The 230,686-nt window shown below is 57.5% G+C and carries 186 protein-coding genes, 4 tRNA genes and 1 riboswitch (2 of these 191 cut by a window edge); of the genes, 80 read left to right on the forward strand and 110 right to left on the reverse strand.

From position 1 onward, the window contains the following. Nucleotides 1-2,500, forward strand: partial view of a T9SS type A sorting domain-containing protein gene (locus tag CFT68_RS01030; RefSeq protein WP_088841572.1) — the 3' portion only. It extends 671 nt beyond the left edge of the window; only the last 2,500 of its 3,171 coding nucleotides appear in the window; its start codon lies off the left edge, out of view; the stop codon is at nucleotides 2,498-2,500. A gap of 171 nt (nucleotides 2,501-2,671) precedes the next feature. Beyond that, a complete protein-coding gene (locus CFT68_RS01035) occupies nucleotides 2,672-2,941 on the forward strand; it encodes a hypothetical protein (protein ID WP_088841573.1) in 270 nt (89 codons plus the stop codon). Nucleotides 2,942-3,075: 134 nt separating this feature from the next. Here the strand turns inward: CFT68_RS01035 and CFT68_RS01040 are convergent, their stop codons facing one another. The 4 genes from CFT68_RS01040 to CFT68_RS01055 all read right to left on the reverse strand — a co-directional run bounded on the left by CFT68_RS01040 (nucleotide 3,076) and on the right by CFT68_RS01055 (nucleotide 5,676). Further along, nucleotides 3,076-3,402 carry a HesB/IscA family protein gene (locus CFT68_RS01040; protein ID WP_088841574.1) on the reverse strand — a complete coding sequence of 109 codons (327 nt, stop codon included), beginning with the start codon at nucleotides 3,400-3,402 and terminating at the stop codon, nucleotides 3,076-3,078. A gap of 86 nt (nucleotides 3,403-3,488) precedes the next feature. Continuing rightward, nucleotides 3,489-3,899 (reverse strand): hypothetical protein, encoded by a 411-nt coding sequence (locus CFT68_RS01045; RefSeq protein ID WP_088841575.1) that lies wholly within the window; start codon nucleotides 3,897-3,899, stop codon nucleotides 3,489-3,491. 87 nt (nucleotides 3,900-3,986) lie between these two features. Beyond that, complete coding sequence (iscU, locus tag CFT68_RS01050; protein WP_088841576.1) at nucleotides 3,987-4,403, reverse strand: Fe-S cluster assembly scaffold IscU; 417 nt, start codon at nucleotides 4,401-4,403, stop codon at nucleotides 3,987-3,989. Between the two features lie 58 nt (nucleotides 4,404-4,461). After that, nucleotides 4,462-5,676, reverse strand: coding sequence for an IscS subfamily cysteine desulfurase (locus CFT68_RS01055; protein WP_088841577.1), 1,215 nt, complete (start codon nucleotides 5,674-5,676; stop codon nucleotides 4,462-4,464). A gap of 140 nt (nucleotides 5,677-5,816) precedes the next feature. On the opposite strand from CFT68_RS01055, the gene mce reads away from it, so the two are divergent. The 3 genes from mce (at nucleotide 5,817) to CFT68_RS01070 (ending at nucleotide 8,338) form a co-directional block, all read left to right on the forward strand. Then, nucleotides 5,817-6,230 (forward strand): methylmalonyl-CoA epimerase, encoded by a 414-nt coding sequence (gene mce, locus CFT68_RS01060; RefSeq protein WP_088841578.1) that lies wholly within the window; start codon nucleotides 5,817-5,819, stop codon nucleotides 6,228-6,230. Nucleotides 6,231-6,237: 7 nt separating this feature from the next. After that, nucleotides 6,238-6,819 carry an L-threonylcarbamoyladenylate synthase gene (locus CFT68_RS01065; RefSeq protein WP_088841579.1) on the forward strand — a complete coding sequence of 194 codons (582 nt, stop codon included), beginning with the start codon at nucleotides 6,238-6,240 and terminating at the stop codon, nucleotides 6,817-6,819. Between the two features lie 100 nt (nucleotides 6,820-6,919). Then, entirely contained in the window at nucleotides 6,920-8,338 is a 1,419-nt protein-coding gene (locus CFT68_RS01070) for a CCA tRNA nucleotidyltransferase (RefSeq protein ID WP_088841580.1), read from the forward strand. Nucleotides 8,339-8,766: 428 nt separating this feature from the next. Here CFT68_RS01070 and CFT68_RS01075 read toward each other — a convergent pair whose 3' ends face one another. Both CFT68_RS01075 and CFT68_RS01080 read right to left on the reverse strand, forming a co-directional pair. After that, on the reverse strand, nucleotides 8,767-11,421 hold the full coding sequence (locus tag CFT68_RS01075; protein ID WP_088841581.1) for a PspC domain-containing protein: 2,655 nt from the start codon (nucleotides 11,419-11,421) through the stop codon (nucleotides 8,767-8,769). A 44-nt stretch (nucleotides 11,422-11,465) separates the two neighbouring features. Then, nucleotides 11,466-11,831, reverse strand: a complete 366-nt coding sequence (locus tag CFT68_RS01080; RefSeq protein WP_088841582.1) for a PadR family transcriptional regulator — start codon at nucleotides 11,829-11,831, stop codon at nucleotides 11,466-11,468. Between the two features lie 384 nt (nucleotides 11,832-12,215). Here CFT68_RS01080 and CFT68_RS01085 point away from each other — a divergent pair, with 384 nt between their 5' ends. The 3 genes from CFT68_RS01085 (at nucleotide 12,216) to CFT68_RS01095 (ending at nucleotide 19,223) form a co-directional block, all read left to right on the forward strand. Next, nucleotides 12,216-13,313: a putative type IX sorting system protein PorV2 gene (locus tag CFT68_RS01085; RefSeq protein WP_088841583.1), complete on the forward strand. Its 1,098-nt coding sequence runs from the start codon at nucleotides 12,216-12,218 to the stop codon at nucleotides 13,311-13,313. 70 nt (nucleotides 13,314-13,383) lie between these two features. Next, nucleotides 13,384-17,964, forward strand: a complete 4,581-nt coding sequence (gene porU2, locus CFT68_RS01090; RefSeq protein ID WP_088841584.1) for a putative type IX secretion system sortase PorU2 — start codon at nucleotides 13,384-13,386, stop codon at nucleotides 17,962-17,964. A 203-nt stretch (nucleotides 17,965-18,167) separates the two neighbouring features. Continuing rightward, nucleotides 18,168-19,223 carry an acyltransferase family protein gene (locus tag CFT68_RS01095; RefSeq protein ID WP_088841585.1) on the forward strand — a complete coding sequence of 352 codons (1,056 nt, stop codon included), beginning with the start codon at nucleotides 18,168-18,170 and terminating at the stop codon, nucleotides 19,221-19,223. 37 nt (nucleotides 19,224-19,260) lie between these two features. Here CFT68_RS01095 and CFT68_RS01100 read toward each other — a convergent pair whose 3' ends face one another. The 3 genes from CFT68_RS01100 to CFT68_RS01110 all read right to left on the reverse strand — a co-directional run bounded on the left by CFT68_RS01100 (nucleotide 19,261) and on the right by CFT68_RS01110 (nucleotide 22,071). Then, nucleotides 19,261-19,746: a dihydrofolate reductase gene (locus CFT68_RS01100; RefSeq protein WP_088841586.1), complete on the reverse strand. Its 486-nt coding sequence runs from the start codon at nucleotides 19,744-19,746 to the stop codon at nucleotides 19,261-19,263. A gap of 9 nt (nucleotides 19,747-19,755) precedes the next feature. Continuing rightward, a complete protein-coding gene (fmt, locus tag CFT68_RS01105; RefSeq protein WP_088841587.1) occupies nucleotides 19,756-20,721 on the reverse strand; it encodes a methionyl-tRNA formyltransferase in 966 nt (321 codons plus the stop codon). 96 nt (nucleotides 20,722-20,817) lie between these two features. After that, the gene (locus CFT68_RS01110; RefSeq protein ID WP_088841588.1) at nucleotides 20,818-22,071 is read right to left on the reverse strand and encodes an exo-beta-N-acetylmuramidase NamZ family protein; all 1,254 of its coding nucleotides are present in this window, start codon (nucleotides 22,069-22,071) and stop codon (nucleotides 20,818-20,820) included. A 117-nt stretch (nucleotides 22,072-22,188) separates the two neighbouring features. Between CFT68_RS01110 and CFT68_RS01115 the strand changes: the two genes are divergently transcribed. Together CFT68_RS01115 and CFT68_RS01120 are read left to right on the forward strand one after the other, a co-directional pair. After that, nucleotides 22,189-23,334 (forward strand): ABC transporter permease, encoded by a 1,146-nt coding sequence (locus tag CFT68_RS01115; RefSeq protein WP_245815243.1) that lies wholly within the window; start codon nucleotides 22,189-22,191, stop codon nucleotides 23,332-23,334. Nucleotides 23,335-23,549: 215 nt separating this feature from the next. After that, nucleotides 23,550-26,603 carry a T9SS-dependent choice-of-anchor J family protein gene (locus CFT68_RS01120; RefSeq protein ID WP_088841590.1) on the forward strand — a complete coding sequence of 1,018 codons (3,054 nt, stop codon included), beginning with the start codon at nucleotides 23,550-23,552 and terminating at the stop codon, nucleotides 26,601-26,603. Nucleotides 26,604-26,779: 176 nt separating this feature from the next. Here the strand turns inward: CFT68_RS01120 and CFT68_RS01125 are convergent, their stop codons facing one another. Continuing rightward, nucleotides 26,780-27,625, reverse strand: a complete 846-nt coding sequence (locus tag CFT68_RS01125) for an SDR family oxidoreductase (protein WP_088841591.1) — start codon at nucleotides 27,623-27,625, stop codon at nucleotides 26,780-26,782. A 120-nt stretch (nucleotides 27,626-27,745) separates the two neighbouring features. Between CFT68_RS01125 and CFT68_RS01130 the strand changes: the two genes are divergently transcribed. Continuing rightward, nucleotides 27,746-28,114 (forward strand): winged helix-turn-helix transcriptional regulator, encoded by a 369-nt coding sequence (locus CFT68_RS01130; RefSeq protein ID WP_245815244.1) that lies wholly within the window; start codon nucleotides 27,746-27,748, stop codon nucleotides 28,112-28,114. A gap of 154 nt (nucleotides 28,115-28,268) precedes the next feature. Here CFT68_RS01130 and CFT68_RS01135 read toward each other — a convergent pair whose 3' ends face one another. Further along, nucleotides 28,269-28,958: a peptidoglycan DD-metalloendopeptidase family protein gene (locus tag CFT68_RS01135; RefSeq protein ID WP_088841593.1), complete on the reverse strand. Its 690-nt coding sequence runs from the start codon at nucleotides 28,956-28,958 to the stop codon at nucleotides 28,269-28,271. A 222-nt stretch (nucleotides 28,959-29,180) separates the two neighbouring features. Here CFT68_RS01135 and CFT68_RS01140 point away from each other — a divergent pair, with 222 nt between their 5' ends. Together CFT68_RS01140 and CFT68_RS01145 are read left to right on the forward strand one after the other, a co-directional pair. Beyond that, a complete protein-coding gene (locus tag CFT68_RS01140; RefSeq protein WP_088841594.1) occupies nucleotides 29,181-30,290 on the forward strand; it encodes a ferredoxin--NADP reductase in 1,110 nt (369 codons plus the stop codon). 69 nt (nucleotides 30,291-30,359) lie between these two features. Further along, on the forward strand, nucleotides 30,360-32,105 hold the full coding sequence (locus tag CFT68_RS01145) for a M3 family oligoendopeptidase (protein WP_088841595.1): 1,746 nt from the start codon (nucleotides 30,360-30,362) through the stop codon (nucleotides 32,103-32,105). A 422-nt stretch (nucleotides 32,106-32,527) separates the two neighbouring features. Here the strand turns inward: CFT68_RS01145 and CFT68_RS01150 are convergent, their stop codons facing one another. Further along, a complete protein-coding gene (locus CFT68_RS01150; RefSeq protein ID WP_088841596.1) occupies nucleotides 32,528-33,112 on the reverse strand; it encodes a hypothetical protein in 585 nt (194 codons plus the stop codon). Between the two features lie 219 nt (nucleotides 33,113-33,331). On the opposite strand from CFT68_RS01150, the gene thiL reads away from it, so the two are divergent. Further along, the gene (gene thiL / locus CFT68_RS01155) at nucleotides 33,332-34,366 is read left to right on the forward strand and encodes a thiamine-phosphate kinase (RefSeq protein WP_088841597.1); all 1,035 of its coding nucleotides are present in this window, start codon (nucleotides 33,332-33,334) and stop codon (nucleotides 34,364-34,366) included. A gap of 190 nt (nucleotides 34,367-34,556) precedes the next feature. Here the strand turns inward: thiL and CFT68_RS01160 are convergent, their stop codons facing one another. From CFT68_RS01160 to CFT68_RS22300, 6 genes are all read right to left on the reverse strand, one after another. Next, complete coding sequence (locus CFT68_RS01160; RefSeq protein WP_088841598.1) at nucleotides 34,557-34,931, reverse strand: hypothetical protein; 375 nt, start codon at nucleotides 34,929-34,931, stop codon at nucleotides 34,557-34,559. Nucleotides 34,932-34,943: 12 nt separating this feature from the next. Next, nucleotides 34,944-36,050 carry an acyltransferase family protein gene (locus tag CFT68_RS01165; RefSeq protein ID WP_088841599.1) on the reverse strand — a complete coding sequence of 369 codons (1,107 nt, stop codon included), beginning with the start codon at nucleotides 36,048-36,050 and terminating at the stop codon, nucleotides 34,944-34,946. 92 nt (nucleotides 36,051-36,142) lie between these two features. After that, nucleotides 36,143-36,583 carry a hypothetical protein gene (locus CFT68_RS01170; protein WP_141106390.1) on the reverse strand — a complete coding sequence of 147 codons (441 nt, stop codon included), beginning with the start codon at nucleotides 36,581-36,583 and terminating at the stop codon, nucleotides 36,143-36,145. Between the two features lie 103 nt (nucleotides 36,584-36,686). Continuing rightward, nucleotides 36,687-38,096: a 23S rRNA (uracil(1939)-C(5))-methyltransferase RlmD gene (rlmD, locus tag CFT68_RS01175; RefSeq protein WP_170934666.1), complete on the reverse strand. Its 1,410-nt coding sequence runs from the start codon at nucleotides 38,094-38,096 to the stop codon at nucleotides 36,687-36,689. Nucleotides 38,097-38,362: 266 nt separating this feature from the next. Continuing rightward, entirely contained in the window at nucleotides 38,363-42,448 is a 4,086-nt protein-coding gene (locus CFT68_RS01180) for a T9SS type B sorting domain-containing protein (RefSeq protein WP_141106391.1), read from the reverse strand. A gap of 145 nt (nucleotides 42,449-42,593) precedes the next feature. Continuing rightward, the gene (locus tag CFT68_RS22300; protein ID WP_088841603.1) at nucleotides 42,594-44,831 is read right to left on the reverse strand and encodes a GEVED domain-containing protein; all 2,238 of its coding nucleotides are present in this window, start codon (nucleotides 44,829-44,831) and stop codon (nucleotides 42,594-42,596) included. A gap of 192 nt (nucleotides 44,832-45,023) precedes the next feature. Here CFT68_RS22300 and CFT68_RS01190 point away from each other — a divergent pair, with 192 nt between their 5' ends. Then, the gene (locus tag CFT68_RS01190; RefSeq protein WP_088841604.1) at nucleotides 45,024-45,830 is read left to right on the forward strand and encodes an SDR family oxidoreductase; all 807 of its coding nucleotides are present in this window, start codon (nucleotides 45,024-45,026) and stop codon (nucleotides 45,828-45,830) included. Nucleotides 45,831-45,943: 113 nt separating this feature from the next. On the opposite strand, the gene CFT68_RS01195 is transcribed toward CFT68_RS01190, so the two are convergent. Further along, complete coding sequence (locus CFT68_RS01195) at nucleotides 45,944-46,672, reverse strand: SH3 domain-containing protein (RefSeq protein ID WP_088841605.1); 729 nt, start codon at nucleotides 46,670-46,672, stop codon at nucleotides 45,944-45,946. A 78-nt stretch (nucleotides 46,673-46,750) separates the two neighbouring features. Here CFT68_RS01195 and CFT68_RS01200 point away from each other — a divergent pair. Further along, nucleotides 46,751-46,826, forward strand: a tRNA-Lys gene (locus CFT68_RS01200). 67 nt (nucleotides 46,827-46,893) lie between these two features. On the opposite strand, the gene CFT68_RS01205 is transcribed toward CFT68_RS01200, so the two are convergent. Beyond that, nucleotides 46,894-48,087 (reverse strand): glycoside hydrolase family 88 protein, encoded by a 1,194-nt coding sequence (locus CFT68_RS01205; RefSeq protein ID WP_088841606.1) that lies wholly within the window; start codon nucleotides 48,085-48,087, stop codon nucleotides 46,894-46,896. Nucleotides 48,088-48,432: 345 nt separating this feature from the next. Between CFT68_RS01205 and CFT68_RS01210 the strand changes: the two genes are divergently transcribed. The 5 genes from CFT68_RS01210 (at nucleotide 48,433) to asnA (ending at nucleotide 54,735) form a co-directional block, all read left to right on the forward strand. Next, nucleotides 48,433-48,508 (forward strand) — tRNA-Lys (locus CFT68_RS01210). 262 nt (nucleotides 48,509-48,770) lie between these two features. Further along, on the forward strand, nucleotides 48,771-49,586 hold the full coding sequence (locus CFT68_RS01215) for an SDR family oxidoreductase (protein ID WP_088841607.1): 816 nt from the start codon (nucleotides 48,771-48,773) through the stop codon (nucleotides 49,584-49,586). Between the two features lie 95 nt (nucleotides 49,587-49,681). After that, nucleotides 49,682-52,333, forward strand: a complete 2,652-nt coding sequence (locus tag CFT68_RS01220) for an MGH1-like glycoside hydrolase domain-containing protein (protein WP_394340102.1) — start codon at nucleotides 49,682-49,684, stop codon at nucleotides 52,331-52,333. A gap of 246 nt (nucleotides 52,334-52,579) precedes the next feature. Beyond that, nucleotides 52,580-53,287, forward strand: a complete 708-nt coding sequence (locus tag CFT68_RS01225; protein WP_088841609.1) for a PD-(D/E)XK nuclease-like domain-containing protein — start codon at nucleotides 52,580-52,582, stop codon at nucleotides 53,285-53,287. 440 nt (nucleotides 53,288-53,727) lie between these two features. Then, the gene (asnA, locus tag CFT68_RS01230; protein ID WP_088841610.1) at nucleotides 53,728-54,735 is read left to right on the forward strand and encodes an aspartate--ammonia ligase; all 1,008 of its coding nucleotides are present in this window, start codon (nucleotides 53,728-53,730) and stop codon (nucleotides 54,733-54,735) included. Nucleotides 54,736-54,875: 140 nt separating this feature from the next. On the opposite strand, the gene CFT68_RS01235 is transcribed toward asnA, so the two are convergent. The 4 genes from CFT68_RS01235 to CFT68_RS01245 form a co-directional block, all read right to left on the reverse strand. After that, on the reverse strand, nucleotides 54,876-56,180 hold the full coding sequence (locus CFT68_RS01235) for a flavin monoamine oxidase family protein (RefSeq protein ID WP_088841611.1): 1,305 nt from the start codon (nucleotides 56,178-56,180) through the stop codon (nucleotides 54,876-54,878). Between the two features lie 197 nt (nucleotides 56,181-56,377). Then, complete coding sequence (locus tag CFT68_RS01240) at nucleotides 56,378-56,686, reverse strand: hypothetical protein (protein ID WP_141106392.1); 309 nt, start codon at nucleotides 56,684-56,686, stop codon at nucleotides 56,378-56,380. 286 nt (nucleotides 56,687-56,972) lie between these two features. After that, nucleotides 56,973-57,257, reverse strand: coding sequence for a hypothetical protein (locus CFT68_RS21405; RefSeq protein WP_141106393.1), 285 nt, complete (start codon nucleotides 57,255-57,257; stop codon nucleotides 56,973-56,975). A 180-nt stretch (nucleotides 57,258-57,437) separates the two neighbouring features. Next, nucleotides 57,438-59,843: a glycosyltransferase gene (locus CFT68_RS01245; protein ID WP_212590353.1), complete on the reverse strand. Its 2,406-nt coding sequence runs from the start codon at nucleotides 59,841-59,843 to the stop codon at nucleotides 57,438-57,440. 426 nt (nucleotides 59,844-60,269) lie between these two features. Between CFT68_RS01245 and CFT68_RS01250 the strand changes: the two genes are divergently transcribed. After that, nucleotides 60,270-61,481: a glycoside hydrolase family 2 TIM barrel-domain containing protein gene (locus tag CFT68_RS01250; protein ID WP_170934667.1), complete on the forward strand. Its 1,212-nt coding sequence runs from the start codon at nucleotides 60,270-60,272 to the stop codon at nucleotides 61,479-61,481. Between the two features lie 624 nt (nucleotides 61,482-62,105). After that, nucleotides 62,106-64,022 (forward strand): right-handed parallel beta-helix repeat-containing protein, encoded by a 1,917-nt coding sequence (locus CFT68_RS01255; RefSeq protein ID WP_170934668.1) that lies wholly within the window; start codon nucleotides 62,106-62,108, stop codon nucleotides 64,020-64,022. A gap of 128 nt (nucleotides 64,023-64,150) precedes the next feature. On the opposite strand, the gene CFT68_RS01260 is transcribed toward CFT68_RS01255, so the two are convergent. Beyond that, a complete protein-coding gene (locus CFT68_RS01260) occupies nucleotides 64,151-64,408 on the reverse strand; it encodes a hypothetical protein (protein ID WP_088841615.1) in 258 nt (85 codons plus the stop codon). A 240-nt stretch (nucleotides 64,409-64,648) separates the two neighbouring features. On the opposite strand from CFT68_RS01260, the gene CFT68_RS01265 reads away from it, so the two are divergent. Beyond that, nucleotides 64,649-66,451 carry a M61 family metallopeptidase gene (locus CFT68_RS01265; RefSeq protein WP_088841616.1) on the forward strand — a complete coding sequence of 601 codons (1,803 nt, stop codon included), beginning with the start codon at nucleotides 64,649-64,651 and terminating at the stop codon, nucleotides 66,449-66,451. Between the two features lie 85 nt (nucleotides 66,452-66,536). On the opposite strand, the gene CFT68_RS01270 is transcribed toward CFT68_RS01265, so the two are convergent. Next, nucleotides 66,537-68,660: a T9SS type A sorting domain-containing protein gene (locus CFT68_RS01270; protein WP_088841617.1), complete on the reverse strand. Its 2,124-nt coding sequence runs from the start codon at nucleotides 68,658-68,660 to the stop codon at nucleotides 66,537-66,539. Between the two features lie 377 nt (nucleotides 68,661-69,037). Beyond that, on the reverse strand, nucleotides 69,038-70,468 hold the full coding sequence (locus CFT68_RS01280; RefSeq protein WP_088841619.1) for an RtcB family protein: 1,431 nt from the start codon (nucleotides 70,466-70,468) through the stop codon (nucleotides 69,038-69,040). A gap of 278 nt (nucleotides 70,469-70,746) precedes the next feature. On the opposite strand from CFT68_RS01280, the gene CFT68_RS01285 reads away from it, so the two are divergent. After that, on the forward strand, nucleotides 70,747-72,366 hold the full coding sequence (locus CFT68_RS01285) for a protein adenylyltransferase SelO (protein ID WP_088841620.1): 1,620 nt from the start codon (nucleotides 70,747-70,749) through the stop codon (nucleotides 72,364-72,366). Nucleotides 72,367-72,640: 274 nt separating this feature from the next. On the opposite strand, the gene CFT68_RS01290 is transcribed toward CFT68_RS01285, so the two are convergent. Then, nucleotides 72,641-76,021, reverse strand: coding sequence for a DEAD/DEAH box helicase (locus tag CFT68_RS01290; protein ID WP_088841621.1), 3,381 nt, complete (start codon nucleotides 76,019-76,021; stop codon nucleotides 72,641-72,643). 110 nt (nucleotides 76,022-76,131) lie between these two features. Here CFT68_RS01290 and CFT68_RS01295 point away from each other — a divergent pair, with 110 nt between their 5' ends. Then, nucleotides 76,132-77,517, forward strand: coding sequence for a leucine-rich repeat-containing protein kinase family protein (locus CFT68_RS01295; RefSeq protein ID WP_088841622.1), 1,386 nt, complete (start codon nucleotides 76,132-76,134; stop codon nucleotides 77,515-77,517). Nucleotides 77,518-77,520: 3 nt separating this feature from the next. On the opposite strand, the gene CFT68_RS01300 is transcribed toward CFT68_RS01295, so the two are convergent. Further along, nucleotides 77,521-78,210 (reverse strand): 2'-5' RNA ligase family protein, encoded by a 690-nt coding sequence (locus tag CFT68_RS01300; RefSeq protein WP_088841623.1) that lies wholly within the window; start codon nucleotides 78,208-78,210, stop codon nucleotides 77,521-77,523. A gap of 36 nt (nucleotides 78,211-78,246) precedes the next feature. Then, nucleotides 78,247-78,639, reverse strand: a complete 393-nt coding sequence (locus CFT68_RS01305; protein ID WP_088841624.1) for a SpoIIAA family protein — start codon at nucleotides 78,637-78,639, stop codon at nucleotides 78,247-78,249. 73 nt (nucleotides 78,640-78,712) lie between these two features. On the opposite strand from CFT68_RS01305, the gene msrB reads away from it, so the two are divergent. Continuing rightward, nucleotides 78,713-79,168, forward strand: a complete 456-nt coding sequence (gene msrB / locus CFT68_RS01310; RefSeq protein WP_088841625.1) for a peptide-methionine (R)-S-oxide reductase MsrB — start codon at nucleotides 78,713-78,715, stop codon at nucleotides 79,166-79,168. Nucleotides 79,169-79,420: 252 nt separating this feature from the next. Beyond that, entirely contained in the window at nucleotides 79,421-81,994 is a 2,574-nt protein-coding gene (gene uvrA, locus CFT68_RS01315) for an excinuclease ABC subunit UvrA (protein ID WP_088841626.1), read from the forward strand. A gap of 45 nt (nucleotides 81,995-82,039) precedes the next feature. Here the strand turns inward: uvrA and CFT68_RS01320 are convergent, their stop codons facing one another. Beyond that, nucleotides 82,040-84,133, reverse strand: coding sequence for an ExeM/NucH family extracellular endonuclease (locus tag CFT68_RS01320; protein ID WP_141106395.1), 2,094 nt, complete (start codon nucleotides 84,131-84,133; stop codon nucleotides 82,040-82,042). Between the two features lie 221 nt (nucleotides 84,134-84,354). Here CFT68_RS01320 and CFT68_RS01325 point away from each other — a divergent pair, with 221 nt between their 5' ends. Then, entirely contained in the window at nucleotides 84,355-84,915 is a 561-nt protein-coding gene (locus tag CFT68_RS01325; RefSeq protein WP_088841628.1) for a class I SAM-dependent methyltransferase, read from the forward strand. Here CFT68_RS01325 and CFT68_RS01330 read toward each other — a convergent pair. After that, on the reverse strand, nucleotides 84,912-86,450 hold the full coding sequence (locus CFT68_RS01330) for a SulP family inorganic anion transporter (RefSeq protein ID WP_088841629.1): 1,539 nt from the start codon (nucleotides 86,448-86,450) through the stop codon (nucleotides 84,912-84,914). The two genes, CFT68_RS01325 and CFT68_RS01330, sit on opposite strands and share 4 nt — an antisense overlap. Nucleotides 86,451-86,704: 254 nt before the next feature. Between CFT68_RS01330 and CFT68_RS01335 the strand changes: the two genes are divergently transcribed. The 8 genes from CFT68_RS01335 to CFT68_RS01370 all read left to right on the forward strand — a co-directional run bounded on the left by CFT68_RS01335 (nucleotide 86,705) and on the right by CFT68_RS01370 (nucleotide 93,413). Continuing rightward, a complete protein-coding gene (locus tag CFT68_RS01335) occupies nucleotides 86,705-87,139 on the forward strand; it encodes a nucleoside deaminase (protein ID WP_088841630.1) in 435 nt (144 codons plus the stop codon). A 59-nt stretch (nucleotides 87,140-87,198) separates the two neighbouring features. Next, entirely contained in the window at nucleotides 87,199-88,182 is a 984-nt protein-coding gene (locus CFT68_RS01340) for an ABC transporter ATP-binding protein (RefSeq protein WP_088841631.1), read from the forward strand. A 181-nt stretch (nucleotides 88,183-88,363) separates the two neighbouring features. Beyond that, nucleotides 88,364-89,791, forward strand: a complete 1,428-nt coding sequence (locus CFT68_RS01345; protein WP_088841632.1) for a sensor histidine kinase — start codon at nucleotides 88,364-88,366, stop codon at nucleotides 89,789-89,791. Nucleotides 89,792-89,800: 9 nt separating this feature from the next. Beyond that, nucleotides 89,801-90,190, forward strand: a complete 390-nt coding sequence (locus CFT68_RS01350) for a response regulator (RefSeq protein WP_088841633.1) — start codon at nucleotides 89,801-89,803, stop codon at nucleotides 90,188-90,190. A gap of 264 nt (nucleotides 90,191-90,454) precedes the next feature. Further along, on the forward strand, nucleotides 90,455-90,745 hold the full coding sequence (locus CFT68_RS01355; protein ID WP_088841634.1) for a hypothetical protein: 291 nt from the start codon (nucleotides 90,455-90,457) through the stop codon (nucleotides 90,743-90,745). A 71-nt stretch (nucleotides 90,746-90,816) separates the two neighbouring features. Continuing rightward, nucleotides 90,817-91,092: a hypothetical protein gene (locus CFT68_RS01360; RefSeq protein WP_088841635.1), complete on the forward strand. Its 276-nt coding sequence runs from the start codon at nucleotides 90,817-90,819 to the stop codon at nucleotides 91,090-91,092. 319 nt (nucleotides 91,093-91,411) lie between these two features. After that, complete coding sequence (locus CFT68_RS01365; protein ID WP_088841636.1) at nucleotides 91,412-92,236, forward strand: alpha/beta fold hydrolase; 825 nt, start codon at nucleotides 91,412-91,414, stop codon at nucleotides 92,234-92,236. Continuing rightward, nucleotides 92,223-93,413 carry a sensor histidine kinase gene (locus CFT68_RS01370; protein WP_088841637.1) on the forward strand — a complete coding sequence of 397 codons (1,191 nt, stop codon included), beginning with the start codon at nucleotides 92,223-92,225 and terminating at the stop codon, nucleotides 93,411-93,413. Before CFT68_RS01365 ends, CFT68_RS01370 begins: the two co-directional genes overlap by 14 nt. Nucleotides 93,414-93,482: 69 nt before the next feature. Here the strand turns inward: CFT68_RS01370 and CFT68_RS01375 are convergent, their stop codons facing one another. Together CFT68_RS01375 and CFT68_RS01380 are read right to left on the reverse strand one after the other, a co-directional pair. Continuing rightward, the gene (locus CFT68_RS01375; protein WP_088841638.1) at nucleotides 93,483-93,965 is read right to left on the reverse strand and encodes a DinB family protein; all 483 of its coding nucleotides are present in this window, start codon (nucleotides 93,963-93,965) and stop codon (nucleotides 93,483-93,485) included. Between the two features lie 166 nt (nucleotides 93,966-94,131). Then, the gene (locus CFT68_RS01380; protein ID WP_088841639.1) at nucleotides 94,132-94,980 is read right to left on the reverse strand and encodes a universal stress protein; all 849 of its coding nucleotides are present in this window, start codon (nucleotides 94,978-94,980) and stop codon (nucleotides 94,132-94,134) included. Nucleotides 94,981-95,148: 168 nt separating this feature from the next. Between CFT68_RS01380 and CFT68_RS01385 the strand changes: the two genes are divergently transcribed. Then, nucleotides 95,149-95,697 (forward strand): YfiT family bacillithiol transferase, encoded by a 549-nt coding sequence (locus CFT68_RS01385; RefSeq protein WP_245815245.1) that lies wholly within the window; start codon nucleotides 95,149-95,151, stop codon nucleotides 95,695-95,697. Nucleotides 95,698-95,788: 91 nt separating this feature from the next. On the opposite strand, the gene CFT68_RS01390 is transcribed toward CFT68_RS01385, so the two are convergent. Further along, complete coding sequence (locus tag CFT68_RS01390; protein WP_170934669.1) at nucleotides 95,789-97,684, reverse strand: serine hydrolase domain-containing protein; 1,896 nt, start codon at nucleotides 97,682-97,684, stop codon at nucleotides 95,789-95,791. Nucleotides 97,685-98,014: 330 nt separating this feature from the next. Between CFT68_RS01390 and CFT68_RS21735 the strand changes: the two genes are divergently transcribed. After that, on the forward strand, nucleotides 98,015-98,179 hold the full coding sequence (locus CFT68_RS21735; RefSeq protein WP_170934670.1) for a chryseobasin-related MNIO class RiPP peptide: 165 nt from the start codon (nucleotides 98,015-98,017) through the stop codon (nucleotides 98,177-98,179). Between the two features lie 3 nt (nucleotides 98,180-98,182). After that, nucleotides 98,183-99,349, forward strand: coding sequence for a multinuclear nonheme iron-dependent oxidase (locus CFT68_RS01395; protein WP_088841642.1), 1,167 nt, complete (start codon nucleotides 98,183-98,185; stop codon nucleotides 99,347-99,349). A 193-nt stretch (nucleotides 99,350-99,542) separates the two neighbouring features. Here the strand turns inward: CFT68_RS01395 and CFT68_RS01400 are convergent, their stop codons facing one another. Together CFT68_RS01400 and CFT68_RS01405 are read right to left on the reverse strand one after the other, a co-directional pair. Next, nucleotides 99,543-100,421 carry an SDR family oxidoreductase gene (locus tag CFT68_RS01400; RefSeq protein WP_088841643.1) on the reverse strand — a complete coding sequence of 293 codons (879 nt, stop codon included), beginning with the start codon at nucleotides 100,419-100,421 and terminating at the stop codon, nucleotides 99,543-99,545. Between the two features lie 201 nt (nucleotides 100,422-100,622). Next, a complete protein-coding gene (locus CFT68_RS01405) occupies nucleotides 100,623-100,910 on the reverse strand; it encodes a hypothetical protein (RefSeq protein ID WP_088841644.1) in 288 nt (95 codons plus the stop codon). Nucleotides 100,911-101,061: 151 nt separating this feature from the next. Between CFT68_RS01405 and CFT68_RS01410 the strand changes: the two genes are divergently transcribed. Further along, nucleotides 101,062-102,069: an SDR family oxidoreductase gene (locus CFT68_RS01410; RefSeq protein ID WP_088843632.1), complete on the forward strand. Its 1,008-nt coding sequence runs from the start codon at nucleotides 101,062-101,064 to the stop codon at nucleotides 102,067-102,069. Nucleotides 102,070-102,193: 124 nt separating this feature from the next. Here CFT68_RS01410 and CFT68_RS01415 read toward each other — a convergent pair whose 3' ends face one another. Then, complete coding sequence (locus CFT68_RS01415; protein ID WP_088841645.1) at nucleotides 102,194-102,565, reverse strand: DUF3592 domain-containing protein; 372 nt, start codon at nucleotides 102,563-102,565, stop codon at nucleotides 102,194-102,196. Between the two features lie 344 nt (nucleotides 102,566-102,909). On the opposite strand from CFT68_RS01415, the gene CFT68_RS22305 reads away from it, so the two are divergent. Together CFT68_RS22305 and CFT68_RS22310 are read left to right on the forward strand one after the other, a co-directional pair. After that, nucleotides 102,910-103,110 carry a hypothetical protein gene (locus CFT68_RS22305; protein ID WP_317044090.1) on the forward strand — a complete coding sequence of 67 codons (201 nt, stop codon included), beginning with the start codon at nucleotides 102,910-102,912 and terminating at the stop codon, nucleotides 103,108-103,110. A gap of 65 nt (nucleotides 103,111-103,175) precedes the next feature. Continuing rightward, on the forward strand, nucleotides 103,176-103,334 hold the full coding sequence (locus tag CFT68_RS22310; protein ID WP_317044091.1) for a VOC family protein: 159 nt from the start codon (nucleotides 103,176-103,178) through the stop codon (nucleotides 103,332-103,334). 214 nt (nucleotides 103,335-103,548) lie between these two features. Here CFT68_RS22310 and CFT68_RS01425 read toward each other — a convergent pair whose 3' ends face one another. From CFT68_RS01425 to CFT68_RS01490, 13 genes are all read right to left on the reverse strand, one after another. Then, a complete protein-coding gene (locus CFT68_RS01425) occupies nucleotides 103,549-104,799 on the reverse strand; it encodes a 5-(carboxyamino)imidazole ribonucleotide synthase (protein ID WP_212590354.1) in 1,251 nt (416 codons plus the stop codon). Next, nucleotides 104,796-105,347: a 5-(carboxyamino)imidazole ribonucleotide mutase gene (gene purE, locus CFT68_RS01430; RefSeq protein WP_317044092.1), complete on the reverse strand. Its 552-nt coding sequence runs from the start codon at nucleotides 105,345-105,347 to the stop codon at nucleotides 104,796-104,798. The genes CFT68_RS01425 and purE overlap by 4 nt, the downstream gene beginning before the upstream one ends. Nucleotides 105,348-105,526: 179 nt before the next feature. Further along, nucleotides 105,527-106,804, reverse strand: a complete 1,278-nt coding sequence (locus CFT68_RS01435) for a dihydroorotase (RefSeq protein ID WP_088841647.1) — start codon at nucleotides 106,802-106,804, stop codon at nucleotides 105,527-105,529. Between the two features lie 96 nt (nucleotides 106,805-106,900). After that, nucleotides 106,901-107,881 carry an aspartate carbamoyltransferase catalytic subunit gene (locus CFT68_RS01440; RefSeq protein WP_088841648.1) on the reverse strand — a complete coding sequence of 327 codons (981 nt, stop codon included), beginning with the start codon at nucleotides 107,879-107,881 and terminating at the stop codon, nucleotides 106,901-106,903. A gap of 948 nt (nucleotides 107,882-108,829) precedes the next feature. Beyond that, on the reverse strand, nucleotides 108,830-109,030 hold the full coding sequence (locus CFT68_RS22475; RefSeq protein ID WP_141106396.1) for a DUF3592 domain-containing protein: 201 nt from the start codon (nucleotides 109,028-109,030) through the stop codon (nucleotides 108,830-108,832). A 182-nt stretch (nucleotides 109,031-109,212) separates the two neighbouring features. Further along, nucleotides 109,213-114,117 carry a DNA repair ATPase gene (locus tag CFT68_RS01455; RefSeq protein WP_088841651.1) on the reverse strand — a complete coding sequence of 1,635 codons (4,905 nt, stop codon included), beginning with the start codon at nucleotides 114,115-114,117 and terminating at the stop codon, nucleotides 109,213-109,215. A gap of 45 nt (nucleotides 114,118-114,162) precedes the next feature. Further along, a complete protein-coding gene (locus CFT68_RS01460) occupies nucleotides 114,163-114,543 on the reverse strand; it encodes a DUF3592 domain-containing protein (protein WP_088841652.1) in 381 nt (126 codons plus the stop codon). Between the two features lie 180 nt (nucleotides 114,544-114,723). Then, nucleotides 114,724-116,892, reverse strand: coding sequence for a flotillin family protein (locus tag CFT68_RS01465; protein ID WP_245815246.1), 2,169 nt, complete (start codon nucleotides 116,890-116,892; stop codon nucleotides 114,724-114,726). 345 nt (nucleotides 116,893-117,237) lie between these two features. Beyond that, nucleotides 117,238-117,639 carry a PH domain-containing protein gene (locus CFT68_RS01470; RefSeq protein ID WP_088841653.1) on the reverse strand — a complete coding sequence of 134 codons (402 nt, stop codon included), beginning with the start codon at nucleotides 117,637-117,639 and terminating at the stop codon, nucleotides 117,238-117,240. Nucleotides 117,640-117,685: 46 nt separating this feature from the next. Further along, nucleotides 117,686-118,348, reverse strand: a complete 663-nt coding sequence (locus tag CFT68_RS01475; RefSeq protein ID WP_088841654.1) for an OB-fold-containig protein — start codon at nucleotides 118,346-118,348, stop codon at nucleotides 117,686-117,688. Between the two features lie 90 nt (nucleotides 118,349-118,438). Next, on the reverse strand, nucleotides 118,439-118,657 hold the full coding sequence (locus CFT68_RS01480) for a hypothetical protein (protein WP_088841655.1): 219 nt from the start codon (nucleotides 118,655-118,657) through the stop codon (nucleotides 118,439-118,441). Nucleotides 118,658-118,708: 51 nt separating this feature from the next. Then, complete coding sequence (locus CFT68_RS01485) at nucleotides 118,709-119,413, reverse strand: PspA/IM30 family protein (RefSeq protein ID WP_088841656.1); 705 nt, start codon at nucleotides 119,411-119,413, stop codon at nucleotides 118,709-118,711. Nucleotides 119,414-119,510: 97 nt separating this feature from the next. Then, nucleotides 119,511-119,930 carry a type III secretion system chaperone family protein gene (locus CFT68_RS01490; protein ID WP_088841657.1) on the reverse strand — a complete coding sequence of 140 codons (420 nt, stop codon included), beginning with the start codon at nucleotides 119,928-119,930 and terminating at the stop codon, nucleotides 119,511-119,513. Between the two features lie 189 nt (nucleotides 119,931-120,119). Here CFT68_RS01490 and CFT68_RS01495 point away from each other — a divergent pair, with 189 nt between their 5' ends. Next, nucleotides 120,120-120,893, forward strand: a complete 774-nt coding sequence (locus CFT68_RS01495; RefSeq protein ID WP_088841658.1) for an XRE family transcriptional regulator — start codon at nucleotides 120,120-120,122, stop codon at nucleotides 120,891-120,893. A gap of 319 nt (nucleotides 120,894-121,212) precedes the next feature. On the opposite strand, the gene CFT68_RS01500 is transcribed toward CFT68_RS01495, so the two are convergent. Further along, on the reverse strand, nucleotides 121,213-121,575 hold the full coding sequence (locus CFT68_RS01500) for a hypothetical protein (protein WP_088841659.1): 363 nt from the start codon (nucleotides 121,573-121,575) through the stop codon (nucleotides 121,213-121,215). Nucleotides 121,576-122,030: 455 nt separating this feature from the next. Here CFT68_RS01500 and CFT68_RS01505 point away from each other — a divergent pair, with 455 nt between their 5' ends. After that, nucleotides 122,031-122,912, forward strand: a complete 882-nt coding sequence (locus CFT68_RS01505) for an alpha/beta fold hydrolase (protein ID WP_088841660.1) — start codon at nucleotides 122,031-122,033, stop codon at nucleotides 122,910-122,912. Between the two features lie 140 nt (nucleotides 122,913-123,052). Beyond that, nucleotides 123,053-124,507, forward strand: coding sequence for a phytoene desaturase family protein (locus CFT68_RS01510; RefSeq protein WP_088841661.1), 1,455 nt, complete (start codon nucleotides 123,053-123,055; stop codon nucleotides 124,505-124,507). A 2-nt stretch (nucleotides 124,508-124,509) separates the two neighbouring features. Here CFT68_RS01510 and CFT68_RS01515 read toward each other — a convergent pair whose 3' ends face one another. The 4 genes from CFT68_RS01515 to CFT68_RS01530 form a co-directional block, all read right to left on the reverse strand. Beyond that, a complete protein-coding gene (locus CFT68_RS01515; RefSeq protein ID WP_088841662.1) occupies nucleotides 124,510-125,532 on the reverse strand; it encodes a J domain-containing protein in 1,023 nt (340 codons plus the stop codon). A 55-nt stretch (nucleotides 125,533-125,587) separates the two neighbouring features. Next, nucleotides 125,588-126,490 carry a histone deacetylase family protein gene (locus CFT68_RS01520; RefSeq protein WP_088841663.1) on the reverse strand — a complete coding sequence of 301 codons (903 nt, stop codon included), beginning with the start codon at nucleotides 126,488-126,490 and terminating at the stop codon, nucleotides 125,588-125,590. A gap of 326 nt (nucleotides 126,491-126,816) precedes the next feature. After that, nucleotides 126,817-127,545: a LytR/AlgR family response regulator transcription factor gene (locus CFT68_RS01525; protein ID WP_088841664.1), complete on the reverse strand. Its 729-nt coding sequence runs from the start codon at nucleotides 127,543-127,545 to the stop codon at nucleotides 126,817-126,819. Continuing rightward, nucleotides 127,523-128,665 carry a sensor histidine kinase gene (locus CFT68_RS01530; RefSeq protein WP_088841665.1) on the reverse strand — a complete coding sequence of 381 codons (1,143 nt, stop codon included), beginning with the start codon at nucleotides 128,663-128,665 and terminating at the stop codon, nucleotides 127,523-127,525. Before CFT68_RS01530 ends, CFT68_RS01525 begins: the two co-directional genes overlap by 23 nt. A 1,080-nt stretch (nucleotides 128,666-129,745) precedes the next feature. On the opposite strand from CFT68_RS01530, the gene CFT68_RS01535 reads away from it, so the two are divergent. The 4 genes from CFT68_RS01535 to CFT68_RS01545 all read left to right on the forward strand — a co-directional run bounded on the left by CFT68_RS01535 (nucleotide 129,746) and on the right by CFT68_RS01545 (nucleotide 135,078). Beyond that, nucleotides 129,746-131,314: a TROVE domain-containing protein gene (locus CFT68_RS01535; protein ID WP_088841666.1), complete on the forward strand. Its 1,569-nt coding sequence runs from the start codon at nucleotides 129,746-129,748 to the stop codon at nucleotides 131,312-131,314. 831 nt (nucleotides 131,315-132,145) lie between these two features. Further along, a tRNA-OTHER gene (locus tag CFT68_RS21740) sits at nucleotides 132,146-132,292 on the forward strand. Nucleotides 132,293-132,653: 361 nt separating this feature from the next. Further along, nucleotides 132,654-134,057 carry an RtcB family protein gene (locus CFT68_RS01540; RefSeq protein WP_088841667.1) on the forward strand — a complete coding sequence of 468 codons (1,404 nt, stop codon included), beginning with the start codon at nucleotides 132,654-132,656 and terminating at the stop codon, nucleotides 134,055-134,057. 223 nt (nucleotides 134,058-134,280) lie between these two features. After that, entirely contained in the window at nucleotides 134,281-135,078 is a 798-nt protein-coding gene (locus tag CFT68_RS01545) for a DUF2490 domain-containing protein (RefSeq protein WP_088841668.1), read from the forward strand. Between the two features lie 97 nt (nucleotides 135,079-135,175). Here the strand turns inward: CFT68_RS01545 and CFT68_RS01550 are convergent, their stop codons facing one another. Beyond that, nucleotides 135,176-135,364 carry a hypothetical protein gene (locus CFT68_RS01550; RefSeq protein WP_141106397.1) on the reverse strand — a complete coding sequence of 63 codons (189 nt, stop codon included), beginning with the start codon at nucleotides 135,362-135,364 and terminating at the stop codon, nucleotides 135,176-135,178. Between the two features lie 480 nt (nucleotides 135,365-135,844). On the opposite strand from CFT68_RS01550, the gene CFT68_RS01555 reads away from it, so the two are divergent. Next, a complete protein-coding gene (locus CFT68_RS01555) occupies nucleotides 135,845-136,276 on the forward strand; it encodes an OsmC family peroxiredoxin (RefSeq protein WP_088841670.1) in 432 nt (143 codons plus the stop codon). A 24-nt stretch (nucleotides 136,277-136,300) separates the two neighbouring features. Here the strand turns inward: CFT68_RS01555 and CFT68_RS01560 are convergent, their stop codons facing one another. Next, a complete protein-coding gene (locus CFT68_RS01560) occupies nucleotides 136,301-136,822 on the reverse strand; it encodes an MOSC domain-containing protein (RefSeq protein ID WP_088841671.1) in 522 nt (173 codons plus the stop codon). A 44-nt stretch (nucleotides 136,823-136,866) separates the two neighbouring features. Next, on the reverse strand, nucleotides 136,867-137,331 hold the full coding sequence (locus CFT68_RS01565; protein WP_088841672.1) for a hypothetical protein: 465 nt from the start codon (nucleotides 137,329-137,331) through the stop codon (nucleotides 136,867-136,869). 265 nt (nucleotides 137,332-137,596) lie between these two features. Between CFT68_RS01565 and CFT68_RS01570 the strand changes: the two genes are divergently transcribed. Next, nucleotides 137,597-138,277, forward strand: a complete 681-nt coding sequence (locus CFT68_RS01570; RefSeq protein WP_088841673.1) for a Dps family protein — start codon at nucleotides 137,597-137,599, stop codon at nucleotides 138,275-138,277. Nucleotides 138,278-138,332: 55 nt separating this feature from the next. On the opposite strand, the gene CFT68_RS01575 is transcribed toward CFT68_RS01570, so the two are convergent. Further along, nucleotides 138,333-138,797 (reverse strand): low affinity iron permease family protein, encoded by a 465-nt coding sequence (locus CFT68_RS01575; RefSeq protein WP_088841674.1) that lies wholly within the window; start codon nucleotides 138,795-138,797, stop codon nucleotides 138,333-138,335. 294 nt (nucleotides 138,798-139,091) lie between these two features. On the opposite strand from CFT68_RS01575, the gene CFT68_RS01580 reads away from it, so the two are divergent. Continuing rightward, nucleotides 139,092-139,173 (forward strand) — tRNA-Leu (locus CFT68_RS01580). A 75-nt stretch (nucleotides 139,174-139,248) separates the two neighbouring features. On the opposite strand, the gene CFT68_RS01585 is transcribed toward CFT68_RS01580, so the two are convergent. After that, complete coding sequence (locus CFT68_RS01585; protein WP_088841675.1) at nucleotides 139,249-140,820, reverse strand: NFACT RNA binding domain-containing protein; 1,572 nt, start codon at nucleotides 140,818-140,820, stop codon at nucleotides 139,249-139,251. Between the two features lie 186 nt (nucleotides 140,821-141,006). Here CFT68_RS01585 and CFT68_RS01590 point away from each other — a divergent pair, with 186 nt between their 5' ends. Further along, the gene (locus CFT68_RS01590) at nucleotides 141,007-141,471 is read left to right on the forward strand and encodes a hypothetical protein (protein ID WP_088841676.1); all 465 of its coding nucleotides are present in this window, start codon (nucleotides 141,007-141,009) and stop codon (nucleotides 141,469-141,471) included. A gap of 16 nt (nucleotides 141,472-141,487) precedes the next feature. Here the strand turns inward: CFT68_RS01590 and CFT68_RS01595 are convergent, their stop codons facing one another. From CFT68_RS01595 to CFT68_RS01605, 3 genes are all read right to left on the reverse strand, one after another. After that, complete coding sequence (locus tag CFT68_RS01595; protein ID WP_088841677.1) at nucleotides 141,488-142,255, reverse strand: MBL fold metallo-hydrolase; 768 nt, start codon at nucleotides 142,253-142,255, stop codon at nucleotides 141,488-141,490. A gap of 107 nt (nucleotides 142,256-142,362) precedes the next feature. Next, nucleotides 142,363-142,740, reverse strand: a complete 378-nt coding sequence (locus tag CFT68_RS01600; RefSeq protein WP_088841678.1) for a response regulator — start codon at nucleotides 142,738-142,740, stop codon at nucleotides 142,363-142,365. Between the two features lie 70 nt (nucleotides 142,741-142,810). Further along, a complete protein-coding gene (locus CFT68_RS01605) occupies nucleotides 142,811-146,794 on the reverse strand; it encodes a PAS domain S-box protein (RefSeq protein ID WP_245815247.1) in 3,984 nt (1,327 codons plus the stop codon). Between the two features lie 196 nt (nucleotides 146,795-146,990). On the opposite strand from CFT68_RS01605, the gene CFT68_RS01610 reads away from it, so the two are divergent. Next, on the forward strand, nucleotides 146,991-148,130 hold the full coding sequence (locus tag CFT68_RS01610; protein ID WP_088841680.1) for a glycosyltransferase: 1,140 nt from the start codon (nucleotides 146,991-146,993) through the stop codon (nucleotides 148,128-148,130). Next, nucleotides 148,127-149,032, forward strand: a complete 906-nt coding sequence (miaA, locus tag CFT68_RS01615; RefSeq protein WP_088841681.1) for a tRNA (adenosine(37)-N6)-dimethylallyltransferase MiaA — start codon at nucleotides 148,127-148,129, stop codon at nucleotides 149,030-149,032. Before CFT68_RS01610 ends, miaA begins: the two co-directional genes overlap by 4 nt. Before the next feature lie 70 nt (nucleotides 149,033-149,102). On the opposite strand, the gene pfkA is transcribed toward miaA, so the two are convergent. Next, on the reverse strand, nucleotides 149,103-150,074 hold the full coding sequence (gene pfkA, locus CFT68_RS01620) for a 6-phosphofructokinase (RefSeq protein ID WP_088841682.1): 972 nt from the start codon (nucleotides 150,072-150,074) through the stop codon (nucleotides 149,103-149,105). A 277-nt stretch (nucleotides 150,075-150,351) separates the two neighbouring features. Between pfkA and CFT68_RS01625 the strand changes: the two genes are divergently transcribed. Then, a complete protein-coding gene (locus CFT68_RS01625; protein ID WP_088841683.1) occupies nucleotides 150,352-150,801 on the forward strand; it encodes a tellurite resistance TerB family protein in 450 nt (149 codons plus the stop codon). An 85-nt stretch (nucleotides 150,802-150,886) separates the two neighbouring features. Here CFT68_RS01625 and CFT68_RS01630 read toward each other — a convergent pair whose 3' ends face one another. From CFT68_RS01630 to CFT68_RS01665, 8 genes are all read right to left on the reverse strand, one after another. Beyond that, nucleotides 150,887-152,086, reverse strand: a complete 1,200-nt coding sequence (locus CFT68_RS01630; RefSeq protein ID WP_088841684.1) for an aspartate aminotransferase family protein — start codon at nucleotides 152,084-152,086, stop codon at nucleotides 150,887-150,889. 154 nt (nucleotides 152,087-152,240) lie between these two features. Further along, nucleotides 152,241-152,732: a periplasmic heavy metal sensor gene (locus tag CFT68_RS01635; protein ID WP_088841685.1), complete on the reverse strand. Its 492-nt coding sequence runs from the start codon at nucleotides 152,730-152,732 to the stop codon at nucleotides 152,241-152,243. A gap of 21 nt (nucleotides 152,733-152,753) precedes the next feature. Next, nucleotides 152,754-153,215 carry a hypothetical protein gene (locus CFT68_RS01640; RefSeq protein WP_088841686.1) on the reverse strand — a complete coding sequence of 154 codons (462 nt, stop codon included), beginning with the start codon at nucleotides 153,213-153,215 and terminating at the stop codon, nucleotides 152,754-152,756. Nucleotides 153,216-153,245: 30 nt separating this feature from the next. Next, nucleotides 153,246-153,797, reverse strand: coding sequence for an RNA polymerase sigma factor (locus CFT68_RS01645; protein ID WP_088841687.1), 552 nt, complete (start codon nucleotides 153,795-153,797; stop codon nucleotides 153,246-153,248). Between the two features lie 333 nt (nucleotides 153,798-154,130). Beyond that, a complete protein-coding gene (locus CFT68_RS01650; protein WP_088841688.1) occupies nucleotides 154,131-154,958 on the reverse strand; it encodes a universal stress protein in 828 nt (275 codons plus the stop codon). Nucleotides 154,959-155,327: 369 nt separating this feature from the next. Next, the gene (locus CFT68_RS01655) at nucleotides 155,328-155,669 is read right to left on the reverse strand and encodes a hypothetical protein (RefSeq protein ID WP_088841689.1); all 342 of its coding nucleotides are present in this window, start codon (nucleotides 155,667-155,669) and stop codon (nucleotides 155,328-155,330) included. A 291-nt stretch (nucleotides 155,670-155,960) separates the two neighbouring features. Further along, nucleotides 155,961-156,182 carry a hypothetical protein gene (locus CFT68_RS01660; protein WP_088841690.1) on the reverse strand — a complete coding sequence of 74 codons (222 nt, stop codon included), beginning with the start codon at nucleotides 156,180-156,182 and terminating at the stop codon, nucleotides 155,961-155,963. 600 nt (nucleotides 156,183-156,782) lie between these two features. Then, nucleotides 156,783-157,529: a DUF481 domain-containing protein gene (locus CFT68_RS01665; protein ID WP_088841691.1), complete on the reverse strand. Its 747-nt coding sequence runs from the start codon at nucleotides 157,527-157,529 to the stop codon at nucleotides 156,783-156,785. 133 nt (nucleotides 157,530-157,662) lie between these two features. On the opposite strand from CFT68_RS01665, the gene CFT68_RS01670 reads away from it, so the two are divergent. Further along, nucleotides 157,663-158,313, forward strand: coding sequence for a zinc ribbon domain-containing protein (locus tag CFT68_RS01670; protein ID WP_088841692.1), 651 nt, complete (start codon nucleotides 157,663-157,665; stop codon nucleotides 158,311-158,313). Nucleotides 158,314-158,835: 522 nt separating this feature from the next. Next, nucleotides 158,836-159,276, forward strand: coding sequence for a hypothetical protein (locus tag CFT68_RS01675; protein ID WP_141106399.1), 441 nt, complete (start codon nucleotides 158,836-158,838; stop codon nucleotides 159,274-159,276). A gap of 98 nt (nucleotides 159,277-159,374) precedes the next feature. On the opposite strand, the gene CFT68_RS01680 is transcribed toward CFT68_RS01675, so the two are convergent. The 6 genes from CFT68_RS01680 to CFT68_RS01710 all read right to left on the reverse strand — a co-directional run bounded on the left by CFT68_RS01680 (nucleotide 159,375) and on the right by CFT68_RS01710 (nucleotide 164,787). After that, nucleotides 159,375-160,331 carry a transketolase family protein gene (locus tag CFT68_RS01680; RefSeq protein ID WP_088841694.1) on the reverse strand — a complete coding sequence of 319 codons (957 nt, stop codon included), beginning with the start codon at nucleotides 160,329-160,331 and terminating at the stop codon, nucleotides 159,375-159,377. Nucleotides 160,332-160,933: 602 nt separating this feature from the next. Further along, the gene (locus tag CFT68_RS01690; protein WP_088841696.1) at nucleotides 160,934-162,340 is read right to left on the reverse strand and encodes a vWA domain-containing protein; all 1,407 of its coding nucleotides are present in this window, start codon (nucleotides 162,338-162,340) and stop codon (nucleotides 160,934-160,936) included. A 1-nt stretch (nucleotide 162,341) separates the two neighbouring features. Further along, complete coding sequence (locus tag CFT68_RS01695) at nucleotides 162,342-162,632, reverse strand: hypothetical protein (protein WP_088841697.1); 291 nt, start codon at nucleotides 162,630-162,632, stop codon at nucleotides 162,342-162,344. A gap of 15 nt (nucleotides 162,633-162,647) precedes the next feature. Then, complete coding sequence (locus CFT68_RS01700; RefSeq protein ID WP_088841698.1) at nucleotides 162,648-163,550, reverse strand: transketolase; 903 nt, start codon at nucleotides 163,548-163,550, stop codon at nucleotides 162,648-162,650. Nucleotides 163,551-163,643: 93 nt separating this feature from the next. Further along, a complete protein-coding gene (gene bcp, locus CFT68_RS01705; protein WP_088841699.1) occupies nucleotides 163,644-164,093 on the reverse strand; it encodes a thioredoxin-dependent thiol peroxidase in 450 nt (149 codons plus the stop codon). Between the two features lie 118 nt (nucleotides 164,094-164,211). Further along, nucleotides 164,212-164,787 carry a lipocalin family protein gene (locus CFT68_RS01710; RefSeq protein WP_088841700.1) on the reverse strand — a complete coding sequence of 192 codons (576 nt, stop codon included), beginning with the start codon at nucleotides 164,785-164,787 and terminating at the stop codon, nucleotides 164,212-164,214. A 185-nt stretch (nucleotides 164,788-164,972) separates the two neighbouring features. On the opposite strand from CFT68_RS01710, the gene CFT68_RS01715 reads away from it, so the two are divergent. Then, the gene (locus tag CFT68_RS01715; protein WP_088843635.1) at nucleotides 164,973-165,719 is read left to right on the forward strand and encodes an SDR family NAD(P)-dependent oxidoreductase; all 747 of its coding nucleotides are present in this window, start codon (nucleotides 164,973-164,975) and stop codon (nucleotides 165,717-165,719) included. 82 nt (nucleotides 165,720-165,801) lie between these two features. On the opposite strand, the gene CFT68_RS01720 is transcribed toward CFT68_RS01715, so the two are convergent. Both CFT68_RS01720 and CFT68_RS01725 read right to left on the reverse strand, forming a co-directional pair. Continuing rightward, complete coding sequence (locus CFT68_RS01720; RefSeq protein WP_088841701.1) at nucleotides 165,802-167,808, reverse strand: M23 family metallopeptidase; 2,007 nt, start codon at nucleotides 167,806-167,808, stop codon at nucleotides 165,802-165,804. Between the two features lie 208 nt (nucleotides 167,809-168,016). After that, the gene (locus CFT68_RS01725; RefSeq protein ID WP_088843636.1) at nucleotides 168,017-168,631 is read right to left on the reverse strand and encodes a fumarylacetoacetate hydrolase family protein; all 615 of its coding nucleotides are present in this window, start codon (nucleotides 168,629-168,631) and stop codon (nucleotides 168,017-168,019) included. A gap of 265 nt (nucleotides 168,632-168,896) precedes the next feature. On the opposite strand from CFT68_RS01725, the gene CFT68_RS01730 reads away from it, so the two are divergent. The 3 genes from CFT68_RS01730 to CFT68_RS22230 are packed head-to-tail and all read left to right on the forward strand — an operon-like array spanning nucleotide 168,897 to nucleotide 170,428. Then, nucleotides 168,897-169,691, forward strand: coding sequence for a M48 family metallopeptidase (locus CFT68_RS01730; protein WP_088841702.1), 795 nt, complete (start codon nucleotides 168,897-168,899; stop codon nucleotides 169,689-169,691). A gap of 24 nt (nucleotides 169,692-169,715) precedes the next feature. Further along, nucleotides 169,716-170,300, forward strand: a complete 585-nt coding sequence (locus CFT68_RS01735) for a hypothetical protein (protein WP_088841703.1) — start codon at nucleotides 169,716-169,718, stop codon at nucleotides 170,298-170,300. 2 nt (nucleotides 170,301-170,302) lie between these two features. Continuing rightward, nucleotides 170,303-170,428 carry a hypothetical protein gene (locus tag CFT68_RS22230; RefSeq protein ID WP_262490701.1) on the forward strand — a complete coding sequence of 42 codons (126 nt, stop codon included), beginning with the start codon at nucleotides 170,303-170,305 and terminating at the stop codon, nucleotides 170,426-170,428. Between the two features lie 118 nt (nucleotides 170,429-170,546). On the opposite strand, the gene CFT68_RS01740 is transcribed toward CFT68_RS22230, so the two are convergent. Together CFT68_RS01740 and CFT68_RS01745 are read right to left on the reverse strand one after the other, a co-directional pair. Continuing rightward, a complete protein-coding gene (locus CFT68_RS01740; protein WP_088841704.1) occupies nucleotides 170,547-171,257 on the reverse strand; it encodes an alpha/beta fold hydrolase in 711 nt (236 codons plus the stop codon). Further along, nucleotides 171,254-172,642, reverse strand: coding sequence for a UDP-N-acetylmuramate--L-alanine ligase (locus tag CFT68_RS01745; protein ID WP_088841705.1), 1,389 nt, complete (start codon nucleotides 172,640-172,642; stop codon nucleotides 171,254-171,256). Before CFT68_RS01745 ends, CFT68_RS01740 begins: the two co-directional genes overlap by 4 nt. A 327-nt stretch (nucleotides 172,643-172,969) precedes the next feature. Between CFT68_RS01745 and dnaB the strand changes: the two genes are divergently transcribed. Further along, nucleotides 172,970-174,505, forward strand: coding sequence for a replicative DNA helicase (gene dnaB, locus CFT68_RS01750; RefSeq protein WP_245815357.1), 1,536 nt, complete (start codon nucleotides 172,970-172,972; stop codon nucleotides 174,503-174,505). A 78-nt stretch (nucleotides 174,506-174,583) separates the two neighbouring features. On the opposite strand, the gene CFT68_RS01755 is transcribed toward dnaB, so the two are convergent. The 3 genes from CFT68_RS01755 to CFT68_RS01765 form a co-directional block, all read right to left on the reverse strand. After that, nucleotides 174,584-175,348, reverse strand: a complete 765-nt coding sequence (locus tag CFT68_RS01755) for a LytR/AlgR family response regulator transcription factor (protein ID WP_088841707.1) — start codon at nucleotides 175,346-175,348, stop codon at nucleotides 174,584-174,586. 7 nt (nucleotides 175,349-175,355) lie between these two features. After that, nucleotides 175,356-176,393 carry a sensor histidine kinase gene (locus tag CFT68_RS01760; RefSeq protein WP_088841708.1) on the reverse strand — a complete coding sequence of 346 codons (1,038 nt, stop codon included), beginning with the start codon at nucleotides 176,391-176,393 and terminating at the stop codon, nucleotides 175,356-175,358. Between the two features lie 118 nt (nucleotides 176,394-176,511). Further along, the gene (locus CFT68_RS01765) at nucleotides 176,512-177,540 is read right to left on the reverse strand and encodes a fasciclin domain-containing protein (RefSeq protein ID WP_088841709.1); all 1,029 of its coding nucleotides are present in this window, start codon (nucleotides 177,538-177,540) and stop codon (nucleotides 176,512-176,514) included. 307 nt (nucleotides 177,541-177,847) lie between these two features. Continuing rightward, a riboswitch (Fluoride riboswitch) is annotated at nucleotides 177,848-177,922 on the forward strand. Between the two features lie 53 nt (nucleotides 177,923-177,975). Here CFT68_RS01765 and CFT68_RS01770 point away from each other — a divergent pair. The 5 genes from CFT68_RS01770 (at nucleotide 177,976) to CFT68_RS01790 (ending at nucleotide 184,340) form a co-directional block, all read left to right on the forward strand. Next, nucleotides 177,976-179,316, forward strand: a complete 1,341-nt coding sequence (locus CFT68_RS01770) for a voltage-gated chloride channel family protein (RefSeq protein ID WP_317044093.1) — start codon at nucleotides 177,976-177,978, stop codon at nucleotides 179,314-179,316. Between the two features lie 213 nt (nucleotides 179,317-179,529). Further along, a complete protein-coding gene (locus tag CFT68_RS01775; RefSeq protein ID WP_088841710.1) occupies nucleotides 179,530-180,108 on the forward strand; it encodes a Crp/Fnr family transcriptional regulator in 579 nt (192 codons plus the stop codon). 363 nt (nucleotides 180,109-180,471) lie between these two features. Next, entirely contained in the window at nucleotides 180,472-181,002 is a 531-nt protein-coding gene (locus tag CFT68_RS01780) for a (2Fe-2S)-binding protein (RefSeq protein WP_088841711.1), read from the forward strand. 87 nt (nucleotides 181,003-181,089) lie between these two features. Continuing rightward, entirely contained in the window at nucleotides 181,090-182,112 is a 1,023-nt protein-coding gene (locus CFT68_RS01785; protein ID WP_088841712.1) for an FAD binding domain-containing protein, read from the forward strand. After that, the gene (locus CFT68_RS01790; protein WP_088841713.1) at nucleotides 182,109-184,340 is read left to right on the forward strand and encodes a xanthine dehydrogenase family protein molybdopterin-binding subunit; all 2,232 of its coding nucleotides are present in this window, start codon (nucleotides 182,109-182,111) and stop codon (nucleotides 184,338-184,340) included. The genes CFT68_RS01785 and CFT68_RS01790 overlap by 4 nt, the downstream gene beginning before the upstream one ends. 150 nt (nucleotides 184,341-184,490) lie before the next feature. On the opposite strand, the gene CFT68_RS01795 is transcribed toward CFT68_RS01790, so the two are convergent. From CFT68_RS01795 to CFT68_RS01820, 6 genes are all read right to left on the reverse strand, one after another. Then, nucleotides 184,491-184,958 carry a lipocalin-like domain-containing protein gene (locus CFT68_RS01795; protein WP_088841714.1) on the reverse strand — a complete coding sequence of 156 codons (468 nt, stop codon included), beginning with the start codon at nucleotides 184,956-184,958 and terminating at the stop codon, nucleotides 184,491-184,493. Between the two features lie 94 nt (nucleotides 184,959-185,052). Further along, on the reverse strand, nucleotides 185,053-186,747 hold the full coding sequence (locus CFT68_RS01800) for a tetratricopeptide repeat protein (protein WP_088841715.1): 1,695 nt from the start codon (nucleotides 186,745-186,747) through the stop codon (nucleotides 185,053-185,055). A gap of 324 nt (nucleotides 186,748-187,071) precedes the next feature. Beyond that, nucleotides 187,072-188,244, reverse strand: coding sequence for an MFS transporter (locus tag CFT68_RS01805; RefSeq protein ID WP_088841716.1), 1,173 nt, complete (start codon nucleotides 188,242-188,244; stop codon nucleotides 187,072-187,074). Between the two features lie 330 nt (nucleotides 188,245-188,574). Continuing rightward, complete coding sequence (locus tag CFT68_RS01810; protein ID WP_212590355.1) at nucleotides 188,575-190,620, reverse strand: glycoside hydrolase family 65 protein; 2,046 nt, start codon at nucleotides 190,618-190,620, stop codon at nucleotides 188,575-188,577. Between the two features lie 228 nt (nucleotides 190,621-190,848). Beyond that, complete coding sequence (locus CFT68_RS01815) at nucleotides 190,849-192,414, reverse strand: RagB/SusD family nutrient uptake outer membrane protein (protein WP_088841718.1); 1,566 nt, start codon at nucleotides 192,412-192,414, stop codon at nucleotides 190,849-190,851. A gap of 19 nt (nucleotides 192,415-192,433) precedes the next feature. After that, a complete protein-coding gene (locus CFT68_RS01820) occupies nucleotides 192,434-195,421 on the reverse strand; it encodes a SusC/RagA family TonB-linked outer membrane protein (RefSeq protein ID WP_088841719.1) in 2,988 nt (995 codons plus the stop codon). A gap of 292 nt (nucleotides 195,422-195,713) precedes the next feature. Here CFT68_RS01820 and CFT68_RS01825 point away from each other — a divergent pair, with 292 nt between their 5' ends. Next, nucleotides 195,714-196,748: a LacI family DNA-binding transcriptional regulator gene (locus CFT68_RS01825; protein ID WP_088841720.1), complete on the forward strand. Its 1,035-nt coding sequence runs from the start codon at nucleotides 195,714-195,716 to the stop codon at nucleotides 196,746-196,748. A 130-nt stretch (nucleotides 196,749-196,878) separates the two neighbouring features. On the opposite strand, the gene CFT68_RS01830 is transcribed toward CFT68_RS01825, so the two are convergent. Continuing rightward, entirely contained in the window at nucleotides 196,879-197,466 is a 588-nt protein-coding gene (locus CFT68_RS01830; RefSeq protein ID WP_088841721.1) for a GNAT family N-acetyltransferase, read from the reverse strand. Between the two features lie 398 nt (nucleotides 197,467-197,864). On the opposite strand from CFT68_RS01830, the gene ygiD reads away from it, so the two are divergent. Then, entirely contained in the window at nucleotides 197,865-198,698 is an 834-nt protein-coding gene (ygiD, locus tag CFT68_RS01835; RefSeq protein ID WP_088843638.1) for a 4,5-DOPA-extradiol-dioxygenase, read from the forward strand. A 21-nt stretch (nucleotides 198,699-198,719) separates the two neighbouring features. Here the strand turns inward: ygiD and CFT68_RS01840 are convergent, their stop codons facing one another. The 3 genes from CFT68_RS01840 to CFT68_RS01850 all read right to left on the reverse strand — a co-directional run bounded on the left by CFT68_RS01840 (nucleotide 198,720) and on the right by CFT68_RS01850 (nucleotide 201,472). Beyond that, nucleotides 198,720-199,379 (reverse strand): efflux RND transporter periplasmic adaptor subunit, encoded by a 660-nt coding sequence (locus CFT68_RS01840; protein ID WP_088841722.1) that lies wholly within the window; start codon nucleotides 199,377-199,379, stop codon nucleotides 198,720-198,722. A 348-nt stretch (nucleotides 199,380-199,727) separates the two neighbouring features. Beyond that, on the reverse strand, nucleotides 199,728-200,180 hold the full coding sequence (locus CFT68_RS01845; RefSeq protein WP_088841723.1) for a c-type cytochrome: 453 nt from the start codon (nucleotides 200,178-200,180) through the stop codon (nucleotides 199,728-199,730). Nucleotides 200,181-200,188: 8 nt separating this feature from the next. Then, nucleotides 200,189-201,472 carry a PQQ-dependent sugar dehydrogenase gene (locus CFT68_RS01850; protein WP_088843639.1) on the reverse strand — a complete coding sequence of 428 codons (1,284 nt, stop codon included), beginning with the start codon at nucleotides 201,470-201,472 and terminating at the stop codon, nucleotides 200,189-200,191. Between the two features lie 276 nt (nucleotides 201,473-201,748). Between CFT68_RS01850 and CFT68_RS01855 the strand changes: the two genes are divergently transcribed. The 3 genes from CFT68_RS01855 (at nucleotide 201,749) to CFT68_RS01865 (ending at nucleotide 206,361) form a co-directional block, all read left to right on the forward strand. Continuing rightward, complete coding sequence (locus CFT68_RS01855; RefSeq protein ID WP_088841724.1) at nucleotides 201,749-202,582, forward strand: phosphatase PAP2 family protein; 834 nt, start codon at nucleotides 201,749-201,751, stop codon at nucleotides 202,580-202,582. Between the two features lie 154 nt (nucleotides 202,583-202,736). Next, the gene (locus tag CFT68_RS01860; RefSeq protein WP_088841725.1) at nucleotides 202,737-203,810 is read left to right on the forward strand and encodes an acetamidase/formamidase family protein; all 1,074 of its coding nucleotides are present in this window, start codon (nucleotides 202,737-202,739) and stop codon (nucleotides 203,808-203,810) included. An 85-nt stretch (nucleotides 203,811-203,895) separates the two neighbouring features. Next, entirely contained in the window at nucleotides 203,896-206,361 is a 2,466-nt protein-coding gene (locus CFT68_RS01865) for a M1 family aminopeptidase (RefSeq protein WP_088841726.1), read from the forward strand. 104 nt (nucleotides 206,362-206,465) lie between these two features. Here the strand turns inward: CFT68_RS01865 and CFT68_RS01870 are convergent, their stop codons facing one another. Together CFT68_RS01870 and CFT68_RS01875 are read right to left on the reverse strand one after the other, a co-directional pair. Then, entirely contained in the window at nucleotides 206,466-208,307 is a 1,842-nt protein-coding gene (locus CFT68_RS01870) for a serine hydrolase (RefSeq protein WP_088841727.1), read from the reverse strand. Nucleotides 208,308-208,335: 28 nt separating this feature from the next. Next, on the reverse strand, nucleotides 208,336-209,454 hold the full coding sequence (locus tag CFT68_RS01875; protein ID WP_088841728.1) for a helix-turn-helix domain-containing protein: 1,119 nt from the start codon (nucleotides 209,452-209,454) through the stop codon (nucleotides 208,336-208,338). Between the two features lie 241 nt (nucleotides 209,455-209,695). Between CFT68_RS01875 and CFT68_RS01880 the strand changes: the two genes are divergently transcribed. From CFT68_RS01880 to CFT68_RS22235, 4 genes are all read left to right on the forward strand, one after another. Further along, nucleotides 209,696-212,320: an MGH1-like glycoside hydrolase domain-containing protein gene (locus CFT68_RS01880; RefSeq protein WP_088841729.1), complete on the forward strand. Its 2,625-nt coding sequence runs from the start codon at nucleotides 209,696-209,698 to the stop codon at nucleotides 212,318-212,320. 230 nt (nucleotides 212,321-212,550) lie between these two features. Further along, nucleotides 212,551-213,255, forward strand: a complete 705-nt coding sequence (locus CFT68_RS01885; protein ID WP_088841730.1) for a dienelactone hydrolase family protein — start codon at nucleotides 212,551-212,553, stop codon at nucleotides 213,253-213,255. A gap of 184 nt (nucleotides 213,256-213,439) precedes the next feature. Beyond that, nucleotides 213,440-214,165, forward strand: coding sequence for a tellurite resistance/C4-dicarboxylate transporter family protein (locus tag CFT68_RS01890; RefSeq protein WP_088841731.1), 726 nt, complete (start codon nucleotides 213,440-213,442; stop codon nucleotides 214,163-214,165). Beyond that, nucleotides 214,150-214,461, forward strand: a complete 312-nt coding sequence (locus tag CFT68_RS22235) for an SLAC1 family transporter (protein WP_262490702.1) — start codon at nucleotides 214,150-214,152, stop codon at nucleotides 214,459-214,461. Before CFT68_RS01890 ends, CFT68_RS22235 begins: the two co-directional genes overlap by 16 nt. A 137-nt stretch (nucleotides 214,462-214,598) precedes the next feature. Here the strand turns inward: CFT68_RS22235 and CFT68_RS01900 are convergent, their stop codons facing one another. From CFT68_RS01900 to CFT68_RS01945, 10 genes are all read right to left on the reverse strand, one after another. After that, entirely contained in the window at nucleotides 214,599-215,054 is a 456-nt protein-coding gene (locus CFT68_RS01900) for a molybdopterin oxidoreductase (RefSeq protein WP_088841733.1), read from the reverse strand. A gap of 12 nt (nucleotides 215,055-215,066) precedes the next feature. Continuing rightward, entirely contained in the window at nucleotides 215,067-217,358 is a 2,292-nt protein-coding gene (locus CFT68_RS01905) for a molybdopterin oxidoreductase family protein (protein ID WP_088841734.1), read from the reverse strand. A 455-nt stretch (nucleotides 217,359-217,813) separates the two neighbouring features. Next, entirely contained in the window at nucleotides 217,814-218,263 is a 450-nt protein-coding gene (locus tag CFT68_RS01910; protein WP_088841735.1) for an ankyrin repeat domain-containing protein, read from the reverse strand. Between the two features lie 183 nt (nucleotides 218,264-218,446). Further along, nucleotides 218,447-219,496, reverse strand: coding sequence for a bile acid:sodium symporter family protein (locus CFT68_RS01915; RefSeq protein ID WP_088841736.1), 1,050 nt, complete (start codon nucleotides 219,494-219,496; stop codon nucleotides 218,447-218,449). A 9-nt stretch (nucleotides 219,497-219,505) separates the two neighbouring features. Next, nucleotides 219,506-220,387, reverse strand: coding sequence for a tetratricopeptide repeat protein (locus tag CFT68_RS01920; protein ID WP_088841737.1), 882 nt, complete (start codon nucleotides 220,385-220,387; stop codon nucleotides 219,506-219,508). Between the two features lie 155 nt (nucleotides 220,388-220,542). After that, complete coding sequence (locus CFT68_RS01925) at nucleotides 220,543-220,851, reverse strand: DUF3861 domain-containing protein (protein ID WP_088841738.1); 309 nt, start codon at nucleotides 220,849-220,851, stop codon at nucleotides 220,543-220,545. 55 nt (nucleotides 220,852-220,906) lie between these two features. Continuing rightward, the gene (locus tag CFT68_RS01930) at nucleotides 220,907-222,199 is read right to left on the reverse strand and encodes a PepSY-associated TM helix domain-containing protein (protein WP_088841739.1); all 1,293 of its coding nucleotides are present in this window, start codon (nucleotides 222,197-222,199) and stop codon (nucleotides 220,907-220,909) included. A 107-nt stretch (nucleotides 222,200-222,306) separates the two neighbouring features. Beyond that, on the reverse strand, nucleotides 222,307-224,787 hold the full coding sequence (locus tag CFT68_RS01935) for a TonB-dependent receptor (RefSeq protein WP_088841740.1): 2,481 nt from the start codon (nucleotides 224,785-224,787) through the stop codon (nucleotides 222,307-222,309). Nucleotides 224,788-225,004: 217 nt separating this feature from the next. After that, the gene (locus tag CFT68_RS01940; RefSeq protein ID WP_088841741.1) at nucleotides 225,005-226,057 is read right to left on the reverse strand and encodes an LLM class flavin-dependent oxidoreductase; all 1,053 of its coding nucleotides are present in this window, start codon (nucleotides 226,055-226,057) and stop codon (nucleotides 225,005-225,007) included. Between the two features lie 87 nt (nucleotides 226,058-226,144). Next, a complete protein-coding gene (locus CFT68_RS01945) occupies nucleotides 226,145-227,719 on the reverse strand; it encodes an MDR family MFS transporter (RefSeq protein WP_245815248.1) in 1,575 nt (524 codons plus the stop codon). A 56-nt stretch (nucleotides 227,720-227,775) separates the two neighbouring features. Here CFT68_RS01945 and CFT68_RS01950 point away from each other — a divergent pair, with 56 nt between their 5' ends. Next, entirely contained in the window at nucleotides 227,776-228,648 is an 873-nt protein-coding gene (locus CFT68_RS01950; RefSeq protein ID WP_088841742.1) for a sulfite exporter TauE/SafE family protein, read from the forward strand. An 81-nt stretch (nucleotides 228,649-228,729) separates the two neighbouring features. On the opposite strand, the gene CFT68_RS01955 is transcribed toward CFT68_RS01950, so the two are convergent. Then, nucleotides 228,730-229,206: a hypothetical protein gene (locus CFT68_RS01955; RefSeq protein WP_088841743.1), complete on the reverse strand. Its 477-nt coding sequence runs from the start codon at nucleotides 229,204-229,206 to the stop codon at nucleotides 228,730-228,732. 222 nt (nucleotides 229,207-229,428) lie between these two features. Between CFT68_RS01955 and CFT68_RS01960 the strand changes: the two genes are divergently transcribed. After that, entirely contained in the window at nucleotides 229,429-230,463 is a 1,035-nt protein-coding gene (locus tag CFT68_RS01960; protein WP_088841744.1) for an SDR family NAD(P)-dependent oxidoreductase, read from the forward strand. 181 nt (nucleotides 230,464-230,644) lie between these two features. On the opposite strand, the gene CFT68_RS01965 is transcribed toward CFT68_RS01960, so the two are convergent. Then, nucleotides 230,645-230,686, reverse strand: the 3' portion of a protein-coding gene (locus tag CFT68_RS01965; RefSeq protein WP_170934672.1) for a gliding motility-associated C-terminal domain-containing protein. The gene runs 1,806 nt beyond the window's last position; 42 of the gene's 1,848 nt are visible here — the last part of the coding sequence; its start codon lies off the right edge, out of view; its stop codon occupies nucleotides 230,645-230,647.

Consider the following 230,686-nt stretch of genomic DNA (forward strand, 5'->3'; position numbering starts at 1 on the left):
CTCAAATGCAGTTGTAAATGTACAGTTCAACCCTGCAACAGCTAAAAGCTATATTGAACTGATTACTCTTGCTAGCTCCACCGCCTCTAACAGCGTTTCTGTTTCTGGTACTGGTACACTGCCTACTCCTAGCTTAACAGCTACACCTAGCACATTACAGTCTTTCGGATCTGTAACGGTTGGTACTACATCGGGTACTACCATTCGCTCATTTGTTGTGAATGGTCAGAATCTACAAGGCAACGTTACAATAACTGCACCTGCAGGATTCAGCATTCGAATTGGCTCGGGCCTGTTCTCAAGCCAGCCTATTGTACTGACCCCCGTTGATGGTACTTTGGCTAATACAACAATCGACGTTCGCTTCAGCCCTACAACTGCTACTGCTTATGCCGCTGATATTACAGTTGCTTCTCCAAGTGCTGTTACACAATTAGTAAGAGTAACGGGCACAGGTACACCAAGCTCAGGTTCGCCAGTAATACGTGTTGACCCAGCTGCTATTGCTTTCGGCACTGTCACTGGTAGCGGTAGCACAAGCACCCGTACTTTTGAAGTGAGTGGTACTGACTTGGTTAGCGGAATTGTTCTCACGCCATCTAGTGCTAACATCGAACTTCGTAATGCTTCAACGGGTGGTTCGTTCACGAAGACCTTAACTATTAATCAGGTTAATGGCACCGTATCAGCTCAGACTATTGAAGTTCGCTTGGTAGCAATTGTTCCTCAGAACGATTTTAACCAGCGCATCGATATTACTAGCCAAGGTGCTGCTGCTAAAATAGTAGGGGTAACTGCAACGAACCCTAGTGGTGCAACGTCAGATATCTCTGTAGTTAACGTTGATAACAACGATTTTACATTTGCTACGCGTCCTAACACGGTTTCGGCTTCCCAGCGTTTCCTGGTAAGTGGTACCAACTTGGTTGACAATCTCGTCGTTCGTCCCGTAGGTCCTAACGCTGAGTATTTTGAAGTCTCAACGGACGATGTAAATTTCTTTCCTAGCGTGTCATTCACTCCAAATACGCAAGGGAACGTATTGCAAACCACCGTTTATGTTCACTTTAAGCCAGGTGTTCAGGCAGTAACGGTTACCAGCACCATTCGTAACTCAAGTGCTCCTGCTCCCGACTTCGATGTATCTGTTACGGGTATTAGCGAGCCAACTATCCGCCTCAACCAGCCAATAGGTAATTTCGCTACGAATGTTGTAAAAGGCACCGTTACGGCACCTGTAGCAGTTCGCGCAGTTGGTTTCTTGTTAGATGGAGAGGTAGGGATTCGTTTCCCGCAAGATTTCGCCGATGACTTGCGTAACCCAACTCGCACTCCTCAGTATGAGTTCTCTTTTGATAATGGCAAAACGTATGTGAAGGAAAGCAGCATCACTCCAGATGCAAACGGCAACTTCACCCAAGATCTTTTGGTGCGTTTTGCTCCAGTGCGTGTAGGAAATGCTGATCAAACGCTTCAGTTCAAGAATGCTAGCCTGCAAGGTGGTGCTTACTTCAACCTAACTAGTGGCTTTGGTCGTGCTCAAGGGTTTGCTATTGCAGTTGAGCCTACAGCACAGTCAACAGCCAAAGTAGTTCGCTCTGCTAATGGCCAGTCTGCCACGATTACCTTTGACCTGACAAGCGCACCTGCTGGCACTGCCTACGGAGCTACTCGCTTAGTAATTGGTAGCAGCACGTATACTACAGAACTGCCAACTAACCTGTTCCCTCAGGATAAGCAGAACTTTAACCCCGGTACAACTCTAGGAAACGGTGACTACCGTTTTGGTTCTGGTACTGCCATTGAGGCCAACACTAATACATTCGTTGTCTTCAGCGGAGCAAGTGGTTCGTTTACGGTAACCAACTTGGATCCTAAGCTGACTTATAGCTTCTTTGGTTTTGAATTCAATAACGATGGCGTTCTGAATGCTGAAAACTACCGCATTCCGAACAATCGTCCTCAGTTCCCACTACCAGTTGACCTTGTGTCATTCACAGCTAAGCTGCGTAACAACAAAGTGGCTTTGAACTGGGTGACTGCTTCTGAAAAGAACAACGGCTCATTTGCTGTTGAGCGTAGCCAGGATGCTCGTACGTTCAATACTATCCTGACCCGTGAAGGTAAAGGCACTACTAGCACCAGCACTACTTATGACGCTATCGATGAAAAGCCTTTGACGGGTACTTCTTACTACCGGTTGAAGCAGATCGACTTTGATGGTACGGTTAAATACAGCTCCCCAGTAGCAGTAAATAACTTAGGTGTTGCTGAAGTAGCCATGTATCCTAATCCGACTGAAGATGTCTTGAACATCCAGATTGGTGGATCTACTGAAGGTGTACGTGCCTCAGTTAGCGACCTGACTGGCCGTGTAGTTCTCACTCAGGTCCTGAGTGGCAACGGTCAGCTTAGCTTAGGTGGCCTACGTAGCGGTACTTACTTGGTAACGGTAGGAGAGGGTAACTCGAAGGTTACTCGCCGCATCGTGAAAAAGTAGAGTCTGTAAGTAAAAACAGGCCCAACAAAAAGCCCCTTCCCCACATGGAGAAGGGGCTTTTTGTTGGGCCTGTTTTTACTTATGGATAGTCTTATACCTGGAATTTCTTAACTCATATAACACCTTTTGCGTACACAACAGCCTCACATAAACACCTCATCTCTTTCTCCTATGAAAACGACAATCAAGAGTTTTATGGCTATTGCTGCTTTTTCAGTATTTGCCTTTACCTCGTGCTCACAGAACACGCAAGACAAGGCTGAAGCTACGGCTGACAGCGCCGCAAATGACGCAAGCAATGCTGCCAATACTGCTGCTGACGCTACCAGCAATGCCGCCGATAATGTAGAAGCTGATATGGCTCCTGAAAAAGGTGATACAGCCGTAGTGCAGAACAAAGAAGCTGACAAGCTTGTAGAAGAAACCCCTAAGAAGCAATAACCCTAAAAGGGTATTGTGTTCGTAAAGTGAATAAGGCCCACCAAAACTACTTGGTGGGCCTTATTCGAAAACAGACAGGCCTACGCTCAACTAGAGCGTAGGCCTGTCTGTTGTATTATCGTGTAAAGCTAGCGCTATACAGAGAAGCTTTCACCGCAGCCGCAAGTACGAGACGCGTTTGGGTTGTCAAAATAAAAGCCTTTACCATTAAGGCCATCAGAGAAATCGAGTTGAGTGCCGGCCAGATATAGGAAGCTCTTCATGTCAACCACTACGCGCACACCCTTATCCTCAAACTCCTGATCCATTGGCTTTACTTCGTTATCGAAGTCGAGTTTGTAGCTCAGGCCAGAACAGCCACCGCCGGCCACTGAGGCCCGGAGACGATAAGTCGAATCAAGCTCCGCGTCGTGCATGAGCTTCTCAACTTTCTCTTTTGCTTTATCAGAAACGGTAATCATGGTATTGGTGCAATTGGGTTATCAGCAGTTTGAAGTGCTCGGCAGGAAGAATGGCCTGCCATCAAACACATTCCAATAACAAACAATTAGGAAGAAGGATTCAGCACCACGCTGAACACTGTAATAGTAGTAAGGTCTCGACCAAAGTAGAGCTTATCTAAAGCTTCGTACGTGTTGCGAGCCCTGAAATAAGAGGTTTGTAACTCCCGGTCGCCGCGGGCACGCCACTGGATGGTATAGGAGCTCTCCGTATCACGGTAGCTCTGCACATAAGTCAGCATTTTGCGCAGGCTGTCCAGCTTATCATACCCAATCTCATAGCGAAAAAGGAAGCTTTGCTGGTGCCTAGGATTTACGGTAATCAGGTCGAGGCGCATCTGGCCATCAAGCTGCCGAAACTCAAATAGCAGATTCCCAGAACCGAGGCCTAGGTAGCTTTCAATCTGTTGTTGAATGCGGGCGCTTTCAACGTGTACGTCGGCGGGCGTGACATCCATACTTTGAGTAGCAATAAAAGAGGCAAATTAGCGGGATGGAGAGCACATGAGCACTCTTCATCCCGCTAATTTGCCTCCAATAGTTGACTAGTGGTGCGACTTAGCTTCTTCCAGAGCAGGAAGCCCGTTCTTTACCCGGTAGTCACTGATAGCCGATTTGATAGCGTCTTCAGCAAGCACAGAGCAGTGGATTTTAACGGGCGGCAAAGCCAATTCTTCCACAATCTCCATGTTGTCGATAGCAAGGGCCTCGTCCACTGTCTTGCCTTTCAGCCATTCGGTAGCCAAGGAAGAAGAAGCAATAGCTGAACCACAACCGAACGTCTTAAACTTAGCGTCGGTGATAGTGTTCGTAGCCTCGTCTACCTCGATTTGCAAGCGCATTACGTCGCCGCACTCAGGAGCGCCTACTAGGCCAGTACCAACGTTCTTTTTGCTTTTATCCAGCGTGCCTACGTTGCGGGGATTGCTGTAATGATCAATTACTTTATCGGAGTAAGCCATGGCTTATTTGAGAAGTTTAGATGGTAGATTCCAGAACTTAGTGCTAAGCTCTAAAAGATTAATGTTCAGCCCACTCGATAGAGTTGAGGTCAATGCCTTCTTTGAACATCTCCCATAGAGGAGACATCTCACGAAGCTTAGTTACGGCTTCCTTCACGTGGTTTATGGCGTAATCGATCTGCTCATCCGTGGTGAAGCGAGACAAGCCGAAGCGCAGGGAGCTGTGCGCCAGGTCGTCACTGAGGCCTAGAGCTTTAAGTACGTACGAAGGCTCCAAAGAGGCTGAAGTACAGGCAGAACCCGAAGATACAGCCAAGTCTTTCACGCCCATCATCAAGCCTTCACCTTCTACATACTTAAAGGAAATGTTGGCTACGTGCGGCAGACGGTGTTCACGCGAGCCGTTTACATAGCTTTCTTCCAACGTCAGCAGCTCGCGCTCCAAACGGTCGCGCATTACAGAGAGACGCTGGGTATCAGCTTCCATCTCCTGTTTGGCAAGCTCGCAAGCTTTGCCTAGGCCTACAATGCCTGGAACGTTGAGGGTACCGGAGCGCATGCCACGCTCATGGCCGCCGCCATCCATCTGGGCAGTAACTTTTACCCGTGGGTTCTTGCGACGTACATACAGTGCACCAACGCCTTTCGGGCCGTACATTTTGTGGGCTGTGAAAGCCATGATGTCGATGCCATCAGCAATAACATCTACGGGAATCTTGCCAACTGCCTGGGTGCCGTCCGTCATGAACAGGGCACCGTGCTTGTGTGCAATAGCAGCAATTTCGCGGATAGGTTGGATGGTACCCGTCTCGTTGTTGCCATACATGATGGTCACGAGAATAGTCTCGGGAGTCATGGCCGCTTCCAGATCAGCCAGGCTAATAAGGCCTTCGGCGTCTACTGGGAGGTAGGTTACGCGGCCGCCCAGCTTCTCAATGTGCTTGCACGTATCGAGTACCGCTTTGTGCTCGGTAGTGGCGGTGATGACGTGGTTGCCCTTCTGGGAGTACATCTCGAACACTCCTTTGATACCAAGGTTGTCCGATTCTGTAGCGCCAGAAGTGAAAATGATTTCTTTAGGATCACAGTTAATCAGGCCGGCAATCTGCTCACGGGCGTAATCCACTGCTTCCTCAGCGGCCCAGCCGAAAGGGTGGTTACGGGAAGCGGCATTGCCGAACACCTCGGTCAGATAAGGCATCATAGCCTCCAGAACCCGGGGGTCGAGAGGTGTGGTGGCGTTGTTGTCGAGGTAAATAGGTAGCTTGAGCATGGCTCGGAGTCAGTTTCAGCGGAGAATCATTCGCAGGTAGAACACGAAAACCAGCGAACTGGTTTTACTTTGCTCCCACAAAAGTAGAACAAATCCAAACAAGCCGCGCTATACAGCGCAGTTGGTTTTTGCCCCTCCGTATGCTTACAAATCTTGAACACCTAGGCCTGGCCGTAAATGACCTGGAAGCGGCCACTATACTCTATACAACGCTGCTAGGCCAGGAGCCCTACAAGCGCGAGCATGTGGAGAGTGAAGCCGTGGATACCGTTTTCTTTCAGGTGGGCGGTTCTAAAATTGAACTGCTGGCCGGCACATCGCCTAATAGCGCCATTACCAAGTACCTGGAGAAGAAGCCCGATGGCATACACCATGTGGCCTTTGCCGTAACGGACATTCGAGCCGAAATGGCGCGTTTGCGGGCTGCTGGCTTCACATTACTCAATGAGGAGCCCAAGCGCGGCGCCGACAACAAGCTGGTCTGCTTCATTCATCCGAAGAGCGCCAACGGGGTATTGGTGGAGCTGTGCCAGGATATGGTGCCTTTAACGTAAGCTGGATATGAGCACGAAGTTTCTCCGCGAAGAAATAGACGCGGCCGTTGATGCCCTGCTACTGCAACAAGTAATTCTTTACCCCACTGACACCGTGTGGGGGCTTGGCTGCGATGCCGAAGCGCCACAGGCAGTAGACCAGATATATAAATTAAAGCAGCGCCCAGCCGAGAAAGCCTGCATTGTGCTGGTAGCGGATGAGAAAATGTTTGCCCGCTATGCCACTACCGTACCGCCGAACCTGACGGAGCTACTGGCCGCGCAGCAGAAGCCTACAACCTACGTGGTGCCCGGCAGCCGCCTGCTGGCGCCTAACCTGCTGGCGCCGGATGGCACGATAGGCCTACGCATTGTGCGGGATGATGAATTCTGCCAGAAAGTGGTGCGCCGGCTAGGCCATGGGCTTGTGTCTACCTCGGCCAACGTAAGTGGGGAGCCCAGCCCGGCTGTGTACTCAGATGTGAGCAAGGAAATTGTGCGCGGGGCGGATCATGTGGCAAACTGGCGACAGGATGACCAGACGCGGGCTTCCCCCTCGCGGGTGGTCCGTGTGCTGCCCGATGGTAGCCTGGAGGTACTGCGGGATTAGTGGCCTAGCATATGGGTAGTGGGCCACTTCCTAGGTATAGCAGGAGTCGATAACCACCACTTGGCACTACTGCCTACCTTTGCGGCTTAAACTGTTGCGCATGAAAACTCCTCAGCTACCCGATCTGCCCTTGTTTCGTACCATTGCCGAAGCAGCCGGCGAACTGGCCTACCCGGCCTACGTGATTGGGGGCTATGTGCGGGACCTGGCCCTGGAGCGACAAAGCAAAGACGTGGATGTAGTGTGTGTGGGCGATGGTATTCGGCTGGCTCAGGAAGTAGGCAAAAAGCTGCCCAACCGGCCGCGCGTTACGGTGTTCAAGAATTTCGGGACGGCCATGCTGCCCACGCCCGAGATTGAGTTGGAGTTTGTGGGTGCCCGCAAGGAGAGCTACCGCGCCGAAAGCCGCAAGCCCGAAGTAGAAGCCGGAACCCTGGAAGAAGACCTCGCCCGCCGCGACTTTACCATCAATGCCCTGGGCCTCAGCCTGAACCCCACTGACTTCGGCTCATTGGTGGACCGGTTTGACGGCATGGGCGACCTGCAGCGCCGCATTATTCGCACACCGCTCGACCCCGATATTACCTTTTCCGATGACCCCTTGCGCATGATGCGGGCCGTGCGCTTTGCCACGCAGCTCAACTTTGATATTGAGCCGGACACGTATGATGCCATTTCCCGCAATAAGGACCGCATCAAGATTGTGTCGCAGGAGCGGATTACGGATGAGCTGAACAAGATCATCATGGCCCCGAAGCCGAGCTACGGCTTTAAGCTGCTGTTCCAGAGTGGCCTACTGCAGCTCATCTTCCCGAAAATGGCCCAACTCTATGGGGTGGAGAAGGTAGGCCAGCACGCGCATAAGGATAACTTCTACCACACCTTGCAAGTGCTCGATAATGTAGTGGCCACGGGCGGCGACCTGTGGCTGCGCTGGGCCGCCATCCTGCACGATATTGCCAAACCCGCCACCAAACGCTACGACAAGCGCGTGGGCTGGACTTTCCATGGCCACGAAGACAAGGGCGCCCGCTGGGTTCCTGGCATCTTTACGGATCTGAAATTGCCGCTGGGCGAGGAGATGCGCCAGGTACAAAAGCTGGTGCGGCTGCACCTGCGGCCCATTGCGCTGGTCAAGGAAATCGTGACGGACTCGGCGGTGCGCCGCTTGCTCTTCGAGGCCGGCGACGACATTGACCGCCTGATGCTCCTGTGCCGGGCCGATATCACCAGCAAAGACCACCAGCGCGTGGCGCGCTACCTGCGCAACTTCGATGTGGTGGAGCAGAAGCTGAAGGAAGTGGAGGAGAAAGACCACCTACGCAACTTCAAGCCCGTCATCACCGGCGAAATCATCATGGCCACGTTTGGCCTGTCGCCTTCCCGTGCCGTGGGCGAGCTGAAAGAGGCCTTGTTGGAAGCTATTCTCGATGGCAAGATTCGCAATGAGTACGACGAGGCGTTTGCCCTTTTGCTGGAGCTAGGCCACCGCAAAGGCCTAGTAGCTGTGCAGGCATAAGCTTCAACTCTGATGTAACCAGACTAAAAAGAAGCCCTTCTCTTGTTAAAGGAGAAGGGCTTCTTTTTAGTCTGGTTACAGCGAAGTAGGATAGATATAAACAAAATGGAGGAAGCGTCAGCCAGCCTGTTGCAGCAGGGGGGAGGCTGAATGCTTCCTCCGGGTCTCACCTTTCACTCACTAGTTAGACCCTTGTATGTTTGTTCTGAGAAAACAGATGCAGACAGCAAGCGAATCGTTGCTTGCCGTACTCTCGGAACACGAAAGAAATATTCGCGCTCTGAGATGTGAAACGCATGAAGGCCCTTTGGGTTGCACCGCGTCGTCGTAAGTTATCCAGAACTGTGCCAGTTAAGGCACAGAGCATTAGCTACTATATGGCAGGTGGCCTAGGCATTGTAGGCCACCTGCCATATAGGGTAAAGTTATTAGTCAACGGCGCGGATAGAGGCCGCACCGATAGCTTCCCGACGGACGTTTTGTGGCTTGCCGCTGTACTCAATCAGGCTGGCACCCACTGCATCTGCCTTTAGCTCGTCGGTCACACGCACCCGAATTTTGCTGGCCCCGATGGCATCTACATCGGCACGGCGGGCGGTGAAATCATCGGCGGCTACTTCGCAGGCGCCGGTGCCGCTGATTTCCAAGTTATCGGCGCTACCTTGTAGGGCGGCCTGGCAGCCACCGGCTAGTTCCAGCTTCAGCTCCCGCAGGTCGCCCCGGAAACGAAGCTGGCTGCCGCCGGCCTGCTGCACGCGCAGGTTGCCGGAGTTGAAGCCGTTCACCTCCGCTTTGGTGCCGCCTACCAGGCTCAGGTCATTGAGTTCAGGCGTTTCAATGATGAGCAGAACCTCATCAGTATCGTTGTTGCCCCGGGAGTCGAACAGGTCGCGGTTGCGGGGGCTGATGGTGATTTCCCGACCGTCGCGCTCTACTTTGATATCACGCAGGGCCCGACCATCGCCAGCGGCCCGCACGCTGTAGCTGCTGCCTTGGCGTACCACTACATGATAACCACCTACCACCGACACATGATCGAAGTCGGTTTCGTCGAAGCGCTGGCGCTCGGAGCCGTAGGAGCTTTCATCGGTATTGATGGGCTCCACGCTGCCAAAGCTCAGGTTGATGTCGTTGTCATCATCATTGTCATTGCGGCCGCTTTCGTAGTCCTCATTGTTCTCATCGTCAGAGTCAGGGCCGCCGCGCAGGTCAGCTTCGGTGCAGTTGATGCACTCCACTTTGTTGCCTACCATGCGGTACACGAACTTTTCGGGGTGGTAGGGCTCTCGCTCATTCACGAAGTCGTCTTCGCTTAGCCAGTCGGCAAACGTTTCCGACATGCGGAACTTACGGTCGCGGGGCATCAGCAGGCGCAGCTGCATGTGCTGGTCGCGGAACCGGGCGCTGGTTTTATAGGTGAAGTGGTCATCTACGCTCAGCGTGGAGTCGTTGAGAACCCGGACCGTTAGCGAAACAGAAGTGGCAGCCGTGCGGCGGGCCAGCGAATCAGTAGAGCCTTTGGCCGAGATAATCCGCTCCAGGCGAGGGGCCTGGGCGCTGTCGATTCCTACCAGGTCCAGATCGACCCACTTGTCGTCATTAAGCTGGCGGCGCTCCAGTATCAGTTGCTGACGGGTAAGGCCGTTAAGAGCGGTAGTCTGGGTTACTTCCGACTCTCGCTGAAACTCCCGGCCAACCCGGATGCCCGCAATAGAGCTACCTACTACGCCTAGCAGCCATAGGCCTAGCAGCGTCAGCCAGCCCGCTCTCGACATCACGGGGCGGCGTATCAGCAGCCCGATGCCCATCAGCAGCAAAGCCAGGGCCGGAATTCCGGTGAGCAGGAAGAACGCAAGCACAGCCCAAACTGAGATGTCGTTGAAGATCAGGAAGGGCTGGAGCGGCCCGAAGTCGAGGTTATCCGACGACGAGATGATGCCTAGGCCTATGCCCATTCCGATGGTTGCCGCCAGCAGCCCACTGAAACCCATGAGGATGAGGATACCACCCGCCACGGCCCGAATCAGGGCGCCCAGGGAGTTGAGCAGAGGCCGGATATTGACGAAGAGGTCCTCCAGAAACGTGCCCACGGGCCGGTTGTTGACGGCACCTGCCTCAGAGCCAGCAGTGTAGGGGTTATTACGCAGGTTGTTATCCAGGGCCGACAAGGTAACGGCGTCGCCGCGCATGCGGAGCTTGTCGGAGGCGGTTTTCGCCTCCGGCAAGAGAATCCACAGGATAATGTAGAGCGGGAAGGCGAAGCCACCCGCAAACAGGCCTACGATGAACAGAATCCGGATCAGGACTACATCTACCTTGAAGTAGGCGGCCAAACCAGCCGATACCCCGCCGACTTTACCGTTGTCGGTGTCGCGGTAGAGCTTCTTGAAGACGGCGTCATCGTCAGAGGTTGGCGCGTCGTAGCGCTTGGGCAACACAATCCAGAGGACGATGTAGCTTAGAATGGCGAAGCCGGCAAAATTGCCGCCTATATCATCCAGGCGCGTATTATCCAGCAGAATGGGCAGGATAATGAAGAAGCCCAGGAAGCCTAGCCGAATCCACAGAGGGTTTACGGCGAAGTAATTCCCTAGGCCAGCCGCCACACCCGCCACTTTGCGGTGGGCCATGTCGCGGTACAGGCGCTTGGTGCCGGGCTCATCTGCGGGAGGCGTGGTAGTAGAGCCCCCAGCAGTTGTGCGGCCGAAGCCACCGGCGTAGCCGCCACTGGTGTTGCCCGTAGTGCCGGTGTAAGTGCCCTGGGCCGTACCAGAGGCCACAGCTTCGGCGAGGATTTCCTCGTCTTCGTCGGCCTCGTCGGCGCTCTGGAAGTCACTAACCCGGCCCATTTTGGCCGTCATGGCCTCCACGTCTTCCAGGGTGATGACCTGCTTGAGGCTGGACAGGCGGGCGGCGAAGAGCTCCGCGATGCGGCTCTCGATGTCGGCCACAATTTCCTCGTGGCCTCGGTAGCCGCTGAAGTGAGCTTTCACTTCCGCTAGGTAACGGCCGAGCACTTCGTAGCCATCTTCCTCAATGTGGAAGATCATGCCCTGAAGGTTGATGCTGATGTTCTTTTTCATCTCAGTGCTGCAACTATTCGGGAAAAATCAGGTAGCGAGTCTGCTTAGAGCAGGACTTCCGCGGGGGCGCTACCATTGGAGTGAGGCTTCTGGCGGATGATGCGGATGGAATCCTGTACCTCTTCCCAGGTGAGGCGCAATTGGTGCAGGAAGTCCTGTCCGGCCTCGGTGAGGGTGTAGTACTTGCGGGGCGGGCCACTGGTAGACTCTTTCCAGGTGTAATCTAACAATCCCGCGTTTTTGAGGCGCGTCAGAAGTGGGTAGAGCGTCCCCTCGACCACGATCATGCGGGCGGAGGTAAGCTCCTCCAGCATGTCTGACGCATAGACCTCTCCGCGGGCGATGATTTCCAGAATGCAGAACTCCAGGATGCCCTTCCGCATCTGCACTTGGGTGTTCTCGACTTTCATGGGCTGAGGCAGATATCGGTGAAGAATGAGTCAAAGATATGAAAAGGTACTATGTAACACAAGGTACTGTTGAAAATATTTTTTTGTTGCATAGAGAAAGCGAGATTTTTGAGCTCTATGCCACTAAAAAGTGCTCTGGAAAAGCAGATAGCGGGTTTCCAAGTCCAAAAAAATATATGGCTAGGCCACTAATTATCCTGCACCGGACAAAGTTTAGCCTTGAGTACTTGGGCAAGGTTATTGGACGTGCGTCAACCCAACCCTCGTTTTATACCCTGAAAGTCAGCGTTAACCGATTACTGCAATCCGGCACGCACTATTAATGAGTATCTTGCGTTGCTGCTGCGGTTTCACCTCCTTATCAGATTATCTGTCCTAACCTCTATGCCTCATTCTACCCGAAGTACTGCCCTACTGCTAGGCGTAGGCCTATGCCTGGGTGCACTTTCTCCGGCGCTGGCGCAAACCAAGACGCCCAAATACAGCAATGAATTTCTCAACATCGGGGTAGGGGGGCGCGCCCTGGGCATGGGCAAGGTGCAGGCAAGCCTAGCCGAGGATGCCACCGCTGGCTACTGGAACCCCGCCGGCCTGCTAGGCCAGAAAACCAAGTACGATGCCGTGCTGATGCACTCCGAGTTGTTCTCCGGCATCGTTAAAAACGACTACGCGGCTTTCTCTATGCCGCTGGATGAGAAAAGCGCCATTGGCATCAGCCTCATCCGCTTAGGCGTTGATGATATTGCCGACACCCGCGACCTGGTGAATGAGTACGGCTATATTCAGTACGACCGGATCCGGTACTTCTCCGTGGCCGATTATGCGGTGCTGCTGTCGTATGCCTATAAAGTAGCCAGCATAGAAGGCCTTCAGGTGGGCGCCAATGCGAAGGTGGTGTACCGCAATGTGGGCGAGTTTGCCAATGCCTGGGGCTTTGGCGTCGATGCCGGCGTGCAGTACAACCGCGGCAACTGGCGCCTGGGCCTTATGGCCCGCGACATCACGACGACCTTCAATGCGTGGTCGGTAGATGCGGAAAAGTTTAAAGGCTCTGCTGTTACGAACGACCCCATCCCCAAAAGCAGTACCGAAATCACGTTGCCCCGCCTAGTACTAGGCGTGGGCCGCACCGTGAAACTGCCCGGTCAGTTCACGGCCCTGGCCGCTGTTGATCTGGAAGCTACAACTGACGGTAAGCGGAACACGCTCATCTCGACCAGTGCCGTCAGCGTTGATCCTCGGGCAGGTCTGGAAGTAGGCTACAATAATGTGGTTTTCCTGCGCGGTGGCGTCGGTAACTTCCAGAAAATCCAGTCGTTTACGGGCCAGGAAGAATGGAAAGCCCAGCCCAGCTTGGGCGTAGGGGTGGCTCTGAGTGGCCTACGGCTTGATATGGCACTTTCGCGGCTAGCCGTGGAGAAGCTCGGCCAACGCTCTCAGGCCAATTCCATCATCGTGTCATTAGGCTACGGCTTCAAATAAAATTCTAGGCCAGTAGCCTCGCGCTAGCAGCGTCTTTTTTCGTGGTTATGCACTACGCAATACCTACTATATGAAACAACCTTACCATTTACTAACCATCAAGTTAGGCGGCTGGGTAGCCCTGCTACTGGCGTTTTTTGCGTTGGCGCCTCTCGCGGCCGAAGCGCAATCGGGGCCGTACGGCAACGAGTGGATTGTGCCCGGCCAGCAGTATTACCGCATTAAGCTGGCGCGCACCGGCTTGTACCGCCTCGATTACCAATACCTGACTCAGGCGGGTGCCGGAGGCGTAAGCCCTCAGCGCCTCCAGCTGTGGCGTAGGGGCCGGGAAGTGGCCATTCACGTAGGCGGCAACCAGAGCAGTCTGGACCCCACTACGTTCGTGGAGTTCTTTGGGCAGAAAAACGATGCGGCTCTGGACCGAGGTATGTTCCGCAGTGCCAGCGACCAAGCCCAGCCGTATTTCAGCATGTTTACGGATACGGCCGCTTACTTCCTGACGTGGAGCAATGTGGCCCCTGGCAAGCGCATGACCCAGTCGAACCTGACGGGCACCACGCCGCACGCCTCCCGCGTGCAAAAAACGTTGCGCGTTGAGTCGTTCCGCTGGAATACCATCAACGACGAGGCCAACGTGTATCAATCCTGGGCTGAACTAGGTGAAGGCTTTTTTAGTGAAGAATTTGGCAGCAGAGGATATGTAGATCCGATAACCAGAGACCCTTGGTTCGCCTTGGATTCCATTTGGTCCGTGAATTCCAGTGGGCAGGCGCCGCATCTGGATATTCAGGTAGTGGGCAAATCGTCGGGCGCGCATATTTCTGAGGTAGCCGTAGTGGCTCCAGGCGGAATCCGGGTGCTTGGTACCATTGCTTTCACGGATTACGGGTTTGCGCGTAAGTCTTTCACTTTGCTGCCCTCAGATCGGGCCGCCAACGGACGGGTGCAGATTCAGGTAAAGCAAGTAGGAACCGGTGGGCCCCGGGGCGATGTAGCTCGGGTGGCCTACCTACGTCTGGCCTTCGGGCAAACCAGCCGCTGGAACCCGCGCCGTTCGCAACTCCTGTTTGCGAACGATTCTACTCTGGCGGGCCCCGCTTTTTATGCTTTGGATTCTATCCCGGCTTCGGTGCGTGGCTATGATGTAACTGACCCCTATAACGTATTGCGCGTAGAAGGACAAGCCCTGGGGGCTAACCGCCGCGGCTATGTTTTTCCGCAGGCAGAAGGACGCACTCGCTCCTTAATGTTAGCGGAGGCCGACCGGGCGTTGGTGCCAGGTGTAGGTCGTCGGGTGCAATTCCGTCAGATTTCGCCGGCCGCGCACAACTTCCTCATTATAAGCAGCCGCGTGCTGATGCAGCCCGCCAGTGGGGTAACTAACCCAGTGCGGGCGTATGCCAACTATCGGGCCTCATCGGCAGGAGGAAGCTACGATACGCTGGTAGTGACTTCGGAAGAACTTTACGACCAGTTTCACTACGGTGAAAGATCGGCCTTAGCTGTTCGGCAGTTTGCGCAGTGGATGCTGGCGGGCAGCAAGCGGCCAATGTCCTTGCTGCTGCTGGGCAAAGGCCTGGGCGTGGCGGAGTATTGTAGTTCCTACCACCGGGTTAATCCGGAAGGCTACACCTACGCTGCCTGCGGTGGTCCCGATAATTCAGTGGTGCGCAACCTGGTGCCCGCAAGTACCCGCGGCGTGTCCGACGTTTTCTTTACCGCCAACTGGCAGAGCAACGACTACGCACCCCGCATGGCTACCGGACGGGTTTCGGCCCAGACGCCCCAGCAGGTGGTTAATTATCTGAGTAAGCTGCAGGAGCACGAAGTGCCGGCTTATGCAGAGTGGCGCCGCAATGTGCTGCACATGGCCGGCGGAAAAGAACCAGCTGAACGGTTGCAGTACGCCGCCTTCCTAGAGGAATATGCTACATATGTGCGTAAACCGCCATTTGGTGGTACGGTAAAAACCTACTTGCGAGGTGATTATCCGGGTACTACGCCCGGTGAAGCGCAGATCAACTGGGCGCCAGACCTGAACGCAGGCGTGTCCTTCATTTCCTATTTCGGGCACGGCGACACGGGCTATCTGGATTGGGGAATCCCGAACATTAACAACCCCGCCAGCGGCATCAACAACAAAGGCAAGTACCCGGTGATGTATGTGAGCGGTTGCTCAGCCGGCAACTCCTTCAGAGCTATTCCGGCCTTCGGCGGCGACCAGTACGTGCTAGCGGCCGATAAAGGCTTCGTTGGTTTCCTCAGCGACTCTGACCTGGCCTTCCCCTACGATTTGCACGAGATGCACACCGAAATGGTGAAGCTGTTATTCTCTGATCCGCAATGGTATGGCAAACCGGTGGCCGAGGTGCAGCAGGAAGTAATCCGGCGTCTGCAGGGCACAAACTCGCTGCCTAATGCTACAACGGCCATGCTGATGAATACCATCTGGCAAGGCGACCCGGCTCTGAAGCTGTACTCGCCGCTCAAGCCAGACTATCAGGTGGCCAGCGTGAAAGTAGCGCCAGATGTGGTGCCCGTGACGGCTCCTTCGTTTCAGTTGCAGGTGCGCGTGGCCAACCCCGGCCGCCGCACTACAGGCAAGCTCGATATCAAGGTGACGCGCACTTTCGGTACCAACACCGTGGTGTTGCCGATATTCACGGTGCCCCAGGCCCGCCGCGACACCACGTACACGCTCACTATCCCGAACACTGGCTTAGGCTCGATTATCGGTCAGAATACCTTCCTGGTAGAACTGGACCCGAGCAACCTGATTGATGAGTCGGATGAAACCAACAACAGCGGCACCACCACCTACGCGTTCCTGACGGGAGGCGTCACGACGCTGAGCCCACCCGAGTTTGGAATTGTGGGAGCTCGCACGGTGCGCCTCGTAGGCCAGAGCAATCTGCCCACAACGGTAAGCCGCGAGTACGATATGGAGCTGGACACCGTCCAGACATTCAACAGCCCCCTGATTCAGCGTACTACGCTGGCGGCCGTGATGGTGCCCGAATGGAGCGTTACGGCGCCAATCATTGCCAACCGCGACAGCGTGGTTTGGTACTGGCGAATGCGTTTCCATGCGCCTCAGGCCGGTGAGGAATCGGGGTGGGCTACCAGCTCGTTCCGGATCATCAGTGGCCGCAACGGCGGCTGGTCGCAGAGCCATGTAGGCCAGTTCCAGCGCGATGAGAAAGCCGGAATTACAGTAGCTGCCCCCGGTGGGCAATGGGCATTTGACGCCGGTAGTAAGCAGGCTACCATTACGTCTACCCGCATCGGTCCGGCCCGCCAGTGGGAAACGCTGTCGCACACCATCCGGACCAGTCCCACAGGCAGCTACACGCTTCGTCTGATCGGAATTGATGCCAACAACAATTCAGTAGAGCTCAACCCGAACGTTACGAGCCGCCGCCTCGACCTCAGCACCATCTCAGCTACCACTTATCCTTATCTGCAGCTGGAAGCGGTGGTGAAGGAAAACGGCAGTGGCCCGGCTCCGCAACTAGAGCAGTGGCTGATTGCCTACCAGGGAGTGCCCGAAGGCGTAGTGCGGCCCCAGACCGTAGCGCTGGATGGCGCGGCACTGGCACTGCAAGCCAAACAGCAAGGCAAGCTCTCGATTCCGGTTACGTTCCAGAACGTGGCTGATTTCGATTTCACCAACCCAATGGTGGCCTACATCTTGGTGCGCAACGACAACAACGGCCTGCGCGAAAAGTACATTAAGCTGCCCGGTGCGGCCCTCACGGCGCACACCCAGCGGACGTATCAGGTGGAGTTGGATATTCGGGATCTACTCGGAACTCTATCGGGCCAGATTGTGCTCAACCCCAACCTAGCGCTGAGCCCCAATCGCCAGCCAGAGCTGAATTACTTCAACAACGAGCAAGGCATTACAAGCTTCCAGGTAGATGACCGCGATACGCCGCCGGTGCTGGATGTTGCATTCGATGGCCGCCACTTGCTGAACGGCGACATTGTATCGGCGCAGCCCATCATTACGGTGCAGCTACGCGACCAGGATAAGCTACGCCCCATCAAGGACCGTACAGCCTTCAACCTCTTCCTGACCAGCCCGAATGGCGGTGCCACCGTGCCGCTGAATCTGAATGCGGCCAACGTGACGTTTGTGGCTGATTCGGCCAACGGGGTTGCTCGTCTGGAGGTGCATCTGGGCAAAGAGACGGCGCTGAAAGACGGTATCTACACGCTGGAAGTGCAGGGCAAGGACGGCTCTGGCAAGCTGGCCGGCTCTGAGCCGTACCGCATCACGTTTGAAGTGATTACGACGGCGGGCATCTCCAATGTGTTCCCGTATCCGAACCCCGTTACCAGCAAAGCCAAGTTCGTGTTTACCCTGACGGGAAGCGAGGTGCCGCGCAACATGAAAATCCAGATTATGACGCTTACGGGCCGCGTAGTACGGGAAATCATGATGAGCGAGCTGGGTAACTTGCACATCGGCAACAACATCACGGATTATGCCTGGGATGGTACCGATGAGTTCGGCGACCGGCTGGCCAATGGCACTTACCTCTACCGCGTAGTGCTCGATGACCCGCAGGGCAAGTTTGAGCAACGCACCACCGCCGCTGATAAAGCCTTCAAGCAGGGCTGGGGCAAACTGGTGCTAATCCGCTAGGCCACTCCCGAAACTACGAATACCAAAAGAAGAGGCAGCCCAATTGGCTGCCTCTTTTTTTGTGGCCTAGGCCAGTATACCTGTATCGTAGAGCGGTAGTGTAAGCGCTAAGTAACGAAAGCAGACCACATGCGGCGGCCAGGAGTTGTTCTGATTCCGACTCCGAGAATCACAGTAGCTTCGTGGCTTGTCTACCCGCACATATGGAGCCCGTTCCTCAAAAAGTCCCGATCCGGTATTACGAAATAGACGTGCTTCGCTTTGTGGCGGCTCTGGCAGTAATGCTGTATCACTACCTCTACGTAGGCCATGCGCTGGAGCATTTGGTGCCGGCGCCCTTCATCGGGCAAAGCATCAGCCGATATGGGTATTTAGGCGTTGACCTGTTTTTCCTGATTTCCGGCTATGTCATTCTGGGGTCGGCGTACCAGCGCCCGCTCCGGCAATTCGTGACTTCGCGCATCACGCGGCTGTATCCTGCTTTCTGGGCCACCTGCACGCTCACTGCGTTGGTGTCGTATTGCTTCGCGTCTGCTTCAGTGCAGCCTCCTTCGCTGAGCACGTACCTCAGCAATATGAGTATGCTCCACGAGTTCTTTGGCAAAGACTCTATCTCGGGAGTATACTGGACGCTCACGCTCGAAATATCATTTTACTTCCTGATTTCCCTCTGCATCGGCTATCAGCTGTGGCCACAGTTACCGTACCTGCTGGGTGGCTGGTTGTTGTACACGCTGGCTGTGGGGCCAATGGGGCCGGTTACGCCCATCAGCCTGCTGCTTATTCCGAAATACAGTGCATACTTCATCAGCGGCATGTTGTTTTACCTGTTGCAACATCGGCTGGGCAACCGGCTGCTGCTGATGGGCTTGTTGTTGGTGGCCTTTGCAGCCAGTCTGCGCACAGCTAATGCCCAGCGCCTTTTTCTGGACATGCGTGCTCCTGAACTGCCGCCCTACAGCGCCGCCATGGTCGGGAGCCTAGTTAGTGGCATGTACCTCATGCTGTTGCTTATCATTACGCGGCATGTGAACCTAAGCCGGTTTCCCCGTTTGGCTATGCTTGGGAGCTTATCTTATCCCATTTACCTCATTCATGGCATAGGAATGGTGATTTTGCTGCGCTATGGGCAACAAATCAACCAATATTGGCTGCTGTTTGGGCTCATTGTGCTCGTGCTGAGTCTGGCTTATCTCACCCACAAATACATAGAGCGACCCGGAAGTGCCTACTTACGCCGCTGGCTCTCACGGTTGTGAAAAGGCCTGCATTCATCACTGATTAGCCTACTGATTGCTAACGCCGCCGGAGCGTTACGAAGCTGAAGGCGTAGGCGTGCTTCTCGTCGGGCTCGTGCCGCTCGCGGGATTCCTCGCGCCATTCGTCGGGGTTGAGTTGGGGGAAGGTCACGTCGCCCTCAAACGCGTGGTGTACCTCCGTGAGGTACACTACCTCGGCGGCGGGCAGTGCCTGACGGTAGATTTCGCCACCCCCAATTACAAAGACGTTTTCCTCGATGCCGCGCGCCATTTCCAGGGCCAGCGGCACGGAGTAGGCCACTTCGCAGCCATCCGCTTGCCAGCCGTTCTGCCGCGTCACGACGATGTTGGTGCGGTTGGGCAGTGGCTTCCCAATGCTCTCGAAAGTACGCCGGCCCATCACGATGGGGTGGCCCTGCGTGAGCTGTTTAAAGTGCTTTAGATCGAGGGGCAAATGCCACAACAGGCGGTTGTCGCCCCCGATTACTCCATTCTCTGCTACGGCTACTACTAAGGCGGTCATGTGGAGGGTTTAAGCGGGAGACTGATTGAGAACCGCCGCGTTGAAGCCACGTAGAAAATCGGGCACGCTCATGCGCTTTTTGCCTTCGAGCTGTACATCCTGCAAATCGAGCAGGCCGTGGGAGGTTTGCACGCGCAAATACGTGCGCCCATCCGTGAACCATGCGCCAGGTACGCCGGCTTCAGGGCCGCTGGCGTCCTCATCATCAAAGGGCTGGGCCTTGAACACTTTGAGGGTGCGGCCATCGGGGAGCTGCGTAAACGCTGTGGGAATGGGGGAGAGGCCGCGCACCAAATTGGCCAGGGCCGGGGCCGGCTGGGTAAAATCGAGGCGGCCTAGCTCTTTCTGTAGCTTGGGGGCCGGGCGCAAGCTGGGCAGCTCCTGCTGCGGAATGCTGGGCGCCTCGCCCGCCGCAATGGCTTGCACTGAGCGCAGGGCTAGGGCCGCACCAGCGGTTTTCAGCTTCTCATATAAAGAGCCAAAGTCATCCTCGGGGGCAATGTCCACCACATCCTGATAAATCAGGTCGCCGGTATCAATTTCGTGACGCAGGAAGAACGACGTGACGCCCGTTTGGGTGTCGCCGTGAATGAGGGCCCAGTTGATGGGGGCCGCGCCGCGGTACTGGGGCAACAAAGAGGCGTGGATGTTGATAGAGCCCAGTCGCGGCATATTCCAGACGGTTTCGGGCAGCATCCGAAACGCCACCACAACCTGTAAGTCGGCGGCGTAGGCCAGTAGTTCCGCCTGAAACTCCTGGTCCTTGAGGTTGGTGGGCTGCAACACGGGCAAACCATGCTGCACCGCCGCCTGCTTCACTGCCGACTCGGCCAGTTGGCGGCCGCGCCCGGCGGGCTTATCCGGAGCCGTGATGACGGCTACCACCTGGCAGCCTTCCCAGGAAAGTAACGCCTGAAGAGTAGGCACCGCAAATTCCGGGGTGCCCATGAAAATGATGCGTAGGGGAGGTATCATATCTGACAAATGATTCTGAACAGAAACAAAGCCGAACCGATACTGGCCTAGGGGAATTCTCGGTTCGGCTTTGCTGTACTACAACTGTTTAGCCGATTAGTTGAAATCGGGATACAGCAAATACTTCTTGCGCAGAGCTTTGTACTGGCCTAGCGCCGGCTCCCACGACTTGCGGATTTCCTGCTCCGACTTGCCGGCAATAACCTGCTCCCGCAGGCTACGCGTGCCGCTCAGCTGCTCGAAATACTTGCCGAAAAAGTGCTCCTTATCGGTGCTTTGCTTATAAAAATCTAGCAGGTATTTCAAGGAGAAGCCCACGTCGTTGCCGGTCTGGCGCAGGTCCTGGCCGTAGCAGACTTTGCCGTTTTGCGGGGGCGTCGGCGAGCCGGTGTTGGGCTTGGGCGTGAAACTGAAAGGCCGAGACTTGGGCTGCGTGGGCGCTCCAATTACTTCAAACGGCATATCGGTACCACGGCCTACGCTTACATCAGTGCCCTCAAACAAGCAGATGGTGGCATAAAGCGACACCGAGTGCGCATTGGGCAGGTTGGGCGAAGGGCGCACCGGCAGCTCGTAGCGTGTGGCGTGGGTGTAGCCCTGCACGGGTACTACCGTCAGACGGCACTGCTTGCCGCCAGCCAGCCACTTTTCGCCGTTAATCATCTGGGCCAACTCGCCCACCGTCAGGCCGTGCACCACCGGGATGGGGTGCATGCCCACAAAGGACTTGTGCTGGGGCTCCAGCACGGGTCCATCTACGTACCAGCCGTTGGGGTTAGGCCGATCCAGAATGATGACTTCCTTGCCCTGCTCGGCGGCGGCCTCCATCACGTAGTGCATCGTGCTGATGAAGGTGTAGAAGCGCGTGCCCACATCCTGAATGTCGAATACCAGCACATCTACGTCTTTCAGCATCTCGGGCGTGGGCTTTTTGGTGGCACCGTAGAGACTGCGGGCTGGTAGGCCACTGCGGGCATCTTTACCGTCTTTGATGGTGGCGCCATCGGCGGCCTCGCCCCGAAAGCCGTGCTCCGGCCCGAAAATTACCGTCACGCCTACCCCTTTTGCCAGCAGCGTATCCACCAGAAACGCCTGGCCTACGCGGGCCGTCTGGTTCACGACAAGGCCTACGCGCTTGCCTTTTAGCTGTGGCAGGTAACGCTCAAACTGCTCGGCGCCCACCCGTAGGACGGGGTCTTTGCTCGGGGTCGGTACGATGATTTGTGGCTTAGAGGCTTGAGTAACAGTGGGATTGTTGGCTCCGGCTGTGGTGGCTGCGGGCAGGGGGCGGGTGCAGTCAGTGAGGAGCAGAGAAAGGCTCAGCAGACTGGTGGAAAGGGCTGGAAACATGGGCAGGAAGCGAGGCTGGAAAACTGGTCGGGTTCACGTAGCTTTACGCCGGTGAACGTATCAAAGTACATATCTAGTAAGATTGACGGGGCTGACTCAGGTTCTTTTACCTCGTCGGTGACAAAGATAGCCATCATCAGCATTGCCATGGGGCTTGCGGTGATGCTGGTGTCGTTTGCCATCTTGGAAGGATTCCGGAATGAAATCCAGAGCAAGATCTTTTCCTTTGGCGCCCACCTGCAGGTGAGCAAGTACGATACCAACAACTCGTTGCAGGTAGAGCCTATTGGGGCGCCCAAGCTGGTACAGCAGTTAAAGAACAATCCGCAGGTAAAGTCTACGCAGTCATTTGCGCGCAAGGCGGCCATTATCAAGACCAAGGAGGAAGTGCTAGGTGTGGTGCTGAAGGGCATTGATGAGAAAAACGGCCCCTCCACTATGCGCCAGAACCTGGTGGCCGGCAAGTTCCTGTCCTTCCCCGATACTGCCAGCAACGATATTCTGCTTTCGCGCAAAGTAGCCGACAAGCTGCGCCTCAAGCCCGGAGATGATGCCCTGTTCTACTTCATTCAGAATCCGCCCCGCGTGCGCAAGTTCACGGTGAGTGGTATTTACCAGACTGGCCTAGACGAGTTCGATGAGGTGTATGTCATCGGTGATTTGCGGCAGGTGCAGGAGCTGTACTCTTGGCCCGACTCGTTGGTGGGTGGGGTGGAAGTGGTGCTCAAGGACTTCAACCGCCTCGACCCCGTAGCCGACACCCTTTACGAAAACCTGCGCTACGACCTGAAGCTGGACAAGATTACTGACCAGTACGCCCAGCTCTTCGACTGGCTGCAGCTGCTCAACCGCAACGTGGTCATTTTCCTGATCTTGATCATTTTCGTGGCCACCTTTAACATGGTCGCCACTATTTTCATCATGATTCTGGAGCGCACCAACATGATTGGGGTGCTCAAAGCTATTGGGGCCACCGATAACCAAATCCGGAGTATGTTCTTTTTCCGGGGCCTGAGCCTGACGGTGCGTGGCATCTTCTACGGTAACCTAGTGGGCCTGGGATTTTGCGCCATTCAGTACTTTTTCCACCCCATTCCGCTGGACCCTGAGAACTACTACATGGACCGCGTGCCGATCTACTGGGACCTGTTCATTATTGTGGTGCTGAATGCGGCTACATTCCTGACCTCCTTAATGGCCGTTTTGATTCCGACATATTTGATTTCGCGGATCAAGCCCGTAACCGCCATCAAGTTCGATTAAGCTAATGCTGTGAGTGGCCTAGGCCAGGTACTAGGCCTATAAACTACAGGCCAATAAATTTCTTTTAGCGAGTAGGCCCGCAGATTGCATTTTTAGCAATCTGCGGGCCTTTTTGTGTTCATTTGATAACAATTGGATAACACCAAGGCCAAGCTCTACAGGTACTTTTGTATCTTTCCTCCGAATACCCACTCTTTCATCCTTCACCTTCTTACATGAAGAACAACTATTCAAAACGTGTGCTACCTGCTTTGCTGCTGGCCCTGGGCCTGAGCAGCGGTGCAGCGGCGCAGGTAACGCTTCAAAACAGCTCCTACACCGAAGAATTCGACGGTATTGGCACAGCACTTCCTAGCGGCTTCACCGTTCGTACGGGCGCTACAGCTACTGTTCCCGGCACTGAAGTGGCCCTCACGACTACCAAGACGCCTTGGGCTAACCTCTCGGGTCGGTTTAGCAACTATGCGTCCGCTGATGGCCTGACGGCTGCTGCCGATGCTGCTGCGCAAGATGCTTCTACTGACCGCGCCCTTGGGGTACGCCAGACAGGCAGTTTCGGAGACCCCGGAGCTGCTTTTGTTTTTCAGGCTACTAATACCACGAAACGGGCAGGTTTCTCGCTTTCCTTCAAGCTGCAATCGCTCGATAACACCTCCCCCCGTACTACTACGTGGCGGGTAGACTACGCTACGGGCGATACTCCTACCAACTTCCAGGCAATTGGCAACGGTACCACCAGCGGTGGTACTGCATTCAGCAATACGCCGGTAACCGTAAACTTCGGTAATGCGCTTAACAATAAGAGCGAGAAAGTGTGGATTCGGATTGTGGCGCTGGCTAACTCATCGGGTTCCAGTAATCGCCCTACCACGGCCATCGACGACTTTTCGCTAACCTGGACGAATATATTGCCCACCGATCCGGCCATTACGGTACCAGGTGCGCCGCTTACATTTGCCAGCCAATTGATCAATACAGCTTCTGCTTCGCAGAGCTACCAATTGAGTGCTGTCAATCTGACTGGTGACGTAACTGTAACTGCTCCGGCCAGCTTCACCGTTTCGAAAGATAATGCCGCTTTCACCTCTACTATTGCCTTCACCCCCGGTGAACTAGCAACGGCTAAGCCGGTGTACGTACGCTATACACCCACGGCGCTGGGAGTAGCCTCCGGGAACATTACGCACACTACTCCTGGTGGCCTAGAGGAAACCGTGGCCGTATCGGGTAGCTCTTTCGACCCCAACAACTTGGTTTTCAACTTTGAAAACTGCGTGGGTAGCACAAACCTTTCAGAGGGCTGGACGCAGTTCAGCGTAACGGGCGCTCAAGTTTGGGGCTGCACCACTTTTGGGCGCGATGCCACCGATGCTACTGGCAAGAAATCCAGCGGAAATGCTCTGCAAATAAATGGCTTCGCTACAACTAGCATCCAGAACGAGGATTGGTTGATTTCGCCGGCCCTGAACGCCTCTTCCTTCACGTACCCCTTGCTTTCATTCTATAGCCGCGTGGCCTTCTCGGGCGCTCCATTGCAGCTGAAAGTTTCTACCAACTACTCTGGCACCGGTAACCCCAACGCTACCGGCGTAACCTGGACGACCCTCGACGCAGCCTTCCCGGCTATCGGCTCCGATACATGGACGCTGACTGACAACGTTGACCTGACGGCCTTCAAGTCGGCTACCGTCTACGTGGCTTTTGTATATAACTCAACCACAGATGAGGCCGCCCGCTGGACTGTAGACGATGTGCGTCTGCGCAACTCCACCACGCCTCCTCCGCCTTCACTGGCTGTAAACACCTCTACACTGGCATTCGGCTACCGTGCTCATAACACGGCAACCACCCAAACGCTGAACGTAACCCTGCGCGACCTGACGGCTGCCGCTACCATTACCTCATCCAATCCAGTATTCCAGCTGTCGAAGGATGGTACCGCTTTCAGTAACTCTATTAGCTTCGACGCTACTGAAGCCGGTAGTGCGCCTAAAACTATAACTGTACGTTTCAGCCCCACACAGGCTAATACTAGCTACAACAGCACCCTCACGGTGGCCAGTGCAGGTGTAACTTCCCTCACCATTGATGCTACTGGCAACACGTATAACGTGGCTAACACGCTGGAAGTAGTAAGCTGGAATATTGAGTGGTTCGGCTCGCAGGCAGGCCTAGGCCCCCAAGACAAGGCTCTGCAGCAAGAGAACGTAAAGACTATGCTCACTAATCTCAATGCCGACATTTTTGCGCTGGCCGAGGTAGTTGATACGGTTCGTCTGGGTACGGTAGTGCGCCAGCTAGGTGGCTACCGCTACATGGTGTCGCCGGCAGCATCGGGCGGAAGCTCGGCCGGTACTAACTCCTTCTATGCTACGGCGCAGAAGCTGGTATTCGTGTATCGCACCAGTGTTATCAAGAATCCCACTTTCAAGGTGCTATTAGAGTGTGATAACCAGACCACTACCTGCTCGGCGTATTCCGATTGGTCGTCGGGCCGGTACCCGTATGCCATGGAGGCTGATGTGGAACTGAACGGCACCACCAACCGCATGCTGGTGGTATTGATTCACGCCAAAGCCAACACCAACCCCGTAGTTGACGCTTACAACCGCCGGAAAGCAGGAGCCGCAGCTCTGAAAGCTAAGCTTGACGCCGACTACCCCACTACCAAGTTTGTGATTGTAGGCGACTACAACGACGACCTCGACGAGACCATAACCGCTGGTGCTCCCTCCACGGAGTCTTCGTACAAAACATTCGTAGATGATGCTGCCAACTACCAGGCACTCACGCTGCCCCTAAGCTTGGCTAAGAAGAAGTCGACGGTGAGCTACAACGACGTAATTGACCACGCTGTGACTTCAAACGAGCTGGCTGCTAATTACTTGACTGGTTCGGCTGAAATCCAAACCAGCCTTGCAGCGCTGATTCCAAACTACGCCAACACCACCTCCGACCACTATCCGGTGCAAACCCGCTACGTGTTCGGCACCGTGACCAGCACCAAGCAGGTGCGTCTGGCGGAGCAGCTGATCATCAGCCCCAACCCAACGAGCAACACTATCAGCCTGCAGCTGCCCACGCTAGTCGGCAACCTAACGCTGCAAGTAACTGCTACCGATGGTCGTGTTATTTTCACGGGTACTGGCCGCGCCGAGCAGCTCAATCAGCAGCTTGCCCAGCGCGTGGGCTCCCTGAAAGCTGGCCTGTACGTGGTGCGCGCTACCAGCGCTCAGAACACCTACGTTGGCCGCTTCGTGAAGCAATAAGCTTCTCCTGTTTCTAGGCCACAAAAAGGCCCCGCACAATTTGTGCGGGGCCTTTTTTATGCGTTCTGTTAAGCGGTAGAAGTCGTAGGGTATGGCACAGATGTACCAACAAGAAGCGCCCCGCTGGCTTTCCGGCGGGGCGCTTCTTGTTGGTAGTGGCCTACACCGGGTGACCGTTATTTTAGCGCCTCAGCTACAGAGGTAGAGAGCGGCGTTGTTGGGTGCCCGATGAGTTGGGAGAGCTGGTGACTCTCATCAAACAACGCACCTTGTGACGCGCTTACATCCCAACCGGCAATGGCGTGGGCTAAGCCTTCGGGCAGCCCGAAGCTGGCGAGTGCAGCCGCGTATTCTGCCTGCGGAAGGTTTTTGTAGGGAATATCCCGGCCAGACTGGCGCGATATTTCGGCGGCCAGGTCCGTTAGCGTGTAGGCCTCATCACCGGCTAGCTCGTAGGTTTTGCCCTTGTGCCCAGGGCTCATGAGCACCGCCACGGCCGCCTCAGCAAAGTCAGCCCGCGAAGCCGAGGAAATCCGGCCTTCACCGGCACTGCCGATAAACGCACCGCCCGCCAAGGCGCCCGGAATAGACCCAGTATAGTTTTCGGTGTACCAGCCGTTGCGCAGAATCGTGAAGGGAATACCCGAAGCTTTCAGATCGGCTTCCGTGGCGCGATGCTCATCGGCCAGGCTAAGCGGCGACGAATCGGCGTGTAGCAGGCTGGTGTAGATGATGTGCTTCACCCCTTTCTTTTTGGCTGCCTCCAGAACGTTGCGGTGCTGCGCGGCTCGTTTGCCTACTTCGCTGGAGGAAATCAGCAGTAAAGTGTCGACACCCGCAAGTGCGGTTTCCAGCGTTTCGGGGCGGGAGTAGTCGGCTTCGCGGGCCGTAACGCCTAGGTCAGTCGCTTTGGCGGGCGTCCGGACCAGCGCGAGAACTTGATCGGCGGGTACTTTGGCGAGAAGTTTCTCGACAACGATTCGGCCGAGTTGGCCGGTGGCTGCGGTGATGGCAATGGTCATGGCGTAGTTAGGATATGATGAGCAATACAAAATTACTTCCTATACTTACGTAAAGTAAGTACGTACAAAAAGGTAAGTATGAAAAAAAGTAAAATAGTTGCGACGCCGGAAGCTAATGGTTTGGCTGATAAGTTACAGCGCGGCGATTTGATGTCAGAGGCTTGTCCTTCCCGAACGGTACTTAAACATATAACCAGCCGGTGGGGAGTACTAGTGCTGATTGCGCTGGAAGGAAAAACCCGCCGTTTCAGTGAGCTGCGGCGCCTGATTAACGGTGTGAGTGAGCGGATGCTGGCCCAAACGCTGCAGTGGCTGGAAAGCGATGGGTTAGTGAAGCGAGTGGCCTACGATGTGGTGCCGCCCCACGTAGAATACAGCCTGACGCCTCTAGGCCAGGAAGGCGCCGCCAAAGTGCGAGACCTCGCCGATTGGATAGAAGCCAGTCTCCCAAGCATTGCGCAGCAGTGGAACGCTCCCTCCGTCAACTAAGCTGACATTCAGCGTTCATATAGGAGTATCGCATATCAAGCTGGCCATTCTTCGAAGTGGCCTAGAACACAAAATCTGGATGCGTGAAGTAGCAAAATGCTGCTTCACGCATCCAGATTTTGTGTTCTAGGCTGTAAGGAAGGAAACTATTGGCCTAGAGCCACTGGCTTTGCAGAATCAGGTTGGGGTTGGGGCAGAGGGCCGCCCATTTCTCGCGTTCTTCGGGGAGGGCTACGCCGGGGAAGTCGCCGGAGCGGCCTTCCAGGTCGCTGATTATCTGGAAGTGGAGGTGAGGCGGCCAGTCGCCGTTTTCGGGTGCGGGGCCTACTTCCGTGAACACTTCTCCTTTTTCGATGGCCATGCCGGGGCGGAGCAGCATGGTTTCGCGGCGGGTGAGGTGGCCGTAGAGGGTGTAGAACGTAGTGTCTTCGAGCTGGTGCTGCAGAATGACGGTGGGGCCGTAGTCGCCGTAGTTGTCGTTGTCCTGCACGCTGTGCACGGTGGCATCAAGCGGCGCCATTACGGGCGTGCCGGCGCGCAGCCACACATCAACGCCTAAGTGTAGGGAGCGGGACGGCACCGCCGGATCGGGGTCGCCAAATAACTCGCTGCGCCTATAGATAACCCGGTTTTCGAGGTAGCCACCCACACCGATGTGGGCGTTCTGCGCTTCTAGCAACTGGCCTACCAGCTCTTCAAAAGCCGCAGTATTGTGCAGGTTGGCATTCTTAAGCAGCGGATTGGTCGCCGAAAAATCCAGGCGGGCTACATCGGGGGCGTTGAGGTCGATGGGCAGCACGGCGGCAAATTCGTGCTGATGATTTTCCAGAAGCTGGGCAAGCATAGAAAGAAAGTAGGATTGAATACGGTGGGAAAGTGGCCTAGCGAGGCAATTACGCACGTTCTAGGCCACCCTTCAACGCAAGATTTTATACCACGTTGAAGAGGAGTGCAAGCTAAAGCATCCGCCACAGAATCCCGTACTTTGCGGCTCGGGCCAACCCTAGGCCAGTTCCTGTGTTATTCATCCTTCAGTCTTTCTGATTTTCTGCACCCGCACCACCCTATGAGCAGTCAGTACCTTACGCTCAACGTCGTCGAGCTCACCCAGGAAACCTCCGATGCCGTTACCATCCATTTCGAACGCCCCGACCGCCAGCCCGTAGCCAGCCAGCCAGGCCAATTCCTGACGCTGATTCTGCCCTGCGGCGCCGGTGGCAAAAAGGAGCGCCGGGCCTACTCTCTGAGCAGCACGCCCGCCGAGGCCCCGCGCCTTGCCGTAACCGTGAAGCGCGTGCCCGGCGGACTGATGAGCAACTATTTGCTGGATACCGTGCGCGTAGGCCAGCAAATGGAGGTAATGGCGCCCATCGGCAACTTCACTTTGCAAACGGCGCCCAAGTCGGCTCGCTCGTTTGTGCTGGTAGGAGCGGGCTCGGGCATTACGCCCCTGATGAGCATGCTGAAAGCAGTATTGCGCGAGGAGCCGCAAAGCCACGTGCTGCTGATCTATGGCAACCGCAACGAGGCCTCCGTGATTTTCCGGGAGCAGCTGCGGCAACTGGAGCAGCAGTACGCCGGCCGCTTCCAGATAGAGCACGTGTATAGCCAGCCCACCGGCCCGGTAGCGGGGCACCAGCACACGGGCCGCCTCAACCGCACTATGCTGCTGCGTATTCTGGAGCAGCGCCACCAGTTCCCGGCCGATCAGGCCGACTATTACCTCTGCGGACCCGAGGGCCTGATGACGGAAGCCAAAGCCGCTCTTGAGCTGCTGGGCGTACCCGCCAGCCGGATCCGGCGGGAGAGCTTCATCGCGGCCGCCGACACGGCGGAAGCCGCTGCCACGCAGCCCAACGGCCACGGCGACGTATCGGCGGCGGATGACGACGGCAAAGTGGTGAGCCGTACTGTTACCATCAATTATGAAGGAGCTGAGTATCAGTTCGTGGTAGAGCCAAATCAGACTATCTTAGAGGCTGCTCTTGATCTGGATATAGACCTGCCGTATTCCTGCCAGGCCGGGCTTTGCACGGCTTGCCGCGGCAAGTGCCTTTCGGGTAAAGTGCACCTGGATGAGCGCGAAGGCCTCTCAGATCGGGAGATCAGCCAAGGCTACGTGCTTACCTGCGTAGGCCACCCGCTGACGAGTGATGTGGTAATTGAAATCGACTAGGAGGAACTAGGCCACTGCGCGCCAATTTTCCTAACCCGAAGCCTGCCTTCCCGCGTACAGAACCTTTCTATGAATCCAACCACCGCCCCCACTGCTGCCGACTTGGCTACCGATACGCAGCGTCCGCTCCGGCAGTACTTGCCCGAGGATTTCACGGTTTCCGACTGGGCTGCCATTGAACCCTATTTCGCCGAGTTGCGCGACCGTACCCTCGACTCGGGCGCGGAGCTGGAGCGCTGGCTGCTAGACCGCTCCGAGCTGGAATCGGTGCTGAGCGAGGACCTGGCTTGGCGCTATATCCGCATGACGTGCGACACGCAGGACCAAACCCGGTCCGAGGCGTTTCAGTATTTCGTGAGCGAGATTGAGCCCAATGTAGCGCCTTACGACCACGCCCTTAACGAGAAAATGATAGCCTCGCCGTTCCTGCCCGATCTGGACCCGGCGCGGTACCGCGTGTTTACCCGTTCGGTGCGGCAGGCGCTGGAAATCTATCGGGCCGAGAACATTCCGCTCAAAACCGAAACCAGCACCAAGCAGCAGCAATACGCCGCCACCGTAGGCGCCATGACGGTGACGCTCGGCGGCGAAGAAATGACCTTGCCCCGTGCCGCCGACCGCCTCAAAAGCCCCGACCGCGCCGTGCGCGAAGAAGCCTGGCGGGCCATTCAGGCGCGCCGCATTCAAGATGCCAAGCCCCTCGATGCGCTCTTCACGGACCTAATAGGCCTACGCCACCAGATGGCGCTAAACGCCGACTACGCCAACTTCCGCGACTATATGTTCGCGGCGCTAGGCCGCTTCGATTACACCCCGCAGGACTGCTTCAACTTTCACCGGGCTATTCGGGAAACGGTGGTTCCCCTGATTGATGACCTCGATCTGGAGCGTCGCCAGGACCTGAACCTGCCCGAGTTGCGCCCTTGGGATTTGGATGTAGACGTATCGGGCAAAGCGCCCCTGCGGCCTTTTGATACCGGAACGGAGCTGCTGGAAAAAACCATCACCGTTTTCCAGAACCTCGACCCCTTCCTGGGTGACTGTCTGCGGACAATGCGCCAGATGGGCCACCTGGACCTGGAATCGCGCAAAGGAAAAGCCCCCGGCGGCTACAATTACCCGCTGGATGAAACTGGTGTGCCGTTCATCTTCATGAATGCCACCAGCTCCCTGCGCGATGTGGTGACCATGCTGCACGAAGGTGGCCACGCCGTGCACAGCTTCCTGACACGCCGCCTGCCGCTTTCTGCCGATAAGCACCCGCCATCTGAAGTGGCTGAGCTGGCTTCCATGAGCATGGAGCTGATGAGCATGGACCAGTGGGACGTATTCTTCACCGACCCCGATGAGCTGCGCCGCGCCAAGAAAACGCACCTCGAAAGCGTACTCGAAACCTTCCCGTGGGTAGCCACCATCGATAAGTTTCAGCACTGGATCTACGAAAACCCCGAGCATACGGAAGATGAGCGCCACCAGCGCTGGACGGAGATTTTCGATGAGTTCAACCAGCGCACAGTCAGCTGGAAAGGCCTGGAAGAGTTCAAGCCCTACCTCTGGCAGAAGCAGCTACACCTCTACGAAGTGCCCTTCTACTACATCGAGTATGCCATGGCGCAGCTGGGGGCCATTGCGGTGTGGCGCAACTTCCACCAGAATCCGCAGGTGGGCCTGGAGGCCTACAAGCGGGCCCTGGCCCTGGGCTACACCGCGCCCATCGGCGAAATCTACGCCGCCGCCGGTATCCGCTTCGATTTCAGCACCGAATACCTGCGTACCCTCGCCGACTTCGTGCACGAGGAAATGACCAAGCTCTAGGCCAGTCGGCGTAAGCTAAACTGGGTATAAAAGAAAAGCGGCCGGAGCAATCCGGCCGCTTTTCTTTTATAGGATAGAGTACAAGTCGGATAAAGACGCCGGATAGGAATGAGTGGAAGGAATAGGGCAAGCGTGTTTATACCAGGATGAGCGACCGACTTCTTGAAAGGTTGTATGCAGGTGAAATAAATTCATTAAGCGTTGGTTATCAGGGGTAAAAAATAAAAAAGCCTGTTGCAACGGTCGTGCTGAGCGGAACCGAAACATCACTACCGCTGGCTACTCAACTGGCCTATTACCAACTCAACGAAGCGGTAGAGATGCTTCGACAAACGGACGTCAGATCAAGCATGACGTTCTTTTGAATTCCAACTGAGACCTAGTGCATTGGTCTAGGACTTTTCTGGATTGATAAATAGGAATTAGTTCTGCAGCGTGAAGAGGGGCAGGGGCTTCAGCTTGCTGTATTGACCGCCGAGTTGCTGCAGCTCGGCGCCGTGTACTTGCAGGTAGTTGTTGAAGCGCGTGGCCGCTTGGTCGTAACGAATCCGGAAGACAACCACTTCGGCGTTGGCATCCTGAATCTGCGTGGTGAGGGTTTTAATGTCGGTTGGGGGTTCCTTGTCGGCGGGTAGGGCCATGTTGTACACCATGCGGAGCACGGAGTCCTGGGCCACATCGTAGGCATCAATCCGCGCCGATTCCGCCATGTTCTGCTGATCGTACCGAAGGATTTTTAAGCGCGTGTTGGCCCGGCGTATGTAATTGACCTGCTCGCGATTGGCATCGGGCTGGGTTTCCAGAATGGTGAGCAGCTGCTGGGTATTCTGCAGTTTGGCGTCGTCGCTGGCCACCATTTCCTGCCAACGGGCCTGCACAGTGTCGCGCAGGATATTCACTTGCGTTTTAACAGCCTCTTTCGAAGCCGGGTCAATCAGTTTGGGCTTCCGATTACAGCCCGATGTAGCAAGTAGCAAGGCCAGCAAGAGCCAGAGACTATTTTTCATGTTGAAAGAAGAGGAGGATTTAGCAAAGTCCCAACGGAAATCCAGACAAAAACAATCAATTACCAAACCAAGAACGTAGCAAATTTTCTTGAGCCGTCGCGGGGTATCGTTCCTAGGCCACTCAGTTCGTCCCTACGGCTGGTCTGTGTACCTTTGTGGCCTGCTGAGTGGCCTAGCATTGGCCCGGCACAGTTTGCAACTAGTCCAAGATCTCCCATCATGAGTGATATCACCCCCCTCGATAAAGTAGGCGAGTTCGGCCTGATTCGTCGTATCCAGGATACCATTACCCTAAACCAGCCCAGCACCATCCTCGGCATCGGCGACGATGCCGCTATTCTGGCCCCCGAAGCCGGGCAGGAGGTCGTCATCAGCACTGATCTGCTAGTGGAAGGAGTGCATTTCGACCTCACATTCTGCCCACTCAAGCACCTTGGCTACAAGGCCGTGGCCGTAAACGTATCGGACGTGGCCGCTATGAATGCCACGCCCACGCAAATTGTGGTGGCTCTGAGTGTTCCGTCGCGTTTTTCGGTGGAAGCTGTGGAGGAGTTATACGAAGGCATGCGCCTGGCCTGCGAGGCCTACAATGTGGACCTAGTGGGCGGCGATACCACCGGCAGCCGCTCCGGCCTGACCATCGGTATCACGGCGCTAGGCCAGGTGGCCGCCGGAAAAGCCGTGCGCCGCAGCGGGGCAGGCAACAACGACCTGATCTGCGTAACCGGCGACCTGGGCGGTGCTTACCTGGGCCTGCAGGTGCTGGAGCGCGAAAAGCAAGCCTGGCAAGCCGACCCCGAAACGCAACCCGAGCTCGACAAATATCCTTACGTACTCCAGCGCCAGCTACGCCCCGAGGCCCGTATGGATGTGGTGTATGAGCTGCGCGACCTGGGCGTGGTGCCCACCAGCATGATAGACGTATCCGATGGGCTGGCCTCCGAAGTGCTGCACCTCTGCCAGGCCAGCGGCACGGGTGCACGCATCTTCACTGAAAACCTGCCCATTGCCAACCCCACGCTGGAAGTAGCCGAGGAATTCAACCTCGACCCCATTATGTGCATGCTCAACGGCGGCGAGGACTACGAACTGCTCTTTACAGTCCCGCTCTCGGCCCACGACAAAATCAAAAACCACCCCGATATCACCATCATCGGGCACATGGTAGAAAAGAGTGAAGGCGCCAACCTCATCACCAAATCCGGCCAGCCTGTGCCGCTCCGCGCTCAGGGCTTCAATCATTTTGATCAGTAAGCGCCCTATGACGAGCTTCTAGGCCAGTTATTGCGAGGAGGCACGACGAAGCAATCCTTCCTTAGCACGCTACAATCTTTGACCTACTCAAAAGCCCTTACTCCCACCGGGAAAGTAAGGGCTTTTCAGTGCATTAATAGTTCGTGCAACAACAAGGAAAATTGCTTCGTCGTGCCTCCTCTCAATGACTCTAATCCTCGGGGTAGGGGATGTAGACGAAGTTGGTGAACTCCTCATCCAGCACGAACAGGCAGCAATATTCGTCAGCGTCGCGGTAGGTGCTCTGGAAGGCTTCGATGCCCTCCTGGCTTACGATGCCCTGCTGCACGAATAGCTCCAGGTAGCTGGCGAAAACGTGCCACTCCAGGTTGGCCTCGTCGGCGTTAATTAGGAGGCCACCTAATGGCACCTCCTGGCGCGCGAAAACGAAAATGGGGTACTTGGAAATATCCCGCTTGCGGATCTGGGAGGAAGCCTCGCTCAGGGTATCAGAGACGGTAGCAAAATCCTTGGTGATGGTGCCGAGGTATTTGCCGTTCAGTTCGGGGTCGTTGGTGTAGTCCATGGGGAAGCTGAATTAAGAGATGGGAACCGCTTTGGGAAAGCGTACGAAGCGGTCGGCCAAGCGCTTTCCGAGGCGGATAGCCGGCCGCTCTACCAGCATATTGAATAGGGTAGCGGCCAGGAGCGTGCTGCCTACCACAGCAAACAGCAGGCCCCAGAAAGCCAGCGTGGAGGACGGGAAGAAGCCAGCCAGCTTATCCCAATGGTCCATTACGTACACCACGAAAAACCAGTGCAGCAGGTACACACTATAGGAAATGCGGCCCAGGAACAAGAGCGGCCGTTTCACGAGGGCGCGTTGCAGGCGCGGGCTATTGATGATGTAGGCCAGGATGAGGGCCGCCGCCACTCCCGTAAAATGAAACATATCCAGCCGCAACAGGCCTAGCCAATAGTTGCTGATTTCGCCCAGCGGGAAGATGCGCGTAATGTGGCGCAACGAAAACAGCGCCAGCACCGCGGCATAAATACCGTACCGATACGGATACCATGCGGCCTGCCGGGCATCGTAGGAGGCAATGCGCCGGAAGTAATAGGTTAGCCAGATGCCCAGGCAAAAATGGAATAACTCCCAGAGGATAACCGAAGAGCCAAAAATCAGGATACCGACAACCACATACCCAAACAGCTGGCGGCTGTAGCGCAGCAGTAAAGCCAGAAAGGGGACAAACAACGACGCGGCCATTTCGGCCTCCAGCGTCCAGGCCGGAATGTACAGATCGTGCTTTCCGCGTATTAGCAGGGCCTCTTCTACCCAGCGGTGCTTGTTGGTGGCAAACTCAGAAACAAGTTGGGTAAGCCCCTCGTGCCGATGGCTGTAAAGGTAGTATATGGCCAAGGCGGCCAGCAGCGGAAGATACAGGCGTACCGTTCGGTTGATGGCAAAATGGCGGTAGTGGGGGCCATCAATAACCAGCGTGGTATCGGGCTCAAAATACTTCCACGACAACACCAACCCACTCAACACGAAGAACAGAGAAACGGCATCGCTGCCGTTAAAGAGAATTGCCCCGAGCTTGAATTCCAGCGTCTCGGCCCAGCGCCAGCCGGTGAAGTGGTAGATAACCACCGCAAAAGCAGCTAGTCCGCGGACACTATCGAGGTACTCAATTCTTCGCATGAAACAAGGTGGATAAAGCTATGCTAGTTAGTTGATGCTCATTTTTTTGGACTACACCCTGTGCGCGGTCGTTGGTGTAGTCTATGTAAGTATTAAGCCTTTTTGGTCTGTAACTGCTGAGCTGATTTTATTGCAGCTAATGCACGCTTTAACTTTCGTTGATTCGAACCATAATAAAATGCTGATCTGCCTCTTCGCGATCCACCATGAATAACATTAAGGTACACTACATCAACGGCGATGAGAGCTGTTACAGTCTGCCCAGCACCTCTCCACCACTTTTTATTATTGGGTCCAGCGGTGACAACATATTTGGTATTCATGAGCACATCCCAGCCGAGGGTTCGGAAAGCTGTAATAACTAACTTTCTATTATCATGAATGTCTAAGTTGGTTGCAACTGGGATGAGGTCGTTTTCTTTGCTCAAGAAATATACACCATACCCTAGTAGGCTAATTATAACCCCTAGTCTGCCTGCCTTATTGAGGGCCCAGCCATTCACTTCAAAAAGTATGAGGATAACAAAAGCCAAAAAGCTACTCTCAGCGCACAGTCCTATTAGATCAGCTAACCAGTCACGTTTGCGAGCTAATTTACCTCTCTTAATGGAGGCCAGCCATATTGATCTAAGCATTCTACTTCAACTCCAGCAGCACCACATTCTCCACGTGGTGCGTGTGGGGGAACATATCCACAGGCTGCACTTTCACCACTTCGTAGGCCTCATCCAGCAGCTCCAGGTCTCGGGCCTGGGTGCCGGGGTTGCAGCTGACGTACACGATGCGCGGGGCACGCATTTCCAATAGGCGGGCCACTACATCGGGGTGCATGCCGGCGCGGGGCGGGTCGGTGATGACCACGTCGGGGCGGCCGTGCTTCTCGATGAACTCGGCGTTGAGCACGTCTTTCATGTCGCCGGCGTAGAACTCGGTGTTGGTGGTGCCGTTGATTTCGGAGTTGATGTACGCGTCCTTCACCGCCGACTCTACATACTCTACGCCCACCACGTGCTTGGCCTGCCGGGCCACGAAGTTGGCAATGGTGCCGGCCCCGGTATAGAGGTCATACACCAGCTCTGAGCCGGTGAGCTGGGCAAACTCCCGCGTGATTTTGTAGAGATTGTAGGCCCCTTCGGAGTTGGTCTGATAGAAGGATTTCGGCCCGACGCGGAAGCGCAGGCCTTCCATCTCCTCATGAATGTACGGCTCGCCCTTGTAGCACACTACCTCCAGATCGTGGAAGGTTTCGTTGCCCTTATCGTTGAGGACGTAGTTCAGGGACGTGATTTGCGGGAACCGCTCGTAGATGTAGTCCAGCAGGGGCAGTAGCGCGTCGTGGGCGTAGTAGCACTGCAGAATCACCATCAGGTCGCCGCTGTTGGCCGTCCGGATGATGAGGTTGCGCAGGAAGCCTTCCTGGGTTATCAGGTTGTTGAAGGGCAGCTCGTGCTCCAGGGCGTAGTCGCGCACAGCCAGCCGGATCTGGTTACTGGGGTCGGGCTGCAGCCAGCAGTGGTTGATGTCCAGAATCTTATCAAACCTGGCCGGCGTGTGGAAGCCCAGCACGCGACGCTCGTAGTTGTGGCCGCTGGCAATCTGCTCGTTCGTGAGCCAGCCGTTGTGGCTGAACGTATATTCGAGCTTGTTGCGGTAGTAGGTCTGGTCGGGCGAGGCCTGAATCGGTAGGATTTCGGGCAGCGCCACTTTGCCAATGCGCTGGAGCGTATCGGCTACCTGCTGGTGCTTAAACTTGAGTTGGGTTTCGTAGGCCAGGTGCTGCCATTTGCAGCCGCCGCAGGTACCGAAATGCTCGCAGAACGGCGTTACGCGCAGCTCGGAGTACTTATGGAAGTGCGTGGGCACGGCCTCCAGGAAGTTCTTCTTGGCCTTGGTCACGCGCAGATCCACCACGTCGCCGGGCGCTACTTGCGTCACAAAAATGACCAGGTTCTCGCGGCGCACCAGGCACTTGCCCTCGGCTACCATGTCGGTGATTTCGACTTCGCGGAGCAACTCCGCCGGAATGTTTTTTACTGATTTCCTCACAAGCGCAAAGGTAATCACGGATTCAGACGGATTTCTCGGATTGCACGGATTAAAACCATGCGTGTTTCTGACGCAGGAGTGCTGCCCGCTAGGCCTGTTTACTATCATCACACTTGATCTTCCATAACATCAAGTGCTCAAAAGCACGTCATCCTGAGCTTGCGAAAGATCTTATCACGATAACACGAGCCGTTCTAGGCCAGTCGTTTTTACGTAACAAGATCCTTCGCAAACTCAGGATGACGTGCCTTTAGCGCTCAGTGGTTTTATCTAGTTATTTCAAACCAGCCTTTGTAGGAAGTACCGTCCTGTAGTTTGAACAGGTAATAGTACATGCCCGCGCCCTGGTCCTGACCACCGTAGGTGTTGCGGTAGTTGGTGGTGGCGTACACCTGCTTACCCCAGCGGTTGAAAATGGTAAGCGAGTTGTTAGGGTAGAGCGCTACGTTATCAATGGTGAGCACATCGTTTTTGCCGTCGCCATTGGGCGTGATGATGTTGTAGAACGCCAGCGGATTCTCGTAGGCCACACACGCATTATTTGAGCTGGAGATGCGAGGAGTAGCCTCGGTGCTCACGGCTTGTACCCGGAAACACTGGTTGAAGCCAGCGGTGCTGGAAGCCAATGAATATTGCAGCGTGGTGGCCGGAACGGTGGCTATCAGCTCGGCGGTGCCATTATCAACAGCGCGCAGCACGCGGTATTCCTTCACCACGAAGCCCTGGTAGGCCGTCCAGCTGATTTGGGCTTGGCCTACGTTGCGGCCGCCGTTGCTTTGCGTGGCCGTGGCTTTGGTTAGGATGGTGGTGTGCTCCTGGCTGTTGAGCAATGTGCCGCAGGCATTGGTCAGGTTGATGCGGTACTGATACGCCTTGGCATCGGCGTCTACGGTGTTGTCGGTGAACGTAGTGGCCGTGTTAGCCGCATTCCCGATTACCGCATACGCGCCGGTGCTACCGGCATCGCGCCGCAGAATCTGCACGCGGTTGGTGTTGCCGGTGTTATTAGGCACGTTCAGGGCCAGCGTGATCTTGCGGTCATCGGTTAGCTCTACCGAAGCCGTATTCAGTGCAATGGTAGCGTTATCAGGCCGAATGGTGAGCGTAGCTGCGCAGCTTGTGCTGGTGGTTTCCGTAACGGAAAGTGTAACGTTGGTGGCACCGGCCGGAATATCTACTACCACGGCGTTGGTGCCTTGGCCGCTGATGATGGTGCCGCCCAAAATCGTCCATTGGTAAGTGCCATTGGCCTGCCCGGTTGCTGTGTAGGCCAGTCCGGTGCGAGCTTCGGGGCAGTAGCTGGGCGGACCAGTAATAGCCAGCGGTGGTACTATCAGGAAAGTCTTGGTGTAGGCCACTCCGGCGCAGCCGTTGGCGTTGGTTTCCTTGATGGTGAGGGTGTAGGGCACAGTGCTGGCCGCTGGCGTTGGGAGCGTCACCGTATTGCCGGTGCCCGTTAGAGTCGTTCCATTCAGGGCAAAAACGTAGGTAGAGGTGGCCGCCCCTGGCAGCGAGAACGTGAGGTTGCCCGTGCCGGCGCAACCGCGGTCGGGTCCGGCAATGGCCAGGTTGGTGGCCGGTGCCGGCAGCACATTCACGTACAGCGTATCGCTCTGCCCAAAGCAGCGGCCACCCGCCGGGTTGCTCGATTCCGTAACAACCAATTTCACGATGCCCGTGCGGGTCCAGTTCACCTGCACAGAAGCCTGGTTGGTGCTCACCTGCGTGCCGCCCACAATCTGCCAGGCGTAGGTTGAGCCGTTGGTGTAGAGCGTCTGGTAAGTAAATGGGCCATCCGACATACATACCTGCAGCGGGCCGGTGGGCTTCTGCGTAATCAGTTGCTGATTTACGCGCACCGGGAAAGTGGTGGTATCAGAAGAGCAGCCCTGCGCATTTAGCCGGTAGGCCTGCACGGTGGCGGAGGTAGTAGGGCCGTCCCAATTGACCGTGATGGCGCTGGTGCCCTGGCCGCTGGCAATGCGCCCACCAGTCACAATCCACTGGTAGGCTGTGCCGCGCGGGTTCCGGATGCTGTAGGCCACCCCCTGCACCGTGGGGCACACGGAGGCGCTGCCCTGGATGGTATCGGCTTCGGGACGGGGATTGATGGTGATGCGCACCGTGCTGGTGGCCGCGCATGTCTGGGCCGAAGAGGCCGTCAGGGTGTACGTCAGCGTCACGGGAGCCTGGGTGCGGTTGCTGGCCGTAAGTACCGGCTGGGCCGAAGAAGTGTTGCCTAGGCCAGTAGCTGGCGTCCACTGATAGGTGTAGCCCGGTAATGCCGGTGTGCCCAGCGTCAGGCGCTGTCCGTCACACACCGTTTGGTCGGGGCCGGCATTGGCCACTGCGGGCGGGTTGATGGTGATGCGCACGGTAGCCGTGCCGGTGCAGCCCTGCGGAGTAGTGGCCGTAAGGGTAAACGTGTATACCTGGCCCGGCGCGGCCGAAGCAGGAGCCGTAAAGGTTGGCTGTGCCGAAGTAGTGCTGCTAAGGCCCACTGCCGGGCTCCAGCGGTAAGTAAAGCCCGGAACATCCGTGGCACCCAAGGATACCACACCGCCAGGGCAGACAGACTGATCATTGCCGGCAAATGGAGAGGCCCCGGGGCCTACGATGACGGTGGTCTGGCGCGAGGTAGTGCACACGCCATCCGTAGTAGTTACGGTGTAGGTGGTAGTTTGCGGGGGCGAAACCGTGATGCTGGCACCCGTGAACGTTTGCCCGCCGCCCGTCCAGGTGTAGGCCACGCCGCCCGTAGCCGTAAGTGTGGTGGAATTACCGGGGCAGATCGTGACGGTGGGAGTAACGGACAGCGCGCCAGCCTGGCGTACATCAACGGTGCGGGTCACGGAGTCGGTATCGCAGCCGTAGGCCGAAACACCGCGCAGTACCACTTGCCCCGTGCCGGCCGTATTCCAAAGTACCTGCACTGAGCTGCCCGTGTTGGCGCCCTGAATGGTGCCGCCGCGGACCGTCCAGCGGTAGCTGCCAGCGGTGGGGCCGGTGGCAGTATAGGTGCTGGCCTGGGCCCGGTCGCAAATCACTGCTTCTCCCGTAATGCCGGTGGGGCCCGAGGCCTTCGTTACGTATATCTGGTAGATATCAGCCACGCTTTTTGCGCCGCAGGTAATGTCCGTGGCGGTTACTACCACATCGTAGGGCGTAGCGCGGGCATTCCCGCAGCGGGAGTTAAAAACAAACTGGCCCGAAACCCGGCCGCCAGTGCCTTGCAGCGTTGCGCTGCCGGTGGGGTTGCCGGGTACCACCGCGCCCGGGTTTCCGCCAAAGCTGGCATCGAAACCGCCCGCACCATCCAGCAGAACGCTGTTGGCTTTCAGGTTAATGGGGTTGCCATCGACATCAGTTGCCGTTAGATTAAAACTAACGGGCTGGCCTTCTTCTACCGTAAACACACGCGAGGACGAAGACTGCGAGGAGGAGGCAGAAATGACGGGCGAATTATTGGCCGGGCACGTCCGGACCACGAGCTGAATGTCGCGGCGCGTCGCCCCAATCAGCACCTCCGCACCGTTGATGGTTCGATACTCTTTTACTTCCACGGCCACTACGTAGGCACCCAACCGGGGCGCTGCATAGCGGCTCAGGCCGTTGCTGGCATTCAGGTATGCATAGCTGCCGGGGCCAGGGCCGAAGGGTGCTGTCAGGCTATAGCCGGTATTGTACGGGACGGGCGTAGGGTTGCCCGTAAAGGAGTTGGGCAGAATGGCCCCTCCACCTACCTGCTGCGGACCATAGGGGCGGCTGAACGAATAAATAAGCCGGTCGCCATCGGGGTCCACGGCGTTGTTTACCAGAATGCTGGTATCTCCCTGGCAGATAACGGCTACGGCCGTATCAGAGAAAGTAGGAGAGGAGTTGGGCAGCAGGGGCGGGGCCATTTCGGCATAAATCAGCTGCGCATATTGGTCGGAGTTCAACAGGTTGCTGATACCCGCGTTCCGGGTGCCGTCGCTATACACGGCATAGTAGCCATCGAAGGAAACGGGCAGATTGACCACCGTTTCATACCGGCACAAGCGCACTATCAGCGACTGAGTGCCGGGTGTAGTGCAGCTGCTGGGCTGCGCGGGCGTCACGATGGGGCTGGAAATCAGCGGCAGGGAAATGCGCGAAATAAGCGCGCCATTCTGCGATTTATTATAGAAGCCTACATCTATTCGGGGTCGGCCATCGGGAACCTGCGAAGTGATGGGGTCGGCATTCACATAAATCAGCACCGTTACGCGGTAGCGGAAAGGCGCGCTGCTGGGCCCATCGGCGCCCAAATATTTATAGCTCATTTCGCCGCCCACTAAGTGAGAAGCGGCGGCCGGTAAAGCGCCAAGCACGCACCACAATAAAAAAAGCAGGCAGCTACGAAGTAAAGCTGTACGCATAGAAACAGGATAACAGAAGGAAAGTAAGGCGTAGCTCGGCCCGTAGGCCACCCAGGCGATTAGCCAGCGGGTGGCCTAGGAGGCGGCAGCGGAAAAATTATTCGCGGATGAGGCGACGAACGGCGGTCTGGCCGTTGGCATTTTGCAGGCGCAGCACGTAGAGTCCGGCCGGTAGGCCACTCAAGTCCAGGGCTGCATCCTGGGCGGGTTGCAGGCGCAGCTGTTTCTCCAGCAGGCGGGCGCCCAACAGGCTCTCAACCCGCACGGTGTACAAGCCAGCCGAGTTGGCATCGAGCAGCCGCAAGTGAGCGGTGCTGCCCGTGATGGGGTTCGGGAACACCTCTAGGCCAGTCAGCTCGCGGGCGGCGGTAGTGGGCGTTGCCTGGCCACTGATAAGTACCGTGTAATCCTCCGTTTCAGCATTAATCTGACTGGTCCAGCAAGGATTGGCCTGGTTTGCATTCAGGCGAGTAACAATGCGCATGCGCGTGCTACCCAGCAAGGCCGCCTGGTTGGGCACCGAAATAGGCATGGACAACGGATTGTTGCTCACCACATCACCCAGTAGTTCGGTAGTAGCAAATACTCCGTCGCGGTTCCAATCAATCCAGACCGAGGTGGTGCGTTGAAAACCAGAGTTGGTACTAACCCTGAGCGTTGCCGTCTGGCCTAGGCGCAGCGGTATTTGTTGCGCGAGGAAGTTGCCGTATCCGTTGGGGTCGGCCACCGAATTGTGGCTGAAAATAGATGTGCCGTTAGTGGCAGCCAGGGCCACGTTCGTAATCCAAATATTCTGGTTCTGCCCCGTGGAAGCACAATACGGGTTGCAGGGAATTGCTACCTGCACATAGTTGGCTACTGTCTTGGTTTGGGCGCCGAAGGCATTGGTAGCCGTGAGCGAGACGGTATAGGAGCCGGCGGTGGTGTAGGTGTGGGCGGGGTTTTGCAGCGGGCTGGTAGTGCCGTCGCCGAAGGTCCAGAGCCAGCTGGTGGGCGCATTCTGGCTTTGATCCGTGAACTGCACCGCGGTCTGGCAGGTGCCGGCGGTATAGTTGGAGGTAAAGTCGGCTACCGGAGCGCTGGTATTGGCCCGCAGCGTAATGGTGTAGTCCTCTGCCTGCCCGTACTGTATGCCGGAGCAAGCCGTAAACGGCGAGCCCACGTAATCTGAAACCACCCGCAAACGTAAAGGCTGCTCCGTTATGGCCGTAGCCGGAAGCACAAGGGTACCGCTGGGGCTTGTGGTATTCAGGGCTCCATAAATCAGCTCTGAAGTAGTAAACGAGCCGTCGTTATTCAGATCTAGCCACACCCGCGTATCCTGGGCCGAGGTGGGGTTGGTCGTTAGGCTGATGGTATAACGGTTCCCGATGGTCAGCGTGGCTTTCCCTGAGCACGTGAAGTCCTCGTAGCCCACCTGTCCGTTGGCAGAAGCTTTGGATAAGGGGCCTAGCGTGAACTGCGTGATACCGTAGTTGCAGCAGTAGGCCAGGGTTTGGGGAGTGCAGGCGGCCGCCTTAGGCACCGCACTATCATAGGAAATGTAGCTGGTGCGGGTTTTGGTAGTGCTGCCGCTGCCATTGGTAGCCGTAAGCGAGACGGTGTAGGAGCCGGCGGTGGTGTAGGTGTGGGTGGGGTTTTGCAGCGGGCTGGTGGTGCCGTCGCCGAAGGTCCAGAGCCAGCTGGTGGGCGCATTCTGGCTTTGATCCGTGAACTGCACCGTGCCCGAGCAGGTTTGAGGCTGGTCGGCCGTGAAGTCGGCAACTGGCGCAACCGTGCTTTGGGTGGCCGTCACGGAATAGTCTTCCGTTTGGGAATATTGCGGCGTAGAGCAAGTAGTAGGTACGGGCGCATTCACATAGTCGGCGGCTACCCGCATGCGCAGGCGCGTGCCGGTTACGGTGCCGGCGGGCAGCCGCAGGTTGCCGGTGTGGGTGCGGGCCGCGTTCGAGCTGAAGACCAGTTCCGAGGTGGCATTTAATATGCCATCATTGTTCAGATCAATCCAGACCCGCACATTCTCATCTGCATTACTGTTGGTTTTGATGCTGATGGGCGCATCAGTCCCGATCAGCAGCGCGGCATTTTGGGTACAGGAATAGTCCTTATATCCTTCGAAGCTGCCCGGAGTGGAGTTATTGATGCTGCCCATCGTCACGTTAAAAATGCCCATGCCAAATGCCGTGTTGGCGGCGGGCGCACCACCGGGCGTGCAGCTGCTGGTGGCGGCCGGGCATTGCGCCAAAGCGCCCATAGGGCCTAGCACAGTAGTCAGGAATAGAACAGGCAATAGTCGGCTTAGTACGCCTTGAGGTGCGCGTAGAGTTAGAGCCATAGAAAGACGAAGGACATGCAAGAATATAGAAGCTTAAATGTAGCGACAAGTAGCCGCAAAACACAATTTTACCTTCCTGCAATTCCTGCCAGAAAGCTGGCACATGCTCCTGATTCCGGTCACGGTATCCTGCCGGGAATTGCTGTAGTTTTGCTCTTTCTTCCGCTGACGAATACCGCAGTTTCTTCCCTCATGAAAGATAAAGTAGTGCTCATTACGGGTGGCACTTCCGGCATTGGCCGGGCCACCGCAATAGCCTTTGGGCAGGCCGGCGCCCACGTAGTAGTAACCGGCCGCGACGAAGCGCGCCTGCAGGATACCGCCCAGGAACTCACGCGGCTCGGCATCAGCCACCGCACTGTGCGCGCCGATGTGGGCGTGCAGGCCGATGCCCAGCGGGCCGTAGAGGAGACGGTAGCCGCGTTTGGACGCCTGGATGTGCTCATCAATAACGCCGGCATCAGCATGCGCGCCCTCTTCCGCGATGCCGAGCTGGATGTAATTGAGCGCCTGATGCAAACCAACTTCTTCGGCACCGTGTATACCACCAAGTTTGCGCTGCCCTACATCACGAAGGTAAAAGGCTCCATTGTCGGCATCAGCAGTATTGCGGGCTACCGGGGGCTGCCGGGCCGCACGGGTTACTCCGCCTCAAAATTTGCCATGCACGGCTTCCTGGAAGCACTTCGGACGGAGTTGTTGCCGCAAGGAGTGCACGTATTGTTGGCTTGCCCGGGCTTCACGGCCTCCAACATTCGCAATACGGCTTTGGCCGCCGATGGCTCGCAGCAGGGCGAGTCGCCGAGGGATGAGCAGAAGATGATGAGCAGCGAAGAAGTAGCCAAGTACCTGGTAGAAGCCGTGCAGCACCGCCGCCGCGACCTGGTTCTGACGGGCCAGGGTAAACTGACGGTGTTCCTGAACAAATGGCTCCCAGGTCTTACGGATAAGCTGGTGCTCAGTCACTTTCGCAAAGAAGAACCGGATTTCAACGTATAGCACAGCTGCCTCCTGGCCTAGCGAATTGCTGACTTAACTAAGGCGCACAGCAAACGAGCGTTACATCAGAAAAGGGAGTGGCCTAGGCCACTCCCTTTTCTGATAAAGCAGGCTTATTGAACCAGCAGCAGATCGGGCCGGCGGATGTAGGCATCCTGGCCTTTCCAACGGACGCGGTACCAGATATCCTGTTGGCCCTGCACTTCAAACCGGTCGCCGGCCGCGGCAGTAGTCAGCCAGGCAGCTCCGGCAGCTGGCCCAGCCATCAGGGCCGCATTAGGACGGGCCACCAAGCCCACCCGCACGGGTGCCAGCAGGTTCAGGAAGGCAGCTACCCCAAGCAGGTAAATGGCATACACAGACCACCAGGTGCGGCCTGCCGTGCGCCGCCGGGCCTGCAGCAGTATTCCTCCCACTACGGCTATGGCCAGCAACCCCTGCAACAGCCGGTTGTAGTAGCGCTGAAACGTGATGGCCAGGCTCTGCCGCCACGTATTGGGGTAACCGGTCAGGCGGTATTCCTGCGCCAGGGCCACCATCTTGCGCCAGGTAGCATGGCGCGGATACCAGTTTTGAGCCACGCTGAGGTAGTAAAGCGCCGCCGGATAGTGGCCTAGGCCTTCCTGCACGTAAGCCATCCGAAGCAGCTGACGGGCCGATTGTTGGTCTTGCTGCTCCCGTATTTGGCGATATACACGGAAAGAAGGCTCAGCCTGCCCGGCTTCAAACAACGAATCGGCCTTTTGCAGCGAGGGATTAATTGTTTGTCCCTGAATGTCTTGCAGGCAAAAAGCTGAAAACAGGGCAAAAAACCAGAAAAAAATAGCGGGGGTTTTTCGCAAAACGTTTGGAGTATATAAGGTGACCCACTACTTTTGTGCCACAATCAGCGAAAAACGTTCGCCAATTGCAAAGAAAACGATTCTGTAGCTCAGCTGGTAGAGCAATACACTTTTAATGTATGGGTCCTGGGTTCGAATCCCAGCGGGATCACCAAAAATGACAACAAAAAGCCTCTGACAATCGTCAGAGGCTTTTTTGTTGTACCTGGGTTCAGCACGCGCTACTTCAGCTTGTCGTAGCGAAGCAACGCCTCCAAGTAGTAATAGTCGGCGTACACGAGGGGCGCATCCACTTCTGAGTTGGCCGGTCGGTGAGCTACACTGTGTTTTAGCAGGAAATTCTGGTTTTCGCCAATGGCCGCCCGGTACGCGGGGCTGCTTAGGCTGAGTAGTATTTGTTCGGCCGCTTTCCGGTAGCGACGGGCATCTGCGGCGGGGCAATACTGGCCTAGCTCCAGCAGCGCCGAGGCCACAATGGCCGCCGCCGATGCATCGCGCTCTTCCTGCGGAATACGGGGCGCGTTGAAATCCCAATACGGAATTTTGTCGGCGGGTAGGTTGGGGTGGTTTAGAAAGAAGTCAGCGGTTTTGCGGGCCTGTTGACGGTAGCGGTCCAGCTTGGTATCCCGATACATGGTGGTATAGCCGTAAATGGCCCACGCCTGGCCGCGCGCCCACGCCGAGTTGTCGGCGGCGCCTTGGGCGGTCCGTTTGGCTAGCGGCTGGCCGTGGTCGTCGTAGCATACCACATGGTACGTGCTGCCATCGGGGCGGAAATGGTGACGGAGCGTATTGTCGGCGTGCGTGATGCTGAGGCGCCGCAGCGTAGAATCGCCGGTGGTGCGGGCGGCCCAGCAGAGCAGCTCCAGGTTCATCATATTATCGATGATAACCGGATAGGTGAAGCCCGCAAACTCATTCCAGGATTTGATAAGGCCCACCTGAGGGTTGAAACGCGTAGCAAGCGACTGCGCTCCGGTCAGCATAATGGGCTTGTAGGCCACGTTTTGCGTGAGGCGGTAGCCATTGCCGAAAGGGCAATACAGCATAAAGCCCAGGTCGTGAGTGCTGGTATTGTGCTGCTCCTTGGCCATTGCCATGCTCCACCGGTCGGCGGCCTGCTGCCATTGCGGCTTGCGCGTGTAGTCATACAGATACCACAGCGAGCCGCCAAAAAAGCCGCTGGTCCACCACTCCGAGGGGGTGTCTTTCAGGGTGCCATCGGGCCGGACGGAATAGGGAAACTTTGTGAGGTCGGGGTGAGACTGTAACAGCAGGGAGTACTGTTTCTCGGCCCGCGCAAATTCCTGCCGGACATTTAGGCGGCGCGCTTGCGCGAAGGCTGGTAGGCCACTACAGCAGCAGGCTACACAAAAGGCAGCCACAAAGCGCAAGAAATCAACAGTACGAATCATGGCAACAAGCTACGCTAAATGCAGATATCCGGGCATGGAGCTAAGGCAGTCGGCTGTCCTGAGACCAAAAGGCGGTAGTCAAGTAGTCAAGCGTTTGCTTTCTACACGACAGGCTATTTGTGCCAGCATTGGGGAGAGGAAATCAGGCTAGATCAGCGACTGCAAAGATTTTGTCAATTATTTTTTGCTGGCCGTAGATTCTGTTTGTGAGATATTTATGCTGGTGAAAGCGACGAAATAAGCCCTCCGTAAGTAACTAAAGCGTAAGCCGGATTTGCAGAAGCCAACTCAACCTTCTACTTTTGCCATCCCTTCTACGGAGAACAAGGCCGGAAAGAGGGAAACGATTCTGTAGCTCAGCTGGTAGAGCAATACACTTTTAATGTATGGGTCCTGGGTTCGAATCCCAGCGGGATCACCAAAGGGAAGCCCCGTTTGCAAGCTGCAAACGGGGCTTTTTGCTTGTTGCTGCAGCTCCAAACCGAGGATATCAAGCTCAATTACATACCTTCTGGGAAGGCGGGCATAGTCTGCAGCGACAATTGAAACACAGGCGACGTGTTAGGGGATGAGTGCATGGCCGCCTGCCATTTATAGGCCTGTTATTAAGGCTCAATCCAAACTTCATGTAACCTATATGTGTGCAGCGTAGTCTTACAGGGTATTCACCTTACTCTTGAGCTATGGCAACTGCTGCACCACAACGCCTTCAACATCAAATTGCCCTCGTGACGGGCGGTAGCTCCGGCATTGGGGCCGGCGTATGCCTGGCTCTGGCTGCCGAAGGCGCTACGGTAGTAGTAAATTACTCGCACAGCCCCGAGGGCGCTGAGGAAACTGTAGGAGAAATTGAAAAAGCCGGTGGCAAGGCTATAGCCTTGAAGGCTGATGTAAGCAAGGAAGACGACGTGCTTCGGATGTTCTCGCAGATCCGGGAGCAGTTCGGTACCCTGCATATTTTGGTAAGCAACGCCGGCATTCAGGAAGATGCCCCGTTTCTGGACATGACCTTGGAACAGTGGCAGAAAGTGCTGGATGTGAACCTGACGGGCCAGTTCCTGTGTGCCCGCGAAGCCGCCCGGGAGTTCATGCGGCGCGGTCCCCAGCCCGAGATATCCAAAGCGACGGGCAAGATTATCTGCATGAGCTCGGTGCACGAAGTGATTCCATGGGCCGGCCACGTCAACTACGCCACCAGCAAGGGCGGCATTATGCTGCTCATGAAAAGCATGGCCCAGGAGCTGGCCCCGCACAAAATCCGGGTGAACAGCATCGGGCCCGGCGCCATCAAGACGCCCATCAACAACGAAGCCTGGGAAACCCCGGAAGCGGCCAAAAAGCTGCTGGAACTCATTCCGTACGGCCGCATTGGGGAGCCTGATGATATTGGCAAAGTAGCCGTGTGGCTGGCCTCCGATGAAGCCGACTACATTACGGGCGTTACACTATTTGCCGATGGCGGCATGACGCTCTATCCGGGCTTCGCTTCCAACGGCTGAGGCTAGCCATTTGGCAGAGCGTAGGCCACTCCTGAGGAGCCAGCAAGCGCGCAGGGCAGAAGGGGCTGCCCGTGTAGATATTCAACAACGGCAGCATGGGGCAGATGAACCAGGAGCAGATCCGGCAGCAGCAGGCCCGAGAGGGCAAAGCGCCGTGGCATAAGTTTGGACCATACGTATCGGATAGGCAGTGGGGCACGGTGCGCGAGGACTACAGCCCCGATGGCAACGCCTGGGCCTACACCACCCACGACATGGCCCGCAGCCTGGCCTACCGCTGGGGAGAGGAAGGCATTGGGGGCATCTGCGACGACCAGCAGCTGCTTTGCCTGGCCCTGGGCTTCTGGAACGGGCAGGACCCCATTCTGAAAGAGCGGTTTTTTGGGCTGAGCGGAATTGAGGGTAACCACGGCGAGGATGTAAAAGAGGTGTACTACTACCTCGATAATACGCCCACGCACTCCTATATGGAGATGCTCTACAAGTATCCGCAGCACGCCTTTCCGTATGAGTGGCTGGTACAGGAAAACGCCCGACGTGGCCGCCAGAAGCCCGAATTTGAATTGCAGGATACCAGCATCTTTCGGCAGGACCGCTACTTCGATATCCGACTGGAGTATGCCAAGGCTGATCCAAAGGACTTGCTGCTGCTCATCACGGTGCACAACCATGGCGCCAGCGAAGCACCGCTCCACATTCTGCCGCAGCTCTGGTTTCGGAATACCTGGAGCTGGGGCTATGAGGCCTACAAGCCCGAGCTGAGCGCCACCGAAGATGGCCATATCCGCATCAGCCACATCAGCTTGCCGGCTTTGCAGCTATATTGTGAGCAAACGGCTGAACAAGCCGCTGCACTGCTTTTCTGCGACAATGAAACCAACACTGAGCGCCTATACCAATCGGCAAACACCTCGGCGTACTATAAAGATGGCATTCAGGACTACGTAACGCGGGGCACCCCGGAAACGGTGAACCCCGCCCAGACTGGCACCAAAGCAGCCGCGCACTACTGCGTGATGGTACCGCCGGGCGAAAGCCGTATGGTGCGGGTGCGGCTGGCCGCGCCTGGCCTAACCGAACCGTTCCAGGACTTTGCGGAAATCATGCACTTGCGCGCTTCCGAAGCTGATGCGTACTACCACGATCTGCACACTGAACATGCCAGCCCCGATGCTCGCCTGATACAGCGGCAGGCTTTGGCCGGCATGCTCTGGAGCAAGCAGTTCTATTATTATGATGTAAGCCAGTGGCTCGACGGCGACCCAGCCCAGCCCGCGCCTCCGCCGGAGCGCCAGGAAGGCCGCAACAGCAAGTGGCGTCACCTCAACAACGCCGACATTATCTCGATGCCGGATAAGTGGGAGTACCCGTGGTATGCTGCCTGGGACCTAGCGTTTCATACCATTGCCTTGGCCCTTGTAGATGCTGACTTTGCGAAAAAGCAACTGCTGCTGCTCACTCAGGACTGGTATATGCAGCCCAACGGCCAGCTACCCGCTTACGAGTGGAAGCTGGAAGATGTGAACCCGCCCGTACAGGCCTACGCTGCCTGGCGCGTGTACAAAATGGAGCGTAAGCAGGAGGGCAAGGGCGACACCGTCTTTTTGGAGAAAATATTTCATCGGCTCCTGATCAATTTTACGTGGTGGGTGAACCGCAAAGACCACGATAACCGCAACCTCTTCCAGGGCGGCTTCCTGGGTCTCGATAACATTGGCGTATTCGACCGCAGCGCCTCCCTGCCCGATGGCGCCCTCATGGAGCAGGCCGATGCGACAAGCTGGATGGCCATGTTTGCCCTGAACATGATGCGCATATCCCTGGAACTGGCCAAAGCCAACCCGGTGTACCAGGAAATGGCCAGCAAGTTCTTCGAGCATTTCCTCTACATCGCGGAGGCCATGACCAACGTCGATGAGCAGCACATTGACCTCTGGGATGAGGAAGATGAGTTCTACTATGATGTACTCAAAACTTCCGATGATGAGCGCATTCCCCTCAAGGTACGCTCCATGGTGGGCCTGATTCCGCTGTTTGCGGTAGAAGTGCTTGATGAGAGTACGCTGCAGGAGGTGCCGCATTTTGTGAAGCGCCTGAACTGGTTTCTCGACCACCGGCCGAATCTGGCCCGGCTGGTTTCGCGGTGGCAGGAGCCCAATTCCGGCCAGCTTCATTTGCTTTCCCTGTTGCGTGGCCACCGCATGAAAATGCTGCTGCGCCGCATGCTCGATGAGGCTGAGTTCCTGTCAGAATTTGGGGTGAGGTCTCTGTCGCGCTACCACGAGCAGAACCCCTATGTGTTCCAGCACAAGGGTTCGCGCAGCTTCACAGTGGCCTACGAGCCCGGCGAATCCAGCACTGATCTGTTCGGGGGCAATTCCAACTGGCGCGGCCCCATCTGGTTTCCCGTCAACTTCCTGCTCATCGAGTCGTTGCAGCGCTTCCATTACTACTACGGCGACGATTTCCAAGTAGAATACCCCACCGGCTCCGGCCACTACAGCACGTTGCTGCAGATATCGGAAGCCCTGACGGAACGGCTGACCAAGCTCTTTCTGCGCAACGAGCAGGGCTTCCGGCCCGCCCTCGGCGAGGATAAGCACCTGCAAACGGGCCCGCACTGCCGCGACAACCTCCTGTTTCATGAGTACTTCCACGCCGAAACCGGGAAAGGACTGGGCGCCAGCCATCAGACCGGCTGGACGGGCCTCATTGCCAAGCTGCTGCCCCACAAACATGGGAACTAAGTGGCCTAGAGGACGCCTAGCCCAATAGCGACAAGGCTTCAGCAGCCCGTGTGCCTGGTTTCTCTCTTTTGTATTGTGCTGCCTTTAACCAAAAGCATAAGGCATAAAAGCAGTAAAGAGAAGGAGGTAGCGTGGGCTTATGACTGATTTACACATGCATCGTGGTAAATTTGCTTATACTCCTGTTTCAAACGGTGCCTTTCTACTTTCCCGGAGCCTTTTCGTGCGCTTCGTTGTTCTTTCTGTGTGATTGATTCCAGCTCTACTACCACGCCGCGCCCCGATCTCCTGCGCATTCCTTACGACGATTACCGGGCCCTGCCCGCCATTGCAAATTCTGATTTGTCGCGTCTGCGCGATGCTCTCTACGGGCGCCCGCCGCGCACTACGTCGTCTACGGGGGCACTAGGCCTAGGTACGGCTTTCCACACAGCCCTACTGGAGCCGGAGCTCTACGAGCCTGGCCTACCGGGCATTAATGATACCCTGATCTGGTGGATGGTAGATGGCGTGAAGCTTAACGATGAGGTGAAGCGCCTGCTCGAAATCGGGACGCCGGAGCCCAGCTGCATCTTCACGGAGCCAAACACCAACACCCTCTGTAAGCTCCGCGCCGATCTGGTCATCGACCACCCCGATGAGCCCTACACCATCATCGATTTCAAGACCACGCTGGCCCGCGACTACAGCCACTTTGTGGCCCAGTGCAGCGGCTACGACTACGACCGGCAGGCCGCATTCTATTCCGATGCCTTGCAGGCCGAGCGTTTTTTGCTGGTGGGAGTGCAGAAGGTAGAGCCGTTTGAGCTGTTCGTGTTTGAAGTGCCGCCGCATATGCTGGCCGAGGGACGTGCCAAGTATCAGCGCCTGCTCCGGTTGCTGCAGCCCGATGTGCTGGTGCCTACCGCCGTGGCCAACGCAGTACGCGAAGTGCGGGATTCGCTCAACGGGTAGCCATTTTCACGAGTAGTCGTATAAGTAGCCAGACGAGGACACGCGGAATAGATAATAAAAAAATAACATTGAATTAATTGCGATAATTAATTCGATTGTCTATACTTGTAATACCAAATCGAAAACAGCACACAAATGCACTTTTTCAGCAATAATCTTCCTAATAATAACTCGAATAATAATATTCGGGACTGGAAGGCTATTGCTCCATTGGAGAACTGAAAAATCAGCAATTGATTTTCTTTTAAAGCCTTCCAGTCATTCGGAAGGCTTTTTTTGTGCCTATTGCACTGGTTAGCCAAATAAGCAGCCAGCAACTCAGATTTTCTTAGGCATAAATAATTTTCAGGAATTCAAAAAAAACTTCCGTCGGGAAGGGTGGAATTCGTGTGCCTTTTTGAAAATAAAATCCTTTCTAAAAACCATAAAAAATAATTGCCATGACTGCGCAGGAATTATTAAAAACCGAAGAGGCCATCAGCTTGGTGAAGGAAATCTTTGTCAAGGAGCTGAGTACTCAGCTGCACCTCGTGAAAGTGTCGTCTCCCATTGCGGTGCTCGATGGCACTGGCATCAACGATGACCTGAACGGCATTGAGCGTCCCGTTGGTTTTCCCATCAAGGCCATGCAGGAGCAGCGGGCCGTGGTGGTGCATTCGCTGGCCAAGTGGAAGCGGGTGCGCCTGCAGGAGCTGGGCATTGAGGCTGGCCGTGGGCTGCTAACGGATATGCACGCCCTGCGCCCCGATGAGGATTACTCGCCCATCCACTCCATCTATGTAGATCAGTGGGATTGGGAAAAGCACATTATGGCGGAGCAGCGCACAGTAGAGTTTCTGCAGGCTACGGTAGAGCGTATTTATGAAGCGTTGCGCACTACAGAAGCGCGCATTACGGCGGAGTACCCCGAGATTACGCCGGTGCTGCCGGGCAAAATCACGTTCCTGCACGCCGAGGATTTGCTGAAGCAATACCCCGCCCTCACGCCGAAGGAGCGCGAACATGAAGCCGTGAAACAATACGGTGCGGTATTTCTGATGGGGATTGGCGGTGAGCTGAGCCACGGCGAACCACACGACGGCCGTGCCCCCGACTACGACGACTGGAGCACCGAAACGGCTAGCGGCTACCGCGGCCTGAACGGGGATATTCTGCTCTGGCACCCTGTGTTGCAGACTTCCTTCGAGGTGTCGTCGATGGGGATTCGGGTGGATAAGCAGGCACTGATTCGGCAACTGGCCCTGCGCGGCTGCGAAGATCGGCAGGAACTCTCCTTCCACTCTCGCCTGCTGAAAGATGAATTGCCGGAGAGCATTGGCGGTGGCATCGGCCAAAGCCGCGTGTGCATGTTCATGCTGCGCAAAGGCCACATTGGCGAAGTGCAGGTGAGCATCTGGTCTGACTCCGTGCGTGAAGAACTGGCTGGCACCGGCGTAGGCCTGTTGTAAAAGTTAAAGGCTCGCTGCCAAACAGCGTGGGCGGGGGAGCGGGCTTGGCGGCCGAGTGCTTCTCCGCCTATTTTTTGCCCTAGGCCAGTAAGCCCCTAAAAAGCCCACTCCTTCATGACGGAATGGACTTTTTTAGGGGCTTACTGGCCTAGGAGCAGCTTCTTGGCTGCGGCCTCACCACTGACCAGAGCTGCTTCTACGGTGCCGGTATGCGGCCCAGTGTACAGGGCTTCGCCGGCAAAGTAGAGCGTATCAGAAACTGGTTTCTCAAAAACCTGCAATGCCACCTTGGCACCCACGGTAGCGTAGGTATAGGCGCCTAAAGCGTACGGATCGGCCCCCCAGTTCACGATGCGGGAAGCCTGGAGCTGCCTGTGCAGGAAGGTGCGGGTAGTGCCAAAGAGGTAGGCCAGGGACTCGAGGGCCAGCGTGAGTAAGTCGGCTTCGGATGTCTCTCGGAGTGCGGCCGCCGCCGGTCCGGCCACCCACCCGGTGAGGAGTGGCTTAGGCTCCGGCAGCTGCGACCACCACGTCGGGACGGCAGCATCGGAGAACAGGAAGCCCATTTCCGGCATCGGCTGGCCTACCTCGGCGGATGGCGCGACCCAAAAGGCCTCCTTAAATTCCAGCAAGAACTTGATGACCGGCCCGTAGCCCAGGGCAAGAGCCGCCGCGCGGTATTCGGGCAGCTCTGGAGTGAAGCGCACAAAGCCCGGTGAGCCTTCTTCAGCCTGCAGCACTCCTAATGGCAGCGTAAGCAGAGCGCTGGCCGCCCGAAATACCTTGTTATGCGCACATACCACTGTTACCTGCCCGGCCTGCCACTGCACTTGCTGCACTACGGTAGAAAAGTGGAGTGCGCCTCCCGCTTCCCGCACATCATGCATCAGGCTCTCTACCAGTCGGCTGTATCCGCCTTCGGGGCGCGGCGAATCCTCGGCGCCGTTACCAGACCATTCTTCGCGCAGGGCGAAGGCGCTGGCCCGCCGCGCATCGGCAGCATCATATCCTTCGGCAAAGCGCGTGGCCATGTCACGGAGTGGGAGGTACTGTTCGCCAGGAAGTTGCTGGGCCAGAAATTCGGCGAGCGGCACATCATGTTCCAGCGTATGCAGCTTCTCGAGCAGCAGCGGCAGGTCATCAAAAAATCCTTCCGACTCTTCCAGGCGGCCTTGGCTTACTTCGTAGTTCCGGCCGGCCGTATCGTGGCATAAAATACCTGCCTCTTTCAGCAAGGATTGCGAAAGAGCCACATCGCCGTGCAGGAATTCTGCGCCGCCTTCTGTGGGTGCCGTGAAACCGCTATCGGAAATGGTGTAAATACGGCCTCCCGCGCGGTGGCGGGCTTCCAGGATGCCCACACGACGACCTGCGCGAGCCAGGTTTCGGGCGGCAATAAGGCCAGCAGCCCCCGCCCCAATAATGAGAATATCGTATTCAGACATGCAGTAAACAGCGCCTGATTTACTTAGGAAGCGCCGCAAGGGAAAGGACGAAGGCGGACCTAAAGTTTACAAATGCCCTCCAAAAAGGGTATGCAAACTCCTCTTTTACTGCTGTCACTACGTTTTAAAGCAGGCAAAAATCAATAACTGGCATTTCAGATAACACCTATTCAGTGAAGCCTGGAAGCAGAAGTGGCCTAGCGCAGACTAACCCAGCTGGGGATGGCTGGCAGCATAGCGGGTGCGACGCGCACGATGGGCGTTTTGCTCGTCACGAGGCCGCTGGCGTCGCGGTACTGTACTACATATTCGTAAGTAGCATCCGGCGAAATCGGCATACGGTCGAGATACGGGCTGCAGGCATTGCGGGCTACGCACTCCCAGTGCTGGCCTCGGCCCCGACGGTACACATAAGCAAATTGGGCGGGAGAAATAGTGAAGTCTAAACGACGTCCAGCAGGGACTAAATGCAGCTCAAGAGTTGCGGTGGGAGCAAGGGTAAGCATTGTTAACAAAGGGTAAGCAGGTTTGAGAACGTAAACCAGGCCACTTGGTCGGCTCTAACTGCGGGCTAAATGCCAGCCCCAAAACTTTCTATCCCGAAATTAAACGGAGATATAAGAGGTAAAATGCTGATTATGAAGGTTGATGATAATGGGTCGGGCAGTAGAAACTCTGGCTGATTCCCAGAAAAAAGAGGCTTCTTTTCAGTTTGTCTGAAAAAATGGATAAGAGCCTGAAAGGAAATACTGGCTTGAGGAAAAGCAACGAGCGGCTTTTAGCCGGCCCCGGCTATGGCTGATTCCGACGAAATTCTACCTGATGCAGTTGCAGTAGGCTGGTAATACTGCGCTGTATGGCAACGGTGCCAAGCTGCTGAAAAACATCGGGGTGTTGCCGTCGGTAGAAACGGGCCACCATATTCGCCGCTGCTCGTGTCCCCATCGATTGCCACAACACATAAGGCAGGTCTATTTCCGACAAATCTGTGCCCTCCCGCGAATGCGTAACCAGGATGAGAGCCACTACCGGGCCATCGGCTTCAGCATAAACGCGCAGGGTACACGAGTTACTCACGGCAGGAAGCGTTTGGTAAAAAGCAGCCGCTCCGGAATAGACCGGGAGGAGTTCAGCGAATTAAAATCTACATCTATCTTGAGAATTCCACAAGTATTTACTACCATTTTTCTGTTGTAAATACGTATCTGATACTATATATACTAACAGGGGTGCTTAACAAGCATTTGAGGGCTTTGCCTAGTTATGGCGCATCGTAGCCGATAGGTCCTCTTTTCTGCTGGATAACAGCGGAACGCTCTGAGTTCTTGCACTCGAGTTGAAGAGTACAGCTTTTACTTCAGCATACTGCTCCGCCACCTGTTTAGCTACCAGGTTCTTGTCCATGCGGACATCGTTAACTACGAGCAACACGGGTTTATCATGCAGTTCCATGGTGGCAGCCATTTGGCGCCGATAAACAGAGTACGATGCCGTGGCGGTGCTTATGTAGCCACGCTTGTTTTCACAGGGCACAGCCACCCAGTCTACAAATGCTTTGCCCGGGTAGTGAGCCCGCACAGCATCTGGGTAAGGTGGAGTCCAGACCCAAACGACATTCGTGACCTTCGCGGCCCGGAATTGCTCTACCAGACGGTGCCAATCTCTTCGGTATGTAGCCGGATCGGAAGGCGACGGAAAGATGGGTCGAAGTAATATAGGGCTTCCGAGCTGGCGCAACTCCTGAGCTATTTCGGGCCAGTTGCCTGCCGAGGCACTTGTAGGCCAGTTGAGCAGCGGAACTGTGCTTTGATGCTTGAGTACAGTCAGTTCGGCTATGGGCAACTTGTTCTGCATAGTCAGTTCTACAAAATCGGGAGTAGAGGTCGGTCGTGAAAACTCAAATAGCTGCTGTGGTGACACAGAGGAGAGCCGGACCGGCAGGTCTAGAGAGGCAGGTGCCTGTTGTGTGCCCAAGTGCAGGGAGTCGCCACCGGAGAGAACCCACGTAGCGTCGGCAAATGCAGCGGTCTGCTCCTTCACATAATATCCCGTATCAATGGCGCCCACAAGGGCCAGGGAGCTAACTGCCAGAGCAATACCCGATGACTGAGCCCGCAAGGCAACTCCAGATACAAGCTTTCGGCTGGCTTCAACGAGTCCGCGCAGCGGCTGCGACTTTAGGTCGGCCACGAAATTACTGATCCAGGTATGTTGGCCCATGCCTACGGCCGCGAGCAGGATTGCGGCATTGCAGGTGGCCAGGAAAGCCATAAGGCGGGAGTAGGGGCTCCAGTCAAGCCGGCCGGCATATTTAACGGCCACCGCGCACAGTACAATGGCAACGATGTTGGGCAGGCAAATCCGAAGCTCATTGCGGGTGTTGCCTTCCTTGGGGGTAGGAATGTAAGGTACCCGCACGCGCAGGAACGTGTACACCAAACCCAGTAAATACACCCACCACGAGCCGACCCGTAAGATGCCACCGGCAAGGTGTAGGCCTGCTTCCTGCGGCTCCCGCAGCCATTGCTGCGCCTTATAGCGGATCAGTAGGCCTATGCCTAACAATGGCGCCATGTGCAGGGCGAAGGCCCCGAGCGATATGTGCCAGGGGTACACAGACAGCACCAACGAAAGTATAGGTACCGCTATATCAATGAGGGTAATAAGCCCAGACAGGAAGTACAGAGGCAAGGTGGCGTAATGCAGCTTTTGCCGCCAGGTAAAGCGCGTGAACAGGCGTGGGTATACGGTGAAAAGGAGCTCAAAGGCGCCCCGGGCCCACTTCAGTTGCTGGGCGTAGAAGGCACCCAGCGTAGAGGGCACCAGCCCCCGGCTCAACACTTTCGGCACATACACCGCCTGCCATCCTTCGGCATGCAGCTTCATAGCCGTGTGCATGTCCTCCGTGAGTCCGGCCGCGTGCCCCCCGATGCTATCGAGGGCGGCGCGGCGGAAGGTACAGTTGGCGCCAATGGCCTGGGTTGTGTTGTAGCTGTTCATGCCCATCATCAGTGGGCCGTAGAAGTGGTAGGTCTGCTCAGCGGCCCCCAAGGCCACCAAGCTGTCTTCCTGATTACCGTAGGCCTGTACTACCTGCACATAGCCCACTTTCGCATTCGAAAAATACGGCACTACATGATCCAGAAAGTCAGGCGTAGGCACGTGGTCGGGGTCTAGGACTACGCACAGATCACCGGTCGCCTGCTCTAGGGCATTGTTAATGTTGCCGGCCTTGGCATTCACTTTCACCTGGCGCGTAACATGCACTACGCCCAAACGCTTACAAACTGACCGCAAATACGGATCGTCTGCTTCATCGCAGAGGTAGCTGGTATGCGGATACGTAATGGCCTGCATGGCTTCCAGAGTCTCGACCACCATAGCATGAGGCTCACCGGCGCAGAAGGTGGTAAGAACATCTACCGTGAACAGAGGCAAATGGCCAGTAGGTGGAACAGGCTCCGTTACATTAGTATAGTGGTACCACTCATGGAGCATGCGCAACAGCTTGAAGCCCAACGAAACCGTCAGCAGCCAAAACAGCGGAGCATATCCTATTGGGTCAGCAGATACAAACCAGATAAGAAAATAGAGTAGGCTGACAACTCCTAGGCCTACCAGTATGCGCATCTGCTGAACACCTGCTACTTCCTGCACCAACACGCCCGCCGAAGTTATCCGGCTGACCGTTTTTGCCTCTTGTATGATAAGGTCTCCTTTTGCCTTACGGGCCAAAGGACGTGTGCTTTTCTCTAAAACTCCTCCCTGCATGCCTCTTACTTTAATCTGCTAATAGAACGCATCAACAAGAGATTCGTTGTACATAAAGTTCATTAATTTAATAATTATCATTATAAATTGAACTTTAATAATATTTGAAACAATGATTTCAGTTCTTTTTGCTGCCTATTACGTACCAGCGCCATGCGTTTACCAGTTTCTTTTCCTTCTATCAGGCACTTATGGCTATGGCTGCTGCTAGCGTTAGCTGCAGGAGCCCTAATTGGCCATTTAGTAGAGCTAAATTCGAGAAGGGGCAGCTCCCTTCATACGAATAAGGTGCCAGCCGGAGTGATTCCGGTGCGACTAGTGCGCACGAAACTAGGTTATCAGTTACAACGAGGCGGCAAACCCTTCTTCATCAAAGGCGGAGCTGGTCTACAGCATTTCGATAAGCTCAAAGCAGCTGGTGCAAACTCTCTCAGGCTGTATTCTACTGATTATGCCGATGACAGAATAAATGAAGCGCACCGGCACGGTCTGACTGTTATGCTAGGACTATGGCTAGAACCTGAGTCGAAGCTCGACTATTTCAACAAAGAGGAAGTTAATCGCCAAAAGGAAAGACTACGCCAGCAGGTTTTACGCTACCGGAATCATCCGGCACTTTTAGCCTGGAATATCGGCAATGAACTTGACCTTGGACCCGGCAATATTCCGATGTATCGTGCTATAAATGATGTATCCCGAATGATTCATGAGCTTGATCCTAATCACCCTACAACAACTAGTCTATCAAGTGTTTCTGAAAATATAAGCCGAGTCAAGCGTTTATGCCCAAATTTGGATTTCATTAGTGTAAATATCTTTGGAGGCCTTAATTCTTTAGCAGAGAGCTTGGAAAAAAGAGGATGGACTGGAGCATATATTGTGACGGAGTTTGGGGGCAGGGGCTACTGGGAATCTCCTAAAACGAGTTGGGGAACGGCTAAAGAACAGAGCAGTACAGAGAAAGCTGACTTTACCCGTGTACGATACGAAAAAACAATCTTAGGCCACCAGGATAAGTGTCTGGGCTCTTATGTATTCTACTGGGGAAACAAGTTCGAATACACACAGACCTGGTACAGCCTTTTTGCACCAACAGGCGAGAAAACCGCTACAGTGGATGTAATACAAACATTATGGTCTGGACAGAGGCCTAGTAATCTGGCACCGCGAATTAATGCGTTGAAATTTGTAGGCGCCACTGCAGGAAAGGAGATTCGATTACAGGCCGGTGCAGACTACAGGGCGAAGGTTACTGCTACGGATCCTGAAGCTAACTCGCTAAACATAAATTGGAAGGTGTACCAGGATATATTTATAGGTACAATGCCAAGTATCAATAAACTTTTTACACCAACGGAGGCAATTGCAAATAGCGTAGAGCCAGTAAACGGAGTGGAAGTAACAGTGCATTCACCAACAAGGCCTGGAGCGTATCGTTTGGCCGTTAGTGTGTATGATGGAAAAGGTAGCGTGGCAACGGCCAACCTTCCCTTCTATGTAGAGGCCCAAGCTAGAGCAGTAAGAAGATAAGGGAAGAGTTGAGTCATCCCTATTATAGCGGAGGTTGTGTGGATATATGCCTTTAGAACTTTGCGAGTTCTTATTTATGACAACTGGTTGTTTAGTTTGGCTGTTTTTCTTGATAAAAGGATATTTCTACAAAGTGAATAGAGGTAATCGTAAGGATATTTTTCTGCTTATCATTCAATAGGAAAAAGTATATATAATGCTTTTAATCATATAATTGCCATTTTAAGGGCTGTGTGGATTCACAAGCCTTTAACGCGTTATATATCTTTGAAAAACATTCATATTTTTATATTTATTGACTTTGTCTAGTATTGCGTCGCATTAACCTAAAGACCTGCGATGCACCCTAAACTTGTACTTTTAGTAGTTGCTTTTGTTTACTCAGTTATGTGTCTGCCTTCGGCAAATGCCACCACATACTATATAAGCTCAGCCGGAAATGATGCAGCGGAGGGAAAGTCTGTTGCAACTGCTTGGCAAAGTATAGAACGGGTTAATGCAGCTCGTTTCGAGCCCGGCGATAGAATTCTGTTTGAGGCAGGTCAGACATTCGAAGGCTCGATTTGGCTGCAAAGCAAGGGCACCAAAGCCTCGCCCTTACGCATCGGATCGTATGGGCAGGGCATGGCTACCATCAATAGCGGCAACAACTATGGTTTCTATGCCGCAAATGTTGGCGGTATTGAGCTGCACAGGATGAAGTTTGTGGGTTCTGGCCGACTGACTACCAATAATTCCGGCATTATCTTCACCACTGATCTGGCCAATGAGCGGCTAGACCACCTCGTGTTGGATAGCCTGGATGTAAGTGGCTACCTTAAATCGGGCATTATTCTGGGTAGCTCGAGCGCAACCAGCGGCTACGATAATGTGCGCATAACCAATTGCCTGGTGCATGAAAACGGAGAAGCTGGTATCTCATCGTATAGCGCTTATCCTCTTCTGAGCCACCGCAACTGGTACCTGGGCAAATGCAAAACCTACGATAATGCTGGCCGAAAAGACATCACCTATACTCATACCGGCAATGGTATTGTACTTTCTGGCATTGATGGCGCGGTAGTGGAGCAGTGTGAGGCATTCAACAACGGATGGCTGAACAGTAACCCGGGTGGCGGGCCGGTTGGTATCTGGGGCTGGCTTTGCAACAACCTGGTAATCCAGGATTGCGAGTCGCACCACAACCGCTCGGGCCTGGCCCACGACGGCGGCGGCTTCGACCTGGATGGGGGCTGCACCAACTCGGTTCTACAGTACAACTACTCGCACGATAACGATGGAGCGGGGTACCTGCTGGCACAGTTTGATGGCGCCCCTGCTATGCACGACCTGACGGTGCGCTATAACATCAGCGAAAATGATGCGCGGCGTTTTGGACAGGGAGCCATTATGCTCTGGTCGTCGGGAGCAAACGGGGGAATTCAGCGTGCGGCTATCTATAACAACAGCGTTTTCATTACTCCCGCGTCGGATGGCTCGGAGGCAAAGGCGTTTTATCAGGCAAGTGGTGGCGTAAGCCAGATAACGGTCCGCAACAACATTTTCCAGACTACCAATGGCTTGGCCCAGGTGCAGTCACTGACTACTACTGGCTTGCAGCTCCAGGGAAACTGCTATTGGGGAACCGAGAAGCCAATGCTGGTAAAATGGGGTGGATCTGCTTTCAACAGCCTTAGCACGTGGCGAGATGCCACTGGCCAGGAGCGGGTAGGGGACCAGGAAACCGGTTTCAACGTAGATCCTGCGTTTACAAGTGCTGGCGACGGAGGTGATATGAATACGATGCTCAGCGGCCGCCTGCAGACCTCCTGGCACCCGTACAAGTTGCAGTCGGGTTCGGCTCTGATTGGGAAAGGACTGAATTTGACCAGCGCGTTCAGCACAGCCATTGGGTCCCGCGACTTCTATGGTTCTGCGACGCCCACCAGCGGAGCAACCGGAAATCTGGGCGCTATTGAAGAAGATGCCAAGAAGCAACCACTACCGGTTGAACTGGTAAGCTTTACGGCCGAGCGGCAAGGCAACCAAGCCGTATTGCGCTGGACGACTGCATCGGAGCTGCAAAACAGCCATTTTGATGTAGAAACCAGCATCGATGGCCGTAGCTTTCGGCATGCTACAACCGTGGCAGGACGAGGCACAACGGCACAGCACACATCGTATTCCTGGGTAGATGCTTTAGCCGGCTACGCGGCGGAGGTAGTTTACTACCGATTGGTACAGGTAGATCAATCAGGAAAACAAACCTACTCCTCCGTTAGATCAGTCGAGCTGAATACCACTGTAGGCCTGTCGATGACTGCCTGGCCAAATCCTAGTGCGGGGGAAGTGACCATTCAGATTCAGAGCCCGGTAGCGGGCAAGGCCAGCATCACGTGCACCGATGCCTTGGGCCGGACGGTGTTTAATCGGCTGATGGATGTAAACAAAGGAAACCTTACCATGCCTTTGCCCGAGGTTGCTCAGCTGCCGCAAGGCGTTTATCGGCTGACTATGCAACAGGGCGGCCAGCAGGTGACTGCCAAGCTGCTGCATCAATAAGCAACCAGAAGAGGTGCTTTGTCAGCTGAGTATGGCCTAGAAAATTCCCTGCAGTGCTGGCACCGCCCCGGCAATATCAAGTGAGTGGCCTAGCGGCTTGCCAACCGGCACCGCTAGGCCACTTTTATTTACCCGTTTTCTGCCGTGGCATTCAGTACGGTAAAGCCGGCCTCTTCTAACGCATGCCGCATATCGTCCTGCCCGATAGTGGAGGAAGACGCAGTGGTTACTTCCGCTTCGCCGGCCTCAATACGGTCCACCAGCAGGCCTAGGCCAGTCAGGAGTTGCCGTACTTGGCCAATGCTTTCAGCATCCTGCATGGGCTCTATCTGCAACACATAGCGAATGAGTTGCATGGGGTTGGTGTTGGGAGTAGGTTCAGCCATGATACGAGGGTATGAAAACGGGAAAGCTATTTGAAGAGTGTACTCCAATGGAGTAGCAGGGTTTTAGGCCGCTACCGGAAAAATGCGCGTAACCAAAGGGAGTGCGGAATGAGCCGTATGGACAAACAGGAGGGGCCAATAAACACCCGGCAACAGGAAAACAAGTTGCGCTTACGGAGCGCAACTTTCAGCTTTCTTTGTGTGTCTGTTAGCCCAGTTTTCCACCCTTATTTCCCCTGAATGACCTCATTCTTCCGCTCGGCTGCCCTGGCAGCCCTGCTGGCTACCGCCGCGCCGGCTCTGGCCAAAGCTCCCCGCGAGCTTACTTACACGGTAACCATGGACCCTGCTACCGATAGCAATGCTTTCCAGGTGAAGCTGGAGTTGCCAAAACTCAAAAAAGACCAGGCCATCTACCAGTTTGCGGCCACAGCGCCCGGCACCTACCAGGTAATGGATATGGGGCGCTTCGTGAGCAACTTCCAGGCCTTCGATAGCAAGGGCAAGCAATTGGAAGTGAAACAGCTTTCCACCAACCAATGGCAGCTTTCGGCGCCCGATAAAACCCGCGAAATCCGCTATACCATTGCCGAAACCTGGGATACTGCGGTAAAGGAGCACAACATCTACCGCATGTGCGGCTCCTCGCTGGAAACCGATCATGCGTTGCTCAATGGCCAGACACTGCTGGGCTACCCCCAGGGCATGCAGGATAAACCGCTACGCCTGAAGCTGCAGTATCCTGCGGACTGGAAATCGGGGTCGGTGCTGGTACCCGATGCCAAAGGATTTTATCATCTGAAGAACTACGACCAAGCCGTCGATTCTCCTATTCTGCTCGGGCGCCTGACGGAGGCCAGCACCAAGCTCGGCAACGCCGATGTAGCCCTGTATTGCTACTCGGCTACGGACAAGGTGCAGGCTGAGCCCCTGCTAGGCCACATGCAGAAGATGCTGAACGCGGCCCAGAGCTTCTTCGGGGGCCAGCTGCCGGTGCAGCGCTATGCCTTCCTCTACCATTTCGCCGACCGCTCGGCCGGTGCCTGGGAGCACTCCTACAGCTCAGAATATGTGCTGACCGAAGCGCCACTCACGCCCGAGTCGGCGCAGGGGGTAGTGGATATTGCGGCCCACGAGTTTTTCCATGTGATGACGCCGCTCAACATCCACTCCGAGGTAATTGAGAGCTTCAACTTCGTGCAGCCCACCGGCTCTGAGCACCTGTGGCTCTATGAGGGCACTACGGAATGGGCCTCGCACATGATGCAGCTGCGCGGTGGCCTAGTGCCACTGAACGATTACCTGAGCATGCTGAACGACAAGGTGACCTATGACCGCACCCGCACCGATACTACCTACAGCCTCAGCCGCCTGGGCCTTAACTCCTTCAGTGATGAAGGCCAGCGCCAATATGGCAACATTTACCAGCGCGGCGCCCTCACGGCCGGCCTGCTCGATTTGCGCCTGCTGGAGCTAAGCGGCGGCAAGCGTGGCCTACGCGACGTGCTGCTGGAACTGGCCAAAAAATACGGCCCCAACAAGCCCATCAGCGAGAAGAATTTCTTCCAGGATTTCGCCCAAATGACGTATCCCGAAATAGGGGACTTCTTCCAGCGCTACGTGAAGAATGCCGAGCCGCTGCCGCTGCAGGAGTACTATAGCAAAATAGGCGTGCGCTACCAGCGGGCAATGCCCACCGGCAAGCAAATTGCCACACTAGGTGCCATGGGTCTGGAAGCCCGCGAAACCAGCGTGTATTTCACGAAAGTAGGTGGGCCGCTGCAAGCAGCCGGCGTACAGGTAGGCGACAAACTGGTAGCCCTGGATGGTGCCCGCACCAACCTTGGTGCGGTACTGCGCCAGCTGCCTACCCGCGCCCCTGGTACCGAAGTGCCGTTCATTATCAGCCGCAACGGGCAGGAGCAAACCGTGAAGGTAAAGCTGGCTTCCACGGAAGAAATTAAGCGCTATGTTTTCACTACCGACCCCGCCGCAACCCCTGCACAACTCGCGTTGCGGGAGGCGTGGCTCAAGAATCTGTAAGGATTCCGCTAGGCCAGTAGCGTCATAAAAAACACCCCGACTGCCTGGCAGTCGGGGTGTTTTTTATGACGCTACTGGCCTAGCGTTAGTCTCGGCTGCGCACGAAGGAGTGCATAGTTCTGCTGCGGCCCTGCAACAGCTCCAAGCGGTAAAAACCGGCTGGCAGATTCTCCACATTCAGGCAAAGCCCCGGCGTAATCTGGCCCGAGAGCTTAACGGTGCCCTGTGCATTCACTACCCGGTATTGCCCGCCCTCGCTCGCACCTGTAACCCGCAGCTGGTGCGCCGTAGGGTTAGGGTAGAGGCTAATGGTGTGGCTTTGCGACGGTACGGTTACCACTATAACGCTGGAATAGGTTGCTGTGCCATCCGTGTCTACCTGCCGTAAGCGGTAGTACATCTTGCCGGTTTGAGGGGCGCTATCCATAAACGAATAAGTAGTAGCTGTGGTGCTATTGCCACGGCCTGCTACCCGCGTCAGGGTGCTGAAAACCTGGTTGTCGGTGCGGCGTTCTACTTCGAAGTAGGCGTTTTGCTTTTCGCTGGCGGTAGTCCAACGAAGTTGCACGCCATCGGGCTGATGATTGCCACTGAAGCTGGTGAGGGTAACCGGCAGCGGGTTAGCGGTGGTACTGGTACTGCCCATGGCAAAGTCGCTGAAATCGGTGAACGTATCGGAGGTGAGGCTGGTAGCAGAATAGGCAGTTCGGCCTGTGTTGGTCCAGCCAGATCCGTCGGTTTTAGCCACCACTAAGCTAGGTGCGCTGGGGTCTGTAACGCCGTCATCAGCCCCGAAGCTCAGCGTAATTGTGCCTGCAAAAGCTCCGGAAACAGGCACCGGGCTAGGAATAACCGAGTACGAACGAACAGCAGATACCTGCTTAAGATTGCCCAAAAAAGTCCGGTCCGTGTGCCGGCCTTCGCGCTGCTCCGCCATGTAGGAAGTAGTGCCCGCTGGGGCGGTAGCAACCGTTAGGGTAAGCGGGCGGTACGTGGCGCCTTTGCCAATCGGGAAAAACAACGAGCCGGCCGCACTCGATTGACGAACTAAGGGACCCTGCACGAAGCTGCTGGCCGAGCCAGTGATGGTGGCCGTGGTGCCCAGCGTAAGGCGGTTGGTGCTGGTAGTCGTTAGCATACCTTGCGTGAGGGTAACTGGACCATTAGCCAGCATCGGGCGCTCCAGCGTGAGGCCTGCGGGGTTCTCAAGGGCTAACGTGGTGTTGGATGGCAGCGTGAAAGTACCAGCTGCCGTGCCGCCAATTCGCTGGGCCGTAGTGCCGCTCATTTTGAAAGTGATGGGACTGTTGTTCGCGTCCAGATTGAATGCTAGTCCACCTCCGTTAATTAGCAAATTGCCTCGTAGCTCTACGTTGCTGGTATTAATGGTTACCTGACCGGCCGTAATCACCAAGTCAGACTGAATTACCGACGGGTAAGTGGAATAGGTACTTAGCGTAAGCGTCCGGTTTGTGTTGATTTCCAGCTTACCATAGGTGCGCCCTGATAAGGCTACCGTGTTTCCAGTAGCCGTGTATAGAAACTGACTATAGGGTTCAAAATTGACAATCTGGAAAGTGGTATTGGAGCCAAAAGGTGTGGAGCCGGTGGCTTGCTCGTAGGTAGCGCCGTTACGAAAAAGAACACTATTCTTATTGGCCGTGCCCGAGCCAAATAGAAAGCCTGTGAACTTGCTTCCTGGTTGCACATAGCTGCCACTTAGAAATTCGATGGCCCCTGGCGTAGTCGAGAGTAGTTGATGTGCACTGCTAGTGGTAGCGGAGCCTTTCAGTTCCAGCCGGCCGGAAATGCGCGCCGGTACGCCCGTGACCAAGCGGATGATAAGGTCGCCGTCGCCGCTGGTGTGAGTGCCGATGAGCTGCAGCGTAACGCCTGATTCTACTGCTAGGCCTATGGCAGAGGGGTTTCCGCTGATGATTAGCTCTCGAATCAGGTTGGTGCACAGCGTAGCCCGGATGGCATTGCTGAATCGGATCTGGCCGATGGTTTGAGTGGTGGTATAGTCCATGGCCACGGTAGTAGTTGGCGTTACGCCTCCATCAAATACCAGTACATCGTTGCTGGCTGGGCTAACGCGTGCAGGAGCCCAGTTGGTTGGCTCCGACCAGCTAGTGGAAACTGTGCCCTGCCAAGTATAGGTGCTTTGTGCCAGACTGGAGCTGGAGAGGCAAAGCAACAGGCTGCACATCACCCAAAATCTAGGTAAACTCAATAAAACAGAAATAGAAGATTTGCGTGTGGGTAAAGAATGTGATTGCATCAAATGGACTTGATTGATAGGTGTGAATGCCATACCTGCTGTAGCGTTTATGTGCAAAAATAAGAACCAACTTTATCGTCATCCAAAAACCATAATCGTACAAATCATTATGGTTGAGTTTGTTATGCAGGAGCTTCATGTGGACGTAGTAGGCTGAATGCATGCATTTCCTCGGCCAATAAATTGTATTAACCGGCAAAATTATTTTTCACTTTTATTGAAATATTTTTATTTCGATGAAAATGAAAAAGCTCAGAAGCAGCTTTTGCTTCTGAGCTTTTTAGTATGTTGTTATTCTTAGGTCGTTACTCGCCGCCGTAACGGCTTTTGCCACCGCCGCCAGCATCCATACGCACAATGCGCGGCAGGAAGGAGCCCAGCACGTCCACCAAGTCGCGCTGGTGCGCCATTACCTGATGAATATCTTTGTAGGCCATGGGAGCCTCGTCTAGGCCACCGCCAATCAGCTCGATGCCATGGTCGCGGAGGTGGCGGCGTACGTCGCCTTCCGACAGGTTCTGCTTGGCCTGGGTGCGCGACATTCGGCGGCCGGCTCCGTGCGAAGCCGACTGAATGGAGTCTCGCTCGCCGCGGCCCCGTACAATAAAGCCGGGTGCCGTCATGGAGCCCGGAATTACGCCTAGCACGCCCTGGCCAGCCGGTGTAGCGCCCTTACGGTGCACAATAGCTTCACGGCCATCGGGCAGCGTTTCTTTCCAGGCGAAATTGTGGTGATTTTCCACTTTCGCGGAAGGTTTTACGCCCAAAGCCTGGCTAAGGCGCCGATGAATATCACGGTGACAGGCAGAGGCATAGTCGCCGGCCAGGTTCATGGCGCGCCAGTACTCCTGGCCTTCCTGCGAGTCCAGATCTAGCCAGGCCAGGTAGCGCGCCTCGGGCGGCAGGGGGCACTTGCTCATCGCAATTTTGGTGTAATGCTGCGCAATGGCCGCGCCCAGGCCACGCGAGCCGCTGTGCGAAAGCAGGCCCAGATACTGGCCTAGCGGCAAGTCCAACTCATTATCTTCCGTGGTGATATCCACAATGCCCCACTCCACAAAGTGGTTGCCGGAGCCAGAGGAGCCTAGCTGGTTGATGGCGGCCTCGCGCTTGCCTTTCACTACGGGAATCTCGCGAAACTCAGGCCGGTCCAGAATAGGGTCGTCGGTTGGGTTTTTGAACACTTCCTTTGCCCCGAAGCGAGTGTTGTTATGCAGCAGCTTTTTCAGCTCCTGGCTGCGCTGCTCCAAATAATGCGGGGGCAGGTCGAACACCGATAGGGCCATGCGGCACCCAATATCCATGCCCACCCCATAGGGAATCACGGCATTGTCAACCGCCAATACGCCGCCAATGGGCAGGCCGTAGCCTTGGTGCGCGTCGGGCATGAGGGCGCCATCGAGCGTGACGGGGAGCTTCATAGCGGTGTCCATCTGCCGGCGGGCGCCGTCTTCGATGAAGTCCTCGCCATAGCGGCGGTAGTCTTTCACTGCCGCGCTCAACGCAACGTCGCGCTTCGGGTCGGGTACAAATTCCTTGGCCAATTCGCGCCACAGGGAGTCGCGGAGGTAGGCGTAGGGGTCTTCCTTGATCTTATGTAGCATGGCCAGCGCGCTGCCTTTATCCAGTTTTTTGAGTTGACGGTCTTCCAATATATCCAGTGCCAAGCCAATGGCCCGTCCTTCGGGATAACCGATCTTGCGCAGGTCGTTGCCGCGCAGCTTTTGAGTTGCCATGAGGGAACAGAGTGGGTGGTTCTTCAGTGTAGCGCGGTTTGCTGAAGCGGGGTTATAGCGGAGCTTCGTGGGGCAGCAGTAAGGTTGCGCGCTGGCAACCGGAGTGGCCTAGAGCATCTCGGCTATATCTTGCAGTGGCCTAGATCGTACAGCCAGGTAGGCAGGCGCCGGCCCGCGCAGCCGGGTTGGCAACTACGGAAACATGTGGCCCGAAAAGCGTGTTGCCGGTGCTACGGGCTTCTATCTGTGAAGCTTTTTCAACTTCGATTTTCTTCTTTATGTCCATAGAAACAGCAACTGCGCCGCCACTGCGGCCCCTGGAACAGGTTGTTTTTCAGAACTCCTTTGTGGAGGAGATGAAAGGCGAAGCTTCCATGAACAAAAACCCGCGCCAGGTGCCCGGCTACCACTACTCACGCGTGGATCCGACGGCCGTGAAAGACCCGCATCTGCTGGCCTGGTCCGCTGACCTCGCCAACTACCTGGGCCTCGCTAGGCCACCCGAGCGCGGCGCGGCCGTAGATATGCTGGCCGGCAACCGCGTAGCTGAAACCATGAAACCGTTTGCCGCCCGCTATGGAGGGCACCAGTTCGGGAACTGGGCCGGCCAGCTCGGCGACGGGCGGGCCATGTCCTTGGGGGAACTGACGGCCATTGATGGCTCTGTTTGGGAAATCCAGCTTAAGGGAGCCGGCCCCACACCGTACTCGCGGCGGGCTGATGGACGCGCCGTGTTGCGCTCGTCCTTGCGGGAGTTTTTGTGCAGCGAAGCCATGCATTACTTGGGCGTGCCGACCACTCGCGCACTGAGCCTGGTGGGTACTGGCGACGAGGTAGTGCGGGATATGTTTTACAACGGCAATGCGCGGCCGGAGCCGGGCGCCATCGTGGCGCGGGTAGCGCCCACGTTTGTGCGCTTCGGTAATTTCCAGATTCTGCTGGCCACCGGCGAAACGGAGAACCTGCGCGCCCTGGCCGACTATGTCATCCGGCACCAGTTTCCGGAGCTGGGCGAGCCTTCGCCGGAAGTGTACGTGCGTTGGTTCGAGGAAATCTGCCGCCGCACGGCCGTGATGATTGCGCACTGGCAATCTGTGGGCTTCGTGCATGGCGTGATGAACACCGATAACATGTCTATCCTGGGCCTGACCATCGACTATGGCCCCTACGGCTGGTTGGAGCCCTACGACCTCGGCTGGACACCCAACACCACCGATTTCGGCGGCCGGCGCTACGCCTTTGGGCAGCAGCCCAACGTGGCCCTCTGGAACCTGATGCAACTCGGCCAGGCGCTTTCGCCCCTGCTACCGGATATCAAGCTCCTGAACCCGGCGCTGCAGGTGTATGCCGATACGCTGGCTACCACGCGCCACGATATGATGCTACGGAAGCTAGGCCTCACTTCCCTGGTGCCCGAAGACGACAAGGCCCTGTTTACTGCGCTGGAACAAGCCCTGGCGGAGTCAGAAATAGATATGACAGTATTTTTCCGGCGACTTTCGCATACGGGACCAGCGCTTCTGCTTGATCAGGGAAACGAGGATACGAAGCTGCGGGAATTGCTGCAAACAGCCGCTTATTCTATGGCGCCCGATGAGGAACAGGACCTATTGGAATGGCTACATCGGTATATGCAGCGGCTGCGGCAGGAAAAAGCTACTCCGGAGGCTATTCGGGAAAGCATGCTGCGAGCTAACCCCAAATATGTGCTGCGCAACTACCTCGCCCAGCAGGCCATAGAAGCTGCCGAAACGGGTGACCTATCGCTTTTGAACCGCTTGATGGAAGTGCTCAAAACGCCTTTCGCGGAGCAGCCCGAGCACGAGGACCTGGCCGCCAAACGCCCCGAGTGGGCCCGCGAAAAGCCTGGCAGCGCCACGCTCTCCTGCAGTTCGTAGGCCTGCTGCTAGGCTATTTTAGCGAAACAACATACCCGCACGTCATCCTGACGCAGGAAGGATCTTAGCACGTAGCACGACTGGCCTAGAGCAGTTCGTTCTCGCATGATAAGATCCTTCGTGCGTCAGGATGACGTGCGGGTATGTTTGCTAGGATGTGTGGATAGCTAGCTGAACCAAAAGCCCGTGATGTGGGGTGGGGTTCTCCAACAGCACGCCAGTTGATTCGCATATACTTCTGCATCAGTGTTATTTACTCATAGTCTGGCCTTGCTCAGCTGAACAAATCCAGTAGCTCTTGCGGCGTGAGGGCCTTTAGCAGCGCCGCATCGGTTTTGATGAGCTCGTAGGCCAGTTCCTGCTTTTGCTCCTGCATCTTCCGGATTTTGTCCTCGATGGTATCGGGGCAGATGAGACGTACGGCTACCACTTTCTTGGTCTGGCCTAGGCGGTGACTGCGGTCGATGGCCTGGTTTTCCACGGCCGGGTTCCACCACGGGTCCACGAGATACACGTAGTCGGCCTGCGTCAGATTCAGGCCGGTGCCGCCGGCTTTCAGACTGATCAGGAACACACGCACATTGTCGTCTTCCTGAAAACGGCCCACTTGCGCGGCGCGGTTTTTCGTTTGGCCCGTTAGGTAGGCGTAGTCGAGGCCGCGGGTGTCCAGTTCCTGCCTGATTAGCTCCAGCATGGAAACGAACTGCGAGAACACCAGGATTTTATGCTGCGGGGCTTTGCTGCTGATTTCCTCCAGCAGCACCTCCAGCTTCGCCGATTCCTGACCGTAGAACTCTTCATTGCGCAGCAAAGCCGGAGAGTCGCAGATCTGGCGGAGCTTGGTCAGGCCCTGCAGAATGTGCAGGTTGTGGCGGCGCTTGGCATTGGGGAGCTGACCCAGGAGCATGTCGCGGTATTCGGCTTTGCAGGCCTGGTATACGCGGCGCTGCTCGGTGCCCATTTCGCAGTACAGCACCATTTCGGTTTTGTCGGGCAGCTCGGCGGCTACCTGGGCTTTGGTGCGGCGCAGCACAAACGGATTGATTTTGCGCTGCAGCTCCCGCGCCCGCCTTGCCTCCTTAAACTTATCAATTGGCGTGGCGAAGTGGCCAAGGAAATGCTGCTTGCTGCCCAGCAAGCCAGGGCAGGCAAACGACAGCAGCCCATACAAATCGAACGTGTTGTTTTCCAGCGGCGTGCCCGTAATGGCCACCCGATTGCGCGCCTGCAGCAAGCAGGCAGCCTTATACCGCTGCGACTCGGGGTTCTTGATGGCCTGCGCTTCATCCAGAAATACGTAGTTGAACCGGTAGGCCTTCAGAGCCCGAATATCCGACACGAGCGTGTTGTAGGTCGTGAGCACGAGGTCGTAGTCATCAAAGTTCAGGGCCTCGCGCTGGCGGCCAGTGCCGTAGAGCGTGTGCACGCGCAGGGAAGGGGCAAAGCGGGCGGCTTCGGCCTGCCAGTTGAAGACCAGTGAGGTAGGCACCACCACCAAGTTGGCGCCCGGCCGCTGTTGCGCGCGCTGGTGCAGCAGGAAAGCCAGCACCTGCACGGTTTTGCCCAGGCCCATGTCATCGGCCAGGCAGCCGCCGAACTGGAAGGTGTCGAGGAAGTTAAGCCAGTTCAGGCCCTGGCGCTGGTACTCGCGCAAAGTGGTGTGCAAGCCCGGTGGTACTTCCACGGGCGCGATGCCGGTAAAGTTGGCGGCGGCGGCCTGGTACACTGCCAGCTGGGCCTGGGTTTCAGGAGTTAGTTCCTCTGCTTCATACAGTTCCTCTACCGCCGAAAAGTTGATTTTTGGCGTCCGGATGTGCTCTTCCACTACCTCACCGGCCTCGAAGTAGTGCGCAAACTTCTCCACCCACTGCTGGGGCAGGATGCCGCGGGTGCCATCATCCAGGCGGACGTAGCGGCTCTTGTTGCGAACGGCTTGGTAGATGTGTTGGAGCGTGGCCGTTTGGGAGCCAAACTTCACAGTCACTTTGGTGTCAAACCAGTTGTTTTCGCCCATCACCTGCACCGAAATACGGGCCCGGTTGGGGTTGAGCGTGTTATTTTTGAGCTGGTTGAACCCGAGAATAGCAATTCCTTGGCTCTGCCAATCCTCGAAGGCGGCCAGAAACCACTCTTCCTGCAAAAACAGCGTTTTCGGGACATAGAGCGCCTCTTCCTGCAGCTGCTCTTGGAAGGTGGGGTAGTGCCGCAGCAAATCAGTAATAAAGTGGTCTTCGGCGGCTACGTCTCGTTCCAGCGTGAAGGCATTGCCAGCTTCATCTAGGGCATAAAGCTGCCGGCGCGAGAGCACAGGTACTTCTTTGGGGCCATAGCGCATCACGGGGAGTACCTCCACATGCGGGCCGGCGTCGGAGAGGTAGAGCAGTTTCTCGGGTTTCTGGTCGAAGCCACTGGCCAGCAGCTGCCGCTTGGTGGCGGGCCGGATGTAGGCGTAGGAGATAAGGACCTTGTCTTCCAGGCTGGCCAGCACATCCTGCTGAAACTCCGCAAACTTCGAGCGGTGAATCAGGAGCGTGTTGTTGCGCTTCTTGAAGAACTCAATGACGCGCCACACGTCCAGATCTTCCAGCAGATACAGGACTTCATCTACCACCACAAAATACTCGTAGCGGATGGTCACGGTCTTGAGCTCCACTGGCTGATCATCGAGCGTGAGCTGCCCGGCCACCTCAAAAAACTCGCCTTTCTGCTGCACCGAGAGCCGTAGGCCAGTGCGGGCGTTGCGGAGTTGTAGGGGTTTCAGGGCGGGGCCGGTCAGCTTCTCCGAAACGGCGGTGTTGTGGCTATAAAACGGGTAGCCCGCGGGGTTGAGCAAGATGGCCCTTAGCGCCTCTAGGGCGGCGGCGGAGCGGGTGTCGTCGTAGTTGTTTTGGAAGCGGCCCAGGCCCGTATAGAACTTCAGCTCGTGCGCATCCGTGAGCTGCCAGATGCCATCCAGCGGGTTCAGCACCGTAACGGGGTTCTTAACTTTGCCGGCCGCCGTAAGAGCCGCTTCTACCAGCTGAATGGTGAGGTGGCCGTAGTACTTGTGCCGCCCGAACACTACAAGGCGCTGGCTGCTGTCAGGGAGTGCGGCCGGCTTTTTTGCGGGCAAGAGCTGGCTCACGAGTTCCTGCTTGGTGGCAGCCGTAATGGGGAACAGCTCCGCTCGTTTCGGCGTGACCGTAACGCTGCGCTGATGGTAGGCCAGTTGAAAGTGCGCGTCGAGGTCGGGGGCCTGCTCCAGGCCATAGTCGCGGGCGGTGGTGCGCAGGAGTACCTGGCGCTGGCTGGGGTCGAAGAACACGCGCAGCTCCTTGCGGTCCAAAATGCTCAGTAGTACCAGCGCCTGGTGCTCGCACAACACCGATTTAGGAATGGGACAGGTGCAGGAAACCGCTAGGCCAGTGGCAAGCTGCTCAACGGTGACGGTTGTGGGAGACGAGCCCGGCTCTAGGCCAGTAAACGTGCCGGAATCTACTGCCAGCGCTTCCGGCTGTACGGCGGCCAACATCCGCGAATCCACGAAGGGCAGCGTGGGGCAGCACGCTTCAATCAGGGAGCTGGTCAGGTCGGGTATAGCCAGAGCCTGGAAAACGTACTGATGGGAAGCGGGCGCGTCTTCGGGGAGCGGCAGAAAGTCCGGAGTTCTCGGCATACGGTCGGGAAAGATAAGCCCCGCTGCAAAGGTACGCGTGGCACTGGCCTAGGGCAGTCTGATTTGGCGAAAGGGTTTCGGCGGCAGACTGCTTTCACGACCTTTGCGCCATGCATACCCTTGAACAACTACGCGCCGGCGAGCTGGCCGGCAGCCAGCGCCTGGATTTATCCTGCGGCCTCACGGAGTTCCCGGCAGAGATATTTGAGCTGGCCGATACGCTGGAAATTCTCAACCTATCCGGTAACCAGCTGTCATCGTTGCCCGATGATCTGGGGCGGTTGCACAAGCTGCGTATCCTGTTTTGTTCCGATAATCAGTTCACCGAGGTGCCCGCCTCAGTAGGCCAGTGCCCGCAGCTGAGCATGGTGGGGTTCAAGGCAAATCAGATTCAGTTGCTGCCTGCGGCTGCCCTTACGCCGGCATTGCGCTGGCTTATTCTCACGGATAATGCGTTGCGCACGTTGCCCGAAGCGCTAGGCCACTGCCAGCATCTGCAGAAGCTGATGCTGGCCGGCAACTACCTTACGCATCTGCCCGATACCATGGCCGCCTGCACTCAGCTGGAGCTGCTGCGCATTGCTGATAACGAGTTTACGGAGCTGCCCGCGTGGCTGCTTTCGCTGCCGCGACTCTCGTGGCTGGCCTACGCCGGCAACCCGTTCTGCGACACCCTGGAAGCCGCCATCCTGGCCGAGCACCCCATCAACTCCATTGATTGGCAGGAGCTAAGCGTGCAACAGCAACTAGGCGAAGGGGCCTCCGGCGTGATTTATAAAGCCCGGTGGCAACGCACAAGTGAAGCGGCGCACGACGTAGCCGTGAAGCTGTTCAAAGGGGCCGTAACCAGCGACGGATTGCCGCACAGCGAAATGGCCGCGTGCATCAGCGCCGGTGCGCACCCCAATCTCATTGCCGTGGAAGGCAAAATTGCGCACCACCCCCAGCAGGCCGAGGGTTTGGTTCTGGAGCTCATCGACCCCACGTATGGCAACTTGGCCGGCCCGCCCAGCTTCACGACGTGCACGCGCGATGTATACGCTGAGGGCACCACATTTCGTCCAGAAGCGGCTCTGAGACTGGCCTATGGCATTGCGGCCGCCGCCCAGCACCTGCACACCCGCGGCATTCTGCACGGCGACCTGTACGCCCATAACATCCTAACCCACCCCGATGGCAGCAGTCTGCTCGGCGACTTCGGGGCCGCCTGCTTTTTCGATGTGCACCAGCCGAAGGTGGCCTACGCGCTGCAGCGCCTGGAGGTGCGGGCATTTGGCTGTCTGCTGGAAGAATTGCTGGAGCGCATGCCCGCCGCGGGAGTTGCCACGGTGCATCTGCAAGCGCTGCAGCAGCGTTGTGTGGCGCCCAGGCCGGAAACGCGCCCGTTGTTTGCAGAAATTCAGCAGGAGTTGGCGCAGCTATTGGCTCTGAGCAGGGGGGAGCGTGCCGCCTCGGGTTCGGGTATCATCACAGACTGGCCTAGCGAATCAGCGTAACGGCTAGCTGCTTCCGAGGGCGTATTTCGCCAGCAGAACCGTAGTAGCTGCCCGCTGGTACCAGTCGTGGTACACCAGCTCAATGGTATCTACCTCAAACGAGCCGATGGCATGGTGCCGGTAGTTGCTAATGGCCTCCACCAACCGGGCCGGGTTTGCCAGCGGAGCTCTGAAGCGAACAACGGTAGAATGCGCGGTATGAATGCTGTAGCGGGTATCAATGGACTGCTGCAAACCCGATTTTCGGAAGCGCTTCCTGAGCTGGTCGCGTAGGTGCTGCAGGGTGCTGTCTTGCGGAAACCCCTGTAGCATAATTCCGCCGGGCGAGGCCGTCAGGCCAGAAAACGTGATGCTAAACGGGGGGATATCGTGCAGAATATCCCCGACAAGGCTGCGGTATTCAGCCGGAGCAACTGTACCTAGCGTGAAGCCGCTATAGCACGAGATGATGGACAGAATCGTCAGGTGAATATCGGAAGTAGGGTAGTAGTACTGGTCGGGTTCGAGGCGCTGAAAATCTGCCAGTATAATGGCAATTTTGGCGGCAAGCGCAGGTGTAGGGCGGGCGAGCAATGAGATACCTCGGCGTAGATCGTGCTCGGAATCGATCAGGGTATCCAGGTCGGCGTGGCCGTGGGCCAGCTCCTGCAAGGCCTGTTCGCGCATATGGTTGTAATGCTCCTGCAGAATCATGAGAGGCAACAAAAGAAGTGGGGCCGCTAGGCCACTCTACGCCTGCCGCACCAGCCAGGAATACGCAGAGGCTACATCATCAAACAGGATGACCATGGGCCGGGTGACGAACTGCATGGCCGTATCCATGGACTTCCGGGCCGACCAATGCGGCGGACAAACCCAGGCCACAAATTGCACGCCCTGCTCCGAGAGGAGCCGGTAGTATTCACTGCCTACCCATCGGGCACCACCCTCCCAGTCGCTGGTAACCTGGCTGTTGTCGTTGAGCATTTTGCGGCACGGACGGTTCTGCAGGTAGCGCAATATCAACTCGCCGCCGGTCTTGGCGGAGTTAGCATCGTGTTTGCCCTTCCACTCCACATATAGCCATTGATGCACCGGATCGTAGGCAATCGAAAGGGGAGGCGTATCGTATAAGTGCTCCATTCGGAGAGAGAGGAAAGAAAGCCGTAGCACACCCTGACTTAAGCACCGGAAGGTACTATTTTCACTTTAACCTATGCTACGTTGGTTTGATATCCTGCGGTTTGCCCACTACAGCAACCCCGAGCCGCCCCGCCGGTTAGAACAGGCCGAAGAGGCTTGGGCGGCACAGCTGACCCCCGCGCAGTTTCGCGTGATGCGCGGGAAGGCCACCGAGCCACCGTACCGCAACGCCTACTGCCGCACGTATGAGTCCGGCATCTATGCCTGCGTGGGGTGCGGCAGCTGGCTTTTTGATTCCAGCACGAAGTACCACGCCATATCGGGGTGGCCTAGCTTCACGCAGCCGTACGCCAAAAACGCCATGAAATACAGCCTCGATGCCAGCCACCACATGCAGCGCATCGAAGCCCAGTGCAACGTCTGTGACGCCCACCTGGGCCACGTATTCCCCGATGGGCCCGTGCCGAGTGGCCTACGCTACTGCATGAACTCAGAAAGCCTGCTGCAAGTGACTTCTGAAAACTCCTGAACGTCATGCTGAGCTTGTCGAAGCATCTCTACCGGAGCCAATTAAGAAGTTAGCCAGCGGTAGAGATGCTTCGACAAGCTCAGCATAACGTTCAGGGAGAGTAAAATGGCTCTTCAGACTCAGCTTATTGCTGGTGGTTTCTGCTGGGAAAGGAGCTCAGCAACTAAGGAGTCTGCCGATTGAAATTCGGCCCGTTTCGTGCCGGTTGCGTACGTGAGCAGGTTGGTATTTACTTGGTGCGCATCCTGCTTTATGGCGAAACATTCACATCCTTCTGATCAGCAAGAGTTTACTGGCTTCGTGCAGGTGCGCGGCGCCCGGGAGCACAACCTCAAGAACATCGACGTAGCTATTCCGCGCGATGCGCTGGTGGTGTTTACGGGCGTGTCGGGCTCCGGAAAATCGAGTCTGGCGTTTGGTACGCTCTACGCCGAGGCCCAGCGGCGCTACCTGGAGTCGGTGTCGCCGTATGCGCGGCGGCTGTTCCATCAGATGGCCGTGCCGGAAGTAGACGCCATTGATGGCCTACCGCCGGCCGTGGCCCTACAGCAGCAGCGCGGCACGCCCACCACGCGCTCCTCGGTGGGCAGCGTCACGACGCTTTCCAACCTGGTGCGCATGCTGTACTCGCGCGCCGGCGACTATCCCGTAGGCCAGCCCATTGTGTATGCCGAGGGTTTCTCGCCGAACACGCCGGAAGGAGCCTGCCCTACGTGCCATGGCCTGGGCCGCGTGTATGAGGTTACGGAGCAAACCATGGTGCCCGATCCGTCACTGACCATACGGGAGCGAGCCATTGCGGCGTGGCCCCAGGCCTGGGGCGGTCAAAATCAGCGCGACATCCTCGTGACCATGGGCTTCGATATAGACCGCCCGTGGCGCGACTTACCCCAGAAAGACCGCGACTGGATTCTGTTCACCGAAGACCAGCCCGTAGTGCCCGTGTACCCCGGCTACTCGCCCCAGGAAACCCAGCGCGCCCTCAAACGCAAGGAGCCACCGAACTACATGGGCACTTTCACGGGGGTAAAGCGGCACGTGCTGCACACCTTCGCTACCACGCACAGCCCCCTCATGAAAAAGCGGGCCCTGCAGTACATGCTCAGCACCGAGTGCCCCCTGTGCCACGGCAAGCGCCTGCGGCCGGAGTCGCTTTCGGTGAAGTTCGCGGGCTTGGATATTGCCGACCTTTCCAGTCTGCCTCTCAAGCGCGTGGCCACGCTGCTCAAGCCCTACGCCGAGGGTACTGCCGCTAGCCGCAAAAAGCACGATGCCGAGCACCCCGAGCAGGTTATCGTGGCCCAGCGCATTGCCGCCGACCTGTGCGCCCGGCTGGCGGTGTTGCTCGATCTGGGGCTTGGGTACTTATCCTTGGAACGCAGTACACCCACGCTTTCGCCGGGAGAGCTGCAGCGCCTGCGGCTGGCTACTCAGCTGTACTCCAATCTGTTTGGGGTAGTGTATGTGCTCGATGAGCCCTCGGCCGGCCTGCATCCCTCCGATACGGAGGCGCTGCTGGCGGCCTTGGCCAGTCTCAAAAAGGCGGGAAACTCCTTGTTTGTTGTGGAGCACAACCTCGATGTGATCCGCAAGGCTGATTGGCTCGTGGACGTAGGGCCGGCCGCCGGGGAACAGGGCGGTGAGGTGCTCTACAGCGGGCCGCCGACTGGCCTAACCAAGGTGGAAACCTCCCAAACCCGCCGTTTTCTATTCACTACCGATGCCGAGCCCGGCGCCGCCCGGACACCCCGCACACCTACCGGCTGGCTGCGGCTGCAGGGCGTCACGCGCAACAACCTGCAGCAACTGGATGTAGAATTTCCGCTGGGCGTGTTCACGACCGTTACGGGCGTGTCGGGCTCTGGCAAGTCAAGCTTGGTAAGCCAGGTGCTGGTGGAGTTGGTAGCCGAGCACCTAGGTCAGGAGGTGGAGGCCGACACGCCCGAAGGCGACCCGCTGGAGCAGGCGGCCCCACCGGAAACCGGCGGCCAGATTGTGAGTGGCCTAGAGCACATCAAGCGCCTGGTGCGCGTCGATCAGAAACCCATTGGCCGTACGCCGCGCTCCAATATGGCTACCTACACCGGCCTCTTCGACCACGTGCGGAAGCTGTTCGCGGCTACTCCTGCCGCCCGCAAGCGCCGCTACGATGCCGGCCGCTTCTCGTTCAACGTGGCCAAAGGGCGCTGCGAAAACTGCCAGGGCGAAGGCTTCGTGATGGTGGAGCTGCTGTTTCTGCCGAGCGTGTACGCACCCTGCCCGGTGTGCCACGGCGCCCGCTACAACGCCAAAACCCTCGAAATAACCTACCGCGACAAGAACATTGCCGAGGTGCTGGGCCTTACCGTTGATGCCGCCTGGGAGTTCTTCGATGAAGAGCCTGCCATTCAGCGTGCCCTCACAGTACTGCGCGAAGTGGGTCTGGGCTACCTCCGCCTGGGCCAGCCCGCTACAGAGCTTTCCGGCGGCGAGGCCCAACGAATCAAGCTGGCTACGGAGTTGCAGCGGGCACAGCGCGGCAACTCCCTCTACGTCCTCGATGAGCCTACCACTGGCCTACACCCCGCCGATGTGGAGAAGCTTCTGGCCCAACTAGATGGCTTGGTGGAAGCCGGCAATACCGTCATCGTAGTAGAACACGATATGCGCGTGGTAGCCAGCAGCGACTGGGTGATGGACATCGGGCCCGGTGCCGGTGATGAGGGCGGGCGTGTAGTAGCGGCCGGCACTCCGGCGGCGGTTATAAAGTCAAAAGAAAGCCGTACCGCACCGTATCTGGCGCGTTTCCTGAACAATACGGAGCAGGCTACAGCACAAACTACCTAAGTTGTGCTGTAGCCTGCTTATGCAAGTCAGGAGAGTGGCCTAGGCCTATTCCTTCATTACCCGTTGGGTCTGGTTGAGGCCGCGGCCTTTCAGATGGAGCACGTAGATGCCTGGGGCCAGATGGCCGGTATAGCGGTTGAGCTCCGCCTGCAACAAGCTCACGGAGCCTTGCAGGCGGAGCATGGGCGGGCCCTGGGGCAACAGCACTTCCAGCGTAAGCGGCCCAATGTTTTTGGGCAGGCTGTTGAGCGTGAAGGCCTGGCCTCCTGCAGCCGGTTTCGGATACACGAACAGGCGCGGCGTGGCCTCATTGGCAGCCGTAATTCCCGAAAAGTTCAGGCCGATGAGAACAGGGTCGTGGTCGGAGGAGCGGAACGGGTTGCTGACATCGGTGGCGGCGCCCGCTACATCAAACTCCAGAAACAGCGGCTCGCCGGAGTTGATATTCCACTTATGCACGTCGATAAAACCCACCATGTTCGACGTGACAATGCAGTGGTCGAGGGAGCCCGTGAGGCCTTTGAACACGTAGGAAGCACTGGTTGGCGGCGTCACGACGACAAGGCCCGCGGCCCGCAGAATATCAATGGGGTCTTCCTCGTAATTCGCGTTATAGTCGCCTATGCAGACCACGCGCTTGGTGCCCACCGGTATCACGGTGGAGTTTATGAATTGCACCAGCGCCTGCGCCTGGTTGCGCCGCCGGTCGTTGGAGCCGCCCTGGCCATCTTTCTGATCGGCATTTAAGCCAGTGCCGCTCCCCTTCGACTTAAAATGGTTGACTACCAGCGCCACAGTATCAGGGCGGGCTTTTTGGCGTGTCACGAACAGCTGGGCTAGCGGTGGGCGCTCAAAAACACCAGCCACGGAGGCCACCAGGGCCGGCCCCACAGGAGCTACTCTGACCGGCTTGTACACAATAGCGCACCGAATTACATCGGTGTTGTTGGGCTGTTGCGTGGCGCCGCCATCGGCCACAAACGCATACGTACCAGTCCTGGTAGCTTGGTTCAGCCCATTCACCAGGTCCTGAATGGCAGAGGTAGGGCCAGTACCATCATTCTCGATTTCCGTGAGGCCGATGATATCCGGATTCATGCGAACTAGGCCTTGTATAATTTTGCTGCGTTGGCGGGCGAAGTCGTCGGGTGTTTTGGCTCCCCGTGATGTTGGAAAGCCGCCGCCGGCTCCGTCTCCGTTGAAGTAGTTGAGCACGTTGTAGCTGGCCACCTTCAGATCGAGGGGGCCAAAAGCGGGAACCGGCGGACGAACCGTAGCCAGGGTGGGCGCATCGGGGCCGCTCAGGGGTTGAATACGCCACTTCTCAAACCCGTAGCCCAGAATGCCGCGCAGCTGCGCCAGGGTGCTACCCACGCGCACCGTATGAAGCGAAGGATCGAGGAACGGAATGGGCGAAGGGTCCTTGGCGGAGCTACCGTCGTCGAGCAGAATGGAGCGGTCCAGGTTGGCCGCCTCATAGGCTTTGATGGCCGCCAGATTGCTGGTGCCAGTACTGTTGGTGCCCGTAGCGGGGTCGTCGTTGGGGTCTATAAACTGCGTGGGCTGGTACACTGGGCCGCCGGTAGTAAGCGTCAGCTCGCCCCGTTGACGCAGATTGTACACATCGGATACGGTAAGCGGCACCGGAAACTGCACCCGCATTCCCTCAAACCGCTCCAGTGCTGCGGTGGAATAAGGTGGCAGCGGCAGCGTGATGAAGGCCGGCAGCGCATTGCCACTAGATAGCACCTTAACGGTGGCCTCGGTGAGTACGGCCTGGCCAAAAGAAGGGGCTGCCGCGGCTTCCTGCACCACGCCCGTAACTTCCACTTTGTCGCCGACCGTTACTGTGAGGGTCGGTTGCACTACAAATAGGGCATCGGAAGTAGCTGGGTTTCCATCGGAAGCAGCGCTGGTTTCCTGCACGTAGAAGCCCGCCGGGCTAAGCCCCGGATAAACTCCCGTTACGATGGCCTGGACGGTATAAGTACCTGGCCTAGCCGCCGTTTCCTGCCCCTGGATAGCCCCGATTTTAGTGACTCCAGCCTCCTGGCGTTGCGGAGCAGCTCCAACGGCCGACTGTGTCAGGGAAACGCTGGCCAGCATCAGCAAACATGCGGTAGAAAATCGGGAGTGCATAGCGGGAAGAACACATATAAGTAGTAGGTATAATATTAATACTTAAATAAGAAATAATTGTAAATAATGAGTGTGGGCGAGGCGGTAAGGACGAAGTACTGGTAGCATACATGCCCGATACAAAAGTGAAAGGCAGGGAAGAACCGGCACCTAGGCCTATCCTTTGGCAAAAGGCCGCCGTACACTTTCAGAGCAATTCCATCTGATCCTACCTACCGATTATGCTGCCCTCTTTTCTGGAAGAGTTCTTTCGGAACCCCGCTACCGTTGGCTCTCTGGTGCCCAGTTCTCAGGCTCTGACCGACAAGGTGCTGGAACCCATTGACTTTGCCACTGCCCACTGTATTGTAGAATACGGTCCCGGCACGGGTGTTTTTACCGATGTGCTGATGCGGCGGCGCAAGGCCGGAACTGCCATTGTGCTGATAGAGGTAAACCGGCGTTTCTACCAGCTGCTGCACCAGCGCTACGCCGGCCACGCCGATGTACATATTGTGCACGGCTCGGCCGATAGAACCGGGGAATATCTGCAGAAGCTAGGCCTGCCGCAGCCCGACTATGTAGTGTGTGGGCTGCCGTTTTCGTCGTTGCCGCGGCGTCTGGGCTGGCGGATTTTGGAGCACACCAAGAACTTGCTAACCCCATCGGGCAAGCTGATTTTGTTTCAGTATTCACTCCGCAATAAGAAGCTGTTCGGGAAGTTCTTCGAGCAGTTCGCCGAAACCCGAGTTCTGCAGAACGTGCCTCCGGCTTACGTGCTCGAATACAGGCCTACCGTTTAGCTGACATCGGTCGCTACGCGGTACTCGGGGTCTTCCATAATGTTGACCTCGATGAGGGCTGCGGCGTTGTGCAACAGTTGGCGGCAGTCGGGGCTGAGGTGGCGCAGGTGCAGGGTTTTGCCCAGGCGCTGGTAGCGCTCCGTGAGCTTGTTGAGCGCCTCGATGCCCGACATATCGGCCACCCGGCTATCCTGGAAATCAATAACAACCTCAGCAGGGTCGGCCTGCACATCGAACTTCTCGGTGAAAGCCTGCACCGAGCCGAAAAAAAGCGGCCCATAGATTTCATAATGCTTGGCCCCACTCTCATCCAGATACGTGCGTGCCCGAATGCGCTTGGCGTTTTCCCAGGCAAAGGCCAATGCCGATACCACTACGCCCAGCAGTACCGCCAGTGCCAGGTTTTGGGAAATAGCCGTTACCAGCGTCACGAGGGCCATGACCAGCACATCGGTAAGAGGCATGCGCCGCAGAATCCGGAGGCTGGCCCACTCAAAAGTGCCGATAACGACCATGAACATCACGCCTACCAAGGCCGCCAGCGGCAGCTGCTCAATGAGGGAAGAGCCCGCTACCACAAACAGGGCCAGCGCCACGGCCGCCACCACACCCGACAACCGCCCGCGCCCCCGAGATTCGAGGTTCACCATCGTCTGCCCAATCATGGCACAGCCGCCCATGCCACCAAACAGGCCGGAAGTAATGTTGGCCAGGCCCTGGGCCACGCAGTCCTTGTTGCTGCGGCCGCGCGTGTCGGTCATTTCATCCACCACAGTAAGCGTCAGGAGGCTTTCGGTGAGGCCTACCAGCGCCATAATTACGGCGTAAGGAAACACGATAACCAGCGTGTGCCACTCCAGCGGCACCTGGGGCAGGTGGAAGGCCGGTAGGCCACCCGCAATAGAAGCAATATCTCCTACCGATTTGGTTTCCAGCCCGCCCAGAATCACGAGGGCCGAAACCACTACAATGGCCGTGAGGGAAGCTGGCACCGCTTTCGTAAGCTTGGGCATGAAATACACAATGGCCATGGTAAGCGCCACCAGGCCTAGCATTAGGAGCAGGGGAGTGCCCGTGAGCCAGTGTTCCGCGCCGCCTGCATCGTGCACCTTAAACTGCTCCAGCTGGGCCATGAAGATGATAAGTGCCAAGCCATTCACGAAGCCAAATACCACCGGCTGCGGCACCAGCCGGATAAACTTGCCAAACCGCAACACCCCAATAGCCACCTGAAGTATGCCCATCAGGGCCACTGCCGCAAACAGGTACTCCACGCCGTGCTGCACCACCAGGCTCACAATTACCACGGCTACCGAGCCGGCCGCGCCCGAAATCATGCCTGGCCGTCCGCCAAACAGGCTGGTGATGAGGCAGATGATAAAGGCCGAGCCGATACCCACCAATGGGCTGATATGGGCCAGCAGCGCGAAAGCCACCACCTCGGGCACCAGGGCCAGCGCTGTGGTAAGACCGGCCAGAATTTCGTTTTTGACGTTGACTTTATACTGCTGTAAATAGGGCAGAACCTGTAGCATATCGGCTGAGAAAAGGGCAAAAGAAAAGCCGCACGCTTCCAGTAGAAAGCGGCGGCACCGGGTACTCTAGGCCAGTCCTCAGGGTGGGGTGAGCTTGAAAATAGACGATGCGAACTGTGGCATAAGCAGCCACAAAGGTAAACGCTCCGCCGAAAGAACCGCGTCGTAGAGTGGCCTAGCAGTCAGCAAAGGCAGCCCACGCGGCTCCCGCCCCGAATGGACTTAGCTTTACGCCACCTTACCCGCGCATTGCCATGCACCACAATCCCGATGAACACTTCCTGGCTCACTGCCAGCTGCTGGCTCAGCAGGCGGCTGCCCAAGGCGAAAGTCCGGTGGGCGCCCTTGTGGTGTGTGACGGCCAGGTGGTAGCCACCGCTACGGAAGCAACCCGCCGGCAGGGCACGATCACGGCGCACGCCGAGCTGCTGGCCCTGCAAGCGGCGCGGGAACACCTAGGCCACCCAGACTTATCAGGCTGCACGCTCTACTCCACGCACGAGCCCTGCGTAATGTGTGCGTATGCCATTCGGTACCACCGGGTGCGGCGCGTAGTGTACAGCCAGCCAAGCGCGTATTTGGGCGGAGCCACAGCCCTGGGGCCTGTGCTCACGACCACGCAGGTGCCGGCTCATTGGGCACCACCGCCAGAAATACAGGTGGTGCCGCCTTCAGAAAATAACAGCTAGGCCACTCGTAGGCCTCATTCTGAATGATTACTTCAAGAAAATAAAGCGTTAGCGGAAATATGAGTTTTTTGAAAGTTTCGGGTATCAGCCTGCAGGAGCGGGGCAACGATGCCCTCCAGGACGTGAGCTTTGCCCTGCAGCAATTCCAGAAAATAGCCATAGCCGGCGAAACCGGTGCGGGCAAAAGCACGCTGCTGCAGGTAGTGGCTGGTTTGGTTCGGCCCGATGCGGGCCACGTGTATTTTGAAGGGGAGCTGATGAAAGACCCCGCCGAAAAGCTGATTCCGGGTAACCCCGGCATTGCCTACCTCTCGCAGCAGTTTGAGCTACCCAAGTTTCTGCGGGTAGAGCAGGTGCTGCGCTATGCCAACAAGCTGCCCCAGGCCGAGGCCGATAAGCTATACGAAGTCTGCCGCATCAGCCACTTGGCCATGCGCCGCACCGATCAGCTTTCGGGCGGGGAGCGGCAGCGCATTGCTCTGGCCCGGCTGCTGCTCTCGTCGCCGAAACTGCTACTGCTGGATGAGCCGTTCTCCAACCTCGATAATGCCCACAAAAACATCCTCAAAACCATCATCCGGGAAGTAGGCGAGCAGTTGAATATCACCTGCATCCTGATTTCGCACGACCCACACGATACGCTTTCCTGGGCCGATGAAATTCTGGTGATGCAGCGCGGCCAGATTGTGCAGCGAGGCACGCCGCCCCAGATTTACCGGCAACCCGTGAGCGAGTACGCGGCGGCCCTTTTCGGCGACTACAACCTGCTGGCAGCGCCGCTGGCAGCGGCCTTTACCAAGCAGGCCGGTACCCGGAAAAAGAACCGCCCCATGCTAGTGCGTCCCGAGAGCTTTGGGCTACACCCCGAAACCGGCAGCGGGCTTCCTGGCACTGTCAGGAACGTGCGGTTCTTCGGGAGCTACTCCGAAGTGGAGGTAGCGCTGGCCGGTGGTACTATTCGTGTGAAAACCGCCCAGGCCAGCGTGGCTCCTACTGATGAGGTTAGCGTTTCCCTCTCCGCCGAAAGCATGTGGTATGTGTAGCCCGTTGCCTCAGCGAGGGTCTGTGGACAGTAGGTGAAAAAGTCATTATGCTTGATCTGGCATCCGCGTGTCGGAGCTTATCTACCGCTGCTCTAGGCCACCTCCTGATAAAAAAATAGGCAAACCCGCATCAGGAAGGCTGTTCTGGGCGTAAGCACCGAGAAACATCCGCACTTCTCGCATGAACGAAGAATTTCAGCTGGTAGAGAGCGAAATGCGCTTTCGGTCGCTATTCAACAACAACCCCGATTCTGTTATTTTTCAGAATAAAGCCGGGACCATTCTGGATGCTAATCCGGCGTTTCTGGAGTTGCTGAATGTGCCGCGCGAAGAGGTGCTCAACCGACCATTCTCAGACTTTTTGCCCGCCGATAAAGTGCTACTGTTTCAGGAGAAACTGGAGGAGGCTTTCAGGGGCACAAAGGTGCAGTTTGAGGTAGAAGTGCAGTTTAATGCGGCCGGCCCCCGGGTGCTGAGCGTAACCAAGGTGCCACTATGGCTGCAGGAGCAGGTAGCAGGCGTGCATATGGTGGCCCGCGATATCACGGCCATGGCGGCTTCGCAGGCCATTATTGGTCAACAGGCGCGCCGGCTGAACACCATTTTTGAGAGTATTACGGATGCCTTCTTCTTGCTTGATACCAACTGGGTATTCAGCTCCGTGAACTCTGAGGTAGAGCGGCTGCTGCAAGTGAAACGCGAAGAGGTGCTAGGCAAAACCATTTGGGAGGTTTTCCCGGGTGAGGTGATGGGCCCCTTCTATCAGCAGTACAAGCAGGCCATAACTACTGGTAAGGCCGCGCATTTCGAGGCTTTTTTTGAGCCGCGCCAACTGTGGCTGGAAGTGAAGGCGTTTCCGTCGGAAGCGGGCGTGTCGGTGTATTTCTCCAACATAACCGACAAAGTGCGGGCGCATCAGGAGCTGTACCAGCAGAACAAGGACTTGCAGCAGTTTGCCTATATCGTGTCGCATAACTTACGCGCCCCACTCACCAATATGCTGGGGCTGGTAGATATGCTCTCGGGGCTGGACAAAGCGGCTCCCGAGCATGATGAGCTGCTCGCGCACCTGCGCCTGAGCACGGAACAGCTGGATACAGTGCTGCGCGATATGAACACGATTCTTACCCTGCGCGACCAGCAGGGAATGGCGGAGCCGGAGCAGGTGTCCCTTGCCGAGGTGGTGGAGCAGGTAACCCAAAACCTTCAGGATCTGCTGCAGCAATGCAATGCCACTGTGCACGTGTCTGTGCCGCCAACGCTGCAGGTATCCGGCAACCGTGCCTATTTGTACAGCATCTTCTTTAATCTGCTGACCAACTCCGTAAAATACCGTTCTGCCGAGCGGCCACTGCGTATTGATATTGAGGCAACGCCCAACAGCCGGAAGCCGGGAGCCCAGGTTACCGTGACGGATAATGGCTCCGGGTTTGATAGGCAGAAAGCGGGCAATGATATATTTAAGCTTTATAAGCGTTTTCATAGCCGACCCAGTGGCCGAGGTCTGGGTCTCTATCTGGTAAAAACCCACGTAGAGGCAATGGGTGGGCATATTGAGGTTCAGAGCGAAGTGAACGTAGGCACCCGCTGCACCCTACAGTTATCCTAAAAGTTGTTTATGCATACCGTACTTATTGACGACGATTCGACCAGCATTTTTCTGATGAAGCTGCTGCTGGAACGTGAAAATTTTTCTGAAACAATAACGGCTTTTCAGTCGGCGCAGGAGGCTCTGGAGTACCTGCAGAATGCCCTGCCCGATCAACTGCCCCATGTAATTCTGCTGGACCTGAACATGCCCGTCATGAATGGGTGGCAGTTTCTGGATGCCCTGCGCCCCGAGGCGCCCGAGCTGCTGGGCAACTGCCGCATCTATATCCTGACGTCCTCTTTGGCCCACACTGACCGGGCCCGGGCCGAGCAAAATCCGTTAGTTACGCGCCTTATTCATAAGCCGCTGGATAGAAAGCAGTTGGATGGTATTCGGGAGGATGCCCGGGCCCTGTAGCCGCGCGACTATCACCTGAGAAGCCCGCCACGGAATATGTGGCTTTATTAAACGATATTTGTAGAGCTACACTGCTCCTGTTGGGTAAGCACTGGCCTAGGGCCGCGCTCTGGCGTGCTGGCCCTGCAAAACCTTATTGCTCCGGCCGCGCTTTACCACACCAGCATACCTGCTGTGCCGACTTCCGGCAGCATGGCTTTGTACGCAAACAGGCGTACCGCGCCGCTTTTCTGGCGGTGTGTTTCTTTCCTTTGGGTCTCCCTTATGTCTGCTTATTATCAGCCCACTGCCGAGCTTCTGCAGGCATTTGGCTTTGTCCGCTACACGGCTCCGGCCGGCCAGGCACGGTATAGCCGGGCCAGCGCCTGCGGGCAGGAAACCATTGTGCTCTACGACGACGACGAGCTGACGCTGCTGGAGGCCGTGAACGGGCAAATGCTGTACAGCTTTCAGGGGCGGGTAGCTTCGGAGGCCGAGTTCCGGGTGTTGCTGCGGCAGGTAAACTGGCCCGCTGAGCTGCCAGATGCTAACGCCTCCAGTGGCCTAGGCCAGTAGCACTCAGGTACCGAATCCGCTAGGTCATTGCCGGTAGGCGAATTAACATATTTCTCTTTTTTAAACTCCTCGTGGATCAAGACCTCAAACTCAGCCTGGCCAACAACGCCAAAGAATGGCTGGCACTTTCCCTATCCATTTCTTCGGCCGAAAAAGTGGCGTTTAGCAAAATCCACGATGGGTTTTTCACCACGTATGGAGCCCACTTTATGGCCCACGTGTACCGCACCACTTTCGAGCAGGCCCTGCAGAATATGCCGGAAGCGGAGCGCAATAAGCTGCTGGTGTATTTCCGCGAAGCCATGGACCACGCCATCGACGAGCACTACGCTAATCCGCAAGTCTAGCAGCGCCCCTGCAGTGGCCTACCTGCTCAATTTTGGGCGAGTAGGCCACTGCTGCTTCCGGCCCTGTGCGGGTGGCGCAACTGCTTGATAAAGTTGGCTTTGTCGGAGCCCAGAAAAGCCAATGCGTACTCTGGGCCCGAGGCGTAGTTTGAGCCCAGGATATGCGCCTTGCCCTAACGCCCGTATAAGCGCAAAGTACAGCCGGCCCCGGCACCAAAGAAAAGAGGCCAGTTGCTACTTTTGGAGTGTGTGCCAGGGGCGGGAAAGCGCAAGCTCATTCGCCTTATATTCCGGCGCATCGGTGTCTTATTCGGTATTAATGGATGCTCTAACACGCAATAACGTCACGGTAACTGGAGCTGGGCAGCAGGCAATTGTGTTCGTGCACGGCTTCGGCTGCGACCAGCACATGTGGCGGCTGGTGGCGCCGGCCTTTGAGGCACGCTACCAAGTAGTGATGCTGGATTTGGTAGGAGCGGGCTTCTCTGATCTGACGGCCTACGACCCCGAGCGCTACAGCACCTTATCGGCCCATGCAGAGGATATACTGGAGGTAATTCGGGCCCTGCAGCTGCGCGATGTAGTGCTGGTAGGCCACTCCGTGAGTGCTACCATCAGTATGCTGGCGGCCATTCAGGACCCAGCGCTCATTGGCCGTCTGGTGCTGGTGGCGCCCTCGCCCCGTTTCCTCAACGATGCCGCTACGGGCTACGTGGGAGGCTTTGAGCAAACCGATATTGAGGAGCTGCTAGACGCCATGGATAGCAACTATCTGGGCTGGTCGGGCGCCATTACGCCCGTCATCATGGGCAACCCCGAGCGGCCCGAACTCACGGAGGAGCTCAACAACAGCTTCTGCCGCACCGATCCGACTATTGCCCGACACTTTGCCCGGGTCACGTTTCTGGGCGACCACCGCGCCGTGCTGCCCCAGGTGCACCAGCCTGCACTTATTTTGCAGTGTGCCCAGGATACTCTGGCCCCGTTGTCCGTAGGCCAGTATCTGCAGCAACACCTGCTAAACAACCAGCTCGTAGTTATCAAAACCTCCGGCCACTGCCCTCACCTAAGTGCTCCGGAGGCTACCATTGCTGCCATCGAATCGTTCTTAGCACCTGCACCCGTTGCCTATGAGCGAGCTTGAGGAAGAGCCTCTGCCGGCCCTAGACCTGCGGCTGACAGCGGAAAATCTGGAAGACCTGTATGAGTACGCGCCCTGCGGCTATTGCTCCTGCTTGCCCGATGGAACGCTGGTCAAGCTAAACCAAACGCTGCTGGGCTGGCTGGGGTATTCCCGGGAAGAGCTGGTGGCCCGTCGCTGCCTGCAAGACCTGCTCACGGTGGGAGGGCGCCTGCACTATGAAACGTACTGCGCGCCTCTGTTGCTGCTGCAGAATCAGGTAAAGGAAATCAGCTACCAGCTACGCCTGCAGAATGGCTCTACCTTACCGGTGCTCATGAATGCGGTACTGCTGCGCGATACCAACGGGCAGCCGCTGGTAGTGCGCGTCACGCTGTTTGATATCACCGACCGGCGTAAGTACGAGCAGGAGCTGCTGCGGGCCAAGGCCGAAGCGGAGGTGCAAGGCGAGCAGCTAGCCCGCGCCAATGAGTTGCTGACGATCCGCAACGAGCAGCTCACCCGCATCAACGCCGAGCTCGATAACTTTGTGTACACCGCCTCCCACGACCTCAAGCAGCCGGCCAGCAACATGCTAGGCCTGTTCGAGGAACTGAAGCAAACCATCACCTTCCACGACCCGCAGGCCGACAAGATGGTGACCATGTTCGATGAGTCTCTGCATCAAATGCTAAGCACTATTGAGGAGCTTACTATGCTGGTGCAACGCCAACGGCAGCTGGAGCAGGTGCCGCTGGAGGCCATTGAGCTGCGCCCGTTTGCGGAAGAAATCATTCGGAGCCTGCAGCCGGGAACAACCTCTACCGCCGATTTTACGCTGGATTTCGAAGCTGCTCCTACGCTGCGCATCACCCGGACCGGTTTGCACAGTATGCTGTTTAACCTGCTGAGCAATGCCCTCAAATACTCCGAGCCCGGCCGCCGTCCGCACGTCTGGGTCAGCACCACGCCCGCCGACAAGGAGGTAGTGCTGAGCGTGCGCGACAATGGCCGGGGGCTCGACCTGGAGCGCCACGGCCACGACCTGTTCCAGCTGTTTCGGCGCTTCCATCCGGAGGTGGTAGGTTCTGGTATTGGCCTCTACCTCGTCAACCGGCTGGTGCATCAGGCCGGCGGCCGTATTGAGGTAGAAAGCACCGTAGGGGAGGGTACTGCGTTCCACATTCATCTGCCCACCTAAGCTGCGCAGACGCCCGCTGCCTGCCTACACTCCAGCGCTTTCCAGTGGCGTGTGTTTAGGCACTGTCTGCTACCCCCAGTTCTTGAGTAAACGACGCACCAGAATGATTTGGCCGGTGTGGTAGGCCGTATGATCCGCAATCAGGAGGGCTTCGCGCAACAGCGTTTGGCCGGTGCCGTGGGGCAGCGGAGCCAGCAGGTCTTGGCGCGGGTCATGGAGCAGCTCCAGAAACCGGCTGCGGTCCTCCTGAATCTGGGCGAGGGTAGCTTGCCAGGTGGCCTCATCCACCGCAGTACCTGGCCTAGGCCAGTAGCCATCGGGCCATGGCGGGGAAATGTGTCCGGGGTTCAGGCAGAACTCCACTATATCCCATTGCGCAATGCGGATGTGTTCAGCTAGCTGCCACACGGTATAAGGCAGCTCGGGCACGGGTTTGTTTAGCAGCTCCACCGGAACATTCGCGCAGGCCGCTTCAAACGGAACATGAGCATTGCCTTGCGTCAGTAAGCTGCTCAGCTCCTCTAAGAGGCCTTTTCTGGTGTGCTGTTCCATACGAGATAAACGATAGTAACTGAATAAGCGAAACAAGCACTTGTCCGTGCGTGAAGCCTGCTCTGCCTGTTACGCAAAACTGTGGGTAGCAGTAGTATAAAACCAAGCGGCTCCTACTGGCCTAGGCCAGTGGGAGCCGCTACCTGCAGAGTGGTCTAGGCCACTCTTAAATATGGAAAGTAAGCACGGGGGCCTCCGCTTGCACGGCCACAGTTTCCGCGATACTTCCTTGCAAAAAGTGCCATATGCCCGAGTGGCCATGAGTGAGCATCACCACCAAATCGGCGTGAGCCTGATCTGTGTAGCGCGGAATGCCGGTGCTTACCCGCGGGGCGCTTACTACATCTGGCTCATAAGCGGCTAGCTGGTGCCGGCTGGCAAACGAATGAATGCGCTCTAGTGCCGCCCCGGAGTTGTGCGCAGTCGTTACCACGTCGAGCAGATGCAGGATGGCTTCGGGGAAGGCAGCGCACAGCTGCCGCAGGCTGGGTATGGCGCGGTCGGCTTCGGCAGAAAAGTCGGAAGCAAACACAATGGAGTGCACATTGAAATCGGGCGCCGGGCGTTTTACCGTAAGCACAGGGCAGGGCGCAAGCCGGACCAGGCGCTCAGCATGCGAAATATGCCCGAATACAGAGTGGTCCGGCGCATGCACGTGCGCGCCTATTACTACCAAATCAATGTGGCGTTCCCGAATGACGTCCAGCACTGCCTCATCAATATCGCCAGTAGCGATGCGGTCCTGCACGGGTACCTCAGGCCTGTCGCTGGCTACTTCGGCCATCAGCTCGTGCATCCGGCGCTTAGTACGCTGTAGCAGCTGCACCATAAATACTCCATTCATCGGGGCCGCGCCCGCTGTGCCGCCCGTAGATACTATGCCCGAAGAACGGGGTGCGTCTACCACATGCAGCAAGGTAATGTGGCCGCCGGTACGAGAGGCCAGCTGCATGGCTACCTCAAAGGCATTGTGCGCCTCCGGCGAAAAATCGGTGGGAACAAGGATGTTTTGCATGGCAGGAGGTAGTTATACAAGGGCCTGACTTTTAAGCGATAACGCATATTAATTTATAAAAAACATTGAAATAAATCAAGCCAACGCATACCTATCTCGCGGCGCATTCCCAGCGGCCAGCATTCCAGCAATATACTTGTATGGAGCAGTTTATGCGTTATGTATTCTATGCATACTTATATGGAGCAGGACCTGACCAACCTACAGTACCCTATTGGGCGCCCGGTGCTGCCGGAAGCACCCCTGACGGCAGCTCAACGAACCGAGTACATCGGGCAGCTGGCCGCACTGCCTGCCCAGCTTACGGCCGCGGCGCGCAAAGCCGGGGGCGTGCGCCTGGAAAACGCGTACCGCCCCGGCGGCTGGACGGGTCGACAGGTTATCCATCATGTAGCCGATGTGCACCTGAATTTCTATATGCGCTTCCGGCTGGCCCTCACGGAAGACAATCCGACGATCCGGCCTTTTGATATGAACGCCTGGGCTGCCCTGCCCGATAACGATGCCGTGCCCATCACGGTGTCGTTGGCGCTGCTAGAGGCGTTGCACTCGCGCTGGGTTACGCTGCTCTGGCACCTCACGGAGCAGCAGTGGCAGCGCACGTTTTACCACCCGCTCTACAACCAGACCTTCACACTCGACCAGGCGCTGGTGCAATACAGCTGGCACGGCCGGCACCACCAAGCACATATTGAGCTACTAAGCCAACAGGCCTAGCTATGCCCAGACAGGGCAAGACTAGGCCTGTTGGTTTAGTAATAAGTAATGCTCTTCAGCTCCAATAGCTGTGGCCTCTAGGCCTATGGCGCTATACGCCCCAGAGTCGTAGGCTCAGCCAGCCATAGGTGCCCAGGGCCACTATCAGCCAGCCCAGGGCGCCGTAGGTAAACAGCAGGTACCAGGCCACTGTACGGCTGCGGAAGCGGCTAAAGTAGCGCAACGTCAGGAGCAGGCCGGCCAGGGAAAACACGGCGGCCACTATGGGGCTCAGGCTCAGCAAAACGGTTTCGGGGCCCAGGCTACCGGCGTGCCACATGTGCCGGGCCAGACTGGCCAGAGCAGCGAAGGTGGCTATCAGAGCGGCAGTAGCCAGTAGGGGCAACACGCGGGGCAACACCTGGCTGCGCGGCACCAATCGGCGCACGGCATACACCAGCCATACCAGGCCCGCTACGCTGGCCGTAACCAGCAGCAGTAGGCTCAGGGCAAACAGGGCCGGCCGCACCCACCACCAGGTAGCGCTGGCCTCCTGCAGATACCCGCCGGAAGTGACCAGCATACGGTGGCCATCGTGGTCGTGGGTGAGCACCGTGCTGGCCAGCCGCGCCCTGGGCGAGCGAAATGTAAGGCCGCCGGCGGGCACCAGCGTATCGGCCTGGCCTAGCAGTGGCTGGAGGAGTAACAGGTTACCGCGCTGCACCAGCTGCTCATCGCCCAGCAGGTAGTCGCTGAGGCCCATGAGTTGGTTGCGGGGCGATACATTCTGGTAGTGGCCTAGGTAGGGCGCTACGGCTGCCGCATCCAGTGCAGGGGCGGCGGCTGGTGCGGGCGGGGCAGGTGCCTGCCGCAGCAGAAATTCGCGCACCACTTTATCAATGCTGCTGGTGCTCTGGTCGCCGTTGTTGGAGAGGGCGAAGCCCCGGCCCAGCTCGCGGTTGTAAGCGAAGGTGGAGCGGAAGCCATCAATGCCTCCGCCGTGGCCCCGGAACAAGGCATTGCCCTTCGTGCTCATGGCCATGTTCGCCAAGCCATAGCCAGCAGCCAGGCCAGCCCGGGCCTCCAGGGGGCTGTGCGCCGTTTCAATCTCGCGCAGGCTTTCGGGCCGAAGCAGAGGTTTCCCATCGGGGGCCCGGAAATCATGCAGGAAAAACCTCACCCACAGGTCCATATCGGCCGCCGAGGCACTCATGGAACCAGCTGGTCCGGCATAGATGGGCAGCAGCTTCAGGCGCTGGTACTGGCCATCCTCGTACTTGTAGCCTTGGGCCAGCTTTAAGTTGGGGTTGGAGGCAGGGCGTAGCTCGGCAGTGGCATCGGGCATGCCCAGGGGGCGCAGCAGGTGCTGGCTCAGGTATTGCTCATATGGCATTCCGCTGAGCTTTTCCAACAGGTAGCCCGCCACCTCATACCCGGGGTTGGAGTACGACATTCGCTCACCGGGCCGCCAGCGACAGCGCAGCTCCTTCCGGAACACCTGCACCGCGGCCGCGCCTCGTGGGTCAGTGGGGGTGGAGTTATAGACGTGGTTGAAATGCATGTCATCGAAGCCGGCAGTGTGCTCCAGCACGTGCACCACCCGCACCGGGTCGGTGGCTTCCCAGGGGTTATCAATGGGGATTTCGGGAGCCAGCTTGCGCACCTCGTCGTTGAGGCTGAGCTTGCCTTGCTCTACCAGCTGCATCAGGCCCACGGCCACAAACGTTTTGGTAACGGACCCAATGCGAAACAGCGTGTTGGCCGTTACGGGCGTCTTGTGCTCCACATCAGAGAGGCCTAGGCCACCCACAAAGCGCTCCGCCGGGTCGGGCGAGACGATGGCCAGCATCAGCCCCGGAATGTGTTCCCGCCGCATTATGCGCGTAATAGAATCGGTGAGCTGCGGGATGTTGGTGATAGGCCGGGCGGCAGGTTTCGGCCGGGTTGGCTGGGCCGCGCCAGGTGCCAGAGTGGCCAGCAGCGCCAAGAAAAGTAGTAGTATTTTCACTATAGAGGGTAAGAGGAGAATAGGTGGTTGGAAGATAGAAGATTGTTTGGCAGGTAGCATAGGGTTTTACTATATAGAAGTTGCGCAGGCACTCGAGAGACTGCTGTGTGGGGTGCCCACGCTAGAGGAAGCAGGCTTTTTGAAGGAGTTTCCGGACAACCTCCGGCTACACGGCAAGTGTCAGGCCAGAGCAGCTGCCAGTTTATTCGGCGAAGCCATGCAACCGATGGCATGCTGCTGGGCTCTCTCCTGCAGCGGAGGCGGCAGACTAGTGCGCGGCCGCCGCATTATTAGCTACTCACGGTATCTTTCTGAAACTACCCCTACGCCATGAAACTATCTCAGGCAATTCTCGGAGCCGTTCTGGTAGGCCTCACCGCCCAGACCACTGGCTGCATCAAAAAAAGCGACCCGACGCCCAAAGAGGAGCAGGGCAAATCCGGCAAAAAATCCCCCGAAATCCCCTATAACTGCCCCGGCTGTGGCCTAGGCTAGGTTATGCGCACAGTTGCCCCGCCTGACAATGCCAATGAGCGCGCCATCTACTCCTCCATTGCCTGCAACCTCGACGCCAACATTCTGACGGCGGCATTTCCGTTGCTGGAGCAGGGGAAGGTAGAGGCACTGGAATGGTCGTTTGATGCGCTGTTTTGGGCTGAGCAAGTGCCGGATTGGTTTACGGAATTGCTACAGGCCTACAGCGCTCAACATCGGCTGGTGGGGCATGGCGTGTACTTCTCCCTGCTCTCGGGGCGTTGGACGGCAGAGCAGCAGCAGTGGCTGCAACACCTGAAGGAGCTGACCAGGCGGTTTTCCTTCGACCACGTTACGGAGCACTTTGGCTTCTTTACGGGCCAGAATTTTCATGCGGGGGCTCCGCTGCCCATCCCGTATGGCAGCAACACCCTGCGCATTGGGCAAGACCGCCTGCGCCGGATGCAGGAGGCCTGCGGATGTCCCGTAGGCTTAGAAAACCTGGCCTTTGCTTATAGTTTGGAGGAAGTGAAACGGCACGGCGAGTTTCTGGAACAGCTGGTGGAGCCCGTAAACGGCTTTCTGATTCTGGACCTGCACAACGTGTTCTGCCAGCTCCACAACTTCTCCGTTCCGTACGAAGAGCTGATGGCACTATATCCGCTGGATCGGGTGCGGGAAATCCATATTTCGGGCGGCAGCTGGGAGGCATCGGGGCAGGTGCCGGGCCTCCAGATCCGGCGCGATACCCATGATGAGGCCGTGCCAGAAGAGGTGTTTCAGCTCCTGTACAACACCATGCCCCGCTGTCCCAACCTGAAATATGTGGTGCTGGAGCAGCTTGGTACTGGCCTACAGACCGAGGACAGCCGTGCCCACTTCCAGTCCGACTTTCATCGGATGCAGGCGTTGGTTAACCAACACCGCAGCACCACCAGTATCCGCGCCGTTCAGCCTTTTCTGCCCATCCATTCCGCAGTGGCGGGCCCGGTAGCAGAAGATGCGCAGCTCCACGAGCAGCAGCAGCAGCTTTCCCACATCCTGGAAACAGCGCCATCCTACGAAGACGCCCAGCGGCAGCTCCAGGCTTCCGCACTGGCCTACACCGCCTGGAAAGTGGAGGAGTGGGAACCACACATGCTGGAAACCGCCATCAGCATTGCCCAGAAGTGGAAGCCCCAGCCCAGGTAGAAGTAGTAAGTGGTCTAGGCCTATAACCAATACCCTTGCACAGGCCTAGTATAGCTCAACAGGCCTGGCGGGTCGTGAGTTTAGCCGCCGGAGCAGGCCGAGGGCCGCATGTCGTAGGCCACCATTTTAGCCACAATGCCCCCTCACCTGACCAGGAAAGGGGGAATTGTGCTGGGCAACAGATGCCGACCGACTAGTTGGTTTTGGGCATGCCGCCCGTTACTTCCAGCAGGCTGCCGGTGGAGTAGCTGCCGTCCTGCGAGGCGAAGTACACGTAGGCGGGGGCTAGCTCCTCGGGTTGTCCGGGGCGGCCGAGCATGGTGGCGTCGCCGAACTTTTTGAGGTCTTCTTTCAGCATGGTGCCCGGGATGAGGGGCGTCCAGATAGGGCCGGGCAGCACCGCATTCACCCGAATCTTCTTCTCGCCGAGGTAGGCCGCCAGGCTCTTAGTGAAAGTATGAATAGCGCCTTTGGTGGAGGCATAGTCAACCTGGTGCGGATTGCCCACGAGGCCCGCAATGCTGCCGGTATTAATGATAGAGTCGCCTTCCTTCAGGAACGGAATAGCGGCCTGCGCCATAAAAATGTAGCCCTTGATGTTGGTATCGAAGGTGCGGTGAATGTTTTCCTCAGGAATGGTCTCAAAGTGCTCGTAGCCCATCTGGTAGGCTGCATTATTGACGAGGATATTGAAGCCGCCCAACTCGGCATAGGTCTGGCGCACGGCCTCCCGGCAGGCGTCGGCGGAGCGCACATCGCACTGAATGGCCAGGAACTTGCGGCCCTGGGCTTCTACGGCCCGGCCCACCACGGCGGCGTCTTCGGCGTTAGTCTGGTAGATGACGGCTACATCGGCACCTTCCATGGCGTAGGCCAGGGCCACCGCCCGCCCAATGCCGGAGTCGCCGCCCGTGATGAGGGCCACTTTCCCCTTGAGCTTGCCCGCCGGCTGGTACGACGACATATCCCAGTCGGGCTGCTTCTCCATGTCTTCTTCACTAGTAGGATAGGAGGTAGGCTTGGGGTTGATTTCGCTATTGGTAGGGCGTGGTTCGTTCTGTTCCGTATGCATAGTCTCTGGGTTAAGTCTGAGAAGAAATACGGAAGTAGTGGCCTAGAGTCAGGGAAGGCCGAAAAGTTGTTGCAGAGGTAGTAGCCGTAGCAGCTCCTGACGACTCCCCAATAAACTTAGAGTACCTGAATCCATCCCTTGTAAATAGCTCCGGTGGCGGGCTGGCGCAGCTGGTAGTAATACACACCTGGTGCGGCGCCACTACTTTTTGCCTTGGGCATCGAGTTCCACCACCCAGTCCCAGTATTCAATCACGCCGTACGCTTTTTCGCTGACGTCGCCGCCGGATTCCGGGTCGGTTTGCGCCCCTAGTATATAGCCGCCATCGGTGGTGGGGCGCATGCGGTTCAATGTGTTTTCACCCGCATTGCCCAGTGGCCGGTCCCATTCGCGCGTGAGCGTTTGGGCATGGGTCAAAGAATTGAAAAACAGGTAGCTGTAGGCCAGTATAAGGGTGCCCCAAACTAGTAGGCGGAGAGGTGAAGGCATAGAAATGGGTAAGCGGATGGCGGGAAAGTTGGCTAGGTCACTTTCAGGCTGCTCAAACGCTCGGCTAGTACTCCTGCTCAGGCAACGGAGGCGACCAGGTAGAATTATGGGGTTGGGTAACCTCCGGCCGCAAGCCTCGTTGCATGAGAGTATGAAAGATGCTACTAACCTCAGCCGTCGCCAGATAATCAGTGGCCTAGGAGCCAGTTTGGCTGTGGCCGCCGCAGGCCCCATACTATCCGCTGAAGCAGCCACCAGCGCCCCCGATGCTGCCCCCGAACCCTTGAAAGACCCGACCACCGCCTACCCCAGACCGCCGTTTAAAAGCCAGACCCAGGCCTGGCCCGGCCTCGCCAGCAAAATGGAGCCCGTGCCCGACCACGGCGAAAAAACCTACAAAGGCTCGGGACGCCTGAAGGGCCGCAAAGCCCTCATCACGGGCGGCGACTCCGGCATGGGCCGCGCCGCCGCCATTGCCTATGCCCGCGAAGGCGCCGACGTGGCCATCAACTACCTGCCCTCCGAAGAGGCCGATGCCAAAGAGGTTATTGCCCTCATTAAAGCCGCCGGCCAGAAAGGCGTAGCCATCCCCGGCGACCTGCGCGACGAAGCCTTCTGCAAGAAGCTCGTAGAGGAAGCCGTGCGCCAGCTGGGTGGCCTAGATATCGTGGTCAGCAACGCCGCCCGGCAGCAAACCCGCAAGTCCATCCTCGACCTCACTACCGAGGACTTCGACGCGACGATGAAAACCAACATCTACGCCCCGTTCTGGATTATTAAGGCCGCGCTGCCCCATCTGAAGCCCGGTTCGGCCATCATCGGGACCACGTCGGAGCAGGCCACCGACCCCTCCGAAGACCTCTACGACTACGCCCAGACCAAGGCCGCCACTACCAACTACGTCCGCTCCCTAGCGAAACAGCTGGCCCCCAAAGGCATCCGGGTAAACGGGGTGGCTCCCGGCCCCATCTGGACGCCCCTGCAGGTGAGCGGCGGCGCCACTCAGGAAAAGCTCGTGAAGTTCGGCGGCGATACGCCCATGGCCAGGCCAGGTCAGCCAGCAGAGCTGGCCGGTATTTACGTGCTGCTCGCCGACCCGCTGGCCAGTTACGCCACCGGGCAGGTGTATGGGTCTGCGGGCGGCAAAGGCTTGCCGTAGCCACTACCAGCCACCGCACAAAAAAGGCCTCGCAATTCCTGTTGCGGGGCCTTTTTGTGGGATATGAGAGAGGCTTCGGTGAATAGGCTGTAGGCCAGTACAAGCAGTTGCTTCCAGCACAGCTTTACGAAAAATAGGCATAGGTACCACCTATCACAAAGCCAGCTCCACCTACCAGGAAAATATACGGTATAGCCCGCTGCTGAAGCGTATTCAGGACAAAATCCTGCGGATCATCCGGGTTGTAGTATAGGCTAACCCGTTCGCCGATTTGGTTGAATCTGCGGTAGGCGCTTATTGGGGGCTTGACTATAACCGTGGTGTTATCTCCAATGCTGAACTCTACGATAGGGCCATAGTCATGCCCAACTACTACCCCGGTTGTCAACAAACCCATTTTCTCCAGTCGCCGCCGCTGGCGCCACAGATGCTGGCCCCACCAAAACAGCGCCACCCCTCCCGCAAGTGTAATCAGGTACTCAACCGGTGATTTCATGGTAGAGTAATTTACCAATTCTGCAAAGAATCAAATTGGCCCCGAGCATTACTATAGCACGTCATCCTGAGAAAAGCGAAGGATCTTCTTACGGTAGCACGAGGCGCTAGGCCAGTTGGTCTTGCATGAGAAAATCCTTAACAAGCTCAGGATGAAGTGTTTTGGGGTTGGCTTACCACTGCAACATCAGCTCGCGGGATGTCTGAGCTAGCTCGACATGACGGTCTTCTTAATTGTGAATAGCAACTATTGCTGTCCGCTCATCCTAAAGCGGGGGCATAAGTGTAAATTTTCAAAAAAGCGCAAAACGTGTACGTGCCCCTCAGCCAGAATAAAACAGCCCTATGGAAGACCAGAACAACGACGCGGCCCCTACCTCGCCGGCGGGTGCCCTGCCCCCGAAGGTGACGGGAATAGGTGGGATTTTCTTTGTTTCCGACAACCCGCAGGCCACCCGGGAGTGGTATGCCAACCATATGGGGCTGGAAACCACCGACTGGGGTGCCACTTTACCTCCCGTAGCGCCGATAACCCCAACGAGGTAACGTCTCTGCAATGGAGCCCTTTCCCCAAGGGCAGCGGCTATTTCGCGCCAACTGCCAAGGAGTTTATGATCAACTACCGGGTGCAGAACATCGAAGGATTAGTAAGCCAGCTCGCCGCCAGCGGAGTAACCATCCTGGATACCATCACGAGCCACGACTACGGCAAATTCGTCCATGTCCTGGACGCCGACGGCAACAAACTAGAACTGTGGGAGCCCGCTTAACCACGCAGCCCCGCCACTTTTCGGGTGGTGGGGCTGCGTAGCCTAGATACCGGTGAGCTTGCCGTTGCGGCGGTAACACTGGCCCGGGACAGATACAGAAGGTCTGCCTTCGTCAGGTGCCAGTGCTGGCCTAGGTCCGATTTGCTGCATAAGGCGGGTACTTATTGCAGATCTTCGTCGTCAGGTTGACTGAGGCAAGATCAGACGTGGGCCTCTAGATGGTGTCCAGCCCCGGCAACCTGAGTAGTTCAGCGGCGCGCCGCGCTACGGTTTTGACACTGGCGATATCCGGGCCGGTGATGGTCAGGTGGCCCATCTTGCGGCCTACTCGCGCTTCCGACTTGCCGTACAGGTGCAGATGCGTACCCGGCAGGCTCAACACGGCCTGCCAATTCGGCTCCTGGAGTTGACCGCTGGCGTCAAACCACACATCGCCCAGCAGGTTGAGCATGATGGCCGGGGAATGCTGGCGCGGCTTCGGCAAAGGCAAGCCCGCCATGGCATGCACCTGCATGTCAAACTGCGACGCGTCACAGGCATCGAGGGTGTAGTGGCCGCTGTTGTGCGGGCGCGGGGCCATTTCATTGACTACCAGGCCGCCGTGCGTGCTGCCATCGTCCACCACAAAAAACTCGACGCACAGCACCCCCACATAACCGAGATGCTGCGCGATAGCAACGGCCGCGTCGCGGGCATTAGTCGCTAGAGCGGGCGGCATGTTGCCTTCGTACGCGTGGGTCACGGCCAAAATGCCCTCGACGTGCACGTTGCTCTGCGGGGCGAAGCTGACGACTTGCCCGTCCCAGCCGCGCGCCACCAGCACCGAACACTCGGCGGTGAGCGGCAGCATCTTTTCCAGCACGCAAGCGACGCCGCCCAGTTCCGCCCAGGCTGCGGCCAGTTCACTAGTGGTCTTGACGCGAATCTGACCCTTGCCATCGTAGCCCATGCGCGCGGTTTTCAGGATGCCGGGCATCAAATCGGTTCTTCCTTCCAGGGCGGCCTGCAACTGGGCTGGCGTTTCAATCACGGCATAGGGCGCGCAGGTCACCCCCGATATATCAGCGCAGGCGGCAAAGTGGGCTTTTTCCTCGATGCGGTTTTGGGCAATGCCCACGACGGTCGCGCCCGGTGCTACGGGCCGGGTCTGGGCCAGCTTTTGCAGGGCCTGGGAGGGCACGTTTTCAAACTCGGTGGTGATGGCCTGGCACAGGTCGGCAAGTTGCGCCAGCCCGGCCGGGTCGCTGTAGTCGCTCTGGATATGGTGGTGACTCACCAGTCCGGCCGGGCTTTTCGCGTCAGGGTCCAGCACCGCGGTGAAGTATCCCAGGCGCTGGGCAGCATGCACAAACATCCGGCCTAGCTGGCCGCCTCCCATCACTCCCAGGGTGGCCCTCCGGCCCGCGGCGTCTTTGCTGCCCGGAAAAATTGGGGTCATTGCCCCGGCGTTGCTAGTGTCGTTCATACGGGCAACGTCATAGCGCGAGCGGCTTCGGTTTGTTCGGCGCGAAACGCCTGCAGCTTGGTCGCCAGGGCTGGGTCGTGTAGGGCTAGCATGCTCACGGCGAACAAAGCCGCATTAGCCGCCCCGGCATTGCCAATCGCAAACGTGGCCACGGGCACCCCTTTGGGCATTTGCACGATGCTGTGCAAGGAGTCGACCCCCTGCAAATGGCGACTGGCCACGGGCACCCCCAGCACGGGCACCGTGGTTTTGGCGGCAATCATACCCGGCAGGTGGGCGGCCCCACCCGCGCCGGCGATGATGGCTTGCAAGCAGCGCGGGCCGGCTTGCTCGGCGTAAGCAAACAAGTCGTCGGGCATGCGGTGAGCTGATACCACGCGCGCTTCGTGGGCCACGCCAAACTGCGTGAGAATCTGCACGGCATGCTGCATGGTGTCCCAGTCGCTGCTGGAGCCCATGACCACGCCGATCAGTGGTTTGTCCGGAGGGGTGCTAAGGTTGGGGGTGTCGGAAGTGGGATGAGTATTGCTCAATTGAGTACGGGTCAAAAGTTAACGGAAATGGGAGGCGCTAAGCCTGTCCTAAACCACTAAAAAAGACCGTCATGCTGAGCTTGTCAAAGCATCTCTACTTCTGGCTAACTAACTGGCCTAGAGAAGCGGTAGAGATGCTTCGACAAGCTCAGCATGACGTTTTTATTAGGTGCGTTTTTGAATTCAACGAACGGCTAGCGCTCCAGCAGGATTTCGGTGCCTAAAACCACCAGGTCCACGCTGCCTTTCAACGTCTGGTCGATGAAGGGGGTGTTCTGGGATTTAGATTTCATGAATTCCCGCGTAAAGGTGGTTTCCGCTTCGGTATCGAACAAGACGCAGTTGGCTTCCTGGCCTACCTCGATGGTGGGCGCCGGCAGGCCCATCAGGCGGCGGGGCTCCGCCGAGTAGCGCTTTACTACCAGGTCCCACCCGAATTTTCCGGGCTCCACGAAGAAGTGATAGAGCGACACCAGGGCCGTATCTAGGCCAGTGATGCCGTTGGGGGCGCTGATGAAATCCTGGGCTTTTTCAAACGGCGTGTGCGGGGCGTGGTCGGTGGCAATGAGGTCGAAGACGCCTTCCTTGAGCCCTTCGAGCAGGGCATCACAATCGGCCTGGGTCCGCAGCGGCGGGTTCATTTTATAGTTCGTGTCGTAGTCGCCGATGTGCTCGTCGGTGAACAGCAGGTGGTGGGGAGCCACTTCTGCCGTCACCTTCACATCGCCCCTGGACTTCCACCAGCGGATGGTTTCCATGCCCTCCTTGCTGGAAACGTGCTGGATGTGCACGTGCGCGCCCGCCGCCCGGGCCAGCCGGATGTCGCGGTCGATGATGATTTCCTCCGCGCATGCCGGTGAGCCCTTGATACCGAGCCGGTAGCTCATTACCCCTTCGTTCAGGGCACGTGGCCCGGCCAGCTCCGGCACCTCGCAGTGGCTGGCGAAAAACATCCCGAACTCGGTGGCGTACTGCATGGCCCGCAGCAGCACCGCCGGGTCGCTGGTGGTGTCGCCGTCGTCGGTGAGCATTTTCACCCCGAGCTGACGCATACCTTCGATTTCGGCCAGCTCCTTGCCCTCGCGGTTTTTGGTGACGCAGCCGGAGGTGTACACCGGAATGCGCGAACGATGCCTGGCATTTTCCAGCACAGTGTCCACGGCGGTTGCCGAGTCGAGGGCGGGGCGGGTGTTCGGCATCATCACCACGCCGGTAATGCCGCCGTTAATGGCTGCTTCGCTCCCTGTGGTGATGGTTTCCTTGTTTTCAAACCCGGGGGCGCGGAAATGGACGTGGGCATCAAACATGGCCGGCATCAGCACCCGACCGCGCGCATCGATGACGCGGGCGCCCTCGGGAATGGCCAGGTTGCTGCCGATTTCCTGGATTTTTCCTTCGACAATCAAGACGTCGCCTTCGAGCAGTTGGGGAGAGTTTTCGGAGGCGATGCGGGCGTTTTGAAGGAGAAGCATGGATGGTTGAGGGCTGTAAACTGGCAAGTGGGAAGGAGATATGCTGGCTGTTGAACAGGAAAATGCACGGGCGGACCCAGCCGCCTCGTCCGGTAGTTAGGGCTGCATTACGGGCGAGCTGGCTCGCTGCGGTGCGGCATACGCTTGCTGGCGCGGAAATTCGCCGCCCGGCGTGAGCCAGTCGAGCACGGCCATGCGAACGGAAATGCCGTTTTCGACCTGGTTGGTAATCAGGCTGCGCTCATAGTCCATAACAGCGTCGCAGAGCTCTACCCCCCGGTTCACGGGGCCGGGGTGCATGATGTAAAGGCCCCGGTCGCGGATTTCCGCCAGCCGGGCGGTGGTGATGCCATAAACCCGGTGGTACTCGCGGACGCTGGGGAAAAACTGCACGTCCTGGCGCTCCAGCTGCACCCGCAGCAGGTACACCACATCGGGCGTCCAGGCCATGGCCGCCTCATAGTCGGTGAAGCGGCGGATGCTTTCCGGCGCGTACTTCGGCACCAGCGAGCCCGGGCCCAGGTAGGCCACCTCGACGCCCAGCTTTTGCAGCAGCGTGCTGGTGGAGCGCGCCACACGGGAGTGGAGGATGTCGCCGATGATGAGGACTTTCTTACCCCGAGGGTCGGGAAATTTCTCCTTGATGGTGAAGGCATCCAGCAGGGCCTGGGTGGGGTGCTCGTGGGCCCCGTCGCCGGCATTAATGACCGAGGCCGTGGTTTGGCGGGCAATCATGCCGGGCAGGCCGGGGTGGCTGTGGCGGACGACGATATAGTCGGTGCGCATGGCCTGGAGCGTCTCAATCGTCTCGCGCACCGACTCGCCCTTCGTGATGGAGGAGTGGGCGACGTCGAAATTCGTTACCTCCGCCGAGAGGCGCCGGGCCGCAACCTCGAAGGAAGAGTGCGTCCGGGTGCTGGCCTCATAGAACAGCATGAGCACGGACTTGCCTTCGAGGGCAGGAATTTTCTTAACCGAGTGGCTGAACAGTTTTTTAAAGGACGTGGATTGGTCGAGCAGGAACTCGATTTCCTCACGGTGAAGGGATGCGATGTCGATCAGGTCTTTACGTGCCATACCGGAGTTGAGGAAAGGTGAGTTCGTCTAGCTAAAAAGGACAAGGTGAAGTCTTATGTACCACTCCCCATGCCGGAGAAACCGGCTACCGGTGTGGGCCGAGGCGATGGTCGCCACCACGATTCGGGGGAGGTGTTGGCTGCCTTGGTATATACCGGTCTGGGTACAGCGGTTGAGGTATGAATCGGCGGCGGGGTAGTAGCCGACGAACTCAACGGACATAAAAAAACCGTTTCGGAATCCGAAACGGTGGCGGGGCAATACCCAGAATAAAAAACGGAAATAACAGAGGCAAAATCGGGAGAACCAATGGCGGCGTAGGCCTTCCGGCCCACGCGCGGTTCCTTGCCAAGCAGGGTTCCACGCTTCATCAACAAGTTTTTTGGTTGAAGCATGCTGCAAAACTACGGCATTGTTCCGGTTCCTTTAACCATGTCAGGCAAAAAAATCCAGTGAGGCCACCCTGGGTATCGCGAACAAACGAGCAAAGGCCCTGCGGTTTAATGCACTAGGCAGAAGCGTTTCGGGCCGGCTAAGTGGCCTAGGCTGTGTAAACTGTAAGTGCAATCAGCTATAACACCTAACAGCCATCCCGAGCGCCGTCGAGGAATCTCGCGTGCTTATTCAAGTACGTCATCCCGAGTTTGCGAAGGATCTTATCACGCACAAACGAGTGGCCTAGCACCCCGTACTATCATGACAAGATCCTTCGCAAGCTCAGGATGACGTGGTTTTATAGTGAGTTAGCACTACAACCTCAGCACGCGAGATTCCTCGACGGCCCTCAGAATGATGTTTTTTAGTCGCTGTTCACACGGCCTAGGCCACCCTTACAAGCAGGGCCTTACCGACAAGTGGACTAGCCTAGATACCGGTGGGCTTGCCGTCGAGGCTGCGGGTGTTGCGGTTGTGTCAACAGGGTGTCGGGGTAGGAACTGCTTGGGCTTGTCACAATAGAAAATCGAAGCCCGATACCACAATGAAGTACTCAGGAAACATCGGTAAAAACCGGACTTCTACTTTCTGACCTTTCTTGTAGCCAGGGCCTCGGGTGCTCTCCCGGCAGGTGAGCGTAAGCAACTGACCCTGGGGTGTTTTGAATCGGACGACTGGAAACTGGTCGAAGAGACGAAGCCCTTCGGTTTCCACGCCTACGATAGTCCCTTCTACTGGAATACCCTGTCTTATTACCGAGAGTCTACCTGGCACTTTAGGCGCTTTAAGGATAGGTTTATCCGTCTTTTGAAAATAAAGGATAACAAGTAGCAGAATGACACACAGGCTACCACAAAATAGCTCAAGCAAGATCTTATTGGTTGTTAATTTGAAAACTACTCCCGCTTCAGCGCTTCCCGAATACCGCTCAGCCCGCCGGCAATATTCTCCAGCTTATCCAGCATTTGCAGGAGCTGGCCGGCGCCGGAGTTGCGCAGGTTGTCGAGGTAGGTTTGCTTGATTTGCCGCCAGCGGGCGGCTTGCTCGGGGGTGAGCCAGCCCAGCAGCTCGCGCAGCTTGAGCAGGTTAGCCTCAGTGGCGCTGGTCAGGGTTTGGGCTTCGCTTTCGTAGTGGGCGGCCAGGAGCTGCTCAATTTCCTGGTCGTTCATCACGGGGCGCACTTTCTCGGCCAGCTTGTTCATGTTGCGGTAGGAGCCCTGCAGCTTAAACGGCGGCTCGGTGCGGTAGGCGTCGGCCTGGGCGGCGCTGGCAATGTAAGCCGCATTCACGCGGGCCACCACGTCGCGCAGGCGCAGCAGCTTTTGCAGCACCGCCACGTACTCGTTCAGCTCCTCGGGCGTGTGGTTGCCCTCGAAGCTGAGGCCGTCCTGCTGCCCGGTCTCGGCGAGGCGGATAAGGGCGGGCACGTCCTGGGGGCTTTGGGTGGCGAGGCGGGCCAGGGCGCTGTTGCTGGTGAGGGCGTTTTCGAGGTAGGAGAGGCGGAAGGCGTCTTCGGAACCGGCCGTGAGGATGTCGCCGAGGTTGTAGATGTCGGCGCGGTTGGCCAGCATGTCGGGCAGCTGGAATACGTCGCCGCTTTCGGTGTAAGGGTTGCCGGCCATTACCACGCACACCTTGCGGCCCCGGAAGTCGTAGGTGCGGGGGCGGCCCTGGTAAACGCCCTCAATCTTGCGCTGGGCGTCGCAGAGCGAGATGAACTTCTGCAGAAACTCGGGGTTGCAGTGCTGAATATCATCCACGTAAATCATCACGTTGTCGCCCATCTCGAAGGCCAGGTTCAGCTTCTCCAGCTCCTGCCGCGCCCCGGCGTTGGGGGCCTGGGCGGGGTCGACGCTGGTCACGGCGTGCCCGATGGCCGGCCCGTTGATTTTCATGAAGATGAGGCCTAGCCGGTTGGCCACGTACTCCATGAGCGTGGTTTTGCCGTAGCCGGGCGGCGAGATAAGCAGCAGCAAGCCCATGAGGTCGGTGCGCTTGCCCTCACCCGCCGTCCCGATTTGCTTGGCTAGGTTGGCCCCGATGATGGGCAGGTAAACTTGGTCGATGAGGCGGTTGCGCACGAACGACGTGAGCACGCGGGGCCGGAAATCTTCCAGGCGCATGTCCTCGGCGGCCCGGGCCAGCAGCAGCTTCTTCACCTCCTGAAACGCCTCGTACTGTGCCACCGTGGCGCGGTCGTAGTGCAGCAGACGGCGGCGGAAATCGGGGAAGTCAAGCTGGTAGGTGCGGTCGTCGGCGAGGCGGGCGTGAGTGCCCTGGAAGTCGGCCAGCGTTTCGCGCAAGGGTGTGTGTACCACCCGCGCCGAATCGTAAGTGCCTGTCAGCAACAGTACGGCGCACTCGTTGCAGAAATCGGAGAGGGTAGCAGCGGCTGGCGCCTGGCGCAGGTAGGCCTGTAGCCACTGCCGAATGAGGGGCAGTTGGGCCGCGGGCTGGTCCTGTAGGCCAGTCACCGACTGCTGAAACAGCTCCGTGGCCTGGCGCTCCTGCAGCTGCTTCTGGAACTGCTGGTACAGCTCGGCGGCTTCGGCGGCAATGATGAAGGTACCGGTGTGGGTCAGCTCATGGAAAAGGTAGTCGCCGGCTTCCGCTACCTGGGCGGGGGTGAAGAGGCCGGTTTGCTCCGCGAAGTGGTCCACTGCCGTTTGCAACTCAGTTTTCAGCTCATCGAACTCCTGCGAATCGGGGAAGACCTGGAGCAGCACCCCGATGCCTTGTAGCTGCCGCTCCCAGTGGGCGCGCTGGTCGGGGTTGGCGAAGCGCAGCCAGTAGAGGGCCGCGGCGGCGCGGGTGTCTGCCGGGTAGCGGAGCAGGTCGGCTGTGCGGGTAAGGCGCACCAGGGCCGTGAGCAGCAGGGCCGCATCGTGGTCGTGCACGCCTTTGAGGTAGCCTTCTTGGTAGCGTGCGGCCATAAACTGCTGCACGTAGGCCAGTAGCTCGGCGGGGCTGAGGTGGCCTAGCTCGGTAACCGACAGCACCGCGGCGCGGCCCGCTTCTGGGTTGGCTGGCGCGGGATGCTGGGCGGCTTGCAGAATGCGCCAAGCCAGGAATTCGGCCCGATACACGTCCTGGTTTTCTGACACCACGGTTTGCTCCCAGACTGGCCTAGAAGCCAGCATGGCGGGGTCGGTTATCTTCTGGAAGAAGTTGGTGCCAGTGAGGTGGTAATGCAGGTCGCCGTCGCGCAGCACCACGGTCAGCTCCAGTGGCTGGGTGTTCACCGTGAAAGCGTGCGGGCCGAACTTGAGCGTTTGGCCGCCGTCGGCGAAGAGGTCGGCCCGGTCGCGGAGCTGGCGCACGGCGTCTTCGCGCAGGGTTTTCAGCCGGCTCTGCACGTCATCCGACTTCACCGAGTCGCCGAGGTTAATCAGCTCCTGGGCGGTTTGGCGCACCTTCTCCACCATCACGTCGGCGGCGAAGTACCCGTTGATATCCGCCACAGATTCCAAGCGGGTGAGGCGGCTTTGCACCGCTTTCAGCAGCCGCTCGGCGCTTTGCAGCAACGCCGTGGCGCGCTGGTTTCGGGCAGATACCAAGGCCGTTTTCTTCGACTCGAAGGCTTCTACTACCTGCTCGCGGCGGGTGGTGAGCTGCTCGATAAACTGGTCGAAATCGGGAAACTTGCCTTCCAGCTCTTCGAGCTGCACCATGAGCTTGGTTAGGTATTCGTCGCACTTGGCGGGGGTGTCGGCCAGGTCGAGGTAGTTGGTGAGGGCTTGCTCCAGCAGCTTGAGCTGGGCGGTAAACTCGGCCTGGGCCTCGGTGCCAGCCAGCGCCTGCCGCCGCCGTTTCAGCGCCGCCCGAATCTGGTTGAAGCGGGCGTACACCGTCGAGATGTTGTCGATGATGGCCGTGGTCTGAGTGGGGTCGGGGATGGGCAGGTTGCTGACTACCTCAATCAGCAGCTCCAGCTCCTGGGCCACAGCGGCCGTTTCCTGCTCGCGCTGATCGGCCTCTATGGTTTTCTGCACCTGCTCCACGCAGTCGGCAATGGCCTGCACGCGTTGGGAATAGGGGGCCAGGGCATCGGGCCGGAGCAGGAAATCCACGGTTTGCAGGGCCACTTCCTTGCTCAGCTCCTCTAGGCCAGTGGCATGCTGTTCCACGGCGGGCAGCTCCACGTAGCGCAGTTCCTTCAAGGAAATTACCTCGCCCCGCACCCCACGCAGCTCGCCCAGCAGCTGCACAAACTCCGTGACGGTATCGGGCGCCGAGCGGCGGATACGGCCGGTCAGCTCGTCGGCTTTCTGAAACACCGCCGCCGTTTGCTGAGCGGTATTTTTGCGAATGGTCTGCACCTTCTCGAACTCCTCCACGGCCGCCGTAGCGGTCTGCCGGATTTCGCCCAGGGGCTCGGCCAGGGCCTGAGCCGCGGGCTCGCGCAGCCAGTGGTAGGCGTCAGTCAGGCTGGTCGTTTGGCGGATCAGGTCGAGGTAGAGGCCGGCGTAGGAATCGTCCTTGCCGGTCAGCGTCAGGACTTCCTGCACCTCGCTCATGGCCCGCACGATTTCCTTGTTGCCTAGCTTGTAGAGGTAGGAATCGGAGGTGACGGGCAGCTGGAAATCCGGGGCGGTGTAGGGCGTCTGCCAGATCTGCACGGCGTGGTGCTTCTTGGGCTCATCGTCGGCGCGGAAGTAGCATAGTTCCCCGTTTTCGAACAGGGCGTAGCCGTGGCACACAATGGGGTTGTCCACGCGCTGGGCAACGCGGTTGTAGCTCAGCAGCAGGTAAGTGCCGTGGTCCTTGTTGAAGAACACGTACAGGAAATTCTCCCCGTTGGGCGACACGACGCGCTTCTCAAACAGCATCTCGCGCAGGCCGTTGTCGAAGAGCTTGTTGTCGCCGGTTTGCAGGTAAAAGCCGTGCGGGAAAATCAGGCCCTGCCCATCGGGCAGCAGCACGCAGGCATCGGCCAGGGCATCAAGGCGCTGGGCAGTTTTTAGCTTGTGGTTGAAGATAAAATAGCGGTACTCCTGCTCCTGGTAGGGCCGGATCTTCAGCAGAATCAGGTTGCCGACCACCGCATAATAGATTTCCGAGTCGTCCAGGGTCTGGTCCTTGTCGTCGACTGGCTCGCTCAGAATACCCTGCCCGGTGCTGGTGTTGTCCTCGACTTTGATGGTCAAGTCGCCACCAATCGTCTCCACGAACACCTTATCCTCGATGCTGATGTGCGGATGCTTGCCGCCGCGCTGCATGTCGCGGGTGGCGCGCTTCCACTGGAACTCGTGCTGGGGCGGGAAGGTGTACTCGTGGTCGGAGCGGTTATCGATGTAGCTCAGCGTGTCGCCCTGCATCAGCCACTTGAACGTCTTCACATCGGAAGCACTCTTGCCCACCCGAAACACCATGAACATGTGCACGCCAATGACGGCGAACTTCACGAACTGGGTGTTCTTGTAGTAGCGGTACAGGTTGCGGAACTCCTCCAGAAACTGCGGGTGCTGCAACAGTTCCAGTTCCAGCGGCCGGAAATCGTGCTCGGCATACTCGTACACCCCAAACACGTCGGCCAAGTCCGGCTCCGCCTTCAGCCCGAGCACCACATTATACCCAAAGATGAACCGCCTCCCCACCGGCACCATGTCCCAGGGCACGCAGTTGTTTTCGGTGGTAATGCGGCCCGTACCAATCAGACGCGTATCCACGGCTCCGAACACCTGCTTGCGCTCAGTGTTCAGCTTATCCAGCCGCTGGCGCAAGTCGGTGCTGCTCTTGAGCAGGCGGTTGCGCAGGATTTCGTAGGTGCCAGTTTCGAGTTGGGTAGCTTGAGCTTCCATAGGAGGGCAAGGCACAAACCCTTGCCAGGAGAAAAGAACTGCTGATTACTTGGTTGAGGGCCGCAACTTGGCCCTCAGGATAGCACTAGATGGATCGGCTCTAGAATAGATGACGGTGGTAGTGTCGCCTTTTTTGTGGGTGTGCAAAAAGACGGCGGGTACCCTCGTTCTGAGGGAATATTGCTTGCCGGCCACGGTATACTGCACCGATATGCGTTTGCCCTTAAATCTTCTTACCCGGGTAATGATGCCCGTAGCATACCCTGGGTTTTTCAGGATCAACTCCCGCTCCTCAGCAGTTTTCGTTATGACGAAGTAGATGATACCAGCTGCGACTGCAAAACAGAAAACCAGCCCAAGGACGATGCCGATTACTTGCCGGGTGGTAGTCGGGGAAGGGGTAGAATCGGAGGCTTGCATGGGCATGTAGCCAGAGCTAAAAACTAGCTCCACTCCTCATCTGAGGAGTGGCTAGTGGTGGTTGACTAATCGTTGAACAGGTTTTAGAATCTAGCTCTAATAGTTGTTCTGGTGTTTCAACCACCCCCAACCCCTCCTCATCTGAGGAGGGGAGCTAGTTTCTAACTCTAGCTAGGGTAATCAACCTTACTTCAGCTCCAGCACCCGGGCGGGTTTATCTCCAATACCCAGGGCCGTGGCCGTGCTGGCCAGCTCCGTAATGGTGTTGCGGGTCGTGTCGTCGCCGGCTTTGTGCATCATCTTCAGCAGCAGGGCCGATACGCTCAGGTTCTTCATTTCTTCGGCCGAGAAGCCGAACTGGTCCACGAAGCGGCGCAGGTTGGTTTTAAAGTCACCACCGCCGTCTAGAGAGAAGAAGGCGTCTTTCACGGTGCCCAGCACTTCGGAGTTGTGCACGGTGCGGTCAACCATTTTGCCTTTCGTGATGGAGCCGATAATCTGGTCGAAGAACATGGTTTCGCCACCCACGATATCAATTTTGGCGGCTTTGAGGGCCTCGCCGATAACGTCAGCTTGCGAGGCAGCAATGTCCTTCTGGATGCTGATCTGGGCCAGCTCCACTGACTTCTCTTTGTCGAGGCGCAGCTTGAACTCCTCGTGGTCTTTGCCCACACCGTCGAGCTTTTTCATGGCGTCGGCCTTGGCTTCGATACCCTTGGCTTCTACGGCGAACTTTTGCTCCGATACGGCAGCTTCGGCGAGGCCTTTCTTCTGGTCGGCGTCGGCGCGGGCCTCAATGATAGAGGCGTCGGCGAGGCCTTTTTCACGGTTGATTTTGGCAGCAACCAGGCCTAGCTTCTCGTCGGCTTCGGCCTGGGCTCCAGCTTTCGACTGGATGGCCTGGGCTTCGGCAGCAGCGGTGAGCTGGAGCACATTGGCTTCGGTTTCGCCTTCCTTCTGGCGGGCAGTGGCTTTGGCCTGCATCACCTGCGCTTCGGCTAGGCCTACGGCGGTGGCTTTGCTGGCTTCGGCTTCGGCTAGAATACGAATAGCCTGACCTTTGAACTCGGCGCTGGCTTTTTCGGCTTCGGCATCAATGAGGGCTTGCTTGGCGCGGAATTCGGCCGCCTGCTTTTCCGTATTGGCGGTGCCTACCGCCGCAATGGTGGTTGTTTCGTTTTGTTGCTGAGCGGCCGTCACGGCTACCAGCTTTTCACGGTCGGCGAGGGCCTGGGCGCGGGTGTCCTTGATCTTCTCCTCTTCTACCACCGTGGCTTTTTCCACAGTGATTCTTTCGCGGATGATGGTCTGGATGTTCTTTTTCTCTTCTTCCAAAGCCTTCTCCTTTTCAATCTGGGCCAGGGCTACAATCCGCTCACGCTCATTGACTTCCAGGGCTTTGGCCTGAGCCACACGTTCCGTTTCCACGGCATCGGTGCGCTGCTTGTTGCGCTCCGCTACCAGCACCTGCCGGTCGCGGTTCTGCTCGGCAATGCCGACTTCCTCCTCGGTAGCAATACGCGCCTTCTCCGATTTCAGGGTTTCTTCCTGCTGCACTTTGGCAGCTTCGGCCACCTCGCGGGCCCGGATGTTGGCTACTTCGCGCTTCTGCTTTTCCTGGTTTTCAATCAGCTGCTTTTCGAGCTGCAGGATGGTTTCCTGGGCCTCTACGTCCTGCTTCTTGATGGTTTTCTGCTGCTCCCGCTGAATGGAGTTGGCCTGAATCTTCTGCTCCGAGGTCAGGGCAATGATTTTCTTGATACCCTCGGCGTCGAGAATGTTGTCCTGGTTCAGGGCCGTGAGCGGGGTTTGCTCCAGGTAATCAATAGCGCAGTCGTCGAGTACGTAGCCGTTCAGGTCGGTGCCGATGATGGTCAGGATTTGCTGCTTGAACTGCTCACGGGAGTTGTAGAGCTCAATGAAATCAAAGTGCTTACCAACCGTCTTCAACGCTTCCGAGAACTTGGCGTCGAAGAGGCTTTCCAGGGCGGCGGGGTCGGAGGCGCGGTGGGCACCAATGCTCTGGGCCACGTTCACCACATCCTGGCTCGTCTTGTTGACGCGCACGAAGAAGTTCACCTTCACATCGGCGCGCATGTTGTCCTTGCAGACCAGCCCCTCGGAGCCGGCGCGGGAAATAACGATGGTTTTGAGCTTGATGTCCATCACCTCCAGCTTGTGGAGAATAGGCACCACAAAAATGCCGCTAAACGAGACCTGCGTATCGCCCATACCAGTGCGCACCAGGGCCTCGCCCTGTACGGCCTTTTGGTACATGCGGGCCACAATGGCGAGAAAGCCCAATAGGAGGACAGCGACGATGATAATCACCGCCAGGGAAAGTTGTTCTAACATGGAAGTAGGAAGTAGGAGTACAGTCAATCAGGAGGAAAAAATGGGCAGAGAGGCCTAGGCCTGGGCTCAGAAAAGCAGGCGCATTAGGAGAAAGCTGGCAAGTGGAAATGCAGCGTGAAGCTACCTATAACTATAGGGATACGAGTAGGATAATTCAGGATTTTAATAAGGAAAAACGACTTATATATAACCGCAAGCGCCTGCTGTATTGGATAAAAGTGGCCTAGGCCAGTGGCAGCTTAGGGAAATAGCAGGTCGGCTAACTTGTCGAATAGCTCTGCCAGTGCCCCATCAAACAGGAACTGGCCTAGCCAATGCAGGAACACTTTGAGTTTCAGCAGCAGATCAATCATGGCGCAATGCGGGGATGAGTTGATGCAGGGCGGTGAGGAAGCCGGCTTTATCGGCCGGGGATATCAGCACCGAGTCAAACTTGCCGTAGCGAATTTCCAGTCGATCAAGCGACAGGGCCGGGGAACTGATCGGGTTGTGCGAAGGCGTAATGGTCGTGATGCTGGCCAACGGTACCCGCTTCCGAATCGGGCCAGACTCAATTAACAGCTCCTGTGAGGTGATAGTATAGCGCGTGCTCACTAGTAGATAGAGGATAAAAGTGCCCGCCAGGAGCACCAGCCCCGCCGCCAACCAGCGGTGCTGCACGAAAGATAGCAGTAAAAAGAATCCTAGGCCACTCAGGATGGGGGCAAACATCCACCAGCTTATCTTGGAGTTGAAGGTTTGGGACATAGCAGTGGTAAATATATGAATTATGTAATACAGGGGGCCGAGTGGCCTAGAGCATTTCGTAAGCCTCAATCAGGTAGCATTGGCGCTCTGCATCAAAGTCAATAACCAGTGCGGTGTCGCCTTTGCGAAGCTCGGCGGTAGGGGAGGCGGCGCGTACGTTCAGCATAAGCGGGGCGCCATTGAGGGGCTGCACGCTGGCTTGGCCCAGGCGGTAGGCCGTGGTAGGCAGCAGCACGGTGCACACCTTGCCCAAGGGCTGGGCGCCACCGTCCGTTTCCTTTTCCATGGCGGCAAACAGTTGCACAAAGGGCAACGTGAGAACTTTAGCCACCAACAGGCTGCCTAGCAGCAGCGGCACCAGCAACACCATGCCCAGCAGCCCCGACTCGTTGTGCAGATAATAGTTGAGTAGCAGGCTGCTTATCCACCACGCTAGGGCCACAAAGCTCAGGAACACCATTAGCGGTATGCGGCCCAGGTTGAAGAACGCCAGTGCGTGGTTCAGCCAGCTAATGCCGGGGGCCTCGGGGTGGCCTATAGAAGCGTGGTGGCCCAAGTGCACATCGTGGTGCGTATCGATGTCGAGGTCCACGGTCTTCAGATCGAGCACTCCCACAATTACCGTCAGCCAATACAGCAGCACAAACACCAACAGGGCCGTGGGGGCGAGGTTGGGCGGCGAAACCGCGGCGTGTAGAAGTTCATTCATGGAAGTAGATTGCTAACCGGTGAGAGGCAATGCCGGGCGCCGTTTTGCCGTAGCAAGAACAGGAAAATCGGTGGAGAAACCTCAACCGTATTACAGTTCTTGGCGTTGCTCCAGGCGCTGCCGTAATTCCTGGTTTTCAGTTTGCAAACGGCGCGCATAGCGTGAGTAAGCTACCACGGCCAGCGCGAAGCCAAAGGTGGATATCGTGCGACTAGTAGATTGATCGAGTACATGGGAAATCTGGAGGGCTAGACCTCCAAATATGCCCAGCATAGCACAGATTCTGATGATACTTTCTTCGGTATTCATGCTGTAGGGTATTACTTAATAAGTAGATGTGTCATGAAGTCGCGCGCTTGCTTACTCCAGCCCCAGCTTAGCCTTTAGTGCTTGCAAGTCTTGCGTGGCTTTGCTCTGTCCCGACTGGCCTAGTGCTTTGTCAATCTCCTGGTCGATGGTCTTGTTCTCGTTGGCAATCTGCCCGTATGATTCCGCCAGGGCTTCCTCCACGGCTACCTTTTCCTTCATGCGCTCCAGCAGTGCCACCGTCCCGGAGGAATCGAGTTGGGCCAGCTGCTGGTTGATAGTTTTGGTGGCCGTGCTCACCGTCACGCGAGCCTTCAGCGTTTTCAGCTCGTTGTCCCACTGGCTGATGGTGGATTTGAGCTGCTGCACGTTCTGATCGAGCTGGCTGGCCGACTGCTCAAACTTCTCCTGCTCCGAAGTGGCGCGGGCGGCGTGGGCTTCGTTTTCGGCCTTTTTCACCAATGCCTCGCTGGCCAGGCGGTCGGCTTCGCCGGAGGGCAGGTCGCCGCTGTGGGCACGCTGGAGCAGCAGCACTGCTTTGTTCTCATAGTCGAGCGCTTTGGCCTGGGCCGCCGAGGCCTCGTTGCGCGCCCGGATAGCCATGGCCTTCACCTCGGCCAGGGCCTGCAGGCTCTTGTCGAGGTCCAGGCGGAGGTCGCGCAGGCCTTGCTCAGTCATTTTGATGGGGTCTTCGAGCTGATTGACGGCGGAATGCGCTTCGGCCTGCCCAATTTTGAAGATGCGGTTGAAGATGTTCATGGCTTTATAAGGCTTAGTTGTAAAGAGATTCTGGCTTATGGAATCAAGACTGAATGGGCTGCTTGCTACTGGCCTAGGCCAGGGTAAGCGTGCTTGGTCAGGCCTTCACCACCCCAAGCTCTCCTTTAGAAAAGGCAATTAATTCATCACTGAATTCGCTCAGCAGCAGGCTCAGAGAGTTGAACACGGCTTCCAGCTCCGGGCGGTCGAGGTGTTCAAGCTGCAGGGTATCGCGGTAGATGACCTTGCGGCCCGTATCATCCAGCACGAAAGCACCGTGGATGATGTCGCGGTTCTTCTGGAGCAGTTGCTGATACACTTCGCAGCTGGGGTTGGGCAAGTCCAGCAGGTGCTGCTCCAGTATCAGCAGGGGCTCGCCGCAGCCTATCACGAGGTGCTCAATGCCCAGCTCCGGCTTGCTGACCACCAGCAGGTTGGTGGCTTCCTCCTGGTGCCGGATATCGAAGCCCAGCTCCAGGAGGTACGTTTTGATCTTAAAGAAGTAATGATTGGCCATTGCAGATAAATGAAGTCGGAGCGAAAAGGTAAGGAAAAGCGCAACTGGCTCAGTGGAGTAGCAAACTGTCGGTGCTCAAAAAAATAGAGGTAGATGCAGGCGCTTGCGCTGATTATGGTAGCTTTACGATGCAATTGTAAGTAAAGTTTGCATGATGCTCAAGGTTTGAGCAGAAAATATTTTTACCGTATGTCGAACGTAGGGAAGAACATTCGTAAGCTAAGAACTGTCAAGAAGCTGAGTCAGGCGGCTTTTGCTGAATTATTTGGCTTGGCCAGGCCTAGCGTTGGAGCCTATGAAGAAGGACGCTCAGAGCCAAAAATGGAAACCCTGATCCAGATTGCTCAGCATTTTGGCTTATCGGTAGACTTGCTACTTACAAAAGAGCTAACGGTAAATGAGCTCTATAACTTTGACCTGTATCAGCAAAAAACGACTAGTGAAGCATCCGTACCGCTAGCCGAGGCCGACCGCCAGCCACACCTGACGCCCTACGTGCCCGCCGCCCGGATGCTGGAGTACATTGTGCAGCACCACGACACCAGCTTTATCGATGGCCTCCAGTCTCTGACCTTTCCGCATAAGCTAGGCCCCGCCACCCGCGCTTTCGAGATAAATGGGGCAGATATGCAGCCCACGCTCCGCCATCAGGACGTGGTCTTGTGTTGTCAGGTGGATAAAGCCGCGCCCCGTTTTCATGTAGGCCGTCTGTACGCTTTCGTAACGCAGAGTCGCTTGCTGGTACGTCGCCTCAGCGAGCAGGAACCCGGTGGAGTGCTCAAACTACGAGCCGATAACCCCGACTACCCCGTGCAGACGCTGCTGCTGACCGACGCACTCGAAATCTGGGAGGTGCACGGCAGCTTCAGCACGCACCTGCGGGCTCCCGCGCTGCTGGAAGAGCGTGTAGCGCAGCTGGAGCGGCAGTTAGAGGAGGTAATGCAACGCCTGAACAAGCAGTAATACCGCGAAATTGTGCCCGGAGATACACTCCGCCGGATATCCAGCTGCCGGCTGTACCGACGCTGGCTTACTTCCGCCGCCTATCCAAAAAGTATCAATGCGGATAGGCGGAGGAAGGACCTAGTAGTAAAGCAACCTTGCTCCGCTAAGAGTGAAGATCGTTAGAGCGGTTTCGGAGTCAGTAGACGTTGTAGAGACACACTATTTTGCGTCTCATCGTTGCACGAAATCGGTGTTATGGCGCGATCGGCGAGACGCAAAATAGTGCGTCACAACTGCGCACAAGGTGTGCTAGCCCCGAAACCGCTCTAATAACGGGTTAGCGCGTAGTGCTGACGGCGCTGTCCTGCGCATAGGGCCACTCAGAAAGTAGGGCCGCCAGCACGGGAGGATGGTCGCCAATCAGCCAATCGGCAGCTTCGTGGGTGCTGGAAAAAAACTGAATATCGTAGCTCATGAAGTGCCGGCCGGTGCGCACTAGGCCTTCTACTACCAGCTGGTTGTACATGTTGCGAGTAGGCAAAACCAGCGCTACGCGTTGTACGGCGCCTTTGGCCACGCGCGGCAGCCACGTAGAGGCCACCCAAAACTGATCATCAAGGCTCAGGCTCGGCAGCCCGTTCATATCCACCAGCGTCTGGCGGACTCCGTTCTGCTCAATCACCTGAGCTACTGATTCCATACCCTTCCTAAACCCGTGTAGGCCAGTTTGAGAGGTATTCCACTGAAAGCGAAGAAGAGAGGTACTGGCAAAAAACTGTGCACGTATGGCGGGTAGAGTAAGAATCATGCAATAGGAAACAGATCAGATGGGGTGTATCAAGGTACGGAGATATAGTGCGGTTTGGATTAAGCTTTCCGGAAGATTGTTGGATTTTGCATCGAAGAAAATAGCTGCAGGACTATCAAGGATATATTGGCTGATGGTAGAGTGCAATTTGGAGTATTAGTATTTGATTGATAATCAGGTTGGTTGAAAGGCTGATTTGCAACGAGTAGTGTCTTAATGCAGTTAGATGCACTAGTCGGAATGGCGGGCTGTGTTGTTAGGTAGCCTTCAGCTGTGCGCGTTTCCGGGCGCTGGCTACACCTGCATCTGCCCGGTCCTAGCGTACAATAGCCGATATTTGCCCTCACATGTCAACTACTGCTACTGCTTCAGCGCCTACCCAATTGCCACCAGGCCTAGGCCTGCTTCGTCTTAAGTTTAGGCTGCTTGCGGCCGTGTCTACGGAGCTGGCGTTTGGGGCTGCCTGGCGACTCTTTACCACGCCCCGGCGCCTGCCGCAAAAGCAGTGGGAGGCGGCCGCCATTGCGGAAGCCCGGCAGTTTGAAGTAAGTACCCCGCGCGGCTCTGTAGTGGCCTACGAGTGGAACTCTGAGGGTGCGCAAACCGTGCTGTTGGTGCACGGCTGGGAACATCGGGCCAGCTTCTGGGGCGTGATGGCGCGGGGCCTGACGGCGGCGGGTTTCCGCGTTATCGCCCTCGATGGCCCCGCCCACGGCGCCTCGGCTGGCAGCCGCACCACTTTGCCCGCGTTTGCCCGAGGCGTGCAGGCCGTAGCCGATGCAGTAGGAGCAATTGATGCCGTTGTTGCCCACTCGTTGGGGGCCGCCGCCACTGCCGGAATTCCCGTGAAATTCAACACTGCCACTACAGGCGCACTGGCTAAGCTGGTATTGTTGGCGGCTCCCGGTAGCACCTCGGCCGTGGCCCAACGCTTCGCTGAGCTGCTGCAGCTGCCCGAGGCGGTGGTGCAACGTATGCGGCGCTACATTCAGGAGCAGCACGGCCGCGACGCCGAGAGTTTCAGCCTTATCCAAACGGGGCACACGCTGCCCGTAGGTCAGGCCATGCTGTTCCATGACTTGGCCGATGAAAGTATTCCGTTTGCCGAAGCCGAGGAAATTGCGGCCAGTTGGCCTACGCTGGATTTTCGGCCCACCACTGGCCTAGGCCACAATGGGGTGATGCGCGATGCGGGCGTTATCCGAGAGATTGTAGAATTTCTGAGGTAGTCCGATGCCAGCCGGGCAATTAGCTGCAGCCAGTACAACAGCGTACTGGCTTACCTAAACAGGTGGACTCTGTGGTTCTAAGTGCCCGTTATTGTTGTATTCTTGGGTAGGATAAATACGCTACCTCTGAATAAGGTGATATGAGCAAACCGGAGTATGATGCCGTAGTTGTGGGCTCGGGGCCGAATGGGCTGGCAGCCGCCATTGTGTTGCAGCAGGCGGGCCTTTCGGTGTTGCTGCTCGAAGGCAAAGACACAATTGGAGGTGGCCTACGCACGGCCGAGCTCACGTTGCCCGGCTTTCGCCACGATATCTGTTCGGCTATTCACCCGCTGGCGGTGGCCTCGCCCTATTTTCAGACACTGCCGCTCGCCCAATACGGCCTGGAATACCTTACGCCGCCCGTAGCCGCCGCCCATCCTTTTGATGATGGCACGGCGGCCCTGGCCCTGAACTCCTTAACCGAAACGGCCCGGCAGCTAGGTCCCGATGCCGCCTCGTATCAGCAGTTATTTGAGCCGTTGGTGGCACAGTGGCCGGGTATAGCCGCCGATGTGCTGGCGCCCTTGCACTTCCCGAAGCACCCGCTGGATATGGCGCAGTTTGGCTTGTCGGCGCTGCTGCCTGCTACCACGCTGGCAAAACGCTTTCAGGGACAAGCGGCGCGCGGGCTTTTTGCCGGTATGGCCGCCCACTCCATTCAGCCGCTCACCAACGTCACGACGGCAGCCATTGGGCTGGTATTGCTGATTGCCGCCCACCGCAAAGGCTGGCCATTGCCCAAGGGCGGCTCACAGTCGATTGCCGATGCATTGGCGGCGCACTTTGTTGCGCTAGGCGGACGTATCGAAACCGGTACCTACATACAGGCCATGTCGCAGCTACCTTCGGCCCGGGCGGTGCTGTTTGATGTGACGCCGGCCCAGCTGCTCCAGATTGCGGGGCACCGGTTGTCGTCCATCTATCAAAGCCAGCTGCGACGCTACCGCTACGGCTGGGGCGTGTTCAAAATCGATTGGGCGCTCAATGGGCCCATTCCGTGGGCCGCCCCCGAATGTGCCCAGGCTGGCACGGTGCATCTAGGCAATACGCTGGAAGAAATTACCGCCAGTGAGCATGCCATAGGCCAGGGGCACCACCCCGAGAAGCCCTTCGTTCTGCTGGCCCAGCAAAGCCTTTTTGATACTACTCGCGCCCCCGCCGGCAAACACACCGCCTGGGCCTACTGCCACGTTCCCAATGGCTCGTGGGTAGACATGACCGACACCATTGAGCGGCAGGTAGAGCGTTTCGCCCCCGGCTTCCGCGACCAGATAATCGGCCGCCACACCTTTGATACGGCTGCTATGGAGGCGCACAACCCCAACTACGTGGGCGGCGACATCAACGGCGGCATGCTCGACCTAGGCCAGTTGTTCACGCGTCCGGCGCTGCGCGCCTCACCCTACCGCACCTCGGCGGCCGGCTTGTATCTGTGCTCTTCTTCCACGCCGCCCGGTGGGGGCGTGCACGGCATGTGCGGCTACCACGCCGCCAGCCGCACCCTGCGCGACGTGTTTAAGCTACCCGTGCCGCCGCTGTATCAGGATGCTTAGGCCTAGATCGTCTCGTGCCCTTCCGCAGCCAGTTCCCGCAATACTTCGCGAAGGCCAATCGGCTCCTGAATTAGCTGAAAGATGTGCTCCAGATACTCGGCTTCGGCACGAAGGTGGCGCTTGAGGTGGCGTATTTCCTGCTCCCGCTTTTTGCCGCTGCTGCCGGAGAAGCCGTTTTCGCCGTATTTGAGCGTATTGAGTTGCTGCTTAAGCTCCGTTTGCTGCTGGTGCAGGGCCTGGGTGTAGCGCAGCAGCACGGTATCATCGGCCTGTGAGGCGGGGGCTGATTCGGAGAGAAGCTGGAGCAGCGTGTAGAGGTCGTTGGCTTCGTAGGCCTCCGTGATGCGCTGCATGAGCTGGGTTTTTTGCTGCTGGGCGGCGGGGTCACGCTCCAGGTCGGGGTGGTGGGTGCGGGCGAGTTGGCGGTAGAGGGTTTTGGTGTTGGAAAGCAGACTTTGCTGCTCCTCGCGAGCTGCTTGCTCAGCGGCATCCTGGGCTTTCTGCGCTTTGGTTTTGCGCCGGGCGCGGGCCGCAGCGGCGGCTTGCTCGTGCGGCGGTAACGTGGGGTCATTATCGGGCGGAGACGTGGGTTCCGCAGTTGGAGCCGTTTCCTCCTCGTCGTCCAGATCGGCGCGGCGGAGTGGGGAATATTTGCGCAGAAGATCCGCTGCATCTTCCCCAAACCGGTCTTGCAGGGAGCGGGCATTGCCCAGAATTACGGCCGTAATCTGGTGTTCCTCGGCACGGCTGAAGAAGCCCAGCAGCAAGGCTTCTTCTAACGGCCCGAAAAGCTTCTGCCGCACTTTCACCACGGCTTCCGCCACCGGGCCTACCTGTTGCCAGTAGCGCCGCCGGGCCTCAGCCTGCTCTATTTTGAGCTCCCGCAGGCGCTGGCGCAACCCTTCCACCTGTGCTACGGCCTCCCGGAACGCCTGCTGCGCTGGGGTGCCGGGTGCTTCGGCAGGGGCCAGTGTGGGCAAAGATTTGGCGGCGGGCAAGTCGGTGGCAGGGTTGTGCAGATTCATGGGGCAAAGGTAAGCGGCTGGCAGATGGGGGCTTCCAGTAGAACAAGGTAAACCTCTACCCGAACACCTCGTAGGCCACCCGAAACGTGTTACAGTGGGCATCTACAATATCAGAGATGCGCTCAGAGTAGCCGCCGCCCATACTCACGGCTACAGGAATCTGGTGCTGGTGGCAAAGGCCTAGCACCAGCTCGTCGCGCTGGCAGCAGCCTTCCTGGGTGAGGGCCAGCTTGCCCAACTTATCGGTGGCCAGTACATCTACGCCGGCCTGGAAGAAAATGAAATCGGGCTGCACCTGGCCTAGCAACTGTGGTAAGGTGTCGCGCAGAACCTGCAGGTAGGCCGCATCTTCCAGACCTAGGTCCAGCGGAATATCAAGGTCGGACTTTTCCTTGCGCAACGGATAGTTGGCGCCGGCGTGCATCGAAAACGTGAAAACGCGCGGCTCCTTCTCAAAAATGCTGGCCGTGCCGTCGCCCTGGTGCACGTCCAGGTCCACGACCAAAATCTGGCGGGCCTCGCCGTGGTAGAGCAACCGGGCAGCTGCCACAGCAATATCGTTCAGCACGCAAAAGCCCTCACCTCGGTCGCGGAAGGCGTGGTGGGTGCCGCCGGCCAGGCTCATCCCGATACCGTCGCGCAGGGCGCGGATCGACGACTGTACCGTTCCGGCCACACTACTCAGGGAGCGGCGTACCAGCTCGGGGCTTTGTGGCAGGCCTAGCCGGCGCACTTCGGCAGCGGTCAGCTGTATGTCGCGCACGCGGTGCCAGTACTCCGTGGAATGCACGCGCAGGATGTCTTCTTCGGAGGCTAGGCCAGGGTCGTAAATATCACTTGGCGGCGCAATGCCCTGCCAGAGTAGCTGCTCCCGAATCAACTCATACTTGGCAATGGGAAATCGGTGGCCGTTAGGAAGCGAGATACTGTAGCGTTCCGAAGAAGCAAGACAAGGCATGGGAGGAAGAGCATGGGAAAAGGCGCTGCAAGATAACGTACGGCAGTCAGGCGAAATAAGCCAGGACAGCCCGCCTTCTTGCCGCACCCGAACGCGTGGTGCTGAAGTTACAGTGGCGTTGTGATTGCGAGCCGGAGGCGAAGCAATCTTTCCTTTTACGTACGCAAGCTATTGGCCTATGCAAAAGCCCTTACTTCCACAAAGGAGGTAAGGGCCTTGAGTTTATGAAAGCTTCGGATTACCAAAGGGAAGGATTGCTTCGTCCTTCGTCCTCGCAATGACAACGCCGTGTAGGTTACTGGAACGGCAAACTCGCCCCTTCACCACTAATGCATATTCCTTTCTTCAATCAGCTTGTGAAAGGCATCGGAGTAGGAGTCGCCGACGGGGATGATGGCGTCGCCGAGGTAGATGCGGTTTTTGCGGATAGAGTCAATCCAGCTCAGGGCCACTATATAGGAACGGTGCACGCGCACGAAATCCTGGGAAGGCAGGCGGTCCTCAAAGGCCTTGAGCGAGTTGAGCGTGAGCACTGGCTTGCCCCCCGTGAAGATCTTGATGTAATCCTTAAGGCCTTCCAGATACCGGATATCGCGCAGGTTGATGCGCTGGGTGTGGTAATCGGCTTTTACAAAGATGAAATCGTCGGCGGAAGCGGGTGGGGCGGGTGGGGCAGGGGCGGCTGCCTCGGTAGGTTTGGGCGAGAGCCGGTCCTGGGCTCTTTGGGCCGCTTGCACAAACCGGTCGAAAGCAATGGGCTTCACCAGGTAATCCACGGCATTGAGGTTGAAGCCTTCCAGCGCGTAGGCCTCGTAGGCCGTCGTGAAAATCACGAGAGCCTCGGGGCGCAGCGTCCGCACGAACTCCACGCCCGTGAGGTCGGGCATTTGGATATCCAGAAACATTACGTCCACTTGCTCGCGCTGCAGCACCGTCATGGCTTCGAGGGCGCTGCGGCAGGTGCCCACCAGCTCCAGAAAGGGCACGCGCTCTACGTAGCTCGTCAGCAGGCGCAGCGCCAGGGGTTCATCATCAACTAACAGGCAACGGAGCATAGGCCATCGTGAGGGTTAAATCCACGCAGTATTCGGTGGGCGTTTGATCTAATTGGAGCTGGTAACGGTCGGGGTAGAGCAGGGCCAGGCGCTGCTGTACGTTGGGCAGCCCGATGCCCGAGTTGGGGTCGTGGTCGGCGGCTGTATTCGGGAAGCGCGTGTTGCGCACCGCAAAGTGCAGCTGAGTGCCATCTACGGCCAGTTCCACCGCAATGCGTGAAGGATGCTGGGAGCTAATGCCGTGCTTGAAGGCATTCTCCACGAACGGAATCAGGAGCATCGGCTCAATCAGACAGCCGCCAAGGTTTCCGGCCACCGTAAAGCTGATTTCGGCCTGCTCCGGGTCGAGGCGCAGGCGCTGCAGATCCATGTAGTTGCGGATATAGGCCACCTCCCGCTCCAGCGGTACCCGCGCCGCCTCCGACTCATAAAGCATATAGCGCATCAGGTGCGAGAGCTGCAGAATGGCTTCGGGGGCCTCATCGGCTTTCATCTGGGCCAGGGAGTAGATGTTGTTGAGCGTATTGAACAGGAAGTGCGGGCTCACCTGCGACTTCAGAAACGCCAGCTCGGCCGTGAGGTGGTTGTTTTGTAGTTCCCGCCGGGCGCGCTCCGTTTCAAACCACTCATTGGTAATGCGTAGGCCACTGCTGATAATCCAGACCAGAATCCCGATCATCCAGAGGCCCTGCGGTGGTCTGGACCGCGGCGGCATATTCGGGAAACCCGACGTGCCACCCCGGCTGGTGTGCCACTGCCCGGGGGCGGTTTGGCCAGACGCAGAAGGGGGCATACGGCCTTCTGCGTCTGGCGGCCGTGGTGGCCGCTTCTTGATGCCGGTTTCGCGCAAGATGAACGGCGCGTAGAACAGGCCTAGCAGCACCAACACCACTCCAAAATAGGCCAGAAACTGCTTTTTGGCGAAAAAGCGCGGAATCAGGACGTAGTAGTTCAGGTAGAAAAAGCCTGCCAGCAGCGCCGGATGAACCAGCATATGCCACTGAAAAGGCGGCGGGTTGTCAGACAGCAGGCGCGGAATGCACGCCACGCCAACCCAGCAAGCCACGTGAATAATCACGCGCAACACACGTTGCCAGGTAGTTTTTTCCTTTGTTATCATGGTATAAGTGCTACCAATACGGGGCTGAAAGTAAGGTGGTCTGTATTGGGTAGAGAAAGATGGTGAAGCCTGCTACGCAGGCTAACAGTTCACAAACCTACCGGCCCAAGCCGGCCTCGGAAACTATCATCTACTAACCCGCCTAAAACCTCGACAATGTGCTGTTTTCTGCCCGTGCAGTAGGAGTGGTAGTTCTCTAGGCCAGTCGTTTCGGCCACATGACACAGCGCCTTCAGGCCCCAGCGCGCGAAACCCCTCGACCAGCGCGGTACGACTGTTCCATAGGCTGGAAATTGTTCTTGTTCTGTGTGCGCGGTTACAAGGGATAAAAAGGAAAACGTGTAAGAGTAGTAAAAAATTTATTTAATAACGATCTAAATAGTCATGTAAAAAAAGCTTTCATTGAGTTTGAATGAAGGATTGGTAATTGATGTTGTCTTTAATTGCCGTTCAATTAAAAAAAAATATTTGAAATATTTTGAACGAAAGTTTGGTGACTTCGAAAACTCCTTTCATATTTGTCACACCAAACAACAAAACGCCATGCTACGCCACCAGAATTATTCCTTCAGCCAAGTCGATATGAAACCGTGGGTTTCATGCGTGGTTCGGTATAGCTAAGTAGCAGTAGGCCTCCTCTGACACTTCTGCGACCCGAGCCTCCTAGGTTCGGGTCGCTTCTTTTTCACCCCACACCATCCCCACGGTCATGCAGTCACATCTGAATTGCACTTTATGCCAGCCCCAGGATAAACGGCCCATTAGCCGCGAGGGGAAGTGGTGCGACCGGGATTTTTCGTTGGACAATTCACGTAGGTAAATACCTAGTGATGTATCCTTGAAAAAAGCCCGGCTCTCCATATGAGTCGGGCTTTTTTCATATCCGTTATTCGAATAAATAATTAATTTATTCGGACAGGAATTGCTGTGTCTTTACGGTAAATTATTAATTAAAAAATAACGCCTAATCTCAGAAATCATGTACGATCTGTTTCGCCTTTCTGAATACGAAACGGCCATCGACTGGCCTACAGAAGAAGAGTAGCCTTCTACAAAATTCTAGCTTTTTATTTACTGATTATGCGCTTTAATTCTACCCTTCGCAATCCTCAACCCGATACTATTAACCACGAAGGCGCGGCCGCTTACACGCTCACGCCTGCTCTGGAACTGTATGCGGCTGTAGCTACGGCTGCTTTACAGGACCAGTTCTATGAGAAAGCCGATGCCCGCCTGACGCGCTTGCGCGAGCTGGTAGCGAAAAACGATGCCTTGTTCGTGGCCCGGCTGGCCGTGTATGCCCGCGAACAGCTCCATCTGCGCTCCGTGCCGCTGGTGCTGTGCGTGGAACTGGCCAAGCTGCACCGCGGCGACAACCTCGTGAGCCGCCTGGTGGCCCGCGTGGTGCAGCGCGCCGATGAAATCACGGAGCTACTGGCCTACTACGCCCAGGCTAACAAGCGGAGCGGGACGAAAACCCTCAACCGTCTCTCGAAGCAGCTGCAGAAAGGCCTGGCCCAGAGCTTCAACCGCTTCGATGGCTACCAACTGGCCAAATACGACCGGGCCGGGGCCGTGCGCCTCCGCGACGCGCTGTTTCTGGTGCACCCTACGCCCCAGAATGAGGCCCAGCAAGCCCTGTTCAACCAATTGGTGTCCGGTACGTTGCCCACGCCCTACACTTGGGAAACGGAACTGTCGGCGCTGGGGCAGGCAGAGTATGCCACGCCCGAGGCCCGCACTGCGGCCTTCCGCCAGAAGTGGGAGGAGCTGATTGGCAGCGGCAAAGTGGGCTACATGGCCTTGCTACGGAACCTGCGCAACATCCTGGAAGCAGGAGTAGCCCCGGAGCTGGTGGCGCGGGCCTGTGCTACTCTCTCCGATGAGCGAGCTGTGGCACATAGTAAGCAGCTGCCGTTTCGCTTCTTGGCCGCTTACCGCGAGGTGAAAGCGCTGCAAACGGGCGTGGTGCCTACGTTGCTGGGTATGCTCAGCCTCCGCCCCAACCCGGTGGTAGATGTGCTGGCGGCTCTGGAAACTGCCATTGGCTACAGCGCGGCCAACCTGCGCGGTTTCGGCCCCGAAACCCGCGTGGTGGTAGCCTGCGACGTGTCGGGCTCTATGCAGCATCCTATTTCGGCGCGCAGCAAAGTGCTGCACTACGATGTAGGCCTGGTACTGGGCATGTTGCTGCAGAGTCGATGCCAAAATGTGGTAGCGGGCATGTTCGGCAACACCTGGAAGCGCCTGAACCTGCCCCGCGGGCCGGTGCTGCGCAACGTAGAAGAGTTCTACAAGCGCGAAGGCGAAGTAGGCTACAGCACTAACGGCTACCTCGTTATAGAGGACCTGCGGCGCCGCCGTGAGATGGTAGATAAGGTGATGCTATTCACCGACTGCCAGCTCTGGAACAGCCACTTCAATGGCACCAGCATCGATAAGGAATGGGCTGAGTACCGCCGCACGGTGGCACCCAACGCCCGCCTCTACCTCTTCGACCTGGCCGGCCACAGCACCTCGCCGCTGCAGGTACACCCCGAGCACGGCGTGGCCCTGATAGCAGGCTGGTCGGATAAAATATTCGACGTGTTGGCCGCCCTGGAAAGCGGGGGCTCAGCCCTCACCGCCATCGAAGCAATAGAGGTGTAACCTATTAAAGCGGCCCCGGAAGTGGCCTAGACACCAAGAAAAGCTTCTGCCACTTCCGGGTTACTGCCCGAAACCAAGAATAGGTAAAACAACCTCCGCAGTATCCAAACGCATATTTCTACCATCATTCACTCAATATCCATGTACAGCTTTTCGTTTAGATATTGGGAAGGCGGCTGACCATACTGGCAGCCGTCGGCCGGAACGGTACACAGCCGGAGCCTCGTTGCTTCGGCCCCCGTTCCAACCCCGGCTGACTCACCATCTCAGGTGCCGTAGGTGGGCGATACTTCGCTTGGTTGAAGCAAAACAACTGTTTTGCTAGGGTTCGATTCCCCTTCCGTGGCCTTGGCTGCGGATGACACGCCTGCCGCCTGTCGCCCTGAATCGGTGAGTTCAGCCGGAAAAATTACCCTGCTGGGTGCCGTCGCGTAGCGTTACTTCGGGTCATACGTTCGATTCGTATCAGGACTGCTTTCTTCATCCACCTTGTCCTGTAGCTCAGTTGGTAGAGCAGAAAGGCTTCGGCCACCGCTTGCACCTGTTGCCCCGGCATTTATTATTACTACTATAGCATCCTTTTAACCATTCTACCTTAAGCAGGTGTCGTAGGCCAGTGCTACTTCGGTATAGTGCCCGTTGTGGGCGTGCAGGTTTAAATCCTGTCGGGTGGCCTAAGCCATCGGTGGCGAAATAGTAGACGCGCTATAGTCACGCACCAGCCGCTTATTACCCTGATACTTATGTAGCTGTATGAGTGCCGTAGCTGGGCCTTACTTCGCACTTTTAATGCCCAGGTCGTGGGTTCAAATCCCACCGACTGCTGCTCTGGCGGCAGCTGTAGCTCAGTTGGTAGAGCAGGACTGGCCTAGCGTGTGTTGCCTCATACAGTTATCTGTTTTTACCTAACGGGTGTCGTAGCGAAGCCATACTTCGTCTGATACGGTGGGGTCGTGGGTTCGAGTCCCACCTGCCGCATGGGCAGTAGCTCAGTTGGTTAGAGCACATTTGGGGGCTTCGCGCCTGTTGCCTTGTTAGGTAAAATATCGGTGGGGTCCGGAAGGTGTCGTAGAGCCGCCTTACTTCGCCTGAAAAACCTCCTGGCGGTTCGTTTTTCACCCCTCCAGATTCCTGGATGCGGCCTGTATTACACTATTAACTGCTTCATACACTATCTACTATTTCTTCACCAGCTGGCCTAGGCCAGTAATTACGCATCCGTTAGCATGTCCCGAAAACCTACTTCCACCACTATCCGGCGCAGCAAATAGCGCCCGGCAATTCACTTTATCGGCAGCCAGCACCTATAGGCCTGTCTGCTGGCTTCAATTCCCCAATTATGGCTTCTCAATTACGCGGCAACGACCTTCGGCAGCTTGGCTTCCCCGAAGGACGTGCCATCGGGCTCGCGCTGGCTCAACTGCAGCGCAAGCACCTCAAAAGACTCTCCCAAACCGACCAGTTCACCTTGCTGAAGACGTTGCTGGCGGGCCCTTCTAACTTCTTAACCGACCTCGACTGGAGCCACACGGCCGCCGCTTTGCTGCCCGCGCCCAGTCGCCACATCCAGCTCACGGAGCGCAAGCCCTACGCGGTCTTCGGTCCCGAGTACATTGAGCATGGGGCTATCCATCAGATGGAAACGGCCATGAAGCTGCCCATCACGGTAGCCGGCGCCCTCATGCCCGATGCCCACCACGGCTATGGCCTGCCCATTGGCGGGGTGCTGGCTACTGATAACGCCGTGATTCCCTATGCAGTAGGCGTTGACATTGGCTGCCGGATGGCGCTGTCCATATTTGCACTGCCGCCCAAGCACCTGGAGCAGCGCGTACAGGAAATGCGCAAGCTCCTGCTCGATAACACCCGTTTTGGCAACCGCCAAGGTTTCCAGCGAGGTACTAAGCTCGACCATACCGTGCTCGAACGCGACGAATTCCGCGACATCGGCTTTCTGCGCAACAAACAAGCTACGGCCGCCGAGCAGATTGGTACTTCCGGCTCCGGCAACCACTTCGTGGAATGGGGCATTGTGGATATTATCGACCCCGCTAATGAGCTGGGCGTGCCCCTAGGCCAGTATGTAGGCCTGCTTTCACACTCCGGCTCCCGGGGGCTGGGCGCCAGCGTGGCTAACCACTACACCAAGCTGGCCAAGGACGTGTGCCAGTTGCCCGCCGAAGCTCAGCACCTTGCTTGGCTTTCCCTGGAAAGCGAAGCCGGCCAACAATACTGGGCGGCCATGAACCTGGCTGGCGACTACGCCTCCGCGTGTCACCACCAGATTCATCAGCGCCTGGCCAAAGCCCTCGGTGAGCGGCCCCTGGCGAAAGTGGAAAACCACCACAACTTCGCATGGAAAGAACGTTTGGCCGATGGCCGCGAGGTGGTGGTGCACCGGAAAGGCGCCACCCCGGCCGGCGCGGGCGTGCTGGGTATTATCCCCGGTTCCATGACGGCCCCCGGCTTTATTGTGCGGGGCCGCGGCAATGCCGATTCGTTGGCTTCGGCCTCGCACGGGGCCGGCCGGGCCATGTCCCGGACCCGCGCCAAGCAAGAACTGGGCGAGGCCGAAGTGCGGCGCTACCTGCAGCAGCACGGCATCGAACTGATTGGGGGCGGCGTGGATGAGGCACCCCAGGCCTACAAGGACATTCATGCCGTGATGCAGAGCCAGCAGGAGCTGGTAGATGTGCTGGGCTCCTTCACGCCCCGCATTGTACGCATGGACGGGGCCTCCTAGGCCACTTGTTCGTGTAATAAAAAGGAGCCTGATAAAACGTCAGGCTCCTTTTTGCGTGCAGAAGGAATGCAAGGGAAGGAGGGCTGCAAGGCACGTTTGGCAGAAAGACATATTTGTGGGCTTCAGGAGGTGGCCTCCGGAAAATAACTGGCTGCGGCCAATCTGTGCTACTTTTGCTGCCGGTGGGGCCGGCGCACATACTTGGCTTACCGCACGCTATCTGATGAAAAACAGGGTCTTTACCGCCGGCTTAAGCTGTTTTCTGCTGGTTGCCAGCCACCTCACCACGCAGGCACAGACACCAATAAACCCTACCCAGCCTTGGGGAAGCTGGTTTATCGGGACGGTACAGCTGCCGGGCACACCGGAAAACAAATGGGGCGGCTTTGCGGAGGTGCAGGTGCGCACCAACGATATTTTTCGGCACTATTTCTATCATGAGCTGAAGGCAGGCCTGAGCTACGATGTGGTAAAGGACTTTACCGCAACGCTGGCTGGTGGCCGCTATTCTACTTCCGATTATAAAGCCCTAAAGGAAGGACCACTGAACCGGGAAATGCGTTTGTGGGAGCAGCTGGTCATGAATCAGTATGTGGGGCCGGTGCGGTTTGAGCACCGGTATCGGGTGGAGCAGCGCTGGTTTTCGTATCGCGGCGACAGCACCTCGTTCCGAAACCGGCTACGCTACCGGTTGAACGCGTTCCTGCCCCTGAACGCCAAAACTATTACCGCTAAAACCCTCTTCCTATCAACCTACGACGAGATATTTATCAACCCGAAAGGGCCAGTATTCGAGCGAAACAGGTTGTATGCCGGCTTAGGCTACCAGTTCAACAAGCACCTGACGGTGCAGGCAGGGTGGGTAAATCAAATCAACTACAACCTGCCCACCCTGAAGCAGGGACAGTTTATCCCGCAGATCACTTCCGCCAAGAATAATATTGTACTGGCAGTGGCCTACCGGCTGGCGCACAAGTCCGCCGATCATACCCAGGAAACCCTGCCCTCACAGCAGGACTAACAGGCTGCTAGGCCAACCTGGTGAAAACCCAACGCGGGGTGCTTCAGACTGGAGGCACCCCGCGTTGGGTAAAGAAGGCACCGCATGAGGTGAAGCGCTACGGACGGTGGCGGCGGTGGCGGAAGCTGGAGACCAGGTGGCCGGAGCCAGCGCGGGCTAGCTTCAGCTGGCGTTTCAGAATAGAGAAAGAGGCGAAGCTGGGTAGTGCGAACAGGTCGCCAGTGAGTAGCAGCAACGCCAGAGCAGTAGCTGGCAGAGAGGAAGAAGTGGGCAATTGCGGTTCCATACGAATCTGTTGTTCGTGCGTGATAAACACTAATTGGAACCTGGGCTAGGTGCAGGCCTCAGGAAAAAAGAGGGAGCGAGAGCAGCTTCTTCGGGCAACTGAGCATGTTTTGCTCCTTTGCTCCTTTGCTTCGGGAAACACTATGCCTTACCTACGTAATGGGAAAAGTATATGGTTTTAAGAATGTATAATAAATTCATGAAAAAGTCAGCTTAAACTTTATAATCAATTGATGTGCAGTGATATGCGAATAGTGATATGCGATAAGAAAAATATCAAATAAAAGCTGGTTTTATCAGGTGCACAGGGCGTGTGTGGTCCACCCAGAGCAGTTTCTGGGCCTTCTAGAAGGAACTTGTACAAAACGAAAGACGCTGGATATTACCGTTGGTTTTACGGCACGCTATTGCGATACTTGCACCTAAGCATATGCCTTGCAACCCGTATACATTCTCATTATTTATTCACTAGCGTAATTCTATGTCACTACTTCGCAATGCTACGGCCCATTGGTATGGTCGGGGTTCAGACGGGCTAGGCCAGCTGGATACCGGTAGCGCCGTGCTGCAGCACACGCCCTATTCCTACACAACCCGCTTTGCCGAAGGAGTAGGTACCAACCCCGAAGAGCTGATTGCCGCTGCTCACGCGGGCTGCTTGTCCATGAAGCTAGCCTTCAACCTGCAGGTAGCCGGCTACACGGCCACTCATATCAACACTCGTTGCGAAGTGGCCATGCGCGAAGGAATGGTAACCGAGTCGGCCCTGACGGTGGAAGCACTAGTGCCCGGCCTTTCCCCGGAGCGTTTTCAGGAACTGGTGGCCGATGCGCAGCAGAATTGCGCGGTGTCTAAGCTGCTGAATGCGGCCATCCGGTGCGAGGCTACACTGCTACCCTCGGTAGTGGCTTAGGCTAGTAAGGGTGTTAGAGCCGCGCTATTCGGCCGTTGTCACGCGTACTTCGTCGCCCACCCGGATGAGGCCGCCCGCAATAATGCGCGCCGTGAGTCCTCCGTGGCCGCGCATGGCGTTGTAGCCACCGGGGCCCAGTTCTTCTTCCATGCGCGAGCATGGGTGGCACTCTCCCGAGATTTCCAGCACCACCTCGGGGCCAATGGCTATGCGTTTGTTTTTCAGGGCCAGCAGGTTGAGGCCGCTCACCGCCAGGTTCCGGCGCAACCGCCCCGGCGCAACGGGTTCGGACAGGCCTAGGAAACCTGACACCGCCGCCAGGTGCTCCTGCTGAATCAGGGTGATTTGGCGTTTGCCGCCGGCCTTGGGTCGGGCATGGTCGCCGGCCAAATGACGGTCGGTTTCTACGGTTGCTTCCTCCACCGAGAGCATGGCTTCCCGGCGCGCCGGGCGTAGGCCTATCCACTCCAGCCGACCAGTTTGTGGAAGCGTGTTGAGCAGTTGGGCAATAGTCGATTTGTCGTCGCCGAAAAAGGGGAAAGGCATAGAAAAAGGAGTGTAGCAGTAAGAAGTGTAGTGCCGCCCGCAGGCTACCGTTCAGTCGGCCGGGCAGCCGGTACCACATAGCCGGCGCGGGCCTCCGGATGGCTAATCTGTCCACCCAAATTTCCGGCGCGGGCCAGCAGGCCAAAACTAAGTACGGCTCCGGCCACGGTAAGGCGGATCATCAGCCGTTCTCGTTGCGGCAGGAGCAGGGCCAACATAGCCAATACCCCCGTGAGCTCCAGCGCCCAGAAACCCAGCTCAGCAGCTTCTTCGTGGGCGTGCACTAGCGCCTTCGAGATGCCGGTAGTTCCCGCCAGCACTTCTTCGGCGCCTTCGCCAGTAAGCTGCGTAGGCAGGCAGAGCGCCGCCGCCACCAGCAAAGCCACTAGGCCTGTCCGGACGACGGCAGTGTTGGATTTACCAAGCCCTATTCCTAACACAATCAAACCAAATAAGCACCCCAGAATAGGGGTGTGGTTGAGGAGTAAGTGCAAATGCGCTTCGTTCATGAGGCTGCCTGAAAGCTCAGTAAAAGTTGGTAGGTAGTGGCCTAGGCCACTGCCGTAGGTGGTTTATTGAGTCTGCGGGCTTACCACATCGTCGGGCCGCCCGGTAGCTCCGCTGTATCGCTTCGCCAGGAAATAACCGCGTTGGCCTATAAAAGTAAGGCCAGATAGGGCAATAGGCTAACCTGAGCGCTTAGGCTACGTATGAATTTGCAGCTTGCCACTTATATCGGTGGCATATCCGAACGTATACCTTCCCTTTCCGATCATGGCTAAGACCACCACCAAAAATACGGCCGTAGCGGCAAAAGCTGCGGCTCCTAAGAAAGCGGCAGCGCCCAAAGCAAACAACCAGGCTTCCTCTAACGGAACCAAAGGCCCCAGCGTACAGCCGGTCCTGAATCAGCAGTTTAATGCACCAGCTCCGCTCCAGAAGTATGGCACTGTTTCTCAGCGCCTGCCCATCGGGCTGGATGCTCCTACGCGCCAGGAAAGCGTGGAAATGCTCAACCAGATGCTCGCCGATACCTGCTCTATCCGCGACATGTACAAAAAGCACCATTGGCAGGTAGTAGGCCCTACTTTTTACCAGCTGCACTTGCTCTACGATAAGCACTACGAAGAGCAGGATGCCCTTATTGATATGATTGCCGAGCGCATTCAGATTTTGGGGGGTGTAGCCGTAGCCATGGCCGCCGACATTGCAGAGGTAACCAGCATTCCGCGTCCGCCCCGCGACCGGGAAGAGGCGCCCGTACAGGTGTCGCGCCTGCTGGAAGCGCACCAGATTATCCTCAAAAACTGCCACGACTACGCCAAACGGGCCGACGATTCGGGCGATGATGGCACCAACGACCTCATTGTGAGCAATGTGATGCGCACCAACGAGATGCAGGTGTGGTTCATGTCGGAGCACGTAGTGGATACGCCGCTGGCCCGCGCTGAGTAAGCACTCCAGCTACCAGAAAAAAAGGGGCTCTCCAGATTGGAGAGCCCCTTTTTTATTAGCGCCTGTAGCGTACCCGCTTTTTCTCCTGATGGTTTTCTTCGGCTTCCTCTATGGAATGCGTGCGGCCCAGATCATGGTCCCGCTTAGCCATATCCGACAGCCGGCAGAAGTACTGGTGCAATAGCTCAATTTCCTCTTCTGTGAAATCCTGAGCATTTATCAGGCGGTTGCTGGCTCCTCTGTGGGCCGCCAACAGCTCATTTAGCTTCAGGTGAAGCACCAGGGAGTCTTTGTTCTGCGCCCGCTGAATAAGAAATACCATCAGGAAAGTGATGATGGTAGTTCCTGTATTGATGAACAGCTGCCACGTTTCAGAATAATGGAACAACGGCCCAGTAGCAGCCCACACCAACACGATTCCCATAGCAATGGAAAAAGCCGGCGTAGAGCCCGACCAAGCCGTAACGCGTCCAGCAAAGCGGCCGAAAAAATTAGACTTCTTAACAGCGGGGGAAGGCATACCAGTAAAGGGTAAATAGATGAAACGCTCAGCTAAAAGCCCCCGCAGAGATGATTGCCAACGAGGAAACGTAAATTTATTTGCTCTTGTATGAAGCGCATGTGAACCAGCTTGCTGCTGATACTGAGTGCTCAACGCGAATCGTGGCAGCGGCCAGTAAGCTAAAGCTAGAAAAAATACGCGTTTGGGCTTGCACCGAACCTAGGAGGCACCTACTTTTGTCCACGATTCGTCTCCTCAGCGAATCCGAAAGCCTCGGTTTTCGTCCTTTTTCTAGAGTGCTTGCCTTTATCTGCGCACGTGGTGAAACTGGTAGACACGCCATCTTGAGGGGGTGGTGCCTTCGGGTGTGGGAGTTCGAATCTCCCCGCGCGCACTCAGACAAAAAGCCCGCTTCGGTTATCCGGAGCGGGCTTTTTGTTTGCCATAGCTGTTTGAGCGTGGCCTAGGCCTATCCGCCGTTGCGCTCAAACGGGTTGGCGGGCACCACCAGCAATACGTTTTCGCGCTCCACTACTACTTGTCCGGCAATAGCGCCTTTGGGTTTGCGCACAAACTTTTTGGGCGTGTAAGTAACCGGACAGAGGGAATCGTTTTTGCGGCGCGAGTACCAGGCGGCCAACTGTGCCGCCCGTTCCAGCACGGGTTCTGGCACGGAATGCCCGGCCCGGTGCCGGATAACCACATGTGAGCCCGTAACGTCCTTGGCATGCAGCCATAGGTCGTCTTTGTGAGCGTAGCGCTGCGTCAGGAGGTCGTTGTTTTGCGCGTTGCGCCCCACCAGAATCGTGAAGCCACTATCCTCAAACACCTTAAAGGGCAGCTCCTGCACGGCTTTAGCCACGGCGGCAGGGTCTAGGCCATGTTGCTTGCGCCACTGCCGGAGCGTGCGAAGCTCGCCGGCGGGCAGGGCCTCCAGCTCCTCCAGCCGCTCCAGGCACCATAGGGCTTCAGTTTCGCGGCGCTCGGCGCGGGCACTAAGCTCCCGGGTTTCCAGCTGCTGGTTTTTGGCTTTGCGGTACAGGTTCTGGGCCGTGCGCTGGGGAGTTTCGGCCGGCTTCAGTTTGATGATGCGCGGCTGATTATCCTGATAGAAATCTACTACTTCTACCTGGGCCGCACCGGCTGGTATCTGGCTGAGGTGGGCCATAATCAGGTCGGCGGTTTGGCGGTAGCCCACGGTGTTTTCCAGGGAGTGCAGGCGCCTACAGGCATGCTGGGCGATGGTAGCGGCTTCGTCGGCGCGCTTCTCCAGCGCCTGCCGCACCTGCCGCAGCTCGGCTTCGTAGGCTCGCCGGTTGAGCAGCATCGGTACAAAGCGGCGCAGTGCCCCAATGGGGTCAGAAGCGGGTAGCATGAGCTCTACCTCGCCTGCGGTGAGCAAGCTGAGGCGCGTGCGCCCATCCAGCCGGATGATATAGAAGGCCGATGGCTGCTCTAGCTCAGCTACCACTTTCTGTACCAGTTGCCACTTTGCGTCCAGCGGTGCCGTGTCGTAGTCTTGCGTACGCAGGTAGGCCAGGCCCAGGTCGCCGAGGCTGGGGTAGGCTTTGAGCGGATTAGCAGGTAGCTCCGCTGGCTCTGTGGCAGGGAGAGGAGGCTGCAGGTCCGCATCGGCCGTGTAGCGCTGATGGAACAGCTCCGCCGGGGCATCCGCACTGGCTCTGAAAACGGCATTGGGCCGCGTACTGTACAACTTATAGAGCAGCGTAGCACCGCTCCGGAAAGTAAACTGCAACACCCGGTCGTGAGGCCAGGCGGCTACGGATTCCACTACCTGGCCTAGCAGCTCCGGCAGCAGATCGACGGAGTTCTGGCGGGCCCGATGGAACGATTCCGGTAAGGCCAGCATGGGGCCAGCCGCGGCCAAGTGGGCTTTCAGCCAGAATTCCTGCGCACCATCCGTTAGGCCAATCACCAACTCATCCTTCTCCTGCGAAAAGCATGTAACCACGCGGTAACCCGCTAGCTGGCGGGTGAGGGCTGGGGCGAGCTGACGCAGAAAGTAGTAATTGGTATGCATGTAGAAAATGATGGTGAATAGTGCCGATAAGCTTCCGTACGTAACAAGTAAATGGCCCTATCGGAGTCTCGTATTGCCTTGGCTAAATTTACCAGCCGGTGTGCAACCTGTTGCGCCGGTATGATGCTCTTCCGAGCAAATGGCGCTTTGAACCCGAGTATCCGAGCCCCACTACTGGCGTATCCCATGAAAATAGCTGTACTCCTTTTACTTACTGGCCTAGGCCTGGGCGGATGCCAGAAGTTCGAAGTCGGGCCAGATCTGCCGCCCGCTGATATTGCCGCAGCCTTCGACAGTGAGTTCACGCTGTATTACCAACAACAGGCTTACTTACCCGCACCGGCCCAACCCGAGCTAGCGGTGCGGGTAGAAGAGGTGGCCTACACCTACTGCCCGCCGGGCGTGATGTGTTTTGTGGGTACTGCAGCCTGGCCTACGCTACGCATTACCGATGCCCAGGGCCAGATTCAGCTACTTCCCGAGGCTCCGCGCAAAGTGCTGATACAGGGCGATACACTCAGTGTGCGGGCCAATGGGCGCCGCTACCTGCTCCAGTATGTGCAATGGGAACTGGATGAAAAGCTGAAGTCGGATGAGTATCCAACCAAGCAACAGTTTGCTCTGAAATTCCGCCTGACCAAGCCCAACTAAGTGGCCTACGGAGCGACTACATCTTCACCCGCAGGCCATCGTAGGCCAGTCGGATGAAGTCGGACAGCTCGGCTTCGGTTTCGCGGTGGCGCCCCAGCTGGTGGCTGATATGGGTGAGGTAGGCGCGGCCAGGAGCTAGGTCTTCCAGAATAGCTATGGCCTCCTGCAGGTTGAAATGCGAAATGTGCTTTTCGTGGCGGAGCGCATTCAGGACAATCACCTCGGAGCCGCGCATTTGCTCCAAGGCCTCCGGCGAGAGATAGTTTGCGTCGGTCAGGTATGTGAAGTTCCCGACCCTAAACCCGAGCACCGGCAGCTTATAGTGCAGTGCCCGAATGGGCTGAAACTCGATGCCTTCTACCCAAAACCGGTCGGTTTCGCTCAGAATGGGGTGCATCTGAACCTGCGGAATGCCGGGGTATTTGTGCTCCGCAAATATGTAGGCATACTCCCGCTTGAGCTGCTCCAACACGCGCGGCTCGGCGTAGAGCGGCATATCCTGCTGCTGCCGAAAATTGTAAGCCCTGATGTCATCTAGGCCACCTGTGTGGTCTTTGTGCTCGTGGGTGAACACCAGCGCATCGAGGTGGTCAATCCGCTCCCGCAAGGCCTGCTGCCGGAAATCCGGGCCCGAGTCGATGATGATGCTCTTACCCTGCACCTGCAAATGCACCGATACCCGCAGCCGCTTGTCGCGATAGTCTACGGAGCGGCAAACCGCGCATGTACAGCCAATGACGGGCACGCCCTGCGACGTGCCCGTGCCAAGGAAAGTTATTTCCATGTAAAGGAGCTAGGAGCTAGAAGGGAGAAGCTGGAAGTGAGCGAATCCTGGCATCAAAAGATGCCATAATATTCTGCCTTCTGGCTCCCCACTTCTAGCTTCAATAATTACCCAATGTACTGCTTCACTACGCGCACCAATGCATCGAAATCAAGCGGCTTGGGCAGGTAGTCGGTTACGCCGGCTTCACGGAATTGCTCCATGGAGTAATTATTGGCGTTGCCGGTGATGGCAATAACCGGAATGCGGGCAATACGCGGGTCAGAGTGCTTGCGGATTTCGCGGGTGCACTCCATGCCGTCTTTCACGGGAATATTAATATCCATCAGTACGCAGTCGATAGGCTGGCTTTCCACCTGCTTCATGACCTCGCCGCCATTCTTAGCCGATACAATGCGATACTTCTGGAGCTCGAGAATTTTCTTAGTTAGGTTCAGGATAACGGAGCTATCCTCCGCAATTAAAATCGTTTTAGAATCAGCCATGATAAAGAGCAGTTGGAGTTTTGGGGTGAGGGAGAGCTAAATAAGTGTAGGAATGTACGGCTATACGTGACTAAGGAGCCTGAGTGACGGCCGGGTACGTGGCAACAAACTGTTCAAAGTACTGCTGTAGGGTTTTAAAGTCCTGCTCGGCAGTTGAGGAATGGCCATTTTTCAGATCATGCTCCATCTTTTTGGTCCATTCAGCCATCGTATTAATGCCCAACGTAAATCCGGTTCCCTTTAGCTGATGCAAATGTGGTAAAATCTGGGCGTATTGACCGCTAGCTACAAATTCGGCGGCCTCCGAAAGTACCTGGCCGGCCTCTTGCTCGAAATCGGCATACAGCTGCGCGGCAAATTCTCCTCCGCCCAGCTGGCGCAGCTGCTCAATCGTATCGGGGTCGATGATGACGGCCGCCGGCTCTTGCGTAGCTGGCGTCTCGGGGCTGGCCTCGGCGGCTTCGCTGGCTAAGCGGGCCGCAGACCACCGACGCATCACGGTGTACAGGTCCTGGGTTTTCACGGGCTTCGAGACGTAGTCGTCCATGCCCTGCTGCACAAACCGCTCGGCGTCTTCCTTCATGGAATAGGCCGTCATGGCCACCACGGGCGGGCACGCTTGGCCTAGGCGCCTCCGGATTTCGAGCATGGCCGTTACGCCATCCATTTCGGGCATCTGAATGTCCATGAAAATCAGCTCGTACTGGTGGCGTGGGTCAGTAGCTTTGCTGATGGCCTCGAAACCATCGTGGGCCACATCCACATCACAGCCGAGCTTGTCCAGCAGGCGTGAGGCTACCTGCTGGTTGATGGGGTTGTCATCTACCAGCAGCACGCGAGGCGTAGTATCGAAGCGCACCACTTCCTGGGCTTTTTCGCGGGCCGTCACGCGCTCCTGCACAATCTCTTCCTCGTTGCGCGCTACCAAGCACTGAATGGTAAACCAGAAAGTAGAGCCTTCGCCGATGTTGGAAATAACGCCAATCTCGCCGCCCAGCAACTCGGCCAGCTGCTTGCTGATGGCCAGGCCTAGGCCAGTACCACCGAAGGCTTTGGTGGGCGTGGTATCGAGCTGGGTAAAGTTGGTGAAGAGCAGCTTCTCGTTGTCATCGGAAATACCAATGCCGGAGTCCGTAACGGCAAAGCGCAGCGTGTGTTCCTCGCCATCTGTCACCACCGACGATACCTCGATGCTGACCTTGCCCTGGGCCGTAAACTTGATGGCGTTGGAGGTCAGGTTGCTCAGAATCTGCAGTAGGCGCGTTTCGTCCGTAATGATGAAGCGGGGTGTGTGCGGTGTGATGTGGTAGGTGAAATGCAGCTGTTTCTGATTCGCGCGGTTGGCAAACAGCGAGTGGATTTTATCCATCGTGTAGTGCAGATCAATGCCTGATTCGCTGAGCTGGAGCTTGCCCGCCTGGATTTTGGAGAGGTCCAGGATATCGTTCAGAATGGCCAGCAGCGCATCCGAAGACTTGCGCAAAGTATCCACGTACTCTTCCTGCTCCTCGGAGGCCACCGTCTGGTGCAGCAGATCAATCATCCCGATGATGCCGTTCATGGGGGTGCGCAGCTCGTGGCTCATATTGGCCAGGAACTGCGTTTTGGCATGCAGCGCGGCTTCGGCCTCATCTTTGGCCGCGCGCAGGTCGTCCTGCATTTTCTTCAGCTCTGTGATGTCGCGCCCGATGCCCTCCGTGCCCGAGGGGCCGTCCAGCACGCGGCGGGCATTCACCAGCACACTCACCGAGTGGCCATCCTTGTGGCGCATCGCCAGCTCGAAGTTGCGCGCCTCGCCCGTATCCCGCACGCTGTGGAGCAGGCCATCCCGTTGCGAGGGGTAGATGTAGTAATCGGCAATGGGCGTGCCCGTTACTTCCTCGGGCGTGTAGCCCAGCATATCCAGCACCGAAGGGCTCACCAGGGTCAGAATACCTTTGCCATCGGTGCGGTAGTACACATCCTGGAACGACTCGAAGATGGCGCGGAACTTCTCTTCCTGGGCCGCCAGCTCCAGCTGGGAGCGTTTCTGATCCGTGATGTCGTGGGCAATGGCCGATATTTCCTCGAACGAGCCGTCATCGAGGTAAATGGGGTTGAGGTAAATTTCGCGCCAGCTGTCCATGCCTTTGGTGTCGCGGAGGCGCACCTCAAAGCGCTGCGGATGGCCCTGGAAAGCCCGCCGGTAATTCTCCACGAAGGTCTCGCGGGCGTCCTCCTCCATCAGGGCCAGATCGGCCTGCCAGAGGTTTACGTTCAGGGTAGGGTACACGCCATTGCGGCGCAGGAAATAGGCCGCGTAGTTGCGGTTGAAAGAGCTTAGGCGCGAGTGCGTATCCACGGACCACATCAGGTGCGAGCCGCTCTCAAAAATGGCATTCAGGCGGGCATTCTGCTTCTGAATCTGGACTTCGTTGCGCTTGCGCTCAATGGCCAGGGCTACCTGGTTGGAGATGAAGTGCAGAATCTCAATATCGGCGGCGGCATAGGCATCGGCCTTCTGGTAGTCCTGCACCGCAATCACCCCGATAATCCGCTCCCCGATGCTTAGGGGCGAGCACAGCATTACCTCCGGCATCAGACCATAGGCCGTGATGGTGCCATTGCCAATAAGATCCTCCAGCTCCTGCTTCAGCAGGAATAGTGGCCTACCAGTACGAATGATGTACTCCGATACGCCCGAGGAGAAGGGCCGCGCCATAATGGTCTGGTCGCCTTGGGAATTCTGATCGACGTAGTACGCAAACTGCAGCTGCGTGCGGGCCTCATCGCAGAGAGCGATGTAGAAGTTATTGGTTTCAATGATCTTGCTCAGCTCCCGATGGATAGCTCCGTAGAGGGAGTGCAAATCCTTGGAGCTGATAGCCAGGTTGGCAATACTGTAGTACACCTTCTGCAGGCGCTCGGCCTTAATGCGGTCCGTGATATCGTGCAGAATGGCGCGGGTGCTTACCGGCTCATCATCCTGCCAGGAGCAGGAAATGGAGCCAATCAGGTGAACAGGTTTCCCGGTTTTGGTCAGGAACACGGTTTCCAGCTTGTTCACCTTCTCACCCTTGTAGAGGTTGCGCAGCTGGTAGAGCAGCTTGGCCTTGTAGTAGGGGTGCACCACGTCGGAAAGCGTGAGGTGGGGCAGGTCTTCGTCTTCGTAGCCCAGCTTTTCCTTCCAGGCTTTGTTCACGAACAGAAACCGGTTGTCGATGCTCAGGTTCTGAATCAGATCGTGGGCATTGTCGAGAAAGTCCTGGAGGCGGGTGCGGTTGTCGGTGAGGGCGCGGGCCGTTACGTGTCGGTCCGTCAGGTCGCGGCCCACCACAAACATGCCCGTAATTTCTCCGGCTGCATTGTGGCAGAATTCGGAGTGCCAGTGCATCAGGCGCAACTGCCCCGACTTGGTAACCAGGTTGCGCTCGTAGAAGCTTTGCAGTGTCCCTTCCCGGATACAGGTCAGGTAGGCCTGTCGGCGGCTCAGGGCTTCCTCGGAAGGCGAGAACAGCATGTGGAAACTCTGCCCGACAACTTCCTCGGCGGTATAGCCCGTGAAGTCCAGAAAGTAGTCGTTGACTTCCAGGATAATTCCTTCCCGATCGGCCATTACGTAGCTCAGGTTGGTGCGGGAGAGTAGTTCGCGCACCTGCTTCTGGCTGCGCTCCTCCACCAACTGCTGCGTGGCTTCCTGGTAAGACTGGTCCTGGGTGGTGTTGCGGAGCGTGAGCTGTACGCGAGGGCCGGAGGGCGTTTGTACCAAGTGCAGGGTCAGCCAGCCCGTGAGGGGTGTCCGGTCTACACGCTGGCCGTGCCAGGCCTGGGAGTGCATGGTGCCGGTGCGCGCCGTATCCCGTACGGCCTCGTACAGTTCTGCTTCTGAGGTCCAGCGGTCGGCGGGCGTGGAGTGGCCTACGGGCAAGGCAAACGCCATCAGGCCCGAGGCCAACAGCATTTCGCGGGAAATGCCTAGTAGGCCTAGAGCCGTTTGGTTGCAGTCTACTAAAGCACCGTGTTCATCATAGAGCAGCAGTGCATCGTAGGCTTGGTCGAATAAGGAACGGAACAAATCGGTGGGAGCGGAGGCCGTTGGCCTGACCGGTACCGGTTGAGATGACGAAGGAAGTCGAGTAGGCATTGCCAGGCATAGAAGGGCCGACCACCAATCGACCTGGAGAGGCGATGTGGCCGGCGCGCAGGATTTACTCCCTAAATTTGACGAAAATATCCCAAACTACCTGCCCCGATTCTCGTGGCCACTCCGAATGCCACCCCGCCTCGTCTTTACCGTCACGACCGACCTCAACTATGACCAGCGGATGCAGCGCATCTGCGGATCGTTGGTGCAGGCGGGCTACGAGGTGCTATTGGTGGGGCGGGAGTGGCCTACATCGAGGCCACTAACGAAGCAGCCGTACCAACAGCACCGGCTCCGGTGCCGGTTCCGGCGGGGCAAGCTTTTTTACCTGGAGTTCAACCTGCGGCTCCTGCTATTTCTGCTAGGCCAGCAAGCCGCTGCCTGGTGCGCCATCGATCTGGATACGGCCCTGCCCGTTTGGGCCCGTGCCCGCCTGGGAGGGCAGCCGTTTGTGTATGATGCCCACGAGCTGTTTACGGAAGTGCCCGAGGTGGTGGCGCGCCCGGCTGTGCAGCGGCTCTGGCGCCGGGTAGAGCGGTTCATTGTGCCCCGGGCTGAACTGGCCTACACCGTAGGCACGGCCCTGGCGCAAGTGTTTGAGGAACGCTACGGCCGTTCATTTGAGGTTATCCGCAACATCAGCCGGCTGGAGGAAACCGCGCTTAGTTCCGGCGCCAGGCCCCACGATGGCTACATCCTGTACCAGGGGGCTCTCAATGCGGGCCGAGGGCTGGAAATGCTGCTGAATGCCATGCCGCAAGTGCGCGCCAGGCTGGTGCTGTGCGGTGAGGGCGACCTTTCCGGAAGCCTGCGCTCGCAGGCCGAGGCGCTAGTCCTGTTGCAGAGCGGGCAGGTAGAGTTTCGGGGGTATGTGCTGCCGGCCGAGTTGCGCGAGATAACGCGCCGGGCGGCCGTGGGCGTGATGCTGCTCGAAAATCTGGGCCTGAGCTACTACTATTCCTTGGCCAATAAATTCTTTGATTACCTGCATGCCGGCGTGCCGCAGGTTGTCATTGATTTTCCGGAGTACCGGGCCCTGAACGAGCAGTACGACGTAGCCGAATTAGTATCGGCGCCGCTTACGCCAGCTACCATTGCCGCAGCGCTCAACCGCCTGCTGCCCGGCGGTGATGAGGCCCGCGTGCTGGAACTAACGGCACACTGCGCTCTTGCTCGCCAAGTGCTTAACTGGCAGCACGAAGAAACCCGCCTGATAGCGCTTTATGCGGCGCTGCCTGGCTGTACTTTACCTATTCCTGCCGTATGACCTTGCTAACCGACCTGCTCACGACCACTGAGTCCACCTTGCTGGTAATTTCGGGGCCTACCGCTGTGGGCAAAACGGACCTGTGCGTGCGCCTGGCCCAGCACCTGCACACCGAAATTGTGTCGGCCGATTCGCGGCAGTTTTTCCGGGAACTGACCATTGGTACCGCCAAGCCTACCCCGGAGGAAATGCAGGGCGTGCCACACCACTTCATCGATTCGCACAGCATTCAGGAAGAGTATAATGCTGGCCGCTTTGAGCAGGATGCGCTGTCCTTACTGCAGGAGCTGTTCAGAAAGCATCAGGTGGTTATCCTGACGGGAGGCTCCGGGCTGTATCTGAAGGCCGTTACGGAAGGCTTCGATGATATGCCGGCCGCGCTGCCCGAGGTGCGCGAACAGCTGCAGCAGGAACTGGCCGAAGGTGGCCTAGGGCCACTGGTAGATGAGCTGGCGCGCCTCGACCCTATCACGTATGACCGCATCGACCGCCAAAACCACCAGCGGGTGCTGCGGGCCCTGGAAATTTCGCGCTCAACGGGCCAGCCCTTCAGCAGCTTTCATGGCAAGAAAAAAGCTGCTGAGCGCCCGTTTCGCATCGTGAAGGTGGCCCTGAACCGGGAGCGGGAGGAACTCTACCAGCGCATCGATCAGCGCATGGATCAGATGCTGGCAGGTGGCCTAGAGGCTGAAGCGCGGGCCCTGTATCCGTTCCGCCACCACAACGCCCTCCAGACGGTGGGCTACAAAGAGCTGTTCGATTACTTCGAGGGTCACTATGACTATGCCGAAGCCGTGCGCCTGCTCAAGCGCAACTCCCGCCACTACGCCAAGCGCCAGCTCACCTGGCTCCGCCGCGACCCTGAGTACCACTGGATGCACCCAGCGGAGGTGAAGTGGTAGGCCAGTGCCAAACAACAACGGGACCGCTGACTAGTCAGCGGCCCCGTTGTTGTTTGGCACTGGCCTAGGCCTATACGCTTAGAATCTCCACCATACGCATGAAGCTCTGGTTGATCATCTTCTTCTTGTTGATAGTGTCGGTGAAGGGCGTGTACACCAGCTTGCGGTCCACGATGCCGGCCATCACGTTGCGCATGCCGTTCATGAGGCCCTCTACGCAGGCAATACCGATCTGGGAAGCCAGCATCCGGTCGGCGGCGGAAGGGGCGCCACCGCGCTGAATGTGGCCGATGATGGTTACGCGGGTATCAAGCTGTGGAATAGCGGCCTTCACCTGCTGGGCCACGGCGTGGGCGTTGCCTTCAAAATCGCCCTCGGCCACTACTACCAGGAACGAAGATTTGGAGCGTTTCCAGCCGCTGTGCAGCGTCTCAATCACGGCTTCCGTCGACATCTGGGTTTCCGGAATCATCACGATTTCGGCTCCGCCGCCAATGGCGCACGGAATGGCAATATAGCCGGAGTCGCGGCCCATAACTTCCACGAAGAAGCAACGGTCGTGCGAGTCAGCAGTATCCCGAATCTTATCAATGGCCTCCAGCGCCGTGTTTACGGCCGTATCGTAGCCAATAGTATAGTCGGTGCCGTAGAGGTCGTTGTCGATGGTGCCGGGGGCGCCTACGGTCGGGATGCCAAACTCCTGCTCGAAGATGGTGGCACCCGTGAAGGTACCGTTGCCGCCAATAGCTACTAGGCCATCAATGCCGTGGTTCACAAGCTGGTCGAACGCCTCCTGGCGGCCTTCCTTGGTCTGGAACTTCTGGCTGCGCGCCGATTTGAGGATGGTGCCGCCCTTCTGAATAGTATTGGCGACGGAAGCCGAATCCAGCTTCACAAACTCGCCTTTAATCATGCCGCTATAGCCGCGCATGATGCCATATACTTCAATGCCGTGGTAAACAGCCGTGCGCACAACGGCCCGGATGCAGGCGTTCATGCCCGGCGAATCGCCGCCGCTGGTGAAAACTGCAATGCGTTTCATAAGTTCTCTCTGTACTCTACTTCAACCAAACTGCCCAAAACGGGCGGCGCAAAGGTGGTAATTCTGGAGGGAAAGTAAAGCGCTTCTGACACGGAATCCACAGGAAACCGAAAGAGACTGACAAATCGGCTGTTTTTTTTCAGACTGCGTATGTGCATCTATTGCAATTAAGTGCCTCAGCCGGTATATTACCATCCTACCGCTGGCCGTTATAGACACCGGAAACCGTCCTTACTGCACCCTTGCGCAACCGTCTACTATTTAAGCCCCCACCCGTATGTTTGGTTTTTTTGAGAACGAGCAGATCAAGAAGGTTAAGAGCCATCTGATGAATCTCGCGGCGCTGGCCAAAGCCGATGGACACATCGACGAACGGGAAATGAGCTTTATAGTAGCAGTAGGCAAGAAAAATGGCATGCGGGCCGATGATGTACGCTCCATTGTGGGCAATGCCAGCGCCATCACCATGGTGCTGCCCGACAACGACTCCGAGCGCTTCGACCAGATTTTTGACCTCGTGGACATGATGCTGGCCGATGGCGTGGTAGACGACCACGAAATGGATTTCTGTATCGATATGGCCGCCAAACTCGGCTTCCGCAAAGCCATAGTAGGCGTGCTGGTTCGTAAGATATCCTTGGGTGTGAAAGACGGATTGCCCCGTGAGCAAATCAAAGAAGAAACGCAGAGCTTCCTGAACTACAACAACCTACAGGAAAACGAGTAACCTGCTCGTACGCCTGTTAATCTAAACCGAAACGCCCACCTGCTATATAGCAGGTGGGCGTTTCGGTTTAGATCGTTTCTAGAGACTAGTTTTCGCCTACCACAGCATCAATCGCGCGCAGCAAGGCAGCACAGGCCTCATCGATTTGCCCATTGGTGATGGTGAGGGGCGGGGCAATCCGAAGGGAGTTGTCGCAGAACAGGAACCAGTCGGTGAGGATGTGCTCCTGCCAGAGGGCGTGGTCGATGATGGGCTTGAGCACCTCAAACGAGTCAAACTCCACGGCCATCAGCAGGCCACAGCCGCGCACATCCCGAATGGCTGGGTGCACCAGCTGCCGCCGGAACCGGGCCGCTTTCTCGGCCAGGCCAGCCAGCAGGTTTTCCTCCTGAATAACCTGCAGGGTAGCCAGGGAGGCCGCGCACGAAACCGGGTGGCCGCCAAACGTGGTGCAGTGGCCTAGAATAGGGTTGGTCTTGAAACCCGACATGATTTCCTGCGAGGAAATAAAGGCCCCAATCGGCATGCCGCCGCCCATGCCTTTGGCCGTCAGGAGAATATCCGGCTCAATACCGAATTGCTCGAAAGCCCAGAAGGTGCCTGTGCGGCCGAAGCCACACTGAATTTCATCCAGAATCAGCAGAGCCCCCATTTCGGTGCAGCGTTGGCGCAGCGCTTCCAGGTAGCCTGGCGCCGGCACGCGCACCCCGGCTTCGCCCTGCACCGTCTCGATGACCACGGCCGCGGTATGGCGGTCGATTAAAGCTAAGTCCTCGAAGTTGTTGTGGCGGAAGTGGCCTACACCGGGCAGCAGCGGCCGGAAGCTGTTCTTGAAGCTCTCGGAACCCGTGATGCTGAGGGCGCCGTGAGTGGAGCCGTGGTAAGCGTTGTGGCTGGAAAGTAGGCCGGTGCGGCCGGTGTGGCGCTTGGCCAGCTTGAGGGCGCCTTCCACGGCCTCGGTGCCGGAGTTCGTGAAATACACGTTATCGAGGTGCGGCGGCAGCGTTTCGTGCAGAGCCTGCGCCAGTTGGGCGGGCGGGGCCTGCACCAGCTCGCCGTACACCATCAGGTGCAGATACTTATCTAGCTGATTATGAATTGCCTGTAGCACGCGGGGGTGGCGGTGGCCTACGTTGCTCACGCCAATGCCGGAAATCAAATCGAGGTAGCGCTGGCCTTCCGGGCCGTACATGTACACGCCTTCAGCCCGCTCAATTTCAAGCAGCAATGGAAAGTCGGAGGTTTGAGCCTGGTGGCGCAGGAAAAGCTGGCGGGGGGTAAGCATACACGAACAACAAAATGGGGCCGCAAAGGTACGCCGGAAGCGCCAGGTGGCCTAGCACGGTACCAAAGGCGCCGTAGGCCTGCAGGGGGCACGTGCAACAAAAAAGCAGCTGCCCAAGGCAGCTGCTTTTTATAAGAAGTCCAAATGAGTGTTATTAGTTATCGAGCTGGCCGCTAGGCGTGAAGCTGCGCCCGGCTCCGCCGCGGCGGTCGGCTACGCGCTTGATGACCTCGCGCGTAAATTCCCGCTCGGCGCCATAGAGCTTGCCTACCTGCCGGATGCTCAGGATCTTCTGGAACTTCCCGAAATACTCTTTTTCCAGCTTTACTTCCTGCTCGCGCAGGTCCATGGCCTGGCCTAGACCATCCTTGATCTGCTGATCGGAGAGGGCATCGAGGTTGGTGGTCCGCAGCTGGCGCATCTGGCGGTTCAGCTCGCGGCGCTTGGTGCTGAAGTCGTTGTAGACGGGCCAGAACTTCTGGGCCTGGTCCTGGGTCAGCGAAACTTTTTCGGTGATATAAGCAATCTTGGCGTTTTCGAGCTGGTTTAGACGGCCCTGTCGGGCGGCAGGCGTCTGGGCACTGGCCGACCAGGATACCGTGGCCAGCAGCAGAAACGCCCAGAAGCTACGGAGGAGGTATTTCATAGGAGAAAGGGAGAACATGTTCTAGAAATAGGTTTCGTCGCTGGGTTGGGCATCCAGCGCATCCTGCAGCTCCGCGGGCGAGGCCTGCAGGTAAGCATCGGGCGTAGCCAGCGCGGGCGAGGCTACTTCAGCCAAATCAGTGAGGGTTACGCGCTGCTCGCTGGCCAGCAGATACTGTACCATCTCGGCCTGGGGCACGGCCGCCAGCGAGGCCACCGAATAGCGTGGGATAGGAGTGGAAGACGGCTGATTCAGGAAAAAGGATGCCGCAAAACCACCCAGCACTACGGCCGAGGCCAGGGCCGTGCGCACGGGCGCCGAGAGCTGCTGCAGCCAGCCCCAGGAGCCCGCCAGGCCAGGAGCAGCGTCGGGCTGCACCCGCGCCATCACGCGCATTGGTAGCTGCTCGAAGTACCGTTCCGGGGGCGGAGCCAGGGGCTGCGACCGGCGCTTGTGGTCATCCAGATGAAAAGGAGTGTTCATATTGCTTAGAGGCGACCGAGGCCGCGAAGTTTAATCACGGGCGGGATCTTCCGTCACGTATTGTTCAATTTTTTTCACGGCATGATGATATGAAGCCTTTAGGGCCCCAACGGAGGTACCCGTGATTTCCGACATCTGCTCGTAGGTAATTTCGTCGTAGTACTTCATGTTGAATACCAGCCGCTGCTTATCAGGCAGGCGCAGAATGGCTTTCTGCAGGCGCAGTTCAATATCATCACCGGCCAGGCCAGGGTCGGCCTCTACTTTGGCCGACAGCTCGGGGCCGATGTCGTGGATGGGCAGGAAAAACTTGCGCCGCTTGGAAGCCAGAAAGCTCAGGCACTCGTTGGTGGCAATGCGGTAAATCCAGGTGTACAGCGAAGCATCCCGCCGAAAATTCGCCAGGTTGTTCCAGACTTTTATAAAGACGTCCTGGGTGAGGTCGTCGGCGTCGTCGTGGTCGATGACCATTTTGCGCACGTGCCAGTACACCTTCTGCTGGTACTTGCGCACCAGCTGGTTGAAGGCCACGTTGCGGGCGGCGGGGTCATCGAACTTGGCGAGTATCTCCTGATCTTCCAAGCAGGGGGAGCGAGTTAGGGCGGCGGGTTGTGCTGGGTTAGAGCAGGGAGGTGGCCTAGGGTTTAATGGGCTGAAGAAATCAACCCAGAAAAATGCTGACGCAGCAAGATAAATGTTTCCCAGGCGCACGCATACTTGTAGTGCAGGTGCCCAACGAGCGTGGCGTATGCCAATACCTGCTATTCCAGATCGTATCTGGGGTAGCAGGTATTGGCATACGCCACGCTCGTTGGGCAGTTTCTACTCAGCGCTGCTCCTGAAATGAGCTGTCTTTTGGGCTGACCCCAGCCCAATGTTTCTGAGCGCCTTCACCAGTAGAATGCCCAAGTACTATCAGAGGGTAGGGAGCACCAGTACCGGCAACGTACTACGCCGCAGCAGCTGCGCCGTGATGCTGCGATGGAACACCTCGCCCAGCCAGGTATGCGGCCTAGCGAAGACAACCAGCATCTCCGCCTGCAGTTCAGCTGCTGCGTGCAGAATACCATCCGTGGGGGCTTCGCCGCGCACTTCGTAGAGGCTGTTATCGGTGAGGTGCCCGAACAGGCCGGTATCCTGAGCTGCTTGCAGGCCTACATCGGCGTGGGAAGGGCCATCGTGCCCGGTTACGTGCACAACGGTGGAGGTGAGCGGCAAGGATTTCAGCCAATCCTGCAGGGCGTCGGTAGTGGCCCTGAGAGAAAAGGGCTGCTCGTCGGTGGCTGCTACCACGCGCTGGGGCGGTGGCGACTGCTGCCAGGTTTGCGGCACTAGCAGCAGGGGGTAGTGCGACTCTTCCAGCAACGTAGCGGCCTGGTTAGGCTCCAGCCTGTTGAATATCCCGGCGCTAGCAGGTTCCTCGCGGCCCAGCACCAGCAGCACCGGCCTATACCGACGGGTTACTTCTGATACGGTTTCGGCCAGGGTATTCACGGACACTTCTACTTCGGCGGGCACCGGCAGCTGTTGCATCTGGAGCTGCAGTTGCGCCCTTACCTGCCGCTGATTTTCGGCCGAGGAAGGGGCGCCCACTATCTCCACCTCCGAAACCAACAACGGATCCTGATACACATGCACCAGTACTACGCGCCCGTGGGCTTGCTGGGCAAGTTGCGCAGTATAGGCAAGCGCTGCATCGGCAGCGTTGGAGAGGTCCGAGAAAACAACGAAAACCGGTTCCATACCAATTGAAGGTTAAGCCGGCAGTGTGCCGGCGAGTGAGGACAGGGGGAATTGTGGTTTGAACCAGCCGTTTTCGGGCTGGAGAAGCAGCTGACGTGCAGGCCCAGGTAGGTGCGCCGCTCCCAGAAAAGCCAGATGTGTTGGTAAGCCATGCGGGTTGGGGCAACCCAGCAGAACTACTCTGCCAAAACGAATGGTAGAGCAGCTTAAAGCTTGCTGAAATTCTCCTTCCAATCCATGACCAGCATCAAGCAACAACTATGATACATATCAGGAAAAGAGCGAGATAAGTACGCCTGCAGTTACTTTCTGGGTGCGTCCTTCATGGCCACGGTGCCAGTAAGTGAACAGGCAACTTTGGGTAGCCAGTTAAGAGAAGAAGGGGCTAGGGTAATCTGCATCTGCGGGGAGCAAGGGCAGCAGGCGTGAGATTCCCGTAAGGTCCAGCGCATCGCGGAGCTCAACGGGCACGCCGGCCATGAAGAGCTGTAGACCAGCGGCTTCCATGCGGTCAGAATGCAGAAGCAGGCAATGTTGCGCTCTGAAGTTAAGTTGTGTCAGTTGGTCGCACACCAGCCAAATGCGTTTAATGCCCCTAACTAAACAGGTGCTGAGAGCTTGCTCAAGAAGCGTGACATCGTTCCCATTCTCACAAGCTCCGCAAAGACGAATAAACGTCTGCTCAGGATGAAACTCTTGATAAATATTCATGACGCAGGGCTGCTACAGCACCAGCTGGACTATAAAAATTGAGGGTGCAGATGGAAAATTCTTACTTCCTTAATTTAACATAATTCTATGAATTTTAATAACTTAATCACTAAGTATGCGAAGCGAATAGCCGCAGTTGAGCATGGTTCAAGCTAGCAACCCAGCTCAGTAGTGCCTGCTTGCCGGTCCCTTGAAAGGGGCCTAGCGCTGGTCAGTGAGTTTTCTCCCTCAAAAGGTTGAGCACTTGGTGCCCAGGGCCGGCGTATACTGGCTTAGCGTAAGGCTGAGGCATCAGTGCGGCAGTTTGCGGCGCGCTTGCGGTTGCGGAAAGTCCAGAATGGGCCGCACCAAGAACCGATACAGCCGTTGGGCCACTTGCCTTAGTAAGGTTTTGGTTGTCCGGCTCGCGTGGTTTTCCGGCTGCATGCGCACGAGCCGGCCCAAGCCGGCGGCCAGCTTGCGGGCAGCAAGCCGCAGCCGTTTGCGCAGTTGCCTTGTGTGGGTTTGGCTCATTCTGCTGAGAGTGGCCTACAAAGCCCTATTTCGTTCACCTTCGAATAAAAGTCAGGCCGTTCAGAACGGCAGCGCGTTTCCTGTTGATCCGCGCGTTGGGCGAAGTGGCCCATGTACATCCGGTTCCTAGGTCCAGGGCACCAGAAGGGGCACGAGTTCAGCGAAAAAAACGGTGAGGAGCCCGCCGGGTGGCCTACCGGGGGTGCATGCCGCGCTGATAGAAGCCTGCCAGGGCCAGCAGGGCAATCAGCATAATAGGCAATAGAAGGATGGGGGAGAGCATAGCACAGAACTTCAAAGCGGGAAAATCAGGACAGAGGTAATATGTTCTGAAAGAACCAGTAACACACTGATTAAAATCGTTTTATCAGATGATTTTTGTTCTTGATTTCTTGCTGCAAAGTGCTGGTTGAGTAGCCGGGCTGGTGGCCGCTTGTGGAACAGATGGGCTGGGCGCGCTACCTCAATTGCAAAAACGCTACCGCAGAAGCCGCAGCCCGTTGGCTGCAGGGCTGGTGGTTTGCAGAACAAGCAACCGCACTTCTGTTGCGGCGGCAGTTCGCCTAGGCCAGCTCTCTGCCTCCGGGTTTGCCGAAAGGGCTAGCGGCTAGTGCTGTAGGCCACTCCCACGGTTACGTTGGTATTGTCGGGGAAGCGGCCTTCAATCACGCGGCTTTCGTGGGTGTAGTTGTAGCTGAAGTTCACGGAGAACTTGCGTGGTAGTTTCAGGGCCAGGGTGGTGAGGTTGCTGAAACGGTAGTCGCCGAAATCCACCACCGAAGGCTGGTAGAAAGTGAGGGAGCTGAACGTGAACACGCTGCGCGAGTAGGCCACTTTCAGGCGGGCCGAGTTGCGGGTGGTGAGGCGGCTGGTACCGTCGCGGAAGTTGGTTTTCTCCCGAATGATAAGGTTGCTCACCGAGACTTCGCGGCCCAGCGAGTCGGAGTAGAAGGCCCAGCCAGGCCCCGCGCCCAGCTGCACACGGCTGGTGATGCCGCGCAGGTTGCTGATTTCAAAACCACCCAGCGCGTACGCCCGGAAACGGCCCTTGTAGTAGTAGGGAGTAGCGTTGAGCAGCAATTCCCGCTCCTTCAGAAACCCATCCTGCTTGCCATAAATAAAGCTGCCACTCATTGGCAAGCCGTAGTGCAGGCCTCGCGTAAACGTGACGGTGTGCGCCGTGGAAAGCAGCGTCCGGCTCACGCCACCGCGGCTGTAAGCGCCCGTCAGCTGGCCTGTGTACACAATGAGCGTGGTGTCGCGCTGTTGTTGGTTTTGGGCTTTGGCCGTGGGGGAGAGGCCTAGCAGAAACAACGAGCAGGAGAGTAGCAGGTACAGAAGGCGCATAGGCTATAGGGCTACGAAAAGCGGCAGAAGCACAAGTATACGGCCCGATTTTTTGGGGTGCGCGCTATTGTCGAGTACAGGAATATTCAGATATCCCTACTTTTAGCCGTCCATCACGCTACCAGCACCCGATATGAGCAGTATGATTCAGTTCGTGGCCAACCACGACGACCTTTCCACCGACAAAGGGTTTCAGTTCAAATTCTACTGCGACAAGTGCCGCAACGGCCATATGTCCAGATTTCAGCCGAACAGCATCGGTATTGCGGGCGAGCTGATGCGGGCCGCTGGCAGCCTGTTTGGCGGCAGCTTTTACGATGCCGGCAACGCGGCTTACCACGTGCAGCGCGCCATTGGCGGCAAAGCCCATGATGCAGCCCTGGACAAAGCCGTGCAGGAGGGCAAGCAGTACTTCAAGCAATGCACCCGCTGCGGCAGCTGGGTGTGCCCCGACGTGTGCTGGAACCACAGCGCTAGCCTCTGCGAAACCTGCGCCCCCGACGAGCAAGAGGAGTTAGCGTCCCAACAGCGCCAAGCCGCCAGCGAGCAAATCCGAACGAAAACGCGGGAGCAGGATTATACTAAAGAGCTTGATTTCCTCAATACCAGTGGCCTAGTGCAATGCCAGAGCTGCCAGACTAAGCTGGCACCCGGCCAGAAGTTTTGCCCCAACTGTGGCACGCCCAGCGTCGTGGCCCAAGCCAAGGAAAAATTCTGCGTGGGTTGCGGTAGTAGCATGAAGCCTGATCAGAAGTTCTGCGCTGATTGCGGGAGTAAGCAGTAGGCTGCTGTCAATGACAAAGCTAAGCTGCCTTTCTCTAGGCCTGTGTTTGACACTGCTAACCTCATCGGTCATGGGAAGTGAAAAGTGGTTCTATGTCGACAAGAATGGACAAAAAGTAAAGTAACTATGTGGCTTTAGCGTGTCGGCAGCATATAACATGGCCCCGGCTGCGTCAAGCAACTGGGGCCATGTTATATGCACTCAGCCAGTAGGTACTCCCGGTGGGCAATTGCCTTTTCCAGGGTCTACACTGCCTTTATTTAGTTGAAGCCAGGAAGGTATAGTATCTTATTTTGTATATATTTATCCTGATGGCCTTGCAAGCGCGACGGGCACGCTGAGGAGGAGTGCAGCGTCCTTAAAAACCGATTATACTTGATGACAGAAGGGATGAAGGAGAAGCGCTTTTCCAGGTATAGCAGGTATTGTGTAGTAATTCTGACCGTGGCTATTTGGGCGCTTTTGGCCTGGAGCCATTTCCATAGAGGGGTACCTAGTCACCATTTCCTGGCACAGAAAGAGATGCCTGCCATTTCCAATTGGTGGGGTGGGGTTTTGCTTCCATTGCTTACTTGGCTTCTATTGCACCGCGTGCAAAAGAAAGCCTTTCATAGGGGAAGCTCTTATTCCTTATTGCGCGTGGGTTATGGCTTTGCCGGCGCTTTGTTATTTGGCATTAGCATTTCCGTGCTGTTTACCCTCGGTATGCCTGATTTAGCAGGTAATTTGATGATAGCCCTATTCGTATTTGCCTTCTTCTTTCCGATTTATCGTTCTGAATGCCTGCTTGGGTTTGTGCTTGGGATGACGTTTACCTTTGGGGCCGTGCTGCCCACCCTAATAGGTGCTTTGTTAGGGCTAGTAGGCTTGGTGCTGCACGCCTATATCCGGCCTACCGTCTTGTATGTCGTTTCAAAACTTGCATTTCTACTCCGGTTAAGGAAGTACAAGCCTAAGCCATAACAAAGGAATCTGATGTGACTCAGGCCCTGCCTGAAAATCAAAATGGCCCCGGCTGCACTGAGCAACCGGGGCCATTTTGCTATCTGCTCAGCCAGTAATTACTTCCGACGAGCCATTACTTTCTCCACGGCCGCTACAATGGCGGTTTCGTTGAGCTTATACTTCTCCATCAGCTGGTCGGGCGTGCCCGATTCGCCGAAGGAGTCGTTTACGGCCACCATTTCCAGGGGCAGCGGCTCCTCACGGGCCAACAACTGTGCCACGGAGTCGCCTAGGCCACCGTTCATCTGATGCTCCTCGGCCGTTACTACGCAGCGCGTCTTGCGCGCCGATTCCAGAATCAGCTGGGCATCGAGGGGCTTGATGGTGTGAATGTTAATGATTTCGGCGTTGATGCCTTTCTCGGCCAGCAGCTTGCCGGCCAGAATGGCCTTCCACACCAGGTGGCCGGTAGCGAAAATGCTTACGTCGGTGCCTTCATTCAGAACAATGCCTTTGCCGATTTCAAACTCCTGATCGGCGGGAGTGAAGTTAGGCACTACCGGGCGGCCGAAGCGCAGGTATACGGGGCCTTCGTGGTCGGCAATGGCGATGGTAGCGGCTTTGGTCTGGTTGTAGTCGCAGGGGTTGATAACGGTCATGTGGGGCAGCATCTTCATCATCCCGATGTCTTCCAAAATCTGGTGCGTGGCGCCGTCTTCACCCAGCGTGAGGCCCGCGTGGGATGCGCAGATCTTCACGTTCTTGTTGGAATACGCAATGCTCTGCCGAATCTGGTCGTAGACGCGGCCCGTGCTGAAGTTGGCGAAGGTGCCCGTGAACGGAATCTTACCCCCGATGGTCAGGCCCGCGGCCAGGCCCATCATGTTGGCCTCAGCAATGCCCACCTGGAAAAACCGCTCGGGGTTGTCCTTGATGAAGGCATCCATCTTGAGCGAGCCAATCAGGTCGGCGCACAGGGCTACTACGTTGGGGTTGGTTTTGCCCAGCTCCTGCAGGCCCGCGCCAAAGCCGCTGCGGGTGTCTTTCGATTCGGTGTAGGGGAAGTCTTTCATGCTATTGGTAGGTTGGGAGTGTGTCGTTTTGTTTTATCCGTCATGCTGAGCGCAGCCGAAGCATCTTGTGTACTGAATAGACTACTATCAAAATTGAATCTTGTCACGCTGACAATAGCCTCTTCCGCCACCGCTCATGCAGCTTTCATATTTTTTTCTTCCGATGATACTAGTATAGATTGTATCGCTACCCGAAATAACCATTCGAACCCTAGGTGCATCAGAATTGATTATTTCTGCTGTTTTATCAGCCTTATGACATTTCGGACAGATAAAGTGCCCGAATAGACTCTTTCTCAAGGTGAGTGGAAATGAGAACCTTGCCTCTGTACTATTCGCTGCTACGGAACCTATATATAAAGTGTCAGTACCGATACCCTGATGCAAGAACAGATCGGCAGGGGCGTCCAGAGTAGGTAAGGTATACTCGTCTTGCATGCCTGCCTGACCGCTAAAGCGTTGCTTAGTTATGGAATTTACCGCCCATAATTCATGGTGCCCAACTCGATGCGGGGAGGAAAAAGTAACCTTGACTATGAGGCCAGACTTTGCACTAATTGCTGCACTGGCCAGCATTACGATAAGGAAAAGCCACATCTTCCTCATTTCCCGAAAATGCTGACCGAGCTGGTTTGACTCGGCCGGATGGTGAAGTTGCGGACATCGGTAAATTGGCTGCCGGTAGCCGTTTTCGTGCGGAACACGAGGCGGTAGGCCCCCGGCTGCATCGGCAGGTTTACCTTGCTGCTGCCGCCATCGGGCAGGTTGTGCACCCACGTCTGCGACTCATCATTGTTGAGCCGGTAGATGCTGCCATAGCCTTTCAAATCCGTCACGATGTTCAGGATGCCGGGCGTTTCATACGTCACACTCGTTTCCTGCCCCTGCTTCACCGTGATGCGCTTCGTCTGCCGGGGCAGCGTCAGTAGCTCCACCTCATAGTCGCCGGCCAGTAGCTTTTGCCGACTCCCGAAGGGCAGGGCTACTACCGTGGCGGCGTTGCCGCGGGCCCGCACTACTGCTTGCACCGTGCCGTAGGGGTTAGGGGAGATATTCGGGTTTTGGAGCCAGAGCGTGCCTTGGGGTGTTTTGTAGGCCAGTACATTAGCCTTGCCGGCCCGGATGGGCAGATTTTGCTGCCGTACCGGGGGCACAGTATTAATCACAAGGTCGTAGCTCTGCAGGGCGTCGATGCTGAGCACATCGGGCTTGCCCTGGGCGTCGCGGTAGTGGATGTAGTTGTATTCCGGCTGCTCCGTGATGTTGTTGATGAACGTCATGTTCACGTTCGACTCCACGGGGCGGCCGGCTTCATCCGTCAGGTTCACGGCCACGGTGGTTTTGGCCAGCGTTTGGGCTACTACATCATTGAGGATGTTGCGGAAGGTCTTCACATCGGCCGCGTTGTAGTACTGGCCTAGGCACTCCAGCTGTCGGCCAAAGTCCCGCTCGGCGCCAATCCCAATCACAAAGGGCTTCAGAAACACGTGCTTCCGCTGCAGTGCTACGGCCGTAGCACACGGGTCGCCCTTGCACGATTCCAGCCCATCGGTAATCAAAATCAACACGTTGCGCGCCGATTTATCCGCCGGAAAGTCGGCGGCCGACTGGAGCAGAGAGTATGTGATGGGCGTGTTGCCTTTGGGCGCAATGGCTTTGAGCTTCGCCTTGATGGCCGAAGCGTTTTTAGGCGCAAAAGCCACTTCCAGCCGCGAGTCTTCGCAGTTGTTCTCTGATTTATCGTGCAAGTGCCCATACACCCGCAAGCCCAGTTCCAGGTTTGGGTAGGCATTGAGCGAATCGACCATTTTAGCCAGCAGGCTCTTGGCCACGTCCATGCGCGGGCGCCCTTCCCAGGGGGCCAGCATAGAACCCGACGCATCCAGCAGAAACAGGATGCGTGTGGTGCGTGGTTGCGCAGGCGGCACGTTTTGGGCACGACTGGGTATTGCCAGCCAAACCAAGGCTAGCAATACCCAGTAGCGTACCCAAAACATGCGTTTTCTCATGCTATTCTACTTGCGCAGTTTGATTAGATGGGCTAGTGGGGGCTTCTCTTTTTACAAAAATCCCCATCAAGGCAATAATCAAAACAACTGACCCTATGAGGGTTAGTGATTTAGTTTTGTTTGACTTGTTAAGAGTCGCATATGCAAGTCCTAGTGCCACAACCGCTGCTCCGATAGCAGCGCATAGGCTAGCCACATCTCCAAAAGAGTCTCGGATAGCCATAGGAATAGATACTATCCAAAGGGTCATTATGACACCTTTGTAAGTCTGAGGCTCAAAAAGCTGTTTCATGACTTTTATTGCCTGCTAGTAGTCGCCGGCTTCTTCTACCATCAGCTGCTGCAGTGCTTTCTCCAGCTGCTCATCGTTCGGAGCTACGCCGTGCCACTTGTGCGAGCCCATCATGAAGTCAACGCCGAAGCCCATTTGCGTGTCCATTAGCACCATAATCGGCTGCCCCTGGCCTAGCAACGACTGGGCTTCTTCGAGAGTGGGGAGGAGCTTTTCGAGGTCGTTGCCGTCGGTTTCCAGCACGCGCCAGTTGAAGGCTTCGAACTTGGCGCGCAGGTCGCCTAGGCCACCAATCTTTTCGGTGGGGCCGTCAATCTGCTGGCCGTTGCGGTCAACGAAGGCAATGAGGTTATCTACTTTGTGGTGCGGCGCGTACATGGCCGCTTCCCACACCTGGCCTTCTTCCAGCTCGCCGTCACCCATGAGCACGAACACGTTGCGGTCGTCGCCGTTGAGCTTTTTAGCCTGCGCCGCGCCCACAGCCACGCTCAGCCCCTGGCCTAGCGAGCCCGAAGCCACCCGGATACCGGGCAGATGCTCGTGGGTAGCGGGGTGGCCCTGCAAGCGCGAGTTCAGCTTACGGAACGTAGCTAGCTCACTCACTGGGAAGTAGCCCGAGCGGGCCAGCACGGAGTAAAATACGGGCGAGATGTGACCGTTCGAGAGGAAGAAAAGGTCCTGGCCTACGCCGTTCATATCGAAGGGCTGGGGCGTATGCTTCATTACCTTGAAGTACAGGGCCACCAGCAAATCGGTGCAGCCCAGCGAGCCGCCGGGGTGGCCGGAGTTTACGGCGTGCACCATGCGCACGATGTCGCGCCGCACCTGGGCAGCAATCTGTTTCAATTCGGCCACCGACTTGGTGGCGGTAGGCGTGTGCGTTTCAGCAGAAGCGGCGAAAGACGAGTCCTGGGCCATACGAGTTATTGGAGTTTGATGGGGTGACAAAGGTAGGAAGTGGGGGTACAAAAAAGCCCCGCCGAAACGGGCGGGGCTCTTGATATTACAATATTACAGCAGCTGCGCCGCGTGATTCTTGGTATCGACTTTCGTGATGACTTTTTCGATCAGGCCCTGCTCATCAATCAGGAAGGTATAGCGCATGGTACCCATGTACTTGCGGCCATACATAGATTTCTCCTGCCACACGCCGTAGGCCTCTACCAACTGCTTGTCCTCGTCAATGAGCAGCGGAAACGGCAGCTCATACTTAGTGGCAAACTTCTGGTGCGACTTCTCGCCATCGATGCTCACGCCCAGCACCTGGATGCCGGCGCTCAGCAGGCTCTGGTAGTTGTCGCGGAGGTTGCAGGCCTGGGCCGTGCAGCCGCTGGTGTCGTCTTTGGGGTAGAAGTAGAGAGCCACTTTGCGGCCGGCGTAGTCGGCGAGGCGGTGGGTGGTGCCGTTCTGGTCTTTTGCTTCGAAGGCCGGAGCCTGGTCGCCAACTTGAGGTAGAGCCATTGCGCAGTTGTTTGCGCGAAGGTAGAACGGAAATCCGGAAGGTATAGCGCAAACTTTATACTCTTCTAGGCCACCTCATATGTCCCTGCATGAGTAGCCGGCTTTGCGCCATCACCCGCTATGGCTTCCCGGCCATCGGCTGCGGAGTATAGATCAGGTTATCAACCGGGAAGCCCAAGTTGCGGGCGTGGGCCACCAGTCGGTCCCGGATGCTGCGGTCGAGGTGAGGCTTGCGGCTGAGTATCCAGAGATTTTTGCGGCTTGGCTCACCTACCAGCGCATACTGGTAGTCGGCGTAATCGAGGTCCAGCACCCAATAGTCGCCGGTGAAAGGCCAGAAGAAGCTCACTTTGAGCTTGGCGTTGGTTTCATCCACGGGGTAGGCTGTGCCTTTGGCCGTTTCTACCGGGCCTTCTAACCCTTCTTTATGGCAGGTGTTGAGCACGTCTACTTTGCCATCGGGCCGCATTTTGTACGTGGCCGTTACGTGCTGGCAGCCTTTCTCATAGCGGGTTGGCAGGCGAGCTACCTCGTACCACAACCCCCGGTATTTGTGCAGATCAACGTGCGCCACAGTGGGCAGGTAGGGGTGCGTTTTGCGGCGCGCGTAGGTGTAGGCTGCCACACCGGTGGCTACCGTAGCAGCAAGGGCCGTGAAAAGAGTCGGGCGGCGGCGTTTGAGTAGATTGGCCATAGTGTGGAAGCTGGTAATGAATAGATAGGGGCTGTACGCGCCGGGCTGGTCTACGGATACAGGCGCGGGTGGCGGTAGGTGGCCTAGAGATCCTGAAAATATGGAAATGCCTATCTTTCACCTACTCGCGTACTATCTATTTCATCGGGCTAGCTCAGCAGTTGGCCGCAACCATCGGAATCGTTATGGAAAAGCATCTCACGGGTAAAACAGCGCTGGTGACGGGGGCCGGCTCCGGAATTGGCAAAGCCATTGCGCTCCTCTATGCGCAACTGGGAGCCAGCGTGATGGTATCGGATATCGACGAAGCGAAGGGGCGGCAGGTAGCACAAGAAATAACTCAGTCGGGCGGACAGGCCCGGTTCTACCGCACCGATGTCAGCGACCCAGCCCAGTGCGAGGCGCTGGTGCAGGAAACCATAGCGGCTTTCGGCCAGCTGGATATGGCCTGCAACAACGCAGGCATTGGCGGCGAGTTGAACCCCGTAGGCGAGTACAGCCTGGAAGGATGGAAGAAGGTAATTGACATCAACCTGAACAGCGTATTCTTCTGCCTCAAGTATGAGCTGGCGGTTATGAAGACCGGTGGCAGTATTATCAATATGGCGTCTATTCTAGGCCAGGTAGGCACTCCGCACTCGGCGGCCTATGTAGCGGCAAAGCACGGCGTAGTGGGTCTCACGCAGGCTGCTGCTCTAGAATATGCGCCCCAAGGCATCCGCATCAATGCGGTTGGGCCAGCCTACATCGATACACCGTTGCTTGGCGGACTGCCTCCTGAGCAGAAGCAGCAATTGGTGGCTTTGCACCCCCTCGGCCGCTTAGGTCGCTCGGAGGAGGTAGCAGAACTCGTCATTTGGCTCAGCTCCGATAAAGCATCGTTCGTAACGGGCTCCTATTACCCTGTAGATGGCGGCTACCTAGCCAGGTAGCGGCTGGGTAAGAGCGACTAGGAATAAAAGAAGGCCGACCTCCTAACGAGGTCGGCCTTCTTTTTTTGGCTTCCTAAGTGGCCTACAGCGTGAAGCTGAGGGTTTTTTCGTTGCCTGCTTGGTCGGTAATGTGCAGGGTGGCGGGGCCGCGCAAGGCGGGGCCAAGCTTGTCGTCGCGCTCCGTGAACAGCGTGGAGTTTTTGTGCTCAAACCGAAGCAACCGGAACTGTCCGTTCACCTCTAGCTTATAGCTGGCCAAGCCCGAAAGGTCGTCGCCGACTTTGAATACAAGGCCTGCCGCGCCCTTGCTGATCAGGCGGGCAGAGGGCGCAATGGTATCCGTGAGAATGCGGAACTGGCCGAAGGTTTTGATGTTGGCCGAGATGGTGTTGCCGTCCCATTTGCCGCCTACGTAGGCCTTGCCACCTTTGGCAGTTACGCCATAAATAGCCGAGCGCACCTTGTCGGTCACTTCCGTTTCGGGCTTGAGCGTGAGACGCAATGTTTCGTAGAGCGGCGTGCGGGGCATATGCACCGTCCAGAGGCCAGCCTTGTAGCTCGTCTGGACATAGAGCGTGTCGAAAAGCGTTTTGGGCTTGAAACCCAGGTTCATGGTGGCGGTGGCAAAGCTGAAGTCTTGGCCCGAAGGAATCAGCGCTTGCCGATCAAACAGTTTGGTGATGCTGCCAAACTGCATGGAGTCGGGCCGGCCGGCGCGAAGATCGTAGAGGTACACGTTCTGGCTTTGCTGGGTGTAGCTGGGCTTGAGCGTAAGGCGACGGTCACCCTTGTACAGCGTCAGGTTGCCGCCCACGGCGGCCGTGTCTGGGTCAGCCACGGTGGCTACCAGGAGGTTGCGGCTCACATCGTAGCGCAGGGCTGGCGTTTTCACGGCCGCCGAGCGAGTTTTGGTGTAGGCCGGTTGCTGGCCGCGCAGCACAAAACGCAAGGGCGTCATGTTGCCGTAGGAGTCCGCCATCCTGACTTCCACGTTGTAGAGTTTGCCATCCTCCACACGTAGTCGGCCTTTCGAGGGGCCAGTGGTATAGATGCTCAGGTCGTTGCCGTCGTCCACGAAGAGCTTTTCCATGAGACGGCCGTTCATAAAGCGCCACTCATAATCGGTGTGGCGGTTGATCTGGCGGGCACCCTCCGGAAACGGAATGTCATCGACAACGTGCGAGTACAGCGGTTGCCCATTCACGAGCACATCCACTTTCTGGAAGCCGTACTTGTTCCAGACCACATCAAACCGATCAAAGCCCTGCAGCAACAGGCCAACGGTGCCATAGCCCGGTATCGTATCGGCCCACACGTAACCGCCGCCGTTGGGCAGTGCCGCGCCCTTCGGCACAAAAACCTGCTTGCCAAATTTGCCTTCTACGCGAGCATCAATGCTGAGCGGCTCTACGGCAAACGCCTGTAGAATTGGCGCCACATGGTCCTGGATTTCCGGGAAGCCGCCCCACTGCAGCGGGTTCAGCTGGTGGTCTTGGGCGGTGCGTACCTCCCAGTGCACGTGCGGGCCCGCCGAGCCACCCGTGTTACCGGATAAGGCCACCACTTCGCCGCGCTTTACCGGAAACTGGTCGGGCTTGAAAAACAGCTCCAGCTCGTAGGTCTGCTTCTCATACTGCTGGCGCCGCAGCTCCTCCGCTACCGGCCCCCGGAAGTGGTTTAGGTGGCCGTAAACAGTCGTCAGGCCGTTGGGGTGTGTGATGTAGAGCACGTTGCCGTAGCCAAAGCTGCTCTGCTTCAGGCGCGACACGTAGCCATCGGCCGAGGCATACACTGGCAAATCTACGCGGCCATCGGTCTTGATATCGAGGCCGCCGTGGAAGTGGTTGGGGCGTAGCTCGCCCATACTGGCGGCCAAGTAGTTGGGCTGGCCAGGCTTGATGGGGAACAGAAAATAGCCCTTTGGTACTGCCGGAACGGCATCGGGCGGAGTAGTGGAGGCCGGTTTCGGCTTGGCCGAAGAATCAGGCTCCTGGCCGCCGCAGGAAACGGGCTGGAGGCCTAGCAGGAGCAGGAAAGGCAATGTCAGGCTCAGTAGCCGCGGCTGAGCCTTGAAAAAAGTATGCAGCATTCAGGAAAGGAAATCAGCAACAAAAAAGCAGCGGTGTCGCCACAACAAGGCGGCCTGCCATTATCGTGCCTTCTGGTAAAATGGGCAGCCCATGAGAAGCCCGTGTTTGGAAGCTCTAGGCCAGGGAAAATCTCACACAAAGCCCTTCGTGCAGCTTAATGCACAATGAGCTTGTGTGAGGAAAGTAGATACACTGGCCTAGGGCCGATTACTTCACGGCCAGATCCAGCAGCTTTTCGTTTTCGAGGTAGCCGGTGAGCTGGTCGCCTACTTTCACCTGGCCTACGCCGCTGGGCGTGCCGGTAAATATCAGGTCGCCCATTTTCAGGGTGATGAATTGGGAGATGTAGCTGATGATTTTGTTGAAATCATGGAGCATCAGGCCCGAGTTGCCCTGCTGGCGCACTTCGCCGTTCACTTCCAGCCGAAAGTTGATGTTCTTCAGATCCGGAAAATCAGCCACGGGCTTAAATTCCTGGGAAATAGGAGCGGAGCCATCGAAGCCTTTGGCCAGCTCCCAGGGCAAACCTTTGCTCTTCAGCTTGCTTTGCAGGTCGCGGGCCGTGAAATCAATGCCTAGGCCTATGGCGTCGAAATAGGTAGGCGCAAACTTCTCCTCGATGTTCTTGCCGTTTTTGCAGATGCGCAGCACCAGCTCAATCTCGTGGTGAATATCCTGAGAGAAATCGGGGATGAAGAAGGGCTGGTTGCGCTGCAGCAGCGCGGTATCGGGCTTGGCAAAAATGACGGGGGCGTCGGGCGTTTCGTTTTGGAGTTCGGCAATATGTTCGGCGTAGTTGCGGCCGATGCAGAGGATTTTCATGCTCAGGTAGTTGAAGGAATAACGGCGGTTCGGCTTTACGCAAAAGCCATGCACCAGGGCAAACGGCAAGGAGTGTGGCCAAAAATAACGTTTAATTCGCTGGCCAGCTACCTAAAAAAACCGGGCGCTAGGCCTATTGAATCGGGCAGTAAACATTTTGCCTACCGCCGCACGTATAGCAACGGGCCAGCTTCAGCACGCTTACAAAAGCGCCGGGGTTGGCGCCCGCCGTTCTAGTTTCATCCTCTCTCTTCCTCCCTTTCCTATGCTCAAGAAGATTGCCTTAGCCAGTTGCCTGTTTATGGCCGCCGCCTGCTCCACTGTTCCTATCACGGGCCGCCGCCAGCTTAGCCTGGTTTCTGATGCGGAGATGAACACCATGGCCGCCACCGAATACCAGAAAGTCCTGGCGTCCAGCCGGCTCTCCACCAACTCTACTCAAACGGCTATGGTGCGCCGCGTAGGCCAGCGCATTCAGCAAGCCGTAGAAATGTATTTCCGCCAGCAAAACCAGCAGGCCCAGCTGGATGGCTACGCCTGGGAGTTTAACCTCATTGAAGACAAGCAGCAGAATGCCTGGTGCATGCCTGGCGGCAAGGTAGCCGTGTATACCGGCATTCTGCCCATCACGCAGGATGAAACCGGCCTGGCCGTAGTAATGGGCCACGAAATTGCGCACGCCGTAGCCAAGCACAGCTCGGAGCGCATGAGCCAGCAAATGGCTGCGCAGGGGCTGGGCTCGGTAGCTTCCGCTGCTGTAGGCCAGACGCCTTCTGCCACGCAAAACGTGTTCTTGCAGGCGGTGGGAGTAGGTTCTTCGCTAGGCCTCTTGAAATACGGGCGCAGCCAGGAATCGGAAGCCGACCACTTGGGGCTTATCTTTATGGCCATGGCGGGCTACAACCCCGATGATGCTGTCGCGTTCTGGCAGCGCATGGAGTCGCAGGCCAGTTCCGGTGGCACCCCCGAGTTTCTTTCTACTCACCCCTCCAGCGGCACGCGCATCGCGGATATCCAGCGTGAGCTGCCCCAAGCCCGTACGTTCTATAAGGGCCGCTAAGTCCTACCCGTTTATCTGTACCTGATGAAATATTTTCTGCGCTCCCTGCTTTCGCCGCTGACAATCAGTGGATTATTAGCCCTGGGTGGCCTAGCTGCCTGCGAAACCACCAAGCGCGGCTTTCCGGAAGTAAGCTCGCCCACCGCCTCCGACGACACTGATAGTGATGCGGCGCGGCGCCGGAAAATGGAAGCGGTCAGCAAGCAGGTAGGGGAGGTAAGCGAAGGCAAGATGCGCTACATTGTACCGCGCGAGCAATTGGCGGCCGCCTTCACCCGGCAGTTCGGAGATGGCACCGTGATAGACAAAACCATGATCCGGAAGGTGCAGGAAACATCCAAGGACAAGGCTGTCTATTACCTCGTCGGGATAGGCCTACGCAACGGTATGTACCGGGCTATGGCTATTCCGCTGCAGTCTTCTACTGATAACAGCCTCTATCTCAACACAGGAGCAGATCGGTATATCATTGCCGGGGTCGGCTGCACATTCTGCTTTTTCAGCTTTGAGAACAACGAGATTGTGGGCACAACCTGCGAGGAAAACACCGGCGGCAGCCGCTGCGACCTACGCGTAGAAACCGACAATACCCTACTGGTGGGCCGCTAGTCATGCTAAGCCGCAAATGGATTCTGCGCCTCTCGCTCACGGCCCTGGCCCTGCTCGTCACCACGGACCGGCGCCGGCCTAGGCCACTCCCCGAGAAGCCCACAGGCAAAAAGCCCAAAGACGAATAATGCTCACAGAAAAGGCCCGCCATTTGGCGGGCCTTTTCTGTGAGCATGTAGTGTGTAAGCAGTTAAGGCCTCTGTGATGATGAAGCATGACTGGCTTCTAGGCCACTCAGCGCTGGTGCTAGATCATGTTTTCCTCTACCATCTCCACAAACCGCAGAATGCGGGAGAACAGCAGATCGGGGTTTACTTTTTCCAGCGGGTGAGACGTGTTCATGATGATTTCGAACAAGGCCCGCGGCATGAAATCGGTGTAGTGGCGCGAGGGGTCTACGCCCGCTACTTTATCCAGCTCGCCTACCAGCACCTGCACCGGAACTTCTAACTCGGAAAGCTTCTCGGGCGTGAGCACCGGCGAGTCGCCGAGGCCACGCAGGAGCTGCGCCGTATTGCTCAGTACGTCCGCCACCGGGGTGGGCGCGTGTAGCTGCTCCAGCTGCTGCACATACTGCGGAATCTTGTCCTGCATAACTTCCAGATTGAGCATGTGCGTCTCAGAGGAAGCGGTAGTAGGAGTCCAGTTGAACTTGGTCCCCAGCGTAGTAATGCTACGGAAGCGCTCCGGGGCCTTCAGGGCGGCAGCCAAGGCAGCATACCCGCCCATGCTGTACCCAAACACGTGCACGGCCGCTAAGCCATGCGCATCCAGAAACCAAATGACCTCTGCGGCGCAGTGCTGCATGGTGGGGCCAGCCGGACCAAGTGGCCTACCGCCGTGGCCGCTGAACGTGAACGTATGCACGGCGAAAAAGGCCGATAGCTCGCGGGCCAGCGGTTTCAGCTGGGCCTCGGTGGCCAGGGCGCCGTGCAGTAAAAGGATGGGCGGCTTCATTTGGTTACTTCGGTGGCTAGCTGGTTCAGATCCAGGCCATCAAATGTGCCCGAAGACATCATCAACAGATTAGTGCCCTTCCAGTTTTCGGCGTGCAGGAATTCCGCCAGTTTTTTGCTGTCCGTGAATACCTGCAGATCGGGGCGCTTGAAGGCCTGCTGCACCGCCTCAGTGGGCAAAGCAGGCAGGCGCTTGTGTTCCAGCACCTGCGGGTTGAAATACACCACGGCCACGTCGGGCGCATCAAACGTGTGGGCGTACTGGGGCAGAAAGGCTGGGTTCAGGGAGCTGAACGTGTGCAGCTCCAGGCAGGCTACCAGCTTGCGTTGCGGGTATTGCTTCTTGAAAGCGGCGGCCGTGGCCTTCAGCTTGCTCGGCGCGTGTGCAAAGTCCTTGTACACAATGGAATCCTGGCCTTCGCGCACCAGCTCCAGACGGCGGGCAGCGCCTTTAAAGGATCCCAATGCTTCGTAAAAATCCTTGCCCTTGATGCCGAGGCATTTGCAGACTTCCTTGGCCGCCGAGATATTGCGCAGGTTGTGCTCTCCGAACACCTGCACGGGCACTTCTTCGTCCTTCTTATTGAGCAGGAAGGTTTTGCCGTTCCGGATGACGTGCTCATGCGGGCCGTAGCCGATGTACTTCACGTCGGGGTTGGAGGGCACCGTTACCAGCTGTACCTGCTCGTCGTCGCGGTCATAGATCAGGGTGCCGGCCTTAGGCGTCATGTCGGCAAAGATCTTGAACTGCTCGCGGTAGAATTCCTCGGTCGGGAACACATTGATGTGGTCCCAGCTGATGCCGGAAATCACGCCAATGTGGTGCTGATACAAGTGGAACTTGGGCCGGCGGTCGATAGGCGAGGAAAGGTATTCATCCCCCTCAATAATGATGATGGGCGCATCATCCGAAAGCTGCACCATCAGATCGAAGCCTTCCAGTTGGGCTCCTACGGCGTAGTCGAACTTGCGGCCGTGGTAGCGCAGCACGTGCAGAATCAGGGAGGTGATGCTGGTTTTGCCGTGCGATCCACCAATCACGATACGCTGCTTGTCTTTCGAGGCTTCATAAATAAACTCCGGAAACGAGTACACGCGTAGGCCTAGCTCCTGAGCCTTGAGCAGTTCGGGGTTATCGGGGCGAGCGTGCATGCCCACAATCACGGCGTCGAGGTCGGCGGTTACTTTCTCCGGAAACCAGCCTTCCTCTGCGGGTAATAGGCCAGCCGCCGCCAGCCGACTTTTGGCCGGCTCAAATATTTCGTCATCGGAGCCCGTGACGTGGGCGCCGCGCCGGTGCAGGGCCAGGGCCAGATTATGCATGATGCTTCCCCCGGTGGCAATCAGGTGAAGACGTTGGAGCGAAGAAGAAGGCGAATCGGCCATGTAACAAAACAGGGATAATGGGGACGCAAAGGTAAGGGGCGGGGCGGCATTGCGCGCGACCGGGCCTCCCGACTGGCCTAGGATCCTCAGGGAAAAGAAACCTTTCGGGTCCTCTGCGGATTGTAGACCTCACCCGTTAGCTTTGTATCCCTTTGCGAAAAATTCGGGCCCCGGAAGCGAGAAACTCACCTGCTCGAATCCAAAAACGACCGAACCTGCTTACCTTGTAGTGCTACCCTATTGATGAATGACCGGATGGATGACCGCCTAAAACTATCGGCCTCGCGGGCCAAAGCCGCCTGGAATACCCGCCCCGCGGTGGTTCCGATGGGCGGTGCCTCAGGCAAGCTGCCCCCGCAGGCCCTGGAGCTGGAAGCCGCCGTATTGGGCGCTTTGATGCTCGAAAAGGATGCCCTGACCACGGTTATTGACATTCTGAAGGCCCAGAGCTTCTACAAAGACGGCCACCAGCGCATCTTCAAGGCCATCCTGAATCTGTTTGATAAGTCGGAGCCGATTGATATTCTGACGGTCACGCACGAGCTGCGCGAGATGGGCGAGCTGGAAGCGGCGGGCGGCGCGCACTACGTAGCCAACCTCACTTTCAAGGTAAACTCGGCGGCCAACATCGAGTACCACGCCCGTATCATCACCGAAAACGCTATCAAGCGCGAGCTGATCCGCATTGCCAGTGACATTCAGCGCGACGCGTTTGAGGATACCACTGACGTATTCAACCTGCTCGACAGCACCGAGCAGTCGTTGTTTGAAGTATCGGAATCCAACATCCGCAAGAACTTCGACGACATGCGCAGCCTGATGGGCAAGGCCATCAAGGAACTCGAAGAAAAGAAAAATCAGAAGGATGGCCTCACCGGCGTACCGTCCGGCTTCTCGGCCCTCGACCGCGTAACTAGCGGCTGGCAACCATCTGACTTGGTGATTATTGCAGCTAGGCCAGGTATGGGCAAAACTGCTTTCGTGGTTTCGGCCATGCGCAACGCGGCAGTGGAGTTCAAGAAGCCGGTAGCCATCTTCTCGCTGGAAATGTCCTCGCTGCAGCTCGTGAATCGTCTGATTTCGGCGGAAGCAGAGCTGGACTCGGAGAAAATCAAAAAGGGCAATCTGGCCGACTATGAATGGGCCCAGCTGAACCACAAGATTTCGGCGCTGTCGTCGGCCCCGATTTATATTGACGATACCCCCGGCCTCAGCATCCGGGAACTGCGCACCAAGTGCCGCCGCCTCAAGGCCCACCACGATATTCAGATGATTATCATCGACTATCTGCAGCTGATGACGGGCAACACCGACGGCAAGGGCAGCGGTAACCGTGAACAGGAAATTGCCTCGATTTCGCGGGCGCTCAAAGGCATTGCCAAAGAACTGAACGTGCCCGTGCTGGCCCTGTCGCAGCTCTCGCGTTCGGTGGAAACCCGCGGCGGCGATAAGAAGCCGCAGCTGAGTGACCTTCGCGAATCGGGCTCTATCGAGCAGGACGCTGACATGGTGGTGTTCCTGTACCGTCCAGAGTACTACAAGATTACCGAAGACGAAATGGGCAACCCGACGCAGGGCACCGGCGAGGTTATCATTGCCAAGCACCGAAACGGCTCCCTGGAAACCGTGCAGCTCAAGTTCATCGGTAAGTTCACCAAGTTCGCTGACCTCGATGGGGCCGGTGGCTTCGGCGACGCGGGAGGCTTCAACACCGGCGCTTTCCCGACCAGCACCTTCGACGATGATGCTTCGGCTTTTGCCCCGAACACCATTCGGCTGGGCTCCCGTATCAACAACGACGGCCCGCCGCCTGCGCAACCCTTCCCGCGCAGCAATTTCGATGACGGTCCACCGCCGTTTTAACCTACCCTACAGACATAGCAAAAGAGCCAGACGTCGTCGTATGGCTCTTTTTTTTGTTCTAGGCCACTTCCTCTCAGCTCAATGATCCAGCCACGCCTTGAACTCCGCTACCCGCTCCCGGCTGATGATAACTTCGGTAAACGGGGCCGGCTGCAGCAGTACCCGCAGGCGGCTGCCCGAGTGAGTGCGGATATCTTTCACGGCGGCCAGGCTCACCAGGTACTTGCGGTTGAGCCGGAAAAACTGGCTGGGGTCGAGCAGGGTTTCCAGCTGCTCCAGCGTATAGTCGACGAGGAAGCGGCGCTGGTCTAGGCCTATCAGGTACACAAACTTGCCATCGGCGCAGAAGCAGGCAATTTCCTCGGTTGTCTTGAACTGAATCCGGTCGTTGCAGCGGGCCAGGAAACGGGTTTTGTATGGCTTCTGAAACTGATGAAATACGGTGGCCAGTTGGCGCAGGCTTACCTCAGAGGGCGGCGCATACTCGGTGGTTAGGCGGCGGAGCTTGTCGAGGGCGCGGTGCAGATCGGGGTAGGCAATGGGCTTAAGCAGGTAGTCGATGCTGGTGACCTGGAAAGCCTGTAGCGCGTATTGGTCGTAAGCAGTGGTGAAGATGATGGGACAGTGGATGCTTACCTTCGGAAAAATATCAAAGCAAAGACCGTCAGCCAGTTGTACATCCAGGAGGGTGAGGTGAGGCGGCGGGTTGCCGGCAAACCACTGCACGGCATCTTCTACCGAATCGAGGCGCTCTACTACCCGAATGCCGGGGTCGTAGCGGGCTAGCAGGGCTACCAGGCCATCGGCCGCAACGGCTTCATCTTCAATGAGCACTACATCCATAACGGCGTTAAGGTGTAAGGTGAAGCAAAGGCAGCCGCACCGTAAAGCTGCTGTCAGACTGCTCTACTTCAACGGGCTGCGTACTTACAAAACCGTAGCGCCGCCGAATGTTTTCGAGCCCCAGATTAGTGGAGGCGGCTACGGGGGGCTTGGGCTGCCGGGTATTCCGTACCACCAGCTGCCGCTGATCGGGGGAAGCAAATACCTCAATCAGCAGGGGGCGGTTGCGGGAGCTGATGTTGTGCTTCAGGGCGTTTTCGAGGAGCATTTGCAGCGCTATCGGCACGGTATAGCGGCAGCGCAGGGCATCAGGCACCGAGATATTAATGCGGAGGCTTTCCCGGAAGCGCGCCCGCAGCAGGTAAGCATACGACTCCATAAACTCCAGCTCGGCGCCCACTTCCACCAGCTCTTTTTCCTGGTTCTGTAGCACGTAGCGGTACACTTTGGAGAGCTGCTGCAGAAACTCGGCGGCCTGATTTACATCCTGATAGAGCAGGGCCGAAAGCACGTTGAGGTTGTTGAACAGGAAGTGCGGATTTACCTGGTCTTTGAGGCTCTGAAACTGCGCCTGCAGGCTGATTTTCTTGAATTGCTCGGCCTCTACCTGGCTTTGACGCAGCTCCCGCAAAAAGTAGAAAGCCGCGTTTATCGTGTTCAGAAACAGATTAATGCGAAAGCCAACACCCAGCATGAGCTTCATGCCCAGCTGAAGCTTTTGCGGCGGCAGGTACAGCTCATAGTGGCCTAGCAGCAGCGCCGGCCCGCCTACCACCACCAGCGTAAGGGGCAGACTCAGCAGGAAAGTCAGCAGCAGCGGATGAATGCCCGGGCCGGTAAAGCGAAGGAGCTTAGGCAGAAATTTGTCAATCAGGCGGTTGCCTTCCCAGATCAGGATGGCGCTCAGCAGAAACAGGCCTAGCACATACCCATTCGCCACGGGCAATCCATAAAAGGGCAGGGCTTCCATCAGCAGCACGTTCACAAACGTGTAGGCCCCCAGCCCCAGCATGTACACGAAGCGCAGTCGGATAGAAAACAGCATAGGCGGAAACGAGGACCAGAAAACGCGGGAAAGCGGCCACCAACTCTCCGTTCAGCAACAGCCCCATCACCCGCCTGTAGGCCAGTAATGGGGCTGCAACAGGCGCTGCAAAGGTGGCCTACGGTAGCAGCACCCGATCTATCACATGTATGACACCGTTGGAGGCCAGAATGTTGGCCGTCGTGACGTTGGCGTTGTTGGTGCCGTTGCCATTGCCGCGTACCGTTACGCTGCTGCCGTTCACGCCAACTGTTACGGGGCCGCCGAGCGTGGTAACGGGGCCACTGGCCAGGTCAGAAGAGAAGGCGCGGCTGCCCACAATGTGAAGCTGCAGCACCGCTACCAGCGTGGCATCGGGCACTTGGCTGAGGCTGGTGAGATTCAGTTGGGTCAGCAGGGCCTGGAAAGCGGCATCAGTGGGGGCGAAAACCGTCAGGTTAGAACTAGGGTTAGCGGCCGCCGTAAGCAGCGCGGCGGCGGCGGGGCGCTGCAGCGCCTGGAGCAGCAGTGTAAACTGAGCCGGCGAAGCGGCAGCACTAGCCACCACGATATCAGAAATTTTGCCGGTAGGGGGCATCAGCACTCTATCAATGGCGTGAATAATGCCGTTGCTGGCCGCTACATCGGCCGTCACGACGCTGGTGGAGCCGTTGAGCCGGACAGTGGTGCCGGTTTTGGAAACGTACACCGTGTTATCATTGACGCCGGAAGCCGAGGCGGGTTTCTGAGTGAGTTGGGCACTGGCCCCGCTGGGGAAATCGGCGGCCGCTACGCGTCCGGCCAGTACATGGTAGAGCAAAATGTTGCGCAGCGTGGCAATCTGCGGGTCGCCGGCCGGAATGGCGTTGATGCTGGCGGCCGAGTTGAAGGGGGCGCCTAGCTGGGCAAACGCCGCGTTGGTGGGCGCCAGCACCGTAAATGGGCCGGTACCACTGAGCGTAGCCGCCAGATCAGCCTTCGTGACGGCTGCCACCAGAATGGAGAAGTCGGGGTTGCTCTGGGCCACCTGCACAATGTTCTGCTGCGTGTCGGCGGGCATCGTATCGTCGTCGTCATCGCAGCTGCTGGCTGCAAACCCAAGCAAGGCAATCAGCAGAAAGGAGAGTCGGCGCCACAGGGGCAGGAGGGCAGAAATGGGGTAAGACATAAGCCGTTAGCCATTAAGGGTGAAAAAAGAAACGTAGTCCCTTCTCGAACCGGCCCTGGCCAAACCGGATTTACTGTTGAGTATCAATTGACAAAAAAGAGGAGCGAGCCGCTGAAAAACCGGAGTGAAGCGTAATGCCAGGCTGCCTCTGGTGGGCACCCAAATCCGGCACCGCTACCAGTTTCAAGACCTGAGTTGCCCATCCAATGCATATAGAATTTGTTTGGGACGCGGTTGATGGCGGGCTGGCGTGGGCTGCTAGGCCAGTAGCAGCGCTTGGTATTGCCCAAAGCCTCTATATTTGAAGCCATAACCCGGTGATGGGGTACCACCATAAACCGCCGAAGCTCCAGGGCTTTGCGCTGATGACTCCTGCGTTGCCCACGACCTCGTGTCCGCGGAGCGTGGTTTTTGTTGGCTTTTACCTCCCTGCCTGTGGCTTCTCGCCTCTCTTCGCTGTTTCGCTTTTTCCGGTCTTCTGAGGCGGTTGAGCAAAGCACTCTGCTCTTCTTTCTGGTGCGCTGGCTGCTGATTTGTGCAGGTGTAGGCCTGCTCGTTGGCTCGGCTTCGGCCTTTTTCCTGCTCTCCCTGGATTGGGTGACGCAGTGGCGCGAGGCCAACCCCTGGGTTATCTGGCTGCTGCCAGCGGGCGGTTTCCTGATCGGGGCCAGCTACCACTACCTCGGCCAGAGCGTGGTGAAGGGCAACAACCTTCTCCTTGACGAGATTCATCAGCCTCGCAACGTCATCCCGCTGCGCATGGCGCCGCTGGTACTATTTGGGACGCTGGCCACGCACCTCTTCGGGGGCTCGGCGGGCCGTGAGGGTACGGCCGTGCAAATGGGTGGCACCCTTGCCGACCAGCTCACGCAGTGGCTGAAACTGCGCCCCCGCGACCGAAAAATCCTGCTCATAGCGGGCATCAGTGCTGGCTTTGCGTCGGTCTTCGGGACGCCGGTGGCCGGGGCCGTATTTGGGCTGGAAGTGTTCCTGATTGGCACCATCCGCTACGATGCCATCGTGCCGAGCTTCCTGGCCGCTATCAGCGCCGATCTGGTCACGCGGGCCTGGGGCGTAGGCCACACGCACTACCCGCAGCTGGAGGTGCCACCCGTCACGGTGCAGGGGTTGCTGCTCACGCTGGGCGTTGGAGTATTGTTTGGGCTTGTGGCGCGCAGCTTTGCCACCCTCACGCATGCTATTGCCCAGCAGTTCAGGCGCATCAACTACCCGCCGCTGCGGCCCGTGGTGGGTGGGGTGCTGGTGGCGCTGGCCGTAGCCGCACTGGGTACTACCAAGTATATTGGGCTGGGCGTGCCTACCATTGTGGCCGCGTTTCAGGCGCCGCTGCCGCCTCAGGATTTTCTGCTGAAGCTCCTGCTCACGGCCATCACGCTGGGCTGTGGCTTCAAGGGTGGCGAGGTAACGCCCCTATTTTTTATCGGGGCGGCGCTGGGCTCGGCGCTGGCGTTGGTACTGCCGCTGCCTGTGGCGCTACTGGCCGGCATGGGCTTCGTGGCAGTGTTTGCGGGCGCCGCCAATACGCCCTTGGCCTGCACCCTGATGGGGGTGGAGCTGTTTGGTTCGCAGGGCGGTGTGTATCTGGGAATGGCTTGCGTAGTGGCCTACCTGTTCTCGGGGCACACGGGCATCTACTCCGCACAGGTCATCGGCCATGCCAAACACCTGCGCTACGGCCGGGAGCAGGGCAGGTTGCTGGGCGAAATTCCAGCTCACCGCCAGAGCACCACGGAAAAACCGGAGTCAGCTGATTGAATAGGGCTCTTTCGCCTGGCCTCTTGATAAAGAGACGTTCCAATTTGCATCCTGGCTTCGCGTAGGCCACATACTTATTGGTTACAGCGTTTATGGGTTCTCCTAGCGTTGACCCCACCCCAACCCACCCTAGGCCAGTTATTCGGGTACTGAGTAATTGTTCTCGCCGCCAGCCTAGTGGCCTAGGAAAGATTGGTGTTATTTGCACATACCATGCTGGCTGCCCTTCGCACGTACTTCCACGATAAGCTTCCGCTGTCAGAAACGCAGCTAGAGGAAATTGAGCGTCTGCTCACGCCCCGGCAGCTCCGGAAACAGGAAGTGCTGGCGCGGCAAGGCGAAGTGGCCCGTTACGGCGCTTTCGTGGTGTCGGGTTGCCTGCGCAGCTACGTTACCGATGAGCGTCAGAAGGAGCACATTCTGCAGTTTGCGCCCGAAAACTGGTGGATTTCCGATCAGCACAGTCTGACGCGCCACCAGCCCGCGCTGTTTTCCATCGATGCCCTGGAAGACTCCGAAGTCCTGCTGTTTGGGGACGAGTTTTACACCCATTTCCAGACGCTAGGTCCCGAGTTTCAGGCGTTCTTCTACCAACTGCTGCAAAACAGCCTAGTAGCCATGCAGCGCCGCCTGATTGGCGTGCTCAGTGTGCCGGCCGAAGCGCGCTATCAGGAGTTTCTGCTGCTCTATCCTACGCTGGCCCAACGGCTCCCCCAGCGGCACATTGCCGCCTACCTGGGCATCACGCCGGAATCCTTGAGCCGCATCAGGGGTGAGCGGGCAAGAGGTTAATTGTTGCCTGATTGTCAGGGGACTAGGAGAGATATCTGTAAGCGGAGTCCGCGAATTAAGCGGCGGGAGATAGGGAAAAGGGCATAGCCGCCCGTGAGATGATGGACTGGTTGTATCCCTGGCCTAGGCCACTTTTTTGCTCAGGCAAGAAACTCGAAATTTAGAATGATTATGTATAAGTGCTTAAATGACTGATAGTTAGTCTGTAGCTATCGGGCATGGCCTTATATAGGATTTTAGGCAGGATAAATACGCCAAAAGAAGAACACGAGAGTAAGGATCGGCGTAAGGTAACTGACGTGCTTGCCAACCAGCGCACGAGCCTCCTGCCTTTCCACTCCTCACACTTTTCTAGTTCTTTCTATGCTACAGAAACCGACAACTGCTTCTGCTGAGGCGGTGGCCGCGCCGCCACCTATAGGTACTGTTCGCCTCACCATCAACGGGCAGCAGCGCGAGCTACACATTGCGCCCTGGACCACCTTACTCGACGCTCTGCGCGAATACCTCGACCTCACGGGCACCAAAAAAGGCTGCGACCATGGCCAGTGCGGTGCCTGCACGGTGCTGGTAGATGGCAAGCGCATCAACAGCTGCCTTACGCTGGCCGTGATGCAGGAGGGCTCCGAAATCACGACCATTGAAGGCCTGGGAACCGAAGAGAAACTGCACCCGCTGCAGCAAGCCTTCATCGACCACGACGCCTTCCAGTGCGGCTATTGCACGCCGGGCCAGATCTGCTCGGCTCAGGGCCTCATCAACGAAGGCAAAGCCCACACCGAAGACGAAATCCGGGAGTACATGAGCGGCAACCTGTGTCGCTGCGGGGCCTACGTTGGCATTCTGGCCGCCGTGAAGGAAGTGGTAGACGCATCGTCAAGGGCGAAGTTGTGAAAGGTGAAGTTGTGAAGTCGTCAGGATGGCGACTCTACATATCACTTACCGACAAATTCACAAGTTCTCCACTTCACCCTTGAAAAGATGAACCCATTTACCTACTCCCACGCCACGGCCGTCGAGGACGCCGTGCGCGATAATACTAGCCACGAAGGCGCCGCCTACATTGGGGGCGGCACCAACCTGCTGGATCTGATGAAGGAAAACGTGGCTCGTCCCACGCACCTCGTCGGCCTCAATAAGTTGCCTCTCACGGCCATCGAAAACAATCCCGAAGGTGGCCTACGCCTGGGCGCCCTCGCTACCAACGCCGACACGGCCTGGAACGAAGAGGTGAAAAAGCGCTACCCACTGCTGAGCCAGGCAATTCTGGCCGGCGCTTCGCCGCAGCTGCGCAACATGGCCACCGATGGCGGCAACCTGATGCAGCGCACCCGCTGCTACTACTTCTATGACCTAGCCACGCCTTGTAACAAGCGCGAGCCGGGCTCGGGTTGCTCGGCCATTGGCGGCTACAACCGCATCCATGCTATTCTGGGCGCCAGCGAGCAGTGTATTGCTACGCACCCGTCGGATATGTGTGTGGCGCTGGCTGCCTTGGCGGCTACGGTGCGCGTAAGCGGACCCAGCGGCGAGCGGACCATTGCGTTCGAGGACTTCCACCGCCTGCCCGGCGACCAGCCCGAAAAGGACAACACGCTGGAACCCGGCGAGCTGATTACTGGCCTGGACCTACCCGCGAAAGGGTTCGAGAAGAACTTCACCTACCTCAAGCTCCGCGACAGGACCAGCTATGCCTTCGCCGTGATATCGGTGGCGGCAGCACTGGAGCTGGACGGCAACACCATCACGGATGCCCGCCTAGCCCTGGGCGGCGTGGCCCACAAGCCCTGGCGCGACCAAGAAGCCGAAAACCTGCTGAAAGGCCAGCCCGCCACCGCTGAAACGTTCCGTCGTGCAGCCGCCAAGGTGGTGGAAGGAGCGGTAGGCCACGAGCACAACACCTTCAAGATCGAGCTGGCCAAGCGGGCCATTGTGCGCGCCCTTAAGCAGGCGGCCGAAGGCACCCAGCAAGCATCCGACGTCTTTCTAAACTCGAATCCATGAGCACAACTAACCATATAGGAAAGCCCACCAGCCGCGTAGATGGTCCGGCTAAGGTGACGGGCTCGGCTAAGTATGCGGCCGAGTTTCAGGTGCCTAACCTGGCCTACGGCTGGGTAATCAGCAGCCCCATCGCCAAAGGCAAAATCACGAAAGTACACGCGGAGGAGGTGTTGGCTATACCGGGCGTGCTGGAGGTGTTTTCGCACGAGAATGTGCCTTCATTGGCGTGGTTTGATAAAAACTACAAGGATGATGTAGCGCCCGGCGGCTCGCCGTTTCGCCCGCTGCACAACAATGAAATCATGTTCAGCCAGCAGCCCATTGCGCTGGTGGTAGCCGACACGCTGGAACTGGCCCGCTACGCTGCCTCCGTGCTGCGTATCGACTACGACCAGCAGGAACACGATACCAACATCGAGAACAAGCGCGACGAGGGCTTTGAGCCAGGCCGGGGCAAAACCGGCTGGATGCCACCGCCACCGCCGCGCGGCAACCCCGAAAAAGCCTGGGACGACTCCGTACACCGCATTGAGCAGGAATACGTGCACGGCACCCAGCACCACAACCCCATGGAGCTGTTTGGCACCACGGTAGAGTGGCGCGGCGATGGCAAAATCACGGCCTACGACAAGACCCAGGGCGTGGTGAACGTGCAGAACTACCTCACTAAGATTTTCGGGCTGAGCAAGGACGACTGCCGGGTGATAAATCTGTACATGGGCGGCGGTTTCGGCTCGGGCCTGCGGCCGCAGTACTCCGTGTTTCTGGCAGTGCTGGCCTCTTTGGAACTGAAACGCTCGGTGCGCGTGACGCTCACGCGCCAGCAGATGTTCAGCTTCGGCCACCGGCCCCACACGCTGCAATATATGAAGCTGGGCACCAACCCCGATGGGACACTGGCCACGCTGCAGCACCATGCTTTGCACGAAACATCCCAGTTTGAGGACTACACCGAAAACGTAGTGAACTGGAGCGGCATGCTTTACCAGTGCGACAACGTAAAGCTGGGCTATCAGCTCACGAAGCTCGACGTGTTTACGCCCCAGGACATGCGTGCCCCGGGCGCCGCCACGGGCTCGTTTGCGCTGGAAGTTGCCATGGATGAAATGGCCTACGCCGCCGGCCTGGACCCCCTGGATTTCCGCATCCGCAACTACGCCGAGAAGGACCAAAACCTCGATAAGCCTTTCTCCAGTAAGAAGCTGCGGGACTGCTACCACCTTGGCGCCGCCAAATTCGGGTGGGACAAGCGCAACCCCGAGCCGCGCTCCATGCGCGACGGGAACCTGCTGGTGGGCTACGGTATGGCCGGGGGCGTCTGGGATGCCTCGCAACAGAAAGCTGCCGCCAAAGCTTCCCTCACCATGGATGGCAAGCTACTGGTAACCAGCGCCACCGCCGACATCGGGACGGGTACCTACACCATCATGACCCAGATTGCAGCCGAGTACATGGGCCTGCCCTTGGAAGCCGTGACCTTTAAGCTGGGCGACACCGACATGCCGGAAGCTCCCGTGCAAGGCGGCTCCTGGACGGCCGCCTCCGTGGGCACCGCCGTGAAGAACACCTGCGAAGCCCTGGGCGAAAAGCTGCTTAAGCTGGCCCAGAAGATGGAAGGCTCCCCCCTCAAAGGCGCCAGCATCGAGGACGTACAGTTCGTGAATGGACAGATCCGGCTGCGCAAAGACCCCAACGAAGCCGTGGTACTGCGCGACGTGCTACAGGCCAGCGGCGAGGATAAGGTGGAAGCCGACAGCTCGGCCATGCCCAACATGATCAAGCAGCAACCCTACTCCATGCATTCGCACAACGCGGTGTTTGTGGAGGTGAAGGTTGATGAGGAACTAGGCACCGTGCACGTTACGCGCGTACTAAATGCGGTGGCTGCTGGCCGCATAATCAACACCAAAACGGCCCGTTCCCAGGTGCTGGGCTCCATTGTGTGGGGCATCAGCATGGCCATGATGGAGGAAACCGTCATGGACCACAAGTTCGGGCGCTACATGAACCACAACTACGCCGAGTATCACATCCCCGTGCAGGCCGACGTACACGACATCGAAGTGCTGTTCGTGGAGGAGGAAGATGACATTGTGAACCCGCTGGGCGTGAAAGGCATCGGGGAGGTAGGCCTATTGGGGGTGGCCGCCGCCATCACCAACGCCGTCTACCACGCCACCGGTAAGCGTGTCCGTGAGTTGCCTATTATGCTTGACAAGCTGCTGTAATTTTGATTGCTGTTATAATACAAAAAAGCCCCGGTGCCGTAAGGTGCCGGGGCTTTTTTGTATTATAACATTGAGCATTTATACCTGACAGGGGCGCTATAAGGTTGTCATGGCAAGCAACCAACCGGTTACTTGGCTATAACAAGGCGCTTAATTCACCTTGACGTATTTCTCAATATTTATTCGGTTGATGCCGCTAGCTTCCACCTTCTCTACGCCCTGCTGAACCAAGGTGTCATTCTTAATAGAGACGGTAAAGGCAAAATCATTTCCCTCCCAGTTCCGGGCGCTGCAATATTCTAGGTGCTCGGAGTAAGTACTGTCCTTGAGAGAGTAGCGGCCTCCACCCGACACATACACGGCGGAGTCTTTGCCTTTGTGTACATCGTGCTGTAAAAAGGCGAAGTGAGTATCATTGATGATTTTAACGAAGGATATATTCTTGTTTCTAGTGTAGTCAGTAATAATGGTATCGCCCTTATCTATTACAGTGCCTGTAATAAGCTGCCAAGTACCGACTATTGGCGTATCTCTTGAATCTGCTGCCTTTCGAGCAGCATCTGAGTTGCATGATACAAGCGATAAGGCAACCGCTACGAATCCTAGTACTGTTCTCATAAGGGCGAGGTATAGTATATAAACTATATACTGCGTAAGTACGGCAACTAACCTTGATTTACCACTGATAGAAAGTTGTAATATTAAAGAATGCCTATGTCAGCTCAGCCAAAAACTGCCGCGCCGCTATAAGCTCTGGGCGCGTGGTTTGGGGTGCATTGGCGCTCTTCAGCAGTTGTTGATAGTAGCGCCGAGCCTTGGTCGTGTCGCCGGACTTAGATGCGGCGGTGGCGGCACCGTAGAGGCCGTTTAGGCGGTTGGGGTGTTGCGTTAAGTCGGCCTCGTAGGCCAATAGAGCCTGCTGGGGTTGGTTGAGCTGTAACAGAAGGTCGCCGAGTATTTCGCGGGCGGGCAGGACCTCACTGGGCGTTACGGCATGTTTCTGCGTGCGGTCCTCGGTATCGGCGGCCAGATGCATGAGCTGAAGCGCCTCCTGGGTGTTGCCTTGGGCCGCCAGCAGCCAGGCTTGCGCTGATTTCAGCTGAATAGCCACTTGGGTGGCTTTGTACTGATCTTTTTGCCGCAGCAAGATGTCGTGGCTGGCCTGCAGCTGCCGTAACTCCTGCCGTGCCGAATCGAGCTGGCCGATGTGGGTGTAGCCGAGGGAGCGGGTGAAATGCACCATGGCTTTCTGCCACGGAAACTCTTCCCAAGCCACATTCGCCGTCGGAATTTTCAGGTGGGCCGCTTCCTGCCACAGCTTGTTTTCCAGTACGTAGCGGCTCGGAATAGCCGCCAGGGCGTAGGCCACTTTAAAGTTTGCCGGATGCACTTCCCGGATGGTCTGCAGATACTGCCATTGCGCTTTGGCCTGCCGGTTATCGGCTTTTTGGAGGTAGGCATACGTTAGGTAGTCCAGCGCGTGCAGCTCCTCATCCCAATGGCCTTTGATGCCCGTATTTTCGGCGTAGCACCTAGCCGAGGCGGCGGCATCCAGATTAGAGGCCACGCAGTCGTCCCATAGGCCTAGCCTGACGAAAATGTGGGAGGGCATGTGCTGGGCGTGGGCCGAGGAGGGCGCAATGGCCGCGTACTTTTTGGCCGCCGGCAAGGCCTGGGCCGCCAGCTCAGGGGAGTCGTAGCTATGAATGATGTAGTGAATAATGCCCGGGTGATTGGGCGCGCTCAGCGACAAGGCCGTGAGCATGGTGCCGGCCTGGCGTTGCCGACGGAAGGTTTTATCGGCGGGGTCGGCGGCGCCATTGAGGGCTAGCGCGTAAAAGATAGCCGCCTCCTTATCCTCAGGGTAAGTGGCGTGCAGTTTCGCCATGGCCTGCTCAAACCGGGCACACCGGACAGCATGCGCGGTGGTAGCCCCATCCTGATAGAACTGCGCTAGAGCATGGATGTATGCCGTTTCGCGAGGCGTTTTTTGCGGAATACGCTGCGCAATGGTTATGGCTTTAGTGCCTTTGGCTAGCTCAGCTGGGGTAGGGGGCGCCCAAAGCGGGTGGTAGTTAGCCATGGCCACGCCCCAGTAAGCCATGGCGCAACCAGGTTCCCGGTCGATGATGTTAGCAAAAGCCTTCTCCGCTTCGTCGTACTCGAAGGAATGCAGCAGCGAAACGGCCAGATTAAAATCGGCTTTATCGGTAGCAGCACAAGAAGTTTCAAACCCGGAAAAGCCGTATTGCTGGTTGGGAATGCCGCAGACCACAGGCGAACCACGGTTGAGGTTAATTTCCCGGATAGCCTCAGCCGAGGGGGCAGATGCCTTTTCCCGACAGGAAGCCAAAGCACCAAGCAGCCCTACAATTACCAAACGACTTATGAAAAGCGCCTTATGCATAGCCGATTTGGGGAAGTTAGGTGTGCTTCAAATACTGCTTGTGCTTCCCCAGATAATGAAGCGGCCTATTTCTGCCTTACCACCTAAAAGCAGAATTTATTCGATTGTTTGAATATAGCAAAATCCTGCCCGACCGTCATGCGGAGCGCAGACGAAGCATCTCTACCGCTTCTCTAGGCCAGTCGATTAGCCACCTGTCATGCTTCGACAAGCTCAGCATGACAGGTGGTTTATCAAAGTCGGCAAGCGAGATTTGAGCACTGGCTTGATGCGCTACATGATCTGTACCACGTTCGGGGAGGTGAATTCAGCCCCAGGTAGGAGTTAATTCACTTCCGAATCCTTACCACTGAACAACCCCCACAACCCTAGCACTGGCCCAATGGCCAGCGTCATATATAGGTAATGCGGCTGCAGGAAGTGGGCTAGGAAGCTTGTGAACTGGATGCTCACAATGGTAAGAGCAAAGCCGAGACAGTTGACGATGGTCAGGGACGTGCCGCGCGTGGCTTCCGGGGCGTTCTGGGCCACCAGCGTCGAGAACAACGGCGAATCGGCTACCACTACGAGGCCCCAGAAGAACAGAAAACCCAGCAGCAAGTCCGGCGAGTTGCCCCGCAGAAACAGCGGCGACACCAGGCAGCACAAACCCGACAGGCCTAGCGCCGCAGCCGCCACCGGGCGCGCCCCCAGCCGCTGCGACAGTAGGCCACTCCCGACGCACGCCAGGCTACCCACCCCAATAATCAGGAAGGAGAGGAAAGGCACCCGAAATCCTGCTTCGGGGTGGGCGGTGTTGTAAGCCGCCAGCAGCATCGGCACAAAAGCCCAGAACGTATATAGCTCCCACATGTGCCCGAAGTAGCCGAACGCCGCCGCCCGAAACTCCGGCCGCCGGAACCCCGCCAGAAACGCCGTAAGCTGCAGGTGCTGGCCCGCGCGGCGGTGGGGCCCGTCGGGAACCAGCAGCACCAGCGCTAGGCCACCCAGCACCGCCAGCCCCGAGGTAGCCAGCGTAACGTAGTGCCACGGCAAATGCGCCGCCAAGCTCCTGAGCAAGTGCGGAAACGCCGTACCCAGCACCAGCGCCCCCACCAGAAACCCCAACGACTTGCCTAGGCCACTCTGGTAATAATCGGAGGCGATTTTCATGCCCACCGGATAGATGCCCGCCAGGAAAAAGCCCGTCAGAAACCGAAATGCCAGTAAGCCCTCCTGGCCCAGGCCACTGAGGTTGATGCCCAGGTTACAGAGCGCCGCCAGCACCGCGCACACGAAGAACACCCGCGAGGGAGAAAACCGGTCGGAGATGGCCAGCAGGGCGAAGGCCAGCGTGCCGCTGATAAAGCCGAGCTGCACGGCACTGGTAAGGGTAGCCACAAAGCCGGGCACCAGGTGAAATTGGGCGGCTATATCAGGGGCAATAGCATTGCCAGCAAACCAGAGCGAAGTGCAGAAAAACTGCGCCAGCACAATGGTGGGTAAGATGCGAGACATGAGGCAGACGGGGTGGGAGCGGATGGGGCCGGCAAAGTACCCAAATCTGCCGGTGGCGCCGCGTACCATCGAGCGCTAGGCCAGTTGCTTTTGCTGGCGGCGCATGGGCGAGGTATTCCCCGCCGCCCACCGTCGGCTAAGCGCAACTCGTGAGTGGGAGTGAAGGAGTCAGAAAAGATGAGCCGGAAGAAACTGGGTAGCAGAGGGAAACGCCGCCCGCCTTCCGGCGAGCGACGGGCAGTCGGCCCTTCCCACGAGGCGTTCTGCCATTCCCAACTTGCGGTACCTCACCCCAACCCCCTCTCTCTGAGGGGAGGGGTTGGGGTGGGGTTACCGCGTAACAGAGTAAGTTTTGCGCTGCGGCCCAGCCCCCGTGATGCGCACGGATTTCCAGCCGGTGGGCAAGGTGCTTTTGCGTTGGGCTAGGCCACTTGGGGTGATTTCCAGGCCCCCGAAACCCATCATGACGGCCTGCAGCACCCCACCTGCGCCGGTGGCGAAGTAGGGGTTGGTGCCGCCTTTGGTTTCGGCGATGACGCGGAAGGGCGGCAGCAGATTGGGCAGGTAGGCGTCCTGGAAGAAATGCTGCGCCTTGTCGGCGTTGCCGAGGCGGGAGTAGAGCAGCGCAAAAATGGCCTGGGTCATGGCGGGTGTGCCCTCGGTGGGCACCCGGGTTTCGTAGTAGGCCAGGTCTTTCCGAATCTGGGCCGGGTCGGTGATGACGCTGAGCGGGTAGGCCAGTAGGTTTACATCGCCCTGCTTAATGCCCTCGCCCTTGTAAGTGGCATGCTCCTGCGTGGTGCCGTCGGGCATCTTCAGGATCGGGATGTTCTGGGCTACGTGCAGCCAGTCGGGGTTGGCTTTCAGGCCGAGCAGTTTGGCGGCGGCCGTCGCATTGCGCAGGTTTACCTGGGCGGCGGCGTTGGTGAAGGCGTTGTTGTCCACGTTTTCGGCCCATTCATCAGCCGCCACCACATTCTTGATATCGTAGTGGCCTGGGCCGTTGCGCTCCACGCGGCTGGCCCAGAAATCGGCCGTAGCCGACAGAATCGGGTAGCCTTTCTCACGCAGCCAGTCCTTGTCCTGGGTCACGCAGTAATACTGCCAGGCTGCCAGCGCCACGCAGCCAGAAATATGGTGCTCGAAGGGACCACTCAGAGCCCACACCGGCGTTTCCTCCACGCCCGTGTCGGCGCTTTCCCAGGGGTATTGGGCACCCTGGTAACCGTGGGCAAAGGCGTTGCGGCGGGCCGGCTCCAGGCGCTGGAAGCGGTACTCAATCAGGGACTTCGCAATATCGGGGTGCAGCACCAGCAGGGCCGGGAACATCCACACATCGGTGTCCCAGAACACGTGCCCGTTGTAGCCCAGCCCCGAAAGGCCCATGGGCGAGGGGGAAAATGCGGTGCCGGCCCTGGAGAAGCTGTAGAGATGGTAGAGCATGCTGTGCACATCCTGCTGGGCCTGTGCGTCGCCCTCAATCTGAATGTCGCTTTTCCAGAGTTCCTGCCAGGCTTTGGTGTGGTAGGCCAGTAGCCGGTCCTTGCCTTCGAGGCGGGCGAAGATGGTGAGGCGCTCGGCCTCATTTAGGGGGTCGTCGTGGTGGGCGGAGGTGATGCTGGAGCCCGCCACGGCGTAGGAGTACGTTTGGCCCGCTTTCAACTGCTTCCCGAATTTCATCAGGTGCATGTTGTTGTCCCACATCTCATGTATCACGTTGGGCTCCTGGCCGTGGGCTTCCCCAAACAAAAACGTATTGGAGGCGCACAGCTGCATCTTGCCAGTTGGGCTCCGGGCCGAGGACGTGAGCAGGCTCAGCGTGACGTGGGGCCGGTCAATTTCGTTGTAGTAGTTCTGCGCGTCGCGGAGGGCGTCGGGCGTTTCCAGCACGCTGGCAGCCGTCATGCTCAGGTCTTTTTTGGCCGTGATGGACACATCCAGCAGGGCCGTGAAAGGCAGGTGGCGTAGCGTGTAATAGGTGTAGCTGATAGTAGCCTTATCCTGGTAGTCAAACGAGGTGGTGAAGCTGCCCCGCTGCATGTCCAGCTCTTGGCGGAAGTTAGTGGCGTCCTTGCTCGAAAGGCGGCGGCCGTCCACTTCCAGGTACATATTCAGCAGGTTGAAGCTGTTGAGAAAGTTGCTCACCCGGCCCCGCCCATACTGGTCGTAGGCTCCGGCCAGCACCACGCTCTTCACCTGAAACGGCTCCGGCGACGACACAATGCCCAGCATCCCGTTGGCCACCATCACGCCGTAGTAGTTCTTGGGGTCAATCTGGGTGGCCGTAAGGCGCCAGGGGTCGGGCGCTGTTTGGGCGCGGGAGGTAGCCGCCAAGAGCCAAAGCGTACAGAAAAGCAGAAAGCGGGTGGAAAGCATGCAGGAAATGTAGGGTGAGGCAGTGCAGGTGGGTGGTGCAGTGCAGAGGCGCATATTTATTGGCTAATGTGATCCGCTAGGCCACCTTTAGCGGTAGCAATTTGGCATGTAGGCCACTCATTCCTGCTGACGAGCCAACTGGAGTGGCCTACGCACAGACAAGCCGTTGGCCGCTACTGCGTAGCAGCAACCAACGGCCTGTTGATGCATTAGCGAAAGGAGCTTGTGCTAATACCCTGGGTTTTGCACAATGTTGGAGTTCACGTCGGCCTGAGACTTCGGAATCGGATAAATCAGGTATTTCGGGTCGCTTACGGGCTTGTCTTTGCGGGCCAGCAAGAACTTGCCAAACCGAATCATATCATTCCGCCGCCACGACTCGCTGTAGAACTCCCGGCCCCGTTCATCCAGCAGGATGTCGAGGGTGAGGGATGGCAGGGCGCTGGCTCCGCGCGACGGATGAGTACGCAGTGAGTTGACGATGGCCAGCGCAGTAGATCCGTAGCTGCCAGCGCTGGTGGCCGTGCCGCCCCGCAGGATGGCCTCCGCCTTCATTAGCAGCACATCGGCTAGGCGGAAGGTCACGTGGTCGTTTTCGCAGCCGTTGCCGCCTTTGGCCTCGCTCACGTAATCAACAGGGTATTTGATAGGCCGGATGCCCTTGGCCTCCAGATCGGCGCCGGTTTCAAACAGGTTGATGTCCTTAGTAAACACCAGTGGAGCACCGCTGCGCGTGGTAAGTGGTGCATCGGTCAGCAGGTTGTACTGCTGCCCAATGAGGAAGCCCACGTTGATGCGCCGGCCGGTATTGGCAGGGCCGCCGGGGATATCGTAGGCCTGCCCGCGGCGCTTGTCGGTGGCCTCGAATAGGTCGTAGAGCGAGGCGGGGGCGGCTGGTCCATTGTAGCCATCTACGGGCCGCATGTTGTAGTGCGACACGAACTTCCACAAGTCGCGGGTAGGACCGGCATTACCGAAGGTGTTCGGCTGCGTGAAGATGTTCTCTAGGCCTATTGCCGTATTGTTGGGCGCGAAGTTGTCGAAGTAGTTAGGCGTGAAGGAGTATTTACCACTGTTGATGACCTGATCGGCCAGCGTAATTACCTGGTTCATGTCGGCTGCCGCAAAGGTGGGCGCCTGGCGGTTGGCGTACACACCCTTATTGAGGTAGCACTTCATCAGCAGCACCCGCGCCGCATCTTTGTTGGCCTTGCCGGCAGGACCATCGGGTAGGTCTTTCTGAATGGCATTAATCTCACTCACGATGAAGTCGAGTGCCTCAGTTCCTTTGCGCACTTTAGCGTTTTCCGCCAGGTTCTCACCCGGCTCCCGATAAAGCACTTGGTCGTAGAGGTCGAGGAGCAGAAAGGTAGCCCAGGCCCGCAAGAACCGCGACTCGGCTGCCTGCTGCGGTGTGGGGTCGAAGCGTAGCAGGTCGGTGGAGGAATAAATAATGCCCTCCAGCTGGGTAAAGGTGTCGCGCACCCGCTCGTTGTTCGGGTCCCAGGTGTGGTTGTAGAGGGCGCGCCACTTGCCGTTGTCGTCCCAGTCTGGCCCGCGGGTGGGCATAATGCGGGAATCAGTGGAAACCTCCTGTAAAGCAAATACGCTTACGTGGCCCTGAATTGGGTCGCGCTGGGCATTGTATACACCCTGCAGCAAGGAAGCTGGGTTGCCTTTTGGTATCTGGTCTTGCGTGAGCTGGCCCTCCAGGGTTTCGTTGAGCTCGCAGCTACTGGCCACCTGTAGCAATGCCAAAACGGAGGCCGTGCAAACAATCTTAGTGTAGTTCATGGTGGGAAGAAATTAGAGGCTACAGAGAGAAGTTGACGCCGAATGTGAAGGTGCGGGCACTGGGGTAAGGCAGGTAGTCGATACCGATGGAAGGCACCTGGTTGGCTCCGCGCTTCACGGTGTTGATTTCCGGATCAAACCCATCGTATTTGGTTATCACGAATAGGTTCTGGCCCGTGGCGTAAATCCGGGCGCCCTTCAGGAAGCTGCCTATATCGCCAAAGCTGTAGGCCAGCGTGAGGTTAGACATCTTCAGGTAATTGCCCTTCTCCAGGTAGCGCGTAGAGGCCGCTGAGGGGTTGCCGGTTGCTTCTTTGGTAGAGTTTTCAAACGTGGAAAGGGCAATGTTTTTGCCGGCTCCAATCTGACCGATAGCACCTACTGCGTTGAGCGTGTTGTTGTAGATGTACTGCCCAAATACGCCGGTCATGTTGGCCACCAGGGAGAGTTTGCCATAGCGGGCATTGGCACCTAAGCCCAGCAACGTACGAGGGTTCGGGCTGCCTGAGTACACCGCCGGTCCAAACGCGTTGGACAAGCCCTGCTCATTGATGCCATTGTACTGGGGTAGGAAAAAGGCGTTGATGGGGTAGCCGTTGGTGATAAGTTGCGACAATGCCCCCGTCAGGCCCTGCCCGTTAATAGCCCCAGTCGGAATGTCGGCCCCACTCAGGCCCGTTACCTCATTACGAATAAACGTGGCGTTGGCATTGAGACTTACTTCCACTTGCTCATTAGTGATAAGCGTAGTGCCTAGGGCTAGCTCTACGCCCTTGTTCACGATTTTTCCGTCGAGGTTGGTCCAGCGGATGGCCTGTACCGGTGGAGCAGGCTGGCCGGGTAGGCGCGGAAACAGCAAGTCGGTAGTAGACTTGTGGAAGTAGTCGGCTGTGAAGGTGAGGCGGTTGTTGAACGCCCCAATATCAACGCCGGCATTGAATTGTGCATCTGACTGCCATTTCAGGTCGGGGTTGGCATCGTTGATGGGAGCCTGTGCCCCGTTGTCGTTGATGGAGAAGCGCCCCTGTGCCGAGCCGGCCGGAAACTCCTGGTTGCCGGTGCGGCCATAGCCAGCCCGTAGCTTAAGCTGGGAAAGCTGCTCAGCCGGGAAAAAAGCTTCCTGGCCTAGGTCCCAGGCCACTGCAAAGGAGGGGAAATAGCCCGCACGGTTGTTAGGACCAAATTTGCTGCTGGCGTCGCGGCGGAGCGTGCCGGTCACAATGTAGCGGTCCTTGTAGTTGAAGATGGCCCGGCCAAACAACGATTGTAGCTCCGAGGACGGGTCCACAAACGACGACACCTGACGCGACCCGGTAGCCGATGACTGAATGTAGTTGGTATAATCGAGACCGAAGACCCCAAAGCCCCCCGCGGCGGGGTTGCCGAACGCATTCACGTTGGAGCCCAAATTCTCAAACTTGGTGTACTCGTAGCCTATTACCGCATTCAGGTTCAGATCGGTAGCTATGCTTTTGTTGAGGCTGAGCGTGTGAGCGATTTGCTGAGTGGTCAGCTCGTTGTTGCTGATGCTGGCAAACCCTTGGTTTTCGATGCCGGGGTAGTTAATCAGTCGCTGATCGATGGAAGTGCGTCGCTCACCGCTGTTGTAGTTCACGCTCAGCAGCATCCGGTACTGGAGCCAGTCAGTGAACTTAAACGAGGGCGCGATGCTGGCCAGAATGGTATTCACGCGGGACTTGTCGTTGTAAAGCTCCGAGGCTGCCAGCGGGTTCACCACGTCGCCCGACTGGATGAAGAGTGAGCCATCGGTGTTGCGCAGGGGCTGCGTGGGGTTCCACTGCAGGGCTTGCCCAATAAGGCTACCCCGGAAGCCGGCATCAGTGGTGATGTTGGCCAACTCTTCGCGGAACTGGCTCGTGGCAATATTGATGTCCATGCCCAACTTCTTGCTCTCCAGAAATTGCAGGTTCGTGGAGAGGTTAGCACTGTACTTCTTGAAGCCCGTTTTGCGCACAATACCATCTTGGTCGAGGTAGCCCAGCGAGAGACGGTAGCGGCCAGTTTCGCCGCCGCCGCTCATGGCCACATTGTAATTCTGCAGGTAGCCGGTGCGCAGAATTTCTTTGAGCGCGTCCACGTCGCCGCCCTTGTCGTTGGCGGCCGGGGCTCCGTAGTAGGTAATGGCCTCGCGGTACTGACCGGCATCCAGGTATTCGGGCCGGCGTAGTAGTTTAGAGAAACCAGTGGATACACCCACATTTAGGGTTGGAGCCCCCGATTTGCCTTTCTTGGTGGTGATGAGTACTACGCCGTAGGCCGCCCGTGAGCCGTAGATGGCCGTAGCGGAGGCATCCTTCAGCACCGTCAGCGACTCAATATCGTCGGGGTTGAGGAAGTTGAGCGGGTTACTGTCGGCGCCGGTTCCAACGTCGGCGGAGGCTACTAGGCCAGGTCGGGCGGTGCGCCCATCAAGTGGCACGCCATCTACCACGTACAGCGGCTGGCCGGTGCCCGTCACGGCGGAGTTGCCTCGAATGCGGATGGTGGCGGGCCCGCCAGGCTGGCCGCTATTGTTGCTGACCTGCACCCCCGATACTCGACCCTGAATCAACTGGTCGGGCGAGGTGAAGGTGCCCCGGTTGAATTCCTTCTCGCCTACTACCGCCACGGCCCCGGTCACGTCCTGTTTGCGGGCCGTGCCATAGCCCGTTACCACCACCTCGCTCAAAGCCTGCGAGTCTTCCTGAAGCGTGATGTTGAGCGTGGTGGGCGAAGAGCCGATGGTCACGGCCCGCGATTGGGTCTTGTAGCCGATCGAGGAGATGACCAGCTCGTAGTTTCCGGGAGCGGTGGTCAGCTCGTACTGGCCGGTTGCGTTGGTGGGGGCTGCCGTGCTGGTGCCCTTGATCAGGACGGTAGCGCCCACAACCGGGGAGCCGTTTGCCTCTGCTACTGTGCCTCGAACGATGCCTTGCCCCAGCGCGCTACCGGACAAGGCCAGAAACGCGACCAGGAGGCTTCCCCTAGTCTGTAGAAATTCTGACATAATAGAGTGGGTTTTTGTGGGAATAAAACTGGCTGTCTGACTAAAGGTGCAGTATTAATAGCAACATAATCAAGTGGTAAGCTCCCGCAAACTTTGTACTTTAAACCGAAATCGATAACGTAACCGATTTCGGAGCATTGATATTTTTTTAATATGCAGTAGAAATTTTATATGATGCCCACTGGTAACTGCCTCTCAGGCCCTTTACCTGCTTCGAGGAGAACAACCTAGGCCAGGATTGTTATCCTCAACTGATCCGCTCCGCACTACTACCAATCTTCCCACCCTCCCCATGAAAAGAGCTACTCTACGCGACATTGCCCAGAGTCTGGGCGTAACCGTTGCCACCGTATCGCGGGCCCTGAAAAACTACCCTGATATTAGCGCCACCACGAAGCAAACGGTACTGGCCACGGCCGAGCGGATGCACTACGCGCCCCACCCGCTGGCCGTGAAGCTGCGCCAGAAGTCCTATAGAGTGGTAGGGGTGGTGGTGCCCGACATTGTGCACCCGTTTTTTTCCGATGTCATCAGTGGCATTATTGAAGTGGTGGAGGCCCTGGGCTACCATGTGATTCTGAGCCAGAGCAATGAGAGCTACGAAAAAGAAATCAGGGTAACCCAAATGCTGCTGGCTACCGGCGTAGATGGCCTACTAGTGTGCCTGTCCAATGAAACCGTGGATGTAGGCCACCTGCGCGCCCTCCAGGACTACGACCTGCCCGTGGTGCTGTTTGATAAAATCAACTCGGGGCTGGATGCCAGTACCGTAGTAACCAACGACTTTCAAGGGGCCTACGACGCCGTTACGCACTTGCTTGATCAGGGCTATACCCGCGTGGCCCACATCAAAGGCCCGCCGCACCCCGAGAATACCCGCCAGCGCTTTGCCGGCTACCGAGCCGCCCTGGCGGCCTATGGCCTGCCGTTCCGGCCTGAGTACGTGGGCGAGTGCCACGCCGTCACGCATTCCGAAGGGGTCACCTTTGCCAGGCAGTTTATGGCCCTGCCCGAGCCGCCCGATTCTCTGTTTGCCGTTACCGATTCGGTGGCTATTGGGGCCATTACCGCCCTGCGGGAAGGTGGCTGGCGCGTGCCACAGGATATGGCCGTCATTGGCTTCAGCGACTGGGCCGTGTGCCAACTGATGGAACCCAGCATCAGCTCCGTTGCTCAGCCCGGCTATGAAATCGGCCGGCGGGCCAGTGAGCTGCTGCTGCGCGAAATTCAGCAGCTCCGCGACGAGCAACCTCTGGAACACGACCATCTGGTGCTGGATGCCACCATTAAAATACGGCAGTCGTCGCAGCGTCCAGCTATCAGGTAAGGTGTTGTAGGCCAGTAGAGTTAGCAGTGATGGCCTGCGCCTCGCAGGGAGTGATTTTGCAGCGCGGAATAGAAACCCACTGGGTTTACATTCCGCGCTGCATGTGGCTATCTGTTGGGCCTAACAAGGCTTAGTGCTGCCCGTGGGTGCTTTGGTGCAGGCTCAGGCTTTTGGAGGTGTCGTAGGCCAGTTCGAGGTAGTGGTTGTTGTTAAACTCAAACTCCGCAAGTACCACTAGCCCCAGCTTTTGCGTGTGCGCCCGATAAGAGCGGGTATTTATCTGGTTGATGAACGTGACCAGCACCGGGTAGCGGTGCGACATCTTCTCACGGGCGAATTCAAAAATAGCTTCCAGCAACCCGCTGCCCCGGTAGGCTTTATCAACGCAAACCGGCCCGTACTGATAGGAGTTTTCGGTGCTTAACGTGTGGCCCGCGAATGTAAGTTTAGGGAGGTCCGCAATCATGCGGGCGAAAATCGGCCACACCGACCAGTACTGCCACGAGGCCGCCATCACGTAGGCCATTACCGCTTCTTCGTGCCGGGCAATAAACAGCCCCTGCTCTTCCTGAATCAGCTTAGTCAGCTGCTCGCGGGTGAAGTTGGTGGTCACGAAACCGTCCTTCTTGTCCTCCTCCAGAATCGTATCGATCTGGTACTTCCGGTGAAGCGTTAGAACGTCTTCTATATCTTCTAGGCCAGCTAGTTTGAGTTGCATAAGGGAGCTAGAGAGAATCTTAATTATCGGACTGGTGGGTAATCCCTTTATCTGTGATACTTGTCAAGGTGAATTTATCATAGGCCATTACATCAAACACTTTGGAATAGCCATGATTCAGCCATTTTTTGTAAATGAGCTTGCCATTCATAAACAGATAGAACTCATGGTCTCTTAGTACTTTAATAATTGCCATTGGTGCTAGGTATTGTGATGACAATATTCCTCGAGAAGCAATAGTGCAATATAGTTTCATGTATTGCTTTGCGCCCTATTTCTTATCCTACATCAAGGCGGCGCCACATACAGCGGGGTAATTTTGTTAGATATAAACTGATAAACTCATGCGCCGCAAAGACGCCCTAAAGTCCTTAGCCGTGCTACCTTTTTCTACTGCTATGAATTCTCTGCAAGACCTCCATACCACTGCCAGCAGCTTCCAGAAAACCGCCAAGATGCCCGTGCTTTTTGTAGGTCACGGCTCCCCGATGAATGCGCTGGCCGATAACCCGTTTACCCAAACGCTGCACCGGCTAGGCCAGGATATCCGGAACCTGCAGCCGCCCCGCGCCATTCTAGTGGTATCGGCGCACTGGCTTACGCGCGGCACCTTTGTAACCGTGAACGAGCGGCCGGAAACCATCCACGACTTTGGCGGCTTCCCGCAGGAATTGTTCGATATGCAGTACCCCGCGCCCGGCGCACCCGAGGTAGCCCAGGAAGTGCTGGCTGCCCTGCCCGACGCGCACCCTAGCGACGAATGGGGGCTCGACCACGGCACCTGGACGGTGCTGCACCACATGTTTCCGGAGGCCGATATTCCGGTGTTCCAGCTCAGCATCGACTACTACAAGCCCATTACCTACCACGCCGAGCTATCCAGGCAGCTGCAGTTTCTGCGCCGCCGCGGCGTCCTGATTCTGGGTAGCGGCAACATTGTGCATAACCTGCGCCAGAGTATGCCCAGCTTCATGAACGACGACCCACGCCCGCACGCCTGGGCCGTGGAGTTTGACGCGTGGGCCAAAGCCAAAATCGACCAGCGGGACTTGTTTTCCCTGGCCCATTACCAGCAGGCCGGTGCCAGTGGCCCGCTTTCGGTGCCCACACCCGACCACTACATCCCGATGCTGTACAGCCTGGCCCTGGCCGAGCCCGATGACGATATCCGCCACGCCTTCGAGGAGGTGAGCTTCGGCGGCATGAGCATGCGCACGTTTGTGGTAGGGTAGGTGTGCGGCCTGTAGAGAGGCCTAGCGCCGGGCCATAGCAGGCACTGGCCTAATGGGCAACCGGACGGTGGCATGCATACCGGGCCTGATGCGCGGCGAGCCGGTATTGTGAATCAGGACCGTAACGGTCTGTTTTGAGGCCGGCTTCCTGGTGTGGGCTATCGTCTCAACCAGGCCAGTAAACGTACGAGACGGTAACTCCAGAATACTCACCGAAACCGGGTCGCACAGTTTTAGGCGCTGCTCCAGCGGGCTGGGCATAAGTAGCGGTACTTTCACCTGCGCTACATCCTGGAGCATGGCAACAGTGCCTCCGGTAGGCACATGTTGGCCAACCTCCACTTGTTTTTTCACGAGAATACCTGCCTGTGGCGCCAGCAAAAAGTGCCGATCAAACTCGCTGGAATTCTGACCTTTTTGGTAGAGGCGGAGTAAAATCTGACGTTTCTTGACGTACTCTCCCTCGGCGAAGAAAACCTGGCGCACCCAGCCATGGTCCGACACCTTAACGGGGAGCATGGCGGCTGGCTCTACAATGCCTGCCAGCACCACCGCTTCGGGAGCCGCCGGGGTATTTGCAGGCTGCGCTGGAGCTATAGGTGTAGCCTTCTGTTGCGCAACTTCAGGAAAAGGAAGCAGGAGCAGAAAAGCCGCAAGAGGCAGAGTACTATGCTGACCCATAAGAGAATGCACTAGTGGATATATCAACTCCCAGATGTGCTGTTAGCACCCAACAACGGCCTTACCAACTTGGGCAACATAGAAACAACTGGCCTCACTGAATATAGTAAATTTATATATAAAGGGGCTTTTTGTCAACTAAAATCGGCAGTTGCGCAGGAGGCGGTTTGGCATGCAAAGCCAGAAGACAACGGGAACGGATACATCAGCCAAAAGCCTGTCAGCGCCATCTCTGCAGTAGTCCGAAAGACAATAATCAGGACTTTCATCACGATACTGGTTTCTCCACAAAAAAGCCCCAGCTGCACAACTGCGGCTGGGGCTTTTGGCAAAGAGCGGGAAGCAGCTTTACTTTTTGCTGGTTGTCCTGATAACTTTCACTTCCGGAGCCTTCACGGCGCTGGCTTTGTTGCCGAAGCTGTTGCGTACGTAGGTCAGCACGTCGGCAATCTGCTGATCCGTAAGGGCCTCGAAACCGGGCATCACGTTGTTGTAAGGCTCTCCCTCAATGTCTTCGCCCTGTAAGCCATTGAGCACCACTTTTACTAAGCGGGTTTTGTCGCCTAGTACGTAGCTGGTTTTGGTGAGAGGCGGGTTGAGGCCATCTACGCCACCGCCATCGGCCTGGTGGCAGGTAAGGCAGTTCTGGACGTACACGGTTTTGCCAGCCGCCAGCGTGGCTGCCGAAATAGCCGCTGTTTTTGCCGGGGCAGGTTTGGCTTTAGGGGCCGGTTTTTTCTGGGCCAGGACCGGGCTGCTATACCAGGCCAGCGCGCACAGAACAGCAAGAATATGCTTCATCGAAAGGCTTATTTTTTGGCGTACACAATGCGGTAAATGGTGCCTTTCTTGTCGTCGGTGACGTAGAGCGAGCCATCGGGGCCTTGGGCCAGGCCGCAGGGCTTATGATCGGGCCGACCTGCAGCGGCATTGGCCGGCGTGCCCGCGAAATTATCGGCAAACACTTCCCAGTCGCCGGAAGGCTTGCCATCTTTGAAGGGCTGGAACACTACGTAATAGCCTTTCTGGGGCTCGGGGGCGCGGTTCCAGGAACCGTGGAAGGCTATGAAAGCGCCGTTGCGGTATTTCTCGGGGAACATGGTGCCGGTGTAGAACAGCAGGGCGTTGGGAGCCGTGTGGGCGGGGTACGCCGCGGCAGGGTCAATGTAGTTGCCGGTAGCTTCTTTCTTACCGTCGCCGCCGTACTCGGGGCCTACCATTTTCTTGTGCTGGATGTTATCGTAGTACAGGTAAGGCCAGCCGGCGTTATCGCCTTTTTTCAGGGCATACATGCACTCCGCGGGCAGCTCCGCCGACTGCTTGCTGTCATATAAGTTCGGAAAGTTGTCGTAGAGCTGGTCGCGGCCGTGCTGCATCACAAAGAGCTGATTGGCCTGCGTGTTCCAGTCGAGGCCCACCACGTTGCGTAGGCCAGTAGCGTAGCGAATTCCGTTGCCGTAGGTCTGGTTGAGCTTGTCGGCGCGGAACTGCCAGATGCCGCCCGCCGAGTCGAGAACGGGGCAATTGGGCATGCCCAACGAGCCTTTCTGGCGGTCTTTCACCTGGCAGGCGTTGGAGTAAGCGCCCACATTCACGTAGATGTTGCCCGCTTTATCCAGTGTGATGGACTTGCTTTCGTGCTGCTTGCGGTTGAGCAAGCCCGTGATGATTTTCTCGGGCTGCTCAGGGTTCGTGACTTCGCCTTTGCCGTTGAGCTTGTAGCGGAAAACTTCCTGGTCGGAAGAGGCAAACAGGTACTCGGGGGTGCTGTAGATGCCCGTGCCGCCGTAGTTGCCGAAGCCGCTCACCACTTCGGCTTTGCCGCTGCTGTTCTCGCGCAGCATCAGCACACCTTTGCCGGCAGCGTTGGGCCGGTTCAGCTTCACGAAGATGGTCCCCTGGTGCGTGATGGTAATGTGGCGGGTGCGGGCACCCGTTTCGGCTACTTTCAGGGCCCCGAAGCCAGCGGGCAACTTCAGGCCGGCATTATCAGCGTCGGGCACTATCGTTTTGGTGGGCTTAAGGGCCAGCAACGACAGGCTCCCAACCAGTGCCGTAGGCAGCAGCCAGTAGCGGGAAAACGTATTTTTCATAAGGTAAGTAGGTTCGGTGGAGCGTTCTTTTTCAAAAAGGGAAAGCAAGTAAGCCATTTAACGCGCAGAATGCCCGCATGGCTGCATCAGACATGCCTAGCATGCCGCTAAAAAGCTAAAGGGCGGGAACAAGCGCTCTGGCTCGCATCCGGCCTAATGTTCCTCCGGATGAAGTGGCCTAGCAGCAGCGCCGCCCTAGCAAGGCCATATGCGGGCAGCGGGCTTCAACCTTATGGATGAGTTACCCGTTTCACGCTCATTCTATTTCCGTAACTGATGCGATATTTCTCCTCTCTGTTTCTTGCTGGAGCCTTATTTCTGGCCCCCAAACCCGACGCTACGGCGCAGAAAACCTCCCGTTCGCCCTACAAGACCCGCTTTGCGGTAGATGCGCCTATTACGCTTGGGCTGGGTGCCGTGAGTGGCCTAGGCCTGTATCTGGTGCAGCAAAAAGACGGACTGACCAATGAGCAGCTGGCAACCCTCAGCAAGAATGATGTGCCGAAGTTCGACCGGTTCTCGGCGGGCAACTTCAGCAGGTCGGCCCAAACGGCCGGCGACTTTCTCTGCTACGGCTCACTGCTGGCCGCGCCTGGCCTGCTAGCCCTGAACGAGGATGTGCGTGGCCACTACGGCCAGGTGCTAGGCCTGTACCTGCAAACTATGCTGGCCACCGATGCCATTTTCACGACCACCGTCGGGACCGTAACGCGCTACCGGCCATTCCTGTATGGCTCGGAAGGCGGCGCCTCGCGCAACAGCAAGATTTCCACCAACTCCTTCTTCGCGGGCCACACGGCGCATACGGCCACGGCCACTTTCTTCGCCGCCAAAGTCTTCCACGATTTCAACCCCGATTCGCCGGCCGAGCCCTTCGTGTGGGGCGCGGCGGCGCTGCTGCCGGCGGCAGTGGCCTACACGCGCATTGAGGCCGGCAAGCACTTCCTCTCCGATAATTTGGTAGGCTATGCTCTAGGGGCTACCATGGGCGTAGTGGTGCCGCAGCTCCACAAAACCGGCCGCAGCAACGGGTACTCGTTCGCGCCGGTTCAGGGCCTGAACGCAAACGGCTACTCCTACAGCGGGCTGCTGATGACCAAGCAGCTCTAGAGGCGCCTGGTTGGCAGCAGGCAAGGCTACCGTTCGGCCCCGTTCTCACTGGTCTAGGCCGGTAGGAGCGGGGCCGAATTTTCAGCGAGGCACAGCAGCGGGTTATGGCTAATGGTCCGTAGCTTGGGGCATCTTCCAAGGCTACTGCTTCCTGATGAAACTCCCCTCTATTCTCTTACCTGGCACGCTGGCCATCGGCTTGGGCCTGCTGCTCAATACCGGCGCAGTGGCGCAGCAAAATGCGGCGGCCGGCAAGCCTACCACGCACCAGCTAAAGCCCACGCCCACCACCGTGGCCTGGGGTTTTTACGATGCCGCTGCTCAGCCCGTATTGCGCATTAAGTCCGGCGACAAGGTAGAAGTCCAGACGCTCATTACCTCCAGCCCCACGCGCCTGGAAGGGGCCGGCGTGGCCCCCGCGCAGGTAGAACAATCCTTGCGGGATATTTATCAGGCCGTCACCAACAAAGGTCCGGGCGGACACATTCTCACGGGGCCTATTTACGTGGAAGGCGCCGAGCCCGGCGACGTGCTGGAAGTGCGCATCCGAAAGGTGGAGCTGGCCATTCCGTACGCCTACAACGCCTTCGGGCCCACCAGCGGCTTTTTGCCCGAGGATTTCGGCTACGCCAAAATGCGCATCATTCCGCTGGATAAAAAGCGCATGGTGGCCAACTTCGCGCCGGGCATAGAAGTGCCGCTGCGGCCGTTTTTCGGGAGCATGGGCGTGGCACCGCCACCCGCCGCGGGCCGCATCAACAGCGCGCCGCCCGGCATCCACGCCGGCAACCTCGATAATAAAGAACTGGTAGCGGGCACCACGCTCTACATTCCGGTACACGTGGCCGGGGCATTGTTTGAAGTAGGAGATGGGCACGCCGGCCAGGGCAATGGCGAGGTAGACATCACGGCCCTAGAAACCTCCCTGACCGGCACGCTAGAGTTCTTCGTGCGCAAGGATATGCACCTGACCTGGCCCCGCGCCGAAACGCCCACCGACTACATCACGATGGGCACCGATGAGGACCTCACCAAAGCCACCAAAGTGGCCCTGCGCGAAATGATTGACTTTCTGATGAAGGAAAAAGGCCTTACCCACGACGACGCCTACATGCTCGCCAGCGTGGCCGCCAACATGGAAATTACGCAGCTGGTGGATGGCACCAAAGGCGTCCATAGCATGATTCCGAAGAAGATCTTCACCGGAAAAACGCCGCAGAAGAAGTAGGGTGGGGTTAACGTCTCAGGCAACCCTTGCGGCCTTCTCAGCATCTGGCTTGCAGTAGTACTAGTTTATCCACCTTGTTTCTATAATGCGCAACCTCTTATTGCTAGGCCTGGTAGGCCTGCTCGCAACTGCAACGGCTTCCGCTCAGCAGCCGGTTTCTACTACCTACCGCACCACCGAGCGTAAGATTAATGCGCTGGTACACACCAAGCTAGACTTGCGCTTTGATTACGCCAAGCGCTACGCCTATGGTCAGGAGTGGCTGACGCTCAAGCCGGTGGGCTACGCTACCGACTCGCTGCGGCTCGATGCCCAGGGCATGGATATCAAAGCGGTAGGCCTACTAATGGGCCAGCAGACGCAGCCTCTGAAGTTCGAGTACAATCAGCAACAGCTGCTGGTGCACCTGGGCCGCCAAGTGCCGGCCGGAGAGGCCTACACGGTCTATATTGAGTATACGGCCAAGCCCGAGGAGCTGCAGGTGAAGGGCAGCAAAATCATTTCCGATGGTAAAGGTCTGCACTTCATCAACCCCGATAGCGCCGTGGCCGGCAAGCCCGTGCAGATCTGGACCCAGGGCGAGACGCAGGCCAACTCCGCCTGGTTTCCCACCATCGATAGTCCCAACCAGAAAACCACCTCCGAAATCAGCCTGACGGTGCCCGCCAAGTACGTCACGCTGAGCAACGGGGCTCTGGTAGGCCAGTCGGCGGCCGGGCCGGGCCTGCGCCGCGACACCTGGAAGATGGACCAGCCGCACTCGCCCTACCTGTTCATGCTGGCCGTCGGCGACTTCCGCATCACGAAGGATACCTGGCGTGGCAAGGAGGTCAGTTATTACCTGGAGCCCAAGTATACGGAGCAGGCCCGCACCATTTTCGGCAAAACGCCCCGCATGCTGGAGTTTTTCTCCCAGCGCCTCGGGGTAGAATATCCGTGGAATAAATACGCCCAGGTAGTAACCCGCGAGTACCCGACCGGCGCCATGGAAAACACCACCGCCTCGCTGTTCGGAGAGCAGGCCCAGGGTACCCCACGGGAGCTGCTGGACTGGGAGTACAATGGCGTGGAGCGCGAAATAGCGCACGAGCTGTTTCACCACTGGTTCGGCGATTTGGTAACGGCTGAAAGCTGGAGCAACCTGACCGTGAACGAGTCGTTTGCCAACTTCAGCGAGGTGCTGTGGGCCGAGCACGAGTACGGCCCCGATGGCGGCGCGGCCCAGGCCGACCGCAGCCTACGCAACTACCTGCGCAGCCCCGGCAACTACACGCTGCCACTCGTGCGCTTTCAGTACAACGACAAGGAAGACCTCTTCGATAACGTGAGCTACCAGAAGGGCGGCAGCATCCTGAACATGCTGCGCAGCTACCTCGGAGAAGACGTTTTCTTCGCGGGCCTCAAGAAATATTTAACCCAGAACGCCTTCGGCAACGGTGAGGCCCACCAGCTGCGGCTGGCGCTGGAAGAGGCCTCGGGCCAGGACCTGAACTGGTTTTTCAGCCAGTGGTACTATGGCGTAGGCCACCCCGTGGTAAGCATTGATTACGCCTACGATGCGGCCCGTAAGGAGCAGGCCGTGACCATTAAGCAAACCCAGCCGGGCCAGGTGTTCCAGCTCCCGATGGCTGTGGATGTGTACCAGAACGGCAAGCCCCAGCGCCACCAGGTTGTGATGCGCCAAGCCACCGAGACCTTCCGCTTCCCGGCCGCCAGCAAGCCGGATCTGGTGAATGTAGACGCCGATAAAACACTGGTCTGGCAGAAGAAAGACAACAAGCCGCTGGCAGAATTCGCCTACCAGTACCGCCACGCCCCGCGTTACCAGGACAGGCGGGAGGCCCTGAATGCCGCCCAGACCCAGCTCACCGACCCGCTGGCGCAGAAAACGCTGGTAGCCGGCCTCACGGATGCCTCCCCCGAGCTGCGCAGAATGGCTGTTGAGCTGCTGGACCTGAAGAACCCAAAGCTGCGCAAAGCCGCCGCCCCCGCGCTGGCCAAGCTCGCGGCCTCCGACCCATCCGTGTTTGTGCAAGCGGCGGCACTTACGGCGCTGGGCACCCTAAAGGAGAAGCGTTATACCAAGCTGTTTGATAAGGCGCTGGAAAGCAAATCGTATCGGGTGCAGGGGGCCGCGCTGCAGGGCCTGCTGCCCTTGCAGCCCAAGCAGGCGTTGGCCCGCGCCACGGCTTTCGAAGCCGATAACAAAGGGGGCCTCACGGCGGCCTTGGTAGCTGTGTATGGCCAAACGGGTGGCCTAGAGCAATGGCCGCTGGTGCTGCAGAAGTTTGATGCGGCTGACCCAAACGGCCGTTTCGAGATGATGGCTGGCCTAGGTGAGATGCTAGGCCACCTCGACGATACCACGGCCCTCACGCAAGGCATCACACGCATCAAAAATATGGCTGTGGAGTTCAAGCCTTACGGAGTGGCGGGCGGCCTCACAAACCTATTGCGCCAGATTCAGCAGCAACACGCCACGCGCCCCAGCGCCGCGCAGGTTTCTACGCTGGTAGAGCAAGCCGCAGCCGAGATTCAGGCCGCAAAGTAGCGAGCAGCAAGCCAAGGCTTGAGGAGCAAGTCCGGGTATGCAAACCGGACTTGCTCTTCTTGTTCTTATGCTAACGCTTCAACCCCAGACAGATGGTTTGTTCCTCACTTCTGGGGTTGAAGCGTTAGCAGCTTCTCCTGCAGGTCTTTGTCCTCAGGGTTGAGGCGTAGGGCAGCTTGGTAGGAACTGATGGCTTTGGCTACCTGGCCCTGCCGCGCGTGTAAATCGCCCCAGCGGGCAAATACCACAGCCGACTGCGGAAACTGCTCCTGGGCCAGCGTTAGTAGGCCCTCGGCCGCGGCTAGCTTCGCCGGTCGGCTGTTCAGTAACTCGTAGGCCATGTAGGTAAGCTGATAATCATTTAAGTGCAAGGCACGATAGCCCGCTACAGCTTCCGCAACGCGACCCAAGCGCAGGTATTCGCCGGGCAAAAGGTCGTCGTTGGCCAGGCGGGGCATTGCTTGTTCTGCGCCCAGCATCCGGAAGCCCGTAACAGCACCGGCCCCATCCCGCTCAAACACGCCTCGCAAGGCATAATCCGTGAAAGCTACCGTATCGGTCCCGACAGGGTACGTCAGGATTTCGCTGCCGTCATTAATCGTTTCCAGCAAGTGGTTTCCCTGTCGGCGGAAGGTCAGGACTTCATCGGGGCCACGGCGGTAGCGGCCGGCGTAGGCGGCTAGCGTTTGCGCCGGAACTTGGGCAGGGCGGATGGCCGCAGGGAGGAAATAGGGCCAGTTATACACCTCTGCCACGGCCCGCCGCAACTCCTTGCCCAGCTCGGCCGCCCCGTTGTTATTGTTCATCATGATGACAACCCCATTGCCGCCCGTTACGCTCCCCATGGCGTAGGCCAGAAACCCTGCGTTTACGCCCGTATGCTCAAAGTAGCGGCTGGTTTCATCAGTGCGGTCGGCGCGTTGCAGCAGGAAAGCCCCTAGGCCCATCTGCTCGCGGTAGGTGCCGCTTGATACATCTGCCTGCGGCGTGAGCATGGCTTTGGCCGAAGCCTGCGTAAGCACCTGCCCCCGGCCCCGATAGGCTTGTTGTATTTCTATCAGCAGGCTTGCTAAATCAGCTGGGGTAGAGTAGAGGCCGGCCGGGGCCTGCTGCGGATACACATACGGCACGCCTTTAAACCAGCTATTCTCAGAATAGGCCCAGGCGGCCCGGCGCTGGAGGGAGGCGGGTAGTGGCTGCGCGAAGGTAGTAGAGCGCATTTTTAGGGGCCGGAAAAGCCGCTGATCAGTTAGGGTGGCGAAATCCTGGCTCAGGGCGTCCATCAGGGCCAGCTGGGCCACCAGGTATCCGCCTCCGGAGTACTGAAAACCTGTGCCGGGCTCCTGATTTACCACTACGGGGCGGGTTTCGGCCTGCGGCTGCCCACTCAGAATATCCACCACGGAAGGCAAAGGTTTCGCGCTCGGCACAAACCCAAAATACGCCGACTGACTGGTGCCGCCCTGGTGGCTCAGCAGCAGGCGCAACGTGACGGGGCGCTTGCGCGTGAAATCATTTTCAGGAAGCTTCCAAGATGTTAAGTAAGTATTGATGGGCGCATCAAGTGACAGCCGTCCTTGCTGTACCAGCTGCATGGCTGCCATAGCGGTAGCCAATTTGGAGATAGAGCCCGCTGAGAATAACGTAGATGGCGTGACCGGAATTTGAGCAGTCGTGTCGGCTAATCCGTATGCCTTTACCCAGTCGATTTTGTAGTTCCTAATGACTGCTATACTCAGGCCCGGTACGCGGTGGTAGCGCATGCGCTCTAGCAGGTTCCAGCCCTGCAGCCCCTCCACCGGTACGTAGGGCAGTAGGCTGTTTTCCACCTGTTGAATGCGCGAGGAGACCGAAGCAGAACTCGTCCGGGCAGGCACCTGAGCATGGGCAGGAGGTGGCAAATGGGTGCTCAGCAGGAGCAGGCAGAGGTAGAAGGGTAAGCGCATCGGTTAGGGGCTTAATGATGCGGCAAACCTAAGTCTGGGCCGATACCGAATCGTCCCGAAGGGTAGGATGGTACTTCTTTTGGTAGTCTTTGGGCGTACATCCCGTCTTTTCCTTAAACACCCGGTTGAAGGTGGTTTTCGAGTTAAAGCCCGCTTCTAGGGCCAGGGCCAGCACCGTAAGCCGCTGCACATCAGGGGTGAGCAGGCGCCGCTTTACTTCCTCCAGCCGGTAGCCATTCACGACATCATGAAACGACTGGCCTAGGCCAGCGTTCAGTAGCTGCGATACCATGTTGGAGGTAAGGCCCAAGTGTTGAGCTAGGACATCGAGGGTTAGGTCTGGATTTCGGTACAGGTGGTCTTGCTCTAAGGCTGCTACCAGGCACCGCAGATGCTCAGGATCGGGGAGGGGCACCGACGCTGCGGAGGCTGATGAAACTGTAGCCGTCAGTAGCTCAGACGAGGTGAGGTGGGCTGTCAAGCTTCGGTTCTGGAGCCAGCCTATGAGTGCCAGCGCGTAGGCCAGTAGAGGCAGCACAAGGCCCGTGAGGTAAAACGTAGGAGCGCCCGGCGGCAGATAATATCGGTTGATAAATGGGTCGAGGGCAGCCAGCACATAAAACACGCCCAGGCCAGGTAGCGCCCAGCCCAGCCAGCGCGGGTGGCCACCGTGTGTACTCACAAGGCGCCACGCTAACCGGGCGTACACCAGCACCGAAAGCACAGCGCCGTAGTGTTCCAGGTAGCGAGTATAAGGCTTATGAACGGTCAGCCAGAACCAGGTTTTGGTATCGAACGATTGGGCGGCCACCACCACGTAGAAAAGTAGCTGCAGCGCCACTGGCACGAAGTGTGGCCACCGTAAGGGCGGACGATTACAGCGGGCTAGCAGGTAGTTAAGCAGCAGCGGCCCAAAGCTCCAGGAAAAGAACAGCGGAGTGAAGTATAGCCAGCGGTTGCGGAAATACACACCTGATCGGCTCAAAAAGTAGTCGGCTACCTGTAGCGTTAGGCCTAGCAGCAGGAGGGCCAGCCAGCGGTTAGCTGCCAGCCGAGGCTTAGCTATCAGCAAGTAAGCGCCGGTGGTGAGTCCCTGCACTAGGCAGAAGAGCTGAAAGGCAACGGCCAGATCAACGTGAACGAGCATCGGGTGGCAGCAAGGTAAGTAGTCCTAAGATAAGCATCTTACAGCCCCACTCGTACCTCCACCGTAGCAACCATCCTTCGCAAAAAGCAGTAGGGCAGAACTTCATTCAGCCAGATCGGGCCTTTCCTCCGCGGAACCCCGACCTTTGGCCATGTGCCGGACGCGCACCGCGCTAACCGACACCATTTCTTGAGTATGCGCAAACCTTTATATTCAAGAAAGCCACGAGCTACAAATTGCAATGACGCAGGAACAACTACGCTTAGCGGAATCAGCCGCTCCCACAACCCCCTGGAAGAAATTCGGGCCGTACCTCACCGAGCGCCAGTGGGGTACCGTGCGCGAAGATTATAGCCCTGAGGGCAACGCCTGGGAATATATTACCCACGATATGGCCCGCAGCAAGGCCTACCGCTGGGGAGAAGAAGGCCTGGGCGGAATCTGCGACGACCAGCAGCTCCTATGCTTTGCCGTAGGTCTCTGGAACGGGCAGGACGAGATTCTGAAGGAGCGTTTGTTTGGCCTTACCAACGGGCAAGGCAACCACGGCGAGGACGTGAAGGAGCTGTACTACTACCTCGACAGTACGCCCACGCACTCCTACATGCGCATGCTCTACAAGTATCCGCAGCGGGCGTTTCCGTACCGGAAGCTGGTGCGGGAAAATGGCCGCCGCAACCGGCAGGAGCCCGAATACGAGCTGCTGGATACCGGCATTTTCAGCAAAAGCCGCTACTTCGATGTGTTCATCGAATATGCCAAAGCCGGCCCCGACGACATCCTAATAAAAGTAACGGTTCACAACCGCGGCCCCAAGGCGGCGCCGGTGCAGGTGTTGCCGCAGCTCTGGTATCGGAACACCTGGAGCTGGGGCCATGATGATACCAAGCCCGTGCTGCGCGAAACCGCTCCCGGCACGGTGCAAGCCGACCACGCCACGCTAGGCCACTACCACTTCTACTGCGAGCAGGCGCCACCGCTGTTGTTCTGTGAAAACGATACCAACGGTGCCCGCCTCTACAACCTGCCTGCCAAGGGCCTGCATTTCAAAGACGGCATCAATGACTACGTAGTAGAAGGCGATAAGCAGGCCATTAATGCGAGACAGGAAGGCACCAAAATGGCCGCCCACTACCAGTTTACGCTGCAACCCAACGAGTCCCGCACCGTCCGGCTACGCCTGAGCAAAGCAGAAATCGGGGCGGCTTTTTCGGATTTTGATCAGGTCTTTCAGGCTCGCCAGCAGGAGGCCGATGAGTTCTATGAATGCATTCAGGAAAACCTGCCCGACCCCGATGTGCGCAACGTGCAGCGCCAGGCCTTTGCGGGGATGCTCTGGAGCAAACAGTATTACTACTACGATGTAAACCAGTGGCTGGAAGGCGACCCAGCCGTGCTTACGCCGCCCCCCGAGCGCCGCAAAGGCCGCAACCACCACTGGCGCCACCTGCACAACGCCGACATCATCTCGATGCCGGATAAGTGGGAATACCCGTGGTATGCCGCCTGGGACCTGGCCTTCCACTGCATTCCGCTGGCTATGGTAGATGCCGGCTTCGCCAAGCACCAACTCCGCCTGCTCACCCGCGACTGGTACATGCACCCCAACGGCCAGCTGCCGGCCTATGAGTGGAACTTCTCGGATGTAAACCCCCCTGTGCACGCCTGGGCCACCTGGCGCGTGTATCAGATGGATAAAAAACTGCAGAACGGGCAAGGCGATACGACCTTCCTGGAGGCCGTATTCCACAAGCTGGCGCTCAACTTCGCGTGGTGGGTAAACCGTAAGGATAAAAGCGAGCGGAACATCTTCGAGGGCGGCTTCCTGGGGCTTGATAACATTGGCGTGTTTGACCGCAGCTCCGCGCTGCCCACGGGTGGCTTCATTGAGCAGTCGGATGGCACGAGCTGGATGGCCATGTTTGCCCTGAACATGATGCGCATGGCGCTGGAGCTGGCCAAAACTAACCCGGTGTACCAGGACATGGCCAGCAAGTTCTTTGAGCACTTCCTCTACATCGCCGATGCCATGACCCGCGGCGGCGACGGCCTTTTTAACCTCTGGGACGAGGAAGATGGCTTCTATTACGATGTGCTGCACACGCCCGATGAGGAGCGCACCAAGCTGAAAGTGCGCTCGATTGTGGGCCTGATTCCGTTGTTTGCGGTAGAGGTGATTGAGCAGGATTTGCTGGACACCATGCCCGAGTTTACGGCGCGCGCCCGCTGGCTGATTGACAACCGGCCCCACCTGGCCCAGCTGGTTTCGCGCTGGGAGGAGCCCGGGAAGGGCGCCCGGCATTTGCTGGGCCTGTTGCGGAGGTCGCGCCTCAAAAAGCTGCTCACCCGCATGCTCGACGAATCAGAATTTCTCTCCGACTACGGCATTCGGGCTATGTCGCGCCACCACCTGGAGCATCCCTATGTGTTCAGCACCGAGGACGACGATTTTGTGGTGCAATATGTGCCCGGCGAGGCCGAAAGCAGCATGTTTGGGGGCAATTCCAACTGGCGCGGCCCCATCTGGTTTCCCATCAATTTCCTCATCATCGAGTCGTTGCAGCGCTATTACTTTTACTACGGCGAAAACTTTACCGTGGAGTACCCAACGGGCTCGGGTACGCTGCTGAATCTAAATCAGGTAGCTACGGCACTGGCCGGCAGGCTCACTAAGCTGCTGCTCAAGGACGAAAATGGTCGCCGACCCGCCTTCGGCGACAACGAGATGCTGCAGACCGATCCGCACTTCCGCGACAACCTGCTCTTCCATGAGTACTTCCACGGCGACAACGGCAACGGCCTAGGCGCCAACCACCAAACCGGCTGGACCGGCCTGATTGTGCGCCTGCTCCAGTTGCGTGGGTAAGCCAGTCTGGTCGTAAAATATGTCATTCCGACGAAGGAGGAATCCGGTGACTGGCCTAGAAGCTGATCCAGATTCCTCCTTCGTCGGAATGACACGTTTTGACTGGCCTAGGCCACTGGCTCTGCCTGAATAAGGTGTTCAGAATACTGGGGTTCTTCGCCGGCTCGGCAAAACAAAACCCGCAAAGCGCGCTTTAGGTAGCCAAACCTCCACGCCAGAATACTTCTTTCATGAGCTACCCAAACGCCATCAGTCTTACTGCTTCTGACAACACCCAATTCAACGCGTACACGGCTTTCCCAACCACCGAGGGGCCGCACCCCGGCATCATTTTGCTGCAGGAGGCATTCGGCGTAAATGGCCACATCCGCAACATAGCCGACCGACTGGCCCAGGCGGGTTATGTAGTAGTAACGCCCGAGATTTTCCACCGCACCGCCGAGCCGGGCCTGGAAATCCCGTACTCGAATTTTGCCGGTGCTTTGCCGCACTACAACGCCATCACCAATGAAGGGCTGACGGCCGATGTGCAGGCCTGCTACAATTGGCTGCTAGGCCAGTCTGGTGTAACGGATAAAATTGGGAGCATCGGGTTTTGCCTGGGCGGGCGCGTATCGTTCCTCACCAATGCCGTGCTGCCGCTTTCGGCGGGCGTATCGTACTACGGCGGTGGCACCCACACCCTCACCGACCGCGCCAAAGATCTGCACGCGCCCCACCTGTTCTTCTGGGGTGGCCTAGATGCGCACATCAGTAAAGAGCACATTGCTCAGGTAACGGACGCCGTAGATGCTGCCGGCAAGCCCTACATCAACACCGTTATATCCTACGCCGACCACGGTTTCCACTGCGACGAGCGCCCGAGCTATCACCCCGAAGCCGCCGCCGAGGCGTGGGCCCTCACGCTGGCTTTCTTCCACGAAAAGCTGCGCTAGGCCAGTAGAAGGCCTGTCTGATTTCTGGAAAAAGCGCCTGATGGAAACGGCAGGCGCTTTTTTTGTGCCCAAGCGTGTGGCAGGCAGCCGTATTGAGCAGCGTGAAAGCAAGAACTCGACTTTAACCTGTGCCGGATAGGCAAAGTATAGTGGCCTAGGCCAGTATGTAGGGCCCGCTCTCTTGATGAAAAAGCTATTTCAGCAGTTCCCGCCGGCCTACTTCGCGCTGGTGATGTCCACCGGAATCATTTCACTGGCCGCTGATGGACTGCAGCTTACTGCCGTTGCGGAGGGGTTATTTTATCTGAATCTGGTGCTTTATCCGCTGTTTCTGCTGCTGTTGTTGCTGCGGACCGTAACGGCATTTGAGGGGCTGCGCACCGAGCTGACTTCGCACAAGAAAGGGCCTCTTTTTCTGGCGTTTGTGCCAGCTACGTGCCTGCTCGGCAACCAGCTCGTGCAGCTACGGCAACAGACTGGCCTAGGCAATGCGCTGTGGGTGTTGGCGGCCGTTTCCTGGGTGGTGCTGCTCTACAGCTTTCTGTTTGGCGTGAGTGTGGGCGAGGAAAAGCCAGATCTGGAAAAGGGCTTTAATAGCGGCTGGCTGTTGCTGGTGGTAGCCACGGAAGCGCTGGCCGTGCTCGGCGCCAAGCTGCTGCCAAGCTGGAACATAGCGCCCGAAATAAGCGCGTTTGGTTTGCTAAGCCTGTTTCTGCTTGGTGGCTTGCTCTACGTGGTGCTCATTACGCTGCTGGTCTATCGGCTTACCTTCAAGCCCTTGGGCGAGGAAGAGGTAGGCGCTGCCTACTGGATAAGTGTGGGTGCCAGCGCCATTGCGGTACTGGCCGGCGCCAGCATAGCTACTGGCCTAGAGCAACACCAAGGCTGCCCGATTTGCTGCCCTTCGTAAAGGGAACCAGCCTGCTTTTCTGGGCTGTGAGCACATGGTGGGTCCCGTTGGTAGCGGGCTTGTGCCTCTGGAACCACCTGAAAACCCGCCCAGCCTTCACCTACGCACCCACTTATTGGAGCATGGTGTTCCCGCTGGGCATGTACACCGCCGCAACCCTGCGGCTTTCCGAAGCGCTCAAACTGCCGCAGCTGCGGGTTATACCAGCCTACTTCATCTACATTGCCCTGCTCGCCTGGCTCCTGACGTTCGGCGGCATGCTCTACCATTTTGCCACGGCTTCCGCGAAGAAGTAGAATGCTCTAGTATGGACGTCATGCTGAGCGCAGCCGAAGCATCTCGCGTGCTGAGGTTGGGCTAGTAACTCAACGATTCGAGCGAGATGCTTCGACTGCGCTCAGCATGACGGCCTTTTAGGCACTGTCTACACAGCCTAGGCCACTACCAGCGCCTGCGGAGCGGCCTGCTTAATGCGGGCCAGTAGCCAGGCCACCTGGCGTTTGGTTTCGGCTTGGAACTCGCTGCAGGCTGCTTCCAGCTCTTTGTCGCGGAGGCCTAAGGCGGCGTTGCCGAGGATGTCCCAGCAAAGCTCCACCTCATTGGCCAGCAGCCACAAGTCGTGCAGGTCGCGGAGTAGGGCCAGGCTGCCGCTGCGGGGCTGGCTGAACAGCACCTTCTCCATTTCGTTGGGTTCGTCGCTTTTGTCGGCGGAATAGCGCACCAGAAACGGCTGCATTTTCCCGTGGTGGCGCACCGACCAGGCTGAGAGTTTCATGCACGTCTGTTCAATATCGGGCTCGTCTTTATGATGACGCGCCACTTTCTCAAGGGCCTCGGCCAGCTGCTTCTCGCTGTTCTCAACCAGACCCAGGTAGTTTCCTAGCTTCATGGTATGTAGGGGTTAGGGTTTGCGAATCCGGACGGCGGCGTATTTGAAGTGCGGCTGCTTGCTGATGGGGTCCCACTCCGTGATGGTCAGTTCATTGGCTGCCCTGAGCCGGTCGTCTTTATCCCAGTAGCCGTAGTGAAAGGGCATAAACACCAGCCCTGGCTCTATGCCCCCAATGCGGGCCGGCTCCACTGCCTTGCCGCGTCGAGACTCTACTTCTACAAGTTCGCCTTCCGCAATACCATAGCGCGCGGCATCCTCCTCCGATAGCTGCACAAAGCCCTCCGGCGCAGCCTCATTTAAAGCCCGGGAGCGGCCCGTTTTGGTGCGCGTATGGAAGTGGTACACCACCCGGCCGGTGGTAAACCACAGCGGGTAGGCCTCGTCGGGCTGTTCATGGGGTGGCTCGTAATCCGTGGCTTTTATGAAGGCCTTGCCTTTGGGGTCGTTGGCCTTGTAGGCCTCTGCCTGAACCTCGGTGCCCGTTTCCAGGTCGTAGCCGTAGGTTTCGCAGTATTCGGGCTGGGTATTGAAGATGTGGTCGGGGTAGAGGTGCTCGGCGCCGTTGGGGTACTGCTCGTTGCAGGGCCACTGAATGCCGGAGCCCTCGCTGAGCTTGGCGTAGCTCATGCCCGAGTAGTCGCAGGGGCGGCCTTTGCTGCACACTTTCCAGGCCTCGAAGGCTTCTTCCGGCGTGTTCCAGCTGATGAGCGGTTGCCCGTCCTTGTTGCGGAAATCCATGCGGCGGGCGTAGTCCAGAAAGATATCGAAGTCGGAGCGAGCCTCGCCGGGCGGCAGTATAGCCTGGTAGGAAATATGAACGGTACGGTCGGTGTTGGTGAAAGTGCCCGTTTTCTCACCCCAAATGGCCGTGGGCAGCACCACATCAGCGTATTGCGCTGTTTCGGTCAGGGAGGCATCCTGCACAATGATGAACAGGTCTTCCTTCTCCAGAATCTTGCGTAGGCGGGGCAGGTCGGGCATCGATACGGCCGGGTTGGTTGCACTGATCCAGAGGAGCTTAATGGAGCCCTGCTCGCAATAGTGCCAGAGCTGCATGGCATGCGTGGGCGGGGACCAGTGCGGAATAATATCAGGGTCGACGTTCCAGATGCGGGCCAGTTCCTGAATGTGCTCCGGGTTGCTCCAGTTGCGGAAGCCCGGCAGGTCGCCATCGGCCCCGCACTCCCGGGTGTTTTGGGAGGTTGGCTGCCCGTTCATCTGCAGAATGGCGTTTCCCTTGGAGCCAATCAGCCCCCGAATCAGGTGGATGTTATTAATCTGCACCGCCGCTGCCGTAGCCTGCATCGACTGATACACACCCTGCAGTGCCGTAGAAACCAGCGTTTTACTGGTGCCTAAGATCAGGGCTGCGGCCAGCAATTTTTCGGCGGGCACTCCCGTAAGGGCTTCTACCCGCTCAGGAGTCCACTTTTCCACGGTTTTGCGCAGCTCCTGAAAGCCCAGCGTGTGCTGCTTGATAAACTCGTGGTCGAGGTGGTCGGCCTCAATGAGCAGGTTAAGCAGGCCATTGAGTACGGCCGTGTTGGTTCCGGCGCGGGGCGCCAGGTGCACCGTGGCCTTCTCGGCGGTGAAAGTCAGGCGCGGATCAATGACCACCAGCTGAGGCGGGTTGGGCCCTGCCAGCCGATCCAGAATGCGGGCCCAGAGTACCGTTTGCTGCGAGGCCATGTTGTGGCCTACGAGCAGCACCGCTTCCGTGGTGTCGAGGTCAGTGTAAGAGCCCGGCTGCCCATCAGTCCCGAAAGAAATTTTGAGGGCTGCGGCGGCTGTGGCGGTACACAGGCGCGTATTGCCATCCATGTGCGGCGTGCCCAGGCCCGCTTTGCCGAGCACCCCCAGGGTGTAGTATTCCTCAATAAAGAGCTGGCCTGACGTATAGAAGCCCAGCGCCCCACTAGTATGCTCCCGAATCAGGTCTTTGGAGTGCTGCACAATCAGGCTCATAGCCTCATCCCAGCTGGCTTCCTGCAGCACCCCATCGCGCCGGATCAGAGGCTTGGTGAGACGGTCGGGGCTGTGGTTGGCTACCCAGCCATGAAGGCCTTTTGGCCCCAGGCGGCCTTTGTTTACGCGGTCGGCAGCGCGGCCCCGCACCCCTACAATCCGGCCTTCCTTCACCCCAATATCCATCCCGCAGCCATTGGAGCACAGCACGCACGCTGATTGGACCCACCGTTCGGGCTCTTCCTCCGTGTGCTCATCCACGCGCGAAGGCCACTGGCCTACGTAGCCAGTGCGTGGCCCCCAGATATCGATGATGCTGTTGCGGGTTTCTTTCATGAGAAATAGTTTTTGGATTGAAACGAGTTTCAAGCAGGGGTGAAGGAAATGAAGCCACGGCCATTTACTTCCTCAGAAACTGTAGGCCCCTAACGCTTCCGTTCGGGTAAACTCAAGCTGTACTACGTGTGTTCGCGGAAAAATGGTAAGTCAGATAATTACTATTTTAATTTTATTTTAATCTTAATAAGTGGCTTTAGGTACTGGAATGGATGATATGGTTCAGCTTTAGAGCAATCGGCCAGACGCGGCGTGTTGGTGAATGGCATTATGAATTGCCAGGGAAGTCAGTCCAATGCAACCACTCTTTGCTGCCAATGCAGGCCTTTGTGGCACCCGAAAAAGCCAAGGCGCATTGCTGGTGACGAATTGTATAAAACTCACAAAGGGGCGGACAACTCTGTCCGCCCCTTTGTGGCTTATCTGGGTAATGTGTTGTCTGGGTAATGTGTTGCTTACTTAGCTTTTGCCTGAATCAGTTTTACTACATCGGCGTTGCCGCCATCTTTGGCGTTGGCCAGTACATCTTTGCCGTCTTTGTCCTTGGCTTTGGGGTTGGCGCCATTGGCCAGCAGGAACTCCACTACATCCAGGCTACCGTTGGCGGCGGCGGCCATCAGGGCAGTGGCATTAAAGCTGTCGGCTTTGTCGACCTGGGCTTTGTGCTTGATCAGGGCCTTAACTACCTCAAGATGACCGTTGCCGGCGGCAATAATTAAGAAGGTTGTAGGAAAGCCGGGCACCATTTCCACTGGGGCGTTTGCATCGGCCCCGGCAGTCAGCAGCGTTTCCACGTCAGCAGGGTTGTTTTTGACTACCGCACCGAACACTTTCTGCGTGGGCGTCTGGGCAAGCGAAACCGTAGTGGTAAGAAATAAGGCAAAAGCGAGAAGAAGTTGTTTCATGCCGAGAAGTCCAATTGGGGGGAGGTATTAACCCCAAATATAGCCTATTGACGCCGCAAAATCCTAATTTCGGATACCTCAATACCTACGCTTACAGCCAGCCTTTAGGACACGTTTTCAGGGGTGCTTGCACCAAGTCAGGTGGGTGTGCCAGCCTTTGAAATTCCACCATCAGGGAGTGGCCTAGGCCACCTTTTCGGCTTCGGCCTGGCGGCCCATGTGCTGGGCCATCATGCTGGCCAGAATAATCTGGAGGGCGTGGTACAGCATGAGCGGCAACAGGAGCAGCCCCGTGGCGGCCATGCCCGGAAACAAGAGGCTTGCCATTACGCTGCCGTGCACCAACGATTTCTTGGAACCACAGAACAGCGCCACGGTGCGGTCGGCCCGCGAGAAACCCAGCATACGGCTCACGGCCCATACTACGCCAAAAATCAGGAAGTACAGCACCACCATACCCAAGCCCAGCAAAGCAATATCGCGGGGCTGATAGCTGCGGAAAATACCCTCCGCAAACGACTCACAGAACGCCGTGAACACGATGAGCAGAATCACCACCTGATCGGAGATACGCAGTGAGCCTTTGTGTTGCTCGGCAAAGCTCCCGAAACGGTGGTTGAGCAATACGCCTACCACAACCGGCAAAATCACCTGCCAGAGCAAGTCGAGGCCGAGGCGCCAGAGGTTGCCGCCCTCGGCGGAGGTATTCAGGAACAGGCTGGTCCAGAGGGGCGTGAGCACAATGCCCAGCAGGCTGCTGATGCTGGCGTTGAAAATGGCCGCGGGCAGGTTGCCGCGCGCAATACTCACCATCACGACCGAGGTTGATACAGTGCTGGGCAGCGTGCACAAAAAGAACACGCTAGGCCACATATCAAGCGCCTTTCCTACAAACAAGGGCCGCAACGCCAATGCCAGCAGCGGAAACACTACAAATGTGGTAAGCTGCACCACCACATGCAGGCGCCAGTTGCGTAGGCCGGCCCGCAGCTTATCGAGGCTCAGGCGCAGTCCATAGAAAAAGAAAATAAGGGCCACGCCCGCCGTCGTGATGACTTTCCACGGAATAGGGCTAGCCTTGCTGCCCACATCCGGAATCAGGTAGGCCAGGGCTACCACGCCTATCAGGCCCAGCAAGAACCAATCGAGAAGGCCGGCGCGGCGGAGCAGGGCCAGCAGGCGATTTTCGGAAGGAGACGGAGGCGGTAGCACGGGCGGAGCGGGTTGGAGCATAGGCGGGCGTTATTCGCTGATGTTGAGATTGTATTCCTTGGCCGTAGATCGAAACAGATCAAGCTGGTTTTGCTCCTTCATGGCGCTATACAGCACCGTAAGCAGGCGGTTGCTGTCGGAGAGATACGGCGATTCCTGCTCTACGTATAGCCGGTGCGCGCTGAATAGGTTCTGCATTGCCTGCGGAAAGTCTCGGCGGAGCAGGGCCATTTTGCCGGCTCCGAAGTAGCCCTCAGGATCGTAGGGATGAAAGAAGCGCAGTTTTTCGTAGTAGGTGCGGGCGTCGTCGTCTTTGTGCTGCAGCGTTTTCACGACGGCCATATTGAGCAGGGCCAAGTTGCCTTCTGGAAAAACAGACAACGACTTCTCGTAGTAAGCTTCCGCTTTTTTCAGGTCTTTGGTTTGCCGGTAGCAGACGGCGGCATCGTCGAGGGCTTTCACGAATTGCGGATCCCGCTTGATGGCAGTCAGGAAATGGGGCAGGGCGGCAGCGTATTGCTTTTTCACGAGTAAATCGGAGCCGGCCTGGTAGGCCACTGCGGCCGAAGCAACGGAGGAAGTAGCGTAAAATTTGGTTTGTTTCTGCTGCACCACGGCATTGCGAACCGCCGGGCAAGACTGGCCTAGCAACTCCTGGGCCTGCCGCATAGAACCCCGAATTCCTTCTACCGTGTTCATCACCTTAGCATCAGCCCCGCCGCCCTCCTTCACGACGCTGGCAAAGGCTTGCGGCAGGCATTTTTCGAGGCGCGTCAGAGCAGAATCGGGAACGGCGGGCTGGCCTATGCAGTCGCAGGCTTTATCTGCCAGCCGTTGGGGCAAGGTAGCTTGCTGGGCCATGGCCGGTACCGTTAGCAACAGGCCTAGCAGAGGAGTAAGTAGTTTCTTCATATCAGACAGAGGACAAAGAATAAGAAACAGGAAGTGCACATGAATAAAAGCTCTGCAATATCTTGGTTGAGCCGCATAAGCCAACGGTGACAGCAGATAATAAAAAAGGCACCCACCTTCCTGGTGAGTGCCTTTTGGGTAGTAGAGTGGGAAGCTTATTCGGCAGTAGGCCGGGGCTGAGCCTTCAGCTTTTTCACGAAATCAGCAAACGCCTGGCCTAGCTCCGCAAACAGCGGATTGTCGCGGTTGGCCAGCAGCACATTGCCCAGCAGCTTGGCCCCCAGTGCCAACTCAGCGGCCTGCTCGTGGGGCAGAAACTGAGCGTTTTGCACACGCTGCACAATGGCAGATACATCGTCGTGGTTGGTGAAATCGAGGGAAAGCGGCTCGTGCAAGGGCTGCTCCGGCATGCTGGCCGCCACATGCTCCAACGTAATTCTATAGCGATGCTGACGCTTGCTCATAATGGAAAATAAAAGGAAGTGAGAGCGTGCGTGGAGCGCTAGGCCACCATAGGCGCTAGGCCACGGCTCCCACCAGCTTGCGCTGCTTCTTGTTGGCTTTGCGCAGGCGGTTCAGCCACATGATGGTGCCCGTGATAGGAAATGTGAAGCCCAGCACGCACACCACCAGCGCAATAATTTTAGATGGCCAGCCGAATACCGCGCCGGTATGCACCGGCTTAAACATGCCGCGTACCCGCTGCCCCAGGTTGCGCTGCTCATAGGTCTGCTGACTTAACACCTTGCCGGTGTACTGGTCCAGAAACATCTCATCGGTGGCGTTTTCATACACAGCCCCACGGCGCAGCGTGGCCACCTTAAAGCTGGCGCTAGCATCTTTGGGAAGCTGAAGCGAGTAGTAGACTGCCTGAGGTACCTGGCGCAGCACCAGCTGCAGCACGGCATCAGGCGATAAGCCGGGGGCGGCAGGGGCAGCCTGTGGTAGCGCCGCCACTGCTCCCGTTGGTACAGCGGAAACAGGTGGCTCGGGGCGCTGCATGGGCGAGTTGGTGATGGCGAAAATGCCCTTGTTAAACCACTCAAACGACCACGCCAGGCCAGTGAAAGCAAATACAAACAGGAACAGCGCCGAATAGAACCCCAGCACAATGTGCAGATCGTGGTTTACGCGCTTCCAGCCGCCGCTCCACTTCACCTTCACGCGTTGCTGCAGCGCCTTGCGGGTGGCCGGCCACCACAGCACCAGGCCAGTGCCAATGATCAACAGGAACATCACCGTGCTCACGCCCACCACCAGCTTGCCGATAGGGCCGCCTACCATGCCGCGGTGCAGGGCCATCATCGTGAAGAAGAACGTTTCGCGGTAGTTCAGCTCCCCAGTTACCGCACCGGTGTACGGGTTCACAAATACTTTCGGGCCGCCGGGGCCACCTTCGCCCTTACCACCTTTTCCGCCTTTGCCTTCGGAGCGGGCAGCGACTTCCTGGGCGGGGCCTGAAGCTTTGGTTTCCCTGTGGCCTGCTGAGCTGCCTTCGCTTTTCTGGCCATCCTTCTTGCCGCCCTCGGGGCTGCTACCGGCCAGGCTGAACTCCACAGTGCGGGTGGGGTCAGTATAGATCTTTACTCCCGAGATTTTGGCGCCCGGCTTGTAGTGCGTTACGGCGCTCGAAAGGAGCGTAAGCGGCAGAGCGGGGCGCTGCTCGGGCTTCACGAAGTAGCGCTCGGGGTGCCAGGCCTGCTCCAGTTCTTTCTCAAAAACCAGCACGGCCCCCGTCAGGCACACCACGGCAATAATCAGCCCCGAAACCAGGCTCAGGTACAAGTGAATGTTACGAAAGAAGATTTTCATGGAGCAGAGAAATCAGATATCAGAACTGAGTTGCAAGTTCGCCAGAAACCCAAAAAGCATCCGTTGCAGCGGGTACTTTTTGGGCTTTCTTCACTCACACAAGTCAATTAGAGACGGTAGCCTAGCGTAGCCGAGAACTGACGTGGGGCGATGGGGTTCACGCTGTTGTCGTCGTGCACGTTGTAGCTCAGTTGGTTCAGCACGTTCGATAGCTTTACCCGCAACGAGAGTCGGTCGTAGGTGTAGCCCACCGAGGCATCCAGCTGCGCGTAGTCGGGTAGGGAAATGAGGCGGTAGTTGGGGTTGGCCTCCGTGGTAGAGCGGCCGGCTTGCCGCTCCCCGATGTAGAGGGCCGTGGCGCCCAGGTTCAGGCCACGCAGGGCGCCGTTCTCAAAGGTGTAGAACACGCTGGCGTTAGCCGTGTGGTTGGGGTTGTAACGCAGCAGGCTGCCTACTTCGTAAATGTTGCTTTTGGTGTAGGTAGTGCGGTTGTAGCTGTAGCCCCCCAGCACCGACCAGCCCTGTACCGGCTTGCTCTGCAAATCCAGCTCAATACCCTGGCTGGTTACCTCCCCGGCCAGTTGCTGCGCGGTCGGGAATTGGAGATTGTAGTTGGCTTCATTCGGCAGGATGGTCTGGGCCAGATTGCCGTTCACAATGCGGTAGGCCGTCACGTTGGCCGACAACAGCCCATTGAACAGCTCATTCTTCACGCCTACTTCGTACTGATCGATAAGCGACGGTTTCAGAGCGTTGCCCGTGTTATCAATCCCCGTATTCGTGTTGAAGGAGTTGGCGTAGGAAGCGAAGATGGACATCGTCTTCAGTGGCTGGAACACGAGGCCTAGGCGGGGCGAGAAGGCGTCATCGTAGCGGGTGGTGCGCGTGTCCGTCTGCTTGGCATAAGCATACTGGAAGCTGCCCGTTTCCTGGTAGCTGTAGCGCACGCCGGCCAGCAGCTTCAGCTTCTCCGTAATCTCTATCAGGTCCTGCACATACACGCCCACCCGCCGAATAGGAGCATAGGTGCGGGTGTTACGCGTAAACTCGGGCTGGGTGCTTTTCTCGGTGTAGCGGCCGGGCTCAAATACGTTGATGGAATCGTATTTGGCAATGGGGTTGTAGGCCACTGTGCGGGTGTTGTACTTATCGGCATCCATGCCTACCAGCACCGTATGGTTCAGGAAGCCCGTGCGCACTTTACCCGTCACATCTAGCTGGCCTAGGAAGTAGTCTTCCCGGTTATCAGTGGCCTGCAGACTGCGCACCAGGTTGCCGTACAAAGCTGGGCTGCCGGTCAGGAGCTTCCGGTTGTTGGCGCCGAATACATCTACCCGGTCGCGGATAGTGGTGGGGCGGGCGGCGGAGCGTAGCTCGCTATTGAAGCCCTGGTAGGCCGCTACGCCGCGCACCTGCCAGGTATCGTTGAGGTGGTGCGTGAGGGTGGCCGTAGCCGATTTCTGCTCCGTACCGATGTTGGCCCAGCTCGTGTTCAGGAAACGCGCCCGGTCTACGTTCTCAATGCGGTAGTTCACGGCTCCCACACCAAAATCAGGAGTGCGGTTGTCCTTCAGGTAGTCGCCTTCCAGCAGGAAATCGGTCTTGCTGCCCACTTTGAAGAGCAAGGATGGGTTCACGTAAAACCGCTCACCTTTCACTCCATCGCGGAAGCTGCGGCTGTTTTCGTAGGTAGTGTTTACCCGGAAAGCTACATGCTCGCTGTTGTTAATGGCGCCGTACACGTCCACCATCGGCTTGTAGAAGTTGTAGCTGCCTACGCGCATAGCTACCGAGCCACCCTGCTCGAAACGGGGCTTTTTGGTCACTAGGTTCAGGACGCCGCCCGCCGCCACGTTGCCGTACAGGATGGCGTTGCTGCCTTTCAACACCTCAAAGCGCTCCAGAGAGCTGGTTTCGGGTAGAATGCTGTTGTTATAGCGCACCCCGTTTTTGAACGTATTGCTGCTTCCGAACGCAAAGCCCCGGCCGGAAATTTCCTCCTGATAGCCGCCGGTGTTGCCGCTCACATACACGCCACTCACGTTGGCCAGCACGTCGCTCACGCGCAGCACCTGCTGTTGCTCCAGGGTCTGGCGCTCCACTGTGAAAGTGCTTTGGGGCAAGTCTAGAGGAGCAATTGGTAGCTTCCCGATGGCTACCGGGCGCTCATTGAGACTACGGTTGCCCGTTACGGTTACTTCGTTGAGCTGCTGCGTGCTTTGCTCAAGTGAGAAGGCCGGCAGCGTCATGGTTTCGCCGCCGGTTACCGTTACGGTTACTTCCTGCGGGGTATATCCCATGCTGCTCACTACCAGCTGGTAGGAGCCAGCCGGCGCGGCCAGTCGGAAATTGCCATCGGGGCCGGTAGTAGCGCCGTAGCTGGTGCCTTTCAGAGCAATTGTCACGCCTTCCACTGGCTCGCCGGCAGTGTCCAGTACCCGGCCGGCAATGCGCCCGCGCTGCGCGGTATCGTCCTCGCCATGATGCTTCAGGCTGGTCGCTAGGCCACTATCGGGGGTGGTTGATGGCAAGGCAACAGCTGTCAAAGGCAAGGAAAGCAGAGCGAGGAAGGGCAGAGGTCGGGCCATGAAAGTATGCTTGGCTTGTTTAGAATGATTTAAAACAATGCAAAGCACGCACCTATTTAGATAGATTCAAAATAGATGATTAGAAAAATTCTAGTTAAGGAAATTGTTGAGCTGATAATCAGAACAATATTTTCCTGAAAAAGCGGATCCTGACCTCCTAAAACAAAGAATCCCGGCCAATAGCCGGGATTCAGGGAGTAGTCTGCCAAGGCCGCTGTTACAGCAGAGCCGATGAGTGGTGAGAGGCGGTTGATGCTTCTAGCTCAAACGCTTCTGCCAGTAGTTCATAGGACCGCAAACGGTCTTGGTAGTCATAGGTGATGGTCACGGCTACTACTTCATCTACTTGGTAATGAGCCGCCAGCTGAGTTGTCTGCTCTTTTACTTGCTCCGGCGTACCACTGATTATGCGGCGCCGATGATGCGCAAGACGGTGGCGCTGCTCGGGCGCCAAGGGGAAGTCCGCTACTGAGGCGTAGGGGCCTACGGGCGTACGGTTGCCAAGCTCCAGCTTCAGCATCTGCAGGGCCAGCGTATCGGCCAGCTCCTGGGCTTTAGCTTCGGTATCGGCGCATAGCACGAACACGGCGACGTTGGCCAGGGGCTCCGAAAGCTCCGCAGAGGGCTGAAACCGCTCCCGATACAGCTGCACCATTTTGGGGCCGCCTACCGGATTGATGAAGTGGGCAAACGAAAACGCCGCGCCCATATGCGCCGCGAAAAGCCCACTCTGCCCGCTGGAGCTGAGCAGCCACAGCTCGGGCACCGTATCCACAAACGGCGCAGCCTTTACCTTTTCATGAATAGTGTCGGGAACTTCTTCGTCGTGCAGGAAGGCTTTCAGGTCCATGAGTTGGGCACCAAAATCTTCGTCGCTGAAGGTGTTGTGCGGGTTGAGGGCGTAGGCCGTGAGGCGGTCGGTGCCGGGGGCGCGGCCAATGCCCAGATCAATGCGGCCCGGGTAAAGCGCTTCCAGCAGACGGAAGTTCTCAGCTACTTTCAGGGGCGAGTAGTGGGGCAGCATCACGCCACCGGAGCCAAGGCGTATGCGCGTAGTTTCGGCCCCGATGCGGGCCAGCAGCACTTCAGGAGCCGAGCCGGCGAGCGAGTTGGCATTGTGGTGTTCCGATACCCAGAATCGGGTGAAGCCCAGACGGTCAGTGAGGCGGGCCAGGTCTAGGGTGTGCTGCAGGGCCTCACGCGGTGTGCGTCCCAGCGGAATTGGCGACTGATCCAGCACACTCAGACGAATAGGTGAAGAAGGTTCCATAGCAGAAGAGGAGAATAGATGTACTAACCACTAGCCCACCCGCGAAGTTTGCGGGCTCTGCTGAGAGTGGCCTACCGGTGCCTAGGCCTATTCGGCTGGCGGTGCCGGGGCGCTACCGGGAGCATTGGTTTTGCGCAGCGGCAGCTCCGGCACCAGAAGCGTCATGAGCAATCCTCCCACCACCAGAAAAATATTGAACAGATACACCCGGGAAATGGCCGTGCTGAAGGCCTCGCGCATGGCCGGCGAAGTGGCATTGGCCGGCAATGCCGGGCCTTCGGAAACCACGGTTTTCTGGGCAGTAGGCGTTACGGGAGTCGCGCTGGCCGGGAGGCTGTGGGCTAAGGTAAAGGTGAGAATAGCACCCAAAACAGAAGCCGTGATGGCGCCCCCAATCTGCCGGAAAAACTGGCTGGCTGAGGTAGCCTGGCCCATCAGGTGGGGCTCGATGGCATTCTGAATAGCCAAGGTATAGAGCGGCATAGTAGGCCCCAGCCCAATACCACACAAAAACAGATACGTAAGTATCTGGCGGTAGCTCACGGTGGCCGGCATGGTGGCCAGCAACGACAGGCCCCCGAGCAGCACAATCAGCCCCCCGATCATCCAGTACTTATAATTCCCGAACCGCGACACCATCTGCCCGGCCAGCAACGAGCCCAGCACCACCCCCATTGAGAGCGGAATCAGGCTCACACCGGCCTTGGTAGCCGATACGCCGAGCACATTCACCATGAAGAGCGGCTCAAAAATGATGATGCCCAAAAACGCGCCGCCCAATAGGAACAAGGCCCCATTGGCCGTCCGGAACACGTTGTTGCGGAACAGTCCAAAATCCAGAATGGGGTTTTCGTGGCGAAGGCTGCGCACCACAAACAGCGCCAGCGAGACGGCCGCAACGGCCAACAGGCCTAGCGTGAGCGGGGAGGTCCAGGGGTAGTTGGTTTTGTTGAGCTGCAGGGCTACTACCAAAGGCCCTAGGCCCGTGAGCAGCAGGAGGGCCGAAAAGTAATCGAGTGGTTTAGGTTCGGTGCGCGGGCGCAGGGCCGGCATCTGGGTCAGGATAAACCAGAGCGCCAACAGGCCTAGCGGCAGGTTCACGTAGAACACCAGACGCCAGCCCGCCACTCCCGGAATCCAGTTGGTGCCCTGGTCGGTGAGGAAGCCGCCCAGGAAGGGACCCAGCACCGAGGAAGTGCCAAACACGGCGCCCGTAAAGCCCTGATAGCGGCCTCGCTCGGCGGGCGGAAACAAATCAGCGATGATGATGAAGGCCATGGCAAACAGCCCCGCTCCGCCAAACCCCTGAATAGCCCGAAACACCACGAGCTGCGTCATGCCGTCGCCGAGCAGCGGCAGGTCGCCGAACTCGCCGGCCAGCCCGCACAGCATGGAGCCCACCAGGAAAATACACACGGCCACCACTTCAATTTTGCGGCGCGAATACGTATCGGCCAGCTTGCCATAAATAGGTACCAGCGCGGTGCTGGCCACCAGATACGCCGTGGCCACCCACGTAAACCGATCCAGGCCGTTCAAATCGGCCACAATGCGGGGCAGGGCCGTGGATACGATGGTTTGGTCGAGGGAGCCCAGGAACATAGCTAGCAAGATGCCCGCAAACGTGAGCATCTTCTGGCGGTGGGTGAGATTTTCGGTCATTATGGAGCGGGGTGTGGCAGACTGTACGGCCCTAGGCCACCCTGAGATGCTTGCACATGGGCCTTTCCTGTCCGGCTAGGCCAGTGCCGCAGGCAGTGGCGCGTTTTTTTGCGGAGCCCTACTGCTTCACCGCGCCGCCATCCTACCTTCGCCGCGTGATTACCCTGACGCTCGCTCTCCTCTGTTTATTCGCCTTTCTGGCTGGCTTTATTGACTCCATTGTGGGCGGCGGCGGCCTGATTCAGCTGCCGGCCATGCTTATTCTCCTGAAGGGTGTGCCGGTGCCCACTGTATTTGGTACGGGCAAAGTGTCGTCGTTGGCGGGCACGGCCGCGGCGTTTCGGCATTACGCCGGGCGGGTGCCCATCCGATGGCGGGCCGTGGGCGTGGCGGCTGGGGTGGCGGGCGTGTTTTCGTTTCTGGGGGCGCGGGTGGTGAGCCACTTGCCCAAGGAACTGCTGCCGCCCCTGGTGCTGGGGCTGCTGGTGTGCATTGCCATCTACACCTTCTGGCGCAAAGATTTCGGCTCCATTCATGCGCCCCGACTCTCGGCGCAGCGCGAACCGATTTACGGCGCTCTGGTCGGGATGATTATCGGGTTTTACGATGGGTTTTTCGGGCCGGGTACCGGCAGTTTCCTGCTGTTCGCTTTCGTAGGCCTGTTCGGCTTCGACTTCATTTCCTCCTCCGCCTCCGCGAAGCTGGTGAACGTGGCCACCAACCTCGCGGCCCTGGCCTACTTCGCCTATACCGGCCAGATTCTGTGGCACATTGCCCTGCCCATGGCCGCCAGCAACATTGCCGGCTCCACACTGGGTGCCCACTTGGCCGTGCGTCACGGCACCGGCTTCGTGAGGGTGCTGTTTCTGGTGGTGGTTTGTGCTTTCATTCTGAAGCTCTCCGCCGATATGATGGGCTGGCATCTGTAGGCCACACAAAATGCGCTCGAACGCAAAAAAAAAGCCTCGCTCAATTCAGAGCGAGGCTTTTTTAATCACTGGTCGAAAGCGTTATTCCTGGCCGCCTGGTAGGCCAGGTACGGGCGTGCCTTGGGCGGCTGGTGCATTTGGAACGCCCATCTTCTCTTCGCGCTTGCGCTGATATTTATCAAACTGAGCGGGAGTGAGGGCTTCCTTGAGCATCGCTAACCGCGACTGGCCGATGTCTTCCACCACCGAAGCCATTTTGCGCACATCCTGGCGGTAGGTCTGGCGGGCCGATTCTACCCCGCGCACGCTGATCAGGTTTATCTGACGCACCTTCTCCAATTGCTGCGGATTGAGGCCCAGCGCCTTTTGCATATTGGTCGTGAGAGCCTCGGCGCGGGCTTGCACCTGCTCCGGATTAGGCGCTACGGCCTTGGGAGCCGCCGGCTTCGCGACAGTCGGTTTGGGCGGGGTGGTGCGGGCCGGCACCTTAGTGGTTTGGGCCAACAGCGCAGCTGGCGCCGCAAGAAACAGGAGGGAAGCTAAAACGTAGGTTTTCATGCGTAGAAACGGAAGTACAAACAGCAACTGGGCCCGCAGAAACGGCCGGCTCGCTTTGTGCCTGTAAAGATGATGCCAGAAACGCAATTTGCCCACTAGAACGTGCCCTCGCTCGCAGATATTCTTCGCCTAGGCCACTGTAGTAGGCCGTTAGTGTAACCTTTCGGGCCGGGTTTGCTTACTGATAGGCAATCTTGTCTACCCCACTATTTCCCTTGACTTATGAAATCCCAAACCCGAAATACCCTGCTGGCCGCCGTGGCCGGCGCCGGTGCCCTGCTGGCCGCCACGCTCTACTCCAACCGCCGGGGCGACTATAGCCTGCAAGGGCGCGTGGTCCTAATTACGGGTGGCTCGCGGGGCCTAGGCCTGCTGCTGGCCCGCCAGGCTGTGGCAGAGGGCGCCAAAGTAGCCATCTGTGCCCGCGATGCCGAGGAACTGGAACGGGCGCGACAGGAGCTGGCGCAGGATGGTGGGCAGGTGCTGGCCTTGGTGCGCAACCTCACCGATGCCCAGGAAGTGCAGTCGTTGGTGGAGGAGGTGCAGCAACAATGGGGCTATATCGATGTGCTGATCAACAATGCAGGCATTATTACGGCGGGCCCCCTTGACCACATCGACCTGCGCGATTTTGAGGATTCCATGGATACGCATTTCTGGGCGCCGCTCCACGCCATGCGCGCCGTGCTGCCTGATATGCGCAACCGCCGCGAAGGGCGCATCGTGAATATTGCCTCCGTGGGCGGGAAAGTGGCGGTGCCGCACCTAGCGCCGTATTGCGCCAGCAAATTTGCCCTGGTAGGCCTCTCCGAAGCATTCCGGGCCGAGCTGCAACAGCATGGCATTCTGGTCACTACAGTTTGCCCCGGCCTCATGCGCACGGGCAGCGCCCGCAACGCCATTGTGAAGGGCCAACACCAAAAGGAATACGCATCCTTTATTCTGGCCGACTCGCTACCGGGTATTTCTATGAATGCGGAGTCGGCGGCGCGCCAAATCTGGAACGCCTGCCGTCGCGGCGAGGCAGAAGTGATTCTAAGTGTGCCGGCCAAGCTGCTTTCCGGCTTCCATGGCCTGTTTCCGGGCACTACGGCCGATGTGCTGGGCTGGGTAAACCGCACGCTGCCCCGCGCCACCGGCGAGGAAGGCGACCAGCGCCGCTTCGGCTACGAAAGTGAGTCGGAGGTATCACGCTCCTGGCTGACCGGTCTCACCCGCAAAGCCGAGCAGGAAAACAACGAGCGGCAAAACAGGTAGACCCTTCAACTATTGAGGCTGTTCAGAGAATATCTGGAGATAAGTACAGTCTCTTTCCAAAACGTCATGCTGAGCGTAGTCGAAGCATCTCTACCGCTTCATTAGGCCCGTTGATTAGCCAGAGGTAGAGATGCTTCGGCTACGCTCAGCATGACGTTCAGGGGCGTGTTATTCATAAAGCTTACGGCAGCACCTGCAGCCAGCCTTTGTAGCGGCGGCCATC

Origin of the sequence: Hymenobacter gelipurpurascens (assembly GCF_900187375.1) — a bacterium.
Classification (GTDB): Bacteria; Bacteroidota; Bacteroidia; order Cytophagales; family Hymenobacteraceae; genus Hymenobacter; species Hymenobacter gelipurpurascens.

Excerpts from the sequence above, each read along its gene's own strand:
- CFT68_RS01035 (WP_088841573.1), top strand. The coding sequence starts at position 2,672 with ATGAAAACGACAATCAAGAGTTTTATGGCTATTGCTGCTTTTTCAGTA.
- CFT68_RS01040 (WP_088841574.1), bottom strand. The coding sequence starts at position 3,402 with ATGATTACCGTTTCTGATAAAGCAAAAGAGAAAGTTGAGAAGCTCATG.
- CFT68_RS01045 (WP_088841575.1), bottom strand. The coding sequence starts at position 3,899 with ATGGATGTCACGCCCGCCGACGTACACGTTGAAAGCGCCCGCATTCAA.
- iscU (WP_088841576.1), bottom strand. The coding sequence starts at position 4,403 with ATGGCTTACTCCGATAAAGTAATTGATCATTACAGCAATCCCCGCAAC.
- CFT68_RS01055 (WP_088841577.1), bottom strand. The coding sequence starts at position 5,676 with ATGCTCAAGCTACCTATTTACCTCGACAACAACGCCACCACACCTCTC.
- mce (WP_088841578.1), top strand. The coding sequence starts at position 5,817 with ATGCTTACAAATCTTGAACACCTAGGCCTGGCCGTAAATGACCTGGAA.
- CFT68_RS01065 (WP_088841579.1), top strand. The coding sequence starts at position 6,238 with ATGAGCACGAAGTTTCTCCGCGAAGAAATAGACGCGGCCGTTGATGCC.
- CFT68_RS01070 (WP_088841580.1), top strand. The coding sequence starts at position 6,920 with ATGAAAACTCCTCAGCTACCCGATCTGCCCTTGTTTCGTACCATTGCC.
- CFT68_RS01075 (WP_088841581.1), bottom strand. The coding sequence starts at position 11,421 with ATGAAAAAGAACATCAGCATCAACCTTCAGGGCATGATCTTCCACATT.
- CFT68_RS01080 (WP_088841582.1), bottom strand. The coding sequence starts at position 11,831 with ATGAAAGTCGAGAACACCCAAGTGCAGATGCGGAAGGGCATCCTGGAG.
- CFT68_RS01085 (WP_088841583.1), top strand. The coding sequence starts at position 12,216 with ATGCCTCATTCTACCCGAAGTACTGCCCTACTGCTAGGCGTAGGCCTA.
- porU2 (WP_088841584.1), top strand. The coding sequence starts at position 13,384 with ATGAAACAACCTTACCATTTACTAACCATCAAGTTAGGCGGCTGGGTA.
- CFT68_RS01095 (WP_088841585.1), top strand. The coding sequence starts at position 18,168 with ATGGAGCCCGTTCCTCAAAAAGTCCCGATCCGGTATTACGAAATAGAC.
- CFT68_RS01100 (WP_088841586.1), bottom strand. The coding sequence starts at position 19,746 with ATGACCGCCTTAGTAGTAGCCGTAGCAGAGAATGGAGTAATCGGGGGC.
- fmt (WP_088841587.1), bottom strand. The coding sequence starts at position 20,721 with ATGATACCTCCCCTACGCATCATTTTCATGGGCACCCCGGAATTTGCG.
- CFT68_RS01110 (WP_088841588.1), bottom strand. The coding sequence starts at position 22,071 with ATGTTTCCAGCCCTTTCCACCAGTCTGCTGAGCCTTTCTCTGCTCCTC.
- CFT68_RS01120 (WP_088841590.1), top strand. The coding sequence starts at position 23,550 with ATGAAGAACAACTATTCAAAACGTGTGCTACCTGCTTTGCTGCTGGCC.
- CFT68_RS01125 (WP_088841591.1), bottom strand. The coding sequence starts at position 27,625 with ATGACCATTGCCATCACCGCAGCCACCGGCCAACTCGGCCGAATCGTT.
- CFT68_RS01135 (WP_088841593.1), bottom strand. The coding sequence starts at position 28,958 with ATGCTTGCCCAGCTTCTGGAAAATCATCAGCACGAATTTGCCGCCGTG.
- CFT68_RS01140 (WP_088841594.1), top strand. The coding sequence starts at position 29,181 with ATGAGCAGTCAGTACCTTACGCTCAACGTCGTCGAGCTCACCCAGGAA.
- CFT68_RS01145 (WP_088841595.1), top strand. The coding sequence starts at position 30,360 with ATGAATCCAACCACCGCCCCCACTGCTGCCGACTTGGCTACCGATACG.
- CFT68_RS01150 (WP_088841596.1), bottom strand. The coding sequence starts at position 33,112 with ATGAAAAATAGTCTCTGGCTCTTGCTGGCCTTGCTACTTGCTACATCG.
- thiL (WP_088841597.1), top strand. The coding sequence starts at position 33,332 with ATGAGTGATATCACCCCCCTCGATAAAGTAGGCGAGTTCGGCCTGATT.
- CFT68_RS01160 (WP_088841598.1), bottom strand. The coding sequence starts at position 34,931 with ATGGACTACACCAACGACCCCGAACTGAACGGCAAATACCTCGGCACC.
- CFT68_RS01165 (WP_088841599.1), bottom strand. The coding sequence starts at position 36,050 with ATGCGAAGAATTGAGTACCTCGATAGTGTCCGCGGACTAGCTGCTTTT.
- CFT68_RS22300 (WP_088841603.1), bottom strand. The coding sequence starts at position 44,831 with ATGGCTCTAACTCTACGCGCACCTCAAGGCGTACTAAGCCGACTATTG.
- CFT68_RS01190 (WP_088841604.1), top strand. The coding sequence starts at position 45,024 with ATGAAAGATAAAGTAGTGCTCATTACGGGTGGCACTTCCGGCATTGGC.
- CFT68_RS01205 (WP_088841606.1), bottom strand. The coding sequence starts at position 48,087 with ATGATTCGTACTGTTGATTTCTTGCGCTTTGTGGCTGCCTTTTGTGTA.
- CFT68_RS01215 (WP_088841607.1), top strand. The coding sequence starts at position 48,771 with ATGGCAACTGCTGCACCACAACGCCTTCAACATCAAATTGCCCTCGTG.
- CFT68_RS01220 (WP_394340102.1), top strand. The coding sequence starts at position 49,682 with ATGGGGCAGATGAACCAGGAGCAGATCCGGCAGCAGCAGGCCCGAGAG.
- asnA (WP_088841610.1), top strand. The coding sequence starts at position 53,728 with ATGACTGCGCAGGAATTATTAAAAACCGAAGAGGCCATCAGCTTGGTG.
- CFT68_RS01235 (WP_088841611.1), bottom strand. The coding sequence starts at position 56,180 with ATGTCTGAATACGATATTCTCATTATTGGGGCGGGGGCTGCTGGCCTT.
- CFT68_RS01240 (WP_141106392.1), bottom strand. The coding sequence starts at position 56,686 with ATGCTTACCCTTGCTCCCACCGCAACTCTTGAGCTGCATTTAGTCCCT.
- CFT68_RS01255 (WP_170934668.1), top strand. The coding sequence starts at position 62,106 with ATGGCTACCATCAATAGCGGCAACAACTATGGTTTCTATGCCGCAAAT.
- CFT68_RS01260 (WP_088841615.1), bottom strand. The coding sequence starts at position 64,408 with ATGGCTGAACCTACTCCCAACACCAACCCCATGCAACTCATTCGCTAT.
- CFT68_RS01265 (WP_088841616.1), top strand. The coding sequence starts at position 64,649 with ATGACCTCATTCTTCCGCTCGGCTGCCCTGGCAGCCCTGCTGGCTACC.
- CFT68_RS01270 (WP_088841617.1), bottom strand. The coding sequence starts at position 68,660 with ATGTGCAGCCTGTTGCTTTGCCTCTCCAGCTCCAGTCTGGCACAAAGC.
- CFT68_RS01280 (WP_088841619.1), bottom strand. The coding sequence starts at position 70,468 with ATGGCAACTCAAAAGCTGCGCGGCAACGACCTGCGCAAGATCGGTTAT.
- CFT68_RS01285 (WP_088841620.1), top strand. The coding sequence starts at position 70,747 with ATGTCCATAGAAACAGCAACTGCGCCGCCACTGCGGCCCCTGGAACAG.
- CFT68_RS01290 (WP_088841621.1), bottom strand. The coding sequence starts at position 76,021 with ATGCCGAGAACTCCGGACTTTCTGCCGCTCCCCGAAGACGCGCCCGCT.
- CFT68_RS01295 (WP_088841622.1), top strand. The coding sequence starts at position 76,132 with ATGCATACCCTTGAACAACTACGCGCCGGCGAGCTGGCCGGCAGCCAG.
- CFT68_RS01300 (WP_088841623.1), bottom strand. The coding sequence starts at position 78,210 with ATGATTCTGCAGGAGCATTACAACCATATGCGCGAACAGGCCTTGCAG.
- CFT68_RS01305 (WP_088841624.1), bottom strand. The coding sequence starts at position 78,639 with ATGGAGCACTTATACGATACGCCTCCCCTTTCGATTGCCTACGATCCG.
- msrB (WP_088841625.1), top strand. The coding sequence starts at position 78,713 with ATGCTACGTTGGTTTGATATCCTGCGGTTTGCCCACTACAGCAACCCC.
- uvrA (WP_088841626.1), top strand. The coding sequence starts at position 79,421 with ATGGCGAAACATTCACATCCTTCTGATCAGCAAGAGTTTACTGGCTTC.
- CFT68_RS01320 (WP_141106395.1), bottom strand. The coding sequence starts at position 84,133 with ATGCACTCCCGATTTTCTACCGCATGTTTGCTGATGCTGGCCAGCGTT.
- CFT68_RS01325 (WP_088841628.1), top strand. The coding sequence starts at position 84,355 with ATGCTGCCCTCTTTTCTGGAAGAGTTCTTTCGGAACCCCGCTACCGTT.
- CFT68_RS01330 (WP_088841629.1), bottom strand. The coding sequence starts at position 86,450 with ATGCTACAGGTTCTGCCCTATTTACAGCAGTATAAAGTCAACGTCAAA.
- CFT68_RS01335 (WP_088841630.1), top strand. The coding sequence starts at position 86,705 with ATGCACCACAATCCCGATGAACACTTCCTGGCTCACTGCCAGCTGCTG.
- CFT68_RS01340 (WP_088841631.1), top strand. The coding sequence starts at position 87,199 with ATGAGTTTTTTGAAAGTTTCGGGTATCAGCCTGCAGGAGCGGGGCAAC.
- CFT68_RS01345 (WP_088841632.1), top strand. The coding sequence starts at position 88,364 with ATGAACGAAGAATTTCAGCTGGTAGAGAGCGAAATGCGCTTTCGGTCG.
- CFT68_RS01350 (WP_088841633.1), top strand. The coding sequence starts at position 89,801 with ATGCATACCGTACTTATTGACGACGATTCGACCAGCATTTTTCTGATG.
- CFT68_RS01355 (WP_088841634.1), top strand. The coding sequence starts at position 90,455 with ATGTCTGCTTATTATCAGCCCACTGCCGAGCTTCTGCAGGCATTTGGC.
- CFT68_RS01365 (WP_088841636.1), top strand. The coding sequence starts at position 91,412 with ATGGATGCTCTAACACGCAATAACGTCACGGTAACTGGAGCTGGGCAG.
- CFT68_RS01370 (WP_088841637.1), top strand. The coding sequence starts at position 92,223 with ATGAGCGAGCTTGAGGAAGAGCCTCTGCCGGCCCTAGACCTGCGGCTG.
- CFT68_RS01375 (WP_088841638.1), bottom strand. The coding sequence starts at position 93,965 with ATGGAACAGCACACCAGAAAAGGCCTCTTAGAGGAGCTGAGCAGCTTA.
- CFT68_RS01380 (WP_088841639.1), bottom strand. The coding sequence starts at position 94,980 with ATGCAAAACATCCTTGTTCCCACCGATTTTTCGCCGGAGGCGCACAAT.
- CFT68_RS01385 (WP_245815245.1), top strand. The coding sequence starts at position 95,149 with ATGCATACTTATATGGAGCAGGACCTGACCAACCTACAGTACCCTATT.
- CFT68_RS21735 (WP_170934670.1), top strand. The coding sequence starts at position 98,015 with ATGAAACTATCTCAGGCAATTCTCGGAGCCGTTCTGGTAGGCCTCACC.
- CFT68_RS01395 (WP_088841642.1), top strand. The coding sequence starts at position 98,183 with ATGCGCACAGTTGCCCCGCCTGACAATGCCAATGAGCGCGCCATCTAC.
- CFT68_RS01400 (WP_088841643.1), bottom strand. The coding sequence starts at position 100,421 with ATGCATACGGAACAGAACGAACCACGCCCTACCAATAGCGAAATCAAC.
- CFT68_RS01405 (WP_088841644.1), bottom strand. The coding sequence starts at position 100,910 with ATGCCTTCACCTCTCCGCCTACTAGTTTGGGGCACCCTTATACTGGCC.
- CFT68_RS01410 (WP_088843632.1), top strand. The coding sequence starts at position 101,062 with ATGAAAGATGCTACTAACCTCAGCCGTCGCCAGATAATCAGTGGCCTA.
- CFT68_RS01415 (WP_088841645.1), bottom strand. The coding sequence starts at position 102,565 with ATGAAATCACCGGTTGAGTACCTGATTACACTTGCGGGAGGGGTGGCG.
- CFT68_RS22305 (WP_317044090.1), top strand. The coding sequence starts at position 102,910 with ATGGAAGACCAGAACAACGACGCGGCCCCTACCTCGCCGGCGGGTGCC.
- CFT68_RS22310 (WP_317044091.1), top strand. The coding sequence starts at position 103,176 with ATGATCAACTACCGGGTGCAGAACATCGAAGGATTAGTAAGCCAGCTC.
- CFT68_RS01425 (WP_212590354.1), bottom strand. The coding sequence starts at position 104,799 with ATGAACGACACTAGCAACGCCGGGGCAATGACCCCAATTTTTCCGGGC.
- CFT68_RS01435 (WP_088841647.1), bottom strand. The coding sequence starts at position 106,804 with ATGCTTCTCCTTCAAAACGCCCGCATCGCCTCCGAAAACTCTCCCCAA.
- CFT68_RS01440 (WP_088841648.1), bottom strand. The coding sequence starts at position 107,881 with ATGGCACGTAAAGACCTGATCGACATCGCATCCCTTCACCGTGAGGAA.
- CFT68_RS01455 (WP_088841651.1), bottom strand. The coding sequence starts at position 114,117 with ATGGAAGCTCAAGCTACCCAACTCGAAACTGGCACCTACGAAATCCTG.
- CFT68_RS01460 (WP_088841652.1), bottom strand. The coding sequence starts at position 114,543 with ATGCCCATGCAAGCCTCCGATTCTACCCCTTCCCCGACTACCACCCGG.
- CFT68_RS01465 (WP_245815246.1), bottom strand. The coding sequence starts at position 116,892 with ATGTTAGAACAACTTTCCCTGGCGGTGATTATCATCGTCGCTGTCCTC.
- CFT68_RS01470 (WP_088841653.1), bottom strand. The coding sequence starts at position 117,639 with ATGTCCCAAACCTTCAACTCCAAGATAAGCTGGTGGATGTTTGCCCCC.
- CFT68_RS01475 (WP_088841654.1), bottom strand. The coding sequence starts at position 118,348 with ATGAATGAACTTCTACACGCCGCGGTTTCGCCGCCCAACCTCGCCCCC.
- CFT68_RS01480 (WP_088841655.1), bottom strand. The coding sequence starts at position 118,657 with ATGAATACCGAAGAAAGTATCATCAGAATCTGTGCTATGCTGGGCATA.
- CFT68_RS01485 (WP_088841656.1), bottom strand. The coding sequence starts at position 119,413 with ATGAACATCTTCAACCGCATCTTCAAAATTGGGCAGGCCGAAGCGCAT.
- CFT68_RS01490 (WP_088841657.1), bottom strand. The coding sequence starts at position 119,930 with ATGGCCAATCATTACTTCTTTAAGATCAAAACGTACCTCCTGGAGCTG.
- CFT68_RS01495 (WP_088841658.1), top strand. The coding sequence starts at position 120,120 with ATGTCGAACGTAGGGAAGAACATTCGTAAGCTAAGAACTGTCAAGAAG.
- CFT68_RS01500 (WP_088841659.1), bottom strand. The coding sequence starts at position 121,575 with ATGGAATCAGTAGCTCAGGTGATTGAGCAGAACGGAGTCCGCCAGACG.
- CFT68_RS01505 (WP_088841660.1), top strand. The coding sequence starts at position 122,031 with ATGTCAACTACTGCTACTGCTTCAGCGCCTACCCAATTGCCACCAGGC.
- CFT68_RS01510 (WP_088841661.1), top strand. The coding sequence starts at position 123,053 with ATGAGCAAACCGGAGTATGATGCCGTAGTTGTGGGCTCGGGGCCGAAT.
- CFT68_RS01515 (WP_088841662.1), bottom strand. The coding sequence starts at position 125,532 with ATGAATCTGCACAACCCTGCCACCGACTTGCCCGCCGCCAAATCTTTG.
- CFT68_RS01520 (WP_088841663.1), bottom strand. The coding sequence starts at position 126,490 with ATGCCTTGTCTTGCTTCTTCGGAACGCTACAGTATCTCGCTTCCTAAC.
- CFT68_RS01525 (WP_088841664.1), bottom strand. The coding sequence starts at position 127,545 with ATGCTCCGTTGCCTGTTAGTTGATGATGAACCCCTGGCGCTGCGCCTG.
- CFT68_RS01530 (WP_088841665.1), bottom strand. The coding sequence starts at position 128,665 with ATGATAACAAAGGAAAAAACTACCTGGCAACGTGTGTTGCGCGTGATT.
- CFT68_RS01535 (WP_088841666.1), top strand. The coding sequence starts at position 129,746 with ATGCGCTTTAATTCTACCCTTCGCAATCCTCAACCCGATACTATTAAC.
- CFT68_RS01540 (WP_088841667.1), top strand. The coding sequence starts at position 132,654 with ATGGCTTCTCAATTACGCGGCAACGACCTTCGGCAGCTTGGCTTCCCC.
- CFT68_RS01545 (WP_088841668.1), top strand. The coding sequence starts at position 134,281 with ATGAAAAACAGGGTCTTTACCGCCGGCTTAAGCTGTTTTCTGCTGGTT.
- CFT68_RS01550 (WP_141106397.1), bottom strand. The coding sequence starts at position 135,364 with ATGGAACCGCAATTGCCCACTTCTTCCTCTCTGCCAGCTACTGCTCTG.
- CFT68_RS01555 (WP_088841670.1), top strand. The coding sequence starts at position 135,845 with ATGTCACTACTTCGCAATGCTACGGCCCATTGGTATGGTCGGGGTTCA.
- CFT68_RS01560 (WP_088841671.1), bottom strand. The coding sequence starts at position 136,822 with ATGCCTTTCCCCTTTTTCGGCGACGACAAATCGACTATTGCCCAACTG.
- CFT68_RS01565 (WP_088841672.1), bottom strand. The coding sequence starts at position 137,331 with ATGAACGAAGCGCATTTGCACTTACTCCTCAACCACACCCCTATTCTG.
- CFT68_RS01570 (WP_088841673.1), top strand. The coding sequence starts at position 137,597 with ATGGCTAAGACCACCACCAAAAATACGGCCGTAGCGGCAAAAGCTGCG.
- CFT68_RS01575 (WP_088841674.1), bottom strand. The coding sequence starts at position 138,797 with ATGCCTTCCCCCGCTGTTAAGAAGTCTAATTTTTTCGGCCGCTTTGCT.
- CFT68_RS01585 (WP_088841675.1), bottom strand. The coding sequence starts at position 140,820 with ATGCATACCAATTACTACTTTCTGCGTCAGCTCGCCCCAGCCCTCACC.
- CFT68_RS01590 (WP_088841676.1), top strand. The coding sequence starts at position 141,007 with ATGAAAATAGCTGTACTCCTTTTACTTACTGGCCTAGGCCTGGGCGGA.
- CFT68_RS01595 (WP_088841677.1), bottom strand. The coding sequence starts at position 142,255 with ATGGAAATAACTTTCCTTGGCACGGGCACGTCGCAGGGCGTGCCCGTC.
- CFT68_RS01600 (WP_088841678.1), bottom strand. The coding sequence starts at position 142,740 with ATGGCTGATTCTAAAACGATTTTAATTGCGGAGGATAGCTCCGTTATC.
- CFT68_RS01610 (WP_088841680.1), top strand. The coding sequence starts at position 146,991 with ATGCCACCCCGCCTCGTCTTTACCGTCACGACCGACCTCAACTATGAC.
- miaA (WP_088841681.1), top strand. The coding sequence starts at position 148,127 with ATGACCTTGCTAACCGACCTGCTCACGACCACTGAGTCCACCTTGCTG.
- pfkA (WP_088841682.1), bottom strand. The coding sequence starts at position 150,074 with ATGAAACGCATTGCAGTTTTCACCAGCGGCGGCGATTCGCCGGGCATG.
- CFT68_RS01625 (WP_088841683.1), top strand. The coding sequence starts at position 150,352 with ATGTTTGGTTTTTTTGAGAACGAGCAGATCAAGAAGGTTAAGAGCCAT.
- CFT68_RS01630 (WP_088841684.1), bottom strand. The coding sequence starts at position 152,086 with ATGCTTACCCCCCGCCAGCTTTTCCTGCGCCACCAGGCTCAAACCTCC.
- CFT68_RS01635 (WP_088841685.1), bottom strand. The coding sequence starts at position 152,732 with ATGAAATACCTCCTCCGTAGCTTCTGGGCGTTTCTGCTGCTGGCCACG.
- CFT68_RS01640 (WP_088841686.1), bottom strand. The coding sequence starts at position 153,215 with ATGAACACTCCTTTTCATCTGGATGACCACAAGCGCCGGTCGCAGCCC.
- CFT68_RS01650 (WP_088841688.1), bottom strand. The coding sequence starts at position 154,958 with ATGGAACCGGTTTTCGTTGTTTTCTCGGACCTCTCCAACGCTGCCGAT.
- CFT68_RS01655 (WP_088841689.1), bottom strand. The coding sequence starts at position 155,669 with ATGAATATTTATCAAGAGTTTCATCCTGAGCAGACGTTTATTCGTCTT.
- CFT68_RS01660 (WP_088841690.1), bottom strand. The coding sequence starts at position 156,182 with ATGAGCCAAACCCACACAAGGCAACTGCGCAAACGGCTGCGGCTTGCT.
- CFT68_RS01665 (WP_088841691.1), bottom strand. The coding sequence starts at position 157,529 with ATGCGCCTTCTGTACCTGCTACTCTCCTGCTCGTTGTTTCTGCTAGGC.
- CFT68_RS01670 (WP_088841692.1), top strand. The coding sequence starts at position 157,663 with ATGAGCAGTATGATTCAGTTCGTGGCCAACCACGACGACCTTTCCACC.
- CFT68_RS01675 (WP_141106399.1), top strand. The coding sequence starts at position 158,836 with ATGCCTGCCATTTCCAATTGGTGGGGTGGGGTTTTGCTTCCATTGCTT.
- CFT68_RS01680 (WP_088841694.1), bottom strand. The coding sequence starts at position 160,331 with ATGAAAGACTTCCCCTACACCGAATCGAAAGACACCCGCAGCGGCTTT.
- CFT68_RS01690 (WP_088841696.1), bottom strand. The coding sequence starts at position 162,340 with ATGAGAAAACGCATGTTTTGGGTACGCTACTGGGTATTGCTAGCCTTG.
- CFT68_RS01695 (WP_088841697.1), bottom strand. The coding sequence starts at position 162,632 with ATGAAACAGCTTTTTGAGCCTCAGACTTACAAAGGTGTCATAATGACC.
- CFT68_RS01700 (WP_088841698.1), bottom strand. The coding sequence starts at position 163,550 with ATGGCCCAGGACTCGTCTTTCGCCGCTTCTGCTGAAACGCACACGCCT.
- bcp (WP_088841699.1), bottom strand. The coding sequence starts at position 164,093 with ATGGCTCTACCTCAAGTTGGCGACCAGGCTCCGGCCTTCGAAGCAAAA.
- CFT68_RS01710 (WP_088841700.1), bottom strand. The coding sequence starts at position 164,787 with ATGGCCAATCTACTCAAACGCCGCCGCCCGACTCTTTTCACGGCCCTT.
- CFT68_RS01715 (WP_088843635.1), top strand. The coding sequence starts at position 164,973 with ATGGAAAAGCATCTCACGGGTAAAACAGCGCTGGTGACGGGGGCCGGC.
- CFT68_RS01720 (WP_088841701.1), bottom strand. The coding sequence starts at position 167,808 with ATGCTGCATACTTTTTTCAAGGCTCAGCCGCGGCTACTGAGCCTGACA.
- CFT68_RS01725 (WP_088843636.1), bottom strand. The coding sequence starts at position 168,631 with ATGAAAATCCTCTGCATCGGCCGCAACTACGCCGAACATATTGCCGAA.
- CFT68_RS01730 (WP_088841702.1), top strand. The coding sequence starts at position 168,897 with ATGCTCAAGAAGATTGCCTTAGCCAGTTGCCTGTTTATGGCCGCCGCC.
- CFT68_RS01735 (WP_088841703.1), top strand. The coding sequence starts at position 169,716 with ATGAAATATTTTCTGCGCTCCCTGCTTTCGCCGCTGACAATCAGTGGA.
- CFT68_RS22230 (WP_262490701.1), top strand. The coding sequence starts at position 170,303 with ATGCTAAGCCGCAAATGGATTCTGCGCCTCTCGCTCACGGCCCTGGCC.
- CFT68_RS01740 (WP_088841704.1), bottom strand. The coding sequence starts at position 171,257 with ATGAAGCCGCCCATCCTTTTACTGCACGGCGCCCTGGCCACCGAGGCC.
- CFT68_RS01745 (WP_088841705.1), bottom strand. The coding sequence starts at position 172,642 with ATGGCCGATTCGCCTTCTTCTTCGCTCCAACGTCTTCACCTGATTGCC.
- dnaB (WP_245815357.1), top strand. The coding sequence starts at position 172,970 with ATGGGCGGTGCCTCAGGCAAGCTGCCCCCGCAGGCCCTGGAGCTGGAA.
- CFT68_RS01755 (WP_088841707.1), bottom strand. The coding sequence starts at position 175,348 with ATGGATGTAGTGCTCATTGAAGATGAAGCCGTTGCGGCCGATGGCCTG.
- CFT68_RS01760 (WP_088841708.1), bottom strand. The coding sequence starts at position 176,393 with ATGCTGTTTTCTATCCGACTGCGCTTCGTGTACATGCTGGGGCTGGGG.
- CFT68_RS01765 (WP_088841709.1), bottom strand. The coding sequence starts at position 177,540 with ATGTCTTACCCCATTTCTGCCCTCCTGCCCCTGTGGCGCCGACTCTCC.
- CFT68_RS01775 (WP_088841710.1), top strand. The coding sequence starts at position 179,530 with ATGCTGGCTGCCCTTCGCACGTACTTCCACGATAAGCTTCCGCTGTCA.
- CFT68_RS01780 (WP_088841711.1), top strand. The coding sequence starts at position 180,472 with ATGCTACAGAAACCGACAACTGCTTCTGCTGAGGCGGTGGCCGCGCCG.
- CFT68_RS01785 (WP_088841712.1), top strand. The coding sequence starts at position 181,090 with ATGAACCCATTTACCTACTCCCACGCCACGGCCGTCGAGGACGCCGTG.
- CFT68_RS01790 (WP_088841713.1), top strand. The coding sequence starts at position 182,109 with ATGAGCACAACTAACCATATAGGAAAGCCCACCAGCCGCGTAGATGGT.
- CFT68_RS01795 (WP_088841714.1), bottom strand. The coding sequence starts at position 184,958 with ATGAGAACAGTACTAGGATTCGTAGCGGTTGCCTTATCGCTTGTATCA.
- CFT68_RS01800 (WP_088841715.1), bottom strand. The coding sequence starts at position 186,747 with ATGCATAAGGCGCTTTTCATAAGTCGTTTGGTAATTGTAGGGCTGCTT.
- CFT68_RS01805 (WP_088841716.1), bottom strand. The coding sequence starts at position 188,244 with ATGTCTCGCATCTTACCCACCATTGTGCTGGCGCAGTTTTTCTGCACT.
- CFT68_RS01810 (WP_212590355.1), bottom strand. The coding sequence starts at position 190,620 with ATGCTTTCCACCCGCTTTCTGCTTTTCTGTACGCTTTGGCTCTTGGCG.
- CFT68_RS01815 (WP_088841718.1), bottom strand. The coding sequence starts at position 192,414 with ATGAACTACACTAAGATTGTTTGCACGGCCTCCGTTTTGGCATTGCTA.
- CFT68_RS01820 (WP_088841719.1), bottom strand. The coding sequence starts at position 195,421 with ATGTCAGAATTTCTACAGACTAGGGGAAGCCTCCTGGTCGCGTTTCTG.
- CFT68_RS01825 (WP_088841720.1), top strand. The coding sequence starts at position 195,714 with ATGAAAAGAGCTACTCTACGCGACATTGCCCAGAGTCTGGGCGTAACC.
- CFT68_RS01830 (WP_088841721.1), bottom strand. The coding sequence starts at position 197,466 with ATGCAACTCAAACTAGCTGGCCTAGAAGATATAGAAGACGTTCTAACG.
- ygiD (WP_088843638.1), top strand. The coding sequence starts at position 197,865 with ATGAATTCTCTGCAAGACCTCCATACCACTGCCAGCAGCTTCCAGAAA.
- CFT68_RS01840 (WP_088841722.1), bottom strand. The coding sequence starts at position 199,379 with ATGGGTCAGCATAGTACTCTGCCTCTTGCGGCTTTTCTGCTCCTGCTT.
- CFT68_RS01845 (WP_088841723.1), bottom strand. The coding sequence starts at position 200,180 with ATGAAGCATATTCTTGCTGTTCTGTGCGCGCTGGCCTGGTATAGCAGC.
- CFT68_RS01850 (WP_088843639.1), bottom strand. The coding sequence starts at position 201,472 with ATGAAAAATACGTTTTCCCGCTACTGGCTGCTGCCTACGGCACTGGTT.
- CFT68_RS01855 (WP_088841724.1), top strand. The coding sequence starts at position 201,749 with ATGCGATATTTCTCCTCTCTGTTTCTTGCTGGAGCCTTATTTCTGGCC.
- CFT68_RS01860 (WP_088841725.1), top strand. The coding sequence starts at position 202,737 with ATGAAACTCCCCTCTATTCTCTTACCTGGCACGCTGGCCATCGGCTTG.
- CFT68_RS01865 (WP_088841726.1), top strand. The coding sequence starts at position 203,896 with ATGCGCAACCTCTTATTGCTAGGCCTGGTAGGCCTGCTCGCAACTGCA.
- CFT68_RS01870 (WP_088841727.1), bottom strand. The coding sequence starts at position 208,307 with ATGCGCTTACCCTTCTACCTCTGCCTGCTCCTGCTGAGCACCCATTTG.
- CFT68_RS01875 (WP_088841728.1), bottom strand. The coding sequence starts at position 209,454 with ATGCTCGTTCACGTTGATCTGGCCGTTGCCTTTCAGCTCTTCTGCCTA.
- CFT68_RS01880 (WP_088841729.1), top strand. The coding sequence starts at position 209,696 with ATGACGCAGGAACAACTACGCTTAGCGGAATCAGCCGCTCCCACAACC.
- CFT68_RS01885 (WP_088841730.1), top strand. The coding sequence starts at position 212,551 with ATGAGCTACCCAAACGCCATCAGTCTTACTGCTTCTGACAACACCCAA.
- CFT68_RS01890 (WP_088841731.1), top strand. The coding sequence starts at position 213,440 with ATGAAAAAGCTATTTCAGCAGTTCCCGCCGGCCTACTTCGCGCTGGTG.
- CFT68_RS01900 (WP_088841733.1), bottom strand. The coding sequence starts at position 215,054 with ATGAAGCTAGGAAACTACCTGGGTCTGGTTGAGAACAGCGAGAAGCAG.
- CFT68_RS01905 (WP_088841734.1), bottom strand. The coding sequence starts at position 217,358 with ATGAAAGAAACCCGCAACAGCATCATCGATATCTGGGGGCCACGCACT.
- CFT68_RS01910 (WP_088841735.1), bottom strand. The coding sequence starts at position 218,263 with ATGAAACAACTTCTTCTCGCTTTTGCCTTATTTCTTACCACTACGGTT.
- CFT68_RS01915 (WP_088841736.1), bottom strand. The coding sequence starts at position 219,496 with ATGCTCCAACCCGCTCCGCCCGTGCTACCGCCTCCGTCTCCTTCCGAA.
- CFT68_RS01920 (WP_088841737.1), bottom strand. The coding sequence starts at position 220,387 with ATGAAGAAACTACTTACTCCTCTGCTAGGCCTGTTGCTAACGGTACCG.
- CFT68_RS01925 (WP_088841738.1), bottom strand. The coding sequence starts at position 220,851 with ATGAGCAAGCGTCAGCATCGCTATAGAATTACGTTGGAGCATGTGGCG.
- CFT68_RS01930 (WP_088841739.1), bottom strand. The coding sequence starts at position 222,199 with ATGAAAATCTTCTTTCGTAACATTCACTTGTACCTGAGCCTGGTTTCG.
- CFT68_RS01935 (WP_088841740.1), bottom strand. The coding sequence starts at position 224,787 with ATGGCCCGACCTCTGCCCTTCCTCGCTCTGCTTTCCTTGCCTTTGACA.
- CFT68_RS01940 (WP_088841741.1), bottom strand. The coding sequence starts at position 226,057 with ATGGAACCTTCTTCACCTATTCGTCTGAGTGTGCTGGATCAGTCGCCA.
- CFT68_RS01945 (WP_245815248.1), bottom strand. The coding sequence starts at position 227,719 with ATGACCGAAAATCTCACCCACCGCCAGAAGATGCTCACGTTTGCGGGC.
- CFT68_RS01950 (WP_088841742.1), top strand. The coding sequence starts at position 227,776 with ATGGGCCTTTCCTGTCCGGCTAGGCCAGTGCCGCAGGCAGTGGCGCGT.
- CFT68_RS01955 (WP_088841743.1), bottom strand. The coding sequence starts at position 229,206 with ATGAAAACCTACGTTTTAGCTTCCCTCCTGTTTCTTGCGGCGCCAGCT.
- CFT68_RS01960 (WP_088841744.1), top strand. The coding sequence starts at position 229,429 with ATGAAATCCCAAACCCGAAATACCCTGCTGGCCGCCGTGGCCGGCGCC.